The sequence below is a fragment of the Paenibacillus sp. 01T442 genome, assembly GCF_056398345.1.
In genome coordinates, this window is sequence record NZ_JBFTPF010000002.1 from 1 (window position 1) to 230,686 (window position 230,686).

Annotated in this window: 203 protein-coding genes, 2 pseudogenes and 1 riboswitch (1 of these 206 cut by a window edge); of the genes and pseudogenes, 75 read left to right on the forward strand and 130 right to left on the reverse strand. The window is 47.4% G+C overall.

Annotated elements, in window-relative coordinates; translation table 11 throughout:
- Positions 1 to 574: 574 nt before the first annotated feature.
- From AC1DLM_RS02875 to AC1DLM_RS02885, 3 genes are read right to left on the reverse strand one after another with little or no spacing between them, the layout of a single operon-like run.
- Positions 575 to 1,555, reverse strand: coding sequence for a 2,3-diaminopropionate biosynthesis protein SbnB (locus AC1DLM_RS02875; protein WP_441990746.1), 981 nt, complete (start codon positions 1,553 to 1,555; stop codon positions 575 to 577).
- A gap of 16 nt (positions 1,556 to 1,571) precedes the next feature.
- The gene (sbnA, locus tag AC1DLM_RS02880; protein WP_477569067.1) at positions 1,572 to 2,537 is read right to left on the reverse strand and encodes a 2,3-diaminopropionate biosynthesis protein SbnA; all 966 of its coding nucleotides are present in this window, start codon (positions 2,535 to 2,537) and stop codon (positions 1,572 to 1,574) included.
- A 14-nt stretch (positions 2,538 to 2,551) separates the two neighbouring features.
- Positions 2,552 to 3,745 carry a phenylacetate--CoA ligase family protein gene (locus tag AC1DLM_RS02885; RefSeq protein ID WP_477569068.1) on the reverse strand — a complete coding sequence of 398 codons (1,194 nt, stop codon included), beginning with the start codon at positions 3,743 to 3,745 and terminating at the stop codon, positions 2,552 to 2,554.
- Positions 3,746 to 3,946: 201 nt separating this feature from the next.
- Here AC1DLM_RS02885 and AC1DLM_RS02890 point away from each other — a divergent pair, with 201 nt between their 5' ends.
- A complete protein-coding gene (locus tag AC1DLM_RS02890; RefSeq protein ID WP_477569069.1) occupies positions 3,947 to 4,813 on the forward strand; it encodes a YheC/YheD family protein in 867 nt (288 codons plus the stop codon).
- A gap of 85 nt (positions 4,814 to 4,898) precedes the next feature.
- Here the strand turns inward: AC1DLM_RS02890 and AC1DLM_RS02895 are convergent, their stop codons facing one another.
- The 3 genes from AC1DLM_RS02895 to AC1DLM_RS02905 are packed head-to-tail and all read right to left on the reverse strand — an operon-like array spanning position 4,899 to position 7,527.
- Positions 4,899 to 5,684, reverse strand: a complete 786-nt coding sequence (locus AC1DLM_RS02895) for an ABC transporter permease (RefSeq protein WP_441990750.1) — start codon at positions 5,682 to 5,684, stop codon at positions 4,899 to 4,901.
- 3 nt (positions 5,685 to 5,687) lie between these two features.
- Positions 5,688 to 6,482: an ABC transporter permease gene (locus AC1DLM_RS02900; RefSeq protein WP_477569070.1), complete on the reverse strand. Its 795-nt coding sequence runs from the start codon at positions 6,480 to 6,482 to the stop codon at positions 5,688 to 5,690.
- Positions 6,475 to 7,527 (reverse strand): ABC transporter ATP-binding protein, encoded by a 1,053-nt coding sequence (locus tag AC1DLM_RS02905; protein WP_477569071.1) that lies wholly within the window; start codon positions 7,525 to 7,527, stop codon positions 6,475 to 6,477. Before AC1DLM_RS02905 ends, AC1DLM_RS02900 begins: the two co-directional genes overlap by 8 nt.
- 231 nt (positions 7,528 to 7,758) lie before the next feature.
- On the opposite strand from AC1DLM_RS02905, the gene AC1DLM_RS02910 reads away from it, so the two are divergent.
- The 4 genes from AC1DLM_RS02910 to AC1DLM_RS02925 all read left to right on the forward strand — a co-directional run bounded on the left by AC1DLM_RS02910 (position 7,759) and on the right by AC1DLM_RS02925 (position 15,978).
- Positions 7,759 to 8,805 (forward strand): LCP family protein, encoded by a 1,047-nt coding sequence (locus tag AC1DLM_RS02910; RefSeq protein ID WP_441990752.1) that lies wholly within the window; start codon positions 7,759 to 7,761, stop codon positions 8,803 to 8,805.
- Positions 8,806 to 9,303: 498 nt separating this feature from the next.
- Positions 9,304 to 10,647, forward strand: a complete 1,344-nt coding sequence (locus tag AC1DLM_RS02915; protein ID WP_477569072.1) for a glutamate-1-semialdehyde 2,1-aminomutase — start codon at positions 9,304 to 9,306, stop codon at positions 10,645 to 10,647.
- Between the two features lie 519 nt (positions 10,648 to 11,166).
- Positions 11,167 to 15,708, forward strand: a complete 4,542-nt coding sequence (locus AC1DLM_RS02920; RefSeq protein WP_477569073.1) for a glutamate synthase-related protein — start codon at positions 11,167 to 11,169, stop codon at positions 15,706 to 15,708.
- A gap of 144 nt (positions 15,709 to 15,852) precedes the next feature.
- The gene (locus tag AC1DLM_RS02925) at positions 15,853 to 15,978 is read left to right on the forward strand and encodes a DUF6254 family protein (RefSeq protein ID WP_235549887.1); all 126 of its coding nucleotides are present in this window, start codon (positions 15,853 to 15,855) and stop codon (positions 15,976 to 15,978) included.
- A gap of 254 nt (positions 15,979 to 16,232) precedes the next feature.
- Here AC1DLM_RS02925 and AC1DLM_RS02930 read toward each other — a convergent pair whose 3' ends face one another.
- The 10 genes from AC1DLM_RS02930 to AC1DLM_RS02975 form a co-directional block, all read right to left on the reverse strand.
- Positions 16,233 to 17,708 (reverse strand): amidase family protein, encoded by a 1,476-nt coding sequence (locus tag AC1DLM_RS02930; protein ID WP_477569074.1) that lies wholly within the window; start codon positions 17,706 to 17,708, stop codon positions 16,233 to 16,235.
- A gap of 134 nt (positions 17,709 to 17,842) precedes the next feature.
- Positions 17,843 to 18,715 carry a DinB family protein gene (locus AC1DLM_RS02935; RefSeq protein ID WP_477569075.1) on the reverse strand — a complete coding sequence of 291 codons (873 nt, stop codon included), beginning with the start codon at positions 18,713 to 18,715 and terminating at the stop codon, positions 17,843 to 17,845.
- A gap of 69 nt (positions 18,716 to 18,784) precedes the next feature.
- The gene (locus AC1DLM_RS02940) at positions 18,785 to 19,447 is read right to left on the reverse strand and encodes a bifunctional 2-keto-4-hydroxyglutarate aldolase/2-keto-3-deoxy-6-phosphogluconate aldolase (RefSeq protein WP_056617588.1); all 663 of its coding nucleotides are present in this window, start codon (positions 19,445 to 19,447) and stop codon (positions 18,785 to 18,787) included.
- A gap of 62 nt (positions 19,448 to 19,509) precedes the next feature.
- Positions 19,510 to 20,475, reverse strand: a complete 966-nt coding sequence (locus AC1DLM_RS02945; RefSeq protein ID WP_441990757.1) for a sugar kinase — start codon at positions 20,473 to 20,475, stop codon at positions 19,510 to 19,512.
- Between the two features lie 195 nt (positions 20,476 to 20,670).
- Positions 20,671 to 21,537, reverse strand: a complete 867-nt coding sequence (locus tag AC1DLM_RS02950; protein ID WP_477569076.1) for an inositol monophosphatase family protein — start codon at positions 21,535 to 21,537, stop codon at positions 20,671 to 20,673.
- Positions 21,538 to 21,732: 195 nt separating this feature from the next.
- Complete coding sequence (fabI, locus tag AC1DLM_RS02955) at positions 21,733 to 22,503, reverse strand: enoyl-ACP reductase FabI (RefSeq protein ID WP_028555353.1); 771 nt, start codon at positions 22,501 to 22,503, stop codon at positions 21,733 to 21,735.
- A gap of 97 nt (positions 22,504 to 22,600) precedes the next feature.
- Positions 22,601 to 23,590: a UV DNA damage repair endonuclease UvsE gene (gene uvsE, locus AC1DLM_RS02960; protein WP_441990759.1), complete on the reverse strand. Its 990-nt coding sequence runs from the start codon at positions 23,588 to 23,590 to the stop codon at positions 22,601 to 22,603.
- 492 nt (positions 23,591 to 24,082) lie between these two features.
- Positions 24,083 to 24,400: a hypothetical protein gene (locus AC1DLM_RS02965; RefSeq protein WP_441990760.1), complete on the reverse strand. Its 318-nt coding sequence runs from the start codon at positions 24,398 to 24,400 to the stop codon at positions 24,083 to 24,085.
- Positions 24,401 to 24,407: 7 nt separating this feature from the next.
- Positions 24,408 to 25,550 carry a D-alanine--D-alanine ligase gene (locus AC1DLM_RS02970; protein WP_477569077.1) on the reverse strand — a complete coding sequence of 381 codons (1,143 nt, stop codon included), beginning with the start codon at positions 25,548 to 25,550 and terminating at the stop codon, positions 24,408 to 24,410.
- Between the two features lie 40 nt (positions 25,551 to 25,590).
- The gene (locus tag AC1DLM_RS02975; protein WP_477569078.1) at positions 25,591 to 26,613 is read right to left on the reverse strand and encodes an amidase domain-containing protein; all 1,023 of its coding nucleotides are present in this window, start codon (positions 26,611 to 26,613) and stop codon (positions 25,591 to 25,593) included.
- A 235-nt stretch (positions 26,614 to 26,848) separates the two neighbouring features.
- Between AC1DLM_RS02975 and acnA the strand changes: the two genes are divergently transcribed.
- A complete protein-coding gene (gene acnA, locus AC1DLM_RS02980; RefSeq protein WP_477569079.1) occupies positions 26,849 to 29,566 on the forward strand; it encodes an aconitate hydratase AcnA in 2,718 nt (905 codons plus the stop codon).
- 229 nt (positions 29,567 to 29,795) lie between these two features.
- Positions 29,796 to 30,464, forward strand: coding sequence for a spore cortex-lytic enzyme (sleB, locus tag AC1DLM_RS02985; RefSeq protein WP_441990763.1), 669 nt, complete (start codon positions 29,796 to 29,798; stop codon positions 30,462 to 30,464).
- Positions 30,465 to 30,577: 113 nt separating this feature from the next.
- Here sleB and AC1DLM_RS02990 read toward each other — a convergent pair whose 3' ends face one another.
- The 3 genes from AC1DLM_RS02990 to AC1DLM_RS03000 form a co-directional block, all read right to left on the reverse strand.
- Positions 30,578 to 31,495, reverse strand: coding sequence for an SRPBCC family protein (locus tag AC1DLM_RS02990; protein ID WP_477569080.1), 918 nt, complete (start codon positions 31,493 to 31,495; stop codon positions 30,578 to 30,580).
- A 121-nt stretch (positions 31,496 to 31,616) separates the two neighbouring features.
- Positions 31,617 to 32,513: a cation diffusion facilitator family transporter gene (locus AC1DLM_RS02995; RefSeq protein WP_441990765.1), complete on the reverse strand. Its 897-nt coding sequence runs from the start codon at positions 32,511 to 32,513 to the stop codon at positions 31,617 to 31,619.
- Between the two features lie 686 nt (positions 32,514 to 33,199).
- Positions 33,200 to 33,943 carry an IclR family transcriptional regulator gene (locus AC1DLM_RS03000; protein WP_056617559.1) on the reverse strand — a complete coding sequence of 248 codons (744 nt, stop codon included), beginning with the start codon at positions 33,941 to 33,943 and terminating at the stop codon, positions 33,200 to 33,202.
- Between the two features lie 297 nt (positions 33,944 to 34,240).
- Between AC1DLM_RS03000 and AC1DLM_RS03005 the strand changes: the two genes are divergently transcribed.
- On the forward strand, positions 34,241 to 35,266 hold the full coding sequence (locus AC1DLM_RS03005) for an alpha/beta hydrolase (RefSeq protein ID WP_477569081.1): 1,026 nt from the start codon (positions 34,241 to 34,243) through the stop codon (positions 35,264 to 35,266).
- Between the two features lie 793 nt (positions 35,267 to 36,059).
- On the forward strand, positions 36,060 to 36,185 hold the full coding sequence (locus AC1DLM_RS03010) for a hypothetical protein (protein ID WP_477569082.1): 126 nt from the start codon (positions 36,060 to 36,062) through the stop codon (positions 36,183 to 36,185).
- 564 nt (positions 36,186 to 36,749) lie between these two features.
- On the opposite strand, the gene AC1DLM_RS03015 is transcribed toward AC1DLM_RS03010, so the two are convergent.
- The 9 genes from AC1DLM_RS03015 to AC1DLM_RS03055 all read right to left on the reverse strand — a co-directional run bounded on the left by AC1DLM_RS03015 (position 36,750) and on the right by AC1DLM_RS03055 (position 43,947).
- Positions 36,750 to 38,075, reverse strand: coding sequence for a deoxyguanosinetriphosphate triphosphohydrolase family protein (locus AC1DLM_RS03015; protein WP_441990768.1), 1,326 nt, complete (start codon positions 38,073 to 38,075; stop codon positions 36,750 to 36,752).
- Positions 38,076 to 38,336: 261 nt separating this feature from the next.
- On the reverse strand, positions 38,337 to 38,924 hold the full coding sequence (gene folE, locus AC1DLM_RS03020) for a GTP cyclohydrolase I FolE (RefSeq protein WP_171629464.1): 588 nt from the start codon (positions 38,922 to 38,924) through the stop codon (positions 38,337 to 38,339).
- A gap of 25 nt (positions 38,925 to 38,949) precedes the next feature.
- Complete coding sequence (locus AC1DLM_RS03025; protein ID WP_056617548.1) at positions 38,950 to 39,171, reverse strand: YneF family protein; 222 nt, start codon at positions 39,169 to 39,171, stop codon at positions 38,950 to 38,952.
- A gap of 78 nt (positions 39,172 to 39,249) precedes the next feature.
- Positions 39,250 to 40,281 carry an HD-GYP domain-containing protein gene (locus AC1DLM_RS03030; RefSeq protein ID WP_441990769.1) on the reverse strand — a complete coding sequence of 344 codons (1,032 nt, stop codon included), beginning with the start codon at positions 40,279 to 40,281 and terminating at the stop codon, positions 39,250 to 39,252.
- Between the two features lie 34 nt (positions 40,282 to 40,315).
- Positions 40,316 to 40,852 (reverse strand): methylated-DNA--[protein]-cysteine S-methyltransferase, encoded by a 537-nt coding sequence (locus AC1DLM_RS03035; RefSeq protein WP_477569083.1) that lies wholly within the window; start codon positions 40,850 to 40,852, stop codon positions 40,316 to 40,318.
- 1 nt (position 40,853) lies between these two features.
- Complete coding sequence (queG, locus tag AC1DLM_RS03040) at positions 40,854 to 42,035, reverse strand: tRNA epoxyqueuosine(34) reductase QueG (protein WP_477569084.1); 1,182 nt, start codon at positions 42,033 to 42,035, stop codon at positions 40,854 to 40,856.
- Positions 42,036 to 42,218: 183 nt separating this feature from the next.
- Positions 42,219 to 42,818: a signal peptidase I gene (lepB, locus tag AC1DLM_RS03045; protein WP_441990772.1), complete on the reverse strand. Its 600-nt coding sequence runs from the start codon at positions 42,816 to 42,818 to the stop codon at positions 42,219 to 42,221.
- Positions 42,819 to 43,373 (reverse strand): DUF402 domain-containing protein, encoded by a 555-nt coding sequence (locus tag AC1DLM_RS03050; protein WP_441990773.1) that lies wholly within the window; start codon positions 43,371 to 43,373, stop codon positions 42,819 to 42,821.
- Positions 43,374 to 43,515: 142 nt separating this feature from the next.
- Complete coding sequence (locus AC1DLM_RS03055) at positions 43,516 to 43,947, reverse strand: GNAT family N-acetyltransferase (RefSeq protein ID WP_436233776.1); 432 nt, start codon at positions 43,945 to 43,947, stop codon at positions 43,516 to 43,518.
- A gap of 315 nt (positions 43,948 to 44,262) precedes the next feature.
- Between AC1DLM_RS03055 and AC1DLM_RS03060 the strand changes: the two genes are divergently transcribed.
- From AC1DLM_RS03060 to AC1DLM_RS03080, 5 genes are all read left to right on the forward strand, one after another.
- On the forward strand, positions 44,263 to 45,819 hold the full coding sequence (locus AC1DLM_RS03060; RefSeq protein ID WP_477569085.1) for a spore germination protein: 1,557 nt from the start codon (positions 44,263 to 44,265) through the stop codon (positions 45,817 to 45,819).
- On the forward strand, positions 45,816 to 46,916 hold the full coding sequence (locus AC1DLM_RS03065; protein WP_477569086.1) for a GerAB/ArcD/ProY family transporter: 1,101 nt from the start codon (positions 45,816 to 45,818) through the stop codon (positions 46,914 to 46,916). Before AC1DLM_RS03060 ends, AC1DLM_RS03065 begins: the two co-directional genes overlap by 4 nt.
- Entirely contained in the window at positions 46,913 to 48,037 is a 1,125-nt protein-coding gene (locus AC1DLM_RS03070; protein WP_477569087.1) for a Ger(x)C family spore germination protein, read from the forward strand. Before AC1DLM_RS03065 ends, AC1DLM_RS03070 begins: the two co-directional genes overlap by 4 nt.
- A gap of 70 nt (positions 48,038 to 48,107) precedes the next feature.
- Positions 48,108 to 48,332: a hypothetical protein gene (locus AC1DLM_RS03075; protein ID WP_171629432.1), complete on the forward strand. Its 225-nt coding sequence runs from the start codon at positions 48,108 to 48,110 to the stop codon at positions 48,330 to 48,332.
- Positions 48,333 to 48,428: 96 nt separating this feature from the next.
- Entirely contained in the window at positions 48,429 to 49,040 is a 612-nt protein-coding gene (locus tag AC1DLM_RS03080; RefSeq protein ID WP_028555379.1) for a superoxide dismutase, read from the forward strand.
- 64 nt (positions 49,041 to 49,104) lie between these two features.
- Here the strand turns inward: AC1DLM_RS03080 and AC1DLM_RS03085 are convergent, their stop codons facing one another.
- The gene (locus tag AC1DLM_RS03085) at positions 49,105 to 49,449 is read right to left on the reverse strand and encodes a DUF805 domain-containing protein (protein WP_441990777.1); all 345 of its coding nucleotides are present in this window, start codon (positions 49,447 to 49,449) and stop codon (positions 49,105 to 49,107) included.
- Positions 49,450 to 49,599: 150 nt separating this feature from the next.
- On the opposite strand from AC1DLM_RS03085, the gene AC1DLM_RS03090 reads away from it, so the two are divergent.
- Positions 49,600 to 50,283, forward strand: a complete 684-nt coding sequence (locus AC1DLM_RS03090; protein WP_441990778.1) for a Crp/Fnr family transcriptional regulator — start codon at positions 49,600 to 49,602, stop codon at positions 50,281 to 50,283.
- A 22-nt stretch (positions 50,284 to 50,305) separates the two neighbouring features.
- On the opposite strand, the gene mutY is transcribed toward AC1DLM_RS03090, so the two are convergent.
- Positions 50,306 to 51,430 carry an A/G-specific adenine glycosylase gene (gene mutY, locus AC1DLM_RS03095; protein ID WP_477569088.1) on the reverse strand — a complete coding sequence of 375 codons (1,125 nt, stop codon included), beginning with the start codon at positions 51,428 to 51,430 and terminating at the stop codon, positions 50,306 to 50,308.
- Positions 51,431 to 51,529: 99 nt separating this feature from the next.
- Here mutY and AC1DLM_RS03100 point away from each other — a divergent pair, with 99 nt between their 5' ends.
- Positions 51,530 to 52,126 carry a hypothetical protein gene (locus AC1DLM_RS03100; protein WP_477569089.1) on the forward strand — a complete coding sequence of 199 codons (597 nt, stop codon included), beginning with the start codon at positions 51,530 to 51,532 and terminating at the stop codon, positions 52,124 to 52,126.
- Positions 52,127 to 52,381: 255 nt separating this feature from the next.
- Here AC1DLM_RS03100 and acpS read toward each other — a convergent pair whose 3' ends face one another.
- On the reverse strand, positions 52,382 to 52,768 hold the full coding sequence (gene acpS, locus AC1DLM_RS03105; RefSeq protein WP_441990781.1) for a holo-ACP synthase: 387 nt from the start codon (positions 52,766 to 52,768) through the stop codon (positions 52,382 to 52,384).
- A 198-nt stretch (positions 52,769 to 52,966) separates the two neighbouring features.
- Here acpS and AC1DLM_RS03110 point away from each other — a divergent pair, with 198 nt between their 5' ends.
- On the forward strand, positions 52,967 to 53,944 hold the full coding sequence (locus AC1DLM_RS03110; protein ID WP_477569090.1) for an aldo/keto reductase: 978 nt from the start codon (positions 52,967 to 52,969) through the stop codon (positions 53,942 to 53,944).
- Positions 53,945 to 54,239: 295 nt separating this feature from the next.
- Here AC1DLM_RS03110 and AC1DLM_RS03115 read toward each other — a convergent pair whose 3' ends face one another.
- The 27 genes from AC1DLM_RS03115 to AC1DLM_RS03245 form a co-directional block, all read right to left on the reverse strand.
- Positions 54,240 to 55,802 (reverse strand): response regulator, encoded by a 1,563-nt coding sequence (locus AC1DLM_RS03115; RefSeq protein WP_477569091.1) that lies wholly within the window; start codon positions 55,800 to 55,802, stop codon positions 54,240 to 54,242.
- On the reverse strand, positions 55,780 to 57,693 hold the full coding sequence (locus AC1DLM_RS03120; RefSeq protein ID WP_477569092.1) for a sensor histidine kinase: 1,914 nt from the start codon (positions 57,691 to 57,693) through the stop codon (positions 55,780 to 55,782). The genes AC1DLM_RS03115 and AC1DLM_RS03120 overlap by 23 nt, the downstream gene beginning before the upstream one ends.
- A 129-nt stretch (positions 57,694 to 57,822) precedes the next feature.
- Positions 57,823 to 59,526, reverse strand: coding sequence for a type 2 periplasmic-binding domain-containing protein (locus AC1DLM_RS03125; RefSeq protein ID WP_477569093.1), 1,704 nt, complete (start codon positions 59,524 to 59,526; stop codon positions 57,823 to 57,825).
- A gap of 87 nt (positions 59,527 to 59,613) precedes the next feature.
- A complete protein-coding gene (locus tag AC1DLM_RS03130) occupies positions 59,614 to 60,501 on the reverse strand; it encodes a carbohydrate ABC transporter permease (RefSeq protein ID WP_477569094.1) in 888 nt (295 codons plus the stop codon).
- Between the two features lie 36 nt (positions 60,502 to 60,537).
- The gene (locus AC1DLM_RS03135; protein WP_441990787.1) at positions 60,538 to 61,506 is read right to left on the reverse strand and encodes an ABC transporter permease; all 969 of its coding nucleotides are present in this window, start codon (positions 61,504 to 61,506) and stop codon (positions 60,538 to 60,540) included.
- A 473-nt stretch (positions 61,507 to 61,979) separates the two neighbouring features.
- Positions 61,980 to 63,434: a M56 family metallopeptidase gene (locus AC1DLM_RS03140; RefSeq protein WP_477569209.1), complete on the reverse strand. Its 1,455-nt coding sequence runs from the start codon at positions 63,432 to 63,434 to the stop codon at positions 61,980 to 61,982.
- A 76-nt stretch (positions 63,435 to 63,510) separates the two neighbouring features.
- On the reverse strand, positions 63,511 to 63,885 hold the full coding sequence (gene blaI / locus AC1DLM_RS03145; RefSeq protein ID WP_441990788.1) for a penicillinase repressor BlaI: 375 nt from the start codon (positions 63,883 to 63,885) through the stop codon (positions 63,511 to 63,513).
- Positions 63,886 to 64,292: 407 nt separating this feature from the next.
- Positions 64,293 to 65,102, reverse strand: coding sequence for an ammonia-dependent NAD(+) synthetase (nadE, locus tag AC1DLM_RS03150; protein WP_056617478.1), 810 nt, complete (start codon positions 65,100 to 65,102; stop codon positions 64,293 to 64,295).
- Between the two features lie 417 nt (positions 65,103 to 65,519).
- Positions 65,520 to 65,957: a BrxA/BrxB family bacilliredoxin gene (locus tag AC1DLM_RS03155; protein ID WP_477569095.1), complete on the reverse strand. Its 438-nt coding sequence runs from the start codon at positions 65,955 to 65,957 to the stop codon at positions 65,520 to 65,522.
- 130 nt (positions 65,958 to 66,087) lie between these two features.
- Entirely contained in the window at positions 66,088 to 66,480 is a 393-nt protein-coding gene (locus tag AC1DLM_RS03160; RefSeq protein ID WP_477569096.1) for a DUF3905 domain-containing protein, read from the reverse strand.
- Positions 66,477 to 67,376 (reverse strand): hypothetical protein, encoded by a 900-nt coding sequence (locus tag AC1DLM_RS03165; RefSeq protein ID WP_477569097.1) that lies wholly within the window; start codon positions 67,374 to 67,376, stop codon positions 66,477 to 66,479. Before AC1DLM_RS03165 ends, AC1DLM_RS03160 begins: the two co-directional genes overlap by 4 nt.
- 156 nt (positions 67,377 to 67,532) lie before the next feature.
- Positions 67,533 to 68,513: a substrate-binding domain-containing protein gene (locus AC1DLM_RS03170; protein ID WP_477569098.1), complete on the reverse strand. Its 981-nt coding sequence runs from the start codon at positions 68,511 to 68,513 to the stop codon at positions 67,533 to 67,535.
- A gap of 15 nt (positions 68,514 to 68,528) precedes the next feature.
- A complete protein-coding gene (locus AC1DLM_RS03175) occupies positions 68,529 to 70,322 on the reverse strand; it encodes a cache domain-containing sensor histidine kinase (RefSeq protein WP_477569099.1) in 1,794 nt (597 codons plus the stop codon).
- Positions 70,319 to 71,935 (reverse strand): response regulator, encoded by a 1,617-nt coding sequence (locus AC1DLM_RS03180; protein ID WP_477569100.1) that lies wholly within the window; start codon positions 71,933 to 71,935, stop codon positions 70,319 to 70,321. Before AC1DLM_RS03180 ends, AC1DLM_RS03175 begins: the two co-directional genes overlap by 4 nt.
- Before the next feature lie 504 nt (positions 71,936 to 72,439).
- Positions 72,440 to 75,496: a beta-galactosidase, LacZ type gene (gene lacZ / locus AC1DLM_RS03185; protein WP_477569101.1), complete on the reverse strand. Its 3,057-nt coding sequence runs from the start codon at positions 75,494 to 75,496 to the stop codon at positions 72,440 to 72,442.
- A gap of 51 nt (positions 75,497 to 75,547) precedes the next feature.
- Positions 75,548 to 76,372, reverse strand: coding sequence for a carbohydrate ABC transporter permease (locus AC1DLM_RS03190; protein ID WP_441990795.1), 825 nt, complete (start codon positions 76,370 to 76,372; stop codon positions 75,548 to 75,550).
- Entirely contained in the window at positions 76,369 to 77,247 is an 879-nt protein-coding gene (locus AC1DLM_RS03195; RefSeq protein WP_477569102.1) for a carbohydrate ABC transporter permease, read from the reverse strand. Before AC1DLM_RS03195 ends, AC1DLM_RS03190 begins: the two co-directional genes overlap by 4 nt.
- A 110-nt stretch (positions 77,248 to 77,357) precedes the next feature.
- Entirely contained in the window at positions 77,358 to 78,665 is a 1,308-nt protein-coding gene (locus AC1DLM_RS03200; RefSeq protein WP_477569103.1) for an ABC transporter substrate-binding protein, read from the reverse strand.
- A 181-nt stretch (positions 78,666 to 78,846) separates the two neighbouring features.
- Positions 78,847 to 80,625 (reverse strand): sensor histidine kinase, encoded by a 1,779-nt coding sequence (locus AC1DLM_RS03205; protein WP_441990797.1) that lies wholly within the window; start codon positions 80,623 to 80,625, stop codon positions 78,847 to 78,849.
- A 20-nt stretch (positions 80,626 to 80,645) separates the two neighbouring features.
- On the reverse strand, positions 80,646 to 82,190 hold the full coding sequence (locus AC1DLM_RS03210) for a response regulator (RefSeq protein WP_477569104.1): 1,545 nt from the start codon (positions 82,188 to 82,190) through the stop codon (positions 80,646 to 80,648).
- Between the two features lie 192 nt (positions 82,191 to 82,382).
- A complete protein-coding gene (locus AC1DLM_RS03215) occupies positions 82,383 to 83,390 on the reverse strand; it encodes a substrate-binding domain-containing protein (protein WP_477569105.1) in 1,008 nt (335 codons plus the stop codon).
- Between the two features lie 68 nt (positions 83,391 to 83,458).
- Positions 83,459 to 84,448 (reverse strand): ABC transporter permease, encoded by a 990-nt coding sequence (locus tag AC1DLM_RS03220; protein ID WP_477569106.1) that lies wholly within the window; start codon positions 84,446 to 84,448, stop codon positions 83,459 to 83,461.
- Positions 84,449 to 84,458: 10 nt separating this feature from the next.
- Entirely contained in the window at positions 84,459 to 85,961 is a 1,503-nt protein-coding gene (locus AC1DLM_RS03225; RefSeq protein WP_477569107.1) for a sugar ABC transporter ATP-binding protein, read from the reverse strand.
- A gap of 607 nt (positions 85,962 to 86,568) precedes the next feature.
- Positions 86,569 to 87,255, reverse strand: a complete 687-nt coding sequence (locus AC1DLM_RS03230; RefSeq protein ID WP_441990802.1) for a PspA/IM30 family protein — start codon at positions 87,253 to 87,255, stop codon at positions 86,569 to 86,571.
- A gap of 3 nt (positions 87,256 to 87,258) precedes the next feature.
- Complete coding sequence (locus tag AC1DLM_RS03235) at positions 87,259 to 87,720, reverse strand: PspC domain-containing protein (RefSeq protein WP_436245140.1); 462 nt, start codon at positions 87,718 to 87,720, stop codon at positions 87,259 to 87,261.
- Entirely contained in the window at positions 87,689 to 88,384 is a 696-nt protein-coding gene (locus AC1DLM_RS03240; protein WP_477569108.1) for a PspA/IM30 family protein, read from the reverse strand. The genes AC1DLM_RS03235 and AC1DLM_RS03240 overlap by 32 nt, the downstream gene beginning before the upstream one ends.
- A 50-nt stretch (positions 88,385 to 88,434) precedes the next feature.
- Positions 88,435 to 88,731, reverse strand: a complete 297-nt coding sequence (locus AC1DLM_RS03245; RefSeq protein WP_056617426.1) for a LiaF transmembrane domain-containing protein — start codon at positions 88,729 to 88,731, stop codon at positions 88,435 to 88,437.
- A gap of 254 nt (positions 88,732 to 88,985) precedes the next feature.
- Between AC1DLM_RS03245 and AC1DLM_RS03250 the strand changes: the two genes are divergently transcribed.
- Entirely contained in the window at positions 88,986 to 89,825 is an 840-nt protein-coding gene (locus tag AC1DLM_RS03250; protein ID WP_477569109.1) for a lysophospholipase, read from the forward strand.
- A gap of 79 nt (positions 89,826 to 89,904) precedes the next feature.
- On the opposite strand, the gene AC1DLM_RS03255 is transcribed toward AC1DLM_RS03250, so the two are convergent.
- Complete coding sequence (locus AC1DLM_RS03255) at positions 89,905 to 90,609, reverse strand: 3D domain-containing protein (protein WP_477569110.1); 705 nt, start codon at positions 90,607 to 90,609, stop codon at positions 89,905 to 89,907.
- A gap of 271 nt (positions 90,610 to 90,880) precedes the next feature.
- On the opposite strand from AC1DLM_RS03255, the gene AC1DLM_RS03260 reads away from it, so the two are divergent.
- Positions 90,881 to 91,216: an ArsR/SmtB family transcription factor gene (locus AC1DLM_RS03260; protein ID WP_477569210.1), complete on the forward strand. Its 336-nt coding sequence runs from the start codon at positions 90,881 to 90,883 to the stop codon at positions 91,214 to 91,216.
- Positions 91,217 to 91,264: 48 nt separating this feature from the next.
- Entirely contained in the window at positions 91,265 to 91,792 is a 528-nt protein-coding gene (locus AC1DLM_RS03265; RefSeq protein ID WP_477569111.1) for an SRPBCC family protein, read from the forward strand.
- A 67-nt stretch (positions 91,793 to 91,859) separates the two neighbouring features.
- Here the strand turns inward: AC1DLM_RS03265 and AC1DLM_RS03270 are convergent, their stop codons facing one another.
- The 3 genes from AC1DLM_RS03270 to AC1DLM_RS03280 are packed head-to-tail and all read right to left on the reverse strand — an operon-like array spanning position 91,860 to position 93,804.
- Positions 91,860 to 92,543, reverse strand: coding sequence for a hypothetical protein (locus AC1DLM_RS03270; RefSeq protein ID WP_477569112.1), 684 nt, complete (start codon positions 92,541 to 92,543; stop codon positions 91,860 to 91,862).
- Positions 92,540 to 93,436 carry an ABC transporter ATP-binding protein gene (locus AC1DLM_RS03275; protein WP_477569113.1) on the reverse strand — a complete coding sequence of 299 codons (897 nt, stop codon included), beginning with the start codon at positions 93,434 to 93,436 and terminating at the stop codon, positions 92,540 to 92,542. Before AC1DLM_RS03275 ends, AC1DLM_RS03270 begins: the two co-directional genes overlap by 4 nt.
- On the reverse strand, positions 93,436 to 93,804 hold the full coding sequence (locus AC1DLM_RS03280) for a GntR family transcriptional regulator (RefSeq protein ID WP_477569114.1): 369 nt from the start codon (positions 93,802 to 93,804) through the stop codon (positions 93,436 to 93,438). The genes AC1DLM_RS03275 and AC1DLM_RS03280 overlap by 1 nt, the downstream gene beginning before the upstream one ends.
- 261 nt (positions 93,805 to 94,065) lie before the next feature.
- Between AC1DLM_RS03280 and AC1DLM_RS03285 the strand changes: the two genes are divergently transcribed.
- A complete protein-coding gene (locus tag AC1DLM_RS03285; RefSeq protein WP_477569115.1) occupies positions 94,066 to 95,187 on the forward strand; it encodes a metallophosphoesterase family protein in 1,122 nt (373 codons plus the stop codon).
- A 548-nt stretch (positions 95,188 to 95,735) separates the two neighbouring features.
- Positions 95,736 to 96,719 (forward strand): hypothetical protein, encoded by a 984-nt coding sequence (locus tag AC1DLM_RS03290; RefSeq protein ID WP_441990811.1) that lies wholly within the window; start codon positions 95,736 to 95,738, stop codon positions 96,717 to 96,719.
- Positions 96,720 to 96,841: 122 nt separating this feature from the next.
- On the opposite strand, the gene AC1DLM_RS03295 is transcribed toward AC1DLM_RS03290, so the two are convergent.
- The 6 genes from AC1DLM_RS03295 to AC1DLM_RS03320 all read right to left on the reverse strand — a co-directional run bounded on the left by AC1DLM_RS03295 (position 96,842) and on the right by AC1DLM_RS03320 (position 103,931).
- Positions 96,842 to 97,669 carry a phytanoyl-CoA dioxygenase family protein gene (locus AC1DLM_RS03295; protein WP_441990812.1) on the reverse strand — a complete coding sequence of 276 codons (828 nt, stop codon included), beginning with the start codon at positions 97,667 to 97,669 and terminating at the stop codon, positions 96,842 to 96,844.
- 100 nt (positions 97,670 to 97,769) lie between these two features.
- Positions 97,770 to 99,308, reverse strand: a complete 1,539-nt coding sequence (locus AC1DLM_RS03300; RefSeq protein WP_441990813.1) for an extracellular solute-binding protein — start codon at positions 99,306 to 99,308, stop codon at positions 97,770 to 97,772.
- Between the two features lie 94 nt (positions 99,309 to 99,402).
- On the reverse strand, positions 99,403 to 100,263 hold the full coding sequence (locus AC1DLM_RS03305; RefSeq protein WP_441990814.1) for a carbohydrate ABC transporter permease: 861 nt from the start codon (positions 100,261 to 100,263) through the stop codon (positions 99,403 to 99,405).
- Complete coding sequence (locus tag AC1DLM_RS03310) at positions 100,257 to 101,117, reverse strand: ABC transporter permease (RefSeq protein ID WP_235549681.1); 861 nt, start codon at positions 101,115 to 101,117, stop codon at positions 100,257 to 100,259. Before AC1DLM_RS03310 ends, AC1DLM_RS03305 begins: the two co-directional genes overlap by 7 nt.
- Positions 101,118 to 101,347: 230 nt before the next feature.
- Positions 101,348 to 103,135 (reverse strand): sensor histidine kinase, encoded by a 1,788-nt coding sequence (locus AC1DLM_RS03315; RefSeq protein ID WP_441990815.1) that lies wholly within the window; start codon positions 103,133 to 103,135, stop codon positions 101,348 to 101,350.
- A gap of 7 nt (positions 103,136 to 103,142) precedes the next feature.
- Positions 103,143 to 103,931, reverse strand: a complete 789-nt coding sequence (locus AC1DLM_RS03320) for a response regulator transcription factor (RefSeq protein ID WP_441990816.1) — start codon at positions 103,929 to 103,931, stop codon at positions 103,143 to 103,145.
- A 410-nt stretch (positions 103,932 to 104,341) separates the two neighbouring features.
- Between AC1DLM_RS03320 and AC1DLM_RS03325 the strand changes: the two genes are divergently transcribed.
- Positions 104,342 to 104,704, forward strand: a complete 363-nt coding sequence (locus AC1DLM_RS03325; protein ID WP_441990817.1) for a hypothetical protein — start codon at positions 104,342 to 104,344, stop codon at positions 104,702 to 104,704.
- Between the two features lie 581 nt (positions 104,705 to 105,285).
- Here AC1DLM_RS03325 and AC1DLM_RS03330 read toward each other — a convergent pair.
- The 5 genes from AC1DLM_RS03330 to AC1DLM_RS03350 form a co-directional block, all read right to left on the reverse strand.
- The gene (locus tag AC1DLM_RS03330; protein ID WP_477569116.1) at positions 105,286 to 107,508 is read right to left on the reverse strand and encodes a hypothetical protein; all 2,223 of its coding nucleotides are present in this window, start codon (positions 107,506 to 107,508) and stop codon (positions 105,286 to 105,288) included.
- Between the two features lie 19 nt (positions 107,509 to 107,527).
- Positions 107,528 to 108,703: an ABC transporter permease gene (locus AC1DLM_RS03335; protein WP_436233737.1), complete on the reverse strand. Its 1,176-nt coding sequence runs from the start codon at positions 108,701 to 108,703 to the stop codon at positions 107,528 to 107,530.
- Complete coding sequence (locus AC1DLM_RS03340) at positions 108,700 to 109,425, reverse strand: ABC transporter ATP-binding protein (protein ID WP_477569117.1); 726 nt, start codon at positions 109,423 to 109,425, stop codon at positions 108,700 to 108,702. The genes AC1DLM_RS03335 and AC1DLM_RS03340 overlap by 4 nt, the downstream gene beginning before the upstream one ends.
- Positions 109,426 to 109,458: 33 nt before the next feature.
- Complete coding sequence (locus AC1DLM_RS03345) at positions 109,459 to 111,156, reverse strand: permuted SH3 domain-containing protein (protein WP_477569118.1); 1,698 nt, start codon at positions 111,154 to 111,156, stop codon at positions 109,459 to 109,461.
- A 651-nt stretch (positions 111,157 to 111,807) separates the two neighbouring features.
- On the reverse strand, positions 111,808 to 112,629 hold the full coding sequence (locus AC1DLM_RS03350; RefSeq protein WP_477569119.1) for a hypothetical protein: 822 nt from the start codon (positions 112,627 to 112,629) through the stop codon (positions 111,808 to 111,810).
- Between the two features lie 245 nt (positions 112,630 to 112,874).
- Here AC1DLM_RS03350 and AC1DLM_RS03355 point away from each other — a divergent pair, with 245 nt between their 5' ends.
- Positions 112,875 to 113,261 carry a DoxX family protein gene (locus tag AC1DLM_RS03355; RefSeq protein ID WP_477569120.1) on the forward strand — a complete coding sequence of 129 codons (387 nt, stop codon included), beginning with the start codon at positions 112,875 to 112,877 and terminating at the stop codon, positions 113,259 to 113,261.
- Between the two features lie 807 nt (positions 113,262 to 114,068).
- Here AC1DLM_RS03355 and AC1DLM_RS03360 read toward each other — a convergent pair.
- Together AC1DLM_RS03360 and AC1DLM_RS03365 are read right to left on the reverse strand one after the other, a co-directional pair.
- The gene (locus tag AC1DLM_RS03360; RefSeq protein ID WP_441991002.1) at positions 114,069 to 115,583 is read right to left on the reverse strand and encodes a sensor histidine kinase; all 1,515 of its coding nucleotides are present in this window, start codon (positions 115,581 to 115,583) and stop codon (positions 114,069 to 114,071) included.
- Positions 115,580 to 116,263 carry a response regulator transcription factor gene (locus AC1DLM_RS03365; protein ID WP_477569121.1) on the reverse strand — a complete coding sequence of 228 codons (684 nt, stop codon included), beginning with the start codon at positions 116,261 to 116,263 and terminating at the stop codon, positions 115,580 to 115,582. The genes AC1DLM_RS03360 and AC1DLM_RS03365 overlap by 4 nt, the downstream gene beginning before the upstream one ends.
- 214 nt (positions 116,264 to 116,477) lie before the next feature.
- Between AC1DLM_RS03365 and AC1DLM_RS03370 the strand changes: the two genes are divergently transcribed.
- The 3 genes from AC1DLM_RS03370 (at position 116,478) to AC1DLM_RS03380 (ending at position 119,518) form a co-directional block, all read left to right on the forward strand.
- Complete coding sequence (locus AC1DLM_RS03370; protein ID WP_477569122.1) at positions 116,478 to 117,410, forward strand: FAD:protein FMN transferase; 933 nt, start codon at positions 116,478 to 116,480, stop codon at positions 117,408 to 117,410.
- A 212-nt stretch (positions 117,411 to 117,622) separates the two neighbouring features.
- Positions 117,623 to 118,882, forward strand: a complete 1,260-nt coding sequence (locus AC1DLM_RS03375) for a BaiN/RdsA family NAD(P)/FAD-dependent oxidoreductase (RefSeq protein ID WP_477569123.1) — start codon at positions 117,623 to 117,625, stop codon at positions 118,880 to 118,882.
- Between the two features lie 477 nt (positions 118,883 to 119,359).
- A complete protein-coding gene (locus tag AC1DLM_RS03380) occupies positions 119,360 to 119,518 on the forward strand; it encodes a hypothetical protein (RefSeq protein WP_171632838.1) in 159 nt (52 codons plus the stop codon).
- 65 nt (positions 119,519 to 119,583) lie between these two features.
- On the opposite strand, the gene AC1DLM_RS03385 is transcribed toward AC1DLM_RS03380, so the two are convergent.
- From AC1DLM_RS03385 to AC1DLM_RS03400, 4 genes are all read right to left on the reverse strand, one after another.
- On the reverse strand, positions 119,584 to 120,939 hold the full coding sequence (locus AC1DLM_RS03385) for a dicarboxylate/amino acid:cation symporter (RefSeq protein ID WP_477569124.1): 1,356 nt from the start codon (positions 120,937 to 120,939) through the stop codon (positions 119,584 to 119,586).
- A gap of 178 nt (positions 120,940 to 121,117) precedes the next feature.
- Complete coding sequence (locus AC1DLM_RS03390) at positions 121,118 to 121,858, reverse strand: hypothetical protein (RefSeq protein ID WP_477569125.1); 741 nt, start codon at positions 121,856 to 121,858, stop codon at positions 121,118 to 121,120.
- A gap of 848 nt (positions 121,859 to 122,706) precedes the next feature.
- Positions 122,707 to 123,123, reverse strand: coding sequence for a hypothetical protein (locus AC1DLM_RS03395; protein ID WP_477569126.1), 417 nt, complete (start codon positions 123,121 to 123,123; stop codon positions 122,707 to 122,709).
- 87 nt (positions 123,124 to 123,210) lie between these two features.
- A complete protein-coding gene (locus AC1DLM_RS03400) occupies positions 123,211 to 124,059 on the reverse strand; it encodes an inositol monophosphatase family protein (RefSeq protein ID WP_477569127.1) in 849 nt (282 codons plus the stop codon).
- Positions 124,060 to 124,229: 170 nt separating this feature from the next.
- On the opposite strand from AC1DLM_RS03400, the gene AC1DLM_RS03405 reads away from it, so the two are divergent.
- A complete protein-coding gene (locus tag AC1DLM_RS03405; RefSeq protein WP_477569128.1) occupies positions 124,230 to 125,195 on the forward strand; it encodes an aldolase catalytic domain-containing protein in 966 nt (321 codons plus the stop codon).
- Positions 125,196 to 125,281: 86 nt separating this feature from the next.
- Here AC1DLM_RS03405 and AC1DLM_RS03410 read toward each other — a convergent pair whose 3' ends face one another.
- On the reverse strand, positions 125,282 to 125,605 hold the full coding sequence (locus tag AC1DLM_RS03410; RefSeq protein ID WP_441990995.1) for a hypothetical protein: 324 nt from the start codon (positions 125,603 to 125,605) through the stop codon (positions 125,282 to 125,284).
- Between the two features lie 181 nt (positions 125,606 to 125,786).
- Between AC1DLM_RS03410 and AC1DLM_RS03415 the strand changes: the two genes are divergently transcribed.
- The 8 genes from AC1DLM_RS03415 (at position 125,787) to AC1DLM_RS03450 (ending at position 133,580) form a co-directional block, all read left to right on the forward strand.
- Positions 125,787 to 126,881, forward strand: coding sequence for a GerAB/ArcD/ProY family transporter (locus AC1DLM_RS03415; protein WP_477569129.1), 1,095 nt, complete (start codon positions 125,787 to 125,789; stop codon positions 126,879 to 126,881).
- Positions 126,882 to 126,895: 14 nt separating this feature from the next.
- A complete protein-coding gene (locus AC1DLM_RS03420) occupies positions 126,896 to 128,332 on the forward strand; it encodes a spore germination protein (protein ID WP_477569130.1) in 1,437 nt (478 codons plus the stop codon).
- Positions 128,329 to 129,495 carry a Ger(x)C family spore germination protein gene (locus tag AC1DLM_RS03425; RefSeq protein WP_477569131.1) on the forward strand — a complete coding sequence of 389 codons (1,167 nt, stop codon included), beginning with the start codon at positions 128,329 to 128,331 and terminating at the stop codon, positions 129,493 to 129,495. Before AC1DLM_RS03420 ends, AC1DLM_RS03425 begins: the two co-directional genes overlap by 4 nt.
- Positions 129,495 to 129,704 (forward strand): hypothetical protein, encoded by a 210-nt coding sequence (locus AC1DLM_RS03430; protein WP_171632864.1) that lies wholly within the window; start codon positions 129,495 to 129,497, stop codon positions 129,702 to 129,704. The genes AC1DLM_RS03425 and AC1DLM_RS03430 overlap by 1 nt, the downstream gene beginning before the upstream one ends.
- Before the next feature lie 71 nt (positions 129,705 to 129,775).
- A complete protein-coding gene (locus AC1DLM_RS03435; RefSeq protein ID WP_477569132.1) occupies positions 129,776 to 130,645 on the forward strand; it encodes a PIG-L deacetylase family protein in 870 nt (289 codons plus the stop codon).
- Positions 130,646 to 130,692: 47 nt separating this feature from the next.
- On the forward strand, positions 130,693 to 131,433 hold the full coding sequence (locus AC1DLM_RS03440; RefSeq protein ID WP_477569133.1) for a response regulator transcription factor: 741 nt from the start codon (positions 130,693 to 130,695) through the stop codon (positions 131,431 to 131,433).
- A complete protein-coding gene (locus tag AC1DLM_RS03445; protein WP_477569134.1) occupies positions 131,430 to 132,794 on the forward strand; it encodes a sensor histidine kinase in 1,365 nt (454 codons plus the stop codon). The genes AC1DLM_RS03440 and AC1DLM_RS03445 overlap by 4 nt, the downstream gene beginning before the upstream one ends.
- A gap of 237 nt (positions 132,795 to 133,031) precedes the next feature.
- A complete protein-coding gene (locus AC1DLM_RS03450) occupies positions 133,032 to 133,580 on the forward strand; it encodes a C40 family peptidase (RefSeq protein ID WP_477569135.1) in 549 nt (182 codons plus the stop codon).
- A gap of 518 nt (positions 133,581 to 134,098) precedes the next feature.
- Here AC1DLM_RS03450 and AC1DLM_RS03455 read toward each other — a convergent pair.
- Positions 134,099 to 134,557 carry an Hsp20/alpha crystallin family protein gene (locus AC1DLM_RS03455; RefSeq protein ID WP_441990986.1) on the reverse strand — a complete coding sequence of 153 codons (459 nt, stop codon included), beginning with the start codon at positions 134,555 to 134,557 and terminating at the stop codon, positions 134,099 to 134,101.
- A gap of 223 nt (positions 134,558 to 134,780) precedes the next feature.
- On the opposite strand from AC1DLM_RS03455, the gene AC1DLM_RS03460 reads away from it, so the two are divergent.
- The 5 genes from AC1DLM_RS03460 to AC1DLM_RS03480 all read left to right on the forward strand — a co-directional run bounded on the left by AC1DLM_RS03460 (position 134,781) and on the right by AC1DLM_RS03480 (position 136,787).
- A complete protein-coding gene (locus AC1DLM_RS03460; RefSeq protein WP_056610720.1) occupies positions 134,781 to 135,005 on the forward strand; it encodes a spore germination protein in 225 nt (74 codons plus the stop codon).
- A 34-nt stretch (positions 135,006 to 135,039) separates the two neighbouring features.
- The gene (locus AC1DLM_RS03465; protein WP_441990985.1) at positions 135,040 to 135,249 is read left to right on the forward strand and encodes a spore germination protein GerPB; all 210 of its coding nucleotides are present in this window, start codon (positions 135,040 to 135,042) and stop codon (positions 135,247 to 135,249) included.
- 88 nt (positions 135,250 to 135,337) lie between these two features.
- The gene (gene gerPC, locus AC1DLM_RS03470) at positions 135,338 to 136,045 is read left to right on the forward strand and encodes a spore germination protein GerPC (protein ID WP_477569136.1); all 708 of its coding nucleotides are present in this window, start codon (positions 135,338 to 135,340) and stop codon (positions 136,043 to 136,045) included.
- A gap of 46 nt (positions 136,046 to 136,091) precedes the next feature.
- Positions 136,092 to 136,274, forward strand: coding sequence for a spore gernimation protein GerPD (locus AC1DLM_RS03475; RefSeq protein ID WP_441990983.1), 183 nt, complete (start codon positions 136,092 to 136,094; stop codon positions 136,272 to 136,274).
- 3 nt (positions 136,275 to 136,277) lie between these two features.
- The gene (locus tag AC1DLM_RS03480; protein ID WP_441990982.1) at positions 136,278 to 136,787 is read left to right on the forward strand and encodes a spore germination protein GerPE; all 510 of its coding nucleotides are present in this window, start codon (positions 136,278 to 136,280) and stop codon (positions 136,785 to 136,787) included.
- A 367-nt stretch (positions 136,788 to 137,154) separates the two neighbouring features.
- On the opposite strand, the gene AC1DLM_RS03485 is transcribed toward AC1DLM_RS03480, so the two are convergent.
- Positions 137,155 to 138,783 (reverse strand): S-layer homology domain-containing protein, encoded by a 1,629-nt coding sequence (locus AC1DLM_RS03485; protein ID WP_477569137.1) that lies wholly within the window; start codon positions 138,781 to 138,783, stop codon positions 137,155 to 137,157.
- 167 nt (positions 138,784 to 138,950) lie between these two features.
- On the reverse strand, positions 138,951 to 146,213 hold the full coding sequence (locus AC1DLM_RS03490) for a carboxypeptidase regulatory-like domain-containing protein (protein ID WP_477569138.1): 7,263 nt from the start codon (positions 146,211 to 146,213) through the stop codon (positions 138,951 to 138,953).
- Positions 146,214 to 146,336: 123 nt separating this feature from the next.
- On the opposite strand from AC1DLM_RS03490, the gene AC1DLM_RS03495 reads away from it, so the two are divergent.
- Positions 146,337 to 147,785 carry an alpha/beta fold hydrolase gene (locus AC1DLM_RS03495; protein WP_477569139.1) on the forward strand — a complete coding sequence of 483 codons (1,449 nt, stop codon included), beginning with the start codon at positions 146,337 to 146,339 and terminating at the stop codon, positions 147,783 to 147,785.
- 192 nt (positions 147,786 to 147,977) lie between these two features.
- Here AC1DLM_RS03495 and AC1DLM_RS03500 read toward each other — a convergent pair whose 3' ends face one another.
- Positions 147,978 to 148,898, reverse strand: coding sequence for a diguanylate cyclase domain-containing protein (locus AC1DLM_RS03500; RefSeq protein ID WP_477569140.1), 921 nt, complete (start codon positions 148,896 to 148,898; stop codon positions 147,978 to 147,980).
- 331 nt (positions 148,899 to 149,229) lie between these two features.
- Between AC1DLM_RS03500 and AC1DLM_RS03505 the strand changes: the two genes are divergently transcribed.
- A complete protein-coding gene (locus AC1DLM_RS03505; RefSeq protein ID WP_477569141.1) occupies positions 149,230 to 149,931 on the forward strand; it encodes a response regulator in 702 nt (233 codons plus the stop codon).
- 3 nt (positions 149,932 to 149,934) lie between these two features.
- Here AC1DLM_RS03505 and AC1DLM_RS03510 read toward each other — a convergent pair whose 3' ends face one another.
- Positions 149,935 to 150,672, reverse strand: coding sequence for a DUF554 domain-containing protein (locus AC1DLM_RS03510; protein ID WP_441990978.1), 738 nt, complete (start codon positions 150,670 to 150,672; stop codon positions 149,935 to 149,937).
- A gap of 120 nt (positions 150,673 to 150,792) precedes the next feature.
- On the opposite strand from AC1DLM_RS03510, the gene AC1DLM_RS03515 reads away from it, so the two are divergent.
- The 3 genes from AC1DLM_RS03515 (at position 150,793) to AC1DLM_RS03525 (ending at position 152,269) form a co-directional block, all read left to right on the forward strand.
- Positions 150,793 to 151,026 carry a hypothetical protein gene (locus AC1DLM_RS03515; protein ID WP_056610744.1) on the forward strand — a complete coding sequence of 78 codons (234 nt, stop codon included), beginning with the start codon at positions 150,793 to 150,795 and terminating at the stop codon, positions 151,024 to 151,026.
- Positions 151,027 to 151,149: 123 nt separating this feature from the next.
- Positions 151,150 to 151,785 (forward strand): thiamine diphosphokinase, encoded by a 636-nt coding sequence (locus AC1DLM_RS03520; protein ID WP_441990977.1) that lies wholly within the window; start codon positions 151,150 to 151,152, stop codon positions 151,783 to 151,785.
- Between the two features lie 202 nt (positions 151,786 to 151,987).
- Entirely contained in the window at positions 151,988 to 152,269 is a 282-nt protein-coding gene (locus AC1DLM_RS03525; RefSeq protein ID WP_056610750.1) for a response regulator transcription factor, read from the forward strand.
- Between the two features lie 126 nt (positions 152,270 to 152,395).
- Here AC1DLM_RS03525 and AC1DLM_RS03530 read toward each other — a convergent pair whose 3' ends face one another.
- From AC1DLM_RS03530 to AC1DLM_RS03545, 4 genes are all read right to left on the reverse strand, one after another.
- A complete protein-coding gene (locus AC1DLM_RS03530) occupies positions 152,396 to 152,887 on the reverse strand; it encodes a GAF domain-containing protein (protein ID WP_477569142.1) in 492 nt (163 codons plus the stop codon).
- Positions 152,888 to 153,243: 356 nt separating this feature from the next.
- Positions 153,244 to 153,933 (reverse strand): L-ribulose-5-phosphate 4-epimerase, encoded by a 690-nt coding sequence (araD, locus tag AC1DLM_RS03535; protein WP_441990975.1) that lies wholly within the window; start codon positions 153,931 to 153,933, stop codon positions 153,244 to 153,246.
- Between the two features lie 122 nt (positions 153,934 to 154,055).
- Positions 154,056 to 155,285: an S-layer homology domain-containing protein gene (locus AC1DLM_RS03540; RefSeq protein WP_441990974.1), complete on the reverse strand. Its 1,230-nt coding sequence runs from the start codon at positions 155,283 to 155,285 to the stop codon at positions 154,056 to 154,058.
- A 209-nt stretch (positions 155,286 to 155,494) separates the two neighbouring features.
- The gene (locus AC1DLM_RS03545; protein ID WP_441990973.1) at positions 155,495 to 155,944 is read right to left on the reverse strand and encodes a hypothetical protein; all 450 of its coding nucleotides are present in this window, start codon (positions 155,942 to 155,944) and stop codon (positions 155,495 to 155,497) included.
- A gap of 289 nt (positions 155,945 to 156,233) precedes the next feature.
- On the opposite strand from AC1DLM_RS03545, the gene AC1DLM_RS03550 reads away from it, so the two are divergent.
- Positions 156,234 to 156,800, forward strand: coding sequence for an RNA polymerase sigma factor (locus AC1DLM_RS03550; protein ID WP_056610767.1), 567 nt, complete (start codon positions 156,234 to 156,236; stop codon positions 156,798 to 156,800).
- Positions 156,787 to 158,097 carry a hypothetical protein gene (locus AC1DLM_RS03555; RefSeq protein ID WP_477569143.1) on the forward strand — a complete coding sequence of 437 codons (1,311 nt, stop codon included), beginning with the start codon at positions 156,787 to 156,789 and terminating at the stop codon, positions 158,095 to 158,097. The genes AC1DLM_RS03550 and AC1DLM_RS03555 overlap by 14 nt, the downstream gene beginning before the upstream one ends.
- Positions 158,098 to 158,305: 208 nt before the next feature.
- Here the strand turns inward: AC1DLM_RS03555 and AC1DLM_RS03560 are convergent, their stop codons facing one another.
- From AC1DLM_RS03560 to AC1DLM_RS03575, 4 genes are all read right to left on the reverse strand, one after another.
- Positions 158,306 to 158,452, reverse strand: coding sequence for a hypothetical protein (locus AC1DLM_RS03560; protein WP_477569144.1), 147 nt, complete (start codon positions 158,450 to 158,452; stop codon positions 158,306 to 158,308).
- 291 nt (positions 158,453 to 158,743) lie between these two features.
- Positions 158,744 to 160,234, reverse strand: a complete 1,491-nt coding sequence (locus tag AC1DLM_RS03565) for an HD domain-containing phosphohydrolase (protein WP_477569145.1) — start codon at positions 160,232 to 160,234, stop codon at positions 158,744 to 158,746.
- 202 nt (positions 160,235 to 160,436) lie between these two features.
- Positions 160,437 to 161,882, reverse strand: a complete 1,446-nt coding sequence (locus AC1DLM_RS03570) for a flotillin family protein (protein ID WP_441990969.1) — start codon at positions 161,880 to 161,882, stop codon at positions 160,437 to 160,439.
- A 51-nt stretch (positions 161,883 to 161,933) separates the two neighbouring features.
- Positions 161,934 to 162,479: an NfeD family membrane protein gene (locus AC1DLM_RS03575; protein ID WP_477569146.1), complete on the reverse strand. Its 546-nt coding sequence runs from the start codon at positions 162,477 to 162,479 to the stop codon at positions 161,934 to 161,936.
- 206 nt (positions 162,480 to 162,685) lie between these two features.
- Between AC1DLM_RS03575 and AC1DLM_RS03580 the strand changes: the two genes are divergently transcribed.
- The gene (locus tag AC1DLM_RS03580; protein WP_477569147.1) at positions 162,686 to 164,200 is read left to right on the forward strand and encodes a copper amine oxidase N-terminal domain-containing protein; all 1,515 of its coding nucleotides are present in this window, start codon (positions 162,686 to 162,688) and stop codon (positions 164,198 to 164,200) included.
- Between the two features lie 111 nt (positions 164,201 to 164,311).
- Complete coding sequence (locus AC1DLM_RS03585) at positions 164,312 to 164,665, forward strand: acetyl-CoA acetyltransferase (RefSeq protein ID WP_477569148.1); 354 nt, start codon at positions 164,312 to 164,314, stop codon at positions 164,663 to 164,665.
- 57 nt (positions 164,666 to 164,722) lie between these two features.
- Here the strand turns inward: AC1DLM_RS03585 and AC1DLM_RS03590 are convergent, their stop codons facing one another.
- Positions 164,723 to 166,087, reverse strand: a complete 1,365-nt coding sequence (locus AC1DLM_RS03590) for an 8-oxoguanine deaminase (protein WP_477569149.1) — start codon at positions 166,085 to 166,087, stop codon at positions 164,723 to 164,725.
- A gap of 59 nt (positions 166,088 to 166,146) precedes the next feature.
- Positions 166,147 to 166,243: riboswitch (purine riboswitch) on the reverse strand.
- Between the two features lie 224 nt (positions 166,244 to 166,467).
- On the opposite strand from AC1DLM_RS03590, the gene AC1DLM_RS03595 reads away from it, so the two are divergent.
- Together AC1DLM_RS03595 and AC1DLM_RS03600 are read left to right on the forward strand one after the other, a co-directional pair.
- On the forward strand, positions 166,468 to 166,668 hold the full coding sequence (locus tag AC1DLM_RS03595) for a cold-shock protein (RefSeq protein WP_028555458.1): 201 nt from the start codon (positions 166,468 to 166,470) through the stop codon (positions 166,666 to 166,668).
- A gap of 86 nt (positions 166,669 to 166,754) precedes the next feature.
- Positions 166,755 to 166,934 (forward strand): cold-shock protein, encoded by a 180-nt coding sequence (locus tag AC1DLM_RS03600; protein ID WP_477569211.1) that lies wholly within the window; start codon positions 166,755 to 166,757, stop codon positions 166,932 to 166,934.
- Between the two features lie 78 nt (positions 166,935 to 167,012).
- Here AC1DLM_RS03600 and AC1DLM_RS03605 read toward each other — a convergent pair whose 3' ends face one another.
- The 8 genes from AC1DLM_RS03605 to AC1DLM_RS03640 all read right to left on the reverse strand — a co-directional run bounded on the left by AC1DLM_RS03605 (position 167,013) and on the right by AC1DLM_RS03640 (position 174,100).
- Positions 167,013 to 167,408 carry a YflT domain-containing protein gene (locus AC1DLM_RS03605; protein ID WP_171629954.1) on the reverse strand — a complete coding sequence of 132 codons (396 nt, stop codon included), beginning with the start codon at positions 167,406 to 167,408 and terminating at the stop codon, positions 167,013 to 167,015.
- Positions 167,409 to 167,485: 77 nt separating this feature from the next.
- The gene (locus tag AC1DLM_RS03610) at positions 167,486 to 167,650 is read right to left on the reverse strand and encodes a DUF1328 domain-containing protein (protein ID WP_171629953.1); all 165 of its coding nucleotides are present in this window, start codon (positions 167,648 to 167,650) and stop codon (positions 167,486 to 167,488) included.
- 652 nt (positions 167,651 to 168,302) lie between these two features.
- Positions 168,303 to 169,271, reverse strand: a complete 969-nt coding sequence (locus tag AC1DLM_RS03615; RefSeq protein ID WP_441990963.1) for a CheR family methyltransferase — start codon at positions 169,269 to 169,271, stop codon at positions 168,303 to 168,305.
- The gene (locus AC1DLM_RS03620; RefSeq protein ID WP_477569150.1) at positions 169,166 to 171,943 is read right to left on the reverse strand and encodes a CHASE3 domain-containing protein; all 2,778 of its coding nucleotides are present in this window, start codon (positions 171,941 to 171,943) and stop codon (positions 169,166 to 169,168) included. Before AC1DLM_RS03620 ends, AC1DLM_RS03615 begins: the two co-directional genes overlap by 106 nt.
- A gap of 100 nt (positions 171,944 to 172,043) precedes the next feature.
- Positions 172,044 to 172,817 (reverse strand): sigma-70 family RNA polymerase sigma factor, encoded by a 774-nt coding sequence (locus AC1DLM_RS03625; RefSeq protein WP_441990961.1) that lies wholly within the window; start codon positions 172,815 to 172,817, stop codon positions 172,044 to 172,046.
- A complete protein-coding gene (rsbW, locus tag AC1DLM_RS03630; RefSeq protein ID WP_477569151.1) occupies positions 172,814 to 173,260 on the reverse strand; it encodes an anti-sigma B factor RsbW in 447 nt (148 codons plus the stop codon). The genes AC1DLM_RS03625 and rsbW (AC1DLM_RS03630) overlap by 4 nt, the downstream gene beginning before the upstream one ends.
- Positions 173,257 to 173,628 (reverse strand): STAS domain-containing protein, encoded by a 372-nt coding sequence (locus AC1DLM_RS03635; protein WP_441990959.1) that lies wholly within the window; start codon positions 173,626 to 173,628, stop codon positions 173,257 to 173,259. Before AC1DLM_RS03635 ends, rsbW (AC1DLM_RS03630) begins: the two co-directional genes overlap by 4 nt.
- Before the next feature lie 13 nt (positions 173,629 to 173,641).
- The gene (locus tag AC1DLM_RS03640; RefSeq protein WP_477569152.1) at positions 173,642 to 174,100 is read right to left on the reverse strand and encodes a DUF948 domain-containing protein; all 459 of its coding nucleotides are present in this window, start codon (positions 174,098 to 174,100) and stop codon (positions 173,642 to 173,644) included.
- Between the two features lie 169 nt (positions 174,101 to 174,269).
- Here AC1DLM_RS03640 and AC1DLM_RS03645 point away from each other — a divergent pair, with 169 nt between their 5' ends.
- Positions 174,270 to 174,737 (forward strand): Dps family protein, encoded by a 468-nt coding sequence (locus AC1DLM_RS03645; RefSeq protein WP_441990957.1) that lies wholly within the window; start codon positions 174,270 to 174,272, stop codon positions 174,735 to 174,737.
- 29 nt (positions 174,738 to 174,766) lie between these two features.
- Here the strand turns inward: AC1DLM_RS03645 and rsbW (AC1DLM_RS03650) are convergent, their stop codons facing one another.
- The 3 genes from rsbW (AC1DLM_RS03650) to AC1DLM_RS03660 all read right to left on the reverse strand — a co-directional run bounded on the left by rsbW (AC1DLM_RS03650) (position 174,767) and on the right by AC1DLM_RS03660 (position 176,755).
- Positions 174,767 to 175,210: an anti-sigma B factor RsbW gene (rsbW, locus tag AC1DLM_RS03650; RefSeq protein WP_441990956.1), complete on the reverse strand. Its 444-nt coding sequence runs from the start codon at positions 175,208 to 175,210 to the stop codon at positions 174,767 to 174,769.
- Positions 175,207 to 175,539, reverse strand: coding sequence for an STAS domain-containing protein (locus AC1DLM_RS03655; protein ID WP_441990955.1), 333 nt, complete (start codon positions 175,537 to 175,539; stop codon positions 175,207 to 175,209). The genes rsbW (AC1DLM_RS03650) and AC1DLM_RS03655 overlap by 4 nt, the downstream gene beginning before the upstream one ends.
- A 79-nt stretch (positions 175,540 to 175,618) precedes the next feature.
- Positions 175,619 to 176,755: a SpoIIE family protein phosphatase gene (locus tag AC1DLM_RS03660; protein WP_441990954.1), complete on the reverse strand. Its 1,137-nt coding sequence runs from the start codon at positions 176,753 to 176,755 to the stop codon at positions 175,619 to 175,621.
- Between the two features lie 263 nt (positions 176,756 to 177,018).
- Between AC1DLM_RS03660 and AC1DLM_RS03665 the strand changes: the two genes are divergently transcribed.
- Both AC1DLM_RS03665 and AC1DLM_RS03670 read left to right on the forward strand, forming a co-directional pair.
- Entirely contained in the window at positions 177,019 to 177,363 is a 345-nt protein-coding gene (locus AC1DLM_RS03665; protein ID WP_477569153.1) for a YtxH domain-containing protein, read from the forward strand.
- A 44-nt stretch (positions 177,364 to 177,407) separates the two neighbouring features.
- The gene (locus tag AC1DLM_RS03670; protein WP_441990952.1) at positions 177,408 to 177,824 is read left to right on the forward strand and encodes a hypothetical protein; all 417 of its coding nucleotides are present in this window, start codon (positions 177,408 to 177,410) and stop codon (positions 177,822 to 177,824) included.
- 337 nt (positions 177,825 to 178,161) lie between these two features.
- On the opposite strand, the gene fumC is transcribed toward AC1DLM_RS03670, so the two are convergent.
- The gene (fumC, locus tag AC1DLM_RS03675; RefSeq protein WP_441990951.1) at positions 178,162 to 179,550 is read right to left on the reverse strand and encodes a class II fumarate hydratase; all 1,389 of its coding nucleotides are present in this window, start codon (positions 179,548 to 179,550) and stop codon (positions 178,162 to 178,164) included.
- A 195-nt stretch (positions 179,551 to 179,745) separates the two neighbouring features.
- On the opposite strand from fumC, the gene AC1DLM_RS03680 reads away from it, so the two are divergent.
- Positions 179,746 to 180,138, forward strand: coding sequence for an acyl-CoA thioesterase (locus tag AC1DLM_RS03680; protein ID WP_441990950.1), 393 nt, complete (start codon positions 179,746 to 179,748; stop codon positions 180,136 to 180,138).
- A 273-nt stretch (positions 180,139 to 180,411) separates the two neighbouring features.
- Here AC1DLM_RS03680 and AC1DLM_RS03685 read toward each other — a convergent pair whose 3' ends face one another.
- A complete protein-coding gene (locus AC1DLM_RS03685) occupies positions 180,412 to 180,981 on the reverse strand; it encodes a pyridoxamine 5'-phosphate oxidase family protein (protein ID WP_477569154.1) in 570 nt (189 codons plus the stop codon).
- A 201-nt stretch (positions 180,982 to 181,182) separates the two neighbouring features.
- On the opposite strand from AC1DLM_RS03685, the gene AC1DLM_RS03690 reads away from it, so the two are divergent.
- The 5 genes from AC1DLM_RS03690 to AC1DLM_RS03710 all read left to right on the forward strand — a co-directional run bounded on the left by AC1DLM_RS03690 (position 181,183) and on the right by AC1DLM_RS03710 (position 185,892).
- On the forward strand, positions 181,183 to 182,622 hold the full coding sequence (locus AC1DLM_RS03690; protein WP_441990948.1) for a spore germination protein: 1,440 nt from the start codon (positions 181,183 to 181,185) through the stop codon (positions 182,620 to 182,622).
- Entirely contained in the window at positions 182,619 to 183,719 is a 1,101-nt protein-coding gene (locus tag AC1DLM_RS03695; RefSeq protein ID WP_441990947.1) for a GerAB/ArcD/ProY family transporter, read from the forward strand. The genes AC1DLM_RS03690 and AC1DLM_RS03695 overlap by 4 nt, the downstream gene beginning before the upstream one ends.
- On the forward strand, positions 183,716 to 184,816 hold the full coding sequence (locus AC1DLM_RS03700) for a Ger(x)C family spore germination protein (RefSeq protein ID WP_441990946.1): 1,101 nt from the start codon (positions 183,716 to 183,718) through the stop codon (positions 184,814 to 184,816). The genes AC1DLM_RS03695 and AC1DLM_RS03700 overlap by 4 nt, the downstream gene beginning before the upstream one ends.
- 128 nt (positions 184,817 to 184,944) lie before the next feature.
- On the forward strand, positions 184,945 to 185,109 hold the full coding sequence (locus AC1DLM_RS03705; RefSeq protein ID WP_441990945.1) for a hypothetical protein: 165 nt from the start codon (positions 184,945 to 184,947) through the stop codon (positions 185,107 to 185,109).
- 153 nt (positions 185,110 to 185,262) lie between these two features.
- Entirely contained in the window at positions 185,263 to 185,892 is a 630-nt protein-coding gene (locus AC1DLM_RS03710; protein ID WP_441990944.1) for a DUF3298 and DUF4163 domain-containing protein, read from the forward strand.
- Positions 185,893 to 185,898: 6 nt separating this feature from the next.
- Here AC1DLM_RS03710 and AC1DLM_RS03715 read toward each other — a convergent pair whose 3' ends face one another.
- Together AC1DLM_RS03715 and AC1DLM_RS03720 are read right to left on the reverse strand one after the other, a co-directional pair.
- A complete protein-coding gene (locus tag AC1DLM_RS03715) occupies positions 185,899 to 186,951 on the reverse strand; it encodes a TRM11 family SAM-dependent methyltransferase (protein ID WP_477569155.1) in 1,053 nt (350 codons plus the stop codon).
- 30 nt (positions 186,952 to 186,981) lie between these two features.
- Complete coding sequence (locus AC1DLM_RS03720; protein WP_477569156.1) at positions 186,982 to 187,872, reverse strand: LysR family transcriptional regulator; 891 nt, start codon at positions 187,870 to 187,872, stop codon at positions 186,982 to 186,984.
- Positions 187,873 to 188,003: 131 nt separating this feature from the next.
- On the opposite strand from AC1DLM_RS03720, the gene AC1DLM_RS03725 reads away from it, so the two are divergent.
- The gene (locus AC1DLM_RS03725; protein WP_477569157.1) at positions 188,004 to 189,074 is read left to right on the forward strand and encodes a branched-chain amino acid aminotransferase; all 1,071 of its coding nucleotides are present in this window, start codon (positions 188,004 to 188,006) and stop codon (positions 189,072 to 189,074) included.
- Between the two features lie 416 nt (positions 189,075 to 189,490).
- Here AC1DLM_RS03725 and AC1DLM_RS03730 read toward each other — a convergent pair whose 3' ends face one another.
- A complete protein-coding gene (locus tag AC1DLM_RS03730) occupies positions 189,491 to 189,925 on the reverse strand; it encodes a YkvA family protein (protein WP_441990940.1) in 435 nt (144 codons plus the stop codon).
- A gap of 268 nt (positions 189,926 to 190,193) precedes the next feature.
- Between AC1DLM_RS03730 and AC1DLM_RS03735 the strand changes: the two genes are divergently transcribed.
- Positions 190,194 to 190,385: a CDGSH iron-sulfur domain-containing protein gene (locus AC1DLM_RS03735; RefSeq protein WP_171629932.1), complete on the forward strand. Its 192-nt coding sequence runs from the start codon at positions 190,194 to 190,196 to the stop codon at positions 190,383 to 190,385.
- 250 nt (positions 190,386 to 190,635) lie between these two features.
- Positions 190,636 to 191,856, forward strand: a complete 1,221-nt coding sequence (locus AC1DLM_RS03740; protein ID WP_477569158.1) for an MDR family MFS transporter — start codon at positions 190,636 to 190,638, stop codon at positions 191,854 to 191,856.
- 150 nt (positions 191,857 to 192,006) lie between these two features.
- On the opposite strand, the gene AC1DLM_RS03745 is transcribed toward AC1DLM_RS03740, so the two are convergent.
- The 5 genes from AC1DLM_RS03745 to AC1DLM_RS03765 all read right to left on the reverse strand — a co-directional run bounded on the left by AC1DLM_RS03745 (position 192,007) and on the right by AC1DLM_RS03765 (position 202,703).
- Positions 192,007 to 193,794: a glycoside hydrolase family 20 zincin-like fold domain-containing protein gene (locus AC1DLM_RS03745; protein ID WP_441990938.1), complete on the reverse strand. Its 1,788-nt coding sequence runs from the start codon at positions 193,792 to 193,794 to the stop codon at positions 192,007 to 192,009.
- A gap of 101 nt (positions 193,795 to 193,895) precedes the next feature.
- Positions 193,896 to 199,166: a cadherin-like beta sandwich domain-containing protein gene (locus tag AC1DLM_RS03750; protein ID WP_477569159.1), complete on the reverse strand. Its 5,271-nt coding sequence runs from the start codon at positions 199,164 to 199,166 to the stop codon at positions 193,896 to 193,898.
- Positions 199,167 to 199,208: 42 nt separating this feature from the next.
- Entirely contained in the window at positions 199,209 to 200,780 is a 1,572-nt protein-coding gene (locus AC1DLM_RS03755; RefSeq protein WP_477569160.1) for an extracellular solute-binding protein, read from the reverse strand.
- Between the two features lie 56 nt (positions 200,781 to 200,836).
- Positions 200,837 to 201,703 carry a carbohydrate ABC transporter permease gene (locus AC1DLM_RS03760; RefSeq protein ID WP_441990935.1) on the reverse strand — a complete coding sequence of 289 codons (867 nt, stop codon included), beginning with the start codon at positions 201,701 to 201,703 and terminating at the stop codon, positions 200,837 to 200,839.
- 16 nt (positions 201,704 to 201,719) lie between these two features.
- On the reverse strand, positions 201,720 to 202,703 hold the full coding sequence (locus AC1DLM_RS03765) for an ABC transporter permease (RefSeq protein WP_441990934.1): 984 nt from the start codon (positions 202,701 to 202,703) through the stop codon (positions 201,720 to 201,722).
- Between the two features lie 285 nt (positions 202,704 to 202,988).
- On the opposite strand from AC1DLM_RS03765, the gene AC1DLM_RS03770 reads away from it, so the two are divergent.
- Together AC1DLM_RS03770 and AC1DLM_RS03775 are read left to right on the forward strand one after the other, a co-directional pair.
- Positions 202,989 to 205,259 (forward strand): helix-turn-helix domain-containing protein, encoded by a 2,271-nt coding sequence (locus AC1DLM_RS03770; protein WP_441990933.1) that lies wholly within the window; start codon positions 202,989 to 202,991, stop codon positions 205,257 to 205,259.
- A gap of 93 nt (positions 205,260 to 205,352) precedes the next feature.
- Positions 205,353 to 205,904 (forward strand): carbohydrate-binding family 9-like protein, encoded by a 552-nt coding sequence (locus AC1DLM_RS03775; RefSeq protein ID WP_477569161.1) that lies wholly within the window; start codon positions 205,353 to 205,355, stop codon positions 205,902 to 205,904.
- A 141-nt stretch (positions 205,905 to 206,045) separates the two neighbouring features.
- Here the strand turns inward: AC1DLM_RS03775 and AC1DLM_RS03780 are convergent.
- Both AC1DLM_RS03780 and AC1DLM_RS03785 read right to left on the reverse strand, forming a co-directional pair.
- A pseudogene (locus tag AC1DLM_RS03780) lies at positions 206,046 to 206,437 on the reverse strand (6-phosphogluconolactonase); the annotation flags it as partial.
- A 53-nt stretch (positions 206,438 to 206,490) separates the two neighbouring features.
- Positions 206,491 to 206,814: an EthD family reductase gene (locus AC1DLM_RS03785; protein WP_441990931.1), complete on the reverse strand. Its 324-nt coding sequence runs from the start codon at positions 206,812 to 206,814 to the stop codon at positions 206,491 to 206,493.
- 180 nt (positions 206,815 to 206,994) lie between these two features.
- Here AC1DLM_RS03785 and AC1DLM_RS03790 point away from each other — a divergent pair, with 180 nt between their 5' ends.
- Positions 206,995 to 207,327, forward strand: a complete 333-nt coding sequence (locus AC1DLM_RS03790) for a PadR family transcriptional regulator (RefSeq protein ID WP_441990930.1) — start codon at positions 206,995 to 206,997, stop codon at positions 207,325 to 207,327.
- Positions 207,320 to 207,838 carry a DUF2812 domain-containing protein gene (locus AC1DLM_RS03795; protein WP_477569162.1) on the forward strand — a complete coding sequence of 173 codons (519 nt, stop codon included), beginning with the start codon at positions 207,320 to 207,322 and terminating at the stop codon, positions 207,836 to 207,838. Before AC1DLM_RS03790 ends, AC1DLM_RS03795 begins: the two co-directional genes overlap by 8 nt.
- 47 nt (positions 207,839 to 207,885) lie before the next feature.
- Here AC1DLM_RS03795 and AC1DLM_RS03800 read toward each other — a convergent pair whose 3' ends face one another.
- The 5 genes from AC1DLM_RS03800 to AC1DLM_RS03820 form a co-directional block, all read right to left on the reverse strand.
- A complete protein-coding gene (locus AC1DLM_RS03800; RefSeq protein WP_441990928.1) occupies positions 207,886 to 208,392 on the reverse strand; it encodes an ankyrin repeat domain-containing protein in 507 nt (168 codons plus the stop codon).
- A gap of 177 nt (positions 208,393 to 208,569) precedes the next feature.
- Entirely contained in the window at positions 208,570 to 210,279 is a 1,710-nt protein-coding gene (locus AC1DLM_RS03805) for a methyl-accepting chemotaxis protein (RefSeq protein WP_441990927.1), read from the reverse strand.
- Positions 210,280 to 210,491: 212 nt separating this feature from the next.
- Positions 210,492 to 211,112, reverse strand: coding sequence for a LysE family translocator (locus tag AC1DLM_RS03810; RefSeq protein WP_441991006.1), 621 nt, complete (start codon positions 211,110 to 211,112; stop codon positions 210,492 to 210,494).
- Between the two features lie 3 nt (positions 211,113 to 211,115).
- Positions 211,116 to 211,991: an N-carbamoylputrescine amidase gene (gene aguB / locus AC1DLM_RS03815; RefSeq protein ID WP_173120578.1), complete on the reverse strand. Its 876-nt coding sequence runs from the start codon at positions 211,989 to 211,991 to the stop codon at positions 211,116 to 211,118.
- A 6-nt stretch (positions 211,992 to 211,997) separates the two neighbouring features.
- Positions 211,998 to 213,032 carry an agmatine deiminase family protein gene (locus tag AC1DLM_RS03820; RefSeq protein WP_441991005.1) on the reverse strand — a complete coding sequence of 345 codons (1,035 nt, stop codon included), beginning with the start codon at positions 213,030 to 213,032 and terminating at the stop codon, positions 211,998 to 212,000.
- 260 nt (positions 213,033 to 213,292) lie between these two features.
- On the opposite strand from AC1DLM_RS03820, the gene AC1DLM_RS03825 reads away from it, so the two are divergent.
- Positions 213,293 to 213,928 carry an FMN-dependent NADH-azoreductase gene (locus AC1DLM_RS03825; protein WP_441990926.1) on the forward strand — a complete coding sequence of 212 codons (636 nt, stop codon included), beginning with the start codon at positions 213,293 to 213,295 and terminating at the stop codon, positions 213,926 to 213,928.
- A gap of 422 nt (positions 213,929 to 214,350) precedes the next feature.
- On the opposite strand, the gene AC1DLM_RS03830 is transcribed toward AC1DLM_RS03825, so the two are convergent.
- On the reverse strand, positions 214,351 to 216,513 hold the full coding sequence (locus tag AC1DLM_RS03830; RefSeq protein ID WP_477569212.1) for a dihydroorotate dehydrogenase: 2,163 nt from the start codon (positions 216,511 to 216,513) through the stop codon (positions 214,351 to 214,353).
- Positions 216,514 to 216,621: 108 nt separating this feature from the next.
- On the opposite strand from AC1DLM_RS03830, the gene hmpA reads away from it, so the two are divergent.
- A complete protein-coding gene (hmpA, locus tag AC1DLM_RS03835; RefSeq protein WP_441990925.1) occupies positions 216,622 to 217,839 on the forward strand; it encodes an NO-inducible flavohemoprotein in 1,218 nt (405 codons plus the stop codon).
- Positions 217,840 to 218,476: 637 nt separating this feature from the next.
- On the opposite strand, the gene AC1DLM_RS03840 is transcribed toward hmpA, so the two are convergent.
- The 3 genes from AC1DLM_RS03840 to AC1DLM_RS03850 all read right to left on the reverse strand — a co-directional run bounded on the left by AC1DLM_RS03840 (position 218,477) and on the right by AC1DLM_RS03850 (position 220,976).
- Positions 218,477 to 218,983: a Crp/Fnr family transcriptional regulator gene (locus tag AC1DLM_RS03840; protein WP_441990924.1), complete on the reverse strand. Its 507-nt coding sequence runs from the start codon at positions 218,981 to 218,983 to the stop codon at positions 218,477 to 218,479.
- 73 nt (positions 218,984 to 219,056) lie between these two features.
- On the reverse strand, positions 219,057 to 219,563 hold the full coding sequence (locus tag AC1DLM_RS03845; protein WP_477569163.1) for a hypothetical protein: 507 nt from the start codon (positions 219,561 to 219,563) through the stop codon (positions 219,057 to 219,059).
- Positions 219,564 to 219,800: 237 nt separating this feature from the next.
- A complete protein-coding gene (locus AC1DLM_RS03850; protein ID WP_441990922.1) occupies positions 219,801 to 220,976 on the reverse strand; it encodes an ROK family protein in 1,176 nt (391 codons plus the stop codon).
- Between the two features lie 173 nt (positions 220,977 to 221,149).
- Between AC1DLM_RS03850 and xylA the strand changes: the two genes are divergently transcribed.
- On the forward strand, positions 221,150 to 222,469 hold the full coding sequence (gene xylA / locus AC1DLM_RS03855) for a xylose isomerase (RefSeq protein WP_441990921.1): 1,320 nt from the start codon (positions 221,150 to 221,152) through the stop codon (positions 222,467 to 222,469).
- A gap of 980 nt (positions 222,470 to 223,449) precedes the next feature.
- Here xylA and AC1DLM_RS03860 read toward each other — a convergent pair.
- From AC1DLM_RS03860 to AC1DLM_RS03875, 4 genes and pseudogenes are all read right to left on the reverse strand, one after another.
- Positions 223,450 to 224,172: an S-layer homology domain-containing protein gene (locus AC1DLM_RS03860; protein ID WP_441990920.1), complete on the reverse strand. Its 723-nt coding sequence runs from the start codon at positions 224,170 to 224,172 to the stop codon at positions 223,450 to 223,452.
- Positions 224,169 to 224,816 carry a hypothetical protein gene (locus AC1DLM_RS03865; RefSeq protein WP_477569164.1) on the reverse strand — a complete coding sequence of 216 codons (648 nt, stop codon included), beginning with the start codon at positions 224,814 to 224,816 and terminating at the stop codon, positions 224,169 to 224,171. The genes AC1DLM_RS03860 and AC1DLM_RS03865 overlap by 4 nt, the downstream gene beginning before the upstream one ends.
- Before the next feature lie 85 nt (positions 224,817 to 224,901).
- On the reverse strand, positions 224,902 to 225,216 hold the full coding sequence (locus AC1DLM_RS03870) for a YiaA/YiaB family inner membrane protein (protein WP_477569213.1): 315 nt from the start codon (positions 225,214 to 225,216) through the stop codon (positions 224,902 to 224,904).
- Positions 225,193 to 225,372, reverse strand: a pseudogene (locus AC1DLM_RS03875) (YiaA/YiaB family inner membrane protein); the annotation flags it as partial. The gene AC1DLM_RS03870 and the pseudogene AC1DLM_RS03875, both read right to left, overlap by 24 nt.
- A 179-nt stretch (positions 225,373 to 225,551) precedes the next feature.
- Here AC1DLM_RS03875 and AC1DLM_RS03880 point away from each other — a divergent pair.
- The 4 genes from AC1DLM_RS03880 to AC1DLM_RS03895 form a co-directional block, all read left to right on the forward strand.
- Complete coding sequence (locus tag AC1DLM_RS03880) at positions 225,552 to 226,133, forward strand: TetR/AcrR family transcriptional regulator (RefSeq protein WP_441990918.1); 582 nt, start codon at positions 225,552 to 225,554, stop codon at positions 226,131 to 226,133.
- 75 nt (positions 226,134 to 226,208) lie between these two features.
- On the forward strand, positions 226,209 to 228,116 hold the full coding sequence (locus tag AC1DLM_RS03885) for an alpha/beta fold hydrolase (protein ID WP_477569165.1): 1,908 nt from the start codon (positions 226,209 to 226,211) through the stop codon (positions 228,114 to 228,116).
- A 913-nt stretch (positions 228,117 to 229,029) separates the two neighbouring features.
- Complete coding sequence (locus AC1DLM_RS03890; protein WP_477569166.1) at positions 229,030 to 230,319, forward strand: glycosyl hydrolase family 18 protein; 1,290 nt, start codon at positions 229,030 to 229,032, stop codon at positions 230,317 to 230,319.
- 180 nt (positions 230,320 to 230,499) lie between these two features.
- Positions 230,500 to 230,686, forward strand: the 5' end (the start) of a protein-coding gene (locus AC1DLM_RS03895; protein WP_477569167.1) for an Ig-like domain-containing protein. Its footprint extends 2,414 nt past the window's final position; the window shows 187 of its 2,601 coding nt (coding positions 1–187); its start codon is at positions 230,500 to 230,502; the stop codon falls past the right edge of the window.

The following is a 230,686-nucleotide window of genomic DNA, read 5'->3' on the forward strand; positions in this document are numbered from 1 at the left end:
GGGTTGGGTTGGGTTGGGTTGGGTTGGGTTGGGTTGGGTTGGGTTGGGTTGGGTTGGGTTGGGTTGGGTTGGGTTGGGGTTGGGGAGGAGTGACTGTTGCATGCAGCACACCAGCGAATTTATAATCCACAGGCGATTTTCTGTGGATAACTCAACATGTGGATATGTTAATACGCATCGCCTAAGTTATGCACAATAGGGACTTGAGGCCCTGTGGACTTGTGGGTAACTCTGTGGATAGAAGTGTATAAGAGTAAAAAGTAGTCGCTTTTGTTGCAGCGACTCGCCTCCGAGACTCCCCTTGTTTACTTTTGTAATCACCCAACATTCACATTCACCCCTCACCACCTGCAGCATGTCCAAAAGAAACGAAACGTCATTCCACTATTCGAGTGAATTTCGGCAATTTCAAATAGTTGCGGAACGAGGACCCGCTATTTCCTCGAATTGCGCACACAAAGCAGCAATTCCAGCGAAATAGCGCCCTCACGTTCCGTTGCGTTTTAAAAATGGCTGTTCTAGGCCAAATATCAGAACGTCGTTCCGCATCTCCAGAAAAACCAACAACCCGTGGCTATTTATACTTACTTCCCTCTAACGTAACTCCCTTTTGTAGCCGCAACGCTTCCCTCCAATAGTAGCCTGCAACGGCAACATCGAAGATGCCTAAGCCCATCGGATTGAAAAAAACAGGCTCCTGCGTTTCCACACTAGCCAACTGGTCACGAAGCACTACATCGGCTAAGGTGTGTACGTCCGACTCCTGTAAGCCATACAGGTGATGCAGCTGCTCAATATCTGTCCGCTCACGGCATACTTCGCGCCAATCATCCACAATGATCGTTTTCACGTCAGCAACGCTTTCCGGTTTATAGTCCCGGAGGGAGACATTGAGCAGGAGCGCTCCGCGAGGCGGGGCTTCATCAATGTACCTCTCCGCTGACACTGTGCACGTCATAATAACATTCGCCTCGCGATAGCCTGTGCGCCAATCATTAATCACTTGCGTCCTACTCTGAATAGCTGCCGGAATCGTCCCCAGCTCGACACCATTCAGATCATAAATCCGAACCTCTTCAATCCACTCGCCAAATAAAGCGACACACATATCCAGATGCAGCCGCCCAATGGGTCCCCACCCGATTAAGTGAATGCGTAAACGGTCAGGCTGCCTGAACATCACAAATTGACTCAACATCACACCGCTCACCGCTGCGGTCCGAAGACCATTTAACAGTCCGCTGTGGATAAATGCCAGTGGCTCACCTGTCGTCGGTTTATTCAGAATCAACGTATTATGAGCCCGGGGAAGTCCCTTAAGGCGATTGTCTGGAAAACTCGCAATCCATTTAATGCCCGAAATATTGATGTTACCGCCTACATAAGCAGGCATTGCAATAATCCGGTTTTTCGGATCGCGGAAACGTAAGTATGGCTTCAAGGGATGAGCACAATCCCCGTTATCCTGTATAGCAACGACATCTTCAATGATGTCAGTTAGCTTCTTCCAATCGATTCCGATCTCTCGGATATGGTCATCCTGTAAATACAACATCCGCTAGTCTCCCATGCTAGTTACTCGGTGCATACCCTATCTCTCGCCCAACCCATTCATCGTTGTACACCGTATTCAAATATCGTTCACCACGGTCCGGCAAAATCGCCGCAACAACGGCTCCTGAGGGAATCATTCTGCTCATTCTGCGTATCGCCGAAATAACGCCTCCGGAGGAAGCGCCAGCTAGAACGGCTTCTTCACGAACTAATGCGCGGCAGCCCTCCACACAATCCCTATCGGATACGTAGATGACTTTGTCCGCAACATCATGCCGATGCAAGCCAGGTGTGATACCTGCGCCTAGTCCKGGAAATTTCCTCGAACCTTTTTCCCCGCCAAAAATAACGCTGCCTTCGGCATCCACCGCCACGATCTGTGTCGACCAACCGCGACTGCGGATGTACTCCATGCACCCTCGAATCGTTCCACACGAACTAACGCCGCAAAATAAATAGTCAACCTCGCCTAACTGCTCACCAATTTCCCGCATCGTAGTCTCGCTATGAGCCAGCGCATTGTCTGGACTTCCATACTGATTCGTCCAGTAGGCATTCGGGATTTGACTCACCAGCTCTGCTACCCGCCGGATGCGTGCTGGCAGAAACTCGCCCGTCGCCTCATCCGGCACGGAAACGAGGTCGATCTCCCCATGGAAGCTGCGGATAATTTGCAAATGCTGCTGTGTCGTACGCGGATCGACAACGCAGATGAAGCGAAGTCCGAGATAGAGGCAAAGTTGAGCGAGACTTATCGCCAAATTGCCGGAGCTAGACTCCACGATGACACTCTCGCTCGTCACCTCACCACGGCGAATCGCCTCCCGCAGCATGAACAAAGCTGGCCGATCCTTTGCGCTGCCGCCGGGGTTCATCCACTCCATTTTGCCATAAACCTCAAAGGGTTGATCCTTAAACAAACGCGATAGCCGAATAAGCGGCGTATGCCCGATCGCTTGGACAATACCTCCTTCAAGCTCCATTCGCTTCCCCTCCTTTACGTGTAAAAAATCTTTTTATTTTTTACGGAGGTGCGGTTCTGTGAATCCTCATAGGTGCCCCCGATAACTTGGATACCATCCAAAAGCTTCGCCTGAATCATCATGCCGATAGCTGGAATGCAGCTTTCCACATCCGCACGAATGCTGCTCAGAATGGCTGGTGTTGCCAGTGCACTGAAGACATAAACAGTCAATGCATTGCCACTAACCTGTACACGAACGCTGGCTTCACGCAGATGACGATAGACGACATCCTCGATGTCATAGATACTAATTTTCTCCCCATGTTTTAAGTCGGGGCCTATTCGCTTTACAATGCTCTGAAAGCTCTGCGTGGGAACGCCTTCGACATCAATGACTTTCAAATCACGCACAACATCGTAGGTGACATAACGCAGTGCAGGGAATGCGTCCCTTACAGTTGAGGTGAGGACCAGAACTTGCTCCAACTCATCCGGCAGCGGCTCCAAATCGCCTTCTAGCAGCTCTGCTTTGATCCCCTCTGCCATGATGCCCTCCACAAACAAATACCTACCATAATCGTGTGAAAAGTAGGCAATGGTCCCTATTTCGATCGATCCGTAAGTATCGGTGATATGCGTTTCGGTTATCCCCAGTCTTTCAGCCGTGCGTTGTCTCCATCCCGGCGAAGCAATCTCCCCAACTAGAATGACATGCTGGATGCCATAGCCCGCAGGATTCTCCGACGCTTGCATAATCCGATCCAAAATGGACGGCATCGTATACAGCACCTCGGGTCTAAAGCTTTGAAGCCGCTCAATATGCCCCTCGATCGGAAGCCGAAAGGATACCGATTCCACCTCCATGCCGAGCTCGCGAAATACCTCGACGGCCGTTGCCTCCGCGTGCCCCGTACCCATGTCTGCCATCGCAGTCCGATAACGTGCGCCTTCCAGAATAGTTCGGAAAACGTCCAGTTTAATTCGCAGATAAGCTTCTTCATCTGATTGGGAGTAAAAAATCGTCTTCCGCCGCTTCGAACTTGTTCCTGACGTTTGATACCGATTCATTTCCTCAACCTGCAGACATGGATTCGTATCAATGTAGTAATAGGATTCCAACAAGCCGGCTGACACTAGCGGTAGTTCAGCAAGCTCTTCCTGATCGTGTCCTGGCAGCAACCAAGGAAATTGCCGCTTCATCTTTTGTATAACTTCCTTTATGCGCATAGACGTGCGGCTCCTCCTCTCAGCTCTACTAACTGCACCTGTAGCCCAAATTCCACCTGACTACATATTCTATGCGCCCTTCTCGCCCATCGTTCTTTTTTCCTAATGGCCTAAATCATTTCCCTGTTCACCCGCCTCCAGTGTCGCTCATATCATATTGAAATAATGAAACGCCAAACTCGGTTAGAGAGGATCGTCACCATGACAAGTTCACTAAAGGCCGTTTCAAGCAAATGGATCAAAACACGCGTCATGCTTCGCAATGTAAAACTGCGCAAGCATGTGCCTATTACGCATCCTTTTGGTCGCAGTAGACTATCTGCCATGCTCACCCAGCACGGTATGCTCTATGTTAAACCCGACATCGGTTCCCTTGGGATAGGCGTTATGCGCGTTGAGAAACGAGGAGGAGTCTATCGCTATCAAAGCGGGGTGAACATTTACCGTTTTCCGACATTTGAAAAGTTGTACCAGTCCCTGGGGCACCGCTGCGGCACCAAGCGCTATCTCATCCAGAAAGGTATTCACGTGCTGACGCATGAGGGCAATCCCTATGACTTTCGTGTCATGATTCAGCGAAACCCCTCGGGGAAATGGGAATGTACGGGGACGGCAGCCAGGGTCGCTCACCCACAGAAAGCTGTCACCAATGGCAGTCAAGGGGGCACGATCTACAGTCCTCATGACCTCTTGGCACCCCGATTCGGTGTCCAAGCAACGTCTATTCTTACGCGCGAGATGGAAAGAATATCCTACCTAACCGCAGGTCAAATAAGCCGCTCCTTTCCCTCCATGAATGAACTCGGCATCGATATCGCCGTCGATCAACAGCTAAAGCCATGGATCCTCGAGGTGAACACGCGACCTGATCCCTGTCCCTTCACCAAGCTCGCGGATCAAACCATCATCCGCAAAATCGTCCGATTCGGCAGAGCCAATGGCCGCAAGTATGATTTGACTTGCTCGAAGGCGAAGAAGGCGCCGAAACGGCGAATTTCGACCGCGTCTATTGAGCAGTCGCTCCCAAGCGTAGAATCTCCTTCCGAAACAATTTTGGATAGTGAATGATGTTTTTTCAAAGTTTCTGCCAGCTAAATGATATAAGGCCGTCCCGCAAGGTTATTTACCTTGTAGGACGGCCTTATGATTAGAGCTATGAACCTGCACCGCGATAGCGCTTCACGCCAATGTTCCACACTGTGATGCCCAGCGCACTGAACGCAATACCAACCACAGGGGTTAGCAAAGCGAACCACTTCCAGTTGTCTGGATCAATGAAATAGGCGGCTGGATAAAAGCCAACAAAAGCAAACGGTAGTATCCATGTCAGAATACTTCTGAGCAGCTTATTGTAAATCGTCGCTGGATAACGACCATAGTTCTGAATGTTCCAAATCAATGGCAAGATGCCTGTTGGCGCGTCGGAGAAGAAGGCTAAGGAGGTCAGTGAGATGTATACTCCTGCATAAATAAGGATCGAGCCTACCACCATGACGATGAAGATCAGCGGATCATGCCAGTGGAACGGCAGATCCAACTGCACCCAGGAGTAGATCATAACGACCAAACCTGCCAATGCACTGAACATGGAAGCAGGATCGAGATTTTCGAGCATAAGCTGCCATAGATTATATGCCGGCCGCGTTAGGATACGATCCATTTCCCCTTTGACAATGTAGCGCTCGCTAAAGCCCCACAGATTAAAAAAGGAAATAAATATGCCATATGGGATCATAAAATAACCGTAGATGAACAAAATTTGTTCTTGATTCCAGCCGCCTAACGATTGCGTTTGCAGAAAGACGACAAGAATGAAGAATAGATTCAACCCATTGAACAACAAGTCGGACAGCACTTCAATCCAAAAATCGGATCGGTAGGTGAGCCTTGTTTTCATGTAGTTTTTGAAATAATCGAAAACGAGGGTGATATAGAACATGCGTTACCCTCCCTGTACGAATAGACGTGTTTTGGATTTTACCCACAGCACATAGATCGGAATAATAAGGAGCAGGAACCAGAGTACTTGTACGCCAAAGTTTTGGAGTATCGCGTTGCCCGTTATTTTACCGGTAAACACTGCGCTGGGTAGATAAGTGATCGCCTGAAAGGGCAGCCACTCCAGAATGGACTTGGACCATCCTGGGAAGAATGAAATCGGAATAATGAGCCCTGAAAAAAGGTCCACCGCTACGCGCTTCATGCGCATAAGGCCTTCATTATTTTCGAGGAAAAAGGCAAACAAACCCGTAATGATATTCAACTGCGTATTAATCAGAAAGCTGAAGAACAACATCACTAAGTAGATGACCCACAAGCTTGGATCTGTTGGGAACTGAATCGGAAGCAGAAGCCAGATCAGGATCATGCCAGGTGTCGTGAAAAGCAGAAGACGGAATACACCTTCACCTAAGCCTTGCATCATTTTCACAAAAATATAATTGTAAGGCCGGATGAATTGAATCGCTACGCTGCCGTCCMGAATCTCGTTCGCAATTTCACGATCTAAGTTATTGAAGTAAAAAGCGCGGCCCATCCAGGAAATCGCCACATAGGTTGTCATTTGACCGAGGGTAAGACCACCGATGACAGCTTGATCGCCATAAATTGCTTTATATACGAAATAGTACGAGCCAATATTAAGCGCATAGATCAGGATCCCGCTGTAATAGTTCACCCGATAAGCGAGCATCATGAGAAATCGCATGCGTATAACTTCTATATAAGCTTTATGCATGGATCGTAACTCCCTCTGGCTGATCAATCTCCAAACGTTTCACTTCGGCCGAGCCTGATTTATAAATTTCACGGACAATATCATCCGTATTCGTTTCATTAATCTTGAAATCTTGGATTTGCAGCACGCCAACGACGCGGCTTAACACATCCGAGATGTTCGCTCTTTCATAAGGAATGAACACCTTGGCGGATAGCTCATTCTCAAGCTGCCAAGCTACATCCAAGCCAAGAGTCAACTCTTGAAGTCGTGCTAAAGTTGTTGGATGCTCGAACTGCAGCACAACTTCTTTTCCTTTGCCCCATCTGGCTTTAAGCTCTTCTAGACCGCCATCATAAATAATTCGGCCGTCATCTAGCATAATAACACGGGAGCATAATGCTTCGATGTCTTGCAAATCATGCGTTGTCAGCAGAATTGTCGTCTCGTATCGCTGATTGAGCGATTTCAGAAACTCGCGGATCTCTGTTTTTACAACAATGTCGAGGCCGATGGTTGGTTCATCCAGAAATAAAATTTCAGGATTATGCAGCAAGGAAGCCGCTAATTCACAGCGCATCCGCTGACCTAAGCTCAGCTTACGGACAGGTCGTGATAGAAGATCCGACAGCTGCAAACGGTCGACGAGCTCGTCGAGGCGTTTTTTGTAATCGGCTTCGGACACACGGTACACCTTTTTCAACAGCTGGAACGACTCAACAACACCAATATCCCACCAGAGCTGGCTGCGCTGACCGAAAACAACACCGATCCCAGCGACGAATTTCTCCCGCTCTTTGAAAGGCACATAGCCATTCACTTTGATGTGACCGGACGTAGGTACGAGAATACCCGTCAACATTTTGATCGTCGTCGATTTCCCGGCACCATTTTCACCGATATATCCACAAATTTCGCCTTTAGGAATCTGAAAGCTTATGTCCTTCACAGCTGTAATTTGCTTATACTCACGTTTGAATAAATCTTGCATGGCCCCCTTGAGGCCACCGCGGCTTTGCTGAACTTGAAATTCTTTGCGCAGCATTTGAACATCTATGGCTAACATGCGTCTTCCCCCCTGACTTCGTCGTCTCGGTTACAGATTACGGCAACATTCGTCACAACTTGCTATCGAAGTTTCGTAGCATCTATAATATGGATCATAATGATGTTTCATACAACCGTACAACAAGCTCATAATACCCCAATTCTGTAAGAAAAAAAAGTACAGATTAACAGGTATCTTATTTGCCTTTAAATATCGCTGCATTTTACCTTGGAGAGGAGCTTACATAGTATGAAAATCTTCAAACGGACCATGCTCCTGATCGTCATGCTGCTTTTGGTGGTCGCCGGCTATTATTCTTACGCCTTCTACAGCTTCGCTAATAATATCTCTCATAAATCAGACAATAGTGATGGAAAAGGTAGTGGAAGCACAAGCTTAATCCCGAGCAGCGTGTTGAAGGATGGAGATAAATACACACCACCGAAATGGGAAAGCAAGCAGCGGGTGAACATTTTGCTGTTAGGCGGCGATTCTCGTGGCATGGTGAAGAATGAGTTGCCAAGATCAGACAGTATTATGCTAGCCTCCCTCGATCCGGTCACGAAGAAGGCTCATCTATTCTCGATTCTGCGGGACACCTACGTGAAAATCCCCGGCGAAGGCGAAGATCGGATTAATACAGCGATTACGACTGGCGGTCCTAATTTGGCCATGAAAACCGTTAGCGATTTGCTTGGCATTCCCGTTCAATATTACGTGTACACCGACTTCAAAGGTTTCATCGCATTGATCGATGCGGTTGGCGGAATTGATATTGATGTGGAGAAGGATATGAAATATTCCGACTCCGAAGATGACCATGTGTACGACATTAATTTGAAAAAGGGGCAGCAGCATCTGGATGGCAAAACAGCCCTGCAATATGTGCGCTTCCGCCATGATGCCTTGTCCGACTTCTCCCGAACGGAGAGACAAAGAAAGTTCCTGACAGCTGTTGCGGCTAAAATGCAATCCACTTCATCGCTGATCAAGCTCCCGCGCATTCTAAATGCAATCGATCCGTATATTGATACGAATCTTAGCGTTACGGACATGCTCAAGCTTGGAAGCCTTGGTTATGAAGCCAAAGCTGACGGTATCATCACTTCACAGCTTCCCCCATCAGACTTACTGATGGAGAAAACAATCCGCGGCGCCTCTGTCATTACAGCGGATAAGCTGAAGCTTCAAAAGTATATGAAAGACCTTTTTGCGGGTATAGCTGAAGCTGATACAGGACCAACCAAGCCGTCACCTTCTCCAACGCCGAAGGTTGCTGGGAAAACGGTGAAATAGGAACATGTGAGAGCATAGCATGAAACACGGATAATAAGAGTGGGTATCCACTCTTATTTTTTGTATGAGCGAGCATTCGCACCGAGTGGAACGAATGCCTTATGGCCAGATTCCGTTACTTCAAAGCTGCTCACTAGGGTGGTATATAGCTTTAGAATATTATCGTTAATGACAAAAATGGAAATTTGTCATTCGTAATTTGTTAGCTGCCCGAATACGAATCGCCAAGACCCAAGGCTTCCCGATCCCATCTCAGATTCCGTCATTACGAACCTGCTCGCCGGGGCAGTGTATAGCTATTGAAAATTATCATGAATGACAAAAGTGGAATTTTGTCATTCGTAATTTGTTAGCTGGCCGAATTGGTGTGAGGGGTCTCGATGGTGCGACGGGGCCGATGGTCGCGATGGGCGATGTGTCCTCTCGTTCCCCTTAGCTTGACGCAGGCCGCTATTTAAAAAATTCAACCACTACTACATATAAAGGAATGATATCGTCATGGAACGCAAGCAATCCGAACTCCTCTATCAAGAAGCACTGAAACACATCGTCGGCGGGGTCAATTCCCCTTCCCGCTCATTCAAAGCCGTTGGCGGCGGCGCCCCCGTCTTCATGAAGCGTGCGCAAGGCGCACACTTCTGGGACGTAGACGGGAATCGCTTCATTGACTACCTCGCCGCCTATGGCCCGATCATTACCGGTCACGCGCATCCGCACGTGACCGAAGCGATTATCCGCGCCGCACAGAACGGCACGCTGTACGGCACCCCAACCGAACTCGAGATCGAGTTCGCCAAAATGCTAAAGTCGGCGATTCCCTCGCTCGACAAAGTGCGTTTCGTCAACTCCGGCACCGAGGCCGTGATGACGACGATTCGCGTGGCGCGCGCGTTCACGAAGCGCACCAAGATCATTAAGTTTGCCGGGTGCTACCACGGCCACTCGGATCTCGTGCTGGTTGCGGCCGGCTCCGGGCCGTCCACGCTAGGCACGCCGGACAGCGCAGGCGTGCCGGCAAGCATCGCGCAAGAGGTCATCACCGTGCCATTCAACGACATCCCGGCACTAGAGGCCGCGCTTGCGCGTTGGGGTGAAGACATTGCCGCGGTGATGGTCGAGCCCATCGTCGGCAACTTCGGCATGGTCATGCCCCATGCCGGTTACCTCGAGCAGCTCTGCGCTGCTGCTCGCAAGCACGGCGCCCTCGTCATCTACGACGAGGTCATCACAGCGTTCCGATTCCATTACGGAACGGCACAGACCTATGATGGCCTCCCTATTCTAGAGGGAGGCCCCACAACGGCGGCGCGCTTCGCCGCCGTCGAACCGGACCTGACGGCCCTCGGCAAAGTGATCGGCGGCGGGCTGCCGATCGGGGCCTACGGGGGCCGCAAGGAAGTGATGGAGCAGGTCGCGCCGCTCGGACCTGCGTATCAAGCCGGCACAATGGCGGGAAATCCCGCCTCCATCTCCGCCGGTATCGCCTGCTTGGAGGTGCTCCAGCAGCCGGGGGTTTACACCAAGCTTGAACAGCTTGGTGCAACACTAGCGAATGGCATCTCCGAATCCGCCGCCCGCCATGGTATTGCCTTGACGCTGAACCGCATCGGCGGCGCCTTCTCTACTCATTTTTGTAATCATCCGATCACCAATTATGAGGAAGCGCAAGATACCGATGGCGAACGCTTCGCTGATTTCTTCCGACTTATGTTGGAGCAAGGCATTAACTTAGCCCCTTCCAAATACGAAGCTTGGTTCATGACCATTGCCCACACAGAGGCTGATATTGCTCAAACGCTCGAGGCTGCAGACCAAGCTTTCCAAATAATGAAAACACGCTGATTGTCCCAAAAACGAACTATGATCCTGTATGGATTATAGTTCGTTCGTCTTTATACCCTTACATGAGTTGTTAGAATTATACTTTTATTCACCAATATACAGAAAAGATAACGCTTACATTTGTGATTTGCGTCTGCAAGTATTGTCGGATGAACTTTTTCATGCTATTCTAAGATTACTTTTACCCTTTTAGAGAAATCGCTCGGTTTCACAGTATTTTCCTAGAAAGTTAGGGCATGATTTACAAATACTATGCGGATTTTTGTGTGTGGTGCCTTACTTTACTACGTGTCGATTTATGCCAATTTGCAAGAGTTATACCTCCTGTAAATTGGTATGATATTCAGTTATATTGCATCTTTATACATGATTATGCATATTTCGGTTTTGAGCCACAATGTGGATTTTCCTTAGGAAATGCGATAGCTAGCAGTTTCATCGGTGCCAGAATGCAAGAAGCGAAAGCAAGAGGAGTTTAATTTTGTATGGGGGGTGACGGTCAGGCGACTGACCAGAGCAATGAATGAAATTATGCGTAATGAAGGCCGTTTTCAAGATCTACTAGGAACCGAACACGACAGCTGCGGTATTATTTGTATTATTGAGAAGAATGGTCATCCTTCCCGCGATAACATCCAAAAGACGATTGATGCCCTTGTAAAAATGGAACATCGTTCTGGATTTATCAATGGTGAAGGCGATGGTTGCGGTATTCTAACAGATATTCCACGTGCGCTTTGGGAAAAGAAGTTAACAGATGCGGGTCTGGACAGCAAACTTGCTTATGACAACCGTTTTTCTGTTGGACATATCTTTGTTCCACGCAAGTTGGATTTGACTGTTACTGAGATTCAAAACGGCATTCGTGAGCTATTTGCCTCCCATGATGTATCCATTATTCTAGAGCAAGAAAACCTAGTTGACAGCGGCTCCTTAGGCGCTAATGGTTTGCTCGATGAGCCTACGTTCTGGCAAATTGCAGCCATCAGCAATAAGACCGAAGGTCAAGTTGCCGATCACCTTTATGAACTGCATATTGCGATTGAAGATCGTTACAACGTGCATGTTGCTACACTTAGCAATGTAACATCTGCCTACAAAGTACTAGGTGCAGCTAGCATCCTACCTAAATATTTTAACGACTTGCGTGATCCTTTATTTGCGTCCCAAGTAACGATTGGTCATAACCGTTATTCCACGAACACATTGTCCAGCTTCTTCCGCGTTCAACCGTTCTCCCTTCTTGGACATAACGGCGAAATTAACACGGTGAAAAAACTTCGTCTTGAAGCTGACATGGTTGGCGTTCCGCTTGTAAGCGGCGGGTCTGACTCCCAAGACATGAACAGAACGATCGAAACGTTCATTCACCGTTTTGGATTGTCCCTTTTCGAAGCGATGGAAATGGTGTTCCCTCCTATTATTAATGAGATGAAACAGTTCCGTCCGGAACTTCAAGATCTTTATGTGTACTACCGTCAAGTATGGGGCCACTTTGCACAAGGTCCAGCAGGTATCGTTTCCCGTTACGGTAACGAGTGTATTTTCAGCGTAGATGCGTTAGGTCTTCGTCCTGTTTGGATGGTTGAAAGTGATACGTCCCTGTACTTCTCATCGGAGCAAGGTGTTATTACGGTTGGCGAAATGGTTGCTGATCCGAAGCCGATCGCACCAGGTGAGAAAGTCGGTGTTGTTCTAACACCAGGCGAGCACATTCAAGTAATTCCTTATCATGAAGTTCAAACCCTCGTGTATGAGCGTGTAAGCAAGCGTGTAAATATTGGCGGTCTCCGCTCCTATTTGAACCCTGCTCAAACGAATACCGAAGCTGAACTTAATGAGAATATTGTTACAACTGATCAAGTGTATAGTGCATTCGGTTGGGACCGCGACGGTATTTCACACATTGAATCCATGTCCGAAACAGGCGCTGAGCCAATTCGTTCATTGGGTCATGATTCCCCTCATGCCGCTCTTGCGTGGGAACGCCAGAACGTGCCTGACTTCATTAAAGAAAGTGTTGCTGTAGTAACGAATCCGGCTATTGACCGTGACCGTGAAATGGAGCATTTCTCAACACGTGTTATTGCTGGAGCTCGTCTTCCGGTATTTGCACAGGTGGATAGCAACCTTCGTCTTGAACTTCTTGCTCCTCTTGTTCTTGAAGGAACGAACGGTGTAGGCAGCGAAGAAAAACTATCTCAGCCATCATTCGAGCAATTGCTCGCACAATTCCGTGCACAAGGCGATAACAAAGTAGCTGTTCTATCCACAACTTTCGCTAGAGGGACTTCACTAAAAGACGGCTTGAACCAACTTGCAGCAGATGCAATCTCTGCAGCTCGTAATGGCTCTGTTCTTCTCGTCTTGGACGATGCAGAAGCTCACCAAAACGACCGCTTGTGGCTTGATCCGCACCTTGCAGTATCCAAAATCGATATCGCACTTCGTGCAGAGAAACTCGGTTTCGGCGACAACTTACGCCGTCAAGTTACATTGATCCTTCGTTCAGCTGCTATTCGCAGTCTGCATGATATCGCGGTAGCTTGTGGTCTTGGTGCAGACGTGATCTCACCTTACTTGCTGTTTTCGACTGCTTCTGACAAAGAAGGCAACGCAGCAGCAGCACGTAAAGTATACGCGGCACTTACGAAAGGACTTGAAAAAGTCATTTCAACTATCGGTACGCATGAGCTTCGCGGGTATACACGTTTCTTCTCCTCCATCGGCTTCCATCCGGAAGTTTCCGAGGTGCTGGATATCGTGAACTACCTTGGTAGTGAAAAAGCAGGTACTGGCTTTGCTCAGCTTGAAGCTGAAGCTGAAGCTCGTTACACAGATTTCATCAATCCGAAAGCGAAAGCAGCGAAAAACTTCCGTTTCTTCCAACGTATGTGGAAAGCGCTAGGCGATGCTGCATCAGGAGCTGCTCCTTACAGCGACTACCGCGACAAACTGCGTGAAGAAGAGAAGAAGAACCCAATTTCCATTCGTCACATTGCGGGCTTCAAAGCAATTAGCGATGGCCGTCAACCACTCGATCCGTCGCAAGTTGATATTTCCATTGGCGGTCATTCCTTGCCGATGTTGATCTCTTCGATGTCCTTCGGTTCACAAAATGAAACAGCTTTCCGTGCCTACGCTGAAGCCGGCGAACGTCTGAACATGGTTACCATGAACGGCGAGGGCGGAGAGATTAAAGATATGCTTGGCCGTTACAAAAGAACGCGCGGAGCGCAAGTCGCTTCCGGACGTTTCGGTGTTAACATTGAGCTTGCTAACGCAGTAGCTTTCCTTGAGATCAAAATCGGTCAAGGGGCAAAGCCAGGTGAAGGCGGTCACTTACCAGGTTCCAAAGTTACAGCGAAAATCGCTGAAGCTCGTAACGCTACAATCGGTTCAGATTTGATCTCGCCGTCCAATAACCACGATATCTACTCCATCGAGGATTTGGCGCAAATCATTTCCGAGCTTAAAGAAGGCAGCGGTCGTAAAGCCAAAATCATCGTAAAAATCCCAGTTGTTCCTGGTATCGGTACGATTGCCGTTGGTGTGGCCAAAGCTGGTGCTGACGTTATTACGCTTTCCGGTTTCGACGGCGGTACAGGTGCGGCACGTATTCACTCCTTGACGCACGTTGGTCTTCCTACGGAGATTGGTACGAAGCTTGCTCACGTTGCTTTGATTGAAGCTGGTCTTCGTCACCGCGTTGAGCTATGGTCCGATGGCGGTCTGAAATCAGGCGCTGACGTTGTTAAAATGGTTATGCTTGGTGCGAACCGTGCTGGTTTCGGTAGTATCGCTATGCAATCCATCGGTTGTACAACATGTCGTGGTTGTCACTTAGACACTTGTCACGTTGGTATCGCAACACAAATCGATTCCATGGAAGAAGCCGAAGAAAAAGGTCTTCGCCGTTTCGTACCTCGTCAATTCGATCTAGCTGTTGACAGCTTGGTTCGTTTGTTCGGTTCGATGGGTGAAGAAGTACGTGAAGTCGTTGCTTCCCTTGGTTTCAAAAGTTTACAAGAACTTGTTGGCCGTTCTGATCTTTTGGAGCAAATCAGCCACATCGAGCGTATTGATCTGTCCGACATTCTTCGTCCAGCTCCACTTCAGTTCATCTCTGAAGAGACAAGAGCCGCTGAAGAAGCAGCAGTTTCGTCCGATATCCGGATCGCGGCTGGTGCAGAAGGTTTGGAATTCTTCCCAGATTCCGTTTCGTTCGATGGTCCTGTCGTTCGCAACTGGTCCAAAGTGGATGCTGAGTCCCGTATCCTTGGAACTCGTTATTCCAGCCATCGCGTAAGAGACCGTTTCAACGGCAGCTACGATGAGCTTCCATCCGTTGCACTTAACTTGATCGATGGTTCCGTTCCTGGTAACGGTCTTGCCGCATTCAACGCGCGTGGCGTAGACATTACAGTACACGGCGGTGCTGAAGACGGTCTTGGTAAAATGGCCTTTGGTGGTAAAGTAGCTATCGTGAAATCACTTGGCAAAAACAATACCTTCATCAATGGTAGCGTTGGTAAATCATTCGGTTACGGCGCTCAAAAAGGTTTGTTCTTGATTCAAGGCAGCGCAGATACTCGTGCATGTATCCGTTTCTCCGGTGCTGACGTTGTATTCGGCGGCGAGATCACAACACCTCTACAAGATGAGCTTGGTGGTCTAGCCGCTCGTGCGAACCTCAAAGGCTTCGCGTTCGAGTACATGACAAACGGCCGTGCCGTTGTTATGGGCGATCCAGGTCCATGGATCTGTGCAGGTATGACAGGTGGGGTTATCTACCAACGTCTAGTGCCAGAAATGGGTCTTGATCAAGCAGCTATTGAACGTCGTATCGCTAAAGGCGCTAAAGTTAAACTTGAGCCTATTGGCCTTCAAAGTAAAAAAGATCTAACTGAATTGCTCACGGCATACCACGCTGAGCTTGCGAACTCCGGTCAATCCGAAGCCGCAGCGAAAATCGAAGGTTTGCTAAGCAATCTAGAAGCTAACTTCATCCGGATCTCCCCGGTCAACATGCAAGCTGACCAATCCGTTGCTACAGAATAGTATCGTTGCACACAACTCCACCAGACCTTCATTGGTCTGGTGGAGTTTTTTCGTAAAAGCAAGTGTAATGGTTGCATAAAATATAGTCATCTATCGCATTTTATTAGTGCAACACCATCCGCATGCCACAGGAGGTTTTCAGCTATGAGCCACTCGAAGCGCCGCCAAGAAGCTGCATGGAAGGGTCGTAAACAAGCTCAACATCCACCACATGGTAAGGTGAAAGCCCTGGCCGAATTCGCCAGCGAGTATGATGCGGAAAACAAGTAGTTAGAATTTCCCCCTCTCCTCCCACACGTTAGAGGGACCAACACAAAGAGCCCGTTCGACCTATTTCTAAGGAAATACGGTCTTCGGGTTCTTTGTGTTTGGCTAATAATGCGCGAGAGCTTCGGAATCTTCCCTACGCTTCCTCCGAGTTAGTTGGTTTTTCCGACTAAACTCTCCCTGAAACTTTCGTACCACTATTGGATAGATCTGTTGTTGTATTTTTAAGCTAAACATGTTGCTCTCTCACATTCTTCTTATCCTAAATCAGGCGGAACACGGTGATGGGTAGCTTGCTCGAAGCCGTAGGCTATTTTGATCAAAGTAGGCTCACTGAAGGCTCTGCCTGAAAAAACAACACCAAAAGGCCCCTTGGTCGATTGCCCACGCGCGTCGATAACTCCCTCTTCGGCATATCCGGCCGGAACCGAAATCAACGGGTAGCCCAATCGCGCCGCGATATACAGGCCATCCACATCTCCTGGGAGCAAGAGTGCATCCAAGTCGTCCCTATCTAGTGCATAGTCGATTCCTTGCTGGAGAGGCAGTTCCCTATATGCTTGTATCTTCTGTAGATAGGTTTCCTCCGTCAAGGTCGTTTCTTGTGAGCGAACGAGTGTGTCCTGCCCGAATTGCAGAGCAGCCTCTGCATGGTTGTGGTTATACGCAATCAGCTCTTCCAAAGAGTGAACAGGTATGTCTTCAGCCAGCCGCGATAAATAGGCATTCAAGCCTTTTTTAAATTCATACGTGATGGCATCATTGTTCCAGTTTTGCTGTTCCACGTGTAAGCTAACTGGATCTACGATTGTTGCGCCTTCCATGGTCAGGGTTGCAATGGCGGCTTCCATAATGGCTAGTCTTTCCTTGTCCAAATGTTGATAGTAATGCCGCGGTATACCGATTCTGGCCTGTCGTATAAAACTCGCATCAAAAAACGGTGTGTAGTCTTGTAATGTCACTTTACTGCTCGCTAACGTAGCCTGGTCCTCGCTATCAGAACCCGTTAATGTCCCTAACAAAATAACAGCATCCTTCACTGTCCTCGCTATTGGCCCAGGGGTATCCTGGCTGCTTGAAATCGGAATAATACCCGCACGGCTCACTAGACCAACAGTAGGCTTGATCCCCACGACATAATGCTGACTTGCCGGTCCAACAATAGAACCTGCTGTCTCTGTTCCTATCGAAGCAGCACCTAGATTTGCAGCTACTGCAGCCGCCGAACCTGAGCTAGACCCGCTCACGAACATTTCCCCGGGACCATAAGGGTTAAGCACTTGCCCGCCGCGTGAACTATATCCTGCAGGCATGGAGCTAGACATAAAATTCGACCATTCCGACATATTCGTTTTTCCCATCAAAACGGCACCTGCCGCTCGCAGCTTCGCGGCTACAAATGAATCCTTAGCCGCATACGAATCCGCCAGCGCAATCGAGCCAGCACTTGTATGCATATTATCGTGTGTATCGATGTTATCTTTTAGAAGAATCGGTATCCCGTGCAAGTTCCCTCGGCTCCCTGATTCCTTGCGTTCTTGATCTAAGTCCTTTGCGATTTGAATCGCGTCGGGATTGATTTCTAAGATTGAATTAATGGTAGAATCATACTTGTTAATTCGCTCTAGATATACACGAACAAGCTCCTCCGAGGTTACTGAGCCTGTCTCCAAGGCCGCTTGCATACTTGCTATATCCGCCTCTACAATCCAATCCTTTAGATGCTTAATCACTTAATCGACTCCCTACTGCCTTCTTGGGTAACTTTCTTGTTGTATCCAACTTACCATAAGTTGGGATAGGGCACATATAGAAAGATTTACTATAGCTGAATTAGGCGGCAGGCAGTTCCCTGAGCATGTATCCCTTACCTACGAACCCCATGCAGCTCACAAATTCGCTCGATAGCACGCAAATGATGCTTGGCATGTCCAGCCATCATTTTCAGCAATTGGGCAACGGATTCTTCCCGACTCGTCGTTCGTATGGTGCGGTCTAATGCGTCTGGAAGATACTTGCACAGCCCAATAACATGCTGCCTTGCCGCTCCAAATAGCAGGACTTCGGCAGCGATTGGCCTCTGTGCATAGTGGAGTCCCCGATGCCAATCATCTGGTTGAAACGCATTCCCCGTATACATCCGCCCCGGCTCCGCAAGTGCAAATTTCACTTTATGCAGGGCGATCAGCTCCAAATCGATCAGATGCAGCACATGCTCACGAATCGACCACTTGTCGTGTACTTCACGTAAGTTAAGCTGTGCATCGGATAAGCCGTCGATCGCTTGATGTAACTCTTCCACGCCCGCTTCATACATCTTCATAATCTCGATATGGGATGGGAATAGCTCTTCCCAGTAGACCAGTGTATACCCATCAATGGTCGGAACATGGCGTTCACGAATATGCTCTGATTCCTGACTCCCTATAGCCTGCTGATAGCCTCTGGCGAGCAATTTCGACTCCACGTCAGTTACAGAAGCTACACCGATGTAAACAAGGCTTCCAGCTTGTGCTGCGCTGTAATTCGCTCTTAACCAACGTTTCAGAACCCCACTTGCTTCATATCCCTTCACGACCAGAACAGCCTCATCTGCTGTATCACCAATGTGCAGCAATGCCGCACAGCACCCCTCGTCCCGCTCAAGCAACTCCCAGCCTAGCTGGCTCCTATAAAAAGCTATCGACGCCTCCAAATTGCTCACACTGAGCAATAATCTAGCMTGACCGCTCTGCTCCATCTGCCCTGCCTCCATTTCCGCACAAAAAAATACGCTCCGTCCTAATTTCGACGGAGCGCATGCAAATGCCTACTTCTTGGCCGCTTGGTAGGCCTCGATATATTGAGCAGCCTTCTTCGCAACAAGGCTGTAGTTTCCTGTTTTGACCGCTTCGCTGGTCAAATCGGAGCCGATGCCGACGGCAACTGCGCCGGCCTGGATCCATTCGCCGAGGTTGCTCAGCGAAACCCCGCCAGTAGGCATGATGTTCGCCTGTGGCAGCGGACCTTTAATGGCCTTAATCATCGCCGGGGAGTACAGATTACCCGGGAAGAGCTTCACAATGTCCACGCCAAGCTCAAGCGCGGCTTGGATATCCGCAATGGTCATGCACCCTGGCATGATCGGCACGCGATACCGGTTACACAGGGTAACCGTGCTTGGGTTCAAAGACGGGCCGACAACGAACTCGGCCCCGCTAAGGATCGCGGCACGCGCCGTTTCGGGGTCAAGGGCTGTGCCCACCCCGATAATCGCGTACTTGGACGCGTCCTTGGCTGTGCTCGAGTAGCGCTTCGCAAGCTCCTCGATCGCGCGCAGCGCGAAAGGTACGGTCATCGTGACTTCGATGACTTTGATACCGCCGGCGATCGCTTGATCCGCCATTTCGACGACTTCTTCTGGTGTATCTCCGCGTAGGACGGCAACGACGCCCTCATTTGTAATTTGCTGAAGTAATTGAAGTTTCTTCACAATCATCTTCCCTTCTTTGAGTAAGCCTTTATGAGTATTGTTTCGTAATGTTTTTCGAACAATTAACGTTCAATATGTTTAATGTTGTTAAGTACCGCTTCCACTTGCTCCCACGTCGGAGCGCCTTCCCAGTCGCCTTCCGTCTGCACGATCATGGAACCCACCAAATTCCCGATGCGAACTGCCTCAGGGTACTCGTACGCTTTCAGCACGCCCACCAAAAAGCCCGCACAAAACCCATCGCCCGCACCCACGGTATCAACGACTTGCTCTGCTTTGAAGTAAGGCACGGTTGTAATCGTATCCGCCGTCACGACATACGTCACATCTTCTCCACCTTTGACAATGGACACCGCCGACAATTCGCGCAGCTTGCTCACGATGACATCCCAGTCTTCGGTTTGGTACAGCAACTTCAGCTCATCCAAGCCTGGCAGGAAAATATCCGCCAATTTCGCCAGCTCCAGCAGCACAGGACGCGCCTCTTCGATGCTCCACAGCTTCAAGCGCAAATTCGGATCAAAGCTAACCTTCACGCCATGCTTACGAGCCAAGCGAACAGCTTCAAAAGCTGCCTCTCTGCACGACTCACTAAGTGCCGGTGTGATACCGGTAATATGCAATATTTTGGCCCCAGCGATGTATGCCTCATCTAAATGTTTCGGGCTCATCTGACTTGCTGCTGAGTTTTTGCGATAGTAGTAAACGGACGTTTTGCCCATGAGAACTTCACGCATCATGAGCCCTGTTGGCGCATCGGGAGTCAATTCCGCACGGGAAACATCGACACCTTCACCACGGATTTTTTTGAAAATCATACGACCTAACGGGTCCTTACCCAGTCTGCCGAACCAACCTACCTGACCGCCAAGACGTGAAATGCCGATCGCCACATTGCTCTCTGCACCGCCAAACAGGCTATGCAGCTCCGATGAGTACTCTAAGCCCTTACCACCTGAAGGCATGAGTAGTGCCATTGTTTCTCCAAACGTAATAATATCTGGTCCTGATCCTGTATTTACCGACATAGAAGCACTCCATCCATTCCGATCACGACTCGCGTGTCCCGTTAATTGAAACGTTTAAATAAATGAGATATCTCATATTATAGAGGATTTCAACGGATTTCACCAGACTTTTACGACGGGCTGCCTCCGTTCCAAATTGAGGAAAAAACCTCTTGCTGGGTCACTCCTCACGGAACGACCTGCAAGAGGTTTTTTTTACTTCACATATCCTGTGGCTTCAGCTACTGCTAACTCGTTCTGGAGCTCCTCGTGAATACGTCCATTCGTTGCCATCACGTTGCGAACGCCCAAATGATAAGGCTTGCCTTCCGTATCCGTCACACTGCCGCCTGACTCTGTAATGAGCAAGGCACCTGCTGCAATGTCCCATGCGTTGAGTCCGATTTCCCAAAAGCCGCTAAGACGCCCAGCAGCCACATAGGCCAAATGCAGCGCTGCGGAGCCTGCCACACGGATGTTACGAACTTTCGGCGAAAGCGCCTGAACGCCTTTCATATTAATAGGCAACGCTCCATCACGGTCAGCCGGGAATCCAGTAGCGATTAAACTGGTAAGCAGCGTCTCCTCTTCGGAGACCTCGGTCTTTTTGCCATGCATGTAAGCGCCTTTCCCCTTCTCAGCAACGAATAATTCGTCGCGTGATGGGTCGTATACAACGCCTACGATGACTTCACCTTTATGCGCCAATGCAATCGACACGGAGAAGAATGGAAATCCATGAACGAAGTTCGTCGTGCCATCAATTGGATCTACGATCCAAAGATACTCTTCATCACTCATTTCTTGCAGTGCTTTGGCTGACGCCTCGGGTCCTGGCTCTACGCCTTCCTCCCCAAGGATGGAATGGTTAGGGAAATGCGTCATAATCAAATTACGAATCAACTTCTCGGAACCTTTATCGACCTCTGTCACCAAATCCTGTGCAGAGTACTTCGTCCCCACATGATTAATATCTCCAAGCTTGGTTTTGATCCACTGACCTGCCTTAGCTGCCGTATTAATGGCTACAGCTGTAAAACTTTTGCTACCAACAACGAATGTTTCCGCGCCACCATTTACCATATATATCAACTCTTTCTTTTCATTAATTTAGATATTACGTTAAGTATAGTAAATTATACGTTTCTAATACTAGTGCGTTTCATCCTAATTTATTCGTACATTTTCACATTGGCGCGGAAATTCATATAAAAAAACCGTATCGGCACCAAAGCCGTACGGTTTTCTATCTTCTTTTATCTATGAAAATAAAACCTTTTATATACCAACGATGTGGTATCCGCCGTCTACATAAATAACTTCGCCTGTGATTCCACGGGACAAATTGCTCATAAGGAACATCGCCGTATCACCAACTTCAGCTGTATCTGTTGTTTTGCGAAGTGGAGCTTTCTCTTCGACTTGACGCAGGATGGAGTTGAAATCCTTGATGCCTTTGGCAGCCAACGTACGGATCGGACCTGCCGAGATGCCGTTAACGCGAATACCGAATTGGCCAAGATCTGCCGCGAGGTAACGAACGCTAGCTTCAAGCGCAGCTTTGGCAACGCCCATCACGTTGTAGTTCTTCATAGCGCGCTCTGCGCCAAGGTACGTCATCGTCATGATGCTTCCGCCTTCGGTCATCAGCGGGTAAATGCGTTTGGATACGGCCACTAGGGAGTAAGCACTGATGTCATGCGCAAGCGCGAAACCATCGCGTGATGTGTCCACGAACAGCCCGTCCAACTCTTCTGTTTTGGCAAAAGCAATACTATGAACAAGTCCATGCACGACTCCGAACTTCTCTTTGAGTGCAGAAGCCAAAGTATCGATTTCTGCATCTACGGTTACGTTACAAGGCATCAACGTGGAGCCTGGGATCGTATCGGCAAGCTTGCGTACGCGTTCCTCAACGCGCTCGTTTTCGAACGTGAACACCAAATTAGCGCCTTGTGCGGCTAAAGATTGTGCAATGGCCCAAGCGATACTGCGGTCATTAGCAACACCCATTACAAGTATATTTTTTCCGTTTAACAATTGACTCATGGTTCGTAGAAGCCCCTCTCACAATGGCATGGTTAGTCATTAGATCTACCTTCCAAAGTACCCCATTTTGTCCAACAATTCAAGAAAAATATGGGATTTAGAGCTGTAGCGACGCTTCATCGAGGGCTGTGACGCCTTCTTGTTCCTTGAGGTCCTCCATGAGCTTGAAAAGTGCGCTATCCTTCATCTTCGCTTCGATCATAATATCCAGTTTCGGTGTGATGGGGGCTATAGCTTTCAGAAAATTGTATAAAGGCCCTACCTCCACATAGTCGGCATGACTTCTTGGTTCTGTTTCGCCTTTGGGACTGGAAACGTGAATTTTGGGTGGGAGTGAGGATGATGCCTCATCTAGATGCAAGCGCGCACGCGTTAGCCAGGTTTCTTGAATGCGCGGCCACAGCTCGACTGCGTCTTCGCCATTGTTGTTGACTGTATGATGATGCACATCCAGAACCATTGGAGCACCGACTTCCTCAGCAATCTCGAGCGTCTCTAGAGCATTGAAGGTTTTGTCGTCATTTTCGAGCGTGATTCGTCGTTGAATCGGAATACGCATGGCGGTGAAGTTTTGGACAAATCGCTTCGCGGATTTACTTTTATCCCCATAGGAACCGCCAACATGAATGTTGCACATCGCTTCCATCCCAAGCCCCATGGCGTTTAGCATGGCGGAGTGACGCTCCAAATCTTCGACCGATTTCTGGAGCACATCCTTTCTCGCGGTACTGAGCACGGTGAAGTGATCGGGATGGAAGCTGACGCGCATGTTATTCTGCTTGGCGTAGCTGCCAAGTTCCTCAAATTCTGCCGATAAGGCAGGGATCGGATCCCAATCACCCAGCATCTCGTGACCAATCAGCGGAATGAAGCGTGAGGAAAATCTGAACACCATGATATCATGAGCACGATTATGTTTGAGCAAACGGAGCGTATTATGTAAGTTCTCAGCGCCGATGCGCTGCAGCTTGCGAATAGCTGCCTCGCGATCGAGCAGCTTGCTGAAGTTTGTTGCCGTCATCGTCTTGGACGGGGAAGCATTCTTTACCACAGTGGACATGGCTACGTATCCTAGGCGAATAAGCATGTTCGGTTAACCTCCAGGTTCGTTTGCAAATGGATTGTATTAGATTACCCCTGCGAAAAGGTGTACATACCAGAAAAGGCTCAAGCGATTCRCAAATATAATTAACTGGAAAAAGTACAGCTATTTTGAAGGGATTTCTTCGAACACTCGAATTAACTGTAAAATATGTAGGTAAAACTGCCTTTTTTGTTCAGATCGGGTAAAATGGTTAAAATTAACTGGAGGTTGTCCATCTATTCTGTTTTTATTCGGAAAATCCAGATTATTAACTGTAAAAAATCCATCTATTCATCAGGCGACAGGATAATTCCACGAAATTCCTACCCGATTACTTCTTTTCTAACTCAGCAAAACATACACCTACTTCTACACATTCCCCATCTCAACTTGCAACCAGCATGCCACACATCAGCAGGCCATATGAAATAAGCATCGCTTGACCAAAGGCCCTAACATACAAAAAACACCGACCCCCGAAAGGTCGGTGCTTCTTTAAGCTTGCTCTCCGAAAAACATTTCGAACGCAAGCGAGGTCTGAATGCGAGCTTCTTCCTCGGTTAACCGCCGGATGAGCTCCATTTCCACTTGTGTAACCTCGTCACCTTGGAAATTGATTTCCGCGATGGAGGCCACGATACGCACGATGGCGATCGCTTGGTTCTCAGGCGTGTACGCGATAACCTTCTGGCCTGTCGGGAAAACGCGGAAGCCGCTTTTTACCATTTTGCCGCGGCCATACTCCAGCAGCTCGTAGAGCTCTTGCTCGGACTTAAACTTACAAACTGAATTGAATTCCGTTTGAAATCCCATGGCTTATCTACTCCGCATCGAAAGAATATTGGATATTTTGTTTAGCTGCGTGGCGCTCAAGCGCCAAACGAATGAGATCATCCAGCAGCTCTTTATAAGGTTTACCTGTCTCTTGCCATAGCAATGGGTACATGCTGAATGGGGTGAAGCCAGGCATCGTATTGATTTCATTGATATAGATTTTCTGATCGATTTTGCCTAGGAAAAAGTCCACACGTGACAACCCGCTGCCATCCACCGCCAAGAACGCACGAATCGCCAGCGCTCTGACTTCATCCGATATCTCTTGGGAAATCTCGGCAGGAATAATCATCGCTGATTTGCCGTCCAAATATTTGGCTTTATAATCGTAGAATTCATTCGAAGATACGACTTCACCTACGACAGAAGCGATAGGCTCATCATTCCCCAGAACGGCAACTTCGATTTCACGGGCATCGATATTCTCTTCAATAATCACTTTGCGATCGTATTGGAAAGCAAAAGCAACGGCCGCGATCAGCTCTTCTTGATTTCTCGCTTTGGAAATCCCAACGCTTGAGCCTAAGTTAGCCGGCTTCACGAAGCATGGGTAGCCAATCGCTGTTTCCAGCTCCAAGAGATGATAAGCGCGGTTCTTTTCCCACTCGGTGCGGGTAAAATGACGGAAAATGCACTGTGGAAGTCCTTCCTGCGCGAAAACCTTCTTCATCATGACTTTATCCATGCCGACAGCAGAAGCCAGTACACCAGCACCTACATAGGGGATATTCGCCATTTCCAAAAGTCCTTGAATCGTTCCATCTTCCCCGAACGTTCCATGTAAAAGCGGGAATACGACATCTAATCCGAGATCCTCCGCTCCAGCGGTTGTAATAGAAGAAACAGCTACGTCACCCTTCGTTTGAATACCGCCGAAAATTGGGGACAGTGCGTTGGAAGCAGGAGCACCAGCATCGTCCGTACTGAAGGTCAGCGCTTCCTTGGACTCAGCAGGACCCAAAAGCGGCGTTCCGCTTCTCCACTCGCCTTTTTTGGATATATAAAACGGTGTTATCTCATATTTCGTGAAGTCCACAGCTTTCATAACTGCCAATGCTGTTTGCAAAGACACGTCATGCTCACCGGATTTCCCTCCATAAATTAAACCAATTCGTATTTTGCGGCTCATTACGTACCTCCGTCTAGTATTTACAAATCTCTATGCCATCTTACATTTCATCAGCAACATGAATGAACATGTATTTCGTCCGTTCTGACCAAGCAGGTGAATCCTTGTATGCCCAGTACCGATTACGGCTATTAAAGGTATGCGCATTAACGAGCGGCATCCCATTGGCATCTTTACCTATAACGATTGTGTTGTGCTGGAAGCGGCCGTCGCCATCCCAATCATAGCTGATGGTGTCTCCTGGCTGTAGCTCCCAAGCGTCCTTGACGACTGTACCTGTCAAACCATGCTTATGTGGACGCTCAAGGTAATGATGCAAGCTGTTGGCTACTGCCCAACTATAGCTCCAAAGCTCTTGATTTCCTTTTTTGCCAGCATACCACCAGCCCGATTCCCTTTTCCCAGTATAGTCCATTGGAGCCCMGCCTGCAAAGAGGCATTGCGAGACATAGTTCGTGCAATCTACTTCGAAATACTCATAACTAGGATTCGGTGTTTGCCACCATTTTTCCGCATATTGGACGGCTTTGGGACGATTATAAATGATTTTGCGGTGAGCGGATTCCAGACCACTCGTATTGCGTATACTAGGATTGATATAAGGAAGAGATGGTGAGCTGCGCTGGGTGTCTAGGAACGTTTCATTCTCTGACAAATGGAAGCTGCGGCCGCGGCTAGGCTGAGACTTTTCGCTTTGTACGAGCTCCGCACTTTGAACTTTCCAGCCTGAAACATTTTGCTCAATGATCACTCGTTCTGATTCTATACGCTCCTCCTGATGTTCTATCAAACCAATTTGATAGGTCAAAAACCGATGCAACTGGATATCCGCAATAATACCATATGGCAATTCCTTAACACCTTGCATACGGAGCTTGGTTTCTCCGCGCAGCAGCTTAGCGTCACGTTCTCGGTAACTGTTCAGGAGCCTTCGCACCTTGACATCCTGTTTCCGTACATAAGCGCTGTCCGAGACAAATGCTTCCAAGGGTGCGGATGAGCCCTCAAGCTCAGCCTGATTTTTCGCATGAACGTAATTGTAGAGCGCTGTTTTCCAGGACATCTTGGTATCCCTCCTTAGCTTTTATTAAGGCATGGAATAAGTTTCATTAGGACAAGCCCGAATTGCTTTGAATTGATTCAATATATGACATTTTGATGGTAAAAATGATTGAAATTAATCTTTACTCACACGTGGCGAAGCGCTATACTTGAGGTAGAGGGAATTATGAAATCGAGTTTCACTAGATGAAATTCGATGGCATGGTTAGATATTATCATTTGAGGAGGAACTACCTATGTCCAATAAGGACTCTTTTTCTGTGCGCAAGCAGTTAACTGTCGGCACGAAATCGTTCCAGTATTACAGCCTTCCTGACTTTGAAAGCCAAGGTCACGGCACGATCACCAATCTTCCTGTTTCCATCCGCGTTTTGCTTGAAGCTGCTATTCGTCAATTTGACGGTCGCGCGATTACAAGTGAGCACGTGAAACAAATCGCTGGCTGGGCTGAAGGCCGCGATGAGAACAAAGAAATCCCTTTCATTCCTGCTCGTATCGTTCTTCAAGATTTCACAGGCGTTCCAGTCGTCGTTGACCTTGCGGCAATGCGTGCGACTATGGCTCGTGAAGGTGGAGATCCTAGACGTATTAACCCACTAGTTCCTGTTGACCTTGTAATTGACCACTCTGTCATGGTTGATGCTTTCGGTTCCCCGGATGCACTCGAAATGAACATTAACTTAGAATTCGAAAGAAACGAAGAGCGTTACCGCTTCTTGCGTTGGGCACAAACAGCATTCGATAACTTCCGTGCAGTGCCACCTTCAACAGGTATCGTTCACCAAGTTAACTTGGAGTACTTGGCATCTGTTGCAGCAACGAAAACAATTGACGGCGAAACTGTCGTGTACCCGGATTCCCTCGTAGGTACAGACTCCCATACAACGATGATCAACGGTCTTGGTGTTGTAGGTTGGGGCGTTGGCGGTATCGAAGCGGAAGCTGGTATGCTTGGTCAACCTCTATACTTCGTCGCTCCAGACGTTGTTGGTTTCAAATTGACTGGTCAATTGGCAGAAGGCGCTACAGCGACTGACTTGGCGTTGACAGTTACTCAAATTTTGCGTAAAAAAGGCGTTGTTGGTAAATTCGTTGAGTTCTTCGGTCCTGGACTAAGCAACATTTCCTTGGCTGACCGTGCAACAGTTGCGAACATGGCTCCTGAGTACGGCGCAACAATCGGTTTCTTCCCTGTCGATAACGAAACATTGAACTACTTGCGTGCTACTGGCCGTGAGGAAGAGCAAATCGCGCTTGTTGAAGCTTACTACAAAGCACAAGGCATGTTCCGCACAGACAGCACACCAGATCCAGTGTTCAYAGATGTTCTTGAGCTTGATCTTAGCACGGTAGTTCCAAGCTTAGCTGGTCCTAAACGTCCGCAAGATCGCGTAGAACTTACGAACATGAAAGAATCTTTCAACGCTATCATCCGTACACCGATCGAAAAAGGCGGATACGGCTTGACGGAAGAGAAAGTGGCTGAAGTTGTTGATGTTGTATATCCAAACGAAACCGTTAAAATGGGTACTGGCGCAGTCGTCATCGCGGCGATTACTTCCTGTACGAATACATCCAACCCAAGCGTTATGATCGGTGCTGGTCTCGTAGCGAAAAAAGCGGTAGCTCTTGGTTTGAAAAAACCAGCTTTCGTAAAAAGCTCTTTGACACCAGGTTCCCTTGTTGTTACTGAGTACCTGATTAAAGCAGGCCTTCTTGAGTCCCTAGAAGCTCTTGGCTTCCACGTTGCTGGTTACGGCTGTGCAACTTGTATCGGTAACTCCGGTCCGCTTCCAGACGAAGTAAGCAAAGCGATTATCGACAACGATATGACCGTTGCCGCTGTTATCTCCGGTAACCGTAACTTCGAAGGCCGCGTGCATGCACAAGTAAAAGCGAACTACCTTGGATCACCTCCATTAGTTGTTGCTTATGCTCTTGCAGGTACTGTGAACATCGATCTTGCGACAGATCCAATCGGTAATGACCACACTGGCAAACCTGTCTACTTGAAAGATATCTGGCCTACAAACCAAGAGATCCAAGATGCGCTTAACATAGCTATGAGCCCTGACATGTTCCGCGACAAATACAGCAATGTATTCCGTGCGAATGAGCGTTTCAACCAAATTCAAATTCCAGAAGGCGATCTGTACGAGTTCGACACGAACTCCACATACATCCAAGAGCCTCCTTTCTTCACAGACCTAGGTACCGTTCTTGATGATATCGCAGATATCCGCAGCGCCAAAACACTAGCACTTATGGGCGATTCCGTAACAACGGATCACATCTCCCCTGCTGGTAACATCAAAGTAGACAGCCCTGGAGGCCAATACTTGATCAACCATGGTGTAAAAAGAGAAGACTTCAACTCCTACGGTTCCCGTCGTGGGAACCACGAAGTGATGATGCGCGGTACGTTCGCGAACATTCGTATTCGTAACCAAGTGGCTCCAGGAACTGAAGGCGGCGTTACAACTTACTTGCCAACTGGCGAAGTCGAGTCCATTTATGATGCTTCCATGAAGTATCAAGCTGAAGGCCAAAACCTTGTCGTTATCGCAGGTAAAGAGTACGGAACTGGATCTTCCCGTGACTGGGCAGCTAAAGGTACTTTCTTGCTAGGCGTTAAAGCAGTTATCGCTGAAAGCTTCGAGCGTATCCACCGTAGTAACCTTGTTGGAATGGGTGTTCTTCCACTTCAATTCGTTAACGGCGAAAGCTGGAAAACGCTAGGAATTACGGGTCGCGAGACTTTCGACATCACTGGCCTTAGCAACGACGTACAACCAGGTTCAACAGTAAAAGTAACTGCAACTCGTGAAGATGGCACTAGCTTCGAATTCACAGCTCTTGTGCGTTTGGATAGCTTGGTAGACGTAGACTACTACCGTAACGGTGGTATCCTGCAAACCGTTCTTCGTTCGATTCTTGCGGAAAACAAAAACTAATTATATACACTCAATAACCAGCAAAACACACAAAAAAGCTCGTGATTGCCTTCATGGCAGTCTCGGGCTTTTTCCTATTCATGGGAATAACAATGATTAATTCGCTCATTTCAATAAAAAAATGACCCTGCTCAACCCTTAGAGCCCCAAGAGATTGACTTACATTTCCAAAAACTGCGGGTTGAGACGAGGTATACTGGCACTTATACTGAGGAAAGCGAAAGGGGAGATGAAGATGATGTTGATTAAAAAACTAGTCGTAGTCGCACTCGTAGCTTCCTTTGGTTTAGGGATGAATGCAGGTACGTGGAGCCCGAAGGCATCCGCAGCAGAAGCTACGACTTTAAAGCAAGGTACACAAAATGGTGACGTATGGGACGCACAATTCCGACTAAAAACTTTAGGCATTTATGAGCCTTCTATAGATGGAAAATATGGTCCGATTACAGCCGCGGCAGTTCGTAACTTCCAAACGAATTATGGACTTAGCGTGGATGGGATCGTTGGTGCGAAGACGTGGGAGTACTTGCGTAAATTCACAGTGAATCAAGCAGAGCTCGATATGCTGGCTAAAGTCATTTATAGTGAGGCACGCGGAGAATCCTATGAGGGTCAAGTAGCTGTTGGAGCGGTTGTTATGAACCGACTAAAATCCAGTCAGTTCGAGAATACCATTCAAGGCATCGTGTTCGAAGTTGGTGCTTTTACGGCAGTCAGCGATGGCCAATATAATTTAACGCCGGATAGTCAAGCTTATAAAGCTGCCTTAGAGGCTGTTCGCGGCTGGGACCCAACGGGTGGCGCGCTTTACTATTTCAATCCGAAAACAGCGACAAGCTCATGGATCTGGACTCGTCAACAGACGCTACAGATTGGGAATCATATTTTCGCGAAATAACATGTGTGCGAATCGTGTGATGAACGCGATGTATAAATAAAAAACACCTCTAGATGGAGCCGCAAATGCGAGCTCGTGTGTAGGGGTGTTTTTTTGTCACAATGAGTTGCTCCCTACACTTGTTCCGCTAACTCTTTCATGTGCTTCATAACTTCGAGATGYACATTGCGAATGATGCTTTTCGTCCACATATCAAAATAAAGGGATGGCTTCACCTTTAAATCATACCAGCTTGTGCCTACTAATGTCGTAGTCCCGTCACCATTATCTTCTAGGATGAATTGTCCTTTAGACAAGCTTATATGCCCTAAAATTTCTGGATCGTCAGGCAACTTCGTAATCGCGAAGGTTAGCTTTCGGTTTTCTTCATATTCTACGATTCTCTCATCGAATACAATGCCGTTGCTGAAAATACACTTACGTTCTGCGCCGACATAATGGCCTTCTGCCGTGGATTGAATGGGGCTTGGCAAGCCGATTTTAAATAACCAATAGTCAGGCTCTGACGTAATGGGTGAAAATGCCGTGACATTTTGCCATACGACTTCGGGTTTCGCATGTATGAGAATTCGGTCGGTAACCTGGCTTTCACCAGGTTCCGCTGTGATGATATTTGTAAATACGAGAACGGTCATCGCCGCAAGAATACTGACGTTTAACGTTGTTTGGTTCCATTTGAACATCAGTTTACCCATCAGAACCCCAAGTAAAATAAAGAGATAAATCAGTGGAGCCACGATAATAAGACAAATATAGCCCTCGCCCATCATGAAATAACTATAAATTAAACCCACAACTAGATTAAGAAATGCGTATCCAAAACACGGACCAACTGTGACGCGGTGTTTTCGCCAGAAAAAAGCATTAATGATGCCCATGATGAATGGAAGCAAGACAAAGTCGGACAAGATCAATATTCCTTCTACACCTGTAGCTAGTTTGATGATATAGGCGGTCAACAGCATAAAGAAGATTCCACATCCGTTTGCCACCGCGATACCTATCCAAATGTCTTTTGCTCTTCGACTCAAAGCTTTCACTCCTTTAAACTGTAACGTAGACGTTGTCGATAAGATGCTATGACTAATCTAACGCGAATCGGAGTGATTGTAAATAATATCCAAAAACAATGTAAAAAGCCGACGCAACAACTCAGGCGTCAGCTTGCTCTTCATACCAAGGATTTAAGTGGACTAGTACCTCATCCACATCACTATGGGCTTCTTTGATTTTCTGCTTAATGCTGCGACTAATGTCGTGACCTTCTTGGATCGACAATTGGCCCGGAATGCCAAGCCTCGCATCAACTAATATGTAATGACCATGTTCCCTCGCACGTAGTCGATCAATCCGCTTAACTTCTGGCACACCTCGGATTAACGCAGCATACTGCTCGATATAGGCAGGACTAACACTTCGCTCCATCAAAATATCAAAGGATTCGCTGCCCATTTCGTAGGCTAACTTCAATACAAGGAAAGAGACGATGATCCCCGCTACAGGATCTCCGTACGCCAAGTAGCTAATATTGTAATGATCTCCGAGTAATGCTAGACCAATCCCTACAGAAGCCGCTATAGAGGCGTACACGTCCGCTAAATGATCGTAGGCTGTGGCTATCAACCCTTTGCTATTGAGCTGCTTTCCTATACGCATCGTGTAGACATAGAGAATTTGTTTCCATACGAGGGAAACAACAGCTGCGCAAAGGGCAATGATATGTGCCTCTCCTGCTGCCTCGAACAGGGCATGTATGGAGTGATAGCCCATATAGATCGCGGCTAAGCCCAGTATTATTGCAACGATAAAAGCACCGAGCACCTCTGCTTTTCCATGCCCGTAAGGATGATCGACATCCGCTGGTTTGGAGGATACGCGCATGGAGCTGTAAGCTGTTGCTGTCGCGATGACATCCCCAGCGTTATGAATACCGTCAGCAATCAGTACTTGGCTATTGAACAGAAGGCCGACGATGATTTTGATGGCGGTCAGCACGATGTTACTGGCCAAGCTTATCCAAATCGCCAGCATCGAGGCTGTCTTCTTCATGGTTTGCCCACTCCCCTTCCCATGTTTAGTATGGCTTAACGGCGGCAAAGCATCCGTCTATGTTGGGCGATTTAGATGGGGACTTGGGTTGGGAGTGGGAGGGACGTGATGGCGACAAACATAGTGTCGATGGAGTAAAGTAATTGATTTTGTGAGAACTCTCACGTCTTCAAATCCAATAACCCTGTCAAAAATGCAAAAGAGCACTTTTCGAATGGATTCCGCTCTCGTTATTGGAAATTGATGCAAATAGGCATCTATTTGGAGTGATTTCAGGAGATTCTCATGAAATACGTTAAAAAGGTTGCCTATTTGCACGCATTTGTCAATTCCAACCATAAATTAGTAGAAAAGGTTGTATTTTTGCATTTTTGAGAAAGGGGAGAGACTCTCTCTAAACCCCGCTTTGTCTCCACGCCTCCCCCTGCTCTCCCCATGCCAGCAGCACCCGTCTGGAATCCCACTCACTCACCTCACCTATCCTAACAACATTGGGGATGCGATGGGACGATGGGGGCAGGAGGTCCGTACGGGTTGCACGGGACAGGAGAGCCAGGGCGCGGCAGCGCAATGAAAAAGCAGTAATAAGCAAGTTTACCTTGCTTATTACTGCTTAGATCAGAGGCTTATCGCGAGATAAGACCACCGCGATTGCTTATGTACTGCAAGATGGCCAACGATACCGCTTAGCGCAGCATCGTACCCATCCGGCGCGCCGCCTCCATAATCGTCGGCGCCTGCTCTTGCATCAGCTCCAGCGTGAGCCTGTTCGCTGGACCTGAGACCGCGAGGGCGGCCACTAGTCGGCCGCCGCGGTCGAGAATCGGCGCGGACACAGCCGCCGCGCCAGGCTCGCGCTCTTCGACGCTCGTGGCGAAGCCCGCGCGTCGTGTGTCGCTGAGCTGCTGCAGGTACGCCTGCGTGTCTAACCCTGTCGGCCAGTCGGCCGAGGTTAGCAGCTGCTCCAGCAGCCCTGGCTCAGCGAAGGCGACGAGCACCTTGCTCGAGGCGCCGACGTAAAGCGGCATTCGCGCCCCGACAGGGGCCACACGGCGAATGGCATGGTTGCTCTGCACGGCTTGGATGCGCACGCGCACCAGGCCGTCCTGCACGTACAGCGAGATCGTCTCGCCGAGCTGATCGCGCAGCCGTTCCATCTCCGGCAGCAGAATGATGCCGGGGTCTCCCTCTTTGGACAAGTTAGCCGAGAGCTCCCAGAGCCGGTAACCCAGTCTGTACTTATCCGTCGCTTCATCACGCATGATGAAGCCCTTGCCTTCAAGCGATGCGAGAAGGCGATGCACGGTGCTTTTGTGAAGCTGCACACGTGTAGCAATTTCGGTTAACGTCAATTCTGACGCCCCCGTGAAACAAAGCATAATATCTAAAGCGCGCTCAACAGCACGCACGGTCAGCTTGCCATCTTCCATAGAAGAGTCACCACCTTTATAAGCCAAACTGTTTCACTATATGAAACCTTGTTATGTTCAGTATAACGAAACTACGTGGAACCGTAAAGGTCAAACACCTCTTTTTCCCATTATTACAGAACCGTTACAATAGGCTTACAAATGCCGCATCCACATTGACTTGTAAGCGCATTCAGAATAATATTAAGTTATAGAAATATTTATCAGAATATTTAAACAATTAACTCTCCCTTCCAATTTTACACCTCTAACTAGCGAAATTTCACATACACATCTTCACGGAGGGAGGCTTCATCGATGTCTACTACTACACTACATCCTGTAACGGGATCGCTGCAACCCACTCTTGATCAGGTTACACAACCTTTTTTACGCAGGAAAAAGCTAATCGCCACATCTTTTTTAGCCTTATTAATTCTATGCACCTCAGTCGTACTCATCTTCCACGCTTACATTGCTTGGACTTTGGCTAGGCCACATATTGAGCCTCTACATTCAAATCCGATGAAAGCTGTCCGACTTCCTTATACGAACATTTCGTTTCCGAGTCTAAACGGTAAATCCAACTTAGATGGCTGGTTCATCCCAGCAGCAGGCTCGAGTAAAACTGTCATTTTCTCACATGGTTATGGCGGCAATCGTGAAGAAGAATGGGTTCCTTTGTACACCTTAGCCCGCGAGCTTCATAAAAAGCAGTATAATGTTCTCATGTTTGACTATGGCTACGTGAATCCCACAAGTAGTCGCCTCATGACCGGCGGTGTTCAGGAATCCCAAGAGCTGCTTGGGGCCATTGATTACATCAAACAGTCCACTGGTGGTTCAATCTTTATTTGGGGCTTTTCCATGGGGGCAGGCACTGCCTTACAAACTGCTCTACAGCAAAAAGGAGATATTTCAGGGATGATCCTAGACAGCACATTTCTGCTGAACTCAGACACCCTTTATCAAAATATGAATCAAGTCGTACATCTGCCAAAATACCCTTCTCTCCCACTTGTTCGTTTATTCTTCCCTTTACTTAATGGCGTAAGCTTGCATGACGTGCCTTTCACTAAAGTAACTACAACGTCATATGAGATGCCGATCTTCTTGATTCATGGCACAAATGATAACAAGGCTCCTCATCTTTTAGTCGAGGCTATGTTCAAGCTGCAACACAATACCGCCTCTAAGCTATGGATTCTCCCTAACGCACAGCATGAACTTCTGTACCGCGCTGAGCCCAAAACGTATGTGAGCCGCACGATGGACTTCCTCGGCAGTATTGAACCATCGGCCACATCCGAGCACGTTAACGCTGGTATTCCCTCCTCCCTATAAAATCGACCTCTGATGAGGTCGGTATTTTTTTGCCTTTTATCGGCTTGCACGCCTATACAAACCTATACGAAAAAGAGGCAAGCAACGCTTACCCCTCATCAGCCAAATCTGCCAAACTCTCAACCGTATGCTCCTGTGTCGCTACTTAACTGGAAAACCTACAGCTAATTCTGACTAATTTTATTGATTATTAAATTTAGATGGAAAAGGTACAGCTACATGTCGCGGTTTCCGCTAATTCCCCTTAAAACCGCTAAATTAACTACAGGAAATCCATCTAAACTTCCTAAATGTGAAAAACTTGCTAGATTAGCTGTACTAAATCCATCTATTTGCACGCGGCGGGGGTGGTGGATTTGTGCTGGTGGGTGGTGGGGTGTGATGAGTGACAAGCGGCTACTGGTGGGTTACGGTTTGTTAAGTGACAAGTGGCTGCTGGTGAGTTACGGTTTATGTTAAGTGACAAGCGGCTACTGGTGAGTTAAGGTTTATGTTAAGTGACAAGCGGCTACTGGTGGGTTACGGTTTGTGGTAAGTGACAAGCGGCTACTGGTGGATTACGGTTTGTGGTGAGTGACAAGCGGCTACTGGTGGGTTACGGGTTTGTTAAGTGACAAGCGGCTACTGGTGAGTTACGGTTTGTGGTAAGTGACAAGCGGCTACTGGTGGATTACGGTTTGTGGTAAGTGAGAAGCGGTTACTGGTGGATTACGGTTTATGTTAAGTGACAAGTGGCTACTGGTGGGTTACGATTTGTGGTAAGTGACAAGCGGCTACTGGTGGATTACGTTTTGTGGTAAGTGACAAGCGGCTGCTGGTGGGTTACGGGTTGTGGTATGTAAAAAGTGGCTACTGGTGGGTTACGGTTTGTGGTAAAGTGACAAGCGGCTACTGGTGGATTACGGTTTGTGGTAAGTGACAAGCGGCTACTAGTGAGTTCCGGTTTATGTTAAGTGACAAGCGGCTACTGGTGGGTTACGGTTTGTGGTAAGTGACAAGCGGCTACTGTTGAGTGATGGTTAGTGGTGAGTGAAAAGTAGCTAGTTACTTAGGTCCTTACTTAGACCCTGGACTCACTATACTCTTGTGCATTACACTCCGTATGCGCTTCGATCCAAGTGCCCCATGTATGCCCATAACAGCCAACTTAACTGGAAAACCTACAGCTAATTTTGGCATATTTCGTTGATTTTTGAATTTAAATGGAAAAAGTACAGCTAAATGTTGCAGTTTCCGCCATTTCCCCTTAAAACCATCAAATTAGCTACAGGAAATCCATCTAATCTTCCTAAATGAGGAAAACTAGATTGAATAGCTGTATATAATCCATCTATTTGCGCTCTAGCGGCGGCTGGTTGGTGGAAGAGAGGTGGCGAGGTGCTTGTGGCTACTTGTAAGGTACTTCCTGGTGCTTGTGGCTACTTGTAGCTACCAGCACCCGCTCACATCTACTTGCAGACAGAACTTGAGTGGGCACGCCCACTCAATCCATCTCGTAAATCGAGCCCGATTTACTCGCGAACAACTCCGCGTATACCTTCTCGGCATACGCATCGGTCATGCCCGAGATGTAGTCCGCGACGAAGCGCGGCCAGCTCCAATTACTATTCGTGCTGCGCCGCTCGTAGCTATCGATCCAGTCGGGCGGGATGATCCATTGCCCTTTGTCTTTTTCGATGAAGCTGTCCCAGAGACGCTCGACGATGATCTCGCTGCGCTTTTGCAGACGCAGGACGCGGAAATCCTTGATCAGCGTGACCCACGCCAGCTTCTTAAGGATCTCCATCGTGCGAAGCAAATCCATATCCTCTGCTCCGTCTTTGACGAGGGCGACCTTCTTCCAGCCGCGATCCGTGTCGTCGATGATGTCGAGACGGCTGGCGAAGGAGCTGACCCAGCGCGCTTTCATCTCTCTGCGCGTCCGTGATTCCTCGCGGTTGCACTCAGCAAAAATAAGCTCCCATTGCTCCAAATAATCATGCAGAACCCGGCGCACCATCTGCTCAATATCAACTTGCTCCCAGCCGAATTTATGCTGATTGGGATCGTTCAATATCTCCATCACGAGATGTCGAATCAATCGTTGATCCTCGAAAAAGGTAGCGTTCATTTGAATTTTGCCTGCCCGAATGCCATCCTCGATATCGTGCGTAGAATACGCAATATCATCGCAGAGGTCCATCAATTGCGCTTCCAATGTGGAACAACCGACAGGCATTTTCCAAATGTCACGAAGCTCCTGAATGACGTCCCACTCTGCCCCGTAGACACCCTTGAGACGCCCCTCTTCCTCGATCAAAAAAGGATACTTGTTGATACCGAGAAGCACAGCTGCCGTCAGATCCAGGCCACTCTCGCTGCCTGCTCGTTTTTCAAGAAACATGAGGATCCGGAAGTTTTGCGCATTGCCCTCATATTTCAAGCCGTGATCCCTCATCAGGATATGATTGAGCACTTCTTCGCCCTTATGTCCAAAAGGCGGGTGACCGAAGTCATGCGCTATGGATGCGCACTCGACAACGGTCGGATCGATGATCAGGCCTGGGTGCTCTCTTTTGCTCAAAAAGGGATTCGTCCGCTCTAAACGCTTCGCCACTTCTCGTGCAATCTGTGCAACCTCCAAGGAGTGCGTCAGACGAGTCCGATAGTAATCTCCCGAACCGGCCCCGAACACCTGAGATTTCCCTTGTAGACGCCGAAAAGTTGGTGACTGAATCAACCTTGCATAATCCCGTTCAAATTCATCCCGTTCTTCACTCCATTTCGAGGAAGCTGCCTCACCAGGCCGATATTTACGTATGTTGTTCATATGCTTGCCTCCTCTAGCCCTCTAGCGCTGTAGGGCGCCGTTCTTACCTGTATCCTGCTGCTGGGGCGATTCCTCACACTGCTATCAGTTTATGCGAGAGCATGTACGATAGTCACCATTCGACCCCCTGATGCAGAAGGATTATATTTTTAAAAGAATACTATATTCTCCATTCCCCAACAAGCCCAACCTGGTGCACAACTGAAAAAAGGGAATGATGCACAAGACCATTGTCTTCGTGCACATTCCCCGGTGCTCTTATTATTTTAATAATGATAGAAATTCCGAACGCAGTGTTGCATCCTTACGGAAAGAGCCGCGCACCGCAGATGTTACGGTTTGACTGCCGTATTTCTTCACGCCTCTGGCGCACATGCACATATGCTCGCCTTCAACGACAACCATGACGCCATGCGGCTTAAGCACATCGAATAGAATGTCAGCAATTTCTGAGGTAATACGTTCTTGTACTTGCAGCTTGCGTGTAACGACATCAACTAAACGAGCAAATTTGCTGAGACCAGCCACTTTACCGCTTGGCAAGTAACCAACATGGACTTTGCCAAAGAAAGGCGCCATATGGTGCTCACACTGGCTGTAGTAAACGATATCTTTGATAATAACTAGCTCTTCATGCTGTTCATCAAAAGTAACACCAAGTACTTCGCGAGGATCTGCTGCATACCCTGCAAAAATCTCTTCGTACATACGCGTTACACGAGCTGGCGTATCCAACAGACCTTCGCGATCTACATCTTCACCAATCAGTCGCAAAATTTCACGGACATGCCCTTCAATCTGCTCGCGATTTTCTGCAACTAATCCATTTTTATAATCGATGGATGCCATCTTCTCTACCACTCCACCCTATTTCTTATTTCCGCTTTTGGTTGAAATTTTGGTTCTTCATCATCTGTTGTGCTTTATTCAATTGTTGCTTATTCATGTTGTAACCCATTTGCTTCGCCATTTTGGCTAGCATTTCAGGATTGTTTTGCATGGATTCCAGCTGTCTCTTCAAATAGAATACACCAATAAAGAAACCGCCAACCAAACCTGCAATCAATGTGAGAATGGGAATTAAATAACTCCACATAACCTGTGCCCCCTGCTTGTACATAGTTAGAATAGAATGCTTGTTCTATCATATCATTTCTGTTCCACGGTTTACAAATTAAAGAACTTGTTCAATGAATAAAGTCGTTTCCTTCGCCAGATCGATCTCTTTGATGTCCAACACTTTATCTGTGGCATCCTGCTTCACAATCCGAATAATCGGGCGCGTTGGAAGTCCTCGATGCTGACCAACGACAACGCCAGTCTCCCGATTCGTCAATCGAACCGAAGTTCCCGTCGGATAGATCGAAACAATTTTCAAAAATTGAATCAACACATCGCGATCCAGCTTCGTTTCCGCCAACGCCAGCATATATTCACAGGCTTCATGCGGCAGCTTGCGGCGTCCTGCAGACATATCAAAGAGTAAGTTGTCGTACATATTGGCGACGGCAGTGATTTTGGCATAGAGATGAATATCTTCGCCCATGATCCCTCTCGGAACGCCTTCTCCATTCAGAGCCTCATGATGCTGAAAGGCAACATGTGCAATGAGCAGATTGAACTCACGCTTATTCTTCAATAGCTCAAACCCACGCCACGTATGATGTCGCCGCGGATCCTCCGATTCATCGTCTGTGAGCAGCTCCACTTTCCCAATATCATGCAAAAGCGCCCCCATAGCGAGATCCTTCAATTGGGTCGCATTCATCCCCATATTCATCCCGATGAGTACAGCCATCATACAGACGTTCATGGCATGGATATACATTTGATTATCCTGCGTCCGAATGTCATTCAACTGTACGAGAACATCACGATTTTTCATAATCTCATCTAGTAGTGTGTTGATGGACATGCTGACGTTGCGCGAGTTGAAATCTTTCCCTGACTGAATAGACGCGAACGTCTGCCCCATCTGTGTCATGACAAGTCGCTTCGTTTCATCCGATAGGATTTCTGGGATCTCCACATCTTCTAGGTTCGGGTCTTTGATATAAATCATCGTCACGCCAATTCGATTCAGCGTATTAATCATAAAAACGGTTAGCTGCACATTCTCCGAAAGCAAAATAGCCCCATTGCTGGCATATATCGTACGTCCCAGGAATTGACCGGACTCCACCGAATCCAAATGCACATATTTCATAGGATTCACTCCACAAGTTGTAGTTGTTGAACTTCTAGGTTAGCAATGATCGTTGTTCCAAATCTAATAGGTGCACTTTGGTCGGAAGGCCCCCGCCATATCCTACAAGATCGCCGTTTGCGCCAATGATCCGATGACAGGGGATGATGACAGGAATGGGATTCTGATTGTTCGCTCCCCCTACGGCTCTAACTGCTTTCGGCGAGCCAATCGCTTCCGCTATATGTTTATAGGATGCTGTCTCCCCATAAKGGATCGTTTGCAAAGCCAGCCATACACGCTTCTGAAAATCTGTTCCTTGTAGATCCAGATCCCCTTCAAAGCTCTCTCGTTCTCTCTTAAAATACTGCGTTAACTGCTCAGCTACGGGTGCTAGCTGCTCCGCATTTTCGCTGAGCTCAAACGCCCCATACCAACGACTTGCCCACTGCTCTCGTTGTTCTCGATTCTTCTCATAGGTACCGAACTCGACTTTGCAAAGGCCCTGTGGGGATGCCACAAGCACGAGGGAACCGATAGGCGAGTCGATCTCGGTATAGATGAGCAAGACTGCTTCTTGCGGTTGTTTCATTTTATTCCTCCTGAATGGCCACTGCTTGACTGTTCAGTACAGCTATGGCTTTCTCGATGTCCGTCTTCACCTGCGGCTCTTGCTCAGCCGCAGCAGCATTAGTTAAAGCGGCGAAAGTATCCTCGCCGCCGATACGCCCCAACGCCCACGCTGCGGTAGCCCGGATCTCCGGGCGCGGATCGCTCCGCAGCAGATCACTCAAGACCGGCACCGCCGTGCGGTCCTTGAAATTGCCCAGCGCGATGATGGCGTTGCGCTGGATGGGTTTTTTGCCGCGCCAGGAAGCTGCTATGCGCCCGTACTGCTCTTTGAAATCCTTGTTCGACATCGTGAGCAAGGGAATGAGCAGCGGCTTGACCTTCTCCGGGTCAGGCTGCAGTTCGGGATGATGCGTCCAGTTCATCCCCTTGTTCTTCGGGCAGACGACCTGGCAGGTATCACAGCCGTAGAGTCGGTTGCCGATTTTGCGTTTGTATTCGTCATCCACATACCCCTTGGTCTGTGTGATGAACGAGATGCAGCGGCTCGAATTGAGCTGCCCTGGGCCGACTAGCGCCCCTGTGGGACAGGCATCGATGCAAATCGTGCAGTCTCCGCATTGGTCCATAATACCTATATCGGATTCGAATGGGATGTTCGTGATCATTTCGCCCAAATACACCCACGAGCCCCATTCGGGGGTGATGACGGCGCAGTTTTTGCCGCTCCAGCCGATGCCGGCACGTTCGGCGACAGCGCGGTCGACGAGGGCACCGGTGTCGACCATGCTCTGCAGTCTCGCCTCCGGCACGCGCTCGGCGATGAAGGCTTCCAGCTTCGCGAGCCGATCGCGAAGCACGTCGTGGTAGTCGCTCCCCCACGAGGAGCGCGAGATCATGCCCCGATACGCCCCAGGCTCAGATCGGGGCGGGTTCGAGAGCTTCGACGGGTACGCGACGGCGATCGAGATGATCGACCGTGGCGCGTCGAAGCTCAGCTCGGGATGTACCCGCTTCTCGATGTCCGGCTCCTCGAAGCCGGATTCGAAGCCCTTCTCCCTATGGCGGAGAAGGATATCTTTCAATGCGTGAAACGGCTCCGCAGAAGTGAAGCCGATCTTATCAATACCAAGAGAGGGTGCGGCTTCCACGATCTCTTGTTGTAACTTGCGCCAGTCTGTTCTGTCAGGAATGGAAACCGCCAACCTGCTCACCTCTCTCAAGTCCAGTTTTGATCACGAAGTAGTCCAAGAAGCATACTCGACATCGAATATTGAATTCAGCCGGAACTTCCGGTGCTCACGTAGCTATCACTACGCTCCGCTCCTCATTTCCTAGCTTCTTTCAATCTTCTCGGTGCTGAAAACCGGACTTTTTTGAACACGAACTTAAAGCTTCCCCGCCATATCGAGCGGCCATAACACGAAGTCAGCCCGTCCTTGGACGAGACTGATCGGTATGACCCCGAACATACGGCTGTCTGCGCTTGCTGCCTGATGCCGGTTATCGCCCATTACGAAGATTTGGCCCGGTCCGACCTCTGTCGGTCCGAAGTCACCATCTTCGATAGGCGTATCTGCATACGGCTCCGTGACTTTATCGCCGTTCACATAGAGCGCCCCTTGGCGGCTCTGTACTTCATCGCCTGCGATAGCCACAACCCTTTTGACCAACAAAGGGTGCTGAGGTAATGCTAACTTCTCAGGCTCCTCAAGAATAACGATTTCACCCCGGCTCGGTGCTTTCAAATAGGTGATGGCTTTATTCACGAACAACCACTCGCCTTCTTGAAGCGTCGGATCCATCGAGTGACCGCGCACCGTAGATAGATTGAAACCGAATTGATGAACAATGATAACAACAAGAAGAGCTACGAGAATGGATTTCGTCCAATCCCACAGCTCGTGCGTGAAGCTTTTCGATTCATGAACATACCTTTGCGTAGAAACTTGTCTTTTCGAATCTTCTCGCCCTACAAAGAAGCTCACTTAACCGCCTCCGCTCTTATACTTTTCCCACTGCTCATAATAGTAGATCACCATGTCATCTTGGAAAGGCGGCTTGTCCTCATTCACTAACGCCAACAGCGTTGCAAGCCCCTCCTTTACCTTCGTTTCGACAAGGGACGAGTAATGGTAGCCGAGCTTATGACGCTCGTATTCATCTTGGTCTACAATATGTACCGTTCGATCTGGCAACCGGATAACATCCAAGTCATAATCGATATACGTTAAAATTTGCTGATTCACATACAAAGGAGAGGCCACATTACAGTAATAGCGTACCCCAGTCTCCTCTATAAGAGCAACGATATTAAACCACATTTTCGGAATAAAAAAAGAAACCCCTGGAATGCGGCTAACCCACTCTTTGCCATCCGCTTCTTGAATCTTTGTCTGACTATTAATGAACACAAGCATACCCTGCTTCTGATGCTCTTCATGGAGCATACTTGAAGGAACTCGCCAATTGGTCAACCACATGCGATGGAGATGCCCGTCGTGTTTGAAGCTTTTTATCACATACGGCGTGAAATTATCCATATTCCAAGCTCCTCTGTAAATTGCTGCCGAAACGTCATCTTATTATACTAGAAAAGCATATCTGACCCCCAATTGCAATGGCGGCACAGATATGCTCCCTATAAGCAAACTTATTTCATTCCCTACCAGTAACAAGTGAAGCCTAGACGCTTACTTTTTTCACAATGCTAAGTCGGTGAGCAGCTCTGGAAAAGTCATTTGAACTGTAACCAGCAGACTCATACACAGGCAGCACCATTTCATTGTGCACATCTACCGTTACCATAATTTTCTTAACATTCCGCCCGAGAAACCGCTGCTTCATTGCCTCGATCAAAGCTTTGCCGATACCCTTACGTTGATATGCTGTTGCGACTGCGATCCTATAGTAGTAGCCATTGTTGTTATCAATCGTGCCGATAATCATGCCTACGACTTGCTCTTCTTCTTGAGCGATTAAAACAAGCTCCGTGTCCCACGAAAGCTGACGAGCGAAGGCTTCAATCGTCTCTTCATAGCAGGTTTCCGACAGAACGTCTTCTAGAAGTTCTTTAACCGAAGAGGTATCACCAAGTTGAAATGAACGAACATGCATACGGTTCTCTCCCAATTCCATATTAATTTGTAGAGATTAATTTTCTGGTAAAGTAGTAAATACGACAAAAAAACACGAAATCCTGCTGAAAATGTGGTGAAATTCACAAAAAACTTTGTTTTTTTCGATATATCTCTTGAAAGCGCTTAAATGCAAGCGTTTTCAATTATAAAAATTCTGTTTTAGCTGATTATTCTAGTTCTTTTTACCTCTATGTATTCGTTATGATCTAGCCTTGAAGACGCATAAAAGGAGACGTGCCAAGGAACAATGAAGACAGAACTGTGAATTTGAGAATTTATGGGATGGATGAACATGGAATTGATCCGCCGCTTATTTAAAGCCGCAAATCGAATGCTCGAAGAAAGCACCAACGATCTACAGGAACCGCCACAGTCAGAAATCGTTGAAATTTCCACGAGCCTTTCCGAAAATCTAAATCAACTCGCCACGATTTTCAGTGACACACCCGATTTAATCGTGCGCACGTTCACTTATAAACAAACCGGAGCCTCCGCAGCACTGGTCTATCTAGATGGTCTCGTAGATAAAAATTCCATTAACAATAATGTCTTACATGAGCTCATGTTTCGCACAACGAATGATGAGAAGGACGAGTTGCCCGTCGCTATTGGCGATCTCAGCAGCCTCATTGCGTGGTCAGCGGTTGAAACGGCAATATTGTACGGCTATAGCGTTCTTTTCATTGATGGGCAAGCCCATGTTTATTCCTTAGAAACACAAGGCTGGCCGCAGCGAGCCATTGAGGATTCTCAAATTGAAGCTTCGCTGAAAGGCGCACATCAAGGCTTTATTGAAACGGGTAGTCAAAATATTGCCTTAATTCGTCGATACATCTCMAGCCGGGAGCTCAAGATTAAAGAACTTTATGTCGGAAACAGGACCAAAAGCAAAGTATCTATCTTGTATTTGGAAGATATTGCGCTCCCTGACATACGTCTTGAATTAGAGCGTCGCATCTCCAGCCTGCAGATCGACTGCATCTTAAATACGGGCGAGCTTGCGGAGTTAATCGAAGATAACCCCTTCTCCCTGTTTCCACAAATGATTACAACCGAAAGACCGGATACTGCAGCATCCCAGCTGTTGCAAGGACGCTATGTTGTCGTCGTTGATCGATCATCGAGTGTCTTGATTGCACCCGTAGGATTAGCAGCTTTCTTCCAAGGTATCGATGATTACAGCACACGTTGGCCCGTTGCTACCTTCTTTCGACTGCTTCGCTTCTTCGCTTGTATTATCGCAGCGTTTCTTCCGGCATTTTATATTGCCTGTGTCTCATATAATCATGAACTGATCCCCTTGGACTTGATTTTATCCATTGGCGAGTTTCGATCGGCGGTCCCCTTCCCGCCTTTCATTGAAGCACTCATTATGGAGATTATGCTCGAAATGTTAAGAGAGGCGGGCGTCCGTCTTCCTGCGCCAGTTGGCCAAACTGTCGGGATTGTAGGAGGTATTGTCATTGGACAAGCAGCGGTTCAAGCTGGCATCGTAAGCAATCTCATGGTCGTCGTCGTTGCGTCCACGGCGGTTGCCTCCTTCATTCTCCCTAATTATGATATGGCAGCTTCCGTTCGTTTGATTCGCTTCCCAATGATGACGATTGCATCCCTATACGGAATCATTGGGATTATGGCAGGCGCAATGGTTATACTAGCTCACCTCATTAGCTTAAAATCACTTGGAGAACCGTATAGCACGCCTATTGCACCGCTGCGAATGGCAGACTGGAAAGATGTGTTTATCCGCTTGCCACTCAAAAAAATGGTTCACCGCCCCAAAAGTGTGCGCTCTCTTCAAAAACGTCGATATAGCAGAATGAAGCAGAAAGGAAATGACTCTTCATGAATCCAGGGAAAGGCAATCAAATTACGCTGTTCCAATATATTTTGATTATTCACAGTGTTCAACTAGGTGTTAGCCTTATCCCTCTGCCTGGCGATCTTGCGAAAGGCTGCGGGACAGACGGATGGATTGTTCTAGTCATCGGATGGCTTGTTTCTATAGTCAGCAGCCTGATTATCATTCAGATCATGAAGTGTCACCCCAATGGTACGATCATTGACATATTGAGTCACTATTTTGGAAAATGGGTTGGAAAGGTCGGAATGGTTATGTTTGTGGGCTATTTCCTCCTCTATATCTTCTTAATTTATAACCGTATGGCCCTGTTAGTTCAGAATTGGATTATGCAGCAAACCAATATTTCCGTAATCATGCTGCTTTTCCTCCTTCCGGCTTATATGATTACCAGAGGGGGATTTCGCATTATTGGCCGTTATTCCGAAATACTCGTGTTCCTTTCCAGCAGCTTAATATTAACTTCCCTCTATCTATTCAAACATGCGCAATGGATTCATCTGCTACCCATACTGAAACATGGCTGGATACCGATCTTACAAACCGTAAGAACTAACATCCTGGCTTTTATCGGGTTTGAAATTGCCTTCTTTCTATACCCTTACTTAGAAAAAAAAAGCTCTGCTTCCCTCGGCATCATTATTGCAAATTCTGTATCTTTCCTTATTTACATGCTGTTTACGTTACTTGCTTACGTCAATTTCAGTCCAGACGAGATCACACAATACCATAATACGCTCATCTCTTTATTTAAAATCATTGAGTTTCGTTTTCTGGAACGCTTTGATATTTTAATCCTTTCCACCTACTTGCTGATTATCATAAGAACATTCCTTCCTGTGCTATATGCTGCAGTTATTTGTACGCAGCAGCTTGGACTCAAAGGACAGCCCCGACTGCACATCCTCCTCATACTTACCGTAATGGTAGCTGTCGCATGGATTTGGAAACCTGGTTGGGATGCGAGTGTGCGCTTAAAAGATATTGTGCAAAATATCGGAATCGGGATCGCTTTCGTTATGCCGCCGCTCTTATGGGCCATTCTAGCAGGCATGCGTCGAATCTTAAGGAGGGCTTCCCCATGAAGCCGATGCGTACAAGCCTTATTTTATTTCCGTTTTTCGCTTTCTTTATCCTGATATCTAGTTGTAAAGATCAAATGCCCTTAGAAAATATAACGCTTGTTCTTATGGTCGGTTTGGATTTGGATAAAAATAATAATCTCATCGTTTATTCATCAAGTCCCGTATTTAACAAGGAAGCCAAAGAGAAAAATGAAGTCACAAAAGTAACAGCGATTAACATCAGGGCTAGCCGAAACGAATTTGACACACGCGCTTCGGCACTTATCAGCGCAGGTAAAATCCAAAATGTGCTCATCAGCAAACGTATTTTGGCCCAAGACGACTGGTTTAAGCTACTGGACGTCTTCTTCCGTGACCCCAAAATATCTGAAACAGCCAGAGTGATCGCCATTGAGGGTTCCGTCGAGGAGATTATTAACTTTGCGCCAGCAGATAAACGGAGAATGTCCATGCATATTGCCAAGCTCCTGGACACCGCTCATATGCGCAACTTGGTACAAGTCTCAACACTCTTTGACCTCCATCGGCAAATGTATGAGAAAGGAATTACCCCCTACTTAACCGACCTTCGCAAGGATACAGAAGTTGTGGCAGCGGGCACGCTGTTTTTGAGTAAAAAAGGGAAATATGCCTACACCATCAACAATACAGAGAACCAACTTCTTCAAATGCTGCAAAAGGAGAAAAATGGCTCTCTATCCATATCCGTCAAGCTTCCTGAAGAGAAGGGAGAATCCATCTTTGAATCAGGCACACTCAGCTTTTATGCGTTGCGTGTCAAAAGGGAGATGAAAGTCACCTTCGCGCAGAATAAGTTCGTTTTTGACATCCAATTATCCATGCCGATTCAATTGACTGAAAAACCTTTCACCTTTGATGTAAGAAATGACGCGCCTAAGCTTGAAGCCGAGATCAATCAGCAGCTGGAAACGAAGATGAGGGCCCTTGTAAAAAAAATGCAAGAGCATGAAATTGATCCCATCGGTTTAGGCTTGTATGCGCGCGCCTATCAATTCAAGGCTTGGGAGCACGTACAGGATGAGTGGGGGCACGCGTTCTCGGAAGCCGAAGTGAACATTCATGTGAAAACGAAAATAAAGAATATGGGTGAAACTTTATAAAGCATGTATGAGATGCGTGAAAATACATCATCTTATAGGAGGATATTCCAATGAGAAAGGGGTGACACCTATGTCAGATAACAAAAACGAACTAGATCATGAACTTACGGCACATGAATACCCCCGCGAAATTCCGGATTTCCAATTTCTAAGCACCAAGAAACCTGAGGAGTGGACCGAAATCGAGCTGCTTCAGCTCCACCGGACCATGAGCGACTTGTCTCCCTACCTTCATGAGCAAGATACTGCCATGCACAATCAGATTACACGGGAAATGGAACGGCGCGGCATCTAAGGGACTACCGACTTAGTAAACACAAATGTTGCTTTATTAGCTGCGTTCCTTCATAATGAAATTGAAACTACATAATTTTTAGGAGGTATTTATTCAATGGCACATCAACTACCAGCTCTTCCGTACGCAAACGAAGCTCTTGAGCCGCACATCGACGCAAAAACTATGGAGATTCATCACGATCGTCACCATAACGCTTATGTAACTAACTTGAACGCAGCTTTGGACAAGCATCCAGCTCTTCATGACAAATCCCTTAACGACTTGATTGCTGATCTTAACAGCCTTCCTGAAGATATCCGCACAGCAGTTCGTAACAATGGTGGCGGACACGCTAACCACTCCCTATTCTGGGAAACAATCGGACCAGAAGCTGGCGGCGCACCTACAGGCGCACTAGCAGCTGCAATTGACAGCGAGCTTGGCGGCTTTGATAAATTCAAAGCAGATTTCGCTGCTGCAGCAACTACACGTTTTGGCTCTGGCTGGGCTTTCCTAGCTGTTGACAAAGCTGGTAAATTGAAAGTGTACAGCTTGCCGAACCAAGACAGCCCGATCATGGAAGGCGAAACGCCAGTTCTTGGTCTTGATGTTTGGGAGCATGCTTACTACCTGAACTACCAAAACAAACGCCCTGACTACATCGCAGCTTTCTGGAACGTTGTTAACTGGAACGAAGTTGGCAAACGTTACGACGCAGCGAAGTAATTAGAAAAGCGACCCTGAGGGGTCGCTTTTTTTCGAACATGATTAAAGTTCCACTAAGATTCCGTTATCCCTTCGGATTGGGACCATATTGATTATCATTGACGTCACTATCTTGGCAGAAAAACACGAGCAGAATAATGAAACCAATCAAGGGAATGATGCCGAGCAATATCCACCATCCACTTTTACCCGTGTCATGCAATCTACGAAAGGCTACAGCTAGAGAAGGTAAAAGGATAAATAGCGAATATAGGCCTGACAGGACTTGATCCAACCCGATAATAGCCTCCACAATACCTAACACGATCGAAATAATAATATTGAACAATACGAACATCCAATATTCCTTCCGTCTTGCCCTGCCTGAGAATCCCACATAATTCGATAACACCTTGACATACCATTCCATTAAGCATCAACTCCTTTCTTCTTCCCATTGATATTCCAGGAAGAGGAGTCTCATGCCATCCAGTGACAATTAGCAATTTTCCTTTACGTGTATGGAGCCTCGTTGTACGATGAAGGAACTACCATAATGAGGAAACGAGGTGGCAATTCCTTGAAATCCATTGTTCCATTGCTTCAGAACATCCCCCTCTTTCAAGAGCTTAAGGAAGAAGATCTAGTCGGGATTGCACCACTTTTTACAGATAAGAAAGTAAAGAAGGGAACCATCCTTTTTAAAGAAGGCGAAGTTGGCGAGGAAATGTACTTAATCCATTCAGGTGTTGTGAAAATATATCGTTTAGACGAGTCGAAAGAAGTCACACTAGCTTTATTCCGGGACGGAGATTTCTTCGGAGAAATGTCACTGCTCAGTAATGGCATGACCCGCTCAGCAACAGCAGAGACCATGGCAGCCAGCACCATGTATGTGCTTAGTCGAACCGCTTTCACTTCGTTCATGGAAAAGAGCCCTAGGCTATGCCTAAAGCTCCTGGAAACGACAATGCAACGATTACGACATGCCAATGATCAAATCTATGATTTGACGTTCCTTGGCGTGCGTTCACGTATTATTAAGACGATCCTTCGACTGTCTGAGCAGCACGGTATCGCTACGCCAGACGGTCTACTTATTGATGTAAAGCTGACTCATCAGCAGCTTGCCAACTTAGTTGGTACGGTGCGGGAATCCGTCACCAAGGTCTTGCAGGAATTGCTTGATGATGAGCTGATTCTCATTGATAAGAAACTCATCACTTTAATAAATATCGAAGGGATTCAGGCCGAAATTCGTTAAGATTGCAGTCTGCTGCATGAGGCTAGTCTTCGTTGCGGTCCTGCCATTCTTTGATGATTCGGACAAACACATTGGGGAACGCATAATTCTGGAGATCTTCCAGCCCTACCCAACGGTAATGGAATGGGATCCATTCCTCCCCCGTACTTGGACGATTCGCGTCACCAAGCTTAGCGCGGTATACCTTCATTTTCCACACAATATGGCTAAAAATATGTTCCGTATCCATGAACCACTCATCGGGCTGAATACCGATTTGCTCTTGCTCGGCAAGTGCCTTGCGAAGCTCGGACATATTAGCCTCATCGGATTGCCATCCGGACGAAGGCCATTCCACATGCGGGAGCTCCCACATGCGGGCTAGCAAGCCCTCTTGCGGGCGTTGTCTGATCAACCATTTGCCTGCGTTCTCACCCGTGCCTTCGATGAAAGCCACTGCCCGCAGCTCTGGACGGGGCGGTTTGGCTTTCTTTTTGATGGGCAGGGCTTCTTCCATGCCCGCTTCACGCGCTGAACAGTGTGCCATGACAGGGCACGTCAAGCAGTGTGGTGACCTCGGCGTACATACCATGGCCCCCAGCTCCATCAGGGCTTGGTTGAAGTCGCTGGCGGTCCCTTCCAGTATGAGCTCGCGCGCGAGCTTCTCCATAATCGTCCGCGTAGACGGCTTCATAATATCTTCTTCGATGAGAAAATAGCGCGAAAGCACGCGCATCACATTGCCATCGACAGCCGGCTCCGGCTTGTTATAGGCGATGCTCAGAATCGCCCCTGAAGTATAAGGACCGACGCCTTTGAGGGCGGAGATGTCGGCTTTATTTTGCGGGACAATGCCTTCGTAACGTTCGTGCACTTCTCTGACTGCTGATTGAAGGTTTCTAGCTCGCGAGTAGTAGCCGAGTCCTTCCCACGCTTTCAGTACATTTTCTTCCGGAGCCGTCGCTAACGCCTCAACAGTTGGAAATTGATCCACAAATCGATGGAAATACGGTATAACCGTATCCACGCGCGTTTGCTGCAGCATCACTTCGGAAATCCATATATAATAAGGGTTTTTGCTTCTACGCCAAGGTAAATCACGTTTATGTGTCTGGTACCAATCCAAGAGGTTCTTGGAAAAATACATCTTTTGTTCTTCGCTGTACATGTGCTCTCCTTCTCTATGGGGCATGTTCAAGTTATAATGGATGAATAGATATGGTACCATTATACGAGAAGTACGGAACATAAAACTAGAGGTGAATGTATGCAAACGTCGAAGCAAGCTGATATGACACAAACGAGGCAACAACATTTAGAAAATAAAAGAAAAGATTGGCTGCGTGATGCACAGGGCTTAATCACCCTGCTGTTCATATGGGGCGCGGAATGGGTGTTTAGTGCTGCGGTTGATTTCGCCCTATACTGGCGCGACCTTGACTGGCTGAAGCAAGCGGCTTTCGTTACGGCCGTGGTGGCCAGCTTGATCCAGATTTGGGGAATGCGGAAACTGTTCAACACAGGGGATACGCCTACAACGAATGATGCTGTGAAGAGCTGGGGGCATCCGGTCTTTCTAGTGCTGCCAGGAGCTCTGCTTGTTGCTGCCGTTGCTTTTATGGAGGCGATCGGTGCGGTGAACCCGTTTTTCGCTCCTATCCTACGCTCATTCCTACTCGCAATTGGATTCGTGCAGGTTGGGCTGCTGCTTGGCAGACCCCTGATTTATTTGGGCGTGTGGCTATTCGCGCTAGCCGCTGTAATGAGCGTGTGGTATTTGGGGTATTCCGGTGTCATTCTTGAGGGAATGGGCGGCATCAGCCTGCTTGTGAGCGGGTATATGCTGCGGGTTTGGGCGAGATAGGGAGCTAGCTATAACACCAACCCAAACTAACTGGAAAACCTCCAGCTAATTTGAGAGAAATTCATGCTTTCCTACGTTTAGGTGGATTTTCTGCATCTATTTTCGCCGAATTTGGCTACTTTAGCTAAGTTGGCTGAAATTAACGGCAGAAAATCCATCTATTTGCTTTATTAGCCGAAATTCCATGGATTTAGATGTAGAAAATCCAGCTATTTGGCATTTGGCTGCAAATTACTCCATATGTGGAAGTCGTTATTACAATTTCTCAACAATCGCATAAGCTGCAGCCATAGAACCTGTATGCGTAATGCTGATATGGATGCGGTGACTGCCTTGAAGCCCTGCACGCAGCATGGCTTCTTCTTTCACGGTGCAGACTGGTTTGCCAAGTAGGTCCGGCAGCACTTCTACATCCTGAAAACCAATCTGTTTGCCAATGCCGCAGCCGATGGCTTTCACGATCGCTTCCTTCGCAGCGAATCGCCCAGACACAAACTCCGCGAGCCGTCCACGGCGCTGCTGTGCCAACTCCCGCTCTGCCGGTGTCAAAACTCGCTCCAGAAACCGATCGCCTGAAGAGCCCTCTAGCATTTTGCTTATCCGCTCAATTTCAACTAAATCCGTTCCGACCCCAATGATCATCGCTCAACTGGCCTCTTTTCTACTATCGATACGCTTTGCGTACAATTTAACCGATTCCTCCACGAAGGTCAAGTGAATCGACACCACAAGCTCCATAGCTTACGTCGAGGTAAGTAAGTAACACTATTTTCAGCTCTTATGCTGTTCGGCATCAGGAGTTATACTAGGCATAGAAATTATAGCTGGGAGGCCATCATAGTGAAAATCATGCCACTGGAAAGACGCGGGATTTCGAATAGCCGAATCGTATTCGGATGTATGGGACTAGGCGGAGATTGGGCCGGCAATCCGTTAACGAAGGAAGATTACATCACCGCTGAAAAAGCTGTAGAAGCCGCATTATCCATCGGAATTACGATGTTCGATCATGCTGACATTTATAAAAGAGGGAATTCCGAGACCGTTTTCGGGCAGGTTCTCAAAAATAGACGGGATTTGCGCGACCAAATCATTTTGCAATCGAAATGCGGGATTCGTTTCCAAGATGATCAGAACCCACAGCGTTTTGATTTTAGCAAAAATCACATCCTAAGCTCCGTCGATGGTATTCTTGGTCGGCTAGGCGTTGAGCACATCGATATCTTGCTGCTGCACCGTCCAGATCCGCTCATGGAGCCTGAAGAAATCGCGGAAGCTTTCAATACACTGCGCTCTGCGGGTAAGGTTCGCCATTTCGGCGTGTCCAACATGACGTCAGCACAAATGCGCTTCATCCAAAACTCACTGCCTGAACCACTTGTCGTAAACCAGTTGGAGCTAAGTTTGGCACGCTTGGATTGGATCGAGCAAGGCATTCTGGTGAATCAGAAGGTAGGATCCAGCGTTAATTTCGCCGATGGCATCCTTGAATATTGCCAAATGAACGACGTGCAAATTCAGGCATGGGGCCCGCTCGCCAAAGGGAAGTTCTCCGGCAGCGATATCTCTGATGCGCCTGACACGGTCAAGAAAACGGCCGCGCTTGTTCAGAAGCTTGCCGCTGAGAAAGAAACAACGCCCGAAGCCATCGTGCTCGGCTGGCTCATGAAGCATCCGGCCCGCATTCAGCCGGTCATCGGCACCTCCTCCGCCAAGCGTATCGTCGCTTGCGAAGACGCGGTTCGCATCGCGGACAGCATGACGCGCGAAGAGTGGTACACGCTGCTCGAGAGTTCCCGCGGCTTGCGCATGCCGTAGCCCAAATGGCTACTGACAATGAGAGAGGGAACGAGAGGACACTATTTACGAGGAAATGAGCCTTAATGGACGTCGAAGGGAACAAGAGTGCCTTATTTTACCGAAAATCGGCAAATATGATGAAAATCGAACAAAATAGAGCATCAACGTTCCTCTGGGAGTAAATTTCGAACGATTTTGGCGAAATAGAGCATCTTCGATCCCTTCACCACTCCCACTAACCCAAATATGGGGTGAGGGGTAATAAGGTCGTCCTGCAGTAGATAAATCTACTTCAAGACGGCCTCTCTTACGTTTAGCTGATCACTTCTCGCAGATCCCGATATTCCTGGGGACTAACCCCCTCCATCTCTTTGAACACGCGGCTGAAATGTTTCACATTCTCGAAGCCAGCCCGCTCGCTGATCTCATAGACTTTGAGATCTGTCGTTGCGAGCAGCTCGCGTGCACGCTCAATGCGCAGCTTTTTCAGATAATGAACGAAGCTTTCTCCGGTGTACTCTTTGAAGGCCTGACTGAAATAGGAATAATTGAAGGAAACATGATTCGAAACCATCGCCATATTCAAATCTTTATCAAAGTTCTCCTGTATGTATTGTGTGGCTTTCTTCATTTCTCTGTGATCAATATGAAATGTCTTCATCGTGCGCACATACGCATTGAGTCGGTCCAACAGACCCTCGACACTATGAAAATAATCAGAGAAATAATAGAAATTCGAGATATCCCCGACCTTCTTGAACAGCCGCAGGATCTCGACAGACTCTCCGCCATACACATGAAATACTTTATCAAACACAAGCTCGTTCATGGCTTTGCTCACAGCCTCCACATACGCGATATCGAAGCGAGCTACGGTTTTCATGTCCAGTATTTCCAATAGCAGCGCGGACATTTCCTTATTGCGGTCCGTCCCGAGCATATTGGCGATTCTTTGAATCGTAGCTATAGGCAAAGTGAAATCTTTATTTTTAGCACAAATACTTTCATAGCTCACACTGCCAGGCCCTGACTGCAAAAACGTATACTTAAGCGCCTCTTGAGCTTCCATATACGCAGACTGCAACTGCTCCGCTCCACGCGTGTAGTCACTTAACCCCATGCTGTACATGAAGTAACCCGCCCCAGCGATCCGCTCCGTCAAATACGGAAATAAATCAGCCTGCTCTGCGATTAACACTACCTGGTTTTCTTTATCTTGGATGATCGCGTGCCGATGACGGCTTTGCTCAGGAACATGGGCCAGCTCATCTTGGATACGAGCTAAAAATTCGGAAGGCTTCATCCCCGTTATCGTTCCCCGGTAGTGAAGCACGCCGATTTGAAATCCTGCCTCCACCCAAGCCATGTCGATCTGCCCCAGCTTGCTCCGCATGGTTTCCCCGTCCATATGAGAATGCCTGAGCAAATAACTCAACTGACTCTCCTTGAAAGCTTCCTTCTGCTGTAAGGAACTGCTCAATTGCTCGGATATCTGCTCTTTCAGCTTCAGATCATTCTCCAAACGTACTAGCGTACTGGACAGCTCATCCCGAATAATAGGCTTCAAGAGATATTCCTTCACCTCACAGCGGATCGCTTCCTTCGCATAGGGGAAATCATCGTGTCCGCTTAGAATGATAACCGCAGGCTTCAGAGCCATCTCCTGAATACGATTAATTAGCGTAATCCCATCCATCACAGGCATACGAATATCCGTAATGACAATATCTATAGTGGTGCGCTGCAACAGTTGCAGCGCTTCTTCGCCGTCCCCAGCAAACTCAAACGTATACGTTTCCGGAAATTCACGGGCAATCATGGCTTTCAAGCCGAGTCGGATATTTTTCTCATCGTCAACGATAAGTATGTTTCTCATCCGTAGACATTCCTCCAGATAATATCAAATAAGGCAGCTTCATGAATACTTTGGTATACGTCCCCTCCGCACTCTCTACCCAAATCCCATACTCATTGCCATAGTACATTTTGATTCGCTGCGTCACATTGCGCATACCGATGCCGTTGCCTTCCTGCTCACGCTCAGGTCTATTCCCATATTTGTTATGAAAATAAGCGTCCTCCATATGCATCTTCTCGTGAAGCTCCTCCAGCTGATGCGCTGACATGCCTGCGCCATTATCCCCAACCTCGATGAGCATGCCATCCTCACACTGGCTCGCACGAATCCAGATCGTGACTCCCTCACGTCTAGCCCGATCGATATTCATGCCGTGCTTTACCGCATTCTCCACAAGGGGCTGAAGCGACATCTTCAACACTTCTTGATCGAGATAGCTGCTAGGGATATCCAATTTCAGCTCTAATTTATCATCATAGCGAATGTTCATGATCGCAATATAGTTCTGAATATGCTGGATTTCATTCCGCAACTGGACCTGATCGTTGGACCACTTCAGACTGTAGCGCATCATGGCGCCAAGTGACGTCAACGCATTAGAAATCGTATACTGTGCTTCGACTTCGGCCATCATTTTTAAATTTTCCAACGTATTGTAGAGGAAATGCGCGTCGATCTGATTCTTTAGTGAATTCAGCTCCGCCTCTTTCGTCGCCGCTTGCTTGTTCACAGCCTCCACGATGAGCTCATTCATTTTCTTCATCATTTGCCGGAAATGATGGGCAAKCTCGCCCACTTCCCCGCCAGCATCCATATCAATTTGCACATTGAGATCGCCTCTGCGCACCTTTTTCATCGAATCTCGCAGGATATGCAATTTATTCAAGATTAGCCCTTGTAGAAAATAAGTGATCGCCGACAATAAGGCAATTAACACAACAGCAACAGCGATAAATATATTGCGGGTATGATGGATTTGCGTAACGGGTTCTTTTAAAGACACGACATTCAGCAAATGAGCATCCAGATTATCGATAGCCGTCGCCAAGATCAGGTACGGCGTATCCCCGATAGTTACCGTGAAATTAGACCCCTCCAGATGAGAGTTGGCATTCCACGCTTGACGCAGCTGCTCAATGTTCATGCCTTTGAAGAAAGCATTGCCTTCCCCCGTAAACATCCCACCATACCGATCAATAACGAGCATGTGCGACTGGCCATCTTGAATGGGACTGAACAACTTCTGGAAAAACTTTTCCATTAGCATATCGACCTCAAGAATGGCAACGCGCGAGTCCTTCGGATAGTAAATTTCCTTCAACAAGGATACATACGTCCAGCTAGCTTCATTATCCGTGTTGTACCGATTCATAATATCCTTCTCATTCTGCAAAATCTCCCAGCGAGCCTCGCCCTTCCGTTCGAGCACATCCTTATACCAGGATCGATCTGCAATTCGGCTCTCTTTTAGAAAAATGGGCCAAATCTCCTCCGTATTCGGATTATCCGTAAACAAGCGAACATTCGCGATATTCGGGTTATTAAACAGAAGGCGCTGCAAATTTGAAAACGTATTCATATTAAAATCTACAAGCTCTGAGACTTCAAGTTCATGCGCATTATGTAAATATTGAATAACCTCTCTGTCCGTAATCGAAAACTGAGCAGCACGCCCCATCGCTTCAATATTGTTCAGGATATTCGCTTTCTCGCTCTCTAACGCGTATTGATTATTGTTCACGGTGTCTTGAATCGTATTTTGGTAAAATTCATTAAATAAATACCAAGAAATCAATATAATGGGAATCAAAATGATGATGATATAGGCACCGATTAGTTTCGTTTGAATCGAAATCCGGTTCGTTATCTGCGTAACCCGCATTCTCCCTTTGCCCCGCATGAATCCCATGGTCTCATATCCCGTCTTTCTATTCGGTAGTTCTCTTATTTTAATATAAATCTTGCACCATGCGGGAACTATTTGCAGCGAAAAACCCGAAAACCCGATAGATTCGGGCTCTCAGGTTATCATATCGAATTACTTCGCGGATGCGGCAATTTTCTTCGTGTTCGATTCAAATTCTTTCTGTTGGTAGGCCTGCACTTTATCCAATCCAGCTGCTTTCCGATCCTTTTGGTATTTATCAAATAACTGATCGAATTCAGCATCCGTCTTAGCTAGTAGCAGTTTCGGAAGCGTTTTGCCCCACGCCTGGGCGATTTTCGTGTTGGCGATCCCCTCTTCGGATGTCCCTGTTGGCACAATGTTATCGTACTGCGAGAAGCTCTTCGACTTGCCTTTGGTCCACTCTTCAGGTTGTTTAATTGGTTCCACGCTAGGCGGCGCCCACTGCAAGTTCATGTTCGTATCCATCAACATCCAGAAGGTGTAGGACGAGCCGTATTTTTTATCAAAAGCAGCCCGGTCTTTATTCAAAAGATCTAGCACTTCTGGCTTAAATTGATCTTTACCATTGATGGTGTCATAGCTGACGCCTTTTTCACCCAGATACAGATCCTTATTGCCTTCCTCACTAATGAGGTAGCTCAGGAATTTAATTGCTCTTGCTTTATCTTTCACGTCTTTGGAAATTAAAGTAACTGTCCAACCGGAGATACCGGGTCCTGCTAGGGTTGGTGCGCTTTTGGCAGCATTCGCTGGGCCGTCTACGGCAATGTACACTTTGTTCGGATCTTTTTGGAACAGGGAGATATTTTGATTCGCTAAGTCAGAACGTTGATACAACATGGCAAAATAACGGCCTTGCGCAATCTTTTCTTCCATTTGAGGACGCTTATCGATAAAAATATCTTTGGCCAACAAGCCCATTTCATTGGCTTTACGGAACGTTTTGAGCCAGCTTACAAACTCTGGATCTGTGGAACGATCGTAGAGCTTATTATCTTTTTCATACGGAATTGCTAAGAAATTCTGCAGCATGGAACCATTTTGACCAGCATCAAGCAGTGAACTATTGCCTAAGTCTCCGAACTCATGCAAACCTAGCGGAATTAGCGGCTGACCGTTCACGTCAGGGAACTTCTCTTTTGCCGCCTTAAGCGCGTTCAAGAACCCTTCTTGTGTTCTCATATCCGGCTTACCGATCGCCTCGTACATATCTTTACGAACTAGAAACGTTTGATTGGACACGAAGTTTTGCCCGTATTTCTTGTAGTCCTCGGAGGAGGAGGAAGCGTTCGGATAACCGTAGAAATTGCCGTCCTTCTGTGTGTACCACGATGTCTTGGCCGGATCAGCTACCTTAATGAAATACGGATCATACTGTTTGGCAAGCTCATTCAGCGGAAGGACCATATTGCCTTCGATCATTTTCTTCACTGCATCTTCGTACCAACCCAATGTGATAAAATCAGGCAGCTTCCCGGAGGCAATCATCGTATTCAACTTCTCGTTCTCATTGCCCGCAGGGACGATAAAGTTGATATTCACACCGGTTTTCTTGGTTATGTACTGCGAAGTAGCATCAACGCCCCATTTATTAGGGAACCAAGAGAAGTTAAGGTACCAATCGAACGTAATCGGCTTCGTATCGGATTTCCAACCTGGATCATTCGCATTCGCTACAGGCGCAGCTGATTGTGGTGCGGCGGTTTCTGCTGCCTTGGTAGCCTCAGGACTCGCGGAACTGGTGTTGGTCTCTTTATTTGTGGTACAGGCAGTTATTGAAAAAGCTGTAAATAAAGCAAGCAAGGTCGTTAGCGTTTTGCGTGGTTTCCTCATTGGCGTTTCCCCTTTTCGGATTCATTATGTGTAATCTCTGTTCGATTAACAGAGCTGGCCACCAGTGTCACATGAAGATTAACATGACTAACCCTTAATAGAGCCGATCATAAAACCTTTTACAAAATACTTCTGTAAGAATGGATAGACCAGCACAATGGGMAATGTGGTCACAACCATCGTTGCGAGCTTAATCGACTGAGACGATACCGTCTTCGCCACACTTCCCGTCGTTGCAGCCATCATTTGATTGGAGCTGGACTGCGCGACAACCCGATAGAGATACGTCTGAATCGGTTGAAGATCGCTTTTATTTATGTAGATCATCCCAGTAAAGTAATCGTTCCATTGGTAGACCCCATGAAAGAGGGCAATCGTAGCGACTACAGGCATAGAGACCGGCAGGATAATTTGATAAAAGATTTTGAAATCGTTCGCGCCATCAATTTTGGCGGCTTCCTCTAGCGCATCCGGAATTTCTCGGAAGAAGGATAAGAAGATAATAAGATCGAAAAAGCTGAACATCGCCGGAATGATATACACCAGAAAGCTATCGAGCATCCCTAAATCTCGGATTAGCAAGTAATACGGAATTAAGCCTCCGCTGAAAAATAKGGTTATCGTACCGATCAGCATATAGACGTTGCGGCCGATTAACTCTTTGCGAGAAAATGCGTACGCGACCATCGCTGTAAAAAGCACGTGAACCACGGTGCCTATCAGTGTCTTCGCTACGGTTACTCCCATCGCCAGCATGATGCCATTATTCGCAAAAACAGCTTTATAGCTGTCGATGCTGAACACCCGTGGCCACCAATAGATGCCCCCTCGCATGGCGTCATTCCCTTCATTGAAGGAATTGACGAGCACATACCAGATCGGGTAGATGGTTACAAAGCAAATGACTAGCATAAAGATAAAATTGAAATAATCGAATGCAGCCTCTTTGTGGGTTCTGCGATTCAGGGAAAGCATCGTTGGCTCACCTCCTTGCGTAGAAGCGTTATGTTTTTAAAATAAGGATGTATTATTAAGACGTTTGGTAATGAAATTCGCCGAAAGCAGCAAAATGAGCGAGATGAGCGACTTGATTAAACCGACTGCTGTTGCATAGGAAAAGCGGCTTTGACGCAGACCTACCTCATACACATATACATCAATCACGTTGCTGGCGCTTGCGTTTAGTTGGTTTTTGAGAACGAGAATTTGATCGAAGTTGGAGTTGAGAATACCGCTCACAGACAGAATAAACAGAATCGTGATTGTTCCTTTAATCGAGGGAAGGGTTACATAGAACATTTTCTGAAAGCGTCCTGCCCCATCGATCGTTGCCGCCTCATACATCTCAGGGGATACGCCGGACATTGCAGCAAGGTAGATAATCGCCGACCAGCCAAGCTCCTTCCAGATATCGGAGGTGACGATAATACCCCAAAAATACGAAGGCTCTGCCAAATAGCTGATGGGCTCTTGGATGATATGGAGTGCCAGGAGGAGCTTATTTATAAGTCCAACGTCTGCTAACCATGTGGCTAGGATGCCCCCGAGAATAACCCAAGATAAGAAGTGCGGTAAATAGGATATGGTTTGAACCAGCTTCTTGAATCGTATGGAACGAAGTTCATTCAGGAACAACGCGAACACAATGGGAAGCGGAAAGCCAATGACGAGCTTGAGTACACTCATCCCGACGGTATTTTTAATGACACTGGCCAAATTATCATCATCCAGAAAAGCCTTGAAGTGCTCAAGCCCCGCCCAGGGTGCTGCTGATATAGGTTTCACAATATTGAAATCCTTGAAGGCAATGATGATCCCGTACATGGGGACATAGTGAAAAATGATCATCCACGCGACGCCCAGCAGCGCCATGACCTGCAAATATCGCTGTGCATATGCGATGCGGAGCAGCCTTGAGGCAGATTTGCGGAATGGGACTGACTTGTGATTCGGAGTGGCGATGTCCGTCTCCGTCTTCATTTCTGGCTGCACCTCCTGTGTCTTCTTCATGTAAGCACTTTCATATTACTCATTATAGGTCTTCTATTCCTTCGATGTAAGGCTTCAAATTTCAGCTATGGTTACTATTTTTTGGATAAGTGGTGGTAGGCTACTCCTAATCTTCCTTCTACTCCTCCTTCTACTTCTTAACCTCCCTCAACTCCAAAAACCGCCTCAACTATCCAGCCTATTCTACGCCGCACTAAACAAATTAATGGATTTCATGTAGCTAATTTTGCTGATTATCCCCATTTGGGAGCATTAGATGGATTTCCTACAGTTAATTTCAACCAAAGTCCACCAAACGCCCAATCTCCCTGATATTAGCTGTATTTTTTACATTTATTCGCTAAATCTTAGATAATACGGCACTATTAGCTGTATTTTTTACATTTATTTGATAATAAAAAAGACCCAAGGCATCTTTGGCCTCAGGTCTTCTTCGATTAGGTTTACTTACTTGCTGGTACAACTGACGGCGCTGACGGTAACTCCCTCACTGCTGGGACTGCTGTTGGGGCTGCTCTTGGCTTCATCACTTCTTGAGATGCCGCTGGTGCTGATTCGGGCTCCCTCACTGTTGGGGCTGCTGATGGCACTGCTCCTGGCTTTCTTACTTCTGGTACAGCTACTGGTGCAGTTGCTGATTCGGGCTTTCTTACCTCTTGAGCTGGTGCAGCTACTGGTGCTGGTCCTGATCTTGACCCTTCCGTTACCTGGGCTGGTGCAGGTGCTGGACTTGACTCCACTTTCGGAGCAGTTGGAATATTTGGAGTAGTTGGTGTCACTACGTCGGTAGTCTTGGTTTCACCTGCGGTATCAACTGAGGTATTCTTATCCGTCCCGGTTGTTAGCGCAGTTGTATCTGTTGTCTTCTGATCAACAATCGGCGGATTCGATTCCGTTGCTGATTTCTTATCTGCACTCGCATTCGTCAACGAGCAACCACTAATGATGAGAATGGCAGCCAAACCAAGGAACGACCACCGGTAGGAATTAAATTGAAACTGTTTAATCATCATAATTCTCCTCTTTAACTGTGACTTGTTTCCGGATAAATAAACATTGCCTGGCACGCTTACGGGACGCACATAGCTTTCCAACAATTGAATGAGTGTATATCCGTATTCATCTCTTCGTGCTGGCTCTATATAAGAAAGGGCTAAAGCATCGCTTGCAATCTCCTGGTCTTCACGCATCCGTTGATGCGCATACCAAAGGACAGGGTTGAACCAATGAATAATCAACAGAAATTGCATCAGCCAATTAACGCCAATATCATTTCGTTTGCAATGTGCCAGTTCATGTAGAAAAACATGCCGTAATTGCTCCTGGTTTAAACTGTTAATAACCRACTGCGGTATGACTAAACAAGGATTTCTGAAGCCAAATAACGTCGGCATCGACAATTTGTCAGATACCACTAATGTGACAGGTTTATGTATCGACATGAGCTGTCGGCTCTGAGCGAATAACTGTAATATGCCGATGTCTGTGATCGGTCTCGTTTCTTTCGTTATTTTCAGCGCAAATTTACGGTTGATCACGAAGGTATATATCGCAAATAGCACGATTCCAAGCACCCATACATACATCGCATACTTATACAAAATATTGTGTAACGAATCACCTATTGCCAATTCCTCATGTGTCCCTATCTCATCTGCTGGATAGATTTCGTGAATAGTATCAGGGTAGGATAACCAATTATAAATGCTTAAATTGCTCTCCAAGTGCCAAGGCAGGAGCAGTCTTACGAGCACCAACAACCACATGAGATAGTGCCATCTAGGTTTTATCCGTTTTTGCAGGATGCGCTGAATCAGCATGATGAACACAACTGTAATGGTTGCCATGATCGATACCGATAGGATCCAATCAAAAAATCCTGTAAGAAGTTCACTCATTGGGTTCACCTTCACCCCTCCCTTCTTTCCTAGAAGTGGAACCTTGCTGGAGCACTGCCCAATCTCTGGTTCCTTGTCATTTGTTTTTACCGTCTAGCATATCTCTTAACTCTTTGATATCTTCCTCCGATAACTGCTCCTCTTTCAAAAAATTAACAAGCATCGGCTTAAAAGCCCCGCCGTACATTCTTTTCAGAAAAGATTGCGTCTCCGACTTCACACATTCGCCCTCAGAGACCAAAGGGAAATAAGCATACACCCTGTTCTCTTGCGTAAACGAGATCGCCTGCTTCTGTGCTAGTCTGTTCAATAGGGTTCGAATCGTCTTGGGCTTCCACTCTGTCCGCTCCTGCATAGCATCAATAACTTCATTGGCTGTGCGTGGTGATTCGTTCCAGAGTACCTTCATAACTTCCCATTCGGCATCTGTAATATGAGGGACTGTCTTCATATCGTTTCCTCCTTTCAGTTGGATTACAACTGTAATACAACTTGAATATTACAGTTGTAATCCACCGTTGTCAAGCTGCGTAGTTCGAGAATGAGAAAAACGCTCCGTCCTTCAAGGACGGAGCGTTTATGGATAAATACAAGAAAAGGGACTGTACTTGAGAAGTACGCCCCTTTTTGTATACGGCAGCCTCGTTGGCGCTCGTCTCTCTTGCAGGGATGCAGGCAGCCGTGGACCAAACACTAGAGTAACTGTATTTTATGGAAAGCCGAAATCTGATAAAGTGAAGCGTGATTATACATGAAATAAGGGGAAAGCTTCGCTTCCCCCCAACCCTAAACATACATATTTTTATATGTAAAAAAGACTATCCATTTTCAACATGGATAGTCTTTGTACCCTAACATCTAAATGCCTGGAATCGGAACACGCTTGTGTTCGGTTTTCACATATTGCTTCTCCAGCTTTTCTTGAATCGCTGGATCAATTTGCTTGCCTTCGAGATAGTCGCTGTTATCACCGTAGGTGATGCCTAGCTCGTCCTCGTCGGTTTGGCCGTCCCAAAGGCCCGCTGTAGGAGCTTTGTCTAGCACGCTTTGCGGTACGCCGATCTTCGCAGCGAGCGAGCGCACTTGGCGCTTGTTCAGCGTGCTCAGCGGTGTAATGTCGACCGCACCGTCGCCGTACTTCGTATAGAAGCCGGTGACCGCTTCGGAGGCATGATCCGTGCCCACGACGATCAAGCCCAGCTCAAAAGCCAAGGCATACTGCATCACCATGCGCGTCCGCGCCTTGATGTTGCCTTTGCCGCCGCGGCTCACATGCTGGTGAACGCCGATATGCTTGAGTCCGTATTCGACTTCGATGGCAATCTCGTCGACGGACTCTTCGATGTTATTTTCGATTTGGTATTTCAAATCGAAGGCTTTCGCCACCGCGTAGCTATCTTCGATATCGACTTGTTGGCCATAAGGCTGGAACACGCCGACGGTTTTGTATTCTTTGCCTTTTTCTGCTGTAAGCTCGTCCGTTGCTTGCTTACACAGTCCTGCTGCTACCGCGCTGTCGATACCGCCGCTGATCGCGATCAGCAGGCCGTTCGCGTGTGCGCCGAGCACGTAATTTTTTAGGAAATCCACGCGTTTGCGAATCTCTTCATCAATATCAATTTCAGGTTTAACACCGAGCTTTGCGATAATTTCAGCTTGTAAACTCATGCAACTCTCCACCTTTTATCTAAATTTTGGAATGATGCCTTCTTTGAAGTCTAGTATAGACTTTCGGCTCTTAAATTTCAAAGTGTAATCGAAAGAACAGGAGATTAACTGGATTTCCTACATCTAATTTCACGCCAATCGCGCATTTTCAGCGAATAAATGGATTCTCTACAGCTAATTTCAATCATTTTAGTTGAAAAAATCAATTTGAACGAAATTACCTGTATGTTTTCCATTTAGATTCCATTTGCAGATGAAAATGCAAAAATTAGCTGTACTTTTTACAGTTATTCCTCCAGAAACAGTAAGGCAGTTCAGAGATAGCTAGTTTAAAAGCGGATACACGGAGGGATCCGGAATGACAAATAAAAAAACCCCACCTGCTCATTGGCAGGTAGGGCCTATACGCCTACAATATTATTTGCAATATTGTTCAAAAGCACCAATCAAATCGCCAGCGATCATATCTGCGGAACGATCTTCGATTTGGTGACGTTGAATGAAGTGAGCTAGCTCACCATTCTTGAATAATGCGATGGATGGCGATGATGGCGGGTATGGCGCCAAGAATTCACGCGCTTTGGCCGTAGCATCCTTCTCTTGACCCGCGAACACGGTGTACGTGTACGTTGGTACAGTTTCGTTTTGAAGAGCTTTTGCAACACCTGGACGACATTGACCAGCTGCACAGCCACAAACGGAGTTCACGACAAGCAGCATCGTGCCATCMTTGGATTTCTCAATTGCTTCTTCAACTTGCTCAGGAGTAAGAAGCTCCGTAATACCCAGACGAGTCAAATCTTCTCTCATCGGTTTAACCATATCTTTCATGTATGAATCAAAAGACATTGCCATATGTGCCACCCCTTAGGATTTAATAGTTACTCTTAAAACGTAATGACTACAACTTATATTATACATCCGTTAGCGGTGAAAGCAAAGTCCAATGTCCCAGCTTCGTGACATAGAAATAAAGCGAAAGCTGTTAGGCTTCCGCTTCATCATTCTTTTTACTGGTCGTAGCTTGGGCCGTCACAGAGGCCACATTCTTATCCGGATGGGTAAAAATCCCACTTTGCGGCTTGATGCCCTCTTCAAACAGCTCTCGATTCTCTGCGCTTTGGAATCCAACATCCTTGAAGGGATGCACCCACTGGTCGCCTGCCATGACTTCGGGGTTCGTATCCGATGTCCATTGCTCCAGAGGGGAGTTGTCGGATTCATAATCATGATCGCCGATGGTCACGCCATACTCGTTCACGAATGGCGCACGGGGGCCTCGCCCTTGCTCAAACTGCGGCAGAAAATCAATCTCAAAAGGATCTAGCTCACTCTGGTCCTTCGAAGTGGCGGCTGGTTTCTTCTGATCTTGACTCATGTGGATGGGCGGTTGGGGCCGTCCAATTTTTTATCATAGCCCTCTTTACTTGCAGGTTTTTTATCGCGTTCTTGGTTTTGCTGTTCTTGCTGGATTTGCGTTTTGGAATCATTCTGACTCATATCCATCAGCTCCCTTCTGCCCGTAGTATGTGACAAAATAGGGAGATTCATTCCAATAATCAGCATGAGTAAATTCAACAACTGCACAGGGGTGAGATACACCGCGGTTGGCTCCGCCAATGCGAAATAGCTCGCGATCATCCCCGCTGCACCACCATAGAACAAGGTGATCTTCAGCAGCTTGCCTGTTCCTAGAACCGTTGTCGAACGAGCTGTCCACAGTTGCTGCCACACCAGTAACGGCACTAATAAGATCGCCAGGTACGCATGATGGGGATGAAATCTCGACACCGTACCTTCCACACCAATCCCCCAGGGCAACAGAGTTGGAAGTCCGAAAGAAGGCATCAAAGCCGCATAAAGGAACATGGCTGACGCCGCACCGATCGCGAGCATATCCAGTAAAACTCGCCAAACAATGCCATGTTTACGCACCTGATATGTTAGGTAGATATACGCTAATACTATGCCTACTACGATCTCCATTTTAGAGCCTGCTGTCATAAGCAGCTTCATTGGGCTCTCCCATAGCAGGGATGGCTGCGTCAACAGACTACCCAAGCGCCATGTAAAAAACACGATCAAGACACTATTCAAAATCAGATCATCCAACCCTTTTGCGACTGCCCGATCCGTATCAGGCACTTCCAACTCTACCCGATTCCATTGCCGCACTACACGTCGCATCAGCCAAAACCCTAGCACACAAGCCAACAACAACGCAACTAACTGCCCCTGCAATTGCAGCGGTCCGATTTGTACCACTTCAGGCATAGGTGACCTCCATTTTCCCTTTCCATGTATCATTAATGCGCTTAACTTTCGACAAAACGCTTACTATTTCCTGGGAAATTTTGCAGAAGAGCGTGAACGTTTGTCTAAATCCCACGAAATTACTGATGCGCGTTCCCAGGGTTCTTTCTTCCTATCCTATTTCCCGACAAAAGGAAACAACAACTTCTGATTCTCATTCGTATACATGTTTTCCTTGGTGATAACCTCAGAGCCCGTATCCACCACCCGTTTAACCGTTTCCCCACGATGAGCCAGGAGTGCGGTTTTGACAGCGAGGTATCCCATGTTAAAAGGCTTCTGCACGACCGTCCCTTGCAAAATCCCTGCTTCAAGGAACGATATTTCATTCATGGAGCTGTCAAAGCCGACAAGTTTAATATTGCGGTCGGGATCCAATTCCTTCAACGCACGCGCCGCGCCCATGGTAGATGGCTCATTCAAGCCAAATATGCCTCTGATATCTAAATGCTCGTTTAGCAGCTCCTTTGTCAGCTCATACGCCTTGTCCTCCGAGCCATTGCTATACAACGTATCCAGCAACTTAATGGACGTATCGCTTTTCAACCCATCTCGCACGCCATTCTCCCGATCCATCTGGGTGTTGGAGGTTTTTACAAAGCTAACAATGGCATAGGTTGCTGGCCCCTGCACATAGCCCTTCATCGTTTCCACAGCTTTGCGTCCTGCCGCGTAATTATCCGTTGCAATAAAGCTCTCCGACACGCCGCCCGCAAGACCCGAATCGACCGTGATCAGCGTAATTCCTGCATCTATCGCACTCTGCGCAACAGGAACTAACCGATTGTAATCCGTCGCCGCCAGGATGATCGCCTTCGGCTTCTCCGCTATCGCTTGTTCTACAAGCTTAATCTGTTCCTCGATTTGTGATTCCGATGCGGTTCCCATGATCTTAATCTCTGCATTATACTCTTTCGCGGCTGCGAATACGCCTTGATTCAATACCTGCCAGAATTCCACATGGGGATCAATCGTCTTGGGGATCACAATAATGGCATTATTCTTGGCACCGAAATCGTTAGCGTAGATCAGATATCCCGCGATCAGAATAACAGCAGAAGCAAGCGTAATCAGAACAGCACTCACTCTAATTTTCAAAAGAACACCTCACTTCTAACCTTCACTTTGACCCAGAATCGGCGGCATTTCAGGAAACGTAATCGTGACTGTCGTCCCCTCTTCGAGTTCGCTTTCGAATTGCAATCCGTACAGCTCGCCAAAGTATAGTTGAATCCGGTGATTCACATTAAGCAAACCGAATCCTTTGCCTGATTGCGATTGATGTGTCGTCTTCAGTCTTAATGAGTTCAACTGATCCTCGCTCATTCCTACGCCGTTATCCATGACCTTCAACTCGATGACACCGTCCCGCTTCCGCCCGGTAATCCGAATATGCCCGCTTTCTGCCAAATGCTTCATGCCATGATAGATCGCATTTTCCACGAGCGGCTGCAGCACGATTTTCAAACTACGATCCTCCAATAGATCCGCTTCCACCTCGATGTCGTACGTAAATTTATTGCGGTAACGGATATTTTGTATCGTTAAATAGTTCTCAATATGAGCCAATTCCACACGGATAGGAACGAGTTCCTCCCCTTTGCTAATGCTCGAACGCAGCAGCTTGGACAAGGCCGAAGTCATCGTCACAACATCATCGACTTTCCCCATCTCGGCCATCCAAATAATCGAATCGAGTGTATTATATAGAAAATGAGGCTGAATCTGCGCCTGCAGGGCCTTCAGCTCGCTAATCCGTTTGACCTCCTGATCCAGTACCGTCTGGCTCATCAGCTCTTTGATTTTGCTAATCATCAGATTAAACGTCCGCGACAGCTTGCTAATCTCATTCGCGCCTTCCACATCGACACGGATATCGAAGTTCCCCTTCTCCACCTGCTTCATGTGCACTTCGAGCTGTTTAATCGGTTTGGTCAACGTGATAGACAGCCAAATCGAGATTGCCAGCGCAATAATAAGCGCAATCCCTCCCCACATCGCGGATGTCAGCTGCATCTCTTTTTTGTTCCCGCTGAGATCACCGGCATAGGTTACGCCAATCATTTTCCAACCAAAGCTCGCTGTACGCACGGTATAGATCTTATTTTCATCCGTCGCCGCCGTCTCGAACGTACTATCCTTGGCCTGCATCAATGCACGAATATCCTCGGACTTCAAGCCCGAATACAGCAGCTGCTGCTGAGGATGATAAATGAGATCGCCGCTCTGATCGAGAATGAATACGTACCCCCGCTGACCCAACTGAATTTGATTGCACAAATCATTAATGAGGTTAAAGTTCAGGTCAACGAGCAGCACCCCGCTTGCGCCGCCTGGCCCCGGACTTGGCATCTGCTTCGAGATCGAAACGACCCATTTATATTCATTTTGATACACATGCTGCACATGCGACGAGGAAATGACGATATCTCCCTTGCTCCTGCTCGCTTTGGTGTACCATTCCTGTGAAATCAACTCGGCATAAGACTTAAATTCGGGTGACACCCGATCCGATACAACAGCACCATTCGAACCGATGAACACAATGGAAGCGATATCATTTCGTGATGCCACGATTGTGCTGAAATAGCTGCTGATCTGGCGTTTCAACTGCTGCGCTTCCGTATCCTCCGGATTTTTCAAAGAGAGATATTGCTTCAGATCCGTGTTGCTCAAAGAAAGAGTCGAAATGCTCTCCATATTGCCAATGTAGGTTTGAATGTTCTTATTCACTTGCTCGATCAATTGGTTTGTATACGTCAGCGAGGCATCGGTTACAGCGACGGTCGAGAGCCGATAGGCGCTATAGCTAAGAATGACGGTTGTACATAAAATTAAACAGGAGAAAGCCAACGCGAACTTCGTATGAATGCTTTTGAATTGAAAAGAACGAAGCAGACTTCTCATAAGCTCAGCCCAGCCTTGTTGGCGGCTCTGAACTCCTTCGGGGTCATACCCGTATGTCTTTTGAAAATAACACTAAAATATTGCGGATCGCCATAACCTACCTTCGCTGCAAGCTCATAGGTTTTGAGTTGCGTGGTTGCTAGCATTTCTTTGGCTTTATCCAGCCGGTATCGGGTCACATACTCAATGAAAGTCTCCCCCGTATACGGCTTAAATAAGGCGCTGAAGTAGCTCATGCTCATATAGATATGATTGCACACCTGCTGCAGCGAAAGCTGCTCATCAGCATAATGCTCATGGATATAGGCCACAGCCGACTCCAACTGTGCCCCCGACACATGGGTACGCTTCTCTGCAAGCCGATCTACGAAGGTTAAACAAATGGCCTCCAGCCATAGTCGCACATCATCCAATGTTTTGCGTGTATAGAGTTCCATGGACGAATGATCGCCTAGCACGACTCCTTCATCCAGCCCTGTTTCCACCCCAGCATTCATCAGGGCGACGAGCAATTTGTGCAGCTTGCCGTAGCAAGATTCCATCGGACACGCTGACTTCTTCAAATCGTCGATCCACTCGTGCAGGGTGTTCGTGATGGCCGTCTTTTCACCTGTTTTGATCGCTGCGATCAATCTCTTCTCTGTACGTAAATAGCTCGAGTTATCTTGACTGCTCCCGAACTCCATATCTCCAATGGCGATGATGCGATTATTCCCTAACATAAAGCGGTAATCCAAGGCAGCAAGCGACTCTTGAAAAGCCTTCGATAGCTCCAGCAATCCCTTGTACATGCGGCTAATGCCTACCGTGACAGTCATACCCAAATATTTCTCAATACTGGTTCTGGCTTGCTCCGCAAGCGTCTGACAGATGACTTCCACCTGATCCTCGTTGCCCGAAACGAGTCCGACAAGCTTATCATCACGGGTCCGAAAAACCGTACCGCCATGTTCCTTCTCTACAATTTCATGCAAAATATTATAAGCCGCAAATCGCAGCAGTTCCTCTTCCGCTACTTGGTCGCTGTACAGCGCCCTCCCAAAATCATCTATGTCGAGTGCTAGGACAGTATGTCCCGCCCCCTCTAAGTGCAGACCAAACATAGGCAGCTTMCGCTCGATCTCGTCTTTCCGCATGCCTGACGTGACCAACCGTTCCAGAAACCGCTCGCGCAGCAAAGGCATGCTCTCTTGGAATTGATCACGAAGGAACGTGATGTCCTCACGCTGTTTGCGCTCCTCATCCAGCTCTAGACATAGCTTCTGCAGAAATTCCGTGAATTCTGCGCTATTGATCGGCTTCAGCAAATAGTCTTTGACCTTCAGCTTAATGGCTTGCTTCGCATAGTCAAAATCCTCGTAACCGGTTACAATGACGACTTTAATAGTACGGTACTTGGCGACAATCCGCTCCGTGAGCTGAAGTCCGTCCATGAATGGCATATTAATGTCGGTAATAACAACATCTGGCTGCAGCCGCTCAACCGCCTCATAGGCGTCACGGCCGTTATCGTAATCGCCAACCAGCTGGAAGCCGCAGGCTTCCCAGTTCGTCTTCTTCTTGATGCCTTCTCTGACTTCATCCTCATCATCGATCATGATGATTGTGTACATGGTCCGTTCACCTCTGGCGAAATCGAATTAGGCTCTATGTGTATTGTACACGTCGCTCCCAAGAACTGGCAATGCATCCCCCGCCACATCGTCAATGCGTTGCCAATTTAAGAAAAACATCTACTGCTTCTGCGTTCCAGGCCAGATAGCTTTGGGGGATTAACTGGATTCCTACATCTAATTCCGGGTAAATCTAGCCTGCGGAGAGTTTAACTGGAATTTCTACATCTAATCTTGCTCGAAAAGTCCCATTTGGCGAAATTGGCCTGAAATAACGGGAGGAAATCCAGTTATTTGACGAAATCCCGTGATTTCGCTTGAATTAGCTACAGAAAATCCAGTTATTCGCTTGACCAGGATGCCCCATGGCTAGTGCAGGTATTTGTGCCTGCATCAGCACCAGGAGCAACGCCTCACACCCTAATCCACGCTGATAACAATTACATTTAGACACACAAAAGAGGCTGCCTAACGGCAGCCCTTCGCTTACTCAATCGTATTCCTTTACCCTTGTGAAGATCTGTTATGACTAGACAAGAAGAACTCAAATTCCATCTCTTGATCCGCTGGAATCTGATATTCTTCATGGACAGGTGCACCCCAGCTGTCATCGCCGCCAACACCCATTTGTTTGCCTGCAACGGTCACAACGGTATAATGAACCTCCGGCAGCTCAAAAGCATGGTCCGCATGCTCGAGTTCAAATGCCGTGTACGGAGACAAGTTGCACTCAACTGGCGCTAGTGGATCTGACTGAATCGACAGACCGATACCAGCAACATCCGTCACATTCACACGGCGGACACCAGTGCGGTTGCCTGATTCCTGTGGAACCAGATAAGGGGTAGGCAATTGATTCACCGGACGGCTAAATACGCCCAATCGAGCACCGAAATTGCGGTCGATATAGTTTTCTTCAGGTCCCATCGCATACCATTCGGATTGATTATAATCCGCAGACATCTTGAACGATACAGCGAGTATCGGCAAATTCGGCAGACCCGCGGCACCCTTGTACTGCGTATTCACGCGAATCGTTCCATTCGCTAATACGGTGTACGCGATGCGAACGGTCACTTCAGCGTTGATGCTGAATTTGTAATCAAAAACAACGGTTGCTGAACCTTGTTCTTGACGCAATTCCCAATTGACGCATTTGCGCGCCAGACTAGCGGCATACCAGGCTCCGGCCGTAAAGCTCATTGCGGTTCCTTTGTCATTATCCGTGGTAGCACGCCAGAATAATGGCGCAGGCGGCATCGCGATCATTTCACGTCCCTCGTATTTAAGCGAAACGAGCGATCCTACCTGCTTCGAGAAAATGGCCGTGAAGCCTTTCCCTGTCACGCTCATGTTCACATCGCCCTCAACGACGACAACTTCACCTGATGGCTGCTCATTCTGACGGTTTGCCCCAACCACAAACGTCGTTTGACCAAACGTCGTTTCAAATCCAGCATCAGCCCATAGTGTAGCTTCTCTCAGAACTAAAGAAGCCTGAATGCAGTACTCACCTGGTGTTCCATCTACATCCGGCAATTCAATTGGCAGACTGAATTCACTCTGCGCTTCGACTTCGATGTTCGCTTGCCCAGCGCCAATTTCTTTCCCCTCATGGAAAAGTCGGTACACTAACACCAAATCATCTGTGTTCGCAAATAAATTTTCATTCACAATGTTAATATGAGTTCTGGTTGGCTCCAGCTTGATATTCTGATAAAGGAATTTAACTTCCTGCATTTTAGGTGTGATTTGACGATCAGCAAAGACGAGACCATTACCGCAGAAGCTATAGTCAGTTGGACGATCTTTGAAATCACCACCGTACGCCAGAAACTCACGGCCGTTTCGGTCTTTTTTCACAATCGCCTGATCGATATAATCCCAAATAAAGCCGCCTTGGTACATCGGATATTTGTTCTCAAGCTCCGTATATTTATGAAGACCTCCGACGGAATTCCCCATCGCGTGCATATATTCGCAGCTAAGGTACGGTTTGCTCGGCTGGCTATTGAGATACGCTTCAATATCCGCTGGCTTCGCATACATCCGGCTTTCCATGTCGCTGGTCGCATCATAATTGCGATCGTAGAAAACACCTTCGTAGTGAACAAGTCGTGTAGGATCCGTTTCACGGAAGTAGTTGGACACATTCAGAATAACTTGACCTGCATAGGATTCGTTACCGCAAGACCAAATGAGAATCGATGGATGATTCTTATCCCGCTCCACCATCGATATCGCACGATCCATGACGATGTCTTGCCACTCCATATCGTTACCTGGAATATTCCAGGAAGGTTCAACTGCACCCATTTTCTGCCATGAGCCATGCGTCTCTAAATTCATCTCATCAATGACATAGACCCCGTACTCATCACAAAGCTCATACCAAAGCGTCTGGTTCGGATAGTGAGATGTGCGGACCGCATTAATGTTACTGCGCTTAAGCGTTTGAATATCCCACAACATATCCTGCTTCGTAATCGCACGTCCGCTGCGGCTGTTGAACTCATGTCGATTGACACCTTTGAAAACGATCCGTTTCCCATTGATGCACATCAGCTTGTCTTTCATTTCAAAACGACGGAACCCTGTCTTCTGAACGATAGCTTCAATTAAATTTCCGCTCTCATCGTAAATCGAGATGCACGCGGCATATAAATAAGGGCTTTCCGCACTCCAAGGTTGAACAGTACCTGCAGAAAGGTTGAAGATAAGGTTGCCTTCGCGGAACTCGCCTTCTTCGGTGAGGCAAATTTGCCCTTCAGCATCCTTTAGCTCAAGCTTAGCGCGGACAGTTTCCGTATGTTCATTGCGAAGCTTGAGCTCAATCTCAAGCAGCCCTTGCTCATACGCATCATCCAAATCTGCCTTTACACGCATTTCCCAAACGTGGACTTTAGGTACGGTGTACAAATACACATCGCGGAAAATCCCCGACATCCGCCAGAAATCCTGATCTTCCAGCCAGCTTCCTGTGCTTCGTTGGTAGACCTCTACAGCGAGTTTATTTTCACCTTCACGAATATGTGGCGTTAAGTCAAACTCGGCTGGCGTAAAGCTATCTTCGCTGTAACCGATAAATTCGCCGTTAAGCCAAACGTAGAAGGCTGATTCAACGCCTTGAAACGAAATATAGACAGGTTTGCCAATCATCGTTTCAGGCAATTCAAAATTTTTCACATAACTGCCAACTGGGTTATGCTCTTGTGAAATGTGAGGAGGACGAAGCGCTTCTACGCCATCCCACGGATACATCGTGTTGACATATTGTGGCTGACCCCAGCCTTGAAGCTGGATATGACCAGGCACTTGGATATGCTCCCAAGCCGCGCAGTTATAATCCATTTGATAAAAAGACTGCACGCGGCTAGCGGGGTTAACCGCGTAACTAAACTGCCAACGCCCGTTCAAACTATGCCGCATGTCCATCGGTGCGCCTGCCTCCGCAGACGCCATCGAATGATAATAACGATGATCCGAATGGGCATCCACGCGGTTCACTTTGAATACACGTACATCTTGAAGCCAATCAAGGCTTGGTACCGAATGTTTCATTTTTCTACGCCTCCCAAAAAATAAGACCCAAAAAGGGTCTCTAATTACGTACTATTTCACAGAACCAACCATACCCGCGACAAATTGTTTCTGCATCAAGAAAAAGACAAGCGCAGTCGGCAGTGTTGAGATCACAATAGCGGTCATGATCACCCCAAAATCCGGTGAATAACTAGAACCCAAATTCGAAATTAACAAAGGAATTGTTCGTTTCTCCGGTGTTTGCAAGACAATAAGCGGCCACAAGTAATTATTCCAACTTGACATAAAGGTAATGATAGCGGCTGCTGAATACGTTGTTTTCATAGTCGGCATATACACGCGGAAAAACAATCCTAATTCGGTCAATCCATCAATACGCCCCGCTTCTAGCAGCTCCTTCGCAAACATTTTTGTGCTTTGGCGGAAGAAGAAGATGAGAAACGCTGTCGTAAATGTCGGTAGGACAACCGCGTTCATCGTGTTAATCCCGATAAATGGAACCGCACGCGATAGGCTCGAAAACATTTGGTAAAGCGGAACCATCAACGCCGCGAACGGAATCATCATGGAGACAAGCAGTATATTGAACACGATATCCTTGGCTTTGCTCCGATAAATTTCGAAGGCATAGCCTGCCAGCGAAGCAACGACTAAGGCTAAGATCGTTGTAGACAACGATATCCGCAAGGAATTCCAAAGTGCAGGAACGAGATTAATCGATTCTGTTAATTTATGAAAGTTGTCCATAAAATGCGATCCTGGTAACATTCTGCCCTGTGTAACGTCCACAGACAGATTCGTGGAACTAATGACCATCCATAGGAATGGAAAAATGGAGATAATCGCCACGGCAAAAAGGAAGACATAGATGATTGTACGTCTTAAACCTATCATTTTTTATCACCTGCCAATTTGATTTGAAGGACAGATAACACAATGATCATGACTACAACCGAGTAGGAAACTGTTGCTGCATAGCCAAAATCAGGTGTGTATTTAAAGGAAAGATTGTAGATGTACTGCGATATGGAGAGGGTAGAATTACCTGGTCCACCCTTCGTAATATTCATAATCTCATCGAACAATTGCAGCGTACCAATCGTCGAGGTAATGGACGTGAAGAGTACAATAGGCTTCAGCATTGGGAACGTAATAAAGAAAAACTGTTTGAACGCAGAGGCTCCGTCAATACGAGCTGCTTCATAAATAGAACTATCAATGTTTTGTAAAGAGGAAAGGAAAAAAATCATATTATATCCTGTCCAGCGCCATGTAATGGCAAGGATAATCGTAATTTTCGCCCAAAAAGGATCAGAAATCCATGCGATGGGCTGTGAAATCAAGTGAATCTTAATTAAAGCCATATTAATCAAACCATCATTGCCAAACAAGTACTTGAAAACAACGGAGTAAGCTACAAGTGAAGTCACGCAGGGCAAGAAAATTGCTGTACGGAAAAAGCCTTTGAAACGAAGCTTGCTATCATTCAACAAGACGGAAATCATCATCGACAGAATGATCATGACCGGCACCTGAATAATCAAATAGATAAACGTATTCTTAACAGCAGTGATGAATGTCTTATCACTAAAGAGCCGTTTATAGTTGCTTATCCCATTGAAATGTAGATTGGCACCCGCGCCTGTTTTAAAGGAAAGCAGCAGTGCTTGAATCATTGGATAAAAGTAAAACAAACAAATCATCAATACGGCAATAGAGATAAACAGCCATCCCGTAAGCTTTGCACGGCTACGCATCGAGTAGTTCATTAAATTCAAATCCTTCCATTATTTACGATGAAAAATCGAAACGCTGTCCCCTGCTTTGCATATTTCGCAATTCAGAGGTCAGCGTTCCATAGGTTAATGGGAAGAGAAACTTACTTAAGTTGGGATTCTGCTTGAGACTGAGCATCACTGAATACTTTCGCGATGTCTTTGCCCTTCAGGAAGTTTTGCATCTCAACTTTGAGAATATCTTCAATCGCATACGTATGCAGACCATAGTTGACTTTAGGAATTTGCGCCGTCCATGTTGCGAAATCAGAAATTACCTTCTGACCTCCGAAGAAATCGTCGGCTTTCGTATAAGCTTCACCTTGTGCAGCAGGTTTATAAGTACCAACAACCCCTACGTCTGTTACTAATTTTTGATACAAATTCACATCAGAACCGAGTGTTTTCCCAAGGAAATCAGCAGCCGTATCTTTACCAGTGCTGTTTAATACATACCAGGAGCTTCCTCCAAGGTTAGATGCATTAACGGAACTAGCTGTGTTTTTCAACTTAGGAAAAGGAACAACTGCCCATTTACCGGATTGATCAGCTTGTGATTTAATCGACGGCGTAATCCAGTTACCTGTCGGAACAGAAGCAACAGCACCGCTATTGAAACCAGCTAGGAAGGAGTTCCAATCCGAATTGATTTTAACGATGTTCGCATTCATGATTTCTTTGTACGTCTCGAATGCTTCCTTTAACACAGCGTTGTCTTTCAGATCCGGCGTCGTGCCGTCACTTTTCAGATACCAAGCGCCTGCAGATTGAATCATCATACGGATTAAGCCAAGATCATTGGGATCCTGTGTCAGTAAATCTTTACCGGTTTTGGCTTTAACAGCTTTACCGACTTCAATGAATTTCTGCCAGTCGATATTTTTCAAATCATCAACCTTGTAGCCTGCTTGTTCCAAGTAATCTCTGCGAACATAAAGACCTGTTACGCCAGAGTCAAATGGTACACCGTATTGTTTACCGTTCAAGCTTGTTGGACCTAACTTGTATTCAGCGAAATCCGAAGCTTTAATGGATGCGGACATATCAGCAAATGCATCTGGATATGTTTTCAAAAAGCTTTGCGCACGATAATCTTCAATCAATACCACATTCGGCAGGCCTGACTTTGAACCGGAGTTCAAACCAGTGTTCATCTTTTGAATAATGTCATCTTGCGCATATTCAACAACGTTGATTTTCACATCAGGATGATCCTTCACATAAGCGTCTTTCGCAAGGTTCATTGCTGCAATATTAAAGTTCTTATCCCATGCCCAAACTGTAATTTCTTTACTAGTGCTCGCTGCACCGCCACTAGGAGTAGTCGTTGATGATGTGTCTGACGAATTACTTGAACATGCCGTCAAAAGCATAAAACTTGCAAGTAAAACCGTAGAAATTTTCTTCTTCATGTGATCCCCCTGGATGATTTAATTTTGTAAGTGCTTACTTATAAATAATATCATTTGGGCAATTTGTCTTGTTAGAACGAAATTTGCTGAAATTAGCGTTTTTATTGTATCTGTAATCCCATCCTTACTTGCTCATTTGTATTATTTTTATATTTTGTATTTATTTTAGTTTTTTATACTTCTACGTGTACTGATCTGTACGCCATGGAAGATTAATAGATATTTTCGTTCCCTGTCCCAATGTGCTTGTTATCGTAACCCCATACTCTTCACCGTACAAAAGAACCAGGCGATCATGAACATTACGAATACCAATCCCTGTGAACAATTGCCTCGCACTTGTGGGATTCGGTATCTCGTCCGCTTTGTCCGAAAGTTCCATGCCATCCCCATTGTCAACCACTTCACAGTGCAGCGTATCTCTCTCTTTCGTGATGATGACGTAAATATATCCGGTACCCTTCTTATTAAAAGCATGAAAAAAAGCATTCTCGATAAAAGGTTGCAGCATCAAATTAGGCACTTGCGCAGGCAAGCAGTCTGGTGAAACAAAGTAATCGACCTTAATCCCTTGACCATAACGAATCTGATTAATGAACACATAATGCTTTAAGTTCACCAACTCTTGCACAACGGGAATCGTTTCTTTGACATTGCTGATCGTATTCTGCAGGAGAGAAATGAGCGCATGAATCGTTTGCGTGGCGGTCTCTTGGCTCCCTCGCTGAACGAGGATGTTAACGGAAGCCAGTGTATTATATAAAAAATGCGGATTAATCTGCTGCTGCAACGCAGCCAATTCTGCTTTACGCTGCTCCTTCTGCGTATCAACAAGTTGACTGATATAGTCGTTCAACTCGTCGAGCATAAAATTGAAGGAGCGACTAAGCTCCCTTGTCTCATAGGTGCCCGTAACCGCCATATAATTGTGAAAATTCTCTTTCGTCACCGTCGACATTTTCTTAACGAGCTTTCTTAGCGAGAGCGTCAACCTCCGCGTGATCACATACACAACGAGCACAGCCAAAGCCACGATCCCCGCAACAATGAAGAAAATCGCTTTCCTGTTGAGCATTTGACCAAGGGCTGCATCCTTATCAATGACATTCATGATGTAAAAGTCGTACAATGGCAAATCGCCAGCCAATACCATGACATCCTTACCGGACATCCTTATTTCATCCTTAGCCAGACCCTGCTGCTGAATCCTCTGTGCGCTCTCTAAAAGCGATTTCGATGTTGTTCCGATCAACTCCGCTCGGTTGCTAGAAATGATTAGACCTTGACGATCCAAGATCATCACATCATTCCCAGCACTTGTAAAGCTGGCATAAATGGATCTTAAATCGTTTTCTTTCAGGAAGATATAAAGCGTCCCATACCCTTCTTTACTGCCAGAATCAGTTAGCGTTTTGACGGCAACAAGGCCTTGATCCCCAGAACCCGGAGTTCCTTCACCTAAATAACTGTACAACAGACGTCCTGGCTGGTTCCGCGACTCTTGTGTAATCGGATTTCGCCCTAAATCCGCCGAAGAACCGGACCAATAAGTCCGGTCGCTCTTAAAGCTTTTGCCATTAATACCTGAAATGATCATCCCAATGTTCTTGGCTCCAATACCCGACTGGATTCGCTTCATCTGCTCGCTCATGTCGAAGGTTACTTTGGAGTTGGTTACCGAATCAACATCCCCTTCTGTCAGAAAACGTTTAATCGCACCACTTTGCGCGGTGTTAATGACTATATTGACATTCGAATAATGAATGGAATCCAGACCGCTTTTAATTTGCTCGATGATTTTTGAATTCGTGATACTGAATGTCTGCACAAAAAGTTTCTCCGACATTTGCACGGTAACCCAAGAAGTCGCCACCGTAACCGTAATCATGCTAAGCACCATGACAAGAAATAATTTACTAAATAAACTTAGATCAGAGATCCGTTTGAGCCACGCCCCCATAGGTTTGATGATTCCCTTCTTTATTTTTTTCGATAGTGGCTAGGTGAAGTCCCCATCAACTTCCGAAACACTTTCGTGAAGTAACTGTGATCCGAGTATCCAACAAGACTGCTGATTTCCGAAATCGAAATTTGCGCATTATCCCTTAATAATTCGCATGCACGTTCAATCCGAATACGATTCAAATACTCATTAAATCCTTCTTTATTATGAATGGTAAAATAATTGGATAGATACGATGGGTTGAAATGAAATTGTTTGGCTACTTCTGTCAGCGTGAGAGGTTCAGTGAAGTGCTCATCCAGATACAATAAAATCTTCTGTATGCCTGGAGAATTTGTTTTGTTTCCTGTCACACAATCTGTCGCCTCATTCAGGAATTTGGCCAAAAGAGAACGCACTTCCCCAATATGTTTGGCCTCATGAATGGCACGGAAATACTCATACTTCGCATCATCCAGCGTTCTAGCCTCGTAGTGAAAATGCAGTAAAGAAACAATAATATTGAATAGGCTGTGACCTAAAAAAGACTTAAACTCAAACATATCCGTATCCAGCCTGTCAGGCATGGTGTCTACATAATGGCTGAGACGCCCAAAAGCTTGTTGAAAATCTTGACGATTCAGCTCCGCAGTAAACGCCTCCGAATCAAACGTATCGCCATTCCCTTCATGCTCCAACAGTTCGTCAGCAAAGAACAGTTGTTGATCCGACAGAAAGAAACGGTGATCCAACACTTTGAGAATATCATGCGTATACACATCATGAAGTTCTGTAATTTGCGTAAAATTCTTGCTAAGTGCCCCATAAAAGGATAAACCCGCCATTACGCTGGATTGTACTAATTGCTCGGCCATATGAATGACCTCCATTCGGCCAGCATGCTCTATATTTAGCAAAAACCGGATATGACTGTCTTGATGTGAAAGGCGATGAATGATGCACGGTTCCTTAACATCCTGAACCATACCTTTCAGAAAGGCTTCGATCCATTCCTCGTTACGTTTCATCGCGGATGAGCTATCTTGCCTATCTACAACGAGTAGAACGAAACATGGATACGGGAAAAGGGTCTTTATCTCCGCACTATCAACCTCCATGGCATAGCCGGAAATCAGCCTGTCCAGCACATAGTCAATGGACTGTCCTTTTTCATTCGTAAAGTCCATGTGTCGAAAGGCTGGCATCCCCTCTACCGTCTTTTTTAAGACGGCTAGCAGCGACTTCGCATCTAATTTGGGCTTTAATAAATAATCTGCTACACCACTCTGAAACGTGGAGCGTACATACTCAAATTCACCGTAGCTGCTGAGAACCACAATTTCAATCTCCGGATATAAGCCTTTCACAACTCGGACCAATTCCTCCCCACTCATGACCGGCATAACGATATCCGTCAGGATCATGTTGGGTTCGAGTTGTTTCACCATATCAAGGGCATCCTTACCGTTCGATGCCTCGCCGACAATTTTAAAGCCTTCGCTTTCCCAATCGAGAAGATGTCTGATTCCTTGACGCACCAGCATCTCATCATCAACAATTAACACCTTGCAATACGTCTCCATGGCTTACTCCTTTGTGGACTATACATAGCTTCCCACTTTTAAATTGAACGATGTATGGATCTCTGTCAGATTTTAAATTTAATTCTACACTTTAACAAGTATGAATCAACAATCATCCCGAGCGCTTAACTACGCAGACAAAAAAGCATCATTCACCATGTTAACGTGAACGATGCTTTTTATTAGAAGCTTTTATTCGTATAATAGCGGCTTGATATCCGCTGCATCAATGTTTGTTTTGTCATACCAGTGGAAGCCTGTGTCGATATTTTTCGGGACTGTTTCGCCTTTGATCGCTTGCACAGCCGCTTTCACGGACCAATAGCCGATGCCGATCGGATCTTGCGTAATCGCTCCAGCCATTTTACCGCTGCGGATCGCATCCATTTGTTGTTTACCAGAGTCGAAGCCGATAACGACGATTTTGCCGTCTTTTTTACTTTCTGTAATCCCGTTAATAACCCCAATAGCTGCACCTTCGTTAGAACCGAAAATTCCTTTGATATTCGGGTGAGCTTGGATGATCGCTTTAGACAAGTCTGTTGCTTTCAGTGGATCACCACTGTATTGTGTATCTACAATTTTGATGTTCGGGTATTTCGCTTTAATCTGGTTCACAAAGCCGTCGCGGCGATCAACGCCCGTACGGCTCGTTTGATCATGAACAACCAGTGCAATCTCGCCCTCGTTCCCAATGAGTGAAGCCATTTTATCAGCAGCCAGTGAAGCAGCGGCTTTATTATCCGTAGCGGCAGTCGTTACCGGAATATCGCTATCGACACCAGAGTCGAAACCGATAATCGGGATTTTGCCCGCTTTCGCTTTCTCTAGCAGCGGTGACGCTGCTTTGCTGTCAAGTGCAGCGAAAGCGATAGCCGCAGGCTTTTTGCCCAGTGCCGCTTGCAGCATTTCGATTTGCTTATCCACTTGCGTTTCCGTCTCAGGACCTTCAAACGTAATCTCTACATTGAATTCCTTCGCTGCTTTCTCAGCACCTTGCTTCACCGCTTGCCAGAACTGATGCTGGAAGCCCTTGGAGATGACAGGAATGTAGATCTTATCTGATTTCACAGTTGTTGTCGTTGTTCCTGCTGTTGATGTTGCTGTTTTCGTAGAAGTGGAACCACATGCACTCAAAACGATAGCGGATAGCAAGATTAACGATGACGCTACTGCCAATTTCTTAGTCCGTTTTTGCACGGTTGATCGCCCCTTATTCCTAATTTGGTTTGGTTTGTATAGGACTCCAAATGGAGTAAATACCAAGGTTATTTCTTGCGACGGCGCATCATATCAGCGTAAACTGCCAACACAATCACGATACCTACGATGACCGTCTGCCACTCTTGCTTCACGGATAAAATCCGCAGTCCATTCGTCAACACGCTCATGATCAGCGCCCCGATGACCGTTCCAAGGATGGAGCCCTTGCCCCCGCTGAGGGATGTTCCCCCGATAACAACAGCTGCAATCGCTTCCAATTCATAACCGGATCCGAGTGCGGGCTGTGCAGAGTTGAGCCTGGAGGCCATCATAATGCCGGCAATTCCGCTGAACACACCTGTCAGTGTGTAAATCACGATTTTCCAGTAGTCCACGTTAACACCGGAGAGTCTTGTAGACTCTTCGTTGCTTCCTAAGGCAAAGTTGTAACGGCCGATGATCGTTTTGGTTAAAATAATGCTGGCCACAATCGCGGCTCCGAAGAAGATGAGAATCGCGTTCGGAATGCCACTGATGATCGAGCCCATTGAAATCTTCGTAAATGCGGGTGTGTCGTTAAAATAAATCGGCTTCGCACCTGAAATAACTAGCGATAAGCCCTTTGTCACCATCATCATGGCGAGTGTCGCGATGAAGGGCGGAATTTTCATTTTGGCTACGAGCAGTCCGCTAATGAGACCGCAGATTGCGCCGGCGAGTATGCCTCCGAGGATACCGAGCGGCATAGGCAGCTGCCATGTTGTGATGATTACACCGGCCATCACGGCGGAGAATGTCATGACCGTTCCCACGGCTAAGTCGATCCCGGAAGTGATGATAACGAACGTAGAGCCCAAGGCTAGAACGCCAATAACGGCGGTGGAAAGCATGATCGCGACTAGGTTATCGAATTGGAAAAAGTTGCTCGATGATATGGAAAAAATAAGTACGAGCATGATCAAGCTGGCGAACGCCAGTAGCTTCTGTGCAGCCCCGCTTTGTTTGGACAAGGTGGGAATGGTTTTCTTGTAGGCATGTGCTAATCGTGTTGACATCTGGCTCCTCCTAACTGATCCGCATCGTGGCGAATTTCATAATGGCTTCCTGTGTTGCTTCTTGCTGCGTGAGTTCACCGGTAATGCGACCTTCGCACATGACCATGATGCGATGACTCATACGTAATATTTCTGGCAGCTCCGAGGAGATCATAATGATCGATTTCCCCTGTGCCGCGAGATCATCGAGCAGCTTGTAAATCTCTGTTTTGGCTCCCACATCAATCCCCCGCGTCGGTTCATCGAAAATCAGAATATCGCAGTTGCGGTGCAGCCATTTGCCGATAACAACCTTCTGTTGGTTACCGCCAGATAGGAATTTCACCTGCTGGTGGATGGTCGGCGTTTTKATTTGAAGCGCTTCCACATAGTGTTTAGCTGTTTGAGCGATAACACCGTCACGCATCCAGCCAAGTCGCCGCGCTTTTCGGTAAGAGGCCAAGGCGATGTTCATTTTCACATCCATGTCCACCATGAGCCCGTAGCGCTTGCGGTCCTCGGACAAGTAGCCGATACCGTGCCTCACCGCGTCATGCGGCGTTTGAATACGGACCTGCTGTCCGTGGATGCGGATGTCGCCAGAATCGATGGCGTCTGCGCCAAAAACCGCCCGCGCCACCTCCGTGCGCCCCGCTCCCATAAGGCCAGCGAAGCCGAGGATCTCGCCTTTGGCCAGATGGAAGGACACATCCTTCACCGCCGAGCCGCGGTTTAGCTTGGAAACCTCCAGCACCTTCGCCTTAGAGGCGGTCGTCGTTTGTTGATTCGGGCTGACGTAGAGCTCGCGCCCTACCATCATCGCGATAATCTGATCGATGGTTGTCGTCTGCGTCTGCACCGTATCGATATAACGGCCGTCACGCATGACGGTGATGCGGTCGCTGATGCGCTTCAATTCTTCCATCCGGTGAGAGATATAGACGATTCCAACGCCTCTTGCGCGCAGCTGGTTGATGATGCGAAACAGCTCCTCTATTTCCGCGTGCGTTAGCGCCGCTGTCGGCTCATCCATGATCAGCACCTCGGATTGAAAGGATAGCGCCTTCGCTATCTCCACCATCTGCTGCTTCGCGACCGTCAAGTCCGCAACCAGCGTTCGCGGATCTAGCTGTAGGTTCATCTGATCGAGGAGCAGTTGCGCTTGCTCGTTCAACTTGCGCTCATCGACGAATAGCTTGATGCTGTGCCTCGGCTCGCGGCCGATGAAGATGTTCTGTGCTATCGTCAAATCCGGCATCAGGTTCAACTCTTGGTGAATCATCGAAATACCCAGTTGCTGCGCTGCTCTGGTATGGGGGATATTCACTTCCTTGCCCTTCACCAAGATGCGGCCTTCGTCTTTCTGGTACACACCCGTGGCAATTTTCATCAACGTTGATTTCCCTGCCCCATTCTCACCGACTAGCGCGTGCACCTCACCAGCAGCTAACGCCAACTGACACTGATGCAGCGCATGAACACCAGGAAAATGCTTCTCAATCCCTTCCATCCTGAGCAAAACTTCCTCACTCATCGTCGATCTCACCTCGTACCCCAGTTCGTCATGTCCCTTGTTCATGAGTTCATTCTACCTGCCAGAAGTTGGAATGAGAGTGGATAAATCTCTTCAAAAACGTTGAAAATCTTCTGATTCGAGCATGGGGTTCGAGCTAAGTGTGGGGCACAGGACGTCGTGCGCTGACTCCGAGACCAGTCTGCGCATGGTGGGAGAGACAGGCTCATCGTGCGCTGGGCGCCGAACGGCGAGCTCCATTACACAAATCCAATGGGATGAGTAAAATAAGCGGAGATTTCATCCCTGCATTGGATAAATCCAGTGGGATAACCTGTTTTGGTGTTAAAAAGGGGCTATTTTTGAATTTTGAGTGGATTTGTCCAATCTAATCCACTTTTGAGCCACTTGAGAGAGCATTCTACTGGATTTATCCAATGGGTCGCAGGTAGGCGGACTAACTGGTAGAGATCGCTTGTTAATTGACTAGTGTTCTTTGCCTGGCTGGAGGGGTTATTGGCATTTGGTGTGAGGGCGTGCTGTTGGTGTTGAGGAGTTCCGCACCACCCCCAAACACAGCAAAAAGCCCCTCACCAGGAGGGGCTTCCGCACTTCACTACCCAAGCTGCTACTCAGCAGCTGGACCGTTCAATTTCTCTTTGAGCAGGTTCAACTGCTCATCTACTTTAGCCTGCTTCGCTGTGTCGATCGGCGTGTAGCTGCCAACCCCACCAGCGGGTACGTATGGCTTGCGAGCGATCTCAGCTTCAACTTCAAGCTGAATGATCTTCTCTTCCATGCGCTGGAAGCCGCGGGATGCGTTGCCGCTTTCGATCACACCGTTGTAGGATACTTGCGCCATTTGTTTCTTTGCTTTCGCTAATTGAGCACGGGATACAAGCTCGTTGCGTTTGTTGCGCATTTTGTAGAATTCATCTTTCATCTCGTGCAATTGCTGCGTCAACTCATCGGCATGTGCTTTCGCAGAAGCGTGAAGATCTGAGTACTCAACAATTTTATCTTCGTGGTACAACTTTTCTTCAACTGCTTGACGAGCAATGGCTTCTTGGCCGTTTTTGATGGCAGCGGAAGCTTTCGCTTCACGATCAGCTACTAAGCGAACGGACTCTTCAAGGCGCTGCTTCAGCTTGCGCTCACTTGCGATTTGGCGAGCAACCGTTACTTCCGCCTGGGCAATTTCTTGCTCCATATCGCGCAGATATTGGTTCAACATTACGATTGGATCCTCAATTTTATCTAATACCTCGTGAATTGAAGCTTTCGTCATATCTTTCATTCTTGTGAATACACCCATGGTTTACACGTCTCCTTTTTTACTATCCAATGTTTGTTTTTCAAAACGAGCGACTTTGGCTCTTAGTTCGTCCACTTCTCTTTGCAAAGCTTTCTTCTCAATGTCTTTCATCATCTCATCGATGTTGTTCGTTGGTTGGCTAGCTTCATATGAAGCATACTTGCTAGTCGGTTGTGGCGCTTGGTGGTGGTTATGGGATTTATGATGATTCCATGCTCCCCCTGGATAGTTTTGACGACCATACGAGCTTGCATAGGGATCAAATGGGGGCTGATCAAACCCAGGTTCCTTCGGAATGACAATCGCCGCTACAAAGTAGACGAAAATGACGGTGCCTCCGGTAAAAAACGTGGTGATCACGACTAGTAAACGTAATAGTGTGACATCTACATTCATGGCTTCTGCAAGTCCCCCGCATAGGCCCGTTAATTTCTTATCTCTTCGTGAGCGGTATAGTTTGTTCATGATCCTGTGTTCCCTCCTGTTTCAGTCTATTGCGAAGTGCTTCCATTTCCGCATCTACAGCTGGGTTACCCCCACTGTAGTAGCTTTCGCGACCCATCTTCCTTACGTCGCGAAGCGTCCTGGCGTGCAGCTCCATATCGGATACGCGCTCTTCCAATCGGCCGAACATCCGCGGTGCCCCATCTTGTGTGACACTGCTGCGAGCATGCATGCGCTGCTGCAAGCGAGCGGACTCCATACGAGCCAAGTAGTAGCTTCGTTTGTCTGCGACTTCTTTGTAATCCGCCTTCAGTTGTTGCAGCTCCTCATCAAGCTCAAGGATGGACTGCTTCGCTTGCTCATAAAGATCATGATATTGCACGCTTTTCTCTTCCGCTTGCAACTTCTCTTGCAGCACGATTCGTGCCATGTGCTCTTCGCCAGCCTTCAAAGCCAGCAGCGCTTGATGCTCGCGCTTTTCTTTCGTCTCTAATGCGGTTAAATATTGCTGCCGAAGTGATGCTGCATGACTTACGCATTGCTGATACAATCTTTCTGACTGCAGTAGCTGCTCACGTTGGGCCGCTAAGTATTGGTCAATCAAGCGTACCGGATCTTCCGACTTCTCTAAATGCTCATTCAAAGTTGCCACGGTTATATCTCTCATCCGCCTAAATAGGCTCATCTTCACTCCACCTTTTTCACACTCTGTATTCGATTCTCTTACTGCTTACGTTAAGCCGTTCTTCCTTTCAACATGGAAAATCCATATCCGATTAATCCGATTGCCAGAAGGATAATGATCCAACCTGCTAGCTTACTTACTAGAATGATAATCCCGATACCAGCAATTACCCATCCTATTTTCTTATCGTTCTTAATTCCTAGGTACCCCAGTCCAACCATAATGAGGGGAATTACATATCCCATCACCGAGCCAATAAAGTCTCCTAAGTGAAAACCTAGCTTATTGAATAAAATCAGTGCGCCGAATGCGATTAGCAGAGCGGCAAATCCTGTATTTCTTTTCATCGTTTCGTCACCGCCTTTCGTTGTTTGTCGTCGTCTTCTTCATGTCTTTATTCTAGGTAAAATCGCGGCTTTCCAAAACGGACCGTGGACGGTATTTACTCCTAGACCTTAGTCGGGGTGGGTCTACGACCTATGATAGACAGGCATTCCCCTTGATGGCATGGCTAAAATTATCGTGAGTGTCATTTTGGAAGTATGGTAAAATAAGGGCTAGTTTGAACTATCTCGCTTTATTGCGTAAGGAGGATTCTCTTGTGAACATCTCGGAGGGAACTTTTCAGGGAATTGGTGGGGTTGGACTTTTCTATAGAAGAGCCACTCCGTCAGAAGTACCAGTCAAAGGCGCCATTATTGCTGTCCATGGTCACGGCGACCACAGCGGTGGATTAGTCAATATGTGTAACGCACTCGTACAGGGTGGGTATATCGTCTATTCGGCTGATTCGCGCGGTCATGGGCAAAGCCCCGGTATTCGTGGATTTATACGCTCGTGGGATGAATACAAAGGAGATCTGCATCTATTTAGAGAACTCGTCCTATCTGAAAATCCTGAATTGCCTCTCTTTATCATTGGTCACAGTATGGGTGGCGTGATTAGTGCGGACTATGTGCTCGATCGGGGCACGGGGATTAATGGACTCGTTTTGGTAGCTCCCGCGATTTCGTATGAAATGACGACCTTTGAGAGCTGGCTCATTAAACTTCTAGGGAAAATAAGACCACAACTCACCATTCAAAAATCAGGCAGTGTCGATGGATTAACACAAGATCCCGACATGGCGGCGAAGCTGCAATCAGATCCTTTGCGTCATAGTACCGTAACGCCAGGTTTAGGCCTTGGACTAAGCCAAGCCATTCCAAGAATCTTGAATCAAGCACAATTGTTTCAACTCCCCCTTCTCCTGCAATATGGCTTAGAAGATAAATTGACTCCCCCCGCGAAACTTCAGCAATTCCTGCACTTGGTGGGTTCGCAAGATAAAAAGAGCTACGCTTACGATAGGATGCTTCATCGTCCTTTTGATGACTTAGGACGAGAGCAATTCCTTTCTGATTTACTGGGTTGGTTGGATCTGCATACTCTTACCGACTAATAAGCCAAAGATATATGCTTGAAAATGAAAGAAAGACCGACGTCAATGACGTCGGTCTTTCCTATCTTCATATTAACTGCTACACGGTTTCCCTATCTAACACGTACACCTTCACGTTCTTTTTCACACCAAACTCCTGTGCTTCGCCCAAATCATTCATAAAGACATCAATGCGAGACCCGCGAATCGCCGATCCGATATCTTCCGCTTTTCGAATGCCAATGCCTTCGATGAACACCGTGGATCCTAAAGGAATGACGGCGGGATCTACAGCAATCGTGCGCCCTTCCTTGGCTTTGATACCGCTATAAGTGATGCCGTATGTAGGATGAGAGGCTTTTTTGCCTGTCGATTCAAAACCCGCAGTGTATGCGGTTAACGTTGTATTAATTACTTTTTTGATAATTTTCGGCTGTCCATCCGATGATGTAGAGGCTACAGCGACAAGCGGGATTGTCAGACTTTGCCCGATCGTTAATTGGTTTGGATTCGAAATTGAATTAGCAGCAATGAGATCATCGACGGCGATTTCAAAGCTTTTTGCTATTTTGAAAAGGGTATCTCCTCGGCTTACTTTGTACGTTGTCGCAGCTTGCTCGACTGCAGCGGCTGGAGTTTCAGCTATCGAAGAATCCGAGCTTTCATTCGAAGAGGCCACATAGACTGGTGACATCGACATATCTTCAAAGCTCGACGGATACGAATACACCTTCGATTGCATGAACCACAAACCAAGCAACACAATTAAGGATAAGGTCGATATACATATTTTACGAAACATCATAGCTATAGCTCCTCCTAAAAAAGTTAATAGAGTTATAGCTACTAGACTCGGCTAAAAGTAAACTTTCTATACATTTCCTATGAAATTAATGCTAGATACATAGAAACAATAAGAGAGAACCATAAGAGTTGTCTTGTATATTTCCACCTTATTCTGTTCACGATAGTAAACCTACGGATGATATCCGTAGTAAAAAAGATGAGTCCAGATGATAAATTCCCCMACTAAATATGCCTTGACAGGAATATTCCATTTGAGTTATATTCAATACATGAATACGATATTCAGTGCTCTTGCCGAACCACATCGCTTGCACATGGTTGAGCTTTTAAGAGACGGCCCCCTAACTGTAGGGGAGATCGTCGATCGGCTCGGCCTTAGTCAGCCGCAAGTTTCCAAGCATCTGCGTGTACTTAGTGAAGCAGGGCTCGTAGAGGTACAGCCAATAGCGAATCGAAGGGTCTATAAACTGCGGCCGCAGTCCCTTCAGGACATTGAAAACTGGCTAGGTTCCTTCCGGCGCCTGTGGGAAACCCGATTTGATCGTATGGAGGCCTATATAGAGGCTCTGCAAGTTAAGGAAATCAAGCCAGTTGATCCGAAATAAATCGTGATTGAGCTGGCATAAACTATTTTAAATAATGGAGGATTAGACATGATACAACAGAACACATTTGAGATGAATCATGAAGGTACAGAATTGGTGATTACACGTATCGTTAACGCACCTCGCGAGCTTGTTTATAAAGTATGGACAGAGCCTGAACACTTAGCTGCATGGTGGGGGCCAACGGGTATGGAGTTGACGGTCGTATCACTGGATGTTCGCCCAGGCGGCCTTTTCCACTACGGAATGAAGTCACCGGAAGGCTTTGAAATGTTTGGCAGATTCGCGTATCAAGAAGTTGTTGCACCGGAGAAGCTTTCCTATGTGACCTCTTTCGCAGACACGGAAGGTAACGTAATTCGTGCACCGTTCAGCCCTATTTTCCCGCTTGAAATCTTAAATAAATTAACGTTCACCGAAGAAGATGGCAAAACGATCATCGTCATGAGCGGCGGCCCGATCAACGCCACGGAAGAGGAAATTCAGTTCTTCGCTTCGATGAAAGGTTCTATGGAAGAAGGATTTGGCGGAACCTTCAAGCAATTGGATGACTACATTGCGAAAATTACAGCTTAATCTCATACACAAATAACAAAAAACGAGCCATCAGAAGAACTCTTCTGTGGCTCGTTTTTGTTTGTATTTATACAGCTGCTTTGCGCAGCAACCCATAGGAAATGAGCGAATAGATAACGACCAACGGGATCATATACCAGAACAAATCCATGTAATTATCAGCTACCCAATGGCCAAAATCGCTCCATAGCTCGAAATGTGTCATCGTATAAGAACCAATTGTCCCAATCAGCAGCGTCGCTGTAAAAAAGATGTACATGGACATGCTGCCAAAACGGCGATGTAAGCTAGAAATAGCAAACCCGAGGAAAAAACAGTGTACCAATACGAGGATATTAAACCCCAGTATACCGATGTACGGTAGATCGCTTAGAAAACCTATTTTAAACAGATGCAAATTCACGTTCCACCCGTCTGTTGCTTGTTCAATGGCCGAAAGTATGGTTAGGGCAATCCCCGAAATGCTATTTACCAAAAGGACAGTCAAGGCTGTACCTAAGAAATAATCTTTTCTCCGAATACTAAGACCAATGGCGAACGGGAACGTTTCTTTTATCGTCAGCGTACCTGCTACAAATGCATATACGAAGATAGAAGCAACCGCGCCTGTATTGATGGTTTCACCGTTATTAAGTGAGAGAGCAATTAAAGCATTGATTAGAAAATTAGCGCCAAGGATGGCCCATGGAACCATAAACCATGTGTTCTTGTTCCTCAGATGGAGCATAACGACTTGCTTAACTCGGTTCATAGTGATTCAGACCCCTTTCCCGCCACTTGCGTGCGTGTCAGATGAACGATCAATTGCTGAATTGATACTGGAGCAAATTCGAGTCCTAGCTCTTCTGCATAAGCTCGATCCTGCGCCGAGAGGGCACCGATGATGGTCGCCGTTGCAGCAGAACCAATTGCGTTGCGCTCCAGCACCTCTTTCCCCCGTGTGAACGCATCTACCGCTGATTTCAAACCCGAAACCGTACAAGCACGGCCGCGTAATGCATCGGCATCTTCATTAAGAATCAACTTACCATTATCGATCACAAGCACATGCTCCAGTAAACGACTTACCTCGTCAATCAAATGCGTAGAGAGGATGACGGTCCGTGGATACTCTGCGTAATCTTGCAGCAAGCGATCATAGAAAAGTACGCGTGCTACAGCATCCAAGCCCAGATATGGCTCATCGAAGATTGTCAATGGTGCACGGCTAGCGAGCCCAACCACAATCCCCACCGAGGAGAGCATACCTCTGGAAAGCTTTTTAATTTTTCTTTTGATCGGAAGTCGGAAATCTTCAATTAACGAGTTGGCATACGCATCATCCCAGTTCGGGTATAACGTTTTGGCAACCGCGAGCACGTCAATTATGCGGAATGTATCCGGATATTTCTGGCTCTCTTTGATAAAACAAATCTGGTTCAGCACCCGACTATTCTCAAAAGGCTCTTCGCCAAACACCTTAAGCTCACCGCTTGTCGCGAACTGCTGTGCGGAGATCATATGCATGATGGTTGTTTTGCCTGCGCCATTTCTGCCGAGTAAGCCATAAATTTTGTTCGCTTCTACCGTAAAGCTGACCCCGTCAACAGCCTTAACTTGGCCATAGGCTTTCGTCAGTCCTTTTACCTCAACAACGTTCATCATTAGGATTTCTCCCCTCTCCGCACCATTTCCGTCAATTGCTCTACCGTTATGCCCAATTTCTCAGCTTCTTTCACCATCGTCACAACATATTGCTCATAAAAGAGTTCTTTACGCTTCTCCATCAGCTTAGCCCTCGCTCCCTCCGCTACAAACATGCCAATTCCACGCTTCTTGTATAAAATCCTTTGGTCCACTAGCAGGTTAACACCCTTCGCTGCCGTTGCCGGATTGATCTGATAAAAGGCTGCAAATTGATTCGTAGAAGGAACCTGCGATTCTTCCAGCATGCGTGATTCGATAATGTCATCTTCAATCTGTTCTGCGATCTGCACAAAAATCGGGCGGCTATCATCCATCATAAATCCCACAATTCTCACCACCGCTTTCGTTACTACTTTGGTTAGTTACTCATGTAATTAACCATACAACCAAACAAGTTCCATGTCAAGCGAGTTACAAAAATTGGGTAGTTAAATAGTTGCCTTAGAGGGGAATACCAATAGGGCGTGGGCTGGGAGCCTGACGAGGTAAAGAAAAGGACAAGAGTTGGTTAAAGAGAGATAGAGATGGTTAAAGAGAGACATAGAGCAAGCGTATCACTACATACTTAATAGAAAGGTAGGTTTTCTATGTTTCTATCTATCATACGGAGTAGTTTCGTGGTTTTGTTGGGGTTAGCGTTGATTAACCCTGTTGGAGAAAGCATAAAGTCTACTCGCGCGTCACAGCATGCTGCTGTGCAAGTGGCGTCGCAAACTGCAGATGCAAAAGATGAGCCGCAAACCGCTGCTGCACAAGATGAGCCACAAACTACTACTGCAAAAGATGAGCCACAAACAACTACTGCACAAGATGAGCCACAAACCGCCGCACCGTTGTTTTCCTTCTCGGTGATGAGCGACGTTCATATCCTATCGTCGGACTCAGCTTCCCAGCGGCTTCTGCGGCAAGCGCTCGCAGATCACCATGAGCTGCGTCCTGACAGCAAGCTGCTTGTCCTGAACGGTGATCTCACGAATGGCAGTGAGAGCGATTATCGCAGTTTGCTGACGCTGCTTAGCCGCCAGCCCCATGCCCCTGTGCAGGCGACCATGGGCAACCACGATTACTACGGCGTGTGGCGCAAGCCGGATGGCACGATGGATTACACGAAGATGAATTCTTCGTGGTCGAGTGCGAATGCGGTCGCGTTATTCGACCGCATGATGGGGTATGACAAGCCGTATCACGAGCTTGTCGTGGAGGGCTATCGCTTCCTGTTCCTTAGCGGGGAAGCGTACAGGGACGTGGACGCATCCATCAACGAGGATGCGTATCTCTCTCCCGCGCAGCTCAGCTGGCTGCGCGAGCGGCTCACGGCCGCGGGCTCGGCGGATGCCGGCAAGCCCGTGTTCGTGTTCCTCCACCAGCCGCTGCCGCGCACGCTGGATGGCACGGACCTGGAGCTGGGCGTCGTCCAGCACCAGGAACTGCGCGCGATACTTGACGCGCACCCGAACGTCATTTTGTTCAGTGGGCACACCCACTGGAACGTTGAAACGACCAACCAAGTGAAGCAGCTGAAGTTTCTTGCTGCTTCGAGCGCCTCCATCCGTGAGGTATGGAGCGCCCAGAACGAGCCCGAGACGAAGTCGCTTAGCCAGAGCCTCGTCGTCGACGTCTACCCCAAACGCGTCGTCATTCTACGCCGGGAGCATACTGAAAAGCGATGGATCGAGCCATCCATCGCGAAGGGGTATGATGTGAAGTAGACTACAGTTTCTCCAAGTAGGATTATATACAAAGAGTCTGTCTCAAAGTCAATTTAGACTTTTTGAGACAGACTCTTTTTCAGGTAATAACCGATGAGTAATAAGCTTGCTTCGACCATCTAACTGGATTTTCTCCATCTATTTGAAGTGGATTTCTCGAATTTGAAAGATTAACTGTATTTCCTGTAGCTATATTTCTCCAATTCCCACGTCCCTTCAAGTTTCATACAAATTAGATGGACTTTTTCCATTAAATCATGAAAATACGTCGAGTTCGAGCAAATTAGCTGTAGTTTCTACATCTAAACACGAATTGGTAGTCATCGTTCATTTCTACGAAACAGCGCCTGACGGCTGCTCAGATTGGTTTTATTAACAATACAGGCCGACTCCCACGCAGCTACAGACGTATATGAATAATTGAAAGTCAGTCCTTCGGGGACTGGCTTTTTCTTTTCAATTACGAAAAGATTCGATACGCTTGCAACAATTTAGCTTTTTACCAAGTCTATATTTACAACATTAGGAAATTGAGGTGAAAACAGTATATGAAATTCAAAACACGAATCAGGCATGTCATTGCCCTTGTCTTTGTCATGATGTTGTTCAATGTTATTAGCAATTTGCAGGCAAATGCTGCGCCACCACCGCAAAGAGAATTTATTCCGCCTAAAGTCCCACCGGTCATCACCTTACTCGAGGAGACGCCGCTCTACTCCACAACAGACGAATCGCGCAAACCATTTGCCGCACTCACTCCTCAAAATGTGACCACGGTTGATGCAGAGCAAGCTTGGTACACCAAACAGCGCGGGGAAAAGGTATGGATTAAAATTAAGACCACCTGGGCTGGTGATCTCTGGATGCACCTGGATTATGACAAAATTGGCATCCTCAAGCCGCTTGATACGAACATTGCACTGCTCTGGGACTCCTATCTGTATACGCAACCATCTTTATCGACGAGAACGGATGCTGTACTCGCCCCGCAAACGGTTCATGCGAATGCCATATTTGAATCACCTGCATCCTACTTAACCAACTCTTATCGCATTGAGACTTCTTGGCTAGGAGATATGTGGGTTGTCTCTCAACCTCAAATGTTACTAGATATGGAGATTGTGAATCAGGAGGTGGATCTGCCGACCGCAACCTTGTACATGGAGGACTATGATACATCGAATCGTCTGCAACGTCCCTCGGATGTTAAGATGATTCCTCCACAGAAAGTATTTGCCTTGGAAAAAACACAGAATGGCATCTACCATGTTCGGTCTCAGGATGGCAGTACTTTTTGGATTCAGCCTGATTTTGCTGAGCCTGTAGGGGCTGAAGCAATCAATGAACGGCTTACTCTATTGAAGGACGTCAGGCTCTATCTGTTTCCAACAATGCCTTTCCCATCCTTCGGGGTGCTATCGGCTCAAACCGTAGATGCATTCGAACGATGGACCGATCCGCAAGGTGAACGGTGGTACCATATTCATACTTGGGCCGGGGATATGTGGGTTCAGCCGGATAAGCCGCTATAGGCGGAAACCCTGGACATATCAATACACTTAAACTGTCCGCATTCTGCAAAAAGGGTCCCCTCTAATAGAGAGAACGCCTAGCAACATCTATTCTACTAATCCTATGTTTCACCCTGCTGAGCTTACTTATAGACACTTTCCCCAGCATCCTGCACGTATAGCGCCTTCAAAGGTACCATGGATTCCTGTGGAACGTAGTATTTAAATGGATCTTTGTCAATAACGCCCAATAGCTGCTTACGTTGCGGTGATGCATTTTCCAACAACCGGTCAGAAGCGTTGCGGTAATCGATGGGCCTCATCCAGATCGGACTATAGCCTAGAAACAATTGTCTGCGTGTAAACTCAGAGCGGTTAGGCGCCCCAGCATGCCATAGGTTTTGCGGGAAAATAAATACATCCCCAGGTTTACCACAGACTTGCACTTCGCCAACCACTTGACCATTCACGTCCTGGCTCCCGGGATGAAACGGCTTATTATGAGAACCTGGTATGACTTTCGTATTGCCGCGGTCCGGCTGTGACATGTCGCTTAGAATGTAGCACGTTTTGATGTAATACGTAGAGGTGATGCCGTTTTGTTGGGGGAACTGCGGATGCGGTCCGTCTTGATGCCAGTTAATGAAACTGTGTGATTCGGTTTTCACATCGTTCGGATTCGGTTTCCGAATGGTCAAATGCGAGATATGCAGTTGAATGTTAAAACCCAGCAGATTGACCATTAGCGGGAGCAGAGAAGGCTCGTCGATCAGTGAAGCAATTTCACCGTCACGCTCCACACTGTTATAAATGTTATGGGCTAAGGATTCTGGCTCCTCGGCAACGATCCTATCAATGGCGGCATTCAACCGATTGACCTTTTCTTCCGATAAAATGCCAGGTAAAATTAAATAACCGTCCTCATTAAATTGTTGAATTAAGGCAGGTATGTTCAGATTATTTGTAGTCATAGTGATTCGCTCCTTTTTATAGGATAACTTTAAATTTACACGAGTAAATAATAGTGGTAAAGGAAGGAGGAAGCACCCTCTCCTTCCTTTCCTCACCATTTTACTTCAAGTAGCCAAGTTCTTTAATCCTTTTCTCCGCTGCATCCAAATACGCTTTATAATTCATGGAACTTTCCAATGTTTTGAGGAAGCTGTCATACTCGCTGAGCGGACGTTTGCCATACAGGAATTTGGAAAACTCCTCTTCAATGTAACGGCTCGCGTCTGCGGCATTATAGCCGGTTGGCATGTCAACAAAACCTGCCAATCCATCGATATGCGGCTGTTTACTTGCAAATTCCATAAATTTGGCCTGCGGACCGAATTTCACTGTCAAATACTCCATTTCCGGCCGTCCTGCGAATTGATACAACCAGAAGTAACCACCTTCTTTGCCCATCAGATCGGTCGGAACCACTTTAGTTCCTTCGAGATTGTAGTGCCTGCCCTTCACGCCGTATTGTACCAGCAAAGAACCATCTTTCGATGAAACATAATTAAGCAATTCGATGACCTTTTGCAGCTTCTCCGGATTTTTTTCAAGCGACTTCGGAATCGCATACATAGCTGCTGACTTCCCAATGTCGTAGACGCTTGCATATTTGCCGCCTGGACCTTTCAACGCATCGACCTGCACCCATTTGGCATTCGGATTAACCGCTTTCATCTGTTCAACGAATTGGTCCTTCGTCATATTCGGCCAATCCAGATAAACGATACCGGCTTGCCCTTTAATCGCCTTTTGTTGATGCTGGAGGCCTGTATTGGCCAAAAGCTCAGGATCCACAGAGCCAGAAGCAATCATTTTCTGAACAAAAGCAAGCGCATCCTTCATTCCAGGATCATACAGCGCGTTCACCATTTTATTATCTCTAACATAGATGCTCGGTGTACCACCGTCTTGACCAACGCCAAAGGCTCCGAAAACGGTATCAAATGCACCCGCTTTACCGCCTGTGAGACCATACGTATCTTTCTTTCCATTGCCGTCCGGATCCTTCTCTGTAAATGCTTTGGCCACTTCGAGCAATTCATCCGGTGTGGTAGGAACCTTCAGGTTCAACTTATCCAACCAATCCTGACGAATCCAATACGTATTGTAGGGAACCTGCGGTGACTTCGAAATTGCATACGTTTTACCGCCTAGCATCCCTTTCTTCAAGCTGTCCTCGCCAATAAAGTCTTTGGTTGGCTTCAGTTTGTCTAAATAAGGCGTCAGGTCAAGAAGAAGGCCTTGATCTGTGAATTGCTTTAGTTGCTGGCGGTCTACAGCGAACAAGTCCGGGAAGTTTGCAGAAGACATACGTACATTCAACTGATTTTTATAATCATCGCCTGATGCATATACGGTTAAATTGAGATCTGTGTTCAACACCTTATCTATCTCTTGCTTAATAATGTCTTGATCTGGAGAAGGAAGACCGCTGCCGGTTTCAATGATATCAAGCTTAACTGGTTTTGAGCTAGTTACCGCTTTGGTGCTCTCCGCTGGTTTGTCAGCGGGTTTATCTGCAGCAGGTGCTCCACCGCAGCCGGCAATTAGTGTTCCACCGGTGAAAGTCATAGCGAGAAGCATAGGTACGAGCAATTTCCTTTTCATAGATACCCCTTCTTTCTTTCAAAGTTAATGATGTTTCAATATGTCGCCGTTACCTGAATCTCAGGCTGCAGTCCTGATCATCTGGCATAYGGGGTCAACCCTTGACAGAGCCCATAAGCATGCCTTTGGTGAAATGCTTTTGGATAAACGGATATACAAGAATAATGGGTAAGCTTGCAGCGACAACAGATGCCATTTGCATCGTTTCAGTGGGCAGCATATTTTCAGCATTTTCCAGCGGTTGCTGGGTAAGCATGAGAATTTCACGAATAACGACTTGCAAAGGAAATAAACTGCGGTCTGTCACATACATAATCGCTTGGAAAAATTCATTCCAATGGCCGACCATATAAAACAAACCAATTGTGAGCATAGATGGCATTGAGAGCGGCAATACGATTTGCCATAAAATCCGGAATTCCTTTGCGCCATCCATCCGTGCGGATTCAAACAACTCTTCAGGAAGGCTTTCAAAAAAACTTTTCATAATCAGGATATTAAAACTCCAAATCGCATTTGGTAATATCATAGACCAAACAGAATCCAAGAGCCCTAGAGACTTTACAACTAAATAAGTTGGAATGAGTCCCCCGCTGAACAACATTGTAAAGACGACCATGAGAAGGAACAAGCTTCTGCCTGGCAGATTGCGGCGACTTAGTGGATAAGCCATTAGGGATGTCAATATCAGGTTTACCAGCGTACCTACAACGGTGATGAAGATCGTCACCCAGAAAGCCTTTGGTATATTCGTTTCGGTGAAAAGCTTGTGATACGCACTAAAGGTGACGGATTTCGGAATGAGGATGAAGCCTCCGTTTTTCAGTACCTCAGAGAATGGAGTAATGGATACGGCGATTACATACATCAGCGGTAGAATTGCCGCTAGCGCAGCAAGCCCGAGAATGATAATGACGATCGTATTCACGATCCGGTCTTCCCAGCCTCTTACCATATGCCCTCACCCCACTTCTTAGATAATTGATTGGAACCAAGGACCAGAACGAGCCCGATCACGGATTTGAACAAACCGACGGCAGCCCCCAGGCTGAAGTTAAGCTGCTGCAGTCCTGTTCGGAATACCCAGGTATCCAATATATCTGCAACTTGATACACTTGAATATTATAAAGAATATAGATTTGATCAAAACCGGCATCCATAATATGTCCCAGCTTCAAAATGAGTAGAAGCACAATGACATTTCGAATGCCTGGAAGCGTAATGTGCCAAATCATCCGAAGACGGCTTGCACCATCAACTCGGGCTGCCTCGTACAAGGTCGGATCAATTGCTGTCATTGCAGCCAAGTAGATAATGGCCCCCCAGCCTAGATCTTTCCAAACTTCCGAACTTACCAGAATCGTACGGAAGTAATCAATCGATGTCATGAATCCGATAGATTGTCCGCCAGCATCTTCGATCCAGCGATTGACGATTCCGGAGTTTTGCGATAGAAGCGCCATTAGGATCCCATAAATAATGACCCAAGATAAGAAGTGCGGCATGTACGTTAGCGTCTGGACAACAGTTCTGAACCAACGAAGCCTGCATTCATTGAGAAGCAACGCCATAATGATTGGTGGAGCCATACCGAACAGCAGCTTATAAATGCTAATAACGAAGGTGTTAACCATGAGCTGTCCGAAATACGGAGAATTAAAAAACGTTTGAAAATGTTTGTACCATGGATCCGCCCAACCACTGCCGAGAATGCCATCCAATATTTGAAAATCTTTAAACGCAATGATTACACCGTACATGGGAATGTAGCGGAATATAATGTAGTAAGCAACACCGGGCAACAGCATGAGGTAAAATGCACGGAAGGCCCAAACCTGCCTAGCAGATAGTTTAAACCTGGATTCCTTTACCTTGTTCCCCGCCTTTGTTTGCTGTTCAATCATGATTTGCTGATCCATAAGGACACCTCTTTTCCATCTCTGTACTCGCTTCCAACGGGTTACGTTTAGTATAGCAAGCGCTTTCTTTGGAAAATATACAGTGATCCTGCGAAAATGTCCGAATTCTTGCAAACGTTTTATTTTGGTTTCTCTGTATGTTCTACAGATGGAAGCTCGATGCGGATTAACGTACCAACCTCCGGAATAGAGAAGATAGTCAGGCCGTATTCGGGGCCAAAATGAAGTCCAATTCTCTCATGAACATTCATAATTCCGATTCCGGTAAACCTGTGTTTGCTCGGTGCTTTGTGCCTCTCCGCAAATAAACCGTCCAACTGCTCGGAATCCATGCCCAGCCCGTTGTCTCTGACTGTAATAATCAGTTTATCTTTGAGGCATTTTGTCCGAATTCGAATGGTTCCCGTGCGCTTTAACGGGACGAGTCCATGGAAAATGGCATTTTCTACAAGTGGCTGCAAGGTTAATTTCAGAATCGTTTTCGATTGCGTTTCAGGTGCAGCTTCTATTTCCATTGTGAATTTATCGCCATAACGTACTTTCTGAATGTATGCATACATTCTCAGCCCTTCTAGCTCATCGTTTAAGGTAACGAACTCAGTGGTTTTATCAAAGCTGAACGACAATAAGCCTACAAGCGTCTTGATCGCTTCTCGAACTTCGTTGATTTTGTGCTGTTTAGCCAAAGAGCTAATGCAGGCGAGGGTGTTGTAGAGAAAGTGCGGGGCAATTTGGCTCTGGAGCATTTTCAGCTCAAACTGCTTCTTCCGCCGTTCTGCTTCCTTCGTCTCATGCAGCAAATGATGAATACGCTCCATCATAGCGTTATAACTGCGCGCCATCCGGCCAATCTCGTCATTCCCAGTCACATGAATGGTGTGAAGCACCTCCATATCACGAACCCGGTCCATCTTTGCAACTAAAGTACGCACGGGCAATGTAATGTAGCGACTTATCATATACGTACTGACCAATACAAGGAAAATCCAAAAAACTCCCGCCGTACTGAACGTACGGTAGAGACTGCTAATATTATGATAGAAAAAACTATTCTCATAGAAGGCGACAAAATACCAACCGAGCTTGTTCATTCCTGATTTTACAGCGACTAAGTCACCTTCTGCTCCTTGAATCTCTGACGCGCCAAGTGGAAGCTCCGCTATTTGGTCAACGAAACCTGCATTTAGTTCTGGCGGAAAAACACTCGTATTGTACGGAAGCAATCGATAGGAACTTAGAGGAAGACTAGCATCGAAGGCATGAACAACGTTCCTTTTATTAGTAATGATCGAGAATGTTTGATTTTTCGTATTCATGAATTGAGCAATCAAACTCGTTAACTGAACGAGATCGATTTCCACGACAGCCATTCCTTTAAATGACTTCGTCGAAGAAGATTGGATTGGCAGAACGAAGGCGACTGTTTTTCCCGACATGGAGGATTGATACGGTTCGGAAATGAACATTCCGTAGGTTTCTTTGGCTTTTGTAAGCAACATGGGGATTTGCGGATTTCCGATAATATCAAAAGTGGTTTGAGAGTTCGAGATGATATTGCCATCTTCACGAACCAAATAGAGCGACTTATATAGCGTACTGTTCATTTTCGCATAGGCACGCAAATTCTCCGAAGCTTCCTTCTCCATGCCTTCATTTAGTAAATCTTCACGGGTAGAGATGAGTAGAAGAATGTTTTGCACATTGTCCAAATAGGCATTCATATAGAGATTTGTTCGATCAATAATAATTTGGGCATCCGAAACGACTTGCTTCCGAAACAAATCCTCTGCTTCGCGCAAGTTGATCCAGGCAAGTCCCCCTAGCAAAACCAGTGTCCCTAGTGACAAAAAAAGAAAATGTTTGGCCAACATGCTCCAACCACTGAACCATGAGATAAGCGCTTTCATATTGTCATCAGCCCTTTTTATAGTCTGTAGGTGCTACACCGGACCAAGTCCGGAAAAGCTGTGAGAAATACCGATAGCTGGGTATGCCTACCTGTTCGGCAACTTCGTACACTTTAAGCTGTGTGGTCTGAAGCAGGATCATGGCTTTCTCCATACGCAGCCTGGTAACATAATCGTTGAAGGATTCTCCTGTTTCTTCCCGAAACAGTCGGCTAAGATAGTACGAGCTCAGACCAACCTCTGCGGATACAGAAACTAGCGTAATGGGCTCCCCTAGCTTATTCTCAATGATTCTTTGAGCAAGTAGTACTTCTCTCCTAATCTTTCGAACGTCACTTGCTTCGGATTCTGGCAGACTGGATATCTCCCGTTTCATTCGTTCTTGTTCATATTGCTTAAGATCGACTTCACGCCTAATCGCTTCTCTCGCCTTTACAACCAGTGCCTTCATGTCCTCTTCGTCAAAGGAAAGCTTGGTAAAATAGTCCAAGGCTCCGAGCTTCAGCGCTTCTTGGGCATAATGAAAATCGCTATGACAGGTTAGCAGTGCGAACTGAATAAGCGGAAATCTCTTTCTTACTAGGCGAAAAAGTTCTAATCCGTCCATAATGGGCATCGTGATATCCGATATAACAAGATCCGGCTGTAGGGCTTCACACAGCGCCAAAGCCTCTTCGCCATTCTCAGCTTCCCCTGCAAGTTCAGCTTCGAACGAATGCCACGGCATCGTCCTAAGCTCATGTCTTAACGGCTGTTCATCATCAATGATTAGCACCTTTATCGGCGTAGCAGACACATCAAGCACCACCCTATCATTGAATTGGTTTGAATAATAAGGACCATTATAGCAGTTTTTATGACTATCGATATATTCCAATAATTGATAACTTATACACAATATTTGTACAAAAAGGTAAGGCTGTTGCTCTCGCTCACATAGATGCGCAGAAGCAGACAAATCCAAGACAATCCATCCGGATGTCTTGAAGTGCCATTTTCCGCATGCAATCTCCTCCTCCGTCTCACATACCACTGGTTATAATTGCTCTTCATTAGTCTAATCTTGGGTTCATTCACACAAACCCCGAATCTATTAAACAATCAATCTATTAACACATTTTCTCTTATATAGGTAAATCTAGTTAACGGGCACGCCACCTTCGACATCTACTATAAGCAGATAGAGAGAAGGAGGTGAAAACATAGATGGAGAACAAAAAACGCAGCATCCCTACTCTCAAAGATTCTGGCAAGCTTGGCAAATCGTACACGCGCGTCCCGCTCGGCAAAAATTTTGGTCCTACACAAACGCTTAGACGACTTACTATTCTTTGGGTAGATAACGCCGGTGTTCCTTTCGTCACTTCAGGCTTTTTCTGTGAGGCTCGTACTTTAAATGGAACCCGCCTTGCAACTGCTCGCTTTGATGCATTTGGAACTGCCGTATTCCGTACAATCGGTACCCCTACTACACGTACTTTAGTTCTTAGAACTTTTGATGCAGACGGCGTCATCTTCCGTACACGTACGGTTCGTTCTGGTATTTCGGCTTTCGTATTTATCGGCTAATTAACCAGAAACAGCCCACCCCCGATAAATTCGAGGGAAGGGCTGTTTTCTCTTACTCATTTCTTCTTTACATATAAGTTCCAGGCCATATACAACAGTACCCCTGTCCCACTCCCTAGGAGAAACCAGTACACTTTTGACATACTACCGACTGACTGCGCAAGTAAGGGGTCCATTGACTGCACCTGCCGTTGTCTAGTATAATTTACTCATAAATGGCGTATAAATAGGCAAGGGACAAGTACACAACCGATTGGTTATTTACTGGTTCCTCTCAGAAAAAGTAATCCCCAACTTGTCTAGGGTCGGGAGGATTACTTTTTTCTTTTATCCTGGGAACCGTTCAACACTTTAGCTAAAACCTTTAGCAAAGTAACTGCGAACATTGCTCCTGCGATAAAATACTTCACGTTTTCGTCCATACGCTTTCACCTCCTTGCCTGTGAGATGAAAGTTTCCCAACCGCTATGTACTTGTCCTTATCAAAATTGTAGCATAACCGCCTCATTATGGAAATAAATTCCGATTAACCAAAAACAGCCCAACCCCCGGCAAATCCAAGGGTAGGGCTGTTTTCTCTTTTACTTAAATTGCTTCAGAAGGCGCTTCGCCGTTCCGTTCGGTGTGTTAATGACTTCGTACATATTGACGACGATGCCGTTATTCACTTGCTCGTTTTTCAAACCAGAAATCGTTACTCGCTGGCTGCCGCTCGTTAGTTTGCCCGTGCCCATTAATGAAGCATCTTGAGTACCAACGATACGACCGAGAGAGTCGACCATTTCGAATTGGATTTTGGAGAAATTAGAATCAATAATGACTTGATCTTCATGGGTAATATCCATGTCGAGTTGAAGAACATACGAATAGGTTCCGCCGCTATACGTCCAGCCAATCGAGCTGTCATTGACTTTAAGTGAGAATGGATAGATCGCGATGGTATCCCCAGTTTCTACTCCCTGTAGAGCCACTTTGAACGTCCCTGCGGACACATTGCCTTCAGAGACAGACTTATCATCGTACACATTCAGCGCAAATGAATCATCCTCTGTCGTTTCCTTATTAGGCAGCAAGTAGGAGTAGCTGACTACATAGGAGCTGCCTGGTGTAATTTGCGTAGCCGCCGCGCTTTGGCGAGAGCCGGTGTAGGCATTGCCTTTATTATCGATAAGCTCGTTCTGGAGCTCAGGCAGTGCAAGCGTGCTCGTACCGTTGTTCGTGATTTTGTATTTGGCGATCGCGGTTTTGTAGCCAAGATCATCATTTTCATGCGCATGAAGCTCGATGAGCGACACATCCAGATTCGGATTCACAACGCTGCTGCCCAGAGCAAGCTTGGTTCCAAGCACATAGTTTACCGCTGTGGTGAAGCCGTTTTGGGCTTCGCTCGCACCTTTGAGCAGGAACACAGCCACAGGCTGTTGCCCTGATGTTGTCGTTGTACTGTTACCTGTTGTCGTTGTACTGTTACCTGTTGTCGTTGACCCGCTTCCAGTCGTCGCTCCACTATTACCTGTCGTTGATCCACTCCCCGTACTACCAGTCGTGGTCCCACTTCCCGCCGTGCTAGCCGCTGCTTTCTGCCACAGCACGAGCTGTGCCGCATTCGGATCGACGCCTGTCGGCAACGTTGCATTGAAGTAATAAGTCGCCGTCTCCTTCGGTGCTAAAAAGCTGCTGCGCGTACTGTTATCTGTTGATGACACGGATGAGCCCGAGTCTCCGAACTGGTAGGAGGCTGCTAATGAAGGAACAGGAGCTACAGCGTCCCCATCATTGCTTAGCGTAACCACGGTCTGAACGTGGACACCATCCGCTTGAATCGAATACGTAGACGAGCTTGCCTGCGCTGTTACGTTCTCGCCATCCTGCTGCCCGGCATAACTCTGTTTCACGCCCAAAGCTACCGTATTCAGCGACGAATTCATACCCAAAGTTCCTAGTGAAACATCTTCACTTTGATTGAGGTAATAATATTCCAACGTTAGCCCGATTGTCGGTATGCCTTTGGAAATGAGCGTTTTAAGTGTTAATGTATCGGACTGATTCGGCAGAATAGCTGTATCCGCCCCACTCGCAACAGTCGCCGTGTATTTCAAGCCATTGGCATCCACAAGTCTAGCCAGCAAACCTGCGGGTACTTTCACGCTGCTTGAGCCTAGGTTCTTCGCTGCAACTTGCGTGTACATGTACCATTTGCCATTCTCGGTCACACGTACACTCTGCCCTAATTGAAAAGCAAGGGACGCATCATTCGCTAGTGTGCTGTCTAGCGTGCGTAAGCTAATAATCTCTTCTGGGGCTTCCAACTGTCCATCTTGAATGACGGAGGCAATCGGCAGCTCACCGAGATGATTCATGAAATCGGATTGATTGTAATCCCAGCGGAATACATCCACTTTCAAATCAGCAGCAGATTCACCAGCTGGTAAATTCGCGTAGAATCGGAAGCTTTCCTCTTGCCCGCCACTCACGATGCCGCTCTTTTTCTCACTCAAATTGGCCGTGTAGCTATGTCCAGCACTGTCCGTCACGCGCACACCATACTTGTTAAAATCAAGCGTCTGATTTTCCCCATTATGGAACAGGACGGAGAACTGCAAGGATGAAGAGGAAAGTGAGGCTCTATTTAGCATAAAATAGGAATCCTTCGAGATAAAAACGCCTTCAGATGCAGCGTGTGCGGATGGCGCCGGAACTGCCCATGAGGCAGCCAGCAAACTTCCCGTCAGCAGTACAGCTAATCTCGTCTGTTTAAGTGAGTTTTTGGATCGGAGTCCAATCGATGTTAGTTGACGAATCATGGTACAAACCTCCTGTTGCCTAATCGTAACGCAGCGCGTCGATAGGTTTTAATTTTGATGCTTTATTCGCTGGATATAAACCGAAAATGACACCAACAAGTGCTGAGAATAAGAATGCGTAAAACCCAACGTTGAGCGATAGGCTCGTCTCTTGGCTTGGATTGATATACGGCCAGGCCAGTGATAAGGCGACCCCGACCAGCAAACCAATCAAACCACCCATACCGCTAATCAAGGTAGCTTCGACTAGGAATTGCAGCAAAATATTTCTCCGCTTCGCCCCAATCGACTTCCGGATCCCGATCTCCCTTGTTCGCTCACTCACGGTGACGAGCATAATATTCATAATCCCGATCCCGCCTACAAGCAGGGAAATCGCTGCAACAGCAACCAATTGGTTGGTCAGCGTACTAGACGCCGTTTGTCTTGCGCTAATGAGCTCGGATGAGTTCAAAATATTGTATCCAGTTGTACTTTTAAATTTCTGATATAAGTACGCTTCAACAGCTAATTGTGCACGGCTGACGAGATCACCAGAGGATGCTTCCACATAGGCGGTCCGAATGTTACCTAGCTTAAAATCCCGGCTCATCGTCGGCAGCGGCACTAACACGGAGCTATCCAATGAGGTTCCGCTCGTATTGGAGCCCTTCGTTTGAAGAACACCGATAATCGTGTACATATAGCCCTTCACATTAATTTCTTCGTCAATCGGGTCTTCCTTGCCAAAAAACTTCGTCGCCACTTCACTCCCGATAACCGCAACGTGATTGCGGAAATCCAGATCTGCCTGAGCGAGGAAACGTCCGCTGGCCATCTTCCCCTTTTGCAACTCCAAATAACGGTCATTCGTTCCGATCACATTATAGCTCTCCGTTGTCCGGTCGAACTTAATGGAGCTATTCTGCGTCATTGTGGGTGCAATCGACGAGATGCCCGCTGTACCCTCCAGGGTCATGAACTCATCATAATTCAACTGTGTGGCGCGCCCGTTCCCCATCAGGTTAACTGTTAGCAGATTCGTCCCCAGACCTTCGTACTGCTTTTCGATGGCTTTGGACGTCCCTTGACCGATGGACACGAGCGTAATCACCGAAGCAACTCCGATAATAACGCCTAGCATGGTCAGAATCGTTCGTAACGGATTAGAACGAATCGTGCTCATCGCCATTTGGAAAAGCTCCCAAATTCTCATGAATGCGCCTCCTCTAACTTAGGCACTTCAACGGACCACGCATCATTGCGTGTATCACTGACGATTTCACCATCTCGCAGCGCCACCACGCGCTTCGCGTTGTCTGCAATGTGATGGTCATGGGTGATTAATACAATCGTATTGCCCTGCTGATTTAATTCTTTGATCAACTCGAGTACCTCGATTCCCGTCTTCGAATCCAAGGCGCCTGTTGGTTCATCCGCTAGAATGAGCGACGGTGAAATGGCCAACGCTCGCGCAATCGCAACCCGCTGCTGCTGTCCACCCGAAAGCTCACTTGGCTTGTGATGTCCGCGCTCACCCATACCGAGCTTCGCCAGCATCTTTTTCGCCTGTTCTTTCCGTTGCTTAGGAGGAATTCCCGCATAAATCATCGGCAACTCCACGTTTTCCGTCGCTGTCAGCCTCGGCAACAGGTTAAACTGTTGAAAAATAAAACCAATCTTCCGATTGCGCAGCTGAGCAAGTCCGTTGTCTGACATTTTCTCAGTAGCTACGCCATCTAATGTATATGAACCTGACGTCGGACTGTCTAGTAGCCCAATGGTATTCATCAACGTCGATTTCCCCGATCCGCTGGGACCAATAATGGCGACAAAATCCCCTTCTGCAATATGCAAGGTAATGCCGCGCAAAATCTGCAATTCCTCCGCACCACGGGTGTAGCTCTTCGTGATTTCATTTAGCTCAATGATATTCATCCCATTAACTCCTTTCCGGGCGAGATTAGCTCCTTATTGACGCGCTCCGCCGCCGCCACCGCCAGCATTACCACCACCCTGGAAACCACCGCCGCCAGCTCCACCAGCACCGCCTTGGAAGCCGCCTGCACCACCTGGGAAGGCACCTCCGCCTGGGAAGCCTTGCTGTTGCTGGTTTGTCGTTGTTGTTGCTCTACGTACTGGCATGACAACCTCTTCGCCTTCTTTTACGCCATCAAGCACTTCAACTTGCGTTTTGCTGCGAATACCTACTTTTAACTCCCGCTCTTCCGTCGTACCATCGGCCTTCTTCACCGTAACCGTCGACTTGCCTCTTGTTGTTGTCACTACTTGGATCGGAAGAACGAGAATATCCTTCTTATCTTGGATGAGGATTTCAGCGGTCGCCGTCATCGCATATTTCAAATCGTTCTGAGCCGTATTCGGAATCGCCACAACCGCATCATACGTGGTCACGCCATTCGTCGTTGTCCCCACATTGGACACAGAAGTCACTTCACCTGTAAAAGTTTTCCCTGCAATCGCATCGACTTTTACGTTAACCTTTTGTCCGACCTTCACACTCGTCAGATCAAGCTCATCCACAGCAATTGCGAGCTGCATCGTACTTAAACTAGCCACGGCACCCAGCGTTGTGTTCGCATTAATTTGCGCGCCAACTGGGTAATTCCGAAGAACGTTATTTTTACTGTTGGCAAAATCCGCTGAGAACACGCCATCAAACGGTGCTTTGATCGTCAATTGATCGACTTTTTGCTGCGCATCGCTGACACGGATTTTCTGGCTTTCAATCGCAGATTGCTTGGCGACGATATTCTTTTGGAGGTCGTCGTTAAAAAGGGTCACAATGAGATCGCCTTGTTTAATTGTATCGCCATCTTTGAATTTCAGTGTTTTCACCGTACCGCTAGCTTCAGAGAAAATAGACGCCGTGCGGACATAAGCCAGTGCAGCCTGATCGGAGGACGCTACTTTGGTGCTGCCGCTGCCGATGCTGCCTTTGACCTTCAAGCCTGCCGAAAGTGTACCGTCGTTATCCACGAGTACATCGACCAAAACCACCTTATTTCCATTCGCGTCGGCACTAATTTCGTGACCGATGGTATCGACAGCACCAACCTTCGATAGCAAGTAACCATCCACGCTTAGCTCCACGGGGTCACCTTTTTTCAATTGCACCGCTTCTTGCAGTGAAAATGGCAGTTTCACCTTAAACTGCGTTGTATCTGAAATCGTACCGATCTTCGTCGTTTTATTCACTTGGCTACCGACATCGAAATTAGCATTCAAGGTAATCTTGCCTGACATCGGAGAGGATACGCTCATATTTCCTTGTTCAGACTTCAGCTCCGCTAGATCACTTTCCAGCTGTCCCAAAGTCACTTGCGCTTCCTTCAAATTCGTTTCCGTGGACGGGACAGAAAGTTCGACGAGCACATCGCCTTTTTTCACCGCTTGATTCTGGGTTAAATTCATCGTTTTGATGATCCCTTCGATCGGGATCACAATGTTTTGCTTATCCTTAGCGTCCAATTGGGAGGTACCTGATACGGCCATCGAAATGGCGCCCTTGGCCACTTTCATTGTTGTTTGTTGTGTCGCCGCTGTTGCTGGCTTCGCATTATTATGTACATAGTAGTATGTACCTGCCCCACACAGGATGGCCGCCAGGGCTACAATGAGCCACCTTTTCTTATTGCCTACTTTCATCCGTCATAACCCCTCTCACGGTTTACCTAAACACTCGTTGCCTAGGTCGTACAATCTTCACAAGATGTAGTCTACTAGGGGCGACTGAAACCTGTCTGAGTGTAAGCTGAAAGTAGGTTGAACGAAAGCTGAGTGTTTGCTGAAAATGGGGAGGGGTAACATGCCGCAGCTTGGGCTGTTACTGGGCAACTGCCAGGGACAGGGCCGGTGGCTGATGCCTGGGCCTGGGCCTGGACAGGGATAGGACAGTGCCGGTGCTACTACCGCTAAGGCTACGAACGCGAATGCTGCTACTGTTTGCCGCCACCCAACTGCCGCCAAGACTGCCCCTGCCCCTTCGTCCGCCCCCGACTCCCGAATAACTGGAAAAACGCCATCTAATTCTCTGGATTTCCATCAAATTTAGAGAGTAGATGGAAAATGTACATCTTTTTTCACTTTCTGACGTGTTTCGCCTAATAGCCCGAAATTAGCTGTACATTCTACAGTTAGTAGAGTGAACGGGAGAATTCATGCGAAATTAACTGTATGTTTTCCAGTTGTTATGACTTAGCTACTTTAACAGCTCCCTATCTAGCAAAATTGCATCTAATCTTCCACCTCAAGCACAAAAAGCCGCTCACATGGTGAGCAGCTTCGTATGACATCCCCTTAGTTGGTAGCTGTCGGGGCTGGTGTTGCTGATTGTTTGGATGCATCCCGATTAGGACGACCTTGACCGCCTTCAGGACGCTGGTGAGCCGTACCTTTTTCCTCTACAGCCTTCTTAATCGAATCCGTCATGCCGTCTTTAATTTTGCTGATCAAATCATCTTCGCTAATGCCTTTCGCTGTTGCGATATCCACGAGGGATTTACCAGATTCTAGCTCTGTTCTCAGTTTATCTTGAGTAAGACCTAGAATTGTCGTAATGACCTCCGGATTGCCGAAGTGTCCTGCGCCAAATCCTCCAGGGCCTCCTGGGCCACCTTTACCGCCGCCTGGAAAACCGCCTTTAAAGCCTGTGCCATCAATTTGCTTCGTTAACTGGTCGCTAAGACCTTTAATAATCTCGTCTGCCTTCTCTTGGGTCAGCTTCCCAGCTGTGGCTTCAGCTGTAATTGTAGCTGTCTCGGCTGCAACAAGCTTGGATAAGTAATCTTCCTTCGATAGTCCTTTTTCAAGAGCAAACGCTGCTAATGTTTTATCTGCTTTAAGTGCTTCCTGCACAGCACTTTCTTCAACACCTAGAATCGTTGCCGTTTCTTTGATCACGTTGCCACCACGGAAGCCACCGCGATCTCCCATTTGTCCACGACCTTTATCGTTAAAGCCTTTACCGCCCTGTCCTGCTTTTGGTGCCGCTGTGCTCGTGGAATTACCGACTACTGTATCTGCGAACGCTTCATTATGTAGGGCTCCTACTAAGCCAACTCCGATGACAAAAGATGCTACTAGTGAACCTGCGAGAATTTTTTTGCTGATTTTTTTCATAATTTTATTCCACCTCATCTTTAGATTTGTGTGTTTCCCTTACAAAACCAAGTATAGCCCCCTTACCTGAAACCCATCTGAGCGTAAACTGAAGGTTGGTTGAGAGCTATCTGAGAATTGGCTGAAAATGGCATGGAAAAATATCGCATCATTTTTTACGTACTGGTGTTCGCTTTTACCATTGTTTATGGTAGAATAAGGATCATATGGGCACAATTCCGAAATAGATAGGGGGACGCTGTTTAATGTCTTATCGTAAAGAACGCAACATGCTAATTGCTTACTGGGTAACCACCATCCTAGGACCTGCAAGCTTCGTCATCGGCGGATTCTTCTTCATTACCCATGGCGAGCAGCAAATCGCTACGTTGACCGGGCTCGGATATCCCGAGTATATCTTAACCATCCTGGGCTTCTGGAAGCTGATGGCCGTCATCGCCATCCTGATCCCGCGTTTTCCCCGACTGAAAGAGTGGGCATATGCTGGCTTTTTCTTCGAGCTCTCGGGAGCCGCGGCTTCGCATATTTTGAATGGCGACAGTCTAGCTCTCGCTGCCCAACCGCTAGTGTTTCTAGCGCTCGTCATGGCTTCATGGGCACTTCGCCCGCGCAGCCGCAAGCTTGTCTCATAGCTGTTGAAGCAGAAAGGCCAACCGTTTGGCGGTTGGCCTTTCGTGTTTGTGCTGGTGGGATAGACGATAATGGTGGGGGCGAGGGGGGTGAGTAACTAGTCAGTCTGTAGGTGGGAGGCGATAATCGTGTGCGATAGAGTACTATGTCGATGAATGCGAGGAGTTTCAGTAGCTAGTTTGTGGTGGAAGGCAATCACTGTGTGCAGCTGGATGCTATGCTGGTGGGGGCGCGGAGAGTAGCTGAACTTTTTTCGTATAACAGATAACTGCAGGTTCCCGCATACTTAATACTTCTCGCCTACTCTACTCTACTCTACTCTACTCTACTCTACTCTACTTCACTTCACTTCAATTCAATTCAATTCAATTCAATTCAATTTACTACTTTCCTCAACTCCTTACACTTACACTTACACTTACACTTACACTTTCTCTTTCTCTTTCTCTTCCAATTCCACTTCCCATTCCCCCCTCACAACCATTAACTGTAAAAAGTACAGTTAATTCCCTCCCAATTCCCTTATATCAACGTTTAACTGGATTTCCTCCATCTATTTCTGACGATTTCAGTGAAATCAGCCACTTCAGCTGAATTTAGCTACATGAAATCCATCTATTTGCTCAAAAGCAGGATTTTCATCCAAATTAACTGTATGAAATCCATCTATAACCCCGCTTAGGCTGCATACTCGGCATGAACCTGCTATGCCCCCCACTCTGGGCTTCTTTAGCCATCCTATCTCCCCACTCACCACGCCAACAGACCAGAAGAGGCCAACGCCTCAGCGTCAGCCTCTTCTCTACTACCTATCCCGGCAACCGCACGATAAACGCGCTTCCCTCACCGACGCTGCTCTCCACATGAATGGATCCGCCATGCAGCTCCACGATGGAGCGCGTAATCGAAAGGCCTAAGCCCGCTCCGCCGCTGCGTCTTGCCCGCGAGGAGTCGATGCGGTAAAACCGATCAAACAGATGCGCGATATGCTCCGGCGCAATTCCTGAACCATTATCGCGTACAGCGATCTCAACGCCTGCGTCCGTTCTCGTCAGTGAAACCCTTACCTCACCTGTCTCGGGATGCGTATGCTGGACCGCGTTATGAAACAGGTTGAGGATGACCTGCTTGATTTTATCCGGGTCGCAATGACACAGCGTATCCGGTTCCAAGAGGAAGGTAACTGCCCTCTCGCCTGCTAGCAGACGCAGCTGATGCTCCATTTCATGAAGCACATCGTCCATGGCTACCTCCGTCTTATGGAAAGACGGTGTTCGGTCCAAACGGGCCAACAACAGCAGGTCCTCAACTAATTTATTAATGCGGACGGATTCACCGTGCATGCTTTTCAAAGCTTTCAACAGCGGTTCGGGCTGTTGATACGCCCCGCGCAGCAGTACCTCCAGGAAGCCATGAATGGAGGTCAGCGGTGTGCGAAGCTCATGCGAGGCATCCGCGGCAAAACGCCGCATCTGCTCCTTCGCTTCCTTTTCCGCCTCAAAAGAAAATTCCAACCGCTCTAGCATACTATTGAAGGAAGTCGCCAAGCGATCCATCTCCGCCTGCCCTTGATGGTCAGGGAAACGTTCATTCAAGTTACCGGAATCAATACTTTTTACCGTATCTACCAAATTAGATAGTGGCACAAGCGTCCGCCGCAGTACAGGCAGGAAACCTAACAACCCAATGACCATCGCCAACATCGATAGAAATAGGAACGTTAACAGCTGCCTTAGTAGGACATCCTTAATCGGCGCTGTGCTTGTGCTTGCTTGAATGAGCCCCTGGTAGCCGCGGGAACGATCCGGTTCTCCTCCCCCGATTTGATGAAACACAATTAACTGCTCATTCCCTTTGCTGTCATTCATGATCAGGTGATCCTGTTTCTTTGTACGCTTTTGCAGGATTCTCACATATTCTTCTTTGTCCAACTCTAACGTCGACTGTTCATCTTGGGAGGATACAAGTTTATAGGTCCCTTTGTCATCAATCAGTGCAATCGTTAAATCCGGTACGAAAATCCGCGGACCTTCGCCGAAATTATCCTGTCGATTGTTGCGCATGAAATCCTGCCTAGGCAGAAATGGGCTCGTATTCTTATCGCCCCCTAGCTCAGCCCGAAGCCACACGTTAGGCGGCAGCGCTGCAAGCTGGTTCCGAATTGTCTCTGCTTTATTTTGAAACATAAACTGCTGCATGAATACATATTGAAACACGCCGATCAACAGTAAGAGTGCAGACATGACTAGCAGCGTGCGAGATAAAATTTGAAACTTTAATGATCTCGTCTCCAAGACAGCTGCGAACCAACCGCGCGTCTTCATGTCAAATCCATCCGATACCCCGCCCCGCGAATGGTGCGAATCAGCTTGTGCTCCTTATCTCCTAACTTGTCACGCAGGGAGCGTATGTACACTTCCACAATATTTTCCTCGCCGCCAAAATCATAGCCCCACACTTTATCCAGAATCATCGTCTTACTCAGCACAAGACCGTGATTGATGGCCATGAATTTAAGCAACTCGTATTCCGTTGGCGACAGTTCTAAGATCCGATCATGCATACTTATCTCTTTGCGGCGATCATCCATACGAAGCGGTCCAATAACAACTTCCCCGAACAAGTTTGGAAAATGGTTCCGAATCCGCGCATAGATCCGCGCCAGCAGCTCCTCAAAGCTAAACGGTTTGATCATGTAATCATCGGCTCCGAGTGTGAGCCCTTTTACCCGATCATCGATTTCATCTTTGGCTGTTAGCATAATGACCGCGACATTGTCTGTCTTCTTGATCATGCGACATACCTCGAAACCATCCATCCCCGGCATCATGACATCCAGAATCGCGATATGCGGCTGAAATTTATTACAAGCTGTGATCGCACTAATGCCATCCTGTGCCGTCATCACTTCGAAACCTTCATTCGTTAGCCCTAGCTCTAGAAATTCTAAGATATGCGGCTCGTCATCGACGAGTAGTATTTTAATCCMTTTTAATTGACGCATCTGCCATCGTCTCCCCCGAGAAATTCATTCGTACACGACTTCTACAATTAGTATCCCATATCCTGCCTAAAAGCAATCTGAGCAGCGGCTGAAAGCTAGCTGAAAGTTCGAGAATCTTCAGCTACTTTTCAGCTAACGGTCAATTCAATCTCAGCTATCTCTCATATACTGATCTCAGAATAAGTAAGGTTTCGACAGAAAAGAGGAATTCCCGATGACAATGACGACAGGCACCTTCCTCCCCTTTCATTTTCAAACGCTGGATTCGGCTATTGAACTTCTTCTTCCCTATGGTGAGCAGAGACAACAGCTGCGAATTCATGAGATCGGCAACGAATGGTTCGGGCGTGAAGAGAAGCGATTCAGCCACAGTCTCCCTGAGAGTGAAATCAACCTTTTAAATACATTAGCCGGGGAAAGCTGCCTTGTGTCCAACGCGATGCTAGAGGTGCTCTTCCTTGCTGAAATGTATCAAGCCATTACAGATGGTAAATACACGCCTCTTCTATATAAAGAACAACCATCGCTAACGCACATGCCAGCTCCTGCATCGCAAAGCTGGAGGGTAAATCCTATGACCAAATCAGTCATGCTGCCGGAGCATACGTATATTCATTTGCAAGGACTCGACAAAAGCTGGTCCCTGAAACGATTAACCGACTACTTGAAGAAAACGTTATCCATTTCACGAGGGCGCTTGCTATCTCAGGGCGATGTCACAGTATGGGGACCGTCTAGCCCTGAGCAGGAGCCATGGATGATTGGGATCCAAAACCCGTGGAAAGAAAACATCAAGTTAGGCGCAATTGTGATGCCAGAAGGAGCGCTATCTACTTACAGCCCGCTTGAGGATCGCATTGATCCTGACTCTGACTCTGGCAGCGATGTACTGCAGTGCACAGTTGCTGGCCAAGATCTCGTGGCATGCCATGTATGGRCACGATTGTTAGGCTCACTTGGGCTAGAGGCTGGCCTGTCCCTTCTCGCCAAACGCAGTGATGCTTGTGAAGCGATTGTGCTTACCAAGCAAGATGAGCTTCACTACTACGGGCGGGAAACTTCCCTTGGGCATCGGTGGCTGGATCTTCAGATCGATCAATATCATTTTAGCGATGGACATAAGAAGGATGTTGATAGTTTCACCTAAAGGATTTGCATAGAAGATCGTTTGTGGATGAAATTAGGAAAAAATGCATGTTATCCACATTTCACCTATGTTTGTCCACAGACGTTAGGTCGGTTATCCACGAAAACAGCCATTTTATCAACAAGTTATCCACGTACTGTGTGTATCTTTTGAATATCTAGCTCTTTACATGCTATGATATGAGAAAATACGCGAGGCAGGGGCTTTATGGAATGACATATGATGTAATCGTAATTGGCGGCGGTTCTGCTGGCCTCATGGCTAGTATTGCTGCAAGCAGGAACGGCGCGAAGGTGCTGCTCGTCGATAAAGGAGATAAGCTAGGGCGCAAACTCGGCATATCTGGCGGCGGCAGATGTAACGTGACGAACAACAAAGACATGGATGAATTGATCAAGCACATCCCCGGCAACGGGCGTTTCCTTTATAGTGCATTCACCCATTTTGGGAATAAGGATATTATTGCTTTCTTTGAAAATCTCGGCATCCATCTCAAGGAAGAGGACAATGGTCGGATGTTTCCCATCAGTGACAAGGCCAAAACCGTCGTCGACGCGTTGATCGGCCAAGTGCGGCGCCAAGGTGTGGAGATCCGGACCAACAGTCCGGTCAAAAAGGTGTTGTACGCGGACGACCGCGTGAGCGGCATTCAGCTACAAGGCGGAGAGACGCTGAACAGCCGCGCTGTGATCGTCGCCTCCGGCGGATGCTCGGTGCCGCATACCGGCTCCACGGGAGACGGTTATGCGTGGGCTGAGGCGGGCGGGCATACGATCACGCCGCTTTTTCCGACCGAGGTTCCGTTAACCTCGAAGGAGCCTTTCATCCGCAGCCGCGAGCTGCAAGGACTGTCCTTGCGCGACGTGACGCTCAGCGTGCTGAACGCGAAGGGGAAGCCGATTATCGCGCATCGCGGCGATATGCTGTTCACCCACTTCGGCCTGTCAGGGCCGATCGCGCTGCGCTGCAGCCAGTTCGTCGTGAAGGAACTGAACAAATCCGAGCGCAAAGAAGTGCTCGTCACGGTAGATTTGTTCCCTGAGCAAAGCGCCGACGAAGTGTACAACGAGAGCATGGCGCTTGCGAGGAGCGACGCGAAGAAAGCGATCAAAAACGTGCTCAAGTCCCTGCTGTCCGAGCGGCTCATTCCGCTTCTGCTCGCGAAATCGGAGCTGGACGAGCTGCTGACGTATGACAACATTCCGAAGCAGAAATGGTTGGAGCTGTGCAAGCTCATGAAGGCCTTCCCTATTATCGTCAAGGGGACGCTGTCTTTGGAGGAAGCTTTCGTGACTGGAGGCGGCATTCAGCTCAAAGAAGTGGATCCGAGCACGATGCAGTCCAAGCTCATGAATGGGCTCTATTTCTGCGGAGAAATCCTCGACATTCACGGCTACACGGGTGGGTATAACATCACCGCAGCATTCTCTACGGGCTATATGGCGGGTACGCATGCAGCGATGCAGGACTAAGTGATACCTCCCTTTACACAGAAAATCCACTCCCCCGACGCAATTGAACTTCATTAACTGGAAAAACTACAGCTATTTTGCTCAAGAAACGCCATTTATTTAAAATAACTGGATTTCCTCCAGCTAATTTTGCACATCTTCGYTKARAAGGACGAATGACGAGAAATTAGCTGGAGTTTTTCCATTTAAATGGTGATTTYGATTGAAATCGGCTAGTTTAACTGTAGATTTTCCATCTATTTCTACTCTGTCCCCCTCGGGTAGSTAGGATRTGGAAGTCGCTTGGCGGAAAAGTGTTGCTTGGAAGTCGAGTGTTGCTTGCGGGTACGCATGCAGCGATGCAACACTACTATCTAAGATTCGTAATACCAAATCGATGTCAGTTGTTTTTTGTAGCAGTACCGTGATTCAGCTTCCACCCAAGCGGGTATTAGTTGGTAGAGGTCAACCCCATACCAAACAAGGGAGCTGAAAACGATGGAACCGACGAAAAGCGTGGACATTGAGCAGAAGCGCATTGAGCAAAAATATGACAAGGGACTTGTCGCATCAACCTTTATCAAATATGCAGCGTATATCATTATCATTTTCGGACTGCTGTATTTCTTGGTTCGGTTCGTATTCCCGCTGTTTTAGAACAAAAACCAAAAAGGCGAGCAAACACCTCTTCGGTGTCGCTCGTCTTTTCTCATTTGTACCGATTAAGCAGTTGCTAATTCCAACTCATCTTCCTCATCACGATCGAATGCAGCTCGGTCGAATTCACCTTCGGATTCAGCTACAAGTAATGCTGTAACTGTTGTTCCAGTTGCATTAACAGCTGTACGACCCATGTCGATCAAGGCTTCAACGCCTAGAACTAGACCCATACCTTCAAGCGGCAAGCCAAGTGCAGTCAATACAACCGTTGTGGAGATGGATGCAGGACCTGGTACACCAGCTACCCCGATGGAGGAGATGACAGCTACTAGAATCAACAATAGATACTCAGAAATACCTAGTGGAAGGTTGTATACTTTGGCTACGAAAATCGCTACAACCGCCGGCCAAACCCCGCCGCATCCGTTGAAGTTCATCGTTGCCCCAAGCGGTGCCACGAAGCTTGCGATACGCGGTGAAACGCGAAGGCGTTTCGTAATAACTTCCAAGTTCACAGGCAATGTTGCATAGCTGCTACGTGTTGTGAAGGCAACAGCGATAGTTGGATATGCCTTTTTGAAGAACTTGATCGGGTTCACTTTTGCCACCAGCAGTACAAGACCACCAAATACCAATACGAAGTGAATAATAAGTGCCACGTACGAAGTTAGGATGATTTTAGCTAGAGGCTCTAACGTTTCCCAACCATATTTCCCTGCCATAGCCGCGATCAACGCGTACACCCCATAAGGTGTCAAACGAATAACATACTTAACAACTTGGTGCATAACCGCAGCTGCAGAAGTTACGAAAGACTTCACGGATGCAACAGCTTCAGGTTTTTTGGAGCCTATGGATACGATCGCCACAGCTACGAAAATCGCGAAGATCAGAACCGGTACAACCTTACCACTCGCCATGTCGCTAATTGGATTGGATGGTACCAGATCCAAAATAACTTGGGAGAAAGTCGGAATTTCTTTAGCTTTAAAATCCTTCGGAACAGCCTGAGCGATCCCATTACCTGGATCAATCGCCAATGCCACGAGTAGACCGATCAAAGCCGCGATCCCCGTTGTAAGTAAGAACCAACCAATCGTTTTAAAACCCAATTTACGAAGTTGAGCCATGCTGGACAACGACGAAATACTATTTATAACTAAAATAAATACCAGCGGCATAACAAGCATTTTGATCAGATTGACGTAAATCGTTCCGATCGTGCTAACACTTTTAAATTGCAGACCTGCTTGATTAAAAATGACCCCCGCGATGATACCTAATCCTAAACCGATAAATACGCGGTTACCGAAGCTGACTTTCTTTCTACCCAAAAAATAAATAAATCCAATCACTACTAATGAAACAACTAAACTGACCCAGTTCGTTTGAAATGCGCTTACTAAGTTGTTTTGCATGCTCAACATCTCCAATCCCTATTGGTTCACTTGGTTTAATTGTGATAAATATATGACAACTCACATAGGCTGTCAATGGTTACAATTTCCAATTAACATAAAAAACCGAACAATCCCTCTATTTATACGAGGGTCGATTCGGTTTTAGATCTCTTTTATGAAATTTCGTGTGAATCTTCTACATCGTATGCTGATCATGGACGACAGCAACCACATACCACTGTGATCCTGTATATTCAAAAACGAGTCGTAAGCTGGTCCAATCCATACCTTGATACTGGGGATCAAAGCCAGGGAAATGGTATTCAACTGTTATATAGGAAGAAGTGGGGTACACACTGAACACATTGTTGATCATATTCCCTTTGCCAATCATCGTGTTATAGCTAATTTGTGGTGCGGCGGCAAAGTTAGCGTTATACACAAATTTAGCCCAATAGTTTGGCATTGTAAGATCAATGGGGTCGCCTGACCCATCGAAAGTTCCCCAATGCGTGAGACTCGTACTAGCCCATAGCGTCGCAAGATTAGTACCTTGTACTTGAATGTCTGTCGCTGTATGAATATAGGAATACGGTGAGAACTGTACACCTTTCTGCGGATGTACGAGCCCTGCAAGCTTCGATATTTCATTCTCCTTTAGTAGGGCCATCACTTCTTGGGCACGGGCTTCGATCACTTTCTTCGCATCTGCCGCTGTCGAAAAGCTGGGAGGCGTGGCAACTGGAGAAGGCTTAACGCTAGTTGTTGCCTGCGGCGTAGACGTCGCAATTGGTGTCGTTGGCACAGGGGAGGGCGACGAAGTGACACTCATGGTTGGTTGCGTCGTTGGCACAGAGCTGCTCGAGCCCCCATTTACGGTCATCTTCTCGCTGCAGCCTGCTAGTACGCTGACCAAACTGACCATAACCACCGTCATGGCGATCTTCCTCCTACATCCCATGAGAACCACTCCTTTTTCAAATACCTTCCTTATTACACCAAACGTATGCAGGGTGTGAAAGGTTACATTCTTTTCAACACCTTATGAAATAATGTTGGAAAAGGAGGAGCAACTATTGGAGCCAGTATAAAGCTGGGGCGTTGTGATGAGCTAAGGCTGGAGGCGGGTGAGCGGTGTTGTAATGAGATAGCTTGTGCATGCGTTCGGGAGACGTGGTGATGAGATAGCTTGTGGGTGGGTTGGGGAGACGAGCTAGTTGGTGCATCAGTGAGGTTTGTTGCGTTGAGTTAGTCTGTTGCGCTGGGCCAGTTTGAGTGCGGCGAGCTACCGTTTATTCTGGGTCAGTTTGAGGGAAAGGTGAAGAGGTTTATTTTAGTTTAAGTGAGTTAGTTTGAGGTAGGGTTCAGTTCTGTCGAGTTGGAAAAGTCGATTGGCTTACTCGGTCTAAGGAGGAGCTGCCTTGAGTTAAACAGAACAAAATAACTAGCTGGAAAAAGTACAGCTATTTCAGGCAATCTCCCTTCCATACTAGGTTTAGATGGAAAAAATACATGTAATTTCCCTAAATTTGGTCATATTGACGAAAACCTCTGATTTAACAGCAGGAAATCCATCTATTCTGGTTTTTGGAGGAAAAACTCCCGAATTAGCTGTAGAAAATCCATCTATTCTTAGAAGAACAACAGTGGCCAGGCCAAAAAAGCACGAGGATCATACCCTCGAGCTTTTTTATCTCAGTCCCTGCTCAGCTAACGCTCATTTTCTGCTCGGTCCGCGCTCAGTCTCGCTCAGTCCCGCTTCGCATCCCCAACCACCAACGCCAGCTAAATACGAATACCGGCGCTAAAGTGATTGTAATCATCCGCCGAAGGATCGAAAGCCGCCTCGTCATCGCTCGGTACCGCATCACGATCTGCAACCAACGCGGATGCGGCATAGCTGTCGGGCCAATCCTCGTTCACGGTATGTGCCGGAATGCGGATAGAGCCCTCCAGGTCATACGCCATTGCGAAGGTGGCCTGCTCGGACTGCATCTGCGACCGATCCACGAGCCGTCCACCGTGGGACTGAGCAATCTCGATGGCCGAGGTAATCTCCTGCGCATCTAGATGAATGTGCAGCGTTGCGCGCTCCCCTTCCAGCAGCTCAGGCTTATAGCCGAGCTCTTCTAATGTGTCTAACGCCAGCAACGCATCTCGCGTTTGACCGAATTCAAAAAAGATAGGAACAAAGTCCTTCATCTAACAGCACCCTTTCTTCAAATATAAAGAATTTAATGGAAAGTCTGCCATTAGGTTTCACTAATTGTTCCTATCCTATTCGAAAACCTATGTCACCGTCGTCATCAGTGCCTCTTGTACGAGCTGGAGCAGCTCGGCGTGGTAGGCCGGCACAGCGGCGACCAGATAGATTGCTCCGTCCGTCACCGCTTCCTCTACGACTGCTGTGCCACCGAGTAAAGCAACCGGATTTCCTGCGAAATCCGTCACTTTCACACCAGCTTCCTGCGCAAGCAGTAAGCCAGCATAGAGATCCTCCCCTTCGGAGTTGTACAGAACAACCCCGTGCAGATCTCCTCTGGCCAGCATCGCCCACACAATAGAAGGCGCCCATACGCGCATCACTCTTTTGACCGAATACTCCAGATAATGTCGAAGTACTAATGCTCGCTGATCTTCCTTCGTTACAGCATGCCCTTGAATCCACGAAATCGTAGATTTCGTCAGCATCCCCGTTGGCTGCGCCAGTATTCTCCTGCTGCCTTGCCAAGCGCCTTCGTCTTGAACAGCCACGTAAGTGAGCTCCATAGCCGAATCATGCACGACACCCAGTACAATCCGACCTTGATAACTCAAAGAAATGGAAACACCGTACAAGGGGATGCCCAGTGCGAAATTGTTCGTCCCATCCAAGGGATCCACGTGCCACACCCAATCACTTGCTGCTCCACCCTCACCMGCTTCTTCACTATAGATGCGATGAGTCGGAAACACACTCAGGATGTCATCCACGATAAGACGATCCGCCTGCACATCCACCTCTGTCACAAGATCGCCACGCTCATCTTTGTGCGCAAGGATGAATTGACCACCGAAACGTTTCTTGGCCAATTCACCTGCTTTCACCGCTGCTCCTACAGCAACCTCTCTTGCTAATGTCCATTCGTTCCGATTCATTCCGTGCATCCCCCTTTGCATGATCACTTTTGTCTTTTCCATATTACCATATCCTACCTAAGAAAAGTTGTACGGAAGCCCACGCTTGCATTGACAAGCCACCTGTTCATAAGTGATAATATAGCAAAATCAGAAGGCGACAAGAGCTGTCGAAAGGGGTATTTGCGAGTATGGTAAAGCATCATCAACACAAGATTTTGGATTGTACGATTCGAGACGGCGGTTTAGTTAACGATTGGGATTTTAGCGTGGAGTTTGTCCAAGATATGTATCGCGGCTTGAGCGCTGCCGGCGTAGAATATATGGAAATTGGTTACAAAAACTCAGAAAAGCTACTAAAAGGCGGCTCATCCGGCCCTTGGAGATTCCTAAACGAATCCTTCTTGCGTGATGTTATCACCAAAAAAACAGATACAAAACTATCCGCTCTTGTTGATATCGGACGTGTGGATGAGAAGGACATTTTGCCTCGTGAAGACAGCTTACTTGACCTGATTCGCGTTGCTTGTTACATCAAGGATGTTGATAAAGGTCTTGAGCTTGTTCAGAAATTCCATGATATGGGTTACGAAACTTCCCTGAACATCATGGCGCTTTCCCACGTAATGGAGAACGAATTAACGGAAGCCTTTGAAGAAATCAACAAAAGCGCAGTTGACGTTGTTTATGTCGTAGATTCTTACGGCAGCATGGGCAGCAAAGATATTGACTACCTCGTATCCAAATTCCAACGCTTACTTCCTGAGAAAGAGCTAGGCTTGCATATGCACAACAACATGCAGCTTGCTTTCGCTAACACGATCACAGGAGCTTCCAAAGGCGTAACTTTCTTGGATTCATCCGTGTACGGTATGGGTCGCGCTGCAGGTAACTGTACGACTGAATTGTTGCTCAGCCACCTCAAGGGTGCGCGCTACGATGTGCGTCCTGTTCTTGAAATCATTGAGAAGCACATGATCACAATGCGTGAGAAATGGGATTGGGGCTACCTCATTCCATACATGATCGTAGGTGCACTCGATGAGCACCCGCGCACAGCAATGGCCTTACTTGACTCAGCTGAAAGAAATAATTTCACTGAATTCTACGATCGTTTAACTTCCGTAGAAACATTCCCATCTGCAAGCAAGAAATAAAGTAACCTCAACAACCCCTATTCGCCAGTTCAGGAAAGATTAACTCCTGACTGCACGATTAGGGGTTTTTGCACCACATGTTAATGTTACTTGATAATTTTTGCCGAAACGACATAGTTTTCTGCGAAAGCCCGATCGATTAAGAAAATAAAGTCCTCCCCTTCTCTTCGACTGAGACTCCTTCTCGGAAACACCTCGATATATTCACTATCAATTAACATCGTACATTTCTCATCCGTATAGATTAACCCATCTTCTAAGCGTTTTATAGCTTCCATCATAACTTCCCGCGATTTCAGATCCCCAAGAATTTCCACATAAACTTTCGCAGTAGCATCACGATCTTGGAGTAAAATCGCTACCTTGTGTTTAACTTTGATGCGCACCTTCTTTTTGGGAGATATGCTCATAGGTTCTACTCCTTCATTACGTCTATGGGTTTATTTTATGTCGGCATCGGGTCATGTGGACTAGGCTAATGGACAATTTCACTATCTATTCCGTATAACTTCAGGTGTTTAAAGGCAAGGAAGGATATTTTTTCTCCAATTTGAAAATAGTAAGATCATTAGCACGTCAGGGGGGTTCTGCGTGATTCAAGTGCTCTCGACATGGCAAACATTCTGTCTGTTGTTTTTATTCCAGCTAGGTACAACCATTGTATTTGGCTTCGCTGGCGGTGCTAAGCAGGACGCTTGGTTAGCTGCCCTACTCAGTGCAACCATTGGGATAGGCATCGTATGGATGTTTTCTCGTATTTATCAACGCAATCCAGGTGAAACCCTAGTTTCCCTGCTTCAAATAACCTTCGGCAAGTACGTAGGCCACCTGTTAACCTCATTCTATATTTTTGCTTTTATTTACGAATCGGGGCGCATTCTAAGGGATTTAGGCGAGTTGATGAGCACATTTCTACTCCCAAGTACACCAGCTCCATTCTTAATGCTGCTTCTTGTCGTATTGGTTGCTTATGCTTGTTATGCTGGAATTGAACGCATTGCTCGGTTAGCTGAACTCAGTATTATCATCGTATTTTTGTTTACCTGCGTCCAACTCATTCTGCTTTTCTTCTCGGATGTCATTGACTTCTCGTGGCTGCTGCCAGTGGCATCGGACTGGCGAAGTATTGGCGTAACGGTATTCCCGCTAGGCTTAACAACGACCTTCGGTGAAGTTATCGTCTTCGCCGTATTCTGGAAATTGACTGTCAGTCCTCGCAAGTTTCGCAAGGCCGCGCTGTACTCCTCTCTTCTAGTCGGCGCTGTTTTTGTCTTACTTGATCTCGTTGCCGTTAGTACGCTAGGAGCGGATCTGTTCTATCGTTCTTTTTATCCGCTTCTCACCAGCTTTCAGTTGATCCGAATCGCCGATTTCATCGACAATTTGGATCCCTTTGTCGTAACAACTTTCGTTACTGGCGGATTGTTCAAAATCATTCTGTACGCCTACGCGGCATGCACGACAATCACCATGCAGTGGAAAACGGAAAATCATCGCGCGGTTATTATACCAGTCGCTTTGCTGATTTGGTTTATTTCCATCTTCACCGCCAAAAACATTGCCAGCCATATTTTTGTTGGCCTGAAGATTGTTCCTTGGATTATCGAACTCCCTTTATTCGTCATAATCCCATTGGTTATTTTCATCCTGAACKGGGTATTTAGAAAACGCAGCGTAGGGAGCTAAGGAGGGTGAATCGGATGCAACAAACACCTGTTGATGAGGCCATCGATGTGGCTCAGCTGCAAGCTGATATCTATCAGCAGCTTGATCATGATCCAGATTTAGTCTTTGTACACATCCGTTCTACCCTTATTGCTTACATCTCAGGCTTGGTTGACGCAGATCGGATTGAACGCGAGATAACCAAACCCTTATTTGAAGCGCAGCCTACAACTGAAACGCTATCCTCCCACCTTCTGACGCCTGAAGTTAAACAAACCAATTTATTTGAAACGTTGATCGATAGTCTGCTCATTGGCTTTGTTATGATCGCCGAGCAAGGGGAGATGCAGGTGATATTGGCCAATCTGGCCTGCCTGCCACATCGTAATATCGAGCAGCCTGAAACAGAATCAGGTGTCCGCGGCCCTAGGGAAGGCTTCACAGAGCATTTGGAAACGAATGTCGCCTTACTTCGACGTCGTTTGAAAACAGACAAAATGCGGATCAAAACCTGGCAAATCGGCGCGCTCAGCCAAACGGAAGTACGGCTCATTTATTTGGACGGCATCGCGGATCAAGAAATTGTCGATGAAATCATGAAGCGGCTATCCGCTATTCATATTGATGCTGTATTGGAAAGCAGCTATATCGAAGAAATGATTCGGGATCATCCCTTCAGTATTTTCCCTACCATGGAATACACAGAAAGGCCCGATGTGGTAGCAGGCGCTCTCCTAGAAGGGAAAGTATCTATATTCACCAATAATACGCCTTTCGTGTTAATTGCTCCTTTTCAATTCTGGTCGGCTTTTCAGTCCAGCGAAGACTACTACTTGATGTTCACCAGTGCAACCTTCATACGGTTTATTCGCTCTTTGTCCATCATTCTGGCTCTGCTATTGCCTTCTCTCTATGTAGCCATTACAACCTTCCATCCTGAAATGCTGCCGACGAATTTACTGCTTGCTGTTGCAGGAGCCCGCGAAGCCTCCCCTTTCCCTGCTATGGTTGAGGCACTCATCATGGAGATTACTTTCGAAGCGCTCCGGGAAGCGATACTCCGATTACCACGCGTAATGGGACAAACCGTCAGTATCGTCGGCGCTCTCGTTATCGGACAAGCGGTTGTGCAAGCAGGTATCGTATCGACCCCCATGGTGATCGTCGTTTCCGTAACGGGAATCGCTTCCTTCATGATTCCGCGCTATAACATGACCTTCTCCATTCGGATCATGCGCTTGCTGCTGCTCTTGCTCGCTGGCACGCTCGGCTTCGTAGGAATCCTGCTAGGGCTGTTTACGCTTGCCATCTATTTAACGGGAATCCGCTCCGTTGGCGTTCCCTACCTATCTCCAATTGGACCTTTACGATTAAAAGGACTGCGGGACTTTCTAATCCGTTCTCCGCATTGGATCCTTGACCGTGATCTGGCTGCTACTCCGCCAGAGGCAGATACCAAGAGGCACGAATGATGAGACGAATGAGTCAACTGATGACGTATACGATGATGCTGGTCCTTCTGACAGGGTGCTGGGATCGCAAAGAAATTAATGACATTGCCATCATTCAGCTTTCCGCATTTGATCTGATGGCGGATACAGGCAAGTACCGTGGCTATGTTCAAGTTGCAATTCCCAAATCGATTGGTGCTGGCCAATTGACCACAAGTGGTGGCACGCAACAGAAGACGTACATGCCGCTCGTCGATTATGGCGACAATATGGAGGCTATGACCGTGAAGCTAGAGCGCAAGCTTTCAAGAGATGTGTTGCCTTCACACCGCAGGATCTTCATGGTCGGAGAATCCTTAGCTCGGAAAAACATGGCACCCTTGCTAGATTTGATTGCAAGAAATCCCAAAAATCGTTTGCGCACCTATCTTGTTATTGCCCGGAATACCGATGCCAAAAGTCTCGTCGAGACGGAGTACCCCTTAGAAGCCACGAAGGAAGAAGCCTTGCGTGAAATCATAGTTCGCAAAATGGTAGTCCCTTCGATGCTTCGCAATTTCTATGCCTCCTCCGCTGCTACCGGTATTGAGCCCATTGCAGCTGCGTTCTCCAAGGATAAAGATGATAAAATTTTATTGAACAGTGTTGCCTTGTTTAATAAAACCGCTTTGGTAGGCTATGTGGACGACATGCAAGCTGTTGCGCTTACGAGCCTGTTAGGCAAAAAAACTTTCGGCGACGTGGAGGTAGCTCTCCCTGAACAGAAAAATAAATTGTCTGTCCGGCTCACTACGTTAACTGTCAAGAAACGAGTGGAAGTCTCCGGTGAGCAACCGCATTTTATTGTGGATATTAATGCTACTGGCCGTATCATGGATAATCGCTCGAATCTGGATCCAAGTGATCCAGCGATTATGGAGCAGCTTAATGCATCTTTCCAAGAGCAAGTTACGAAGATATATCAGGAGCTGTTTCACACCCTGCAAACGACCTACAAGACGGACAATGTCGGGCTTGGACAATCTGTCTATCGGAAGTATCCAAAGCTGTGGAAAAAAATCGAGAAGGATTGGGAAACGATCTTCCCTGAAGTCGACATTCAATTCAAAGTTGCCGCTAATATTAATCAAATTGGTGTTCAGGGCGCTCCTTATTACTTAAGAGAGGATGAGATWAGTCAATAATGTGGATTAAATTGACCGCTCTTACGATTCCATCCATCCTCATTGCTATTCAGCAAATGTCCTATTGGACGAAACAAGGAAAAGGAAACCGTAAACAAGCGTTTGTCTTTCTCATCTGGATGATCTTAGCTTGGGGAATCGGATGCGCCTTTATCGGCGGATTCCGTCTTCCAGAACCTACAAAACCTTTATTCCCTGGCTGGAAGTAGGTCGGGTTCACGCATCCACTTCTGCCCCCATACATTAATCACATTGATTAATGTATGGGGAGGAATTGCGTTTGAAGATACACCCGGTTGATCTGCTTATATTTGCTCCACATCCCGATGATGAAATACTCGGGACAGCGGGCACGATCATGGACGCCATTGCCTGCGGCAAGAGAGTTCATGTCGTGTTCTTCACGAATGGCGATGGTTACCCGGAAGCGGCTACCCTCTTATTCGGCAAGCCGCCAGAGGAGCTAGGGCCAGCGCATTACTTAGAGCTGGCGCGTATACGCCAGCAAGAGGCTCTGACAGCCGCGGCGATGATCGGGCTTCGCCCACAGGATCTGACGTTCCTCGGCTATCCAGATGCCGGGCTGGGCCGCGTATATGCTACTACGGGTGCGATGCCGCCCTTTCAGCAGCGTTTTACGCAGCGACAGGCAACTTACGGCGGGCTCGTGCCTGATTTTCACTCGATGTATTACGGCTGCCCCGCACCGTATCGGAAAGCTTGCGCCCTCGGTGATACGAAGGCATTGATCACGATGCTGCAGCCTCATGAGATTTATGTCACCGATGCTGCCGATACCCACCTCGACCACGCAGCGGCTCATGCTTTCGTCATGGAAGCCATCCTGCAAACTGGGTATACGGGTGCGCTCTATACCTATTTGATTCATAGCGGTGCGGAATCTCAGTGGCCATGGCCACGCGGCATCACACCGGAGCTTCCTTTCGAAGCTCACCTTGTAGAGGGGCATCGCGTTCCTTTGAACGTACCTTGGCCGCCGCCGATCCGCCGACCACTGACACTGGCCCAGGCCTATTGCAAGTGGCAGGCACTGCTTGCTTACCGTACGCAGATTCCAGTTGAACCGGAGTTTCTACAATCTTTTATCAAATGCGAAGAGATTTTCTGGACGCCGAATCCATACAAATAAATGCCGCTGCCTGTATCCAGTGGCTTTGGGAGTGAATACGAGCCGCTATGAGCCGCATTTTGCTAATTGAAGATGAAGAACGTATTGCCCGTGTGCTGCAGTTAGAGCTTGAGCATGAAGGCTATGAGGTACTTATTTGTGGGGATGGGCGATCTGGACTTCAAGCTGCTTTGAGCGAAGAAGGATGGGATCTCATCCTTCTTGACGTTATGCTCCCAGAGCTCAACGGACTTGAGGTTCTAAGGCGCCTTAGACAGGTTAATGCTTCCCTTCCTGTCATTCTGCTGACTGCGCGCGATGCCATCCCTGATCGCGTCAGCGGGTTGGATCAGGGCGCCAACGACTATGTCACGAAGCCTTTTGCCACCGTGGAGCTGTTAGCCCGCATTCGCAGTCTGCTGCGCCAGAAGAGCCTGCAAGAGCAAGTGCCCGAACAGGATCATTTGCTGAAAATCGATGAGCTTACGATGGATTTGAAGAGCCGGGCTGTCTCGCGTGAGGGCACAGCTATTGAGCTGACGCCAACGGAGTTTGATTTGCTGCGTTTCCTGATCCAGCATCAGAACGAGGTGATGTCGCGTGAGCAAATTATTACCGAGGTGTGGGGCTATGATTTTATCGGAGATACGAATGTTGTCGATGTGTATATCCGTTATTTACGTCAGAAAGTGGACAAGCCTTTCACCACCAAGCTGATTCAAACGATTCGCGGCATCGGCTATTTGATTAAGTCGGAAAAGACGGATTCCGAAGACAACTCCTCCTCCGATGGGCAGGAGTCTGTATGAGCTTAAGACTAAAAATTACGTTGTGGGTATCGATTGGTTTGATGGTAATCCTATTCTTCAGCTTTACCTTTGTATATTACATGTTTATCCGCGTGACAACGAAGGGTGAGATTGACCTTTTGAAGGATAAAGCCAGCGCTTTGTTGCTGAAGGATCTACCTAACCATCCTGAGTACTGGAAAGACAATATGCAAATGGATGAGCTGCTCATCCCACAAGAAATGCTCCGCTATATTACACCAGACTCAAAGGTCGCACATGAGATTTATTCCGATACGAATCTGGCCAGTTACCCAGCAAGCTATTCCACTAAGGCGTCAGAGGCCCTATTAACCGATGCAGATGGCATCGTATTATTCGTTCGGACACCCGTGTTTAAAGATGGGAAACAAGTTGCCCTCTTAGAAATAGGACGCAGCCTGCGAAGGCTAGGCACATACTCCGAAATGTTGATCTCGATTCTTGTCCTGACTTCCATTGGTGCGCTCATATTGGCTCTGATTGGAGGTTATTTTTATACAAACGTGCTGTTTCGACCGCTTAAACAACTCATCGCTACCATGCAAAACATTGAGGAAAGCGGGTCATTCCGCCATATTACAATGCCTGCCAACCAAGCCAATGATGAATTGATGATGCTTGGCAACACCTTCAATCGCATGATTGACAGGTTGCAAGATATGTTTCGTAAACAGGAGCAATTCCTCGCCGATGCGTCTCATGAGCTTAGAACCCCGCTCACGATAATTGAAAGTTACGCAAGTCTCTTGCGGAGATGGGCTTCCAGCAATGATCAATTGCGGGAAGAGGCGCTGGAGGCCATCGTGTCTGAGTCCGCCCAGCTGAAGCTTCTCACGCAAAATCTGCTCTCACTCACGAATACCAGCCGTGCAAACTGTGAGCAGAATACCGAATTCGATCTTATCCCACTGGTAGAGCAAACCGCCGCGTCCCTCCGCGTCACATCTTCCAGAGAGATTCGGGTACTGTCGGAGAACAATGTAAAGGAGCTCCCGATGACTGGCGATCCCTATCAGATCAGGCAATTGCTTATTATTTTAATAGACAACGCTTTAAAATATAGTCAAAAGATCGTGGATATTCGTATTTGTTTGCAAGATAAACATGTGATTCTCAAGGTCATGGATCAAGGTATTGGCATCGCTGAAGAGGATCTCCCTCATGTCTTTGACCGCTTCTATCGGTCCGATAAAGCTAGGAACCGTAAGCAAGGAGGAGCAGGTCTTGGGCTGGCTATTGCCCAGCATATTGTGCAAAAACATCAAGGAACCATAGAGCTCCTAAGTAGTCTAGGACTAGGCTCCACGGCCGTTGTAACGCTTCCACAATCCTGTCAATAAGAACATTATAAGGGGATTCTCATCATTCTCTCAGAATTGGGCTTTCCCCCTGTTATAGCGCGATTTAAAAGGTTGCATGGTAAATAATAGGGCAATTTTCATCTGGTATACTGAGTCTCAGGTGGACAACCACATCGCCAAACTCATTGAACCATATGAAATAAGTTTACTTGAGATAACGCAGCGAGAGCTTATCTAATAGGCTTGGTCGCGAAAAACTCTAAGGAGGCATTCCCTATGAAAAACCCACAAAAAACTTGGTACAAAAAATTAGTCGTGACGGCATTGTCCGTATCTATAGGATTATCCGTAGCTGCAGCAGCTACACCAGGTAAAGCAGAAGCAGCAACGAGTGCGTCAACAGAAGCAGCAAATGCTACAGCGCTTACAGCTTCAGCAACATCAACTTCCAGAGGCAGCCAAGTCATTTCTATTGGTAAAAGATATTTAGGAACACCTTACAAATTCGGAGCCACTGCAGGTCAAACACGTAACTTTGACTGCTCTTCCTTCACACAATATGTATTTAAAAAAGTAGGTGTTAGCCTGCCGCGTACATCTCAACAGCAATCTCATGTTGGTAAGTATGTATCCCGCAGCAACCTGCGTGTCGGAGATTTGGTGTTCTTCTCCATCCCTGGTAAGCCGGGTGTCATTCACCACGTAGGGATCTATGCAGGTAATAATAAAATTCTTCAAACCTACGGCGCTGGCGGTGTCCGCGTTACCGATCTGAACAGCGGTACTTGGTCTTCCCGTTATATGACAGCACGTCGCGTGCTGTAGTCGGTTAAGGTGATTTAGGCAGACAAGTGTTTCACCGCTTAACTTAGTAATGGATTAGAGTCGGATTAGATGGAAAACCTCCATCTATTTCGGCTCTTTTTGTGTGATAAAACAAAATAACTGGATTTCCTCCCGTTAATATTGGCTATTTGGGCGAAAAGGTGGGGAAACGCTGAAATTAGCTACATATAATCCATGTTTTCATTTCCGGCTAGTTTTCTGCGGAAATAACTACAGGAAATCCATCTAATTTGTGGAGGGGGAGTGGCGCGGGAGGTGAACGTGCTACTTGTGGCGGGGAGCTGATAGGAGGTTTGCGGGGCGCGTGTGGTGGAGAGTTAATTGAGAGTTGTTGAGTTGCGTTGCGTGTGGCGGAGAGCTCGTGAGTTGGGATTGTTCGGCTTGTTGATCAGTTTAGGCGAATGGCCCCACCAACTAAATCGCTCCTCCCTACCAAACCCAAAGAACCCCCCTCAGCCATATGGCCTAAGGGGGGTCTTTGGGTTAATACGCGGTGACTAGTACCGGATATACGCCTCATGATAGCTCTCCTTCAAACCGCGCTTGCGAATCTTGATCTCCAATACTCGCTGCTTATAGGTGGCATTGGCAGTTCTCGGCAGCACCAGCGTAGGCAATTTTACGATACGATTCTTACCATTCGAAAAACCTGTCAGCTTAATTTGATTTGATTTGACGAACACTTGGAGCGCTCTGGGGTCTTCTTCCTTTGCAATTTTCACCTTAACAATGACGTGCTCATGCGTCTCAAAAATTTCTGTACCAATGGTTCCAGAGGATGAAATGCTGGTATCCATGCCTGGCATCGCTTTTTTCAGCATGTCCTGTACATATCCTTCAGCCCACGTCATATTATCTAGAAAGGTCTGCCCTTGTTCGGCGAAAGGCAGCTTTTGTCCAAGAAACTTCTCGACCTGTTCCCACTTCAGCCAAGGATGGCGATTAAATCCGCTCAAGCCTATCACCTCATTTTGCTAACAGTATATGTGCCTAAGTTCCGATGTGACACCCTTACAATAAACGGCTACGCCGTCCCACTTAGGACGAGTGCGTTTATCTAAAAATATAGCTCATGTAATGTGTGAAACATATACGTCCTACTATTTCCCGAAAATTCAGAGCACCTCTAGGCGGATACCTCATATACTGTAGGTGTGATAACGCAAGGGGGATCGGATTATGCCAGCTATCGTCGGGAATGTGAAAATTATTAGTGTCGGCTCCAGTTCTGTCGTTCATTTCGGCGATTCCTTTATTATTTCACCTACAAGCTCCTCCAAGACTTTCGCCGGAGCCGGTTCATTTAATACCGGGGATTTCCCGCGTGTCTATAATACTTACAGTACGACGGTCACCAATGATTCGGACTTTATTGATGCGAACGCGAGCGGCAATATCCTCTGACAATTGTCAGCCTAGAGCGAGGTGTTCTACGAATATGAACTGGACCATCCATCAAACCATTATGATTCAGCAGCTAAAAGTAAACTCTGTCGCCAACTCATCCGTCCTCCAAATTGGCACAGCGGGATCGATTCGCTCCTTATCTAATCTATACAATACAGGCGGTTTCGTAGAGCCTGCTCCGGAGCTTGGAACAAGTGCGGTTAATCCTGTAGCCCTTGTTCCTTTGCCGGCACCGAAATAACGCTATCCAAACCTTATACATGGCGCTTCAAGATTAGCCAGGCAGTCCTTTGAATATCGGAGTCATCCGGAAGGAGGTGCACGTTCGAATGAATAATGCGATCACGTGGCAGCAATGGGCCCAGCAGATCACCGCCTGTCTCGACATGCAGAAACAGCGCATCGATAAATTAGAGCAAACCGTAAACAAGCTGCAGGCGGATCTGAAAGCCATGAAGGACGAGAAGCGCATTCACATTGATAAAATAGAATATAATTTTGATCAGCTTAAGGTTGAGAAGCTAGACGGGACGCTAACGATCGGAATCAGTCCCAGCGCCATAGATCAAATTGAGGATCTCAGTGTGAACGGTAATTCCTTGAACAAAGAAAGTAACGGCGGCATGGCTCCCATGGATATGAATCCTTTTTATCAGGGCGGACAATATCAGGGGACAGGACCAAGTGGCGGGATCGGCGCGGGTCAAGATGCCGTGCGCAGAGAAGCTGCCAAGCAAGGAAAAGACATTCAAGCGGATGTTGCTAGCGGCATTGAACAGTATTTGCAATTTGGCGTGCAGGGCGATATTAACAACCTTGAACATAAATATCAGCATCCACTCGATGAGGATTACAAAGATTTGATCATCGAAGATATTCGCAAGCAACTGGATACGCGTATCCAGCATTATGTGAATCAATACCGCGGCGTTGGATTCAAAGAACCTTTGGAGGCTGTAACCAATAACATTATGGACAAAACAAAGCAAGACATCCTTTCCGCGATTGAGACTTACATATCCAGTCTGCCGAAATAAGTACTTGCACTTAGTTCACTTATCTTAAGGGAGAGAAGGGCTAAAGATGTTTAATTTACATGTAGAAAACAAACAAATCTGTGTTGGCGATGTCCGTATCGTCGGGGTATCCAGTTCGTCCATTTTCCTGATTGGAGATACAGAGGTCATTTCCTTGTCCTCGATGTTTGACACGCCACCGGAATCGGTCATCATCGCTCCTTTCATTCCACTTTCTCCGGAGGGTTAATCGATGGCTCGACTATCAATTGTTGGCAACATTTATCTCAATAGCATAGTTTCATCAAGCACGATGCATGCAGGGGATAATGTTTATACAGCTCTGCAGAACCGCGTTTTTGCTGTACAGCGTGAAGTACCTATTTATTATGGGAATGAGGGCAGCTTCGCAGCTTACCCTTTCTTCCAACGGCCTTTCCCTATCCCGCAGCCTCCCGAACCTTTCACAATGTGTGTGGATAACTTAGGGAGCTATATAACGGTTCGTAACATACGTATTCTCGGAGTCGCGGCTTCATCGCTTTTTCAAATCGGCAGCAATCGCGTCACGACTGCCGAAACCCGCATCAAGAATATTCGTCAATTCGTGACGAATAAACCAGGTCCGAAGGGACAAACGACGTTCGTGTATACAGGGACAGAAGATGTGATTGGCGATATCCCTACGAAGCCGACAGCTGCTGCTGAGAACAAGCCGCCGCATTTGGTGTTCGTTACTCAGCAGCAGGCTAAACCAACGTAAGGAATTGGAAAGGAGCTAAGCAGCGTAGCTCGGGTAGGCGTACTGGTAAAGTCGCAATCATACACTTATTTTCGGCGTAAAAAGCTCAACAAGAGGAATAAGTGCAAATAGGCATCCTTTAGCGCCTAAAGCTACAAAAATGGCGGGCGGAGGCAGAAATCGTTGCTTTTTTGCAATTATTTCTGTATCCAGAGGCTGATTCGGACAAAAAGGTTGCACTTTCGCACTTTTGCAAGCTCCATCGCAGTTGTATTCACACCACGAACACATCTTGAACAGATAACTATCACAAAATATCACACAATATCATACAATATCGCACAAAAAGGGTCCCCAGCCACACACATGGCTTGGGACCCTCTTCTGCCTACTGCGTGAGCAGCGGCTGCGCGCGGCTTAACAGCGCAGCCATCTGCGCTCGCGTCAAGGACGCGAGCGGGCGGAGCGTGCCGCCCTCGAAGCCGTCGACAAGGCCCCTGCTGCTCATCGCAGCAATGGCCTCTGCCGACCAGCTGCTCGCTGGCACGTCCGTGAACGTCTTCGCCACGCCGCTAGCAGGCGTGGCCAGCTTTAAGGCGCGGGAGAGCAGCACACTCATCTGCTCCCGCGTCATGCTCTGATCGGGCGCGAAGCGATCGCTGCTGATGCCCTGCATCTGCCCGTTCTGCTGCGCGATCCCGATCGACTGCGACGCCCAGTGGGTCGCAGGCACATCTTTGAACGCGGCGCTGGCGGCCGCCGCGCTCTCTAACCCAAGCGCGCGCACGATAATCGTCGCGGCTTCTGCCCTTGTGAGCGCCACGTCGGGCGCGAATGTGTCTGCGGCTGTGCCGAGCATCCAGCCGCGATTCGCGGCGTTCAGGACGTCAGCCTGTGCCCAGTGCTTTTGCACATCCGTGAAGTAAAAACCATCCGCCCACAGCTGATAATAGCTCCAAGTATCGTCAGCCTCTTGATTTAAGCTCCAGCTGCCTGTTCCTTTTAACTGATATTTCCCTACTAGCTTCAGCTTTGCTTTCATAGATTGCTCGTTATCGAACCAAACCGTGTAAGTACCGGCTGCTAATTCTGTGCCGTTCACGGTTGCTTTCACATCCGTCGCTTGAATCGTGAAGGTAGCAACAGGCGACTGGCTCGCTGCATCATAACGGACAGTCCCATGATATTGATCTACCAATTTTTGAACACTCCTAGCAGCTATACCTGCCCCATTCGATGCGGGATCTTGGTTCCAATACCGGCCATATAATGGCATGCCCAATACGATTTTATTCGCTGGAGCTTGGGACAACGCATACTGAATGGATTTCTCGACAAAGGGTAAGCTAGCAACAGGTCCCGGTGTAGGATCACCAGGATAGCTCTCATCATAGGTCATAACCATCAGATAATCGCTGACCGCTGCCAATGCTTTATAGTCATACAGACCAATCCAGTTCGTCATAGAACCTGTTGGATTTGCGGCGACAGCAACCGAAACCTCCATTGTACTCGGCAGCTCCGCTCGCAACATTTTAACGAAATCAGTATACTTATCACGGTATTCCGCGCCTACATTTTCAATATCCAACTGGATGCCGTCTAGCTGATTAGCTTTGATACTTGCGACAAGTTCTTTAACTAGTGTTTCGCGTTCATCGATCGCTTTTCCACCAATCGTTCTGTCAAAATCGTTACTTAGAAACGGGACAACTCTCTTCCCTTGCCTGTGCATCTCCGTTATGAAGGACGCCTGCAGATCAGTTACTTCTAAACTACCATCATCTTTTATGTGATAATAACTCGGCGACACCACGTCTAAGGTATCCCCGCTCTTATTGACTTGTGACGTATACGTACTAGGAGCTCCGCTGAATAAGTACGACATATTGAACTTCCCCTGAGCTACCGTAGCCCCTGCTAAAACCTCATTCTTGTTCACGAAAGTAACCTGGCACATCGCACCGACGACGACTAGGGCAACAACAAGCCTTCGCCATCCACGTTTGGATTTCATCTTGTCTCATCCCCTATTCGATTCGTTTTGATTCCTTCTATCATCCTAGAAAGCTGCCAAAATCGCTACGAGTAAATACTGGAGATACGGCAAAAAACCGTTATTGCAGCGTGATTACACCCTGCCATAACGGTCAAACATACTAGCTTATTTACCGCCAGTTCTTACTATTCTTTGTCTAAAGCTTGGATTAAACGATGAATCATAGCCGCTGCCTCTGCACGGGTTGCGTTAGCTTGCGGCAGGAACTTACCTGCTTCATTCCCTTGGATAATACCCAGCTTCACAGCCGCGTTTACACCCGCTATTGCCCAATCCGCAATCTGCGATTGATCCACGAATGTTTTGTTAACCCCCTGATCAGCCTGCTTCACTAAACGTGAAATCACAACAGCGAACTCTTGTCGGCTGATTGCCGCATCAGGACGGAATTGTCCATCTGCTCCTTGGAAGATACCTGCTTTCTCTACAGCCGCTACGGCATCCGCATACCAAGCATCTGCTGCCACATCTGCGAAGGAAGACGCTGTATCTGAATTCTTCAATTGCAGCATTTGTGCCAACAATTTGGCAATTTGCCCACGTGTTGTTGTACCTGCAGGGTCAAATTCCGTATCCGAGGAACCATCAACGATATGGTGAGACACTAAATATTGAATATCTTGTTTTGCCCAGTGGTTATCCACATCCATAAATTTGCGTTCAAATTTAGCCAAACCAAATATTCCTGATGCAGAGAAGGATACATTGATTTCTCTACCAAGGTAATGTGGCGTACCATTAACGAATTCGTATGCGCCTAGCAACTCTGGTTCATTCGAAGGCGTTGCTGAAAGCCTYAAGATCAATGGCTGAGCAGCTGTAAGCTCCTCTTTTTTACCGTTATTCTTTTTGCCCAAGCTAACTTGAAGCGTTTGGCTTGCAGCTGTATAACCGACAGGATAAGTCACTTTGCTCGGTTGCAAGACCAGCTCTAATGTCTCGTCGTCTTTTAAGGCAAAAGCTTTGGCTGGGATCGTAACCTCAGCATCTTTATGCTGCAGCTTCACGATGTAGCCTTTGGATTGAATGGCGTTCCATACATTCCCTTTGACGAGAAGTGTATCTTGTTTGTCAGTCAGCGGTACAACCACTTCATTGTTAGCCACGGATTTGGTTAACATAACGAAATCTAGTTCCACTTCATTTGAAGCAACAGAGTTAACGCCACCACCGCCACCGCCAGAGCTTTTCGAAGTTGCGGTCTTAAACGAATAGCTTTTGTCAGCCACAAGTACGTTGCTACCGCTATAGTCAATCAAGTTCCCTTTAATGATAACTTTGTATGTCGAACCTGACGCAAGAGCCGTTTTCGGTTTCAGTGTCAGCTTCTTGCTTAGTTTCTTGGAATCATCTTCGATAAACCAACCACTCATGTTGTTGCCATCAAGCAGTTGAGCATCTCGCAATGATAGATCTTCTTTATAACCCTTCATGTGCTGGTACTCAAATGTAACATCAATCGCTGTCTCTTGCTCTCCCTCGACTTTCACAAGCTGAATAACATCTCCGTTCAAACTTGTTTCATCCATTGGACGATCAAAGACAATGTCCACATTGGAGCTTACATTGACATCCTGCGCATTGTTCGCTGGAGTGATCGACGCAATCTCTGGTGTTGTTGTACGTACTAGCGGTACATTCAACTGCGTTTCCGCTGGAGGCACCACTACGATCCGGGAAGTATAGTCTTCATAGCCTTCTTTGCTAAACAATACACGCCAGTTGCCTTGTAGGACATCCCAACCGTAGCGGCCTTCAATATCCGTGGTTTGCGGATTGATTTGACCATAATTGTCTGCATCCCAGCTAGTCCATTGATTTTGATTTTCCTGTTGAACGACAGCTGTCACACCAGACACGCGGTTATCCATACTACCTTCGAACACATAACCCGATGGATCGATGAGAACGATAACTTCCATCAGAGGCACAGTAACACTTAGCCCATTCTTAACATAAGTGAGCGTAAGCATTTGCTCTCCGTATGAGCTCCATCCATAAGGTACTTCGCCTGTAAAGGTTTTCCCGTGACTATCTTTGGTCAATGGATACGTACTTCCAATAAAGGAAATGGATGCCTGATCGACAGCCTCTTTAAATACAACTTTGGTTGAAATCGGTGTTTTCTCTGTAACCGCAAATGTAGCTACCGAAACTTTTGGATTCAACTTCACATCTACGTTCCAACCCGCTGTAATTCTAGCTTCATCAATCCCCGGTACACCGGACTTATACTTCACATTCACAGCTTCTGAAGATTGGCTTTGATTATTTTCTACAACTTGCGCAGTCAGTCGAAGCTCAGCTTCATCCGCACCATCGGCTACTGGCAATACAACATCCGCATACCACCAGCGACCTTCTGCTGTCACACGTCCCAGACTCATGGAGCCTGCAAAAATTTCCACCGTAGACCCCGGCTTTGTCGACCCGTATACTTTGATCTTTTTATCCCCAGTTACTGCCGGTGCATTCAAAGTCACGTACAATACGTTCGAAGTAGCGATCTGGGTTGGTTCTTCTTTGTTCCCGTTAATGACTGGGTAAACAGAGGTACGAATCGAAGCTTCATCCGCTTGGTCTACGAGAGCCTTAAAGCTGATTTCACCGCTTCCCCCTGCAATAACATCTCCGGCTGGAACTTGAAGTACGCCGTTTGTTGCCGTTACATTTACTATTTTACCATTCAATTCAACAGAACCATTGACTAACTTCACATTAGACGGCAGTTCAACATGCCATATCGTGCTGCCCGCTGGAGTTGTACTATTATTTTTATATTTCAAACTGTAACTAAATTCTTTCCCTAAAATAACTGTAGCCACAGATGGAGCAAAGCTATTCCCTTCTCCGAAGAAGTGTCCACCTTGTGACTGTAGAACGATGGTTCGTTGATCTGCGCTAGTTGCGAGATTATTAGAATAGCTCGGGTAACCGTACAATGACGCAGTGAAATTGTAAGTTCCTGCAGACAGTCCACGGATTTTAAAATAACCATCGGCATCCGTTCTTGCCCATCCGCTGTTCTTGCTGTTGCTTGCATACACACTCACATATTTCAGCGGTTGGTTATTTTTATCAACAACCTTACCGTGTATGAATTGATCATTTTCAAGCGTTATCACCGGAATTTGATGATCAGTAACCTGTTGAATTCCCGTATTATCCGTAAATCCAACAGCATGCACCGAGATCTGAATTTGACTAGCTTCACCTAATCGATCAAGTCTGTAGTTTCCGTCCGCATCCGTACGCGCATACGCATAAGAAGATCCTGCATACGCAGATACATCAGCGCCGACAACTGGGCGACCAGCTTCATCTACGATTCGACCGGTGTACACAACCGAAGGCTGAAGCGCAACCTCAAGCGTCGAAGTTCCTGTAACAACAGTGACTTGGGACTTGTTCACAGGTTGAAGCCCAGTTATAGACACGTTAAGTGTGTAGTCATTTGCAGCCGCAATCCCTGGAAGTGTCAGCGTGCCATAATATCCGTATACCTTCTGAGTAACGGTTGGATTTGCGCCTTCCAGCACAAGCAATGGATTCGGCACATAGACACGTTCCGATACAGTCATACCTTGATTGTAGCCATAGAGATAACCTGACTCCCAACCGAATGACTGAGTTGCAGCGGAACTGTACAGATAATAAGATTCCAACTGACTCGTTTCAGCACCCTCTGGCATGAAGAGCTTTAACGTAACATTAGCCATTTCTTTGATTTTTTTGGCAACTGAGATCGTTACCGGATTCGTTATGTAATTGGAAGCCTCGTCTACGGTAAATGTAGTTTTCACTTCTTCATATAAGCTATCACCCGTAACGGAAATCGTGTAGCTGCCTGGCTTTATTCGCTTAAGCTCCGAATCGCCAGAATAGGTCACGAAGTAACCGTCCTGTCCGATATATCCTTCTTTATTGACAGAACCTGTGATCGAAATGCGCAGCGGTTTTGCTACAGGCACCTGCGTTCCTTGTTCGAGTAAACGAAGCTTCACGTTCTGCACCACTGGCAATTTAACAATAACACCAGTCTGTTTGACACCAAGCTCGGTTGTAATTCCCTGAATCACATCTAAGTAGCTCTCGGTGGTACCTTTCACATTAATTTTAACGGAACCGCCCGGCAGACCTGCTGCCGTAAAGTTGCCGTTGGCATCCGCGTTTACCTTCATGTACTGGCCACCAATGATAAATTCTATATCCGGTTTGTCTGTGACGGCTGCATCGCGCTGCTTAATAGTACCTGCCAGCGTTGCGCCGACTTTCTTGTTCAACTCTACTTTCTTCTCATCCGAGTTCGTTCCATCTCTCGTCAAATAAGCTTTTACCGAAACAATCTCGGTCACACCTTCTTTAATCTCGAATGTACCCATATACTTGCCTTGGCTAGGAGTAAGAACGACCTCCTCCGTGAATAGCTCTGTACCCGTACCTTTCTTGAAAGAAACCACCGCTTTTGCGCTAATTCCCTCTCCGATAGATCCGGTCAGTTCAATGGGCAATTGGCTGCCGATCTTGAGAAGCCCTGCAGAGCTTTGAACTGTGGATGACTTCACATCTAGCTGTGACACAGCAAATGCTGGAACAGCGAAGTGAATAACGTTGGATTCCGTGCTGATGCCCTTGCTATTTACCGCAACAACCTTGAGATCATAGATCTTGCCAGGTTGGGCCTCTGCGTAAGTGAACGACGCTCCCGTAACATTTCCTTTGATTTTGACCAAGGATTGACCTTGCTCTGCCGCATAGATGTCGTAATACGACGCTCCGGGAACGGCATCCCAAGTCAACTTAAGCCCTTGGCCAGCGAAGGTTGCTTTCGGATCCGGCTTGCCAGGAGGAGCGTTAGGATCGCCTGCAGCATAAGACTGAGAAATTACAATTTCTTGTCCAGGTCCAATCGATAATTGGTAGGTTAACAGATAATTGCCATTTTTGTTAGGAACCTCTGCATAAACCGAATCCGAATAAGAAGAATCCGACTTTATCACAAAATTGCCGCTTTGATCTTTGACTGTAAGCGTCCCAGGGACGGAATTATAGTAGGAGTAACCTCCATCATCATATGGACGAATCCCCTCAATTGCGGTGCTAAACGTTTGATAATTCTTGCCTTGCTTGACGAACACTTGATTTAGACTCAAGTCACCAGCTTTGATGATGGCCGATGTGTATAGTAACGTCCGGTCAGGATTCGTATAGTCATAGGTTTGAATCGGGCCAAAAACGCCTTGAATATCATCAGTAAAGCTTAAGCTTGTAGCTTGTGAGTAATCTCTGCGTTCAGAACTCCATACGTAGCGCCACGCTGTTTCATAATCCGCTTTCTTAATCTGAGAAAATTGGAAACGATATTCTCCTGGCGTGGTATACAATTTCGTTAGCTTATTCTCTTCTGTTGTATTGCTGGATGGTAATCCAGACGAGTAAGAATAATTGGTCTTAAGCACACTGACCATTTCGAAGGGGACGGTAGTTTGACCGTTCTTCAATTCCACTGAAATGAGGCTATTAGCTAACTCTGCGAAACTTACGATGTTTTCTTGTCCTGGAATCGTTACCGACTTATTGTAATGATACGCATTCGTTGAGCCATCTGTACCAACAAGTGATGCCTCCAACGTAATTGGTGTACTTAATAATACACCTGGAGCTGAGAACGCTAACTGGTCATTCAAAGCTGGTAGTGGTAAAGATAAAACCACATTTGCCATTCGGGTAATCGATGTTCCGTCCAGAGAGAATACCGTCCGAACAAGTCCACTTTGCAGCGGCAGCGATTGTAAATTCTGCATTTGTTGGCCAGTGAAAGTTTGGTCTACCAGATAACTGGCAGTTGGACTCCCCGTCGTACTCGAAAGTAGATATGCGGCCACTATTCGATATTGCCGTTGAGGATTAATCTCTTGATAAAATTCAAGACTGCCGCCAGACATCGTGTTACTAGCAGTCACACGACTGCCATCGAGTTCAAGAATTGCTGCTCTAGTTAGATTACTGGTTGAATAACCTGAAGGTAGTTGAACACCAATCGACTTCGAGCTGTTGTTTTGTCCCATCTGAATGGACTGATCCAAGGATAAAGACACGACATTGGCAGGAAACAGCTGCCTATTCAATTTAAGACGATAAGTGCCTTGAGAAATATTATTGATTTGAATAGGTTGCGAGATTTGTCTCATCCCTGAAATGGTTCTCAGGATTGTGCCATTCTGGCTAAGCTGATACTCTACTACAGGGTCATCCCAATTAAGCGCTTGTACGCCACCATTTGGATCGATACCAGTCCCTGCGCTGTTGAGCGAAGACCTGACTGGTGTTCCGTTCGTACCTAACGTCTCATTCCAGAGTCCCTTCTCTTGCATAGACGTGCTGAAAGCACCCGCTGATAAGGTATCTACGTATTGCAATTGATTATTATATCTGTCTAAGTAATAAGTTGATGTAGCGTATCCGCCATTTCCGTTGCTGTATGAGTAGGGTACTGTCCCTCGAAATGCGTTATCCAGTTGAATAGCCATGTCTTCTGTAAAAGAAATATTACCTCTTGAAAAAATATATCGCATATTATCTTTTACTACACTGAAATTTACACTTCCTATCATACCTTTGCTAATATAGCCTACTGGAGCCTGAAAGGATGATCCCATGTTTTGCAATCCAAGCGATACACCTGAGTTATCATAACTTGTCGGTGCTGTAACCTTGACCGTCTCACCGCCGAAAGCTATGGATTGCCCGCTTTGCAAACCGGCAGGAATGCTTGCCTCTAGCAGATAAGTTTCTGCATTGCCTTGTTTCACAAGGGATGCATATGCCTTAAATTCTACGTTGGAAGCTACCCATGCTGTCGCTTGGCCTTGCTCATTAAATTGGCGGGTATACATGGGGTAGGATACCCGATCTGTCTTGCCATAAATATCTGTAGGCATCAGCAGCAAATTACCTGTTGCTACCTTATCATGCGTGAATGTCAGTTTTCTTAATTGATCTTTACCGAAATTCAAGTTGCTTATATCTCCACCAATAAAGCTATAATGGTAAACAATGGCTTCACCAGCGGAAGATATTCCTCTCACTTGAAGCTCATACTGCTTGCCTTTTAAAATAAACGAATTGGGGATGAAGAACTCCCCGTTACGAACCTTGGTCGTGAATGCCTGGTTCGTATAATACTGCTGTTCCCCGTTTGAAGAATATTGCATGTATACATAGAGATTCACCTCTCCATCTTGCATCGCTGCGCCCGTTTCATTTTCAACCTGGGCTATCAGACCTTTGACTTCCTGAACCTCCGCGAACGCTGGTAAACTGCTGCCAAACAACAATATAACGGCAAGCGCAAGCTGTAACCAACGTAATGACGTCTTTTTACTCATTCCCCACTCTTCCTCCTTGTACATAATTTTACAAATTTTCTAGTATTTCGACTTCCATCTTACTAAATAAGGAATTACAATAGCATTACACGCTAGCACTTTAGACACATTAAGGAGTATGTCATGCGCCTTATTCATGATTTTTTCGATGCCAAATCCCCTTCTAGCAGACTAGAAGGACCGAAGCAAACTGTCATACTTATTCATGGATTAGGACTGAATAGCACATTATGGGAGACTTTGACGCCCTATATGTATGATTTATATTACGTAATCACCTATGACTTGCCAGGCCACGGGAATGAGCATGTACATCCACTCCCTATCACTTGGCCTGATATATGCGACCAATTTGTCGCTTTTTTGGATAAAAACCGATTAAACACCGTTCATCTCATCGGCCATGGACTTGGAGCCAATCTCGCTGTTAAAGCAGCTTTACGAGTCCCCTTACGTATACAATCGCTCAGCTTGCTCTCCTTGCCGGGATTTATTCCATCTGAATATTTAAAACAAGGGATTGAAGATCGAATAAAGCTTATGCTAAGCAGCGATAGCACGAGTTTTATTACGCATATCCTGCCTTCATTGACGGTTCAGCATGAATCTAATGAAATAAGCTCACGTATCTCTCAAGCCTATCAAAGTGTCCATACAGGGAACTATCTCAAACTCTTACAGTTGTTCCGTGACAACGATACGATCGCTGATTTAAAGAGTTTGAATACGCCAACCATCCTTTTGGGAGGAGAGCAGGACCCCGTTTATACGCCTGTGCTTTCTGCAATAAGTGCCAGTTATATTCCACAAGGACGCTTCCAGGTTATCCCTGGCGCCGCGAACCTCGTTTTCTTAGATCAGCCCAAGTGGACAGCTTATTGGGTTTGTAAACATATCGACACCTTGTCTTCGATCGCGATCGATACAGAAAACTCAATGCCAGATACCACGATTTCTTTGCATAAAGTCATTCAATCGGGACAACATCTCTTACAGAACGGGCAAGAATTAGACATTCAATTCCTGCATTCATTCCGGATTTGTGTGAATGGTGTTGAGCTTCCTACCGGCTGGAACAAACGGTTCGCCAAGCAACTGTTGCTGTATTTGTTGCTCTTCCCCAATGCAACGCGGCAACAAATGTACGATGATTTATGGCCTAATTACGAACTGAAGAAAGCACAAAATTATTTACGGGTCTGCTTGAATCATTTGAAATCATTACTTGAGCAGCATTCAGAAGGGAATGAGTTTCTGCGGATCGACCGCGAGCATGTAACCCTACAAGGGAATATACGTTGCGATTTGCTCGATTTGATACATAACCTAAAAGAAGCGATGGCCGAACAGAATGAGGAAGTGAAGGCCGCTAGTATCCTTCAGATATGGGAGAACCTTCCACGGCATCTTCTATCAGGCTATGTCGACGATTGGATCCTGGGGACAAGAGATAAAATAGAATGGCAGCTTACCGCTTTGGCACACTGGATGAGTACAAAGGGCAATCCCTCAGACATGGCTGTCAATTTCAATTACGTAGCAATACGAAATTTCTTGCTTGAGAAAGAATAGAAGAACCTTCTCATCCAACTCCATCACCACCGAACTAAACTCTTAGTTCCCGGAATAACTTATTTCAAAACACCGGGAACATAAGGAGATACGCCAAAAAACCGTTACATCCAAGGGATAGAACCCTTCCATAACGGTTTTCAAATATGTGTGAGCGATCTTTTCCCTGCGTGTATCCATCGTCATAGCAGATTACCCATGACTATAAAATCGATAGTGATTTCGACCCTTGCCCTTCACTTGATATAAGGCGATGTCGGCTTCCTTCATCATTTGGGTGACATCCGTATGATCGGAACGATACATGGTAATGCCCATACTAACCGTTGATCGAAAATTGTGCCCCTGTACTTCCCATGTTTGCTCGACACTCGCTACAATACGCCTAGCTATTCCTTCTACATGCTCCTGGCAGTCCACGGCTGGTAATAGAATCGTGAACTCATCTCCCCCCATTCGGGCAAACATATCAAATTCTCGAAGGCAGCTCTTTACCCGTTCGACGAATTCCTGCAGAAATGCATCTCCAACATCATGTCCCATCGTATCATTAATGATTTTAAAATCATCGATATCTACATAAAGGAGTGCAAACATACGATCCGTTCGTTTAGCCAGTTTCAGAAGTTGATGCACATGTTCCTTAAACAATCGACGATTCGGCAAACCTGTCAGTGGGTCATGGAAAGCCATCGCAATAAGGTGACTCTCTTGATTTTTGTGCTGTGTACGATCTTGAAGTGCAAATGCAATCTCAATCAACTCACCCTTTTCATCACACAAAGAGATCGCTGTACATTCCAACCATAGGTTAGCCTCACCCGCCCCTCTCACACGAAACTCAAGTTTGCTGCTAGTCTTCGTTTGCAAGGTATGCACAAACAATTTATACACGTCTAGGCGGAACTCCACATCAACCGCCTCAATAAATTGCTCAATATGAACAGGCACAGATCCCATTATTTCGTAAAATCGGCTAGAAGCATAAATCAAATTGCCATGCGCATCCAACTGACAATACAAATCCCATGCCTGCTCGATGATTTGACGTGCGAGTATCGCTTTTGGTACTTTTGAATGATTGATAAAATCTGAACCTATTTCTTTGCTCATAACCTCTGCCGCCCTCTCTTATGCCATACATAGAGACTTTGGTAGCTTAACACGAATATATAAAAATCAAATTAAGACTTTCTAAAATTTTATCAATAAGAAAGTCGAAAATTAGCGATTGCTGTCAATTCACTTCCCATTTTGAATAACCCTACCCTACTTTATACCTAAATGTGTCCGTTTGGCATATGAGAAGCTGCTTATTGTCAATAAATGGATAGAAATTTCCGGGAGAATCGTTCTATAATGTAGGTAATATATGTAATATTCGAGAGAGGGAAACACCCTTCTTACTTTAGGAGTTGTTTCATCACTGAGGGGGATTTCGAACATGGCAGGAGAAACCATTTTAGTCGTTGATGACGAGCAAGAAATTGTCCAGTTAATTCAACTCTACTTGGCGCGTGAAGGCTACAAAGTAATCAGTGCCAATAACGGACATGATGTGTTTGGCATTGTTAAAGAACATAGGCCTGATCTCATTATTCTGGATATTTTGCTGCCAGGACTTGATGGTATAGAGGTGTGTCGTCAGCTCCGCAAAACGAGTAATACGCCAATCCTATTTATTTCATGTAAAAGTGAGGATATTGACATCATTCTTGGTCTTAGCATGGGTGGCGATGATTATATGACGAAGCCGTTCAGCCCAAGTCAGCTTGTGKCCCGGGTCAAAGCACTTCTTCGCCGCAACTCCATTCGTGAGCAGCATCAGGATGATCCCCAATTGGTTAAATTCCCTGGTTTAGAAATTGATCTCGTGAGCCATATCGTACGTGCCAATGGACAAACGATCTCCCTTTCAGCCAAAGAATTCGACTTGCTCTCCTTAATGGCCAAGACACCTAACCGTGTTTATAAAATCGAACACCTCTTTGAACTCATTTGGAGCTTGGACAGCATGGGCGATCCACGCACACTCATTGTACATATTAGCAATTTACGCAAAAAAATTGAGCTTAATCCAGCTGAGCCCCGCTACATCATTACTGTACGAGGCGTAGGGTACAAATTTAACGGCTCCGCTATTTAAAAACTAGCGATGCAGCCACTCCGTTATGAACTGCTGGAGAGGCACTGCTACCGCGGCAATGACAAGTGATGGCAGCATATTGGCCACGTTGATTTTTCTTATTTGCAAAATATTCATTCCTACACCTATCACCAACACGCCGCCTACCGCGGTAATTTGTACAATCATGGCATCCAGAGAGGCTTGGCTGAACGCCATGGCGATCACGGTTGCCAACAACGCAATCGTTCCTTGCATCACGAACACGGATGCCGCAGAGAAGACAACGCCAATCCCCAATGTCGATGCGAAGATGATGGATAAGAACCCATCCAGCAACGACTTGGTGTATAAAATATCATGATTATGCCGCAGCCCGCCATCCAAGGGGCCTAGTATCGCCATAGCACCGATGCAATAGACAAGTGTACAAGTAACGAAGCCTTCCGATATGCTAGTTGGCGCTGCTGGATGAGAGGCCGGTTGCTTGTTTATCTTGGTCTGCAGCCAATCGCCAAGTTTGGTCAGATTCGCTTCTATCCGCATGAGCTCTCCAAGAATACCGCCAATCACAATGCTCATGATAACGAGCACAATTTGATCTGATTTGAGTGCCATTGTAATACCTAACACAGTAATTGCGAGCCCTAGGCCCTGCAGAACTGTGTTTTTTATGCTTTCTGAGATGCGGGGCAGCCCAATGCCTAATAATCCACCGATAATAATGGCAACTGCATTCACGATCGTCCCCCATAAAGCCATGCCTTTCATTCCTCTCTGCGTACAAGCTATGATGACCTTCTCATTCTACATGATTCTTCTCATAATTTCCTGCCACCTTGGAAATGGTAAGGATAAGCAACAGGAAAGGAGGCATGTTGGATGTCGAAAAACAAATCAATGGATCCCATGACTGGCGATACGGTCGAAACCGATGGTATTTATGCCAATGAGGCTGGGCAAGAGGTTACCCTTAAACGAGGTGATGAGTTCCCTGCCGATCTTGTTCTAGGTCGTAGTACGTATGAGCTGCAAGGCTTTGCTGACGAGGCGGAGATTGATCACGATCAATCGGAACTTAACCCCATGCGTAAGCGTGTAGATGCAAGAACCTAAGCTTCACTAAGCATGCAATCCTGCACAAAAAAACCGAGTGGCCTCTATGGCTTCTCGGTTTTTCTCTCTTCTGTGCTATACTAGGGGGAATACATTGGTTAATTTTCCCCGGGGGATTCCTATATGACACGCATTATGATAATTACAGGCGGCACACTTGGCGATTGGGCGCTAGAAGAGATTCGCGCGGATGATATTCTGGTTGGATCCGATCGTGGGGCCCTATTTCTCATTCAAAACGGCCACCTCCCTCATATTTCGATGGGGGATTTCGACTCCGTTACAATTGAGGAGCTTGCCCTTATTCGAGCTTCTAGCAAAGAGTTCATAGACTGTGATCCGATTTATAAGGATCTGACGGATACGGAGATGGCTTTTAACTGGGCGCTGGATCAAAAGCCAAGCCAAATTCTGCTCGTCGGCGCGTTAGGCACGCGGTTCGATCATTCCCTTGCTAATGTGCATTTGCTTCGCAAAGGCATTGCACATGGCATTCCCTGTGCAATAATGGATGCCAATAATCTCATCATGGTGATCGATCGACCTACTCGCGTGAGGAAGGGTCCGTACACACATACTTCCCTGCTTCCACTAAGCCTAGAGGTCACGGGGATCACGCTGCACGGCTTCCAATATCCCCTACATCAAGCAACGCTTGAAATTGGGATGTCGCTTGGCATCAGTAATATTCTCCTTGAGCCAGAGGGCCTCATTGAGCTTTCCTCAGGCTTATTGCTTGTGATTCAAAGCAAGGATTAGTGAGATGCTGGTCCCACTATTTCCATCTTGGCGGCTAGAATTGGCCGTGGAATCCGTGGAATCCGCGCTCCGTAAGCTTCACTCGACAGAAGTTACATGAAAATTTGGAAATTCGACACGCCCTTCCCTGCTATTGGATAGCTAATTCTGTTATAATAAAGGATACGCTAGACATTTACTGAGATATTGAGGTCGTTTAAGCATGCCCCCTGTTCAAGAGAATCTTGTAAGAAATCTTCTTCCTACCAAACTACCTTCTGTTATCACACATTTTGCATCTCGACATGTCCTTACAACACGTGAAGCCGAAATTATTAGCCTGATCGCTTTGCGTGGTTATAGCAACAAAGAAATCGCGGATTATTGCTTTATCAGTGAGAAAACAGTCAAAGTACACATCGAGAAAATCATGGATAAAGTCGGCACGCGATCGATGCGCAAGCTTCTATCGGCTATTATCAGCACCGACGCTTACCCTTCATAATGAGACTAAAAGAACCGCCAGTTGCGTAGAGCAGCTGGCGGTTCTTTTGGAGACGTTGCTTCGCCGAAATGACGGCGGGAACTTATTTTCCAGCTAATCGCCGCGAGAGCTCACTGGACATCTACGCTACATCGCAGCGGTGAGCTTCTGCACAAACAGCTCTAGATAGCGCTGGTCGACGTCATCGAACCGATTGAGGCTCGGGCTGTCGATATCCAGCACACCGACAAGTTCGGCACCCACTACAATTGGGATCACAATCTCCGATTGCGAAGCCGCATCACAAGCGATATGCCCAGGAAAAGCGTGGACATCAGGAACAAGCACAGTTTCCATGCGCTCAGCTGCCGTTCCGCACACTCCTTTACCGAAAGGGATTCTTACGCAGGCCGGCAATCCCTGAAAAGGTCCGAGCACAAGCTCCTTCCGCTCAAGCTGCTCGTCCACCAAGTAGAATCCTACCCAGTTGATGTCCTCTAAGAACTGCCCCAGCAATGCAGATGCATTCGCTAGATTCGCAATACGATTCGGTTCATCCTGTATTAATGCGTGGACTTGCTCGATCAGCAAGGTATATTGTTCTTCTCTGGTTCCACTGTAATTCGATTTCGCAAACATCTGTCATCATCCTCTTCTGCCTAGTCTACTTTCATCATACCAAATGAAATGCTCCCCGCMAAAAGATACTGGAGCGACTAACTCCTCTACAATTGCCACTAGCGCGCCCGAGTTAGTCTACAAAACCGACTAACTCGGGTGAAACGATGCTGAAACCCCAGAGTTAGTCTACAAAACCGACTAACTCTGGTTAAACGATGCTGAAATCCCAGAATTAGTCTACAAAACTGACTAACTCTGGTGAAACGATGCTGAAACCCCTGAGTTAGTCTACAAAACCGACTAACTCCTCTCCCTATGTATGTATACAAAAAAGAGGACAATTCGCTATTCAGCCGATTGCCCTCAATAAGATCTTATTTTTGTCCGTAGTATGCGTTTGCGCCGTGCTTTCTTAGGAAATGACGATCTAGCAGGGTTTGGTCCATCGACTGAATGGAAGGGTTCAAGTTGTACGTACGATATGCAATCTTCGCAACCTCTTCCAATACAACAGCGTTGTGAACAGCATTATGCGCGTCCTTGCCCCAGCTAAATGGTGCATGACAGTTCACTAACACGCTCGGAACCATCGCGGGATCCAACTCACGGAACGTTTCAATGATCACGTGGCCTGTCTCCAACTCGTAAGCCCCTTGAATTTCCGTCTCAGTCATCAGACGCGTGCACGGCACTTCGCCGTAAAAGTAATCGGCATGTGTCGTACCGAGTGCCGGAATCGCGCGGCCAGCCTGCGCCCAGCTTGTCGCCCAAGGCGAATGCGTGTGAACGATGCCGCCAATCGACGGGAAAGCACGATACAGCGCCAAATGCGTTGGCGTATCCGAAGATGGCTTCATTTTGCCTTCCACAGGGTTACCCTGCAGATCCACGACAACGAGGTCTTCTGCCTTCAAATCCTCATAAGGTACGCCGCTCGGTTTAATCACGACGAGTCCTTGCTCACGATCAATTCCGCTGACATTGCCCCATGTAAACGTAACTAGCCCATATTTGGGCAGATCCAAATTGGCTTCCAAAACTTGCTGTCTCAATTCCTCTAGCATCTGAGCTCAACACCTTCCGATAAAATGTACGTATAATACCTACATTATACACTTGTACGTACATGTTAGCTAGATGTTTATGATTAGTGGACTAATAGGCCAACTTGTATGTACAGCATCATTCACGAATGGATAATAGAGAAAACGATCGTCTTCCCATCCGACTCCAGTCGTGTTTCCACCGAATAGTTACCGATTTGCGTTGTCGTTGTTTCAAGAACACCTTTCGCTGCGGCACGTGCGCAGGCATCGGTAAATTGGCGGTTGAAAATGTCTGCATCATACCCGAATAGGAAATCCGTAAACTTGCGGATACTTTCCGTATTACGAGCAAGCACCCCGTCCTCCAATCGTACTGTGACCCCATAGGTCTTAAACTGTGGATCCAACCAGAGGGAGGCTTCATTGCTGTTGCGCGCTTCTGCCGTAACTCCGCTTAGGGATTGCGATTTGGCTTCTGAATTCCGAAATAGACGCAGCGTCGTCTCTTCCAGATCATAATTCGTCCCGCGCAGCTTGCCCGCCTGTTCCATCACTTCGTAGGCTTGCAGCATGCGCTCATCTGGGAAAACGAGCTTCTTGTAGCTGCCATCCTTGGTTGGCACGACTTTGATAAAAGCTTCGTTATCATTTTTCACGCTGACGCGCTTCGATTTTGTCTGCAAACGCGTAATAATTTGCAACGCTTCGGCACGTGTCACATATTTACCTACTCCGAAGTAACCATTCGGATACCCTTCCATGATCCCCTTCGTCATCGACTCTCCGATAAACTTCTGCTGCCTGCTCGTTGCGCTCTGTAAATCTCCGAAATGGGATGCTGCCGCAAGACTATATGTCTCGTCCTCCAAGTACTCCGTTTCCTTCAATAAATAGTACAAAATCTCCGCGACATCTTCTCGCTTCAATGAAGCTTTATAATCAGTGAATTGTCCTTTGCTTATAAAATGAAGATCACTTGCCAAATCCAAATATGGCTTAGCCCAGTAACCGACCGTATTCGGCTTAAATGTGAAATCCCGGTAGTCCTGCCCTAAAATATTTTGATTACCTGCGCTCAGCGTTTGCAAGAAGCTTGTCTTCCACTTCCGTTCCCCATTCGGGAACTTATCTGTGAAGGCTAGCAGTACAATTTTCACAAATTGGTCTGCAGTAACGGTCTCATCCGGTCGGAAGGTTCCATCTGGAAAACCATCCAGTAAACCCTGCTGTACCATTTGATCAATCGTCTGCTCCGCCCAATGTCCCCCAATATCCTTAAACCCCGCTGCCTCACTTCTACCTTGCAGACCACCTATTGATAATAGGCAACCGATCGTCGCAATTGTCACCCATTTATTCCATCGTATCATCGCCAATTTCTCCGCTTCTATCCTAATTTTCGGCACCAACTTCTACCATTCTCTAGGATAAGCCTTCTACTAGTCTTTGAGAACATGCTAAAAAGCCCATTCATTGAGGCAGGACAAGCCCTCCTTAACTGGGTCTATAGCCATATATAAGACCAAAAAGACCCTGCCCTCTACTAGGTAGAAAGCAAGATCCGCTATCGTGAACATGATTATACTTGCTTTTGCGCCCCTACTACCGCTTTAGCAGAATTGTAATAACGCATCCAGTCGACAATGTACATCATTTTAGCTAGGTAATCAGGTGCACTCCCCTGTAAATGACTATAGGGCTCTTCCTGCAGCAGTTGGTGCAGCTCGTACCCCTTTGTATAGAGAGCCTTTGTGAACGCTTCTTCCGTCTGTGGCTTGTAGAGATCCGTCCCTCGGGAAAGCTCAATTTCCTCGATAATTGTACCCCGGTAGTACGGGCAAACATTCACCTGCAGGCCCATATCGATGTAAGCTAAACCTGTATATTCATAAGGAAGCCAAATTAAATTCGTCTTCTTGTCTTCTAGCTTCACGGTGTACACTAAACCTAGGTTCAGGGCAATCGGCTGCGGATAATTGCTAATTAGCCCGGATCGCAAATGATCTGCTATATGCTCAACGAAATTCATGCTGCTCTTCCTCTCCGAAGGATCTAGTCCTTCCTTCATATTGCGTGCTAAAGCGCTTCGTTGTCAAGCAAGAACGCATACGTTCCAGTTTCTATCCTTATTGTTCTCTTTTCTAGGTACAATTTCCTGCCGATCACGCGCTAGCTATTGGGCATGAAACGTTTCAATAAAGAATACGCTCTGATGAGGCACAAAGGAGCAGGGGCTTACGAAAGATATAAGTAAAGTTTTTATTTCCAATGGTGAACTTTTCGGGAATAGATGCGTCTATATAGGAGAGGTGAGAGAATTGGAAACGACGGGTGTCCATGTATTTGATTATTTGAAGTACATTGCAGAAACAACAGATCAGAAGGTGATCCTTCGTAATTTAATGGAAACCTACGGGAATGATGTGTGGAATTATGCCTTCAGTATTTGTCGTAATAAAGATGCAGCTGACGATATTGCACAGGATGCTTTCTTAAAAGTATATCGCAATCTGACGACTTTCCGTGGTGAAGCTGCGGTTAAAACCTGGTTGCTTACGATAACCCGCAATACGGCTTATGATTATATGCGCAAAGCATTTTGGCGCAAGGTGACTCTGGTTGGATTCGTGCAATCGGGAGGTACCGCAAGCTCGGCTGAAACCGAAGCGGTTGAGAATTTATATGCAAGTGAAATTTGGCAGAAGGTCATGTCTTTATCCGCAAAATATAGAGAAATTTTAATTCTTCACGCACATTATCAGATGACAACCAAGGAAATGGCAGCTATTCTGGATATTTCGGAAGGGACCGTTAAATCCAGACTTCACCACGCCAGACTTAAGGTTCTTAGTCTGAAGGAGCGTGAAGCGCTTGAACACTCCTGAGCCGGATGACTTCMAGAAGCAATTGGAAGATGCCCCCCTCGTACAGAAGGGGTTCACCTCCAAACTTCAGCAGGACATTGAGCAAACGATTCAAAAGAAGGAGCGCAATAAGTCCAAGGTAAAACCTCTTCTCTGCGTTGCTGGTTTAGGTACAGTCATGGCTGTTGTACTTCTTTTCCCATGGCATACCATGCATACACAAAGTGAGGCTGCTGCTCTCGAAGGGAAAATGATGCCGGCGGCAGTCACCGTCTCCACGCCCCCGCCTGCTCCCATCAACACAGCCTTGCTGATTGGATTACGGACAGAGCATGACGCTGCCACTAGCGGTGGCCAAGGGCGCGTGCTGTCGCCGCTTCGTTACAGCACCTATCGGACGATGCTCATAGCGCCCGTTCGCGGGCAATTACAGAAAACCTCCGAAGGCACTGGTATTTTGATGCCCTATAAGCAAAATTTCTGGAAAATCGACTCCCTCACACATTTGACGAACAAAGGTGAGTCTCACTATTTATCTGCTCATTTGGCTGATCAGCCCATCAAGACAGAACGCTTCACAGAGCCAGAGGATCAAGAATTTAATCGCGTAGAAACACTGTTGTTTGCTGGCAACCAGTACCTCTCCATTGCCGAGTCGGAGGCCACTTGGAATGGCAATGCGCCCTATCATGCGGATCGCATCTGGGTGCGCACGCTCCCACAATTGAAGGAAGCACGTACTTTGCAATTCTACAAAAAGCCAGTGGACAAGAACCACGTGTCCTTAATGGATGTCTTTGGCACAAATACGAGTACGGATCTTGCGAGGATGTCGAGCATGGCAGACAATGCGATGAGCGAGGTATCGGGACAGAGTTGGACCGTGCAGCGTGAGGCAGGACAGTGGGTTGGCAAAGTTGCTGAAACGCCGAAAGCTAGTTTATCCAGACCTGATTCTTACGTACTGCGTGATTTCCCACGCCCATTGCCGGACAAAGTCGTTAATCACGACGAGATCTGTTGTTCTTGGACCAATATCAAGTCCTCGTGGCCGAAAGCTACGGATGCGCTAACCTCCCCCTTGGACGACATGCTTGTCATCTTCGAGGGAGATACACTCAAATTCTACTCCTATGGGCAAGCACCTGGCAGCATTCCCCAGCTTACCTTAGATCTGGAGCCTGGTGAACAGCTCGTCATGGCGCAATGGGCCACAGATCACTACGTTCAGGAGTGGATCGACAAGGTCGGGCGCTACCTGTCCACTGAGACAGAGTCTCGGCCCGTGGAAGTGGAAGCACAAGTGAAAACCCGCTAGATCATAAAACCCGCTGGTCCAATTTGGACCGAGCGGGTTTTATGTGGTTTGGGCTGGGCTGCGACTGCAGCCTCAAATGCAACTTCAACAGCAACAGCTACTTCAACTGCTCTCTACGCCACAAGCTCCCACTGCCGACTCCGACGTACTTCAACATTACCTCTACTCTTACTCTTACTCTTACTCTTACTCTTACTCTTACTCTACTCTACTCTACTCTACTCTTCTCTTCTCTACTCTTCTCTTCTCTTCTCTTCTCTTCTCTTCTCTTCTCTTCTCTTCTCTTCTCTTCTCTTCTCTTCTCTTCTCTTCTCTTCTCTTCTACTTCTACTTCCACTTCTACCTCAACCTCCACGCCTACGCTCCCCCACCGCTCCCGACGCACTTCAACAAATTTAACTGGATTTTATGTAGCTAATTTTGCTGATTTTCACCCACACGCGTGAATAGCTGGATTTCCTGTAGGTAATTCACGCCCAAATCGGCATTATCACCAATCCCGGCCATTTTAGCTGTACTTTTTCCATCTATTCGTCTGATTCCATGAAATATGGCTGAATTAGCTGTATGTTTTCCATTTAGTTGTCTCCACAAGCCACTCAGCTACCTAAACCCATTGCAGCCTCCTGACTACCACTCTCAGCAACTAAGCCTTGTACGCATCCATAAAGCCCTGAACAAAACGGGGATCCCACTGGCTCCCCTTCCCGTCCGCGAGAATGGCCATCGCCTTCCGGGCAGGCATGCCCTTCCGATACGGACGATCGGACGTCATCGCATCGAACGCATCGGCCACCGCAATGATGCGGCCGAACACCGGGATATCCTGGCCCTTCAGGCCATCCGGATATCCAGCGCCGTCGTAGCGCTCGTGGTGTGAGCGCACGCCTGGAAGCAAAGGAGCCATCGCCTCAGCTGGCTCAATCTGTTTCAAAATCGATTCACCCAGATCCGGGTGACGCTTGATTTGCTCGAATTCCTCGTCGGTTAGTCGGCCATCCTTTAACAACACCGCATCGCGCACGCCGATTTTGCCGATATCGTGCAGCAGCGCTGTTTTGTACAACCAGTCAAGCTCCTGTTCGCTCAGGTTAACCGCTTGTCCAATTAACAAAGAGTACTTGGCGACGCGCGTTGAATGCCCTGCCGTGTACGCATCTCGCGCATCGAGAGCTGCCGCAAGTGTAGCGTAATAGCTTTGCAGGAGCTGATTGTTCATTTTTTCACGGGCATCGAGGCCCTTCACCATATGGTTAAAGCCCGCAATCAACCGCGAGAACTCATCCGAGTATAAGTCAGAGGCCCTTACTTTGAGATCACCTGACTGCACTTGCTTCATCACGCGATGTAAATCCTCAATAGGCTGTTGAATATCACTAGCCAGCAGGCGTGCTCCCAATGACGAGAAGCCAACGCCCAGCAAAAGAATAATTGCCGCCCATTTCCAATAATCAGCGATCAACTGGGACGAGTCTACACTTGTGCTCAACCGAATTTGCGTTGCTAAGCTAAAAAGAAATAGCGGCATCGTGCCGATGAGAAACGCACTCAGCTGAAACTTGCGCTGAATTGACACGATGACGCGTCCATCCAACGAGACGTCCTCCCCATGAAACTGCTGTCCTAACTCACGTATATGGATCAGCATGGGCCGAATGGCTTGCGCCGTCGTAAAAAACTCAAGCAACGCATGCATACTAGCAATCAGTATGGCACCAATGCCCGCCAGCCCAATGTAAAAAGCAGGCAGTGTCAACCACCCCCACGCAATCCCTAAGCTCGCCATGGTCATTGCTGGAATCGACAGCCCCAAAAAGTGCGGCCCCATGATCCGCATCACCGATAAAGCTGGAAAGCGATGCGTCTGTAAATAGGCTGCACGAATAGCTTCCAGCGACGGCTTCTCTTGCCCCATCATTTCGCGAATTGGCCCAATATGCCTCCGAAATACCAGAAACTCCGCAAACATCATTACGCATAACGATAAAATCATAATAATTAATAAGCGGAACAATTCAACGCCCGATATCGTGAGCGTTGTCGAAATAATGACCCCGCCTACAACAAGCACAGCAATACCCGAACCCATCATATAATTTCGTAAAAGATCACGTAGAAATTTCCTATATATCAGCATACAACACCCGCCTCTATCAAAAACTTTCTTCACTGCGAAGTTGACTCGCGCCCCCTCTATTGTACCGTAATCTGGCAATTCCCGCTTGATATCTCTAATAGAATCGACTAACTTGCTCGCTGTTCTGGCAAAAGAAAAAAGCCACACTCTACAGTTAAGAGTGTAGCTTTGTTGTTTGGTCCGCCCCCCGCGCAGCCCCTCGCTACCCTTCCCGCTTCAACGTCGGGTCAGCATCATTTCCAAGGAACGCGCGTGCTAAGTCGGTTACGCTTTTGCCTGTGAGCGTCTGGGTGATCTCCGGCACCTGCGCGATCATTTTGGCAATATCGCCGGTGATACGGTTGACGCCAGATGTCGAACCGTCCTGTGAGATCACGGTGATCTTATCCACGTTGCTCAGCGGCGCCGCTATTTTCTCCGCCAGCTCCGGCAGGATGCGGAGAATTTCCACCGTCACCGCCGCCTGCGTGTACTGCTTGTAGGCCTCGGCTTTCTTCTCTAGCGCCTCTGCTTCCGCAAGCCCTGCTAGGCGCACAACCTCCGCGTTCGCCTTCCCTTTGGCGAGCTCCGCCTCCGCCGTGGCTTCGCCGCGCTTTCTCGTCGACTCCGCATCCGCCTCAGCCTCAAGGATTTGCCGCTGCTTGCTCACCTCGGCGCGCATGATTGCCGCCAGCTTCTCCGCTTCGGCTGGTTTAATAACAGAAGCCTCGAGCTCCTTCTGCTTCAGCTCGACCTCGATCTGGCGAACGGTTTTGTTCGCCTCCGCTTCCATCTGACGGATCCGTACCTGCTCCGTCACGAGTTGCTGTTGAATTTGCTTTTGCTTCAATTCATAAGCCAAATCCGCTTCCGCCTGACGACTCGTCGTCTCCTGCTTGAACTCTGCTTCCTTCATGCTGAGCTCCTTGCGGTACTGGGCTTCCTTCGCCGACGCCGCGCTCTCCGCTTCAATCGTCAGTTGATGGGCTTCCGCCTTGCGAATGGCCGACTCCTTCTCCGTATCCGCCTGCCGGATTTGAATATCCCGCTCGACTTCCGCTTTGGCAATGCTCGCGCTTTTGCGAATCCGCTCCACCTCAGGTACACCCAAATTCTCGATGTATCCTTGATCGTCCGCTACCCGTTTCAGCACGAAGGAAATGAGGTTGAGTCCCATTTTATCCAAATCCTCGGAACACGTTTCCCTCATCTTACTGTTGAGCTCATCCGGGTTCTTGAGAATCGATTCCACCGTCAATTGCCCGACTAATCCCCGCAAATGCCCTTCTACAGAGTGCAGGATCATCGCTTCCCGCTCCGCCATCGAATGATCAAGGAACTGCTCAGAAGCCGTTGCGATCGCGATCGGATCACTTTGGATTTTGATCTGAGCGACAGCTTCAATTTTGAGACGAATACCTTGTAGTGAAAACATCGGCTGGTCTGGCTTCACGTCAAAACTCGTGAGCATCATCGAGATCGTTTTGTAGCTCTGAAAACCGGGGATGACGAACGTCCCGCCGCCTTGCACGACTCTTTTGCCCCCTAAACCAAACACGATCATCGCCTCATTCGGCGGTACTTTTTTATACGCTTTTACAATCGATGCTAGTAAGATAAAAACAACAACCACAATGGCAACAACCATGATAAGCACTGAATACATCATTCCTGCCTTACCTCCCTGTCATTCCTCTTTATTGTTTGAAGCAAAAATGGGCTACTCAAATTCACTAAATTCCGTCACCGTAGCCACACCTTTGCTCATGTTCAAAATAACAACCTTCGTCCCTTTCACCAGGGACTCGCCATTCTCAGAACGAACACTGATGGAGCGCGTGGTTCCTTGGAGCACATACACCATTTCACCCATGCCTTTGCCCCTAATCGGAACTGTAAGCTTCCCCAACTGACCACTTAGCTCAAAATCGCTCTCCTTCATACTGTCATCATGCTTATAAATAACCTTCGCATACAAAAGAAAGAAGAGCCACGCCATCACTAACCCGGCAGCAATCGAAAAGAGAAGAATCAGTAAACCGCTTGTCATGCCAACTTTGTTAAGGATGTACCCCATGCCTCCGAACACCGTCAAACCCGCGAGCAATGAGGACATATTGAACCAAGATGGGCTGCTATGCCCGTGTCCATGTCCATGTGTACCACCTGCATCGCCATGCAGCTCAAAGCTGTCCACACCGAAAAGTGTGATGAGCAACGTAAGTGCGAGACCTACAAAAAAACAAACAATAAACATCGTCATCATCAGCTTTACCTCCCACATAAATGTAGACGAAATTGGGAATAAAAGGTTTCGTTTCAAAGAAAAATCCCTTTTTATCACATAAGAAGGACAGCAATTCCCCCTCGTTAATTTTAAACACACAAAGCGCATCCTTCTCATACTACTTGCGTATAATCATTCGATGACTTATCGTTAAATCTATTAAAACAAAAGGAGTAGATTATCCCATGCATTCAAAAAAATGGACTTGGTTAATTTCGGCAGCGCTGGTAATCATGATGTTGACGCTAACGGGTTGTCAATCAATACAAGGTTTGGAACTGGCGAAAGCCGTTCAGAATGGCGCGAATGTGAAGTCTTCCGAGTCGAAAGGTACTTTGCAGCTTGAGCTTGTCCCAGGCGATACGTCTAAGCTATCCGCGGGGGAAAAAGCCGCACTTGCAGCCCTGAAGGATGTGAAGATTGAGCTCGCAGTAAAAACGCAGGACAGCCAACGTCTATCTGCTGAAGGGAAGATTATTTACAGTAAAGGTACTATCCCTTTCAATGTTGCCATGGAGGGTACGAAGATCAACCTTACCATTGAAGGTGCGAAACAGCCGATCGTTATTGATCTTTTAGGCGGGGCTAATATTTCTTTCTTAAGTTTCTTACCTAAGTCCATCCAAGAACAATTCGGTAATAAATTACTTGAGATCAAATCAGGACTCATTGAACTTATTTTAGCAAATAGCACGGATCCTGCTAATCTAGCGATTACTTCGGTAACTGATAAAGTCAATAATGAATCGCTTTCGTTGCAAAAAGCACATGTAGAGCTTAGCGGCACGGAATTAGCTTCCCTTCTGCAAAAGCTGCTAGCTAACGTTCTTGCCGACGAAGCTGGCCTCAAAAAAGTGCTTAGCCAATTGTACGATGCACTTGCTCCTGTGATTCAAGAACAGATCGCAGCTGGAGATAAAAGCATTACTTTGAGCCTGCTAACGAATAAAGATCTGACGCTTGGCTTTGTGTACTCCCCGATCCATGATTACTTAGCGGGATTGGCGGATTCCATTGATCCAACGAAAGATATGTTTAGTGCGAAGGCATCGCTTCAAGCAGATCTTTTCATCGATAGTGACAAGCAAATTCGTAAGCAGAACATTGCGATCAACATGCCAATGACAGAATCAAACAATGGCGCTTCCGCGATTAAGATTTCCTATGTGAGTGAATCTTGGAATCTGAATAAACCGGTTACGGCTAGCAAGGTAGATACGGCCGGTGCACTTCAACTTAAACCAGATGCTACGGCAATCTTCAGAGTGCTTGCTACTTTAGATAAGCAATCCACGCTTTATAAAATGCTTAAAAACGATCTGCAAGTAACGAAAAAAGATATCAATATGGTTACCGACGGGTCAGGGGCTAAAGACGACGCGCCTCAACCATTCATTAATGCCAATGGCACGACGATGGTCCCGGTTCGCTTTGTTTCCGAACAGCTAGGTGCTGAGGTTGGCTGGAATGGTGATCTACGCCAAGTTACAATTACTGATTTCCTCACGGGGAAAACACTCCTTTTGACATTGGATAGCAAAAACGCAACTGTAAACGGCTCAGCTGCTCCTGAGCTGGAGAGTGCCGCTACATTGTCCGACAACTCAACGTTTGTCCCTATTCGCTTCATTGCTGAACAGCTTGGTTGCGTCGTTTCGTTTAACAATGAGACGCGTGTCGTCACGATCCACCGCGACTAAGTAATTTCTGAATAGGCGATCACCCTTTTCGTAGAGCTGAATAGTCTAGTAATGAACCTAGGCAGAAAGCCTGCTGCGAGTGCGCAGCTGAACGAGAAGGAGTGAGCGTTTATGTATACGAACCCTATGCATCCGCAAGGACCGCAAGGTCATCATGGGCACCAAGGACCTCATGTGGTGTACCAATCTGAGCCCAACTGGCAGCACATGATGAAGCACAAAAGAGACGCAGTCATGCATGCACTGCATCCACACATGGGCCGTAAGATTCGGGTGACAACAATTGATGGGCATACACATGAAGGTGTTCTTATTAATGCAGATGGTCATCACATGTATCTGCATACGGAACCCCATCATGGCCACCATCAAGGTCATAACAGGCCGATCTATACACCAGCACAGTATAATCAAATTATAACGCTCGTGCTTTTTGAACTCTTGGTTATTCTCCTGCTTGCCTAAAAAACTGAAAGCTCGCTCCTCAAGGCCTCTTAGGCTAAGGGAGCGAGCTTTTTTTACTTATTGCTGGATGAAGCGTTGGTAGGAGGCCTGACAGTCCTCATACAGCCTTCCCTCGTCTGCTCCCGTCAGGTTACCTTTCTCCACGACGATTCGGCCGTTGACGACCGTGTAGTCGACCGCACGTTTGAGGCCTACTGTCCCCAACCACGACTTAGCGTCCGTATGCGTTCCGACCGCGTCTATCTGATCAACGCGCACCATGAACAAGTCTGCTGATTTGCCTACCTCCAGCGACCCAATGTCCGATCTACCGAGGATCTCAGCTCCGCCCCTCGTCGCTACTTTCAATAGATCATATCCGGTTGGCGCAAATGCGCTGGATTGAAGCCTGTGCAGCAGGTAGGCGATGCGAAGCTCCTCCAGCAGATTCGAGCCATCATTAGAAGCGCTGCCGTCGACAGCCAAACCAACTGGAATGCCCATCTCCAGCATCTCCGGTACTCTGGCAATGCCAGAGGACAGCTTCATATTGGAAATGGGACAATGGGCGACGCCGGTCTTCGTCTGCGCGAGCAGCTTCATTTCATCATCGTTGAAATGAATGCCATGCGCATACCACACATCGGAGCCTACCCAGCCTAAGCTTTCCATATAGGCGAGCGGCCGCATGCCGAATCGTTCGAGCGTATAGGCTTCCTCATTCTTCGTCTCGGCGAGATGTGTATGGAGGCGCACGCCTTTGGCTCTAGCCAGCTTCGCAGATTCGAGCAAGATATCTGCGGACACACTGAACGGCGAGCAAGGCGCGAGTACGACCTGCCGCATCGAGCCTGCGCTGGCGTCGTGATACAGGTCAATAAGCCGCTCGCTATCCGCGAGGATCGTGTGGATGTCCTGCACGACGCTCATTGGCGGCAATCCGCCCTGATCCTTGCCCAGCGTCATCGATCCTCGTGAAGCCACGAAGCGTATACCTAGTCGATCAGCAGCTTCGAACTGTTTATCGATGAAATGCCCACTATGTTGCTCAGGAAACACATAATGATGGTCAAATACGGTCGTACAGCCGTTCTTCATGAGGTCGGCAATACCTGTTAGTGAGCTATGATAAACAGCGTCCGGCGTCAGACCTTTCCAGATCTCATACAGATAGCGGAGCCAGTCGAATAGCTCGAGCTTCTGCACCTGCGGAAGGTTACGTGTAAACGTCTGATACAAGTGATGATGAACATTAATGAGGCCAGGATATACGAACATGTTGGACGCATCCATAATTTGCGTGGAGGCATCCTTCGGAGATATCCCCTTCCCTATCTGTACAATCTGATTGCTCTCAATCAGCAGATCCGCATTCTCCAACACGCGGTCATCTGCATCCACCGTTACAATTGCTTTCGCATTTTGAATCAAGATGGAACCCATCTCTTCAGCCTCCTCAAATAGAATAAGGGAACCAAAAAAATCCTAACCACAAACACAATATACGCATATATTGTGTTCGTAGTTAGGATTTAGGTTCCCAGTAGAGCCCCCGAACCAAATTATCGAGGTTATACGAACTATGAAATTTTCGCAAAGCTTTGGTTAAATTTAGGAATAGTATAGAGCACTTCCTAAGGTAGCGTCAAGAGCTTATCGCTGTCTGAAAATAACTTTGATGTTTTTTCAGAAAAGTGGAATAAGCTTCCTGATTAATGGATATATTATCAAAGCTGCGTTAATGATTAACAAGCTCTCTGGCAGGAATCACTTCCGCGAATGAGAAGCGCAGGCACAAATTATCTTTGGAGGTTTATGAACACATGGAAACAGGTACAGTAAAATGGTTTAACGCAGAAAAAGGATTTGGATTTATCGAAATGGAAGGCGGCAATGACGTATTCGTTCATTTCAGCGCCATTACAGGAGAAGGTTTTAAAAGCTTGGATGAAGGCCAACGTGTGCAATTCGAAGTTGTTCAAGGTAACCGCGGACCGCAAGCTGAAAATGTAGTCAAGCTGTAGTCCTTCATCACATATTGCTTCAACTGCTTGCGCGTCAGAGTCAATTATGACAAGGAGGAGTTCGATTGTACTTTTCAAAAAAATCATTGGAACCAGTACCGGAGGAACAAACCAGCATCTGGACCTGCAGCACTGATCAGTGCTCTTGCTGGATGAGAGATAACTTTTCATTCGCGGATAGTCCTGTATGTCCGATTTGCAATTCATCCATGGTCAAGGATTTAAAGATGCTCCCAACCTTATCGAACACAAGCAGCAGGCGATGAATCCGGCACCCAAAAGCCCCTGTCTCCATTGGAGACAAGGGCTTTTTCTCGATATAGGACTATTTCATAGGAATCCACTTATATTATCGTTCGTTGAAATGCTTCGCCCTGATACATCATCAAGGTATCTTCCTCACTCATATGAGGCGTGGCTAATACGAGAATTTTCCCCCACTCCAGCTCAGTTATGAGTCTGTCCGTCTCCGCTTCTGGCACGCCGAGCGCCAGGATCTTCGCTCTCAGCTCCTCGCCACGTGATCGGAACAGATTGGCGATCGACGTGAACAATCCTTCTTCGGCCATCGAAATCTGCTCTGCACCCGCATACTCCGCGACGTAATTAGTACCTTCAGCACTGTGTGTCAGAACATAAATATGATCCTTTTTAAAGCCTTCGTTATGCAGTTGTTGTACCTTGTTCTGCGTATCCTCAAGACTGGATGTCACACTTACTCTGGTATACGTCGTACTCATGGTAATTCCTCCTCGTCAATGGGTTTTATAGGGTGTATCCGTGTTACCTTGTGTTCGTTGCTCAGGTTACATGCTCGCTAGAAACGTTGACGTCTTCCGAAAATCAGCGATACTACGAACATAATAAGGAAGACGAAGAACAAAATTTTGGCGATACCTACTGCTGTTGAGACAATCCCAAAGAATCCAAAAACACCTGCAACTAGCGCAATTACAAGAAACGTCATAGCCCATCCTAGCATACCCAACACCTCTCTCTTCCTTTTCGATAGTGTTTATCTTGCTATGCCTTCTATTACCCAGACCAGCAAAGGTTGAAACAGGCCTTTAAACGAATTTGATCAAAAACGACTATGCTGTCAACTAAGAACGTGTACGTTATTCTAGAGGTATGACATCTAAGCATGCATGTGTTTGTGGCCTAGGGGTAAGCGAAGCTTACTCTTTATTGAATAAGACCGGATGAGTGAAAAGCTGGTTGTGAGTGGAGCTAGGGTGAGAGAGTTGGAGTTGAGGTTGAGGTAGAAGTAGAAGTAGAAATTGGAGAAGAGTTAATAGTAGAGGTAGATATAGCAGTTGGAGTATGGAGTGCTGAAAGTTTCGTAAACTCTCCTGTGTTCCAGATGAATAGATGGATTTCCTACAGTTAAATCATGAGTTTTTCTGATCAAACGCTGAATAGATGGAAAACCTGTAGTTAATTTCACCCATTTTACCCAATCTGATCAAAAGAGGCCGTTTTACCTACATGTTTTACAGTTAAATCGAATTTCCGAGAGAATCTCGCATATATAGCTGTATTTTTTCCAGTTATCCCCCCTCTCTCATCCCCGAAAAGAAAAAAAGCGCCCCCGCCACATACATGGTTTTGGGGACACCTCTTCGATAACACGGCTATGATTTCTTACGGTATATACGCTCATGTGGCACAAAATCATCATAGTGCACACCCTCAGGMACGTGGAGAATATACTCTTTCTTCCCGAGACCCAAGTAACCTTGCGGGGTTAAGCTGCTGTAAAACAAACTGTGCACCTGCTGCTGCAGTTTCGGATCGAAGTAGATCATCACATTCCGGCAAAGTATCACATGGAACTCATTAAAAGAGCCGTCTGTCACCAGGTTGTGCTGGGCAAACATCATGTTTTCTTTCAGCTGCGGTTTAAAATAGGCATACTGATGATCCGCCGAGTAATACTCCGAGAATGCTTTGGTGCCGCCAGATTCCAAATAATTCGTCGTATACAGCTGCATCTGCTTCAGCGGGAAAGCGCCTCTTTGCGCCGATACAATGGCTTGCTCATTCATGTCAGTGGCATAGATTCGCGTCTTCTCTGCCAAGCCCTCTTCTTGCATGAGAATCGCCATTGCATAGGCTTCCTCGCCTGTAGCGCAACCTGCGTGCCAGATACGAATCTCCGGATAATCCCGTAGTTCCGGCACGACTTGAGTGCGGAAAGCATTGAAGAAGCTCGGATCTCGGAACATTTCTGTCACGCGAATCGACATATCGCTTAACAGTTTATCTACGAATTTCGGCTCATGCAGTACTTTTTCCAGAAGCGCTGTTATCGTTCGCAGTTTTTCCATCTTCATTCGATTCAGAATACGTCTGCGTAAAGAGGAGCGCACATAATGTCGGAAGTCGAATCCGTACATTTGATATAAACCCTCTAGGAGCAGATTAATCTCAATATTTTCCCGCTCATCGTCAGGCGGCTCTTGGGGCTCGTTCCATCCATCCTGAGGATCACGTGTCAATGCTTCTTCACCTGCTTCGTAAGCCACACTCGCATCAGCGAGAAGAGCTGTTCCATCTGCAACGGCTTCGTAATATAGTCCGATGCTCCCGCTTCGAGACATTTCTCTTTCTCGCTCTTCATCGCCTTCGCTGTCAGTGCAATGATCGGTACATGGCGCAACTCCAGACCTTCCCGTATCTCTTTCATGGCGTCGTAACCACCCATAACTGGCATCATGATGTCCATTAATACCAAATCGTAATCTGGCTTCACAGTTAACAGTTCGATGGCTTCCTTGCCATTCTCGGCGACAACGACCGTTACCCCCTTTAATTCCAAAGCGCTGACGAGCGCAAAAACATTACGGGCATCATCATCGACAAGCAGCACTGTCTTTCCTTCGAACAGTTGCACATCCGTGTGGATCGGCTCATCTAGGGACGGCCCAGCTTCGCTAAAGAAGCTCTTCGAATAGGAAGATCCTCCCTTATACGAATTCTCTTGCTCACTTGAAGCCGCAATCTGATCTTGTGCGAAGGAACTACCAGGATGAATCAGGCCTTCCTTGCCGTTGGGAATATACAGGGTGAACGTAGAGCCTACCTGCAGCTCACTCTTCACAACAATCGTCCCCCCAAGTAAGCGAGTAAACTCGCGGCAAATAGATAATCCCAACCCAGTCCCGCCATACTGACGATTAGTTGTACCATCCACTTGTTGGAACGCCTCGAAGATGATATGCTGCTTATCGATTGGAATCCCAATACCCGTATCTTTAATCGAGATGGCAAGAACCGTTTCCTCTGGATCTCGGTGGAGAAGTTCTTTAATCCGCGCGGATTCCGCAAGCGCTATTCGCATGGAAACGGACCCTGTTTCGGTAAATTTAAACGCATTCGACAACAGGTTCTTCAGAATTTGTTGCAGTCGTTGACCATCCGTCACGATGACAGACGGCACATCAGGCTCAAGAATAACATGGAAATCAAGCGCCTTCTTAGCGGCTACCGGTGCGAACATAAGCTCCATAGACTGCGGTAACTCCGTCACATTCACTTCTTCCTGCATAATCTCTATTTTCCCAGCTTCAACCTTGGATAAATCCAGAATATCATCGATGAGCGACAGCAAATCATGACCCGCGGCATTCACCACTCGCGAATACTCCACAACCTCGGACATTTGCATGTCTCCGTTACTCTCTGCTAGCATTTGCGAAAGAATCATGATGCTATTCAGCGGTGTTCGTAATTCATGGGACATATTAGCCAAGAAGTCGGACTTGTACTGCGAACTTGTCTTTAACTTCAAGGAATACTCTTCGAGTTCATCTTTGGCCTTCTCGAGCTCCGTCGCTTTCTGCTCGGCAAAATGGTTCTGCTCCTCCAGAAACTCATTCGTCATCCGAAGCTGCTCCTGTTGCATCTGCAGTTCTTCCGACTGCGTCTGAAGCTCCTCGGATTGAGCTTGCAGCTCCTCCGTCAGCATTTGCGACTCGGAGAGGAGTCGCTCCACTTCCATACGGCTGCGCACACTCGTAATCGCGGTCCCGAACTTCTCTTGCAGAGAGTCAATCAGAGTCAGATGCTTCGACTCAAATTGATGAAGGGAAGCTAATTCAATAACAGCCTCCGTTCTTCCATCAACAAGAATGGGTGCGACTAGTAAGCTGCGCGGCGTTGAAATCCCGAGACCTGACGTTATTTTCACATGATTATCAGGCAGGTTATCCATGAGGAAGATTCGCTTGTCGATTGCGCATTGTCCAACCAAACCTTCACCTGATTGAAAGCTTGCACTTGCATGATCTTGTCCAGAAGCGGCGTATCCCGCAATTTTGACATAAGAAAGCTGCCCCCCCTCATAATGTTTCAGGTAGACAACGCCATAACTGGCCTCTAACATGGGAGCAAGCTTCTGAATAAAAGCCTCACTCAGCACAGTTATATCACGTATACCTTGATACAGGGTGGACACCTCGGTAATACTGGATTGAATCCAGCTCGTTTTCTCCAAACTCGCCAATAGCCCGTTCGTGGCTTCGGCCAGCTCACGAATCTCATCATTCGTCCTCACTTCAATCCGTGAGGCCAGATTGCCCTCCATGGCCGTGATATCACGAATTTTCCGTGTAACTTGTTTGATCGTGTTTGTTATCGAATTCGATAGAATCAAAGCTACAACTATAGCAATAATCGAAATAAGGCCTAAAATAGTAAAAAGAACAACTCTAAGATTATAGTTGCTTTTGGAGATTTGCTCGACTCTTGTGGAAGTAAGCACTTTCTCTGTGACGAGGAAGGTATCCAATTGCGTCCGCAGCTGATCCATCGTTTTTTTGCCTGTATTCTGCTTAAAAAATTCATTGATAGCAGCCGTATTGTTATCTTTTTTCATACGAATAACGTACTCTCCGCTAGTTTTCAACCAACTCTTAATGGTCTCTTCGATCCCCTCCAGGCTTTGCATTTGGGAGGGGTTATCACTGATAAGTTGATGAATATGATCATACGTCACCTGCCAGTTGCGACTGCCTTCATAATAAGAGTCAAGATACTGCTCATTACCTGTAATCACAAAGCCACGCATGCCTGTTTCCATATCAAGTACGTTTTTCAGTAAACTATGCAACTGATCATGTACGTCCATATCATGCGAAGAAACATAGCTAACTTCTTTCTGCAGATCGGTCACGCGACTACTTACGACCAAGAGTGCTAGACCAAGGCAAATAAGAATGAATACATAGCCAAGCATAATCTTGGGTTTAATTTTAAGAAGGGAAGTAAACATAGGAAAGTGCCTCCTGGTACAGTTGGTAGAAAATGTAATAATATTACATTATACAAACCTACTATACCACATTTTCATCCCCCCTAGCAGGTAGCTAACTCTATACTTTCGATGTTAAGGCTGTTTTTAATTTCATCATCGCCCTCTTCTGAATACGAGATACACTCATCTGAGAGATGCCTAGCTGATCTGCAATATGTCGCTGGGACTGCCCCTCTTGGTAGATCATCCCAATGACGGTACGTTCCTCTTCCTTCAAACAATCCATAGCTTCAGCAAGGTCCATACGGTGTTCTATGGCTTGATAGTCATCAGAGGTACCTGCAATCATATCCCCAATCGTGGCCCCATCCCCCTCACTTGTGAGCGGGGTATCGAGGGATGTGTAGTGATAATAATCGCGGCCGGCTAAGATTTCCATGGTTTCTTCAGAACTCATCTCTAGATAAGCTGCTATTTCCTCCACATTCGGCGAGCGCTCCAGCTTAGCCGTCAGTTCGTCCAACGCACGCCCCATCTGCGCTCCCTTTTCCTTAATACGTCTCGGAACTTGTATGTACCAGGATTTGTCACGCAAATAATTTTTGAGATGACCGATGAGGCTTTTCATCGCATAGCCTTCAAAAGGCACTTCCATCGCATGGTCATACTGCGTAAACAACCTGAGCATCGACATCTGACCAACTTGAAAGAGGTCTTCATAGAGGTCAGGGCGGCTTCGCGACATTTTGGCTACTGCCATTCGAACGATCGGTTCATAGTGTAAGAGCAATGCGGTAGCTGCCTCTTGACAACCGGTTTCCTTATAAATCTTCTTCTTTTCGTAGATATCATATAAAGAGTCGGAGGAAGAGACAGTTCCCTTCGCATTCATACAATCTCCTCTTTTCTATACACCTGCTTGGTCAGAATGACCTTCGTTCCTTGGCCTCCGCGAGCAAACACCTGCACATCATCCATTAAAGCTTGCATTAGAAAGAGACCGAGTCCCCCGACCGATGCTTCTTGAATCGATTTGTGGTGCAGCGTTAATTCTTCAGGAGCCGTTTGAACATAATGAAAGCTATCGCCTTCATCCTTCACCGTTATTTTCATATAGCCMTCGCTAGGCTCAAATTGAATCTCTACGATGCCCGGCTCCCCCTCTGCATAAGCATGAAGAATGGCATTATTGCAAGCTTCCGCGACAGCAACTTTCATATCTTCAATATCTTCAAAGGAGAAACCGGCTTTGGTTGCAACGCCGTATAACGTGAGTCGAACAATATCCAAATATTCCGCTTGTGCAGGTATGGTCAGGCCAATGTATGGGCTCATATGATTTCTTCTTTCCTTTCAGTTACACGTTGATTTTCTCTTAAGCTGCCATTGTTATGCAAGTAACTGGAAACGCCAGTGATATCGAATAATCGTCTAACTTTAGCTGGAATATGGTCGATCTGGAACGCTGCGTGCATAGCAGCCCTTACTTTAATCGCGGAGACGATGAGCCCTATTCCCGTGCTGTCTATATATTTTAACTCCTTTAAATCTAGGACGAGTGCCTCTTCCTCTTTTCTAACCACCGAGTCCAGCACATTCGCTAGCGAAGACGCTGCAGAGAGATCGAGCTCCCCACTGAGATATATCCTATTTTCTTTCCCATCCGACTGTTTATAAAACATAAATTTACGTATAGCGTTCACGTGATGACCCCTCCTATTTAATCGTACCGGCTTGCGGTGATGACTTCTTCACTTTGATTTTATCCCAAATCTCGAGCGTCATGGTCGCTCCTTGCAGAATAGCCTTCAACTTCCCATTCAGCGGGGATGTTTTCCCAGACGTTTCTGTTGGCTTGACAGAAGCAATCAGGGCTGAAGCTGATTGTTTAACGGAAGAAGATAGCTCATGAAGTACTTGACCAACATCCTGCACCGTTCCAAAAAGATGATTAAGTGTGGAAAGTTTCATTCGCATATCGATCGCAACCTCATTCGTATTGAGAATGACATCCTTCACATCAGAACTGATCTCCGTCACTTCATTTTTCATCTGTCCCATTGTTGAGGTTATCTCATCAAGGGAATGCTTCAAGGATTTTAAGGTTTGGATCAAATAAAAAACCAGAAACACAAACGCAACTGCTACAACACATACACTTATTTGAAGCAACATGGGAATCCCTCCTATTGTGCCTTGTTATTACGTAGTTACCCAAGTTAGAGAAAGTTGAAACACATGAGGCACAAAATATGTTCATCTAAAATTAACTGTTTCACTTCGCCCTCGTAAGGGTACTTATTTCTTGTAGACACAAATAAATCAATTAAGTGGAGGAATGATCATGGTGAATACGACTACGATAACGAAGGCTAGCCCGCTAACAGACATGCTCGATAAACAGGTCGCCAACTTCTCAGTACTCTATATGAAGCTGCATAATTATCACTGGTATGTGAAAGGTGAGAATTTCTTCACCCTACATATCAAGTTCGAGGAATTGTACACGGAAGCCACACTCCATTTGGACACGATAGCAGAGAGAATGCTTTCTCTACGTGCGATCCCGACTGCCACCCTGAAAGAGCATCTGCAAATGGCTTCAATTAAAGAAGCCAAGAAGACGGAAAGTGATGCTAATCTCATGGTGGAACAACTCGTTGATGATTTCACTATGTTATGCTCCGAATTGACCGAGGGGATCCAGCTGGCCGAAGACCAAAAGGATCAGCCTACAGCCGATATGCTCATTACCATCCGCTCCTCCTTGGAGAAACACAGTTGGATGCTAGCCGCCTATCTCGGCAAATAGGATAGGAAAGAAAAACCACGGTTTGGCGGTTATTCCGTCATTCCGTGGTTTTTGCTGTGAACATATTTAACTAAAGTAACCTCGGTGCCACCGCTTGTGTCGACCAGGACTTCATCCATTAACGCTTCCATCAGATAAATGCCCAGTCCACCCGTGCTAAGCTCACTCGGCATCGTCCCCGCGAAGGGACTCGTTTGCCGGCTTTCCCTAGACGCCTCGTAGCCAGTACCGTTATCCTTTACCTTCACCCGAAGTGCATCATCGCTAAGTTCATAACTAATGTCGATGTGACCGCTGCCATCTTCGGGCTTCGCATGCAAAATAGCATTATTACAAGCTTCAGATACGGCTACCTTCATATCTTCAATGTCTTCATACGAGAAGCCCAGTTTCGTTGCTACACCATACAAGCTAAGTCTTACGATCTCCAAATGTTCCGCTGCTGCTGGAATATGTAAGCGAATGACCTTCATACGCTGCCTTCGATCCCTTCATTCAGAAATCCAGTAATCCCCGTCAAATCAAACAACTTCCTTATCCCTGGCGGAATATCATGAACGGCGAACGGCGCTTTGATTTCATCGCGAATTTTCAAGGTAGATACCACAATGCCAATCCCCGTACTATCGATATAGCCTAAATGCTTCAAATTGAGAATTAATGCCTTATCTTCACGATGAATGACGGCCTCAAGTGCCTGGCGAAAGGCCTGTGCTGCTGCCAAATCAAGCTCCCCACGCATCATGAGCTGTATTGACTTCTCTGATTCTTCAAGATCAATTTGAAATCTTTCTGAGGACATAAGCCACACTCCCTAGTCATTATTGTCTAAATCCTACCAAGACCACTGTTAGTATTCAAGTTTCATTGAATTGTGCAAGCTAGGAGGCAGAGATCATGACTAAGCACATGTCATCCTGCGAAGGGCCGTTCATCGTTGTAGGAGTAAGCCTTTCGACTAGTCCTTCTGGGTCGTGACCATTCATATCCTGGAGGCTGCCCTTGATTTGAGCCATACCATCATGCTCCTCATCTGCGATCCATTCCGTCAACCCATCCGTATATAAGACAATCCGAGCTTGTTTCTCGTAGGTCGCGTACCCTTTGGTAATCTCAATCCCTTCAAAAAAGCCAATTGCACAGCACCCTTCAGAGAGCAGCTGCACTTCGCCATCGAGCACAGCAACGCCTGTTGGATGGCCTGCATTCACATACTCAATGGTACGCTGCTCGGTATCAAGGACCAGATAGATCGCGGTAAAGTAATAATTAATAAGACTATCCGTGACATGGAGCTGATTCATTCGCCGATTAAGCTCTTGCATCACTAACTCAGGATCGCCTTTCCCCATGATCGTATCCTTCAATGCCGAGTAAATGTACATACATACTAAGGATGAAGAAATACCATGCCCCATCATATCGAGCAAAATAATGCCATACCGATTTGGCCCAATCGGGTACCACGCATAAAAGTCTCCCGCCAGCTCTGACGATGGCTTATACACAGCTGAAATCTCGATGTGCTCATTCTTCAGCGGGTGACTAAGTACACTAAGCTGGACTTGTTTGGCCAAATCAAGCTCATACTTAATCCGCTTATCTCGCTCTTTATGCCAATCCTTCTCCTGTTTCAAGCGAAGAGTTGAACGAATCCGCGCCAGAAGCTCCACCTTGTTAATCGGTTTCATCACATAATCGAGCGCTCCTGCATCCAATGCCTCCGCCAACTTATTGGAATCCCCCATCGCCGTTACGAAAATGATCGGAATATCCCTTAACCGCTCATCAGCTTGTACCTTACTACATGCTTCTACCCCATCGATTTCCGGCATCATCATATCCATAAGGATCAGATCAACCGTTACTTCCTCCTGATCGGGCGTATCCATACCAAGCAAGTGATAGAGCTCTCTTGCCGAAGATAGCGTAATTAAATCCGTGTAGCCGGCTTTCTCCAAAATTTTTTCAATAATTAATAAATTCGTCTTATTATCATCCACAATGGCAATACTCATCGCACTAACCCCTTTCGGGTAAATAGGAACAGAGTCCCATAGGTATAATCTATCACATATACTCTATAACCCTATCGCAAACAATTCAATCAGATAATGAAGAATTTTGTCTATATTAACCAAATATCCCCATTTCTCAAGATGTAAATAAACATTGCAGGGTAACATTTGTACTTTTCCTGTTTCAATACGTTTCTAAACGGGTACATCCCAGTATGGACGTGTAACAAACACCAAACCCCAAACTAAAGGAGAGATGACGTATGAGTGAAGCAGTCGAGACGAACAAAGGTGGATTATTGTTAGGTCTAGTAATTGGTGGTGCTGTCGGCGCGATAACCTCATTGTTAATTGCCCCTAAAGAGGGGTCGAAGCTGCGCAAAGACCTCTGGAGCACCTATCGGACCTGGCAGGATAAAACGAAAGAAATCGCCTCCACTGTATGCGAAAGTTCAAAAAACCTTGCAGACACCGTTAGCCAAAAAACAGAGGACATTGTCGATACAGCCAAAGAAAAAACAGAGAACCTTGTCGATACAGCTAAAGAAAGTCAGCATCGTGTCACAGACTCGATCCAGGCAGCGAAAACAACCTTCCAAAATAATTAACACCAGTTGTACTGGGGTCGTCCCCAATAAAGGAGTGCTTTTCGATGGACAAACATACCTTGCATCAACAATTAACTGACCTTGGACTTGAACGTATGGAATACGTCGAAAAGTCCGTATACCGTATTGATATCTATAACGATGCCACCTCAGCGGCCTATCCGCTGACGTTAACCACGATAACCTCAGAGCTTGGGAATACATCCGTGCATTTCCATGAGGCTGATTTTGCAGACAACCAATTCGTCCCCCTTCAAGTTCGCCGAGCCGCGCTGGATAAATTAATTGAGCTTGAGCAGATCTGTAACGGATCGACCGGTAAATCCATTGAAGAAGCCAACAATGGCTCTATGGCTCAAAATATGGATGAAATGAAGAAACTCGGGAACGAAATGAAGCATATGAAAACCAATAGCGAGCTCATTGAGAACGATATGGTTCCTGATCCGATGCAGAAATAGGTTGGAGAGGTGGAGAGACTAGGCAGAGTCGGAGAGATGCAGAATAGTTGCGATTAAGCGTACATGGGCAAAGATGCAAAAGAGCACGCATTTTCGAGGAAACCCGCTTAACATAGGCAAATACGTGCGAAAGTGCAACCTTTAGGACCGAAAAGGCTCCAATAGATGCATGCTGGCAGAAATAGTTGCCTATTTGCACGCATGTCAGATTAGGTGCTTCATTCGATAAAAAAGAGTGTACTTTTGCAATTCTCATGCTTCACAACTGTATACATCAAGAAGAGGGTATCCCGCCACATACGTGGCTTGGGGATACCCTCTTCCCTATGTTCCAGCCTTATGCCTTCGGATGCACCATATCCGCTGGCTTCACGTAGCTGTCGAATTGCTCTGCCGTCAAGTAGCCGCTGCGCATCGCTGACTCCTTCAGCGTCAGCCCTTCCTTATGCGCTTGCTTCGCAATGCTGGCTGCCTTCTCATACCCGATATGCGGGTTGAGCGCCGTAACCAGCATAAGAGATTGCTCGAGATTGCGCTGAATCACCCTGCGATTCGGTTCCATGCCCGCGAGGCAATGGTCATTGAACGAGCGCATGCTGTCGGCCAGCAGTCGCACAGACTGCAGGAAGTTGTGTATGATTACGGGCTTGAACACGTTCAGCTCGAAATTGCCTTGGCTAGCGGCGAAGCCGATGGCCGCATCGTTGCCCATCACCTGGCACACGACCATCGTCATCGCTTCGCTCTGCGTGGGGTTGACCTTGCCCGGCATGATCGAACTGCCGGGCTCATTCTCCGGAATCGTGATTTCACCGATTCCGCAGCGGGGGCCGCTCGATAGCCAGCGAACATCGTTGGCTATCTTCATTAAGTTCGCCGCCAGCGCCTTCAGCGCGCCGTGGGCGTAAACGATCTGATCATGGCTCGTCAGCGCATGATACTTGTTCTCCGCCGAGACGAAGCGCGTGCCCGTCTCGCGAGTCAGGGCTTCGGCGACGCGGGCGCCGAATTCGGGATGCGCGTTCAGCCCCGTGCCGACGGCGGTGCCGCCGATCGCGAGCTCGCGCATCGTATCCACGGCGCTGCGCACCATGCGCGACGCCATATCCAGCATCGCCCACCACCCGCTGATCTCCTGACCCAGCGTCAGCGGGGTCGCGTCCTGCAGGTGGGTGCGGCCGATCTTGACGATGTCGGCGAAGGCCGACATCTTGGTGTGCAGCGTCGCCTGCAGCCCCTCCAGCGCAGGCAGCAGTTCTTGCTCTACCGCGATGACACCGGCAACGTGCATCGCGGTCGGGAACGTATCGTTCGAGCTCTGCGAACGATTCACATCATCATTGGGATGGATGCGCGAAGCGCCATCTCCGAGCAGTTCGCTGCCGCGGTGGGCGATCACCTCGTTGACGTTCATGTTTGACTGCGTCCCGCTGCCCGTCTGCCAGACGACAAGCGGGAACTCGTCGTCCCAGCGGCCTTGTACGATTTCATCCGCCGCTTGCGAAATCGCCTCCGCTTTCTCCGGCGGCAAGCCGCCGAGGTCGCGGTTAACGTGAGCAGCTGCTTTTTTGAGCAGCGCGAAGGCACTTATCAAGCGAGGCGGCATTCGCTCCGTGCCGATTTTGAAATTTTCGAAGCTGCGCTGGGTCTGTGCCCCCCACAACTTATCCACAGGCACTCTGATTTCCCCCATGGTATCACGTTCTATGCGATAGTCTTGTGTCATAATTTCCCTCCTTGGTCCTGTCAGACTACTTCTATTTTACTTAGTACTGTACCCACTACTACCCACACTTGGGTACATATAAACACGCCTCGCATAGTTTCCCCAAATGTTGGAACCTTATGAGTCACTGCTGGTTATCCCGCTAGCAGGAAAGTTATAATAGGTAGACTACTCATTACAAAGGAGATCACTTATATGGAAACGAAGTTAGCGATCATCGTTCGCTCGACTGAAATTGATGTGAACGGACATGTAAATAATGCGAAGTATTTGGAGTACCTCGAATGGGGACGTGAAGAGTGGTATGAGACGTGTGAGCTATCTTACGAGACTTTCGGTGCCCTCGGTATTCAGACGGTAACTGTTAATATCAACATTAATTACCGAAAAGAGTGCAAGCAAGGAGAGCACCTGACCGTGAGTTGCCGCCCTGAGAAGATTGGCAACACCAGCTATGTGCTTCATCAGGAGATTCGCAATGAGCAAGGTGAACTTTGTGCAGATGCCCTTGTGACCAGCGTGACGATGGATAGCATAACGCGCAAAAGCCGGGAAGCCCCGGCGGCATTAAGGAAGTATTTCATTTAATCGGCCTGCCCCCAGCGAAGGGCGCGTTAGCGGGCAACTCCCCAGTGGCGGCGCATCCGGAATAAATACAGTCAGTTTCCGCATGAAATAACAGGACTCTGGAAAATGAAATCTAATAATTGAGTCAATGTTAGAGGCACAGCAGGAACCGCTTGTATCCAATAGGAGAGCTGCCCTGCAATAGAGTCTCCATTACATGCGTTTGCAGCATCTCCAAATTAGTTGTAATTATCCATCATACAGCAATGCCATTGCCCAAATTTGCATAGGCAATCACATACCACCTGTGGATAACTTTTGGCCGATCGGTGTCGGAAGTCCGTCCATGCTCGTCATATTTTTCTTTTGCCAATAGGCGTGCAATCCTTCATCCCCTTGCTTCGCTGCCCAATTTTGCAGCGCATTCCGCTCACCCTCATAGGTGTAAAAAGGAACGCTGAATCCGCAGGATGACTTCACCTCGTGAATGTCAACGACCATGATTTGCCGCACCCCTGGCAGCAATTCGAACTTCGGCGCCAACCGATCCCACTCGTCAGATCCAGACAGTATCACACGGCCTTTGCCATACAGCCTGATAATCTGAGGCGGACCTTCGATAGCCATGAACATGATGGTGATGCGGCCATTTTCCGCAAGATGCGCGCTGGTTTCATTCCCACTCCCTGTTAAATCCAGGTAAGCCACTTGATTGACCGATAGAATCCGCAGCACATCGTGCCCCTTCGGCGAAATATTGACATGCCCTTCCGCTGATAATGGTGCTGAACCAACGAAGAAGATATGTTGCTTGGCGATAAATGCCTCATGCTCCGGTAACAGTGCCTCGAACGATTTTCCCATGTCGCACTCACCTCTTTCCATTTTCTACTATTATGCGCCCCTCGACTCTATTTGTGAAATACATTAATTAATCCTATTCTATAGGTTTTACCTATAGAATGGCGTGTCCGTGATTGATCATATCCTTATTGATAACTTTTACATATTTCTGGAATTCTCAGGTTAAAGTAAGGAGAACTGATGATGAAGGAGGGAAAACGCGTGAGACAACATCCATCGATTGAAGCGGCAGAGCCCTATTTCAACCAACTGTTCTCCGAGCAAAGCGACTTTCAATCGAAACAATTACTCATTGGAGGAACAGTCTTTAAGCTGTTCTATTTCGACACGTTGGTCGATTCAACTCTCGTTCAAGATTTTATTCTGAAGCCGCTGTTTCTCCGCCCTCCGGATTCTGTCCGTGATGCCGTGACGATTCTCGACTATGCTGAAACGGAGCATTTGGAGGAAGCGGTTCAAGCCATTTTGTACGGTAAGGTCGTACTGTACCAAGAGGGAGACAGCAAACTTTACCTGCTTGGGGTGGATTTAAAGAAGGAGCGCTCCATTAATATCCCGACCAATGAACGGGTTTTACGCGGTGCGAATGAAGCGTTCATTGAGAATATAGATACCAATATCAACCTGATGCGCAAGCTAATCAACTCTACGGAATTCGTCGTCAAAACCTATACGATTGGGCGGCTCTCACGAACGAAGGTAGCTGTCATGTACATCAAGTCAATTGCGCAAACAGCGATCGTAGAGGAAATAGACCGACGGCTTACAAGCATTGACATTGACTATGTCGAGGCGCCAGGATTCATCGATGAGCTAGTCCGGGAGAAGAAATTCAGTCTATTTCCACAACTGCTCATTACAGAACGTCCAGACCGCGCACGCGCTTATTTAATGGAAGGGAAAGTCGTTATTGGAACAGCAGGGTCACCAGACACAATCATCCTACCGGTAACGTTTTGGTCTTTCTTTCAAAGTCCTGATGATTACCAAATCAGTTGGCTGATCGGCACTTTTCATCGCCTTTTGCGCATTATCTGCTTCTGTCTTACGATTAGCTTGCCTGCCGTTTATGTGGCAGTCAGTGCCTTTAATCCACAGCTGCTACCCATCAATTTCGTTAACACGTTGCAAAGTTCACTGAAATTCGTCACGTTCCCGCCGGTTCTCGAGACGCTCTCGATGATGTTCATGCTTGAAATTTTAAGAGAAGCGACCATTCGGCTAGCGAGTCCCGTGGGTCAAACGATCGGCGTAGTAGGTGGTATTGTAATCGGAACGGTGGTTGTGCAGGCCAATTTGGTTTCCAATACCATTGTTATCGTAACGGCTTTAACGGGACTCGCCTCCTTTGTTCTGCCTTCTTACGAGATGAGCAGTGCGGTTCGCCTGTTAAGCTATCCTGCGCTCCTGCTTTCCTCCATGTTCGGCTTATTTGGCCTCGCCTTCTTCTTCATGATGATTTGTATCCATCTGTGCCAAATGACAACACTAGGACTCCCTTACTATACGCCCCCCTTCTCCTTTCGTGATACGAAGGATACGCTGTTTCGGGCACCGATTTGGAGCTTGCGTAAGCGCCCTCTAGGCACGGTTGCAAGCAATCGAATAAAGATACGAAATCCAAGGAGTTGGAAGCGTTGAGAAAGGAAGAGACCATCTCGGGAAGACAACTGATCTCGCTAGTTGTTATGGTTCAACTCGGAACCGAAGTCTTATCCCTACCTCATGTTGAAGCTGACGTTGCAGGCAAAGATACATGGCTGGCTGTCTTGCTGGCTGGACTAGCCGCACAAGTAGGCATCATATTGCTTTGGTGGCTTGGCAGCCGATACCCTACGCGTAACTTTTATGCCTATCTCCCACTGATTGTAGGTAAACCGATTGGAGCAAGCATCAATTTGATTTTCGGATGCTATTACACCTTTTCCGGCCTCTTGTTGACCTTACTTTATAGTGACATTTTAAAAAGGTGGCTGTTTCAACTCACGCCTAGGTGGGTTCTCATTCTTATGCTTCTCCTTGTGTGCGGTTATGCGGCTACGTCAACGCTGAGGCAGCTTGCTAATATCTCGCAAACCTTTATGGTGTTTGCTTACATCAGCTTTTTGCTAATCGTATTTAGCGGATTCTACGGTCTAGATGTGAGAAACTTGCTGCCGGTTTTGCAAGATGGCTGGTATCCGATTATGAAGGGCGTTTACACCGCATTTAGCGCTTATGTCGGTTATGACCTGCTCCTTTATGCCTACCCATACGTACAGACCCCAAGCAAAAAAAAGCTGCTTCTTTGGATGTCACTGGCGAACGCCTTCACTGGCGTGTTCTATATTGCCGTTTGCCTGATCTGCTCTATGAAGTTCAACTTAACTCAGCTTACGCTTATTCCAGAACCCATCATTTTTATATTAAAGAACTATCAAATCCAGATCTTGCAGAGCATTGACATCTTGTTCCTCATCTTTTATGTATGCATCGTATCGGCAACGGTCTATGTGTATTTCTTCATGGCTGCTAAAGCATTCGTACATTTACGCAGTCAAGGTTTGGGGAAGCAGCATGTATGGGTATGGACGATGGTTGGCGTTTGTCTGATTGGAGGTTTCTTTATGAGGAAGCGTAACGACATTCTGCAGTTTTCCTCGATTCAGGACATCGTGTCCATCACCTTGGTCGTCGGTCTGCCAGTCATTCTCCTCATCATTTCCGGGCTGCGTGGCGCGGGGAGGAACGAGATATGAAGAGAGTGATTGCTTCATTTTTCATCTGCCTGCTGCTGACAGGATGCTGGGATGAATTACAGCTAAAGAAGCTGCTTTTTGTCGATGTGGTCGGCGTAGATTACGAGGGTGACAGTAAGCAACTTAAGGTCAGCTATGTGATTTCCTCGCTTCAGAATGCCAATCAGGGGGGAGGCAACCCGAACAATATATTCTTGGAGTCAACAGGCGATAACATCTATGACGCCGTGAGTAAAACAAATAAAGAATTTCCTGGCGTCCTCTCTGTACTGGAAACTAGGCTATTTCTCATAAGCACCCGATTCGCCAAAGATCAGCCGCTAAACTATCTGAATATTACGAGCCAATTTATAGCCAATCCGTTATACGGCTATCTTGCGATATATGACGGCGATCTTTCGAAGCTGCTGAATAAGAAGAGGATTAAAGACCAGACCTTATCGGAATTTCTCGTAGGCTTATTAGAAGAGGATGAGGAGAAGGGCAAAATCCCTTCACACAAATTAGTCCATTTTATACTTGATGGAGCAAGGTTCAATAATGACTTCGCACTTAATCGGTTCGAGCCTTATGAGAACGGGGTTCGTCTAGCTGGCACCGCGTTGTTTCGAGAAGGGAAGTATACCGGCGTCAATCTGAATGATGAGGATACCCAGCTTGCCATTCTGCTGGATGGCACATCGGGCAAAAACCAGCTGATCGCAGGTAAATTGGAAGGAGAGAATTACTCAGCTCTGGTGCAAAGCGCCCATCGAGATTTCCATATTAACGAAAAGGACAATCGTCTTCATGACATTGAAATCTCCTTAAACCTGGATCTTAAATTAATCGAAGCAGGACTTGATTCTAAAAAATATACGAAAGACATACTCGCAGAGCTCGAAAAGCAAATCGCAGCTGATATAACGACAAAGGTGTCTAACGTGATTGCAACCTTGCAGAAATCGAATTGCGATTACCTACAGCTTGGACATGAGGTTTCAGCCTATCATCCAAAGTTGTTTATAGGCATGGCGTGGTGGCGTGAGCAGTATCCAAAGATCACGATTTCACCAAAAGTGAAGGTCAAGATTCTTAACACGGGTATTTTGGACTAACGTCAGTAAAAAACTTGCGTTATATTTGCATATTTTCCCTCCATCCGAAGAATACTTAGTTGGTTGAATCTTAGCTTATGCTTACGACGCCAGTTTTCTGGTAAGAACGTAAAGGAGGTGATCATACCATGTCAACGACGAACAGTAATGACGACGTAGTCAGTCACGCGATTAATGCTGCTCAGGCGAATGCTGAAGACAGCCAATCCCAGCAACAGGTRGAAGAATTGTCTGCTTCGCTGCAAAGTGCAACATCCGATGCTAGTGATGAGGAAAACGCCTCACAGGAATAATTCGCTTCAGTTACACAAAAGAGCTTTCCCTCACGTCAATCGCGATGTAGGGAAAGCTCTTTATCTTTGGCAAGGACACGAATTCCTCCCGTGCATTGAACCAAACGCCCAGTTTTTGAATATGGTGTAKCAAAAACGTAGGGATGATGAAACATGAGAGACATGGACCAGGACTTGGACTTGGAACACCAACCGGTAAGTATACAAACCTTTAAAGTGCTAAAGAGCAAATTAGATCTGATGTACCCTGCTGTTATTCACATGAATAACCCTTTGGTCCAGCATCAAATCAATACAGCGATTGTGGGTGCCGTCAACAAACAGCTGCATGATCAGGGATATCTGCAAAATCCCTCGACCGATGTTACGGCTTATTATGAAATCAAAACGAATGAGCGCCGCGTTCTAAGTCTATCTCTGATGAACTATGCTTTTTCGGGCGGAGCCCATGGACTCACGATCCAGAATTCGTTAACTTTCAGCACGGAAACTGGTAAAAGCTACACGTTGAAGGAATTGTTCAAACCTGGCAGTGATTACGTTGCTAAGCTGAGTGCCATCATTGCAGCTGAAATCAAGCTGCGCGATATTCCTTTGTTGGTTGATTTTACAAGCATCCGCCCTGATCAGGATTTCTATATCGCTGATAAATCGCTAGTTGTATATTTTCAAGTCTATGAGCTAGCCGCTTATGTCTATGGATTCCTCTACTTCCCGATTTCCGTCTATGCGCTGCAGGATATGATTGCAGAAGATGGCCCTCTCGGAAAAATGATGTACTAAAACAGGCTAGATGCAGACGATAATTTGCCGGCTGAAATTGCCTTTGTTCACCGTGCAGCGTGAGTCAATATGAAAACCAGCTTTGATCAAAAGCGGGTCGATCTGCTCGGTTGTAATTATTACCGCGCGCCGCGCTAACCGGCGGGCGGTTTGCAACATGTCCAGCTTCTCTGCCTCAGGCAGGACGGAGCACAGATTGTACGGCATGTCCAGAATCAGCGCATCGTAGATGGGCTCTGGACTGCCTTGCAGGGCTGCAGGATGCGGAACGAGCTTCCGCATGTCAGCCACCTGGACCACATCCGGCATGCCGAAGTGGCCTAGATTCACCCGCGCGCCGCGCACGGCCAGCGGGTTGATGTCGTAGCCCACGATGTCGATCCCCATCGACATCGCTTCCACCAGCACCGTGCCGATGCCGCAGCACGGGTCAATGACCCGCGTGCCCGCCACCTCGGGCACGGCGATGTTCACCACCGCCCGCGCAAGGCGCGTCCCCAGGGCGGTTGAGTAATTCTGTGGCTTCTGCTGATGCTGAAGCCACACGGATTCGCCGTAGCTGCCCTCGCCGAACAACCACCGGCCTCCCAGCTCCGTCACGGCGAAATATTGCTCCGGCCTGCGCATCTCGGCCTTGCCGCGTAGCCCCAGCCCCAGTTCGCGCTCAACGTTGCGCTGGCGGTCATAGCTGACCGCCGTGTCCGTCTCCGCGAACACGACCTTGAACGTTACGCCGCGCACGGTCAACGTCTCTAACTGCGAGGCCAGCTCCGGCAGGCTGTCGGCCTCAAAGGCAACATCCATCCGCAGCTTCAGAAACGGGCTGCGGCTCGGCTCCACCCTGCGCGCGCTGACGGCGTAGCGCGCATCAATAACAGCGTCTGCGCCCAGCAAGGTGCGCAGCTCCAGCTGGCACAACGCCTGTTCATCTTCATGACAGGCAAATACATACACATATTTCCCATTTTGCTCTAAGCTCTTATATTTCTTTTGCTCTAGACTCTTATATTTCTTTTGCTCTAGACTCTTTTGCTCTGGACTCTTATGTTTCATACGCATCTGCTCTATACCCTCATTCTTTCCTGCACACTAAGCAAATTCCTGAATGACCTGCTTCACGAACGTATCCATCGTTTTACACAAAAACATATCCTTCCGATACACAATCCCCACTTCCTTCTGCGGAATGGGATCAATAATCGGGATTGCACACAGTTTCTGCTCACRCATCCGATTGCCCATGCCCTCCACATAAGACTGTGGTAGAATCGCCCCGCACACATGATTTTTTGCCATTTGCAGCAAGGATTCCAGCGTAGACAGTTCCACAATCGGCTTCCAAGCAAGTCCGATCTGCGCACAGCAATCATCCATCATTTGCCGAACATAGAACTTCTGTTGCAGCATTGCAATGGGAATCTCAGTCAACTCCGCCAACCTGATCTCCTTCACCTGCTCTTGGGCAAATGCATGCTTCGACGACACCACAAGCTGAAGCTTCTCTTGGTACAACGGCATACACCGCAGCTGCTCGTCCTCCTCAGGCAAAAAAACAACACCCACATCCAGCTCATTGCTCAGCAGCTTTTCTTTCGTCTCCTCCGTTGCCAGCTCCATCACCGATAGCTCAATTTTGGGATATTTGGCATGAAACGTCATAATTGTCGCCGTCAGCAAATGATTCCCAGAACAGCCGATTCGCAATCGTCCGCGCTGCATGCCTTGGAGCTCATTCATCGCCGTCTGTGCTTGCTCTAGCTCATGAAAAATATTTCGGCTATGCTTGCGCAAAATCTCGCCCGCTTCGGTCACATAAATCTTTTTGCCGATGCGCTGAAAAAGTGGAGAGCCTACCCGATCCTCCAGCAATCGGATCTGTTGACTAAGTGTAGGCTGGCTAATGCCCAGCTTCTCTGCGGCTTTGGTGAAGTGAAGCTCCTCACACACCGCCAAAAAATACACCAATAACCGATAATCCACTTGAAGCCCCCCGTTCATAGCTATTAACTATGATAGTAATTGATAAATCGCAATTGATCAATGATTGCAATTTTTCTATAGTTAAGGGTAAAAGATTGTGAGAACCCTCAATGGGAAAGGTGGCACAACAGATGTACGGTAGCATTCGCATCGAACAAAATCTAAAGGGCAAGCCCCTGCCTAATTTAGACGAAAATCTGGGGTTTGGAAAACTTTTTACAAATCATATGTTTATGATGGATTACCAAGAAGGCCAAGGCTGGCATGATCCGCGCATCATTCTCTACGGTCCGATCTCACATGATCCCGCGGCAATGGTATTCCACTATGGGCAAGCGGTTTTCGAAGGTATGAAGGCGTTTCGCACCGAGAACGATGACGTTGTTTTATTTCGGCCAGATCAAAATGCTAAGCGTTTGAACCGCTCTAGTGAACGTCTGAGCATCCCGCAAATCGATGAAGAATTCGTTGTCCGCGCCATTCAGGAGCTAGTTCGTATTGACGCTGCTTGGGTGCCGAAGAAGAACGGCTCTTCCTTATACATTCGCCCTTTCGTTATTGCAACGGAAGCGATTCTAGGCGTACGCCCATCTATGCAGTATTCCTTTATCATCATTATGTCGCCTGTTGATGCTTACTATGATGAGGGGCTGCAACCAATTAACATTCTGGTGGAAAGCTATTATGCTCGATCCGTGCAAGGCGGGACAGGCAATGCCAAAGTAGCCGGCAATTATGCAGCAAGCTTGAAGGCACAAATGCTGGCGAAAGAGCATAACTGCGCCCAAGTGCTATGGCTCGATGCGATCGAGAAGAAGTATTTAGAAGAAGTCGGCAGTATGAATGTCTTTTTCAAAATTAACGGAGAAGTCGTCACGCCTAGTCTTAGCGGCAGCATTCTGGAAGGCATCACGCGTGGAAGCATCATCCACTTGCTGAAGTCATGGGGTATCTCTGTATCTGAGCGGAAAATATCAATCGATGACATCGTCAGCGCTCATGCAGATGGGACGCTGGAAGAGGCGTTCGGCACCGGCACTGCTGCGGTTGTATCGCCAATTGGCAGCCTGCTATGGAACGGAACGCCGATGGTCGTAAACCATGGAGAGATCGGCGAGCTTGTGGAACGACTGTATACAACGATCACAGGTATTCAAAGTGGTAAGCTGCCGGATACGTTCGGTTGGTTGTTAAAGGTTTAAGATCTGTATTGTCGCGCAATAACTGCGCAGCAAATAACCGACGAATTCACTATTCGTCGGTTATTTGGCCATTTTGATGCTACTTCAGTAGATACATGTCAAAAGACTACCACAACTCCCTCATCTACCTCAAACACCTCAACTGCTTCACTTACGGTTACCCCATCAGACGAATAGCTGGAAAAAGTACAGTTAAATCCGCGCTATTCCACGACTTTTGTGAGATAGCTGGAAATTATGTAGTTAATTCTGCTCGTTTTAAGCAAGACCGGCGGATTCGCCGAAAATAACTACGTATTTTCCATTTAATCGAGATTTTCACCCGATAAAAGTGAATTTAGCTGTATATTTTCCAGTTAGACACAGAGCGATCAACCACTAAAACCTGGCTACATCTACATCCACTTCCATACCAACTACTTCTCCACATGCACATCATCAACCTTCGTTTTCCCCTGTTCCTCCACCACGTGACCATCAATATCGATAATATCTTTGCTGCTCACGACATCATCACCGAGGAAATCCCTCAGCTTGCTCTTCGCTTTCCGCCTGACATCGTCATCGATACTCTTCGACACAGCCGCCAAGGCGAAGCCTAGCGCACTCAGATCATCCACATAACCCACAATCGGCAGCAAATCTGGCATGAGATCGAGCGGCAAGATGAGATACCCCAACGCACCATAGATTTGAACCTTCGCGCGAAGCGGCGTTTTCGGACTATCCAATGCGTAAAAAAGCAACAATCCACTATAAATCACTTTACTGCCGGCCTTCTTAGCACCTTTTTTCAACTTGGACCAGAAGCCATCAATAGAGAAGTATTTTTCATATTTGGAAGGATTCATTTCACGATCACTCCATTCATCGGCATTTACCTTGTATATACCACCATTCTACACCTATCTAACGCAGGAAGTCTCGGTTTGTGCTCATCTGATATTGTTATGCCTCTAATTGATTATAGTTAATCGCATCTGGCAACAATGGTGAGAAACCTCTACCCTAGTCCCAGCAAGACTGTGACCGTATTAGATGAGGTATTATCGCCAAATAGAAAGATGATTGCGGGAACCAAAAACTCATACTTTCTATTTAGGTACAAATTGGAGGCGTATGGTTGTGGCAGAAATTAAAGTTCTTGATAATGGTCCTTTGCTTGTAAGTGGTGTTACGTTAATGGATGGCGAAGGAGATCCGATGGAAACGAAAGAACAGATTTACCTGTGTCGCTGCGGACTCTCTTCGAACAAACCTTATTGCAACGGTGCTCACAAGGGACATTTTGAAAGTCAGGTTCGCGATTAACATTCATAGTACGTGTACAACCGTTCTATCTTCTCACTGACAAAGGGCTGTTCTCAAGTTGATACTTGAAGAACAGCCCTTTTGTTTACCATTAACTGGAATCACCTGTCACGATTTTATCCTCAACACAGATGCAAACAACCTCAACTAATTTTTACCCAAGTCCATCCAAAGAAAGCCCTATACAACGTATAGCATATCCTGTATGGTGTTGAAATCCACATCTTACAGCATGAAACGAGGCGATCTTATGATTTCAGCCCTACGTAAACTTACTTCCATTCGGCTGCCGTTCTGGGTCATGTTTATGAATACGTTCAGTATGGCCGTTGGATTTTATATGATGATCCCCCTGCTTGCTTCTTATTTATTAAACGACATCCTGCTGACCGTCTCCATGGTTGGTATCATTTCCGCTATCCGCAGCTTCAGCCAGCAAGGTCTTTCCGTCCTTTGCGGCACATTGGCCGACAAGMTTGGCTATAAGCGCACGATTCTGATTGGTTTGCTCATCCGTACCTTTGGGTTTGGTATGTTCGGCTTTGTCGACAGCATCCCAGGATTTATCATCGCTTGCTTCTTCTCTGGCTTAGGAGGATCACTGTTCAACCCAGCTAGTTATGCGTATTATGCAGCACTATCGACTTCGAGCAATCGGATCACGATTTATGCCATTCGAGAAATGTTAAGCAATATGGGATTCGTCGTGGGTCCCGTCCTGGGTGCCTTACTCATGGGCTTTCATTTCAAATATGTTAGTTTGGCCGCTACCCTTATTTTCGCATTCTCTTTTTTCTTTAGTCTTTTCTTTTTGCCAGCTATCCAAAGTGAACAATCTCGCAAGGCCTACACGGGCATCTGGTCTCAGATGCAAACCGTGTGGCGTAATCGCCCTTTCCGACGCTTCATGCTCTTCACGATGATCTCGTGGTCCTTGGTCACTCAGTTATACATTGCCGTTCCGTTTCGTGTCCATCAACTTGCATCGGGTGCGAATATCGGGCTCATTTACAGCTGTGGCGCCATTGTCATGGTCTTGCTGCAAGTTCCACTTTCCAAATTAGGCAACCGTAAATTACAGCCTTTTGGCGTGATGTCATTAGGCACGGTACTGCTCGCTGGGGGCTTATTTACAATGGGGATGATCGGGTCCATGTGGGGGATTTATGCGGGGGTTATCACCTTCATGATTGGACAGGTTTTTCTACAGCCGATGATGAATACCATGGTTTCCGATTATGCCGGGGATGAGCAGATAGCTAGCTATTTCGGTTTTAACAGCTTTGCGCTTTCCATCGGAGCTATTATCGGAAACGTAGGTGGGGGCTATCTGTATGATCTAGGAAATATACTCGGCTGGCAAGGCCTTCCATGGGTATGTTTCTTGGTATTTGGGCTTATGAATATTCGGTTTATGCTCAAAGAGCAAAGAACGACGGGCTCAGGTACCTCGATTCGCAGAACCTTCTGAGGAACCCATTGCCAAGTTCGCGGACGATCCGTTTACCCTTGAAAAATATAGGGTGGCACATCCCACGGTTGGTTCAACCAGGCATGTGCCACCCTTTACTGCTCTGTTTCTGTTTTCGTGCTTCAGCCTTCCTTTGCTGCCCTCTTCGAATCAGGCAAGGCTCAATCCCATTTTACTGTATACGTTTTTTTCCAGATAATCATGCAAGTAAAAACGAGACATCACGAAATGATCAGCCATTTCTTCCGGTTGGAAATGCCTCAAAATTGCGCTCATTTGCGGACGCACTTTGGTGCGGCCAGCCGTATTCCTCTGGTAATAACTGAGCAAGGACTGCCATTCGGCCTCATCACCCGGGAACAGCTCCCACCGGTACAAATATTTATGAATCGTTCTCATCCTGTCTGACGAATGCTCGAACGCGTTCATAATGCCGATCAGCTCGGCTACATCTTTGTGTTTCACCACTTCATCAAGCAGGGAGCCAATGATTAAATAATAGTCTTCATTTAAGTAATTCCCCAGCTTGTTCTTAGCCGTCTCCTGATCCACGCCGTGGAACAGCCTAAGAAATCTATCAACGAAACGTCCCGTATCCGCCTCCCGGTTCCAGTGGACATCCGCAAAAAGGGCCATGAGATACCAAGTCGTTTCAAAAATGCCGTACGGCAGACCGAAACTAAACGACGTTGACCAGTTCGTCGCAACGACGCAGTCGATGCCGAGTTTGCCTGAGGTTTGGGACCACTGCAGCACATTGTCAATCCGACTGGCCACGACGGGATAATTCTGATGCTCTTGGTCGTCAAAGCATCTAACCGCAGGGGCGCCCATGACCTCGAAGCCGGCATTGCGGAATGTGGCCGTCAGTCTGGACACGTCGGAATCGATGTTGCGGCCGTTATAGATCCAGATCATGACCGCTGCCCGTTTGTCCAACAGCTTCAAGTCCTCTTCGCTGCATTTTTTCAGCATATCATGCCAAATAATCGGGGTTTTCCCTTTGCCGGCCGCATACGCAATCAACCGGTTGACGAACGCGATGAACGTCTTTTCTCTTGCGCCCTGATAGGTGTCGCGACACGTCTCACACTCGCAAAGACTGTACACCTCATCACAGCCAAGGTGAATGTATCTAGAATCTGGATGCATCGCGATCATCTCATCCAACAAGCCAGTGGCGAGCTCGTATGACTCGGGCCGAGAAGGACAAAGCTCCCCAGTAGACGACTCTATTTCCCTTAACCATTTGTACGCATCATAACGAAGCACGTAGTCCAAGTGTCCGAATGATTGCTGGAGCGGAATGATTTCGATAAAGTTGTTTTTCGCCGTTTCCTTGAGCATCTCGAACTGCTCTCGGCTAAACGCGAAATTGGGGTGGCACACTTGCTGATACCGCTCGTACGGAAGCTTATCCTCATACTCGATCAGCAGCCCGTTGACTTTGAATTTGGCGAACTCCGCTATATAAGCCAGCAGCTTCTCCGGTTTAGAGAACGTTTGCCGCAAATCAAAATTCATACAACGCAAACCAACATCGGGCCAATCGGTGATTACCGCAGCTGGAATGCTGTCGTGGTTATCCATGATTTGCCGTAAGGTCTGAATGCCGTAGAACAATCCGGCAGCTTTCGCTGCCGCGATTGTAACGGACGCGTTCTCCATCCTCAAGACGTAGCCTTCTCTTTGATCTTCCAGGCGCAACTCGCGCAAAAGCTCCGTTCCATTCAAGCCTTGGATACTGAACGTATAGCCTTTCACACCCTCCAGCTGCTCGCAGACGACGGATTGCCCTGGGAACAGACGACTCGCCAAATCGACGAGTCTTGGATCCTTCTCCTCAATTCGGAGAAGGATATCGGAGCTTACATCGGGCAGAAAACATGCTCCCTCGAGATAACGGATTTGTTTCACTTGCGGTATCGTTTGAATCATAGGGGTCTCCTTCAACGTTATATGATGACTAAATAGGCTGCGTTTGTGCTTTCTTTTGCTGTTGATTTTCGCCAGACGGTCCTTAGAGGTATTGTCCCATACTATTTGGACGCAGCTTCAATATATCCGTAAGCCCAGTGATCTGCAGGAACGTCTTTCCAAGTGATATGATCCGTGTTGTTCGCTGGCAAACGTCCAGTCATCCGATTGATGATGACAACCGCCTCGGCACGGGTCACCTTGCCGTCTGGTTTGAACGTGCCTTCCGGATATCCCGTCAGCCAGCCGCTCTCACTTCCTGCGGCGATCCAACCCGACGCCCAATGTCCAGCTATATCGGTAAATGGTTGCGCTGCGGAGGACGCCTTGAATCCATTCCATCTGGCGGCGATCGCAGCCAGCTCCGCACGCGTAACCATCTCGCCTGGTGCAAAGCTTCCCTCTGTGCGTCCTTCAACGATGTGCGCTGCCGACAATCTGTTGACCGCTGCTGCCGCCCAGAACGTATCTGGCACATCGGCGAATGTCATCTGGCTGCTGCCACCCGCTAGCTGCTCGTCATCCAGCAAGCCATTCAGCATAGAAGCAAGCTCGGCGCGGCTTAGATGCTGCTCAGGGCGGAAGGTGCCGTCCTCATAACCGAATACGTAGCGCGGAAGCGGTTTGGATTGCGACTTCGGCAGCTTTACTACTGTAAACGTACTGAATTTCTCCACTTCGATAGCAATCCCGATCGGATGGCCGTTCACATCCGTATCAATGGTGCCTTCCTGCAGCACTTTCTCGCCGTCGCTATGCTCGATATACACGGCGAGCGTATGTCCGTTCAAATCCAGATCGGCATCCGTGAGCGGGAAATACAGTTTCGTTTTGTGTCCTGTATAGTTGGTTTCGATGTCCATCGGCTGCCCGATGACCTTTGCGCCAGCATTGATGACGTGCACGGCGGCTTCCTTGTTTCCACCTTCACCTGCAAGCGACTTCATGCGGAAGATGGCATCTTGCGAAGCTTCCTTCAATCCGCGAAGAGCATCTACCGACAGTTCAATGCGCGCATGGGCTGAAGTGATTTCGAGCTTTAGCTGTTCTTTCATCAACTCCTCCATAAATGCAGGATTCACCGAGATTGCATATTCATCAGGCTGGTCCGAAGCATCCGAATCCAGACTAATCCGCACGGTTTTTTCTGTATTTGCCGGAGCTGCGGCCAACACTTGCTTGGCAATCGACTGATTGAGGATAATCGCGTCCACTTTTGCCCCGTTTGACCCAACCGTGCGTACGATTTCAATATGAACCGCTTTTTCGCCMGATGTGGCCTGTCCAGTGCGCGTGCCTGGAGCCGATCCTGATGAACCGTGCTGCTCTTCATCTTGGCGAATGACCCGGATTTCGTATTCCGCATGGTCAATCCCATTTGGAGCCATTACTGCCACCGTAATGGTATTGACGCCAATTTTCAGCGGAATGGCCGCTGATGCTGCTCCGCTTGCCACAATGTCACCGTTAATCGTAACGACCGACAGAGACTCATATGCAGATTGCGTCACCGTGATGGCATTTACGCTGTTTGCTACCGTTGCCTCATAGCGCATTACATTCTTTTGGAAGACAGGTGTTAACATACCACTGCTAATCGCGAGTGAATTCAAACTTGCATTAGTAGAAGGCAAGCGTGTAACGGTTATACCGAATGTCTGGGTATCGCCGTTTTGCCCTGTAACGACAAGGCTCACCTCATTGGCGCCGACATGCAACGGAATGGCTTGCGACGCTGTACCATTCATTGTTGCAGTTCCATTCACCGTAACCGTAGCAAGCGGATCTTCCAGCACTGGTGTAACCGTGATCTCATAAACTTCGTTAGTTACCGTCGACGAGTAGTACTGCTCGGCGGCATGGAACGCCGGAGTCAAGGTACCTGCGCTCAAGAACAACGCATGCAGGTCCGTCATGCCAGGAAGCTGGCGGGTCACATGGACAGTGTACGCATGGATCATGCCGTTTTGCGACGTAACTTGAATGGTAATCGTATTGACGCCTACGATTAGCGGGATCGCGGACGAACTTTGACCGCTGGCGACAAGCGTTTCGTTCACCATAACTTGCGCATGAGGCTCATCCGCCACCGGCGTAACAGTCACCGCATCGACCGCATTCGTGACAACCGTGTCATACATGCCGTCAAGTCCCTGCGATACAAGGGTATCGTTGAGCATGAGTGAACGCAGGTTGGTGTTGCTGGACGAGTTCACTACAATGTATGGCTGATTTTCGGCATTTTCCCGACTGTTGATTTTCACAAGATTCGGGCTGAGCGGCAGGAAGCGGAACGACGCCTTTTTATCCAACGCCATCTGCGCTTCTACGAAGTTCTTTACATCCACACTGTACCAGCCTGTGTGATTGATATTACTCGTAATCAGTTTCGTAGCGCCAGTGCCGGTCAAGCGATTGTTCCAGTTCATCGTGTTCTCGACCCAGTTATCGCCATCATACACGTAGATTTCCACATTATTCGTGCCGCTGGACGCTTCGCTAACGTAAAAGTTCAGCTTGGCGGTTTGGATGGGCTCCGAGTATGCGCTGAAATCGAATTTCATAAACGAGATCCGGTCCCCGCCGCCGGCCAAAGACGGCACATCGACCACTTCCAGTGTCGTTTCACTACCATAATTGGTTGTCGGGAAATTCTGATGCACATACGTATCCGCCGTCACCGTAAATACATTATTGACATACACGGAACGCGTTACTTTGACGGCATAACTATCCGTTACACCTGTGTTGCCAGTCACGACAATCGTAATCGTCGTTCCCCCTTCGTTCAATGTGATGCTTTGCGACGCGCTGCCGCTGGCGACTTTTTGCCCATTCACCGTAATCGCACTTCCGTTCACTAATGCAGTCGGCGTGACTTGGAGCGAGCTTACACCGTTTGGCACCGATACCGTATAGGAAGCTTGATTTGTCGAAAATGCCGGAGACAAGCTACCGGTGCTCAGTGTCAATCCACTTAAGCCGACCTGCGGATACATCCCCGTCATATGCGGCTGATCGTAGGCCTGAGCCCAATAATGGCCAGGCGCCGTAACACGGCGGGGCTCAAATCCGGACTGCTGCCCGTTTGGAATGCTTTCCGAAGTAAAGGAGATCATTCCGTTACCGTCGGCAGTACCCGTTACATATTTACCACCTGCAAAATGGAAACGTCCTTCGACTGCGGCGCCGCCTATCGCTTGAGACGTCGCTTTATCGACGACCTTCATGCTGGCTGCTGAATTCCCCGCGCCGCCCGTTACATGCAAGCCAGTCACGATCATCGGCTTCAGCGTCGTGCTGCCCGTTTTGGCAGATGCTTCCGCTGACGCCGGCCCGATATTGCCCTGCATATCCATGGCAGCGACTTTGTAATAATAGGTCGTATTTGGCAGCAGGCCGATATCATTGTACGATAAGCTTCTGGCGAGTCCTGCCACATACTCAGAGCCCGGCGTAAAGCCGCTCTGTGTGCTGCGGTAAACAATATACCGGTCAATTTCGGAGTTATCCATCGCCATGCCGAAGCTGATACGGATCTGCTGGTAATCGAGCGCCGTCGCAGATGGTGTACCGCTTACAGCGCCAGGCGGTTCCGTATCGGCCGGTGGCTCCCAGAACACGCCGCCAGCTCCCCAATAGGATGGCAGCTTGCGGATGTCGTCGTAGTGATGCATGGCAATGCCACCGAACGATGCGTCGTCATTGAAAGCCGTATACACTTTATCAAGCTCAGCTTCCAGAACTGCACGGCCTTCTTCCTGAAACGTGATCGTCTCAGGATCCCCGCTGTTCGCGATATCTTTCGTCTCAACGCCAATGACGACAGAGTTCGGCTTATTAATCGAATTCGCATAATCGATTTCGCCTTGCGCACCCGCCGTAATGCCGGCTGTGCCATCGGCCGTATCGCGGTAGTCCATGATGGAGATATAGTCACTGATGTCCTGCACATGCTGAGACAGCCATTTGGTGCTGCCGTTCCACATAATGTCCTTGGAATTGTCACTCGAATCGTACCACTTCGGTATGGCTGGACCGAACGGCAGATTAATACCGGCGGTTTGAATGCGGTTCTTCATTTTCTGAATGCCGTCCAAATATTGAATCTGAAGCGATGGTTTCTTCGCATTAAATTCCGCGGATATGTAAGGCTCGATGTCAACGTTCACGCCGTCGAACCGCTCATTTGCGCCTGCAGCCAAATTATAGTTGATGACACGCTCGATCTCGCGGATCGCTTTATTGTGGTATGCTGCATATGCGCCCAAGTACGGCGGAGATGTTCCGCCCGATATACAAGCCTGAACTTCATAGCCATGTTGATGCGCCCAGGCGACGAATTCGCGCAGTTTGCCCGGATCATCCTCCAGAATGTCCATAGCAGCAAAAGAGCCAACTGCCAAATAAAACGTCGTGATCTTATCGGAGCCGAACGTCGCCGTATCTTGAGCAAGCGCATCGAGCACCTGGCGGGAATTCGGATTGAGCAGCAGCTTATATGTCTCCGGCTCCCATATCCACATCGCACGGTCCTGCCGGGACATGTGAAACGGCTCGTTCGTGCCAGCTCCTACTTTGGCATAGGTCGTCATGCTGAAGCCGACATTGCCTTTGGTGTCCGAAGCCTTCGCTTCGATACTCACCGTTTTGTCGCCGATCCCGTCAGACTTCCAATTGTAAACGTATTCATTTTTATTCAGAACTGTATTCAACCAGGCGCCGTTATTGATTCTGACCTGCACGCTCTGAATTGTTTCCGTACTTGTGGCGGAGATACGAATCGGCACCGTGCCGCTGATATTCCCACCGTCAGCTGGATTGATGACGGTCACTTGAGGAAGACCCGCCTCGGGGTTATTCACATTTACATGAATCGTAGGGCTCCAGACCGCGTACCGTGAGATCATGTCGCTGGCTTTGGCGAGCACCTGCACATCGCCACTGTAGGAACTAGCATCAAAGTCATAATACCAAGTGCCCGTATCGTCCCCATCTGGGTCGATCATCACCGTATTAACCTGCTTTTCCCCGTTAATGTACAGCATGACCTCATATGCGCCCGTATACGTTCCAGAAAAACGAGTGACGCCTTTGACCAGCTGTGCGCCGTCGGTCGGCGTATCGATCGTAACGCCCGGGACTACAACCGCACCGGCATGAGACGGCATTCCAGCCGTCACAGCCAGCAGAAGCAAGCATACAAGCAATCCTATGTGACAAAGTTTTTTCGCGAGCATGACCAATGTGTCCACTTCCTTTAATTTAACATGATCAAAAATTTGAAAAATCGGATGCTGCTTCTCCAGCATGAAGCTCGAGCCAAACAGCATCCGTCCTTTCTCAGCGAGTCCTGTCTTGTTGCTAATTTCGAATTATTTCGATTTCAATTCGACCGACTCTACCCGTTTATTTGCCGTTTTATACGTATCTACCAGCTTCTGCACGCCCAGTCCTTCAATTTCCTTGACGTACTTATCCCACTCGCTCAAGCTGCGGGAGCCCGTAACGAACTTGGCGAAGTTTTCATCTCGGCTCTTTTTCACCGCTTGACCGGTCACGGCCAATCCCTCGTTCTCCGCTTCMGTAAACGCCGGTTTCGGCTGCATCGCTGGCAGATCGTATTTCACAACCTCCTGATACGCCGCACGCAGATCTTTTGAGAACAGGGACAAATGCGCCCCGAAATCGATCCAAGTGTAACCGCCACTCGTCTGAAGGCCTGTTTTCTTACGCATTTCCGTTACATCTGTAAATTCAGGCTTAAATTTCTTCTGGCCGTTCTCCAACGTGAACGTCTCGCCTTCTTTCCCCCAGCTCGTCAACGTTTTGCCTTCCTCGGAGTAGAAGAAATCCATGTATTTCATAATATCTTTCACGTTTTTAGACGTGGATGCCACCGTTAAACCGCCCTCCAGATAATGGAAGTACGKATTCAGTTGCTTGCCACCCGCAATCCCTGCTGGAGGCGCCATGAACTGCATGTTATACTCTGGATTGTCCTTTCTCATGGCGTTGTTGAAGAAGTCAATACGGCTGATATAGTCGATCGTGATAAACGAGTTGCTATTGGAAATCATATCCTGCCATTGTTTCGTTTGCGTCGTCAGGAAATCAGGTGGGATCAACCCTTCCTTATAGAACTTGTTCCAAGCGCCTAACATCGCTTTATACGCGTCTTCTGTCGGTCCGAATCCCCAATCCTTTTTGTCAAAGTTATAGTAAACGTTCTCACCAGTATTGAAATTCGTCGTCAGGTTGGCATACATTTCGTCCGGAATTTGACCGAAACGCATGGAGAGTGGGTAACTGTTCGGATACAGCTCCTTCAGCTTCTTCATAACGGTATACAGCTCATCGTAGTTTTTCGGCGGCGTCAAACCGTGCTTGCGGAAGATGTCTTCTCGGTACAGCCAAATCATCCGGTTTGTTTCCCCGAAGCCTTGGTTCGGGAACATGTACATCTTGCCATCCGTGGAGAGAGTAGCTTTGCCCTCTTCTGGATATTTCTTCAACCATGCCGACAGGTTCGGCATCTGGTTCAAATAATCGAGAATGTTGACGAGTGCGCCTTGCTGACCGAATTTATTCGAGGTCACGCGGGTCGGAATATACAGCAAATCTGGCATATTATTGGAAGCCACGACCAAATTAAGCGAATCGGCCAGTTTACCAGACGGTGTCTGGACGTCAAGCGTCACACCGGTTTTTTCTTCGATCCATTTCCAAATCGGCCAATCTTTACTGTAAGGAAACGTTGGGTTGCTATCCAACAAAGCTTTGAACGTTTTCTTCTCTGTGGCTGGCGCCGACGTTCCCGTAGTACTCCCCGATGCCGTGCTCTTCAGTTCCCCGCTTGCATTCCCCTCCGTCTTGCCGCCTGAACATCCCGCTAGAACCGATAATCCGAGCATCAAAGTTACAAGTATCATTGCGTTTCTTTTCATTTTCTTTCCCCCTCGTCATCGTTTTGGTTACTGACTACATTCCGTGCGATTGTGCATTATCCTTTTACTGCGCCAATCATGACACCTTTCACAAAATATTTCTGGATGAACGGATAGACTAGTAAAATTGGCAGTGTCGATACCATGATTGTCGCGAATTTCAACGAGTCCTCTACAATGAGATTATCACCTCCAATTCGAGTTACATCGCCGGATGCGACGTTGCCGGCCAATACCAGATTGCGCAGAAGCACCTGAAGCGGAAACAGATCTGGGTCTCTTAAGTAAAGCAGCGGCAGCATAAAATTGTTCCATAGCCCCACCGCGTAAAACAGGGAGACGGTCGCGATGACCGCCTTCGACAGCGGCAGGACGAGGCGAAAGAAAATACCGATATCGGTCAGCCCGTCCATCCGGCCGGATTCTTCAACTTCCTTCGGCATGTTGCTAAAAAATGTGCGCATAATGATCAAATTCCATGTACTCACCGCACCCGGAAGCACCATGCCCCAAACGGTGTCGATCAAACCCAGCGAGCGTACGACCAGGAACGTAGGAATCATGCCTCCGCTGAAAAACATCGTGAAAATGATAAGCACGGTCATCGACTTATGAAACCCCATGTCCTTTCGTGACAGCGCATACCCCCCCATAGAAGTAATAATGACGGAGATCAGTGTGCCCAAGCCGACATAGATCAGCGTGTTTTTATAGGAGGTCCATATTTTCGGATCTTGAAACACCAATTCGTACATCTTCAGGTTGAAGCCTTTGGGCCATAGGCTAATCTCCCCTTTCATGACATATATATCCTTGCTTAATGAAACGGCCAGCATATATATAAATGGATAAAGCGTAACGACAATGACAAGGAGCATGATCAGAGAATTCACTAGGCCGAGAAGGCTGATCCGATTTTTCATACCGTTAGTTCCACCTTTACCATAAGCTGTTTTCTCCCACTTTTCTGCTGATGTAGTTCGCCGAGTAGATAAAGATCAGACTGATGATGCCCATGAATAAGTCAATCGAGGCCCCGTAGCTGAAATTGCCTTGCTCCAGACCTACACGGTAAACATAAGTGCTGATGATATCCGCCGTCGAATAGACGGCCGCATTGTACATAAGAAACACTTTTTCGAAACCGATTTCCAATACTTTCCCAACATTTAATATAAAGAGGATCACGATCGTCGGCGCAATACCAGGCAGTGTCACGTTCCAAAGTTTTTCCCAGCGTCCTGCTCCATCAATACTGGCTGCTTCATAGAGCTGCGGGTCCACAGCGGTCAGTGCCGCCAAATAAATAATCGATTCCCAGCCGGTTTGCTGCCATATATCCGAAGCGACGTAGATGGAACGGAACCAACCGGGCTCCATCATGAAGTTAATCGGCGTGAAGCCGAGCTTTTGTATTATCTGATTGATCAGGCCTCCGGACGGAGACAGAAACATAATGACCATGCTGGCCACAATCACGTTCGAGATGAAATGCGGCAAATAGCTGACCGTCTGGACAAACCGTTTTAAAGCCATATTTTTCAATTCGTTCAGCAGGATGGCCAGAATAATGGGGGCGGGGAAGCCGAACAGCAGCTTGTAGAAGCCCAGTAAAAGCGTGTTGCGCATCAGGAGAAAGAAATCCGGATTCTGAAAAAACATCACATAATATTTGAACCCTACCCATTCGCTAGCCCAGATGCCCTTGAAGAGATTGAAGTTTTTGAACGTGATCACCAAGCCAAACATAGGGATATAGCGAAATATGACATAGTAGAGCAAGCAGGGCAGAACCAGCAGCCATAAATATTTGTTATGGTTCCATGACTTTCTCAGCAGACTCGTTGTCTTGATCTGATTGAACGATTCGGCGGATACTTGCTTTTGCTTATGCTCGATTGCGTGCGTATTCGTTTGGGCCATGCGCATATCTCCTCATTCAGTTATAGATGCTTGCCTGCTGCTGGCGCCTTCGTGCAGCGGGCTTTGATACCGTCATTATACGCACGCCATTCTCGGGAAATAAATCTCCACATTTACCAGAGAACCCGCAATTTATTGGATAAGCAAAGAAAGTGTGTATGATTTAGAAGAAATGAATATTGTTCCCGTACATTCCGTTCCCGTAGTATAGTGGTATGATAAATGTAAGTATAGATCCAGCGGGAATTGACGGAAATCGGCATAGAGAACATGGGGGTCTATCGGATGTTGAGATTGAAAAGATTCAGTTGGAAAACCAATTCCTTGTTCGCCAAGTTAATGATCAGTTTTCTTGTTGTAATTGCCGTGCTCGCGCTCTTCAATTTCGCATCCTTTCTATTTTTGAAATCGAAAATCCACCAGGAGATCGTCAAATACAACCAATCAAACTTGAATCATACGGTGGAGCAATACGAGAACCATTTCAGACTGACCTGGGAAACGATCATCAGTTTAAATCAAGATGACATATTCAGGGCGAATCTGAATCTGTTGCGGAATGTACAGAAATTTAACGCTTATGACAAAGTAGGCAGCGTCATGTCAGCGATCAAAGTGCTGATTGCCAACCCGTTTCTTTCTATAGAAAATATCATGCTTTATTTCAAGAACGATTCTTATGTGGTGGAGAAGGAAGGGACGAGCGGGGCTAAGGACTTATTCTCCAGATATTATGCCAGCAGCGAGTATCCGCCGGAATTTTGGTTCCGCCAGTTCGACGAATCCTATACATACCAGTTATTCCCTGCCTCCTCATTCACGGAAATCTCAGCTAATACCCAAAAGAACAAGGGGCAGCTGCTTCCAGCTGTTATCAAGCTGATGCCATATAAAGACATGTATTTCATCGTCATGCTCGATCCGAAAAAAATGTTCAACTCGTATCATTACTCAGATCATTCTGATTTCTACATATTAAATGAAGAAGGCGCGCCAATTTTCTCCTCGTCTCCCAGCGTGAAAGGGCCTCTTGGCCAATCATTTGAAGGGCAGAACGGAAGCTTTACCAGTAATAAACTCTATTACTTTTATCAAAAAGGGGAGCAGACTGGCTTAACCTATGTTAGCGTCGTTCCGATCACGAGCATTTCCAATCAGTTGATGCGGTTGAATATTCTTTTCATAACTTTACTGCTAATCATCATCCTGCTAAGTATCGTAACGTCTGTGGTACTCACGATGCGATTGAATAGGCCCGTCAAAAAAATCATCGAAGCCGTTCAGCAATGTCACCCAGCAGCCATGCTGGTGAGCAGCCCTATCCACGAATTTAATATGATTAGCGAAAAAATGAGCAGCATCCTCCGAACGAATGACCAGATGACGGAGGATTTGGACAAAAAGAAAGATCAGCTTCGCTATTACGCTTACACAAATAAATTGCGAAACATCCATATGAACCTAACCGACTTGCGGGAGCTGGTTGTTGCCGATACCCCTTTTACGCTCGTGCTGTATCAATTGACGATGAAAGAAAAATTTGCGGAACTCGATTCCGAGCTCGAAAAAGCTGTATACTTTATCCGGGAATATATCAACATTTTCCTGTCGCAGGCATACAAGGACACGATTACGTTCCAAATGGATAAAGATACGGTGCTTACCCTATTCTTCTTCCCAGACGATACGGCAGGCATTGAATCTGCGTTGGAGCAATTGATTCAGGTGCTCGAAGTGGACCGTGATCTGTTTTTCCTGACTATGGCCGTAAGCCCGATTTATCCCGATTCTGGCCATTTAATTTCGGCTTATGAATATGCCTCCACCATGCTGCTGCAGCGAAAATTAAACGACGAAACGCAATTCATCCGCACGTTTCGTCCTGCTAAAGGGGCAATTCATTTCACCGTGCTAGAAGAAGAGGAGTTCTCCACCCGGTTCATGTCCGGTAACGAACAGTCGGTATTGGACTGGATCCACCGGCACCTGGACGCACTCTGCAAGAGAGAAGCCTCCGTGGACGAATTCAGACGGTTCGCCAAAGAAGTATACGGCCAACTGAACAAGTCACTCATGAAACTGAATTTGCATCGGGAACAAGGCGAGTTGCCTCCTCTGGTGTTGGATCACCTGAACAGCTTTTACAGTATCGACACATACAAACAATGGTTCAAACAGCTTCTGTCACCCGCCATAGAAAGAGTGAATCACAAGAAATCGGATCATGATCCGACGACCCATTTTATCCTCGAGTATTTGAACCAGCACTTGGAGCAAGATATCACGCTGGATATCATGGCGGACAAATTGAACATTACGCCAGGCTACTTATCGACTTATTTTAAGGAAAAGACAGGAGCGAACTTCAGCGATTACTTGAACGGCTTGCGCATGCAGAAAGCGAAAGAATTGCTGAATAACCTGGACCTAAAAGTCCAGGAAATCTCCGTCAAGGTTGGCTACCAGAACGTAAATTCGTTTATCCGCATGTTCAAACGCTACTCCGGCATTACGCCTGGTGAATACAGGAAGATGTACGGCACGCAGAAGGCGTAATTCCGTAAAAATGAAAAATCCTCCTGCTTTTTGCTAAGCGCTGGAGGATTTCTGTTATATGATCAAGACGCTGAGCATAATCAAGGAGGAACTATGAAATATCTTATTCAACCTAGGGATAGGGACTATCCCATTTCCTGGAATGGTATTCCTGCGTTAACCATCGATCATTATCTCTGGCTTGACAATGGCTACACGCCGACAGTAAAGGCAAAGCTAATGTACACATCCGAATGTATCCAACTTCACTACAACATTTATGAAGCGAACCCCACGATCCTCTATCACACGATGAATGAACCAGTATTCAAAGACAGCTGTGTAGAATTTTTCTTCCAGCCGCTGCCGGAGTCCGATCCTCGGTATTTAAATTTCGAGATGAACGCCGCTGGCACCCTTCTGTTGAAATTGGGTAGCGACCGGAATGACCGGACTTATTTGCAGGATGTGGATCCAGCTCTTTTCCTGATCCATACATCGACAGGCTGCTATGATTCGATTGCCGATATGCCATATTGGCAACTTGAAATTTCCATCCCTTTCAACTGGATTCAGGCAATGTTTCCAGATTTCCGACCTGAGGCCGGCCGTACGTTTCGCGCCAATTTTTACAAATGCGGGGATGAAACGCCTCTTCCACACTAGAGATGCTGGAATCGAATCACTTCATCCGTGCCCGATTTCCATCGAAGCTGCGATTTCGGTGAGCTGGAGTTTGGTTAACCTTACTAACGCTTAGCCATAGACTTTTATTCCACGGGTTCCCCTGTCCGATAATGTATCGCCTTAATCTCCATAAGAATCCCTGTCTACAAACAAGAGACAGTCCGGATGTTGTCTCAGAATCGTAGCTGGACATGCTGTTGAACCGCTTCTTCCAGTGTCCTGCGCACTGCATCCCGCTTCGTCGGTCCAGGAACTATACAGAATAGATGAGCTCCCGACATCAGGGCAGGAACCGTTAAGGTTAGCGCATGAGTCGGGACCTGTGCGATATCCCCAAAACAGCCGTCGTTTACCTGCTGCTGCCTGCACGCTTCTTCCAGCTCAACCCGCTTTACGGTTGCAGAGTCCAAAAAATCCGCCACTGGAGGATCGTTAAAGGCAATATGCCCGTTTTCCCCGATACCCAGGCAAACGATGCAAGAAATCCTTCTACGCATTAGCCGAGTACTACGGGAAATCCCACTGATGGAAATCCCACCGATCGAATCACTTAGGCCCGCAGGAGTCATGCTTGGAACGAAGCCACAACTTCCTCGATATAAATATCCTGCTCCCCGACATAATAGTTCGCAACATCATCCTTCAATTCCTGAACGCTAGGATCGCTGATGAACTTCTCTAAGGCTTCTTTCGTTTCAAAATACAAGCTGAATATGAACGAATACCTTGGAGTCGTTCCATCTGCTGAGGATAGGACCTTCTTGACCTCATACTTGGTGGCCCCCATTTCAAGCACTGTCTTCTTGGATAACAAAGCAACATGTGTATTCAAATAATAAGCTTCATCGAAAGGGATACCTTGTTTGTAGTGAAACGTTAGGACTAGCATGCAATCATCTCCTTATATAGATATACAATCATCATAAACGATGACATTAGTGGTAGTGTCAAATTGCAAATGCCTATTGCACTCTATATCACGCGGTGATATACTCATTTCATGATATATCATGACGTGATACAACGATGGGCGATACAACATAACCTGATATAAGAAGAAGGAGACTTTATGGATAGTGAGAAGCTCTACCGTCAGTACTTGCCGATGTCTGAAACGGCTTATTACATTTTGCTTTCCCTGACTACAACTCGGCATGGTTATGGCATTATTCAGTGGGTGGAGGAGCTCACACAAGGTCGAATTCACCTCGGTCCTGGCACGATTTATGGCAGCTTATCTCGGATGGAGAAGGATCGTTTGATTCAAGCTGTAGCTGAGGAAGAGCGTCGTAAGCTGTACCGCATCACCCCTTCTGGTAAAGAACTGCTCAAGCTGGAGATCGCCAGAATTACAGAGCTTTACGAAAATGCGAAGAAAGTAGAGGGATCTTTACATGAATGAGACCAAAAAGGTGTTTAAATGGTGGGACAGTTCACAATCGGAGACAATTACAGCATGGTTGGAGGATATGGAGGCGCACGGCTGGCATTTACAACGTGTAAATTGGAATGGCCTGCGTTTTCACTTTGAGAAAGGTGCTCCTCGCAAAATGAGCTACTGCGTAGATTACCAAACGAAGGTGGATCCCAACTACGCTAGCATTTTTGAAGACACAGGTTGGGATAAAATTTACAGCGGCGCAGGCTGGTATATCTGGAGACAAACGTATCAGCATACAAAGCCTGAAATTTTCACTGACATTGACTCCATGATCGAACGGAATAAACGACTCATTGGTGTATTTACGGCGGTTACTGCCGCACAAATCCCTGTTTTTATGATAAACATCAACAATACGATCTTTTATCCCTTACTGATTATCTATGTGCCAGTCCTTGTCTTACTAGTCATTAGTCTATACCGTTTAGTCGCAGCCAATAAAAAACTACAAGCCAAAAAGGACATTCTTTGAACCGCTAGCCGGCTAGTTGAATGTCCTCTATTCACTCTTCGCGATCCTTACCCGATAGCCCCGTGCTCTCGCAACAAGCCAATCACGGCAGTATGTCCCTGCTCTTTGGCCAAATCAATCGCATAGGCGCCACCCTCTGACTTCGCATTCACATCCGCACCTTGGTTAATCAAAAGCTCAATGATCTGTGTACTATCCTTATGAAAGGCGGCCACATGCAGACTCGTATGCCCATTGCTATCCATAATCGTCGGCTTCGCACGGTGAGCGAGCAGTAATTGTATGACCGCTAAGCTCCGCTCACCGGCAATAGCCGCATGCAGTGCCGTATTCGACGGAATGTAACTAACGCTAGAATGCGATAAGGCATTCACATCAGCGCCATTTTCCAAAAGCAGCCGAACCACTTCGCTCTGACCGAAATGCGCTGCAAATCCCAGAAGGGTAAGGCCATCGCTGTTCTCAGCATTGGCAAGCGAAAGATCCGTGTCCAGCAAATCCTTGACTCGGTTTACATCGCCTGTGCGTGCTGCTGTAAATACATCGTTGATCATGTAGGGGGGGCCTCCTCTAATATATTCGCTATTTCAATTCGGCAAATATCTAGATATTTCCTTTTTTCCCTTTTAAATAAATCGTGCCGTCGCCGCATACGAGAAAGACCCACGGCCGTATCGCTGTAGGTCTTTCTAATCTTGATCTACTTCGTTCGTTCAAGAAGGAAAATCTTTCTATAGCTTGAACTTACCAACGGCTTGCTGCAGTCTCAGTGACATACTGTTCAAGTCGTTCGCGAAAGCAGCAACTTCTTGCAGCGCTGCAAGCTGCTGCTCCGCGCTCCCCGCTACATTCTGAGCAGCGGATGCGGATTGCTGGGCAATGTTAGAGGATTCGATCACCGAAGCCGTCACCTGTTCGGATCCTGCTGACATCTCTTCAGCCACTGCAGAAACATCACGGATCTGGTCAGCCACTTGATCGATCGCCTGCAGGATCAATTGAAAGGCCTCACCTGCCTCATGCACAACGACGATCCCCGTATGAACTTCTCTGGTTCCCTCATTCATCGCCTCGACAGCTAGCTGAGTCCCTTGCTGGATTTGTTCAATCAACCCGATAATCTGATTGGCCGAGGTGCCTGATTGTTCAGCTAGCTTCCGTACTTCACCAGCAACAACGGCAAAACCGCGACCATGTTCGCCGGCACGAGCCGCTTCAATAGCTGCATTGAGCGCGAGCAGATTCGTTTGCGTGGCGATACTGGAGATCACACTGACAATGCTGCCGATTTCAATGGATTGCTTGTCGAGCTTCTGCACCATGGAAGCTGTACGATCGACTGTCGCCCGAATGGATTCCATCTGACGAATGACTTGCTGCAAGGATTCGTTGCCATGCCTTGCTTTCTCGGAGGCATCCATGGAAACTTCCGACACGGAAGAAGACGTTTCTGCAATCCGTTGTATGCCTATTGACATTTCCTCCATGGCTCGAGCGCTTTCATTGGAAGTTAAGCCCTGAGACTCAGCCCCTCGCGCTACGGCCTGGATGGAAGTCGCAATCTCGTTCGAAGCTGCCGAGGTTTCTTCAGCGCTTGCCGAAAGCTGCTTCGAAGAATCAGCTACATCCTGCGAGCTTGCGTTCACCTCTCTAATCAACTCTTGCAAATTAAGGATCATTCGACTGAAGCTATCGGTTAATTTCCCAACTTCATCCTTACTCCGACTCGTAATCGTGCGCGTTAAGTCTCCCCCAGCAATACTTTGCGCTACATTCATCAACACATTAATAGGTCCAATGATGATTCTGCTAAGCAACAATGCTATGCCTATGCCAAGTAAAACATCGATAATACAGGAAATAATGAGTGTAAAATTGACGGAATGAATTTCCTCAATTAACTGATCTGTTGACTCCTTAGATTCTTGATTGAAGCTGTTAATGTATTGATCTGCCACGGTATAGATCGTTTGTTTGAATTGGTCTGTCTGATCATCTGCCTTCTTATTTTCATCGCGAAGCTGCGCAGCCGTCAGTTTACTGTCTTTTTTATTAATGTCCCTGACCACATCAAATGATTTGATAAAACCCTCGCTGGCGGTTCGCAAACTTGCAGCCAACTCTACTTCCTTCGGACTCTCCGATCTTAACGCAATGAACTCGAGGTATTCTCTGAATTTCACTTCGTTTTCCTTGTACGCTTTAGCTGCTTCATCACTTTGATTGATAATGACATCGGCTTGATTACTGTACAGGATACCTACGTAATTCTTAAGCTCGTAAGCAGCCTTTACCTCCGCATTTCGTTCCGTTTCCTGATCCAACGCACTTTCGACTTGAGACAGTTTAAAGTAATTGTTCCCTGCAGCAATTGTAAATAATAAAATAACCAAAAGCATACCAGATAGCAGTTTCGTTTTTAATGACCAATTTTTAATCATGAAAAGACCCCTTCTTTCTTGTTTCGAATTCTAGCCGCTACCTTAACGTTAATCGTTCTATTGCCATTGAATTCAAGAAAGTCCTTTTCTCATCTAAGTCGTCATCTAAGAGGTTTTCGTCCGACAAATCTCGCGAGCTATTCTATCTATATCGACAAATGCTATTGAAAAAATAAGGTGCTATGTCATCTTCCATAACATAACAAAATAGGCTACCCCCGGAAGAGTAGCCCCATAACTGCAAACAAACCAAATACCGATAACATCGCACCAGAGACGCGATTAATCCACAGGAACGCCGCTCCTTTGAGCCGTTCCCGCAACAAGCCAACCAACAAACTGAGTAACAGCCACCATAGCGCCGAGCCTGCAAACACGCCGGCCACCAAGGCGATCGCAGGCGTGAAGCCTGCATCCGCGCTGTCTCCCAGCCCGAGCCCCGCAAATGCGCCAACGAACGACATGATCGTCATCGGATTCGTAATGGTGAGCAGCAGCGTCGATACATAAGATTTGAACAACGTGTCCCCGGTTACTTTGGCTGCGTGGGCTGCAGGCTTGGAGCGAAAAGTTTGCGCACCCAGATAGATAAGGAAAAGACCTCCGACCAACTGGAGAACCACCTTTTGATCCAGAAGAAAGCTGGTAATCAGCGTCAAACCGAACCCTGCGATGAAGCCATAGATGGCATCTGCCGTAGCAGCGCCTAACCCTGACAGAAAGCCGTGCAAACGGCCAAGCGTCAAGGTCCTGCGCATGCATAGGATCCCGATAGGACCAACCGGCGCTGCAATCGAAAAACCCAGCAGAAGCCCTTTTAACAACGGGATCAGCAATTAGAACACCTGCTCACCGTCATACGTAGCGATTTTCTTGTATAGATCTGGACGACGATCGCGGAAAATTCCCCATTCGATACGCTGAATCTCCAACTGATCCAAGTCAAACTCGGCAACGAGAACCGTTTCCTCGTCACGCCCCGCTTCCTCAATCAGATTGCCCTGCGGGCCTGCAATGAAAGACGAACCATAGAAGTTGATGCTGGAATCCTCATCTTCTTCCTTCCCGATACGGTTCGATGCGATTACCGGCATCAAGTTGCACGCCGCGTGACCGCGCATGCACATTTGCCAGTGATCCTTCGAATCGATGGAACCATCCTGCGGCTCTGAGCCAATAGCAGTCGGGTAGAACAACAGTTCTGCCCCCATCAGCGCCATTACGCGAGCAGCTTCCGGGTACCACTGGTCCCAACACACGCCTACACCGATTTTGGCGTAGCGAGTTTTCCATACCTTGAACCCCGTATCTCCCGGGTTAAAATAGAACTTCTCCTCATACCCTGGACCGTCAGGGATGTGGCTTTTGCGGTACGTGCCGAGCACGGAACCATCGGCATCGATGACGGCAAGCGAGTTGTAGCGAGCGTAGTTCTTTTTCTCATAGAAGCTGATTGGCAATACAACGGCCAGTTCCTTGGCAATCTCACGGAAGTGATTGATCGCTTTGTTCGTTTCCAGCTCCGTTGCGTAGCGGTAGTAGTCGGATTTTTCTTTTTGGCAGAAATACGGTGTTTCAAACAACTCTTGAATCAAAATCACTTGCGCACCCTTCGCCGCGGCTTCACGCACCAATTTCTCTGCTTTGGCAATGTTTTCTTCTATATTATCGGAACAGCTCATTTGTGTAGCTGCTACAGTCACTTTTCTCACGTGAAATCACCCTTTCTTGCAGGCTGGCATTTGCTGCGTCGTGCAGTGAACATTGCCGCCTTCTTTGATAATGGACATGCCGTTAATTGTACGGATTCGACGTTCTGGGAACGTCGCTTGAAGCACTTCAATCGCCTTGCGATCTGTCTCTTCAGCTGTACCACCAAACACCGGCAAAATAATGCCGCCATTTACGAAATAAAAGTTCAGATAGCTCAGCGTCAAGCGCTGCTCTTCAAAGAATGTCAGTGGCGGTTGCTCGATTTGGATAATCTCAAATGTACGGCCTTTGGCATCTGTCGCGCTGCGGAGAATTTCCAAATTCTCCTGCGTAATCGCATAGTTGGCATCCGAAGGATCGCCACAAACTTGCAGAATGATTTTGCCTGGAGCAGCGAAGCAAGCAATATTATCCACGTGACCGTCCGTCTCGTCGCCGTCGAGCCCTTTGTTCAACCAGATAATCTTCTCTACGTTCACGAAGTTGCGGACATGCGCCTCAATCTCCTCACGGCTCAGATCCGGGTTGCGGTTCGTGTTCAACAGACATTCTTCTGTGGTCAAAAGCGTACCTTCCCCATCCACATGGATGGAACCGCCCTCCATGACAAGCGGAGCGTCAAAACGTTTCAAACCATGGTGCTCCGCGATTTGTGGAGCTACGTTATCATCAAGATCCCAAGGCGCATACTTGCCGCCCCATGCGTTGAATTTCCAGTTAACTGCTGCGATTTCTTGCTGCTCGTTCAGGACGAAAGTTGGACCGTTGTCGCGGAACCAAGCATCATTGTGCTGGATCTCAAGGAAATCCACGTTGGACTCTGTGAACATCGCCTTCACTTGCTCTGCATCGGACGGGTTCACAATCACGGTTACAGGCTCAAACTCAGCGATCGCTTTGGCTAGGTCAGCGTAGCCTTGAGAGACAACCGCGTGATCTTCTGGGTACACCATTGAAGCTTGCACCGGCCAAGAAATAAAAGTTCGCTCGTGCTCTGTCCATTCTGCTGGCATGCTATAGTTTTCATCTTTAGGTTTCATCATCATCGGTCATCTCACTTTATCTCAATTTAGTTAATTAGCTCATAGGAACATTCAAATAAAAACATCGTCTCCCATCATAACTCAAAAGCCGCCAACGCTCAATGTAAATAGGTAGTTCTGTGACCAAATCTTTGTCGAAAGGAACTCGCTATAAGGCATGCTGCCGCGTCACCATTACCTACCAGCATATTCAGAGTGCTTTTAATACACATTAGAAGAGGATTTCATAGACTGCATACCCGAAAGGATGGATCACTTTGGCAACTGTTCTGCATATCACCGCGCATCCTCATGATCATCAAACGTCTTACAGTATGGCCGTAGGTAAAGCTTTCATCGATGCCTATCGAGAAGCAAACCCCAATGACGAAGTGATTCCTATTGATTTGTATCGTGTCCAAGTGCCGCATATTGATGCGGACGTGTTCAGCGGATGGGGTAAGCTGCGCAGTGGACAAGATTTCTCCTCCTTATCTAGCGAGGAAAGCGCCAAGGTAGGACGCATTAGTGAACTCACCGAGCAGTTCATTGCCGCAGACAAATACGTATTCGTTACGCCGATGTGGAATTTCTCCTTCCCTCCTGTGATGAAAGCTTATCTGGATGCTCTTTGCGTGGCTGGCAAAACGTTCAAGTACACCGAAGCAGGCCCTGTTGGCTTACTTTCTGGCAAAAAGGCACTCCACATTCAAGCGCGCGGCGGCGTGTATTCCGAAGGGCCTGCGGCCAGCATGGAGTCTGGTCATCGGTATATCAGCATTATCATGGCATTTTTCGGGATTATGGAGACGCAAGGTTTGTTCGTCGAGGGGCATAACCAATTCCCAGATAAAGCGGCGCAGATTAAAGAGGACGCGATTATGCGTGCGAAGGATTTGGCACATACGTTTTAATAAGGAGCTGTCCCCCAAGATGGGGGACAGTTTTTACTTTTTGGGTTGGCCGCTCTGCTCGGTAGAGCAGACAATCTCTAATTAGCAGGAGTTGAGCTGTTTAACGGACACAGAAGACCCTAATTGGTTCAACACGACCCCTTAGCATAGCTAACGGACATGAGAGTCGCTATTTGCTTTATTTGCACATACTAATCACACAAAATGATGGAATAACATCGCTGGTGTCCGTTTACGTGGAAGAAGGGCTTCCTTTCTGCGGAATAAGGTCGCTAGTGTCCGTTAGATAGGTGGGAGATAGGTGGTGGATAGAAAATTAGAATCCACAGGCAAGACAAGCCGGCAAGTACCACTCTCCCCCCTCAGTATAGCAAATAAACCTCCAACGCCACTCACATGGACATTTGGAGGCTCACTCATCTTTACAGGGATCTAACTGCCGTAACACTTGTGCCCCCTTTACCTACGAGATAGGGATAAGTTAAATATAACCCCGCTAGATAGAGCAGTACCGCTATGTAGACAGGCAACAAATGGACAAAATCCGTGTATCCAATATGTGCATGTACGAAAATCCCTGCTATAAAGCCTGGTAGCCCACCCCAGAGGAATGTCCACCATAACCAGCCCTCACCTTGATTAACACCCCACAGTGCTGAAGCGGTTATCGCTACTGCCAAGGAAAACAATGCACCACCAAAGCCGGCACGATCATGGGCGATAAGCGGAATTATGGTCTCACTCCACGCCGACAGCTCCGAAGAAGTTACGCCTAAGTAAACCAAATCACTTGGGACGAATACCTCCGTAATGCCGACAACGGATATGGTAAGCCCCCCGATTCCCAGACCAAAGCCAAGAATCACGAAGCAGCACTGCCCCCATTGAGCTCTTAGCCAAATTCGATCATTTCGTAAACCTGGCGGCTTACGAGACGGATGATCCTTCAAGCCACGCAACGTCAGCAGCAACATTGGAAGCAAAACAACCGCTGCAGCCGCATGAAGCGGATCAAAATAGCCATAACCTAGATAAAGAAAGAAACTGCTAAAACCGACAACGCATGAGGATATGACTGCCGTTCTCGCCCAATGTAGCCCGTAACGTAAACCGTGATGAGCTAGCTGATAATAGAAAATGCCAATGGAGATCATTGTACCTGCTAAAGTAATGCGATCATGCGACATGAAGTGTAGTAAATGGTCATTGAAACGAATAATTTCATTGCGAGTTTTGCCCAAGAAGTCTTCATCATAAGGCAACAGCACTGTCGTCGCTGCAATAAACCACGCAAGCACACCACCGATCATCATCCCTAATCCCAGCAGGCTCATCCATCCCCAATTCGCCCAGAAGGAAGGGTTGGATGAAATGGCCGGTGAAGGCGGGAAGGAGGAAATCTCCCTACGCTGGGGAGCCGTCGAAGGGTCGGAAGACGTAACGACAGACGCTCTGGAATTGGAAGCCTGCTCGTTAGCGTCAACGCTCACATCGTACGGCAAAGCCTCAGCGTCAATGGAAGCCACACGAGCGGTGAAGCGATCATATAGGATCGCTTCATTGATCCGCTTCGGCAGCCCTGGCCCCGCGTAGACGAGCCCGCTGTGCAGCATGACGCTAGTCGCTCCTGCTGCCAACAGCGCGAGCGCGTCCTCCGGCTGGTGCACGCCGCCGGCAGCAACAACCGCGCTGCGCTCGCCCAGCGACTTGCGCAGCAACCGGACCTTGCTCAGCTGCGCGCTGAGCAACGAAGCGCCGCCGCCGACGCGCTCGCGGCGAGTGCCCGGCTCCCGCTGCGCGTCGCCGAGGACGACACCGCTGAAGCTTCGCGCGGTGTCCAAGATCGCCCGCAGCTCCTCCTCCGGGAGCTGCCGCGGCACATACATAAGCACCGGCTTCCCCGGGGCCGCCGCCTCCGCCAGCTGGCGCACCTCCGTGAGGTACGCCAAAGCCGTTGCCGTTGGCCAGCCTTCGGCTAGGCCATCGAGGGTGAACCCCGCCGCGTACGGCGCCAGCTTGAAGAGCAGCTCCCGCTGCTCTTCAAGCGCTTCGCGCGGCGAACTTCCCGGCATCGGCCGCAGCCGCACGAAGTGCGGCAGTCGATGCCCCGTGCCCTTGCGTAGGCGCGCAGCGATCGCGTCCGGGCCGTCGTTCTCGTAGCCATCGGGATACACGATGGCTTCCTCCTCCGTCATGCGAGATATCGATGCATGACTCTGCACAGCTCGGACCGTCACAGGTCCGAGTTCGATGAACCCGAGCCCGAACTGGGCGAGGGCCTTGTGTGCGGTGCCGTGCGGGTCAAGCCCGCCGCTGAGGCCGACGGGGCAGGCGATCGGCACGCCTGCCAGCTCGCTCGCCAGCAGCGGCGACATTTCCATGTGGCCCATCGTGCGGATCACGAAGGTCCCCCCAGGAATGCGACTTAGCCCGCCTATCGCATGCAGGGTAAGATCTCTTGCCCTCCGCCCGCTAAGTCGGAATAACAGCGGTTTAAATAACGTATGATACGACCAATCGGGCATAGGCCGCCTCCTCTTTTGGATGATAGTTCCAGTATACCGTGTATCTTTCCCTCTGCACATAGACACACTTTGTTGCGATTCCCTGTGATTCTAATCACAGGGGTTCCCTCCACTTGTTCGCTATACTGAAGGCATCAAGTCATTCTACTGGAAATGAGATGATCCGACATGTTAAGCGAACAAACCATCCGAATCATTACATCCACCGTGCCTGTATTAGAAGTTCATGGTGTTGCGATAACCAAGCGTTTCTACGACAAGCTGTTCACGTCTCACCCTGAGCTTTTACATCTATTCAATCACGCTAATCAAAAACAAGGCCGACAACAGACAGCATTAGCGAATGCTGTTTATGCGGCAGCGAAGCATATCGATCGATTGGAAATAATCCTGCCAGCTGTTAAACAAATTGCTCATAAACATCGCAGTCTCGGTGTAAAACCCGAACAATATCCCATCGTCGGGGAACATTTGCTAGGTGCGATTAAAGATGTACTGGGCGATGCCGCGACTGATGACATTCTCGGGGCTTGGGCTGAAGCCTATGGGGTCATTGCCAGTGCATTCATTGGCATTGAATCTGATATGTATACGAACTCCGCTCTTCAGCCTGGGGGATGGTCCGATTTCAGACCTTTCGTCATCGCCCGCAAGGACAGAGAAAGCGACGTCATCACCTCCTTTTACCTAACGCCGAAGGATCAAGGTCCGATTGCTGGATTTGAAGCAGGACAGTATGTCAGTGTTCGTGTCCAAATCCCCGGCGATGCCTACACACACATTCGGCAATACAGCCTCTCCCATGCTTCTGGGCAACCGTTCTACCGGATCTCGGTTAAACGGGAAGATACCAATCCAGCTGTGCCTGCGGGCAAAGTTTCCGTCTTTTTGCACAATCAGGTTCAAGAGGGTGATGTTCTCTGGCTCTCCGCGCCAGCAGGCGACTTCACATTAGATCAGACGGATACACGACCTGTTACGCTTCTAAGCGGCGGCGTCGGACTTACCCCTATGGTGAGTATGCTGCATGCACTCGTCACCACCCAGCCGAATCGGAAGGTTACTTTCATCCACGCTGCTCAAAATGGGGCGCATCACGCTCTTCGCAGAGAGGTCGAACAGTTGGCTGAGAAGCATCCTCAAGTCACCATTGCTTGGTGCTACACGCAACCGACAACTGCTGATACCAATGCGCAGTCCTACCACAAAGAAGGCTACCTAGATCTACCGTGGATTCAAAGCCTAGTGCCGTCTGTGGATGGCAGCTTTTACTTCTGTGGACCCCTGCCGTTCATGAAAACCGTGAACCAATCGCTCATCGCGTGGGGGGTTCCGGAATCAGACCGTCATTACGAATTCTTCGGTCCCTCAGGTGCGCTTTCCTAATTCGCCCAATATGCAAAACGGCTCTGCTCGCATGTTGCGACAGGGCCGTTTTGATTTTGATGGCATCTGAGTAGTGCCGGGGATCTCTTCACAGGATTGAAAATCCAAATAACTGGAATTTGTCCATCTAATTGAGCTCATATTGAGCGTAAAAGGTGTTTAACTGGATTCTATACAGGTAATTTTGCTATTTTTCACAATCTGGGCGGATATCACTGAAAATAACTACATATAATCCAGCTATTCCTCTTTTGGCGCTAGATTCCACCAATTTAACATCATAAAATCCATCTAATTTGTTGGAGGGGGGAGGAGGCGTTTGTCGGAATGTGTGGGGGGCGTTTGTTGAAGGGTGAGTAGCCCGTTTGTCGGAATGTGTGGGGTTCGTTTGTTAAAGGGTGAGCGGCCCGTTTGTCGGAATGTGTGGGGGGCGTTTGTTGAAGGGTGAGCGACCCGTTTGTCGGAATGTGTGGGGGGCGTTTGTTAAAGGGTGAGTAGCCCATTTGTCGGAATGTGTGGGGGGCGTTTGTTAAGGGTGAGCGGCCCGTTTGTCGGAATGTGTGGGGGGCGTTTGTTGAAGGGGGTCTGTCCTTTGCTGGAGAGTACGCGGCTCGTTTGTTAGAGGGTGTGCGGTCCGCTAGCTCTCTCTCCCTCTTTCACGTAACAACCGATTCACCGTTTCTCGGCGAAGCCCAAGGAACTGCCCTATTTCCTCTTGGGTTAGCACGTCGGTCAGCTTCAAAGTTCCAATATACGTTTGGAACCATGCCTCCATTTTCAACAATTTGGCTGCTGGAGCAACTGCGGTTAGCTGATCAATCCGCTGCTGCATCATGCGCAGCTTCTCCTGCAATTGACGCGCAATGGTGCGAAAGTGGTCTGGATTGCTTTCCAGGTCCTCGTACCAGCGCTCTGCAGGCAGCACTTCAACCTCGCTTGTCACTAGCGCAACCGCCGTTGCATAGTAGGCACTCGGACTGATCAGGGAATGATGCGGAATCGTTTCACCAGGTACAATGATATTCACAAGGGTAGTGTTACCATCTTCATGTGAACGAACAATTTTCAGCAGACCCGAATGCAGTTTGAATAGTGAACCTATCTCGCCTTGGCGGAACAGGATTTCCCCTTTATGCAATTTCATCTTCGTATCCCCTTTAATGAGAAAAAGCGACAGCACGCTCGGGGCTGATCGCTTTTATGGATATCTTGAACGACTATACTTCTTTTTTCAATGGCTCAAAAGGTGGCCGAATTGACTGATGTGCCTGTGTTAGTTTACCCGATAAGCTCACGTACCAATTCAACTGCTCGACCTTGCCAATCAGCCAAATGGATACCAGTAAACCTGTAAGCGAGACGAGAACTGCAATCGGCAATGCCCACATGGAGACTGGATGAGCGAAATAAGGGATGAATGAAACCGCCAAGATTGGCGCCGCATTCCATTTGAAAAATTGAATTAACGTAATCGTCACAAGGGCTGTCAGGAAAAAGGAAACAGCTCCCGTGCTAATGGTATAAAAAATACTGCCCATCGTAACCGCGATAATGGCTCCGATAATAATGCGACGTATTTCTCTTATGTTGTCTACACGATGCATGAAAAGAAAACTAAATGCGCCCAGCGTTGGGTAGAAAACCATCTYCATCGATGGAAAGTGATAGGATGCCCAGTAAGCTCCCATCAGATAACAGCAAATGATAAGTGAACGAAGAAACATCGTTGGCTCCCGTCCTTTTCTAAAATATAAGATTGTATCTGTTTCACACGATAAGTCGGCTATATTTCTTGATAAACGCACTCGTCTAAGAAGACGGCGTAGTCGTTTATTTCGTGTGGGATTCATGAGGCCGTTCATGTTCTAAATCAGACCTTTCCCATTTTACAAAATAGACAGAGAGTCAGTCAATAACTTCACAAGCCATGTTATGTCATTTTTCCCTTAATTTTAACTTGATTAATTCCGTTCAACCGACACCGTTGTCGATGCAAAGAACTTTGTCACCGCAAAAGACGCTGCCCCAAGCACCGTAGACCGATCACGAAGCTCCGAAAATTCCACCTTCAACTGCTTGCGCGGATGCGGTAGAGATCGCTTCTCTAGCAGATCCAAAAGCGGCTTCATCAGCCACTTCTCGCCACCGGCCAACCGGCCACCAAGAATAATAAATTCCGGATTATACCCGTTAATGATGTTCACCACACCGACCCCAAGGTAGTAGCCCAGCCGTTCAAAAAGCTTGATGACCCCTGCGTCGCCGCTCTCGGCTTTTGTTAATAAAGACTCTAGGTCGACTTCGCGCCCTAATTCTTTACCCGCTTGTTCCAATAAGGCATGCTCCGATGCGTAAAGCTCCCAGCAACCTAAGCTGCCGCAGCGGCACTTCGGACCATCATGTTGAATCGAGATGTGGCCAATCTCGCCGGAGAATCCTGTCGCCCCGCGATACAGCTCGTTTTTGATAATAATGCCCGCCCCGATCCCCATACCGATGGACACATAAATGAGATTCGCAGTGTCTTTCCCTGCGCCGAACTGTTTCTCGCCTACTGCCCCAGCGTTCGCTTCATTATCAATCACAACCGGAAGTCCGAATTCGGCTTCTAACTGGCTCTGCAACGGCACATTCTCCCAGCCCAGATTCGGGGCAAACAACAAATTCCCATCCTCATCAACGATACCTGGCACGCCAAGACCGATGCCAATCACACCATAAACACTCTCTGGTGCTGTTTCGATGAACTCACGGATCGTCGTTTTGAGTAGCTGCGTAACCTGCTCTACAGACTCATTATGATGCTGGATGCGGTTTTCCCGAATCACTTTACCCGTCAAATCGGTGAGAACAGCCAACATATCATGCACACCAAGATCAACGCCAATCGCATATCCCGCCATCCCATTAAAAAGCAGCATCATCGGCTTACGCCCGCCGCTTGACTCCCCTGCTCCGATTTCCTCAACGAGTGAGCTCTCGATGAGCTCATTCACAAGACTAGATACCGTCGCTTTCGTCAGCCCTGTAATCTCAGCGATTCTAGCGCGTGAGATCGGTGAATCCGTGCGGATGTGATGCAAGACGATTGTTTTATTTATCTTTTTCACGAGGTTTAAGTCGCCTGTTTGTTTCATAATTAGCCTCCATACCGTTCCAAATGCTGCGAGTCATCGCTATGGAAATGATTCTAACATAGAAGACTTTTTCATGCACCAACTAAGTTTGTTTAATGAATTTACAAACTTTCGGAATGATGCTATGATGACTTCATAAGCACTTATCATTCATTTATACGGAGGCTGAATTCATGAGCTACTTTGACAATGTTCAACCAGTTAAATACGAGGGCCCGACATCCACGAACCCACTTTCCTTTAAATTTTACAACCCGGATCAACTTATTCTAGGCAAAACAATGCGTGAGCATATGCGTTTCGCAGTCGCTTACTGGCACTCCTTCTCCGCTAATGGCTCCGATCCATTCGGTGCGGGTACGAACGTCCGTGCATGGGACAAATACGATGGTCTAGAGTTGGCAAAAGCTCGCGTTGACGCTTGCTTCGAGCTTCTAAACATTCTAGGTGTCGACTATTTCGCATTTCACGATCGCGATATCGCGCCTGAAGGCAACACTCTGCAAGAAACGAATGCCAACCTCGACGAAATCGTTGGTTTGATCAAAGATAAAATGGCTTCCACAGGCAAAAAGCTGTTATGGAACACAGCCAATATGTTCACCAACCCGCGCTTCGTTCACGGGGCTGCGACTTCCAATAATGCAGAAGTTTTTGCTTATGCAGCCGCACAAGTGAAAAAAGCTTTGGATCACGCGAAAGAGCTTGGCTCTGAAAATTACGTTTTCTGGGGTGGGCGTGAAGGTTACGAAACGCTTTTGAACACGGATCTTGGTCTTGAACTCGATAACCTTGCTCGCTTCCTGCACATGGCTGTTGCCTATGCCAAAGAAATCGGCTATACAGGTCAATTCTTGATTGAGCCTAAACCGAAAGAGCCTTCCAAGCACCAATACGATTTCGATGCAGCGACAACACTTTCATTCCTGCAAAAATACGACCTGCTTCCTTACTTCAAATTAAACCTTGAAGCTAACCATGCAACACTTGCTGGTCACACGTTTGAACACGAGCTTCGTGTAGCTCGCGTTAACGGCATTCTTGGTTCCATCGATGCTAACCAAGGCGACTTGTTGCTAGGTTGGGATACAGATGAGTTCCCAACTGACTTGTACTCGACAACGATGGCGATGTACGAAATCCTTTTGAACGAAGGCGGAATCGGCAGCGGCGGTGTGAACTTTGACGCGAAAGTTCGCCGTACTTCTTTCGAGCCCATCGACGTTGTCTATGCACATATCGCAGGTATGGACGCATTCGCTCGCGGCTTGCAAGTAGCAGCTAAATTAATCGAAGATAAAGTATTCGAGGGCATCCTTGATACACGCTACGGTTCCTTCAAGTCCGGCATCGGCGCAGACATCGTCTCTGGCAAAGCTGACTTCAAATCACTTGAAGCTTATGCCCTTGAGAACAACGCTCCGATTGTGAACCAATCCGGTCGTTTGGAATTGATCAAAGCAACTGTGAATCAATATTTGCTCAACGCTTAATTTGTTCTATACCAAAAATCCCGCTTCAGCCCTTGGGCTGGGGCGGGATTTTTTTGGGATGCTGGGGGCTTCTGCTTCCATGACTACAACTACAACTACAATAACTACTACAACTATCCCTATTACAAATCCACTTCAATATTACTTTTTGTCTAATGGCGTCTATCTCCATCAATATTTGCTACTCTTCCACGCTGTCACTCCTTTTGCCACCTTTCCATCACCTTACACCAGTACTCCCTTGCCGTATCTCATCACCTTTCACGCCAGTTCGACCTTCGTCGCTATCCTTCACCTTCCACACTTGTCCTCCCTTTGTCACCTTCTCATCACCTTCGACACCAGTACTCCCTTCGACGCCATCTCATCACCTTTCACACCAATCCTCCCTTCGCCGCCATCCCATCACCTTACACACCAGTTCTCCCTTCGCCGCCATCTCATCACCTTACACAGCCGTTCTCCCTTCGTCGCATCCCTCACCTTTTACACTAGTCCTCCCTTTTGCCACCTTCTCACTACCTTCTACACCAGTTCCCCCTTCGCTCCCGTCCCTCCCTTTCAAACTAGACGGGTAGCTTGAACCAGTAATGAAACAAAATAAAAAACTGGCAAGTTGGAGAAGCTGACAAATCGGCTAGCATAAGCAATTAGGGTCAACTAGCTCAACTCAAGCGACTATTGAAACATAGCAAACAGGATTAGATGGGTTTTATGTAGTTATTTCTGCCCTAAACGCTAGTTTAATTGAAATAAATGGAAAATATGTAGTTAAAATCGTCGCATTTGCTCGAAATCAACGAGATTGGCAATTTTAACTGTAGATTTTCCATCTAATCTTCTAAACTGGCCGATTAGTGAAAAAATAGCTGTAGGTTTTACAGTTAAGTGTCCATGTGTCCCCATCTCGACGATGCGAGCTCGTTTGTGGAAGCAAAAAAATCCCGCTTCAGCTCTACGACTGGGACGGGATTTCTCGCTTATTTCAATGCATCGCGGATCGCATCTTCGATCTGATCCATCGGGTCGCTGCTCGGCGCTTTGTAAAGCCCGCTTCCCACTGCGGCGCTGACGCTCACCGCCTTGTCATCCTCGACCAGCTTCTGCAGCAGCGTGCGCGTGCTGCCCTTGAGCTTGGTCTGGATGGCGCGATACGCCACCGCGACCATCTCGTCGCGGCGAAACGCTGCGCCTTCCGCGATCAGCTGCGCCTCACTCGCGCTGAGCAACTCGCTTGTCGCCGCAAGCTCGCTGGCCGACTGCGGCTCTGCCTCTGCATAGCCGAGCGCGCGCAGCGTCAGCGCCAAGAACTGCTCGCCGGTGATGCTCGCATCCGGCGCAAAGTGCACGTCGGTGACACCGTGCACCAACGCTTTACTGAACGCGAAGCCAACGGACTTCGCGGCCCAGTGCGTCGCCGGCACATCCGTGAACGGCGAGCTCAGCCCTTGCGCATTCGCGGCGGCGGTCTCCCAGCCGAACAGACGCAGCAGCATCGTGGCGCCTTGCGCCCGTGTTAGCGTCTGTTCGAGCTCGTAGCCGCGATCCGTGCCTTGGAACAGCTGCAGCTTGTTCAAGCTGTCGGCTTCTGCCGTGTGCTTCACCCCAGCGTCCGCAGCCCAAGCTCCTGCGGCAAGCAATGTCGATAGAAGCAAGGCTCCAGCTACGGTCATAGCCAGCTTTTTAACAAAGGATTCCCTCATCGCTGCACCGCCTGATTCGCGCCCTTATGACGAAGCGTGGTAAGGTCGATCACGTAGGAAGTCTCCGTTAGCTTATGAAAAAAGGGATCCACCGAACCCACCAAATCCCATTTGAAACTAATAGTAAAATCCATTGGATTGGCATAATCATCCCATTTGCGCGTCAGTCTAATCGTTTTCCAGCCATCGGAGTAGTCTTTTACGACGCTTTTATCGGTTAGCTTTTTACCAGTAACGAACTCGGTATTCTGCCCTCTTACTTGGTTATTCAAGTTGTAAATAGGACCGCCACCATTGGACAAACCCCGAGCAATATTCACGCCATCCGTCACGCTAATGAACTCCTCTGTGAAGGAGTAGCCCGTCGGCATCGTCAACTTAACCACACCATACAACACTTGCAATGGCTTAGCAGAGTCGCTGTAAACCGCATCGTACACTGACTTGGATACCGAAGGTTTCCCCACCATGGCTTGCGGATAAGCGGTAAATTCCGCCGCATACTGCACCTGAATATCCTGCATCTCATACGTAACACTGCCGGGCTTAGTGACAACTTGCTCAGCCCCCCAGACAGGAACTGTAAAGCCAAGACAACCTATTAGTATGAACACAGAGATTACTTTACTTATTTTCCTAATCATACCAAATCCCTCCCAACTCATAGATTACTAGATGAGCGGGAGGTTGGCAATATGTCATAAACTATAGACTGCTAGCAAATTAAGACTACTCTTCTACTATAATTTCATTTGAATGAAAAGGTGTATTTACAGTAGAAGCAGGCGCTTCGTCATCGTTATTATCACGAACTGTTTTTTGCAAAACAAACGAGGACATAGTCAGGAACAAAGCCGTTACAGCGTAGTACCCTTTAACCGAAAGAATCTGATCGAGATTAATGATGCCGATGAACATGCCTAGCAGAGCTAAGGCAAATGAACTCCACGCCAAGAAGGTAAAAGCCGATGTATTCCGTTTGCGAGATTCGTAACCATCCTCCAAATTATCCCGAATGACCTTCTGCAGCACGAACGCCGACATGGTGAGAAACAGTGCACACACCGCGAAATACCCCTTCACGCTAAGCGATTCTTCAAGTGTATATATCCCAATAAACATTGCTACGAAAGCTCCAATAAAGGACGCCCACGCCATAAAAGTAAACGCCGTTGTATTCCGTTTCCGTTGATTCATCATGTTAAAATCCCCCTATCGTTGCCAAGCAACGTTATGAATGACTTGCTCTTGATACTTAGTATAGGGTGCCGCACCTTTTCCAAATAGTACTATCTTTCGATAGTACCTACTCCTAAGACTAAGCCTAAATAACATGGAACAATTTGACATCGTATTTTTAGTACTGTATAGTACTATTCATGACAAAAACAAAAAAAATAACCAATCGTGATGTTGTACTTCTGACCGCTAGGAATCTCTTTCTGACTCAAGGCTATTTGGCGACGAGTATGGATGAAATCGTGATCACTAGCAAAGTGTCTAAGACGAATATTTATTATTATTTTAAAAGTAAGGAAGAGCTCTTAGGCGCAATTCTCGATCAGCTTATTCAAACTTATACACGGCAGATGCAAGAGCTCGCAGCTCGTTCAGATCTGTGTGTACAGGAACGTTTCGATCTGTTCCTTCAAGGCATGGCAGGTCCGGAAACTAGTTTCTTAGCCGGCTGCCCCTTTCTCACCCTGTATACCCAAATGCCGCAGGAAGCCGACGAACTTAGACGGAAAGTTGGGTTGTTTTTTCAGGATCAAATGCGCCTAGTGGAAGATCTGCTCCTCGAAGGTGTGCGCAAAGGGGAGTTCTCTCCTACTCTTTCTACCAAAGCTGTCGCAGGGCTCATCGTTTCAACACTCGAGGGTGCTCTTTTTCTACAGCATGCGAATCAAGATCCAGCTTTGCTGGGTCAAACACTTACTACTTTAGCCCAATTGCTAAAGTAATTTTTTTACGCACAATTAGTACTATTTAGTACTAAAATACGCAAATCGGAGGTAATTCATTTGGCTCATATTTTTATGACTGGTGGTACAGGATTTATCGGGACCCACACGTTAGCGCAGCTTTCCCAAGAAAATCACACGGTGTCTGTGCTCGTGCGGTCAAGTTCGCGTTGGGAGCAGATTTGTAAGGGGCTAGGTTGGTCAGACAGCGCTGATACAGTCCTTAGTCGCATCCGCCCAGTCATTGGCGATTTAGGCATACCCGGCCTTGGCTTGAGTCACTCTGACAGGGAAAAGGTTCTGACCGCAGATGTCATTATCCATGCGGGCGGGCCGATGGATATTCGGATCAGCGAAGCGGAGGCACGCTTAGTTTTCCTACAGGCTGCAGAGGAAATGCTTCGATTGGCTGCGGACATTCAGCTGCGCGGGGGATTACAACATTTTATCCATGTGGTCGGATTCAAAAGCCCCTGGACGAACGAAAACATGCGCAATCCCGCTCCCGTCATCGCACATTTAGAAGAAGGTCCACCGTATGAGCTTATGAAATGCCTTGCAGATTTGCGCATTCGGGAAGGCGCTCAGGAGCTGGGATTCCCTCTTTCCATTGTTCACCCCAGCGTAGTCATCGGCAGTTCGCAGCATGGAGAAACGCCTCAGACAGGCGGTCTCGGTATCCTTGTCCGAGCTACAGCGCGCGGCTTAATGTCGATCGTACCTGGCGGTTCTACTCATTGGTTGCCGCTCGTCCATGTCGATCATGTCGCCTCCTTCATCAACTTATTAACCAAAGAAGCTACACCGCCGCCTACGCAAACGTACTATTTGTTGGACGATCCTAAGATAAGCCCTTCCATGCAAGAGCTAGTTGCCATGATCGCCAAAGAGCTGCGTGTTCGTAAGCCTCATGGATCCATCTCGCCAAAGTGGCTCAGTAAGCTTTTAGGTACATCGTTAGGACAAAAGTTAGGCATCCCCAAAGAATCCCTAGAATTTATCGTGAAAACAAGCACTCCTTTTCCGATTGCACCGAAAGAAAGCTTGCTGCTCAAACATAAGCTCCCGAATAAGGTTCAGGGTGAGATGCTGCCTTTTACGATGGCAGATCTTGATTTTCAGCTTGTACATGGTCATATGCCTACAGAAGGGTTTATGCGAGGAAAACGAGGTCCACTGGCTAGTCTGGAGCGAAGAGGAACTGGGCTGCGTACAACCGAAGAGGGGTTGGTAAGGAGCGACTCGGAATTACGACTGGCACACAAGTCCCCCGTAAAGCAAAAATCCACCCTTCTCTTCGTGCACGACACACTAAGCGGAGCAGATTGCCTGCTCCCTCTGGCGGCGCAGTTCCCAGAGCAGGACGTTTGCCTGGTCGATCTGCCAGGCTTCGGGCGCTCACCCTACCATCACGCTGCCGACGTGATGGAGGGCCACATCGCAGCGCTCGTCGAGGCGATCCGCGCCTTCGACAGCCCGGTCACGCTCGTGGGCCACTCGCTGGGCGGCCTCCTGGCCGCCCACGCCTACGCTCGCGTGCCGGAGCGGATCCACAGGCTGCATCTGCTGCAGCCTGCCCTGCAACCGGCCGCGCGCATGTACCGCAGCGCGCGCCTCAACCATCTCGTGCTGCGCCGGCTGCGCGAGAAAGACCTGCGGAAGCAGCTGCTGGCGCAGCGCTGCTTCGTGGACATAAGTGACATACCGACTTCGTATGTCACTTATGTCCTGCAAGACCTGCAGTCGCCGCGTGTGCGGAAGACGACTGCCGGGACCCTCTCTGCGCTGGCACGCGCAGAGGTGTTACCTCCGCAGCAGCAAGCGGAGCTGCTGCGGAAGGCCTCGATCCTGTGGGGCACGCAGGATCGCGCCCTGGCGGAGGAGCTTCGCTCCGCCCATACGTTGGAGATCGAGGCGGCGCACCATTTCCCGATCTCGCATCCAGAACTTACAGCCCAGTTGCTTCGGCAGCAAGGGCTGTAAGTCAGCAAGCGCTGTAAGTCAGCTCATCTACTTCATCCGTCATCATTCTTCTTTCATTCGTCTTTCATTAGTCTTTCATTCTTCTTTCATTCTTCTTTCATTCGTCTTTCATTAGTCTTTCATTCTTCTTTCATTCTTCTTTCATTCGTCTTTCATTTGTATTTCATTCGTCTTTCATTTGTATTTCATTCGTCTTTCATTTGTATTTCATTCGTCTTTCATTCATCTTTCATTCGTCTTTCATTTGTCTTTCATTCGTCTTTCATTCGTATTTCTTCATTTGCATTCATCTTTCGTCCCTCTCTCCCTCGGCCCCGACTCTCCCCCTTTTTGAGTAGTGGGTAATTAAGACAGTACTGTGGAGTTAGGAGTGTAATTAGAATAATTGGAGAGTAGTAACGTCAAGGAGAATGCGGGAAAAGTGGAGTAATGTAGCAAGTGCTCTCCCCTRTCAAAAATGCAAAAGAGCACTTTTCAAATAGGCTCCTCCCTCCATTATTGAAAATGGATGCAAATAGGCATCAATTTGGAGTGATCTCAGGAGATGATCATGAAATTCGTTAAAAAGGTTGCCTATTTGCACGCATTTAGTACTTTCGACCATAAATTAGTAGAAAAGGTTGTATTTTTGCATTTTTGAAAAAGGGATGTGGAAAAAGTTCCCCCAAGACATTCACCTAAAGCCTACCTTCGGAATAACATATGAGAAAACCTTTGACGAGGTCATTCCAGGGATGAGCGACCACGGTTAAGAGGTTAGTTTTATTGAAAAGCAGGCTCGGATACAGTCATTTCCGACTCCCCATTTCCTGAGCCTCCCACTTTGGGTGTCTCAGTTGCGCTTTAGTGAGTTTCAGCCACTGAGACTACCATGTAGGGCGGCTCGGTCATTTTTTTCAAGGAGGCATAACCTATGCAAATTCACGTTGTCCAAAAAGGGCAAACGTTGTATCGTATTTCACAAACCTACGGCGTGTCGGTCGAGGAGGTCGCAGAGGCGAATGAATTAACTCCCTCTCAATCGTTAGTCATCGGACAGGCATTAGTCATTCCGATTGTTGGCTCCTACTATTGGGTACAGCCTGGTGAGGGCCTTTATCGAATCGCACAAAAGCTCGGCATTGACTTAGACGCACTCGCGTCTGCCAATGGACTTACGCTATATCAAACTTTKCCCAGCGGTTTCCGATTATATATCCCCCCTACCCCGCGCAAACAAGCCGAAGTCAATGCCTATATTGAACCTAGAGGCGCGGATGTGTCACCTGTTCTCRTTCAAGCTGCCCGCGAAGCCGCACATCATTTGACCTACTTAGCTCCCTTCAGCTTCCGCATTAACCGAGATGGCACCTTAGTCCAGCCGCCGCTTAACAATTTGCGCGAAATCGCTCAGCAGCATGGCGTCACCCTCATGATGGTAGTCACCAACCTCGAGAATGACCAATTCAGCGCAGAACTTGGGCATGTGATCTTAACCGACGAAGCTGTCCAAAATCGTTTGCTACAAAACATCGAAACAACTGCTGATAAGCTTGGGTTTAAAGATATTCATTTTGACATTGAACATCTGCTGCCCGCGGATCGGGAGGCTTACAACAAGTTCCTGCGCAAAGCGGTAGATAGCTTTCATCGGAAAGGCTATCTCGTATCCACTGCCCTCGCGCCAAAAACAAGTGCCACGCAAGCAGGAGCTTGGTACGAAGCTCATGATTATAAAGCCCATGGCCAAATTGTCGATTTTGTCATCATCATGACCTATGAGTGGGGCTACAGTGGCGGACCGCCTATGGCCGTTTCCCCTATTGGACCTGTTCGCAAAGTGCTGGAGTACGCACGCAGTGAAATGCCCTCTTCCAAAATCATGATGGGTCAAAATTTGTACGGTTACGACTGGACGCTGCCCTTTGTCAAAGGAGGGGCCTACGCCAAAGCAATTTCGCCACAGGCAGCCATTGATCTAGCCCGCAAATATAACGCGCAAATTTTATATGACTACACGGCACAAGCGCCGCACTTTAACTATTGGGATGACGCGGGTAAGGAGCACACCGTCTGGTTCGAGGACGCTCGCTCGATTCAAGCTAAGTTCCGTTTGATCGAAGAGCTCGGTCTTCGCGGCATCAGTTATTGGAAGCTTGGACTCAAGTTCCCGCAGAACTGGCTGCTGCTTGAAGATAATTTCAAAATTGTGAAACGCGGTTGAACCTTGAATCCCCGCAAGCGCGTGAAAACCGGGGTTTTCTTCTTTTCGACATATTCAGCAAACTTTCAGGAAGAAAAAACATGATTTCCCTTCATTTTCCGCGAAGAAATGCCGATGAAAATAGATATCTATTTTCAACAAGCAGATTCTAGCAACAGCTTTAATGGAGGGAAATGAAGCATGAAATGGTTTTCTCAAAGTAAATGGTTGTCCCTAGTCGTCATTTTCATTCTTGCAAGTCAGGCTATTTTCACTGGAAGTGCTTTCGCCGCGACTGACATTTCGAAATTAGTTCTGAACAAAAATGAGCTTAACTTGCAGGTTGGCGATACAGCTAATCTGACAGCAACGGCCGTTTTCACAACTG

Bases quoted from the DNA above. Each gene is read 5' to 3' on its own strand.
- AC1DLM_RS03870 (WP_477569213.1), bottom strand. From the start codon at position 225,216: ATGTCGGCGTTCGTGCTGCAGAAGGTCATTCGGGATAATTTGGAGGAT.
- AC1DLM_RS03385 (WP_477569124.1), bottom strand. From the start codon at position 120,939: ATGCAAAACAACTTAGTAAGCGCATTTCAAACGAACTGGGTCAGTTTA.
- AC1DLM_RS03610 (WP_171629953.1), bottom strand. From the start codon at position 167,650: ATGCTAGGATGGGCTATGACGTTTCTTGTAATTGCGCTAGTTGCAGGT.
- AC1DLM_RS02995 (WP_441990765.1), bottom strand. From the start codon at position 32,513: ATGAAGAAGACAGCCTCGATGCTGGCGATTTGGATAAGCTTGGCCAGT.
- AC1DLM_RS03655 (WP_441990955.1), bottom strand. From the start codon at position 175,539: ATGTCCTCAGAAAGATTTCAAATTGATCTTGAAGAATCAGAGAAGTCA.
- AC1DLM_RS03175 (WP_477569099.1), bottom strand. From the start codon at position 70,322: ATGAGAAGTCTGCTTCGTTCTTTTCAATTCAAAAGCATTCATACGAAG.
- AC1DLM_RS03230 (WP_441990802.1), bottom strand. From the start codon at position 87,255: ATGGGTGTATTCACAAGAATGAAAGATATGACGAAAGCTTCAATTCAC.
- AC1DLM_RS03390 (WP_477569125.1), bottom strand. From the start codon at position 121,858: ATGACGGTGGTTATGGTCAGTTTGGTCAGCGTACTAGCAGGCTGCAGC.
- rsbW (WP_441990956.1), bottom strand. From the start codon at position 175,210: ATGAAGGTCATTCGCTTACATATTCCAGCAGCAGCGGAACATTTGGAG.
- AC1DLM_RS03315 (WP_441990815.1), bottom strand. From the start codon at position 103,135: ATGAAAGCGCTTATCTCATGGTTCAGTGGTTGGAGCATGTTGGCCAAA.
- AC1DLM_RS03670 (WP_441990952.1), top strand. From the start codon at position 177,408: ATGGACAAACATACCTTGCATCAACAATTAACTGACCTTGGACTTGAA.
- AC1DLM_RS03085 (WP_441990777.1), bottom strand. From the start codon at position 49,449: ATGGAATGGTATGTCAAGGTGTTATCGAATTATGTGGGATTCTCAGGC.
- AC1DLM_RS02970 (WP_477569077.1), bottom strand. From the start codon at position 25,550: ATGAGCCGCAAAATACGAATTGGTTTAATTTATGGAGGGAAATCCGGT.
- AC1DLM_RS02965 (WP_441990760.1), bottom strand. From the start codon at position 24,400: ATGGGATTTCAAACGGAATTCAATTCAGTTTGTAAGTTTAAGTCCGAG.
- AC1DLM_RS03500 (WP_477569140.1), bottom strand. From the start codon at position 148,898: ATGAGCAAAGAAATAGGTTCAGATTTTATCAATCATTCAAAAGTACCA.
- AC1DLM_RS03070 (WP_477569087.1), top strand. From the start codon at position 46,913: ATGAAGCCGATGCGTACAAGCCTTATTTTATTTCCGTTTTTCGCTTTC.
- AC1DLM_RS03055 (WP_436233776.1), bottom strand. From the start codon at position 43,947: ATGCATGTTCGTTCATTTCAACTTGGTGATACCTCTTCGGTTAAAGAA.
- lacZ (WP_477569101.1), bottom strand. From the start codon at position 75,496: ATGAAACATTCGGTACCAAGCCTTGATTGGCTTCAAGATGTACGTGTA.
- AC1DLM_RS02945 (WP_441990757.1), bottom strand. From the start codon at position 20,475: ATGTCGGTAAATACAGGATCAGGACCAGATATTATTACGTTTGGAGAA.
- fumC (WP_441990951.1), bottom strand. From the start codon at position 179,550: ATGACACAAGACTATCGCATAGAACGTGATACCATGGGGGAAATCAGA.
- AC1DLM_RS03445 (WP_477569134.1), top strand. From the start codon at position 131,430: ATGAGCTTAAGACTAAAAATTACGTTGTGGGTATCGATTGGTTTGATG.
- uvsE (WP_441990759.1), bottom strand. From the start codon at position 23,590: ATGCTTATTCGCCTAGGATACGTAGCCATGTCCACTGTGGTAAAGAAT.
- AC1DLM_RS03355 (WP_477569120.1), top strand. From the start codon at position 112,875: ATGTCTTATCGTAAAGAACGCAACATGCTAATTGCTTACTGGGTAACC.
- AC1DLM_RS02915 (WP_477569072.1), top strand. From the start codon at position 9,304: ATGGAACGCAAGCAATCCGAACTCCTCTATCAAGAAGCACTGAAACAC.
- blaI (WP_441990788.1), bottom strand. From the start codon at position 63,885: ATGAAGACAGTCCCTCATATTACAGATGCCGAATGGGAAGTTATGAAG.
- gerPC (WP_477569136.1), top strand. From the start codon at position 135,338: ATGAATAATGCGATCACGTGGCAGCAATGGGCCCAGCAGATCACCGCC.
- AC1DLM_RS03345 (WP_477569118.1), bottom strand. From the start codon at position 111,156: ATGAAAGTAGGCAATAAGAAAAGGTGGCTCATTGTAGCCCTGGCGGCC.
- AC1DLM_RS03430 (WP_171632864.1), top strand. From the start codon at position 129,495: ATGTGGATTAAATTGACCGCTCTTACGATTCCATCCATCCTCATTGCT.
- araD (WP_441990975.1), bottom strand. From the start codon at position 153,933: ATGCTAGAGGAATTGAGACAGCAAGTTTTGGAAGCCAATTTGGATCTG.
- AC1DLM_RS03115 (WP_477569091.1), bottom strand. From the start codon at position 55,802: ATGAGAAACATACTTATCGTTGACGATGAGAAAAATATCCGACTCGGC.
- AC1DLM_RS02895 (WP_441990750.1), bottom strand. From the start codon at position 5,684: ATGTTCTATATCACCCTCGTTTTCGATTATTTCAAAAACTACATGAAA.
- AC1DLM_RS03765 (WP_441990934.1), bottom strand. From the start codon at position 202,703: ATGGCCCAAACGAATACGCACGCAATCGAGCATAAGCAAAAGCAAGTA.
- AC1DLM_RS03285 (WP_477569115.1), top strand. From the start codon at position 94,066: ATGTTTCTATCTATCATACGGAGTAGTTTCGTGGTTTTGTTGGGGTTA.
- AC1DLM_RS03595 (WP_028555458.1), top strand. From the start codon at position 166,468: ATGGAAACAGGTACAGTAAAATGGTTTAACGCAGAAAAAGGATTTGGA.
- AC1DLM_RS02875 (WP_441990746.1), bottom strand. From the start codon at position 1,555: ATGTTGTATTTACAGGATGACCATATCCGAGAGATCGGAATCGATTGG.
- nadE (WP_056617478.1), bottom strand. From the start codon at position 65,102: ATGAGTTTACAAGCTGAAATTATCGCAAAGCTCGGTGTTAAACCTGAA.
- AC1DLM_RS03545 (WP_441990973.1), bottom strand. From the start codon at position 155,944: ATGAATTTCGTTGAGCATATAGCAGATCATTTGCGATCCGGGCTAATT.
- AC1DLM_RS03080 (WP_028555379.1), top strand. From the start codon at position 48,429: ATGGCACATCAACTACCAGCTCTTCCGTACGCAAACGAAGCTCTTGAG.
- AC1DLM_RS03450 (WP_477569135.1), top strand. From the start codon at position 133,032: ATGAAAAACCCACAAAAAACTTGGTACAAAAAATTAGTCGTGACGGCA.
- AC1DLM_RS03125 (WP_477569093.1), bottom strand. From the start codon at position 59,526: ATGAGGAAACCACGCAAAACGCTAACGACCTTGCTTGCTTTATTTACA.
- AC1DLM_RS03420 (WP_477569130.1), top strand. From the start codon at position 126,896: ATGCAACAAACACCTGTTGATGAGGCCATCGATGTGGCTCAGCTGCAA.
- AC1DLM_RS02920 (WP_477569073.1), top strand. From the start codon at position 11,167: ATGAATGAAATTATGCGTAATGAAGGCCGTTTTCAAGATCTACTAGGA.
- AC1DLM_RS03260 (WP_477569210.1), top strand. From the start codon at position 90,881: ATGAATACGATATTCAGTGCTCTTGCCGAACCACATCGCTTGCACATG.
- AC1DLM_RS03300 (WP_441990813.1), bottom strand. From the start codon at position 99,308: ATGAAAAGGAAATTGCTCGTACCTATGCTTCTCGCTATGACTTTCACC.
- AC1DLM_RS03730 (WP_441990940.1), bottom strand. From the start codon at position 189,925: ATGAATCCTTCCAAATATGAAAAATACTTCTCTATTGATGGCTTCTGG.
- AC1DLM_RS02885 (WP_477569068.1), bottom strand. From the start codon at position 3,745: ATGCGCATAAAGGAAGTTATACAAAAGATGAAGCGGCAATTTCCTTGG.
- AC1DLM_RS03760 (WP_441990935.1), bottom strand. From the start codon at position 201,703: ATGAAAAATCGGATCAGCCTTCTCGGCCTAGTGAATTCTCTGATCATG.
- AC1DLM_RS03100 (WP_477569089.1), top strand. From the start codon at position 51,530: ATGCAAACGTCGAAGCAAGCTGATATGACACAAACGAGGCAACAACAT.
- AC1DLM_RS03335 (WP_436233737.1), bottom strand. From the start codon at position 108,703: ATGAGAATTTGGGAGCTTTTCCAAATGGCGATGAGCACGATTCGTTCT.
- sleB (WP_441990763.1), top strand. From the start codon at position 29,796: ATGAAGATGATGTTGATTAAAAAACTAGTCGTAGTCGCACTCGTAGCT.
- AC1DLM_RS03580 (WP_477569147.1), top strand. From the start codon at position 162,686: ATGCATTCAAAAAAATGGACTTGGTTAATTTCGGCAGCGCTGGTAATC.
- xylA (WP_441990921.1), top strand. From the start codon at position 221,150: ATGAGCTACTTTGACAATGTTCAACCAGTTAAATACGAGGGCCCGACA.
- AC1DLM_RS03800 (WP_441990928.1), bottom strand. From the start codon at position 208,392: ATGATCAACGATGTATTTACAGCAGCACGCACAGGCGATGTAAACCGA.
- AC1DLM_RS03165 (WP_477569097.1), bottom strand. From the start codon at position 67,376: ATGCCTGAAGTGGTACAAATCGGACCGCTGCAATTGCAGGGGCAGTTA.
- AC1DLM_RS03465 (WP_441990985.1), top strand. From the start codon at position 135,040: ATGAACTGGACCATCCATCAAACCATTATGATTCAGCAGCTAAAAGTA.
- AC1DLM_RS03795 (WP_477569162.1), top strand. From the start codon at position 207,320: ATGAATGAGACCAAAAAGGTGTTTAAATGGTGGGACAGTTCACAATCG.
- AC1DLM_RS03475 (WP_441990983.1), top strand. From the start codon at position 136,092: ATGTTTAATTTACATGTAGAAAACAAACAAATCTGTGTTGGCGATGTC.
- AC1DLM_RS03510 (WP_441990978.1), bottom strand. From the start codon at position 150,672: ATGGCTTTATGGGGGACGATCGTGAATGCAGTTGCCATTATTATCGGT.
- AC1DLM_RS03605 (WP_171629954.1), bottom strand. From the start codon at position 167,408: ATGAGTACGACGTATACCAGAGTAAGTGTGACATCCAGTCTTGAGGAT.
- AC1DLM_RS03325 (WP_441990817.1), top strand. From the start codon at position 104,342: ATGGAGAACAAAAAACGCAGCATCCCTACTCTCAAAGATTCTGGCAAG.
- AC1DLM_RS03570 (WP_441990969.1), bottom strand. From the start codon at position 161,882: ATGATGTATTCAGTGCTTATCATGGTTGTTGCCATTGTGGTTGTTGTT.
- AC1DLM_RS03025 (WP_056617548.1), bottom strand. From the start codon at position 39,171: ATGTGGAGTTATTTAATTCCCATTCTCACATTGATTGCAGGTTTGGTT.
- AC1DLM_RS03200 (WP_477569103.1), bottom strand. From the start codon at position 78,665: ATGAAGAAGAAAATTTCTACGGTTTTACTTGCAAGTTTTATGCTTTTG.
- AC1DLM_RS03265 (WP_477569111.1), top strand. From the start codon at position 91,265: ATGATACAACAGAACACATTTGAGATGAATCATGAAGGTACAGAATTG.
- AC1DLM_RS03515 (WP_056610744.1), top strand. From the start codon at position 150,793: ATGTCGAAAAACAAATCAATGGATCCCATGACTGGCGATACGGTCGAA.
- AC1DLM_RS03075 (WP_171629432.1), top strand. From the start codon at position 48,108: ATGTCAGATAACAAAAACGAACTAGATCATGAACTTACGGCACATGAA.
- AC1DLM_RS03050 (WP_441990773.1), bottom strand. From the start codon at position 43,373: ATGGATAATTTCACGCCGTATGTGATAAAAAGCTTCAAACACGACGGG.
- AC1DLM_RS03310 (WP_235549681.1), bottom strand. From the start codon at position 101,117: ATGCTGTTGCCCGGTGTTGCTTACTACATTATATTCCGCTACATTCCC.
- AC1DLM_RS03520 (WP_441990977.1), top strand. From the start codon at position 151,150: ATGACACGCATTATGATAATTACAGGCGGCACACTTGGCGATTGGGCG.
- AC1DLM_RS03745 (WP_441990938.1), bottom strand. From the start codon at position 193,794: ATGATTCAAACGATACCGCAAGTGAAACAAATCCGTTATCTCGAGGGA.
- AC1DLM_RS02890 (WP_477569069.1), top strand. From the start codon at position 3,947: ATGACAAGTTCACTAAAGGCCGTTTCAAGCAAATGGATCAAAACACGC.
- AC1DLM_RS03295 (WP_441990812.1), bottom strand. From the start codon at position 97,669: ATGACTACAAATAATCTGAACATACCTGCCTTAATTCAACAATTTAAT.
- AC1DLM_RS03625 (WP_441990961.1), bottom strand. From the start codon at position 172,817: ATGAATGCGAAGGGAACTGTCTCTTCCTCCGACTCTTTATATGATATC.
- hmpA (WP_441990925.1), top strand. From the start codon at position 216,622: ATGTTAAGCGAACAAACCATCCGAATCATTACATCCACCGTGCCTGTA.
- AC1DLM_RS03275 (WP_477569113.1), bottom strand. From the start codon at position 93,436: ATGATGAACGTTGTTGAGGTAAAAGGACTGACGAAAGCCTATGGCCAA.
- AC1DLM_RS03330 (WP_477569116.1), bottom strand. From the start codon at position 107,508: ATGATTCGTCAACTAACATCGATTGGACTCCGATCCAAAAACTCACTT.
- AC1DLM_RS03805 (WP_441990927.1), bottom strand. From the start codon at position 210,279: ATGATTAAAAATTGGTCATTAAAAACGAAACTGCTATCTGGTATGCTT.
- AC1DLM_RS03480 (WP_441990982.1), top strand. From the start codon at position 136,278: ATGGCTCGACTATCAATTGTTGGCAACATTTATCTCAATAGCATAGTT.
- AC1DLM_RS02905 (WP_477569071.1), bottom strand. From the start codon at position 7,527: ATGTTAGCCATAGATGTTCAAATGCTGCGCAAAGAATTTCAAGTTCAG.
- AC1DLM_RS03700 (WP_441990946.1), top strand. From the start codon at position 183,716: ATGAAGAGAGTGATTGCTTCATTTTTCATCTGCCTGCTGCTGACAGGA.
- AC1DLM_RS03585 (WP_477569148.1), top strand. From the start codon at position 164,312: ATGTATACGAACCCTATGCATCCGCAAGGACCGCAAGGTCATCATGGG.
- AC1DLM_RS03620 (WP_477569150.1), bottom strand. From the start codon at position 171,943: ATGTTTACTTCCCTTCTTAAAATTAAACCCAAGATTATGCTTGGCTAT.
- folE (WP_171629464.1), bottom strand. From the start codon at position 38,924: ATGGCATCCATCGATTATAAAAATGGATTAGTTGCAGAAAATCGCGAG.
- AC1DLM_RS03880 (WP_441990918.1), top strand. From the start codon at position 225,552: ATGACAAAAACAAAAAAAATAACCAATCGTGATGTTGTACTTCTGACC.
- AC1DLM_RS03255 (WP_477569110.1), bottom strand. From the start codon at position 90,609: ATGATGTTTCGTAAAATATGTATATCGACCTTATCCTTAATTGTGTTG.
- AC1DLM_RS03680 (WP_441990950.1), top strand. From the start codon at position 179,746: ATGGAAACGAAGTTAGCGATCATCGTTCGCTCGACTGAAATTGATGTG.
- AC1DLM_RS02925 (WP_235549887.1), top strand. From the start codon at position 15,853: ATGAGCCACTCGAAGCGCCGCCAAGAAGCTGCATGGAAGGGTCGTAAA.
- AC1DLM_RS03350 (WP_477569119.1), bottom strand. From the start codon at position 112,629: ATGAAAAAAATCAGCAAAAAAATTCTCGCAGGTTCACTAGTAGCATCT.
- AC1DLM_RS03640 (WP_477569152.1), bottom strand. From the start codon at position 174,100: ATGTTGCTTCAAATAAGTGTATGTGTTGTAGCAGTTGCGTTTGTGTTT.
- AC1DLM_RS03785 (WP_441990931.1), bottom strand. From the start codon at position 206,814: ATGCTAGTCCTAACGTTTCACTACAAACAAGGTATCCCTTTCGATGAA.
- AC1DLM_RS03590 (WP_477569149.1), bottom strand. From the start codon at position 166,087: ATGGGTTCCATCTTGATTCAAAATGCGAAAGCAATTGTAACGGTGGAT.
- AC1DLM_RS03235 (WP_436245140.1), bottom strand. From the start codon at position 87,720: ATGAACAAACTATACCGCTCACGAAGAGATAAGAAATTAACGGGCCTA.
- AC1DLM_RS03790 (WP_441990930.1), top strand. From the start codon at position 206,995: ATGGATAGTGAGAAGCTCTACCGTCAGTACTTGCCGATGTCTGAAACG.
- AC1DLM_RS03290 (WP_441990811.1), top strand. From the start codon at position 95,736: ATGAAATTCAAAACACGAATCAGGCATGTCATTGCCCTTGTCTTTGTC.
- AC1DLM_RS03840 (WP_441990924.1), bottom strand. From the start codon at position 218,983: ATGAAATTGCATAAAGGGGAAATCCTGTTCCGCCAAGGCGAGATAGGT.
- mutY (WP_477569088.1), bottom strand. From the start codon at position 51,430: ATGTACAGCGAAGAACAAAAGATGTATTTTTCCAAGAACCTCTTGGAT.
- AC1DLM_RS03525 (WP_056610750.1), top strand. From the start codon at position 151,988: ATGCCCCCTGTTCAAGAGAATCTTGTAAGAAATCTTCTTCCTACCAAA.
- AC1DLM_RS03405 (WP_477569128.1), top strand. From the start codon at position 124,230: ATGGTAAAGCATCATCAACACAAGATTTTGGATTGTACGATTCGAGAC.
- AC1DLM_RS03460 (WP_056610720.1), top strand. From the start codon at position 134,781: ATGCCAGCTATCGTCGGGAATGTGAAAATTATTAGTGTCGGCTCCAGT.
- AC1DLM_RS03065 (WP_477569086.1), top strand. From the start codon at position 45,816: ATGAATCCAGGGAAAGGCAATCAAATTACGCTGTTCCAATATATTTTG.
- AC1DLM_RS03495 (WP_477569139.1), top strand. From the start codon at position 146,337: ATGCGCCTTATTCATGATTTTTTCGATGCCAAATCCCCTTCTAGCAGA.
- AC1DLM_RS03440 (WP_477569133.1), top strand. From the start codon at position 130,693: ATGAGCCGCATTTTGCTAATTGAAGATGAAGAACGTATTGCCCGTGTG.
- AC1DLM_RS03195 (WP_477569102.1), bottom strand. From the start codon at position 77,247: ATGAACTACTCGATGCGTAGCCGTGCAAAGCTTACGGGATGGCTGTTT.
- AC1DLM_RS03775 (WP_477569161.1), top strand. From the start codon at position 205,353: ATGAAATATCTTATTCAACCTAGGGATAGGGACTATCCCATTTCCTGG.
- AC1DLM_RS03220 (WP_477569106.1), bottom strand. From the start codon at position 84,448: ATGTCAACACGATTAGCACATGCCTACAAGAAAACCATTCCCACCTTG.
- AC1DLM_RS03270 (WP_477569112.1), bottom strand. From the start codon at position 92,543: ATGAACCGAGTTAAGCAAGTCGTTATGCTCCATCTGAGGAACAAGAAC.
- AC1DLM_RS03860 (WP_441990920.1), bottom strand. From the start codon at position 224,172: ATGAGGGAATCCTTTGTTAAAAAGCTGGCTATGACCGTAGCTGGAGCC.
- AC1DLM_RS03000 (WP_056617559.1), bottom strand. From the start codon at position 33,943: ATGGAAGATGGCAAGCTGACCGTGCGTGCTGTTGAGCGCGCTTTAGAT.
- acpS (WP_441990781.1), bottom strand. From the start codon at position 52,768: ATGATCATTGGGGTCGGAACGGATTTAGTTGAAATTGAGCGGATAAGC.
- AC1DLM_RS03030 (WP_441990769.1), bottom strand. From the start codon at position 40,281: ATGAAATATGTGCATTTGGATTCGGTGGAGTCCGGTCAATTCCTGGGA.
- AC1DLM_RS03410 (WP_441990995.1), bottom strand. From the start codon at position 125,605: ATGAGCATATCTCCCAAAAAGAAGGTGCGCATCAAAGTTAAACACAAG.
- AC1DLM_RS03210 (WP_477569104.1), bottom strand. From the start codon at position 82,190: ATGGAGACGTATTGCAAGGTGTTAATTGTTGATGATGAGATGCTGGTG.
- AC1DLM_RS03395 (WP_477569126.1), bottom strand. From the start codon at position 123,123: ATGAAGGACTTTGTTCCTATCTTTTTTGAATTCGGTCAAACGCGAGAT.
- AC1DLM_RS03135 (WP_441990787.1), bottom strand. From the start codon at position 61,506: ATGAAGACGGAGACGGACATCGCCACTCCGAATCACAAGTCAGTCCCA.
- AC1DLM_RS03245 (WP_056617426.1), bottom strand. From the start codon at position 88,731: ATGAAAAGAAATACAGGATTTGCCGCTCTGCTAATCGCATTCGGCGCA.
- AC1DLM_RS03885 (WP_477569165.1), top strand. From the start codon at position 226,209: ATGACTGGTGGTACAGGATTTATCGGGACCCACACGTTAGCGCAGCTT.
- AC1DLM_RS03830 (WP_477569212.1), bottom strand. From the start codon at position 216,513: ATGTGCAGAGGGAAAGATACACGGTATACTGGAACTATCATCCAAAAG.
- AC1DLM_RS03380 (WP_171632838.1), top strand. From the start codon at position 119,360: ATGGAACCGACGAAAAGCGTGGACATTGAGCAGAAGCGCATTGAGCAA.
- AC1DLM_RS03375 (WP_477569123.1), top strand. From the start codon at position 117,623: ATGACATATGATGTAATCGTAATTGGCGGCGGTTCTGCTGGCCTCATG.
- AC1DLM_RS03715 (WP_477569155.1), bottom strand. From the start codon at position 186,951: ATGCGTATGAAACATAAGAGTCCAGAGCAAAAGAGTCTAGAGCAAAAG.
- AC1DLM_RS02910 (WP_441990752.1), top strand. From the start codon at position 7,759: ATGAAAATCTTCAAACGGACCATGCTCCTGATCGTCATGCTGCTTTTG.
- AC1DLM_RS03540 (WP_441990974.1), bottom strand. From the start codon at position 155,285: ATGATACGATGGAATAAATGGGTGACAATTGCGACGATCGGTTGCCTA.
- AC1DLM_RS03820 (WP_441991005.1), bottom strand. From the start codon at position 213,032: ATGAAACCTAAAGATGAAAACTATAGCATGCCAGCAGAATGGACAGAG.
- AC1DLM_RS03770 (WP_441990933.1), top strand. From the start codon at position 202,989: ATGTTGAGATTGAAAAGATTCAGTTGGAAAACCAATTCCTTGTTCGCC.
- AC1DLM_RS03015 (WP_441990768.1), bottom strand. From the start codon at position 38,075: ATGAACAACATACGTAAATATCGGCCTGGTGAGGCAGCTTCCTCGAAA.
- AC1DLM_RS03360 (WP_441991002.1), bottom strand. From the start codon at position 115,583: ATGAAGACGCGCGGTTGGTTCGCAGCTGTCTTGGAGACGAGATCATTA.
- AC1DLM_RS03340 (WP_477569117.1), bottom strand. From the start codon at position 109,425: ATGAATATCATTGAGCTAAATGAAATCACGAAGAGCTACACCCGTGGT.
- AC1DLM_RS03735 (WP_171629932.1), top strand. From the start codon at position 190,194: ATGGTTGTGGCAGAAATTAAAGTTCTTGATAATGGTCCTTTGCTTGTA.
- AC1DLM_RS02950 (WP_477569076.1), bottom strand. From the start codon at position 21,537: ATGGTAAATGGTGGCGCGGAAACATTCGTTGTTGGTAGCAAAAGTTTT.
- AC1DLM_RS03685 (WP_477569154.1), bottom strand. From the start codon at position 180,981: ATGGGAAAATCGTTCGAGGCACTGTTACCGGAGCATGAGGCATTTATC.
- AC1DLM_RS03660 (WP_441990954.1), bottom strand. From the start codon at position 176,755: ATGAGTATTGCCATTGTGGATGATAATAAGACGAATTTATTAATTATT.
- AC1DLM_RS03205 (WP_441990797.1), bottom strand. From the start codon at position 80,625: ATGGGGGCGTGGCTCAAACGGATCTCTGATCTAAGTTTATTTAGTAAA.
- AC1DLM_RS03160 (WP_477569096.1), bottom strand. From the start codon at position 66,480: ATGAGTCAAGATCAGAAGAAACCAGCCGCCACTTCGAAGGACCAGAGT.
- AC1DLM_RS03240 (WP_477569108.1), bottom strand. From the start codon at position 88,384: ATGAGCCTATTTAGGCGGATGAGAGATATAACCGTGGCAACTTTGAAT.
- AC1DLM_RS03305 (WP_441990814.1), bottom strand. From the start codon at position 100,263: ATGGTAAGAGGCTGGGAAGACCGGATCGTGAATACGATCGTCATTATC.
- AC1DLM_RS03710 (WP_441990944.1), top strand. From the start codon at position 185,263: ATGAGAGACATGGACCAGGACTTGGACTTGGAACACCAACCGGTAAGT.
- AC1DLM_RS03485 (WP_477569137.1), bottom strand. From the start codon at position 138,783: ATGAAATCCAAACGTGGATGGCGAAGGCTTGTTGTTGCCCTAGTCGTC.
- AC1DLM_RS03645 (WP_441990957.1), top strand. From the start codon at position 174,270: ATGGTGAATACGACTACGATAACGAAGGCTAGCCCGCTAACAGACATG.
- AC1DLM_RS03850 (WP_441990922.1), bottom strand. From the start codon at position 220,976: ATGAAACAAACAGGCGACTTAAACCTCGTGAAAAAGATAAATAAAACA.
- AC1DLM_RS03665 (WP_477569153.1), top strand. From the start codon at position 177,019: ATGAGTGAAGCAGTCGAGACGAACAAAGGTGGATTATTGTTAGGTCTA.
- AC1DLM_RS03725 (WP_477569157.1), top strand. From the start codon at position 188,004: ATGTACGGTAGCATTCGCATCGAACAAAATCTAAAGGGCAAGCCCCTG.
- AC1DLM_RS03575 (WP_477569146.1), bottom strand. From the start codon at position 162,479: ATGATGACGATGTTTATTGTTTGTTTTTTTGTAGGTCTCGCACTTACG.
- AC1DLM_RS03190 (WP_441990795.1), bottom strand. From the start codon at position 76,372: ATGATAGGTTTAAGACGTACAATCATCTATGTCTTCCTTTTTGCCGTG.
- AC1DLM_RS03530 (WP_477569142.1), bottom strand. From the start codon at position 152,887: ATGTTTGCGAAATCGAATTACAGTGGAACCAGAGAAGAACAATATACC.
- AC1DLM_RS03005 (WP_477569081.1), top strand. From the start codon at position 34,241: ATGTCTACTACTACACTACATCCTGTAACGGGATCGCTGCAACCCACT.
- AC1DLM_RS03565 (WP_477569145.1), bottom strand. From the start codon at position 160,234: ATGCTGATATATAGGAAATTTCTACGTGATCTTTTACGAAATTATATG.
- fabI (WP_028555353.1), bottom strand. From the start codon at position 22,503: ATGAGTCAATTGTTAAACGGAAAAAATATACTTGTAATGGGTGTTGCT.
- AC1DLM_RS03865 (WP_477569164.1), bottom strand. From the start codon at position 224,816: ATGATTAGGAAAATAAGTAAAGTAATCTCTGTGTTCATACTAATAGGT.